188 protein-coding genes, 2 tRNA genes, 8 pseudogenes and 3 riboswitches (2 of these 201 only partly in view) are annotated in these 230,686 nt (G+C 58.9%); of the genes and pseudogenes, 75 read left to right on the forward strand and 123 right to left on the reverse strand.

The window, feature by feature from the left end:
• The 5 genes in view from glgX to KUIN1_RS15195 are tightly spaced (at most 13 nt apart) and all read left to right on the forward strand, a layout consistent with a single transcriptional unit that may run on beyond the window.
• Window positions 1-146: the 3' end of a glycogen debranching protein GlgX gene (gene glgX, locus KUIN1_RS15175; protein ID WP_011268142.1), read on the forward strand. 2,038 nt of this gene lie to the left of the window's left edge; the window shows 146 of its 2,184 coding nt (coding positions 2,039-2,184); its start codon lies off the left edge, out of view; its stop codon occupies window positions 144-146.
• Complete coding sequence (locus KUIN1_RS15180) at window positions 143-1,156, forward strand: acyl-CoA dehydrogenase family protein (RefSeq protein ID WP_011268143.1); 1,014 nt, start codon at window positions 143-145, stop codon at window positions 1,154-1,156. The genes glgX and KUIN1_RS15180 overlap by 4 nt, the downstream gene beginning before the upstream one ends.
• A 13-nt stretch (window positions 1,157-1,169) precedes the next feature.
• A complete protein-coding gene (locus tag KUIN1_RS15185) occupies window positions 1,170-1,943 on the forward strand; it encodes a PIG-L deacetylase family protein (protein WP_152092100.1) in 774 nt (257 codons plus the stop codon).
• The gene (locus KUIN1_RS15190) at window positions 1,940-2,566 is read left to right on the forward strand and encodes an SAM-dependent methyltransferase (protein ID WP_060409404.1); all 627 of its coding nucleotides are present in this window, start codon (window positions 1,940-1,942) and stop codon (window positions 2,564-2,566) included. Before KUIN1_RS15185 ends, KUIN1_RS15190 begins: the two co-directional genes overlap by 4 nt.
• Complete coding sequence (locus KUIN1_RS15195; protein ID WP_003400627.1) at window positions 2,535-3,188, forward strand: glycosyltransferase; 654 nt, start codon at window positions 2,535-2,537, stop codon at window positions 3,186-3,188. Before KUIN1_RS15190 ends, KUIN1_RS15195 begins: the two co-directional genes overlap by 32 nt.
• 9 nt (window positions 3,189-3,197) lie before the next feature.
• Here KUIN1_RS15195 and KUIN1_RS15200 read toward each other — a convergent pair whose 3' ends face one another.
• The 4 genes and pseudogenes from KUIN1_RS15200 to pcaD form a co-directional block, all read right to left on the reverse strand.
• Entirely contained in the window at window positions 3,198-4,238 is a 1,041-nt protein-coding gene (locus KUIN1_RS15200; RefSeq protein ID WP_011268147.1) for an alpha/beta hydrolase family protein, read from the reverse strand.
• 373 nt (window positions 4,239-4,611) lie between these two features.
• Entirely contained in the window at window positions 4,612-5,220 is a 609-nt protein-coding gene (locus KUIN1_RS15205) for an FMN-dependent NADH-azoreductase (RefSeq protein WP_152092101.1), read from the reverse strand.
• Window positions 5,221-5,294: 74 nt separating this feature from the next.
• A complete protein-coding gene (locus tag KUIN1_RS15210; RefSeq protein ID WP_058821904.1) occupies window positions 5,295-6,254 on the reverse strand; it encodes a LysR family transcriptional regulator in 960 nt (319 codons plus the stop codon).
• 80 nt (window positions 6,255-6,334) lie between these two features.
• Window positions 6,335-7,125 (reverse strand): annotated as a pseudogene (gene pcaD / locus KUIN1_RS15215) (3-oxoadipate enol-lactonase).
• 126 nt (window positions 7,126-7,251) lie between these two features.
• On the opposite strand from pcaD, the gene KUIN1_RS15220 reads away from it, so the two are divergent.
• A complete protein-coding gene (locus KUIN1_RS15220) occupies window positions 7,252-7,620 on the forward strand; it encodes an MmcQ/YjbR family DNA-binding protein (RefSeq protein ID WP_057456819.1) in 369 nt (122 codons plus the stop codon).
• Here the strand turns inward: KUIN1_RS15220 and KUIN1_RS15225 are convergent.
• Window positions 7,615-8,049 (reverse strand): DUF1294 domain-containing protein, encoded by a 435-nt coding sequence (locus KUIN1_RS15225; RefSeq protein ID WP_152092102.1) that lies wholly within the window; start codon window positions 8,047-8,049, stop codon window positions 7,615-7,617. The genes KUIN1_RS15220 and KUIN1_RS15225 overlap by 6 nt on opposite strands.
• Window positions 8,046-8,876 carry an undecaprenyl-diphosphate phosphatase gene (locus tag KUIN1_RS15230; RefSeq protein WP_003400617.1) on the reverse strand — a complete coding sequence of 277 codons (831 nt, stop codon included), beginning with the start codon at window positions 8,874-8,876 and terminating at the stop codon, window positions 8,046-8,048. The genes KUIN1_RS15225 and KUIN1_RS15230 overlap by 4 nt, the downstream gene beginning before the upstream one ends.
• 251 nt (window positions 8,877-9,127) lie before the next feature.
• Between KUIN1_RS15230 and pnuC the strand changes: the two genes are divergently transcribed.
• Together pnuC and KUIN1_RS15240 are read left to right on the forward strand one after the other, a co-directional pair.
• A complete protein-coding gene (gene pnuC, locus KUIN1_RS15235; RefSeq protein WP_003400615.1) occupies window positions 9,128-9,691 on the forward strand; it encodes a nicotinamide riboside transporter PnuC in 564 nt (187 codons plus the stop codon).
• On the forward strand, window positions 9,688-10,233 hold the full coding sequence (locus tag KUIN1_RS15240) for an AAA family ATPase (protein WP_024641519.1): 546 nt from the start codon (window positions 9,688-9,690) through the stop codon (window positions 10,231-10,233). Before pnuC ends, KUIN1_RS15240 begins: the two co-directional genes overlap by 4 nt.
• On the opposite strand, the gene KUIN1_RS15245 is transcribed toward KUIN1_RS15240, so the two are convergent.
• Entirely contained in the window at window positions 10,210-11,535 is a 1,326-nt protein-coding gene (locus tag KUIN1_RS15245) for a sigma-54 dependent transcriptional regulator (protein WP_152092103.1), read from the reverse strand. The genes KUIN1_RS15240 and KUIN1_RS15245 overlap by 24 nt on opposite strands.
• Window positions 11,536-11,852: 317 nt before the next feature.
• On the opposite strand from KUIN1_RS15245, the gene KUIN1_RS15250 reads away from it, so the two are divergent.
• Window positions 11,853-12,119: a hypothetical protein gene (locus KUIN1_RS15250; protein WP_003315350.1), complete on the forward strand. Its 267-nt coding sequence runs from the start codon at window positions 11,853-11,855 to the stop codon at window positions 12,117-12,119.
• A gap of 157 nt (window positions 12,120-12,276) precedes the next feature.
• Here KUIN1_RS15250 and KUIN1_RS15255 read toward each other — a convergent pair whose 3' ends face one another.
• From KUIN1_RS15255 to cobW, 4 genes are read right to left on the reverse strand one after another with little or no spacing between them, the layout of a single operon-like run.
• A complete protein-coding gene (locus KUIN1_RS15255; protein WP_024641520.1) occupies window positions 12,277-12,888 on the reverse strand; it encodes a vWA domain-containing protein in 612 nt (203 codons plus the stop codon).
• A gap of 53 nt (window positions 12,889-12,941) precedes the next feature.
• The gene (locus KUIN1_RS15260) at window positions 12,942-13,976 is read right to left on the reverse strand and encodes an ATP-binding protein (RefSeq protein WP_011268155.1); all 1,035 of its coding nucleotides are present in this window, start codon (window positions 13,974-13,976) and stop codon (window positions 12,942-12,944) included.
• Entirely contained in the window at window positions 13,976-17,740 is a 3,765-nt protein-coding gene (gene cobN / locus KUIN1_RS15265; RefSeq protein WP_152092104.1) for a cobaltochelatase subunit CobN, read from the reverse strand. The genes KUIN1_RS15260 and cobN overlap by 1 nt, the downstream gene beginning before the upstream one ends.
• Before the next feature lie 3 nt (window positions 17,741-17,743).
• Window positions 17,744-18,808, reverse strand: a complete 1,065-nt coding sequence (gene cobW / locus KUIN1_RS15270; protein WP_024641521.1) for a cobalamin biosynthesis protein CobW — start codon at window positions 18,806-18,808, stop codon at window positions 17,744-17,746.
• 119 nt (window positions 18,809-18,927) lie between these two features.
• A riboswitch (cobalamin riboswitch) is annotated at window positions 18,928-19,151 on the reverse strand.
• A gap of 58 nt (window positions 19,152-19,209) precedes the next feature.
• Window positions 19,210-19,424, forward strand: a riboswitch (cobalamin riboswitch).
• A 99-nt stretch (window positions 19,425-19,523) separates the two neighbouring features.
• On the opposite strand from cobW, the gene KUIN1_RS15275 reads away from it, so the two are divergent.
• Genes KUIN1_RS15275 through cobM form a run of 4 tightly spaced genes read left to right on the forward strand, consistent with a single transcriptional unit; the run spans window position 19,524 to window position 21,648 of the window.
• Entirely contained in the window at window positions 19,524-19,706 is a 183-nt protein-coding gene (locus KUIN1_RS15275; RefSeq protein ID WP_024641522.1) for a CbtB domain-containing protein, read from the forward strand.
• Window positions 19,707-19,716: 10 nt separating this feature from the next.
• A complete protein-coding gene (locus KUIN1_RS15280) occupies window positions 19,717-20,439 on the forward strand; it encodes a CbtA family protein (RefSeq protein WP_003400609.1) in 723 nt (240 codons plus the stop codon).
• On the forward strand, window positions 20,417-20,866 hold the full coding sequence (locus tag KUIN1_RS15285; protein ID WP_003400608.1) for a cobalamin biosynthesis protein: 450 nt from the start codon (window positions 20,417-20,419) through the stop codon (window positions 20,864-20,866). Before KUIN1_RS15280 ends, KUIN1_RS15285 begins: the two co-directional genes overlap by 23 nt.
• A 32-nt stretch (window positions 20,867-20,898) precedes the next feature.
• On the forward strand, window positions 20,899-21,648 hold the full coding sequence (gene cobM / locus KUIN1_RS15290) for a precorrin-4 C(11)-methyltransferase (RefSeq protein ID WP_103713953.1): 750 nt from the start codon (window positions 20,899-20,901) through the stop codon (window positions 21,646-21,648).
• Window positions 21,649-21,735: 87 nt separating this feature from the next.
• On the opposite strand, the gene KUIN1_RS15295 is transcribed toward cobM, so the two are convergent.
• Window positions 21,736-25,218 (reverse strand): indolepyruvate ferredoxin oxidoreductase family protein, encoded by a 3,483-nt coding sequence (locus KUIN1_RS15295; protein WP_024651153.1) that lies wholly within the window; start codon window positions 25,216-25,218, stop codon window positions 21,736-21,738.
• Between the two features lie 173 nt (window positions 25,219-25,391).
• Between KUIN1_RS15295 and KUIN1_RS15300 the strand changes: the two genes are divergently transcribed.
• From KUIN1_RS15300 to KUIN1_RS15310, 3 genes are all read left to right on the forward strand, one after another.
• Window positions 25,392-25,859 (forward strand): Lrp/AsnC family transcriptional regulator, encoded by a 468-nt coding sequence (locus KUIN1_RS15300; protein ID WP_002553253.1) that lies wholly within the window; start codon window positions 25,392-25,394, stop codon window positions 25,857-25,859.
• A 493-nt stretch (window positions 25,860-26,352) separates the two neighbouring features.
• On the forward strand, window positions 26,353-26,904 hold the full coding sequence (locus tag KUIN1_RS15305) for a DUF4880 domain-containing protein (RefSeq protein ID WP_011268161.1): 552 nt from the start codon (window positions 26,353-26,355) through the stop codon (window positions 26,902-26,904).
• 100 nt (window positions 26,905-27,004) lie between these two features.
• A complete protein-coding gene (locus KUIN1_RS15310) occupies window positions 27,005-28,141 on the forward strand; it encodes a M14 family metallopeptidase (protein WP_011268162.1) in 1,137 nt (378 codons plus the stop codon).
• A 36-nt stretch (window positions 28,142-28,177) separates the two neighbouring features.
• Here the strand turns inward: KUIN1_RS15310 and KUIN1_RS15315 are convergent, their stop codons facing one another.
• Window positions 28,178-29,407 carry an MFS transporter gene (locus KUIN1_RS15315; RefSeq protein ID WP_011268163.1) on the reverse strand — a complete coding sequence of 410 codons (1,230 nt, stop codon included), beginning with the start codon at window positions 29,405-29,407 and terminating at the stop codon, window positions 28,178-28,180.
• Between the two features lie 106 nt (window positions 29,408-29,513).
• On the opposite strand from KUIN1_RS15315, the gene KUIN1_RS15320 reads away from it, so the two are divergent.
• Together KUIN1_RS15320 and KUIN1_RS15325 are read left to right on the forward strand one after the other, a co-directional pair.
• On the forward strand, window positions 29,514-30,059 hold the full coding sequence (locus KUIN1_RS15320) for a TetR/AcrR family transcriptional regulator (RefSeq protein WP_011268164.1): 546 nt from the start codon (window positions 29,514-29,516) through the stop codon (window positions 30,057-30,059).
• A gap of 78 nt (window positions 30,060-30,137) precedes the next feature.
• On the forward strand, window positions 30,138-31,442 hold the full coding sequence (locus KUIN1_RS15325; RefSeq protein WP_024651155.1) for a leucine-rich repeat-containing protein kinase family protein: 1,305 nt from the start codon (window positions 30,138-30,140) through the stop codon (window positions 31,440-31,442).
• Window positions 31,443-31,462: 20 nt separating this feature from the next.
• On the opposite strand, the gene KUIN1_RS15330 is transcribed toward KUIN1_RS15325, so the two are convergent.
• Complete coding sequence (locus KUIN1_RS15330; protein WP_003364547.1) at window positions 31,463-32,167, reverse strand: YebC/PmpR family DNA-binding transcriptional regulator; 705 nt, start codon at window positions 32,165-32,167, stop codon at window positions 31,463-31,465.
• 326 nt (window positions 32,168-32,493) lie between these two features.
• Here KUIN1_RS15330 and tssI point away from each other — a divergent pair, with 326 nt between their 5' ends.
• A complete protein-coding gene (gene tssI, locus KUIN1_RS15335; protein WP_152092105.1) occupies window positions 32,494-34,116 on the forward strand; it encodes a type VI secretion system tip protein TssI/VgrG in 1,623 nt (540 codons plus the stop codon).
• On the opposite strand, the gene KUIN1_RS15340 is transcribed toward tssI, so the two are convergent.
• The gene (locus tag KUIN1_RS15340; protein ID WP_024651156.1) at window positions 34,056-34,829 is read right to left on the reverse strand and encodes an enoyl-CoA hydratase; all 774 of its coding nucleotides are present in this window, start codon (window positions 34,827-34,829) and stop codon (window positions 34,056-34,058) included. The two genes, tssI and KUIN1_RS15340, sit on opposite strands and share 61 nt — an antisense overlap.
• Before the next feature lie 90 nt (window positions 34,830-34,919).
• Window positions 34,920-36,128, reverse strand: coding sequence for an acetyl-CoA C-acyltransferase (locus tag KUIN1_RS15345; protein WP_116886616.1), 1,209 nt, complete (start codon window positions 36,126-36,128; stop codon window positions 34,920-34,922).
• Window positions 36,129-36,318: 190 nt separating this feature from the next.
• Between KUIN1_RS15345 and KUIN1_RS15350 the strand changes: the two genes are divergently transcribed.
• Entirely contained in the window at window positions 36,319-36,798 is a 480-nt protein-coding gene (locus KUIN1_RS15350) for an LEA type 2 family protein (protein WP_003400587.1), read from the forward strand.
• A gap of 129 nt (window positions 36,799-36,927) precedes the next feature.
• The gene (locus KUIN1_RS15355; protein WP_104723375.1) at window positions 36,928-37,806 is read left to right on the forward strand and encodes a glycoside hydrolase family protein; all 879 of its coding nucleotides are present in this window, start codon (window positions 36,928-36,930) and stop codon (window positions 37,804-37,806) included.
• Window positions 37,807-37,843: 37 nt separating this feature from the next.
• Here KUIN1_RS15355 and KUIN1_RS28370 read toward each other — a convergent pair.
• A pseudogene (locus KUIN1_RS28370) lies at window positions 37,844-38,140 on the reverse strand (hypothetical protein); the annotation flags it as partial.
• A 614-nt stretch (window positions 38,141-38,754) separates the two neighbouring features.
• Here KUIN1_RS28370 and KUIN1_RS15365 point away from each other — a divergent pair.
• Together KUIN1_RS15365 and KUIN1_RS15370 are read left to right on the forward strand one after the other, a co-directional pair.
• On the forward strand, window positions 38,755-38,997 hold the full coding sequence (locus tag KUIN1_RS15365; RefSeq protein WP_172980059.1) for a hypothetical protein: 243 nt from the start codon (window positions 38,755-38,757) through the stop codon (window positions 38,995-38,997).
• Window positions 38,994-41,735 (forward strand): glycoside hydrolase family 3 protein, encoded by a 2,742-nt coding sequence (locus KUIN1_RS15370; protein ID WP_024660007.1) that lies wholly within the window; start codon window positions 38,994-38,996, stop codon window positions 41,733-41,735. The genes KUIN1_RS15365 and KUIN1_RS15370 overlap by 4 nt, the downstream gene beginning before the upstream one ends.
• A 16-nt stretch (window positions 41,736-41,751) precedes the next feature.
• Here the strand turns inward: KUIN1_RS15370 and KUIN1_RS15375 are convergent, their stop codons facing one another.
• From KUIN1_RS15375 to KUIN1_RS15385, 3 genes are all read right to left on the reverse strand, one after another.
• Window positions 41,752-42,402, reverse strand: coding sequence for a TetR/AcrR family transcriptional regulator (locus KUIN1_RS15375; protein ID WP_011268171.1), 651 nt, complete (start codon window positions 42,400-42,402; stop codon window positions 41,752-41,754).
• 22 nt (window positions 42,403-42,424) lie between these two features.
• Window positions 42,425-43,786 carry an MATE family efflux transporter gene (locus KUIN1_RS15380; RefSeq protein ID WP_011268172.1) on the reverse strand — a complete coding sequence of 454 codons (1,362 nt, stop codon included), beginning with the start codon at window positions 43,784-43,786 and terminating at the stop codon, window positions 42,425-42,427.
• A gap of 113 nt (window positions 43,787-43,899) precedes the next feature.
• Window positions 43,900-44,154 (reverse strand): hypothetical protein, encoded by a 255-nt coding sequence (locus KUIN1_RS15385; protein WP_003315380.1) that lies wholly within the window; start codon window positions 44,152-44,154, stop codon window positions 43,900-43,902.
• Between the two features lie 153 nt (window positions 44,155-44,307).
• Between KUIN1_RS15385 and KUIN1_RS15390 the strand changes: the two genes are divergently transcribed.
• Window positions 44,308-44,625, forward strand: a complete 318-nt coding sequence (locus tag KUIN1_RS15390) for a DUF883 family protein (protein ID WP_003400563.1) — start codon at window positions 44,308-44,310, stop codon at window positions 44,623-44,625.
• Window positions 44,626-44,734: 109 nt separating this feature from the next.
• On the opposite strand, the gene KUIN1_RS15395 is transcribed toward KUIN1_RS15390, so the two are convergent.
• Window positions 44,735-45,076, reverse strand: a complete 342-nt coding sequence (locus KUIN1_RS15395) for a hypothetical protein (RefSeq protein ID WP_003319121.1) — start codon at window positions 45,074-45,076, stop codon at window positions 44,735-44,737.
• Between the two features lie 267 nt (window positions 45,077-45,343).
• On the opposite strand from KUIN1_RS15395, the gene KUIN1_RS15400 reads away from it, so the two are divergent.
• From KUIN1_RS15400 to KUIN1_RS15430, 7 genes are all read left to right on the forward strand, one after another.
• Window positions 45,344-46,414, forward strand: coding sequence for a M4 family metallopeptidase (locus KUIN1_RS15400; protein ID WP_003400558.1), 1,071 nt, complete (start codon window positions 45,344-45,346; stop codon window positions 46,412-46,414).
• Between the two features lie 30 nt (window positions 46,415-46,444).
• Window positions 46,445-46,744, forward strand: a complete 300-nt coding sequence (locus KUIN1_RS15405) for a protealysin inhibitor emfourin (RefSeq protein ID WP_003400556.1) — start codon at window positions 46,445-46,447, stop codon at window positions 46,742-46,744.
• 265 nt (window positions 46,745-47,009) lie between these two features.
• The gene (locus tag KUIN1_RS15410) at window positions 47,010-47,639 is read left to right on the forward strand and encodes a paraquat-inducible protein A (RefSeq protein WP_003400553.1); all 630 of its coding nucleotides are present in this window, start codon (window positions 47,010-47,012) and stop codon (window positions 47,637-47,639) included.
• A complete protein-coding gene (locus KUIN1_RS15415; RefSeq protein WP_003315385.1) occupies window positions 47,636-48,250 on the forward strand; it encodes a paraquat-inducible protein A in 615 nt (204 codons plus the stop codon). Before KUIN1_RS15410 ends, KUIN1_RS15415 begins: the two co-directional genes overlap by 4 nt.
• A complete protein-coding gene (locus KUIN1_RS15420; protein WP_003400549.1) occupies window positions 48,243-49,922 on the forward strand; it encodes a PqiB family protein in 1,680 nt (559 codons plus the stop codon). The genes KUIN1_RS15415 and KUIN1_RS15420 overlap by 8 nt, the downstream gene beginning before the upstream one ends.
• Window positions 49,919-50,542 (forward strand): PqiC family protein, encoded by a 624-nt coding sequence (locus KUIN1_RS15425; RefSeq protein ID WP_011268174.1) that lies wholly within the window; start codon window positions 49,919-49,921, stop codon window positions 50,540-50,542. Before KUIN1_RS15420 ends, KUIN1_RS15425 begins: the two co-directional genes overlap by 4 nt.
• 284 nt (window positions 50,543-50,826) lie before the next feature.
• On the forward strand, window positions 50,827-51,276 hold the full coding sequence (locus KUIN1_RS15430; RefSeq protein WP_152092107.1) for a helix-turn-helix domain-containing protein: 450 nt from the start codon (window positions 50,827-50,829) through the stop codon (window positions 51,274-51,276).
• 30 nt (window positions 51,277-51,306) lie between these two features.
• On the opposite strand, the gene KUIN1_RS15435 is transcribed toward KUIN1_RS15430, so the two are convergent.
• Entirely contained in the window at window positions 51,307-52,218 is a 912-nt protein-coding gene (locus tag KUIN1_RS15435; protein ID WP_152092108.1) for a LysR family transcriptional regulator, read from the reverse strand.
• A 112-nt stretch (window positions 52,219-52,330) separates the two neighbouring features.
• Here KUIN1_RS15435 and KUIN1_RS15440 point away from each other — a divergent pair, with 112 nt between their 5' ends.
• Window positions 52,331-53,167 (forward strand): pirin family protein, encoded by an 837-nt coding sequence (locus KUIN1_RS15440; RefSeq protein ID WP_103377710.1) that lies wholly within the window; start codon window positions 52,331-52,333, stop codon window positions 53,165-53,167.
• 67 nt (window positions 53,168-53,234) lie between these two features.
• On the opposite strand, the gene KUIN1_RS15445 is transcribed toward KUIN1_RS15440, so the two are convergent.
• Window positions 53,235-54,098, reverse strand: a complete 864-nt coding sequence (locus tag KUIN1_RS15445) for an aldo/keto reductase family oxidoreductase (RefSeq protein WP_003400541.1) — start codon at window positions 54,096-54,098, stop codon at window positions 53,235-53,237.
• A gap of 125 nt (window positions 54,099-54,223) precedes the next feature.
• Between KUIN1_RS15445 and KUIN1_RS15450 the strand changes: the two genes are divergently transcribed.
• Window positions 54,224-55,120: a LysR family transcriptional regulator gene (locus KUIN1_RS15450; RefSeq protein WP_011268178.1), complete on the forward strand. Its 897-nt coding sequence runs from the start codon at window positions 54,224-54,226 to the stop codon at window positions 55,118-55,120.
• Between the two features lie 13 nt (window positions 55,121-55,133).
• Here KUIN1_RS15450 and KUIN1_RS15455 read toward each other — a convergent pair whose 3' ends face one another.
• The 8 genes from KUIN1_RS15455 to KUIN1_RS15490 form a co-directional block, all read right to left on the reverse strand.
• A complete protein-coding gene (locus KUIN1_RS15455) occupies window positions 55,134-56,663 on the reverse strand; it encodes a sodium:solute symporter family protein (RefSeq protein ID WP_011268179.1) in 1,530 nt (509 codons plus the stop codon).
• Window positions 56,660-56,920 carry a hypothetical protein gene (locus tag KUIN1_RS15460; protein ID WP_003364607.1) on the reverse strand — a complete coding sequence of 87 codons (261 nt, stop codon included), beginning with the start codon at window positions 56,918-56,920 and terminating at the stop codon, window positions 56,660-56,662. The genes KUIN1_RS15455 and KUIN1_RS15460 overlap by 4 nt, the downstream gene beginning before the upstream one ends.
• A 146-nt stretch (window positions 56,921-57,066) precedes the next feature.
• A complete protein-coding gene (locus KUIN1_RS15465; RefSeq protein ID WP_003400536.1) occupies window positions 57,067-58,002 on the reverse strand; it encodes a choline kinase family protein in 936 nt (311 codons plus the stop codon).
• Window positions 57,999-58,952 (reverse strand): phosphotransferase family protein, encoded by a 954-nt coding sequence (locus KUIN1_RS15470; RefSeq protein WP_152092109.1) that lies wholly within the window; start codon window positions 58,950-58,952, stop codon window positions 57,999-58,001. The genes KUIN1_RS15465 and KUIN1_RS15470 overlap by 4 nt, the downstream gene beginning before the upstream one ends.
• A 10-nt stretch (window positions 58,953-58,962) precedes the next feature.
• On the reverse strand, window positions 58,963-60,243 hold the full coding sequence (locus tag KUIN1_RS15475; RefSeq protein WP_103713961.1) for a Zn-dependent hydrolase: 1,281 nt from the start codon (window positions 60,241-60,243) through the stop codon (window positions 58,963-58,965).
• A complete protein-coding gene (locus tag KUIN1_RS15480) occupies window positions 60,221-60,979 on the reverse strand; it encodes a DeoR/GlpR family DNA-binding transcription regulator (protein WP_003315397.1) in 759 nt (252 codons plus the stop codon). The genes KUIN1_RS15475 and KUIN1_RS15480 overlap by 23 nt, the downstream gene beginning before the upstream one ends.
• 80 nt (window positions 60,980-61,059) lie before the next feature.
• The gene (locus tag KUIN1_RS15485; protein WP_024642685.1) at window positions 61,060-62,463 is read right to left on the reverse strand and encodes an amidase; all 1,404 of its coding nucleotides are present in this window, start codon (window positions 62,461-62,463) and stop codon (window positions 61,060-61,062) included.
• Between the two features lie 310 nt (window positions 62,464-62,773).
• Entirely contained in the window at window positions 62,774-64,381 is a 1,608-nt protein-coding gene (locus KUIN1_RS15490; protein WP_111522315.1) for a M10 family metallopeptidase, read from the reverse strand.
• 450 nt (window positions 64,382-64,831) lie between these two features.
• Here KUIN1_RS15490 and KUIN1_RS15495 point away from each other — a divergent pair, with 450 nt between their 5' ends.
• On the forward strand, window positions 64,832-66,160 hold the full coding sequence (locus KUIN1_RS15495) for a sensor histidine kinase (RefSeq protein WP_003400519.1): 1,329 nt from the start codon (window positions 64,832-64,834) through the stop codon (window positions 66,158-66,160).
• Window positions 66,161-66,278: 118 nt separating this feature from the next.
• Here the strand turns inward: KUIN1_RS15495 and KUIN1_RS15500 are convergent, their stop codons facing one another.
• Together KUIN1_RS15500 and KUIN1_RS15505 are read right to left on the reverse strand one after the other, a co-directional pair.
• Window positions 66,279-66,905: a glutathione S-transferase gene (locus KUIN1_RS15500; protein ID WP_152092110.1), complete on the reverse strand. Its 627-nt coding sequence runs from the start codon at window positions 66,903-66,905 to the stop codon at window positions 66,279-66,281.
• A gap of 42 nt (window positions 66,906-66,947) precedes the next feature.
• A complete protein-coding gene (locus KUIN1_RS15505; RefSeq protein WP_096113640.1) occupies window positions 66,948-67,844 on the reverse strand; it encodes a LysR substrate-binding domain-containing protein in 897 nt (298 codons plus the stop codon).
• A 158-nt stretch (window positions 67,845-68,002) separates the two neighbouring features.
• On the opposite strand from KUIN1_RS15505, the gene KUIN1_RS15510 reads away from it, so the two are divergent.
• From KUIN1_RS15510 to KUIN1_RS15520, 3 genes are all read left to right on the forward strand, one after another.
• On the forward strand, window positions 68,003-69,568 hold the full coding sequence (locus tag KUIN1_RS15510; RefSeq protein ID WP_152092111.1) for an MFS transporter: 1,566 nt from the start codon (window positions 68,003-68,005) through the stop codon (window positions 69,566-69,568).
• Window positions 69,565-70,542: an LLM class oxidoreductase gene (locus KUIN1_RS15515; protein ID WP_011268189.1), complete on the forward strand. Its 978-nt coding sequence runs from the start codon at window positions 69,565-69,567 to the stop codon at window positions 70,540-70,542. The genes KUIN1_RS15510 and KUIN1_RS15515 overlap by 4 nt, the downstream gene beginning before the upstream one ends.
• Window positions 70,543-70,624: 82 nt before the next feature.
• Complete coding sequence (locus KUIN1_RS15520) at window positions 70,625-71,803, forward strand: LLM class flavin-dependent oxidoreductase (protein WP_003400502.1); 1,179 nt, start codon at window positions 70,625-70,627, stop codon at window positions 71,801-71,803.
• Between the two features lie 51 nt (window positions 71,804-71,854).
• Here the strand turns inward: KUIN1_RS15520 and KUIN1_RS15525 are convergent, their stop codons facing one another.
• From KUIN1_RS15525 to KUIN1_RS15760, 46 genes and pseudogenes are all read right to left on the reverse strand, one after another.
• A complete protein-coding gene (locus KUIN1_RS15525; protein ID WP_024639604.1) occupies window positions 71,855-72,712 on the reverse strand; it encodes a DUF6282 family protein in 858 nt (285 codons plus the stop codon).
• A complete protein-coding gene (locus KUIN1_RS15530; protein ID WP_024651173.1) occupies window positions 72,709-73,488 on the reverse strand; it encodes a hypothetical protein in 780 nt (259 codons plus the stop codon). Before KUIN1_RS15530 ends, KUIN1_RS15525 begins: the two co-directional genes overlap by 4 nt.
• Window positions 73,489-73,574: 86 nt before the next feature.
• On the reverse strand, window positions 73,575-74,546 hold the full coding sequence (locus KUIN1_RS15535; protein ID WP_024659997.1) for an NAD(P)H-dependent flavin oxidoreductase: 972 nt from the start codon (window positions 74,544-74,546) through the stop codon (window positions 73,575-73,577).
• A gap of 76 nt (window positions 74,547-74,622) precedes the next feature.
• Window positions 74,623-74,985 (reverse strand): antibiotic biosynthesis monooxygenase, encoded by a 363-nt coding sequence (locus KUIN1_RS15540; protein WP_024659996.1) that lies wholly within the window; start codon window positions 74,983-74,985, stop codon window positions 74,623-74,625.
• 34 nt (window positions 74,986-75,019) lie between these two features.
• The gene (locus KUIN1_RS15545) at window positions 75,020-75,739 is read right to left on the reverse strand and encodes an RraA family protein (protein WP_024659995.1); all 720 of its coding nucleotides are present in this window, start codon (window positions 75,737-75,739) and stop codon (window positions 75,020-75,022) included.
• Window positions 75,723-76,913, reverse strand: coding sequence for an isocitrate/isopropylmalate dehydrogenase family protein (locus KUIN1_RS15550; RefSeq protein WP_152092112.1), 1,191 nt, complete (start codon window positions 76,911-76,913; stop codon window positions 75,723-75,725). The genes KUIN1_RS15545 and KUIN1_RS15550 overlap by 17 nt, the downstream gene beginning before the upstream one ends.
• Window positions 76,910-77,932 (reverse strand): aldolase catalytic domain-containing protein, encoded by a 1,023-nt coding sequence (locus tag KUIN1_RS15555; protein WP_032657573.1) that lies wholly within the window; start codon window positions 77,930-77,932, stop codon window positions 76,910-76,912. Before KUIN1_RS15555 ends, KUIN1_RS15550 begins: the two co-directional genes overlap by 4 nt.
• 278 nt (window positions 77,933-78,210) lie before the next feature.
• The gene (locus KUIN1_RS15560) at window positions 78,211-79,122 is read right to left on the reverse strand and encodes a LysR family transcriptional regulator (protein WP_103713971.1); all 912 of its coding nucleotides are present in this window, start codon (window positions 79,120-79,122) and stop codon (window positions 78,211-78,213) included.
• Between the two features lie 561 nt (window positions 79,123-79,683).
• The gene (locus KUIN1_RS15565; RefSeq protein WP_103713972.1) at window positions 79,684-80,316 is read right to left on the reverse strand and encodes a hypothetical protein; all 633 of its coding nucleotides are present in this window, start codon (window positions 80,314-80,316) and stop codon (window positions 79,684-79,686) included.
• A gap of 79 nt (window positions 80,317-80,395) precedes the next feature.
• A complete protein-coding gene (locus KUIN1_RS28060) occupies window positions 80,396-80,800 on the reverse strand; it encodes a hypothetical protein (protein ID WP_232059971.1) in 405 nt (134 codons plus the stop codon).
• Window positions 80,801-80,920: 120 nt separating this feature from the next.
• Window positions 80,921-81,136, reverse strand: coding sequence for a hypothetical protein (locus KUIN1_RS15580; RefSeq protein WP_232059972.1), 216 nt, complete (start codon window positions 81,134-81,136; stop codon window positions 80,921-80,923).
• Window positions 81,137-81,605: 469 nt separating this feature from the next.
• A complete protein-coding gene (locus KUIN1_RS15590) occupies window positions 81,606-81,881 on the reverse strand; it encodes a YrhB domain-containing protein (protein ID WP_024651180.1) in 276 nt (91 codons plus the stop codon).
• The gene (locus KUIN1_RS15595) at window positions 81,881-82,345 is read right to left on the reverse strand and encodes a toxin glutamine deamidase domain-containing protein (RefSeq protein ID WP_103713973.1); all 465 of its coding nucleotides are present in this window, start codon (window positions 82,343-82,345) and stop codon (window positions 81,881-81,883) included. The genes KUIN1_RS15590 and KUIN1_RS15595 overlap by 1 nt, the downstream gene beginning before the upstream one ends.
• Window positions 82,317-82,901, reverse strand: coding sequence for a hypothetical protein (locus KUIN1_RS15600; protein WP_024650774.1), 585 nt, complete (start codon window positions 82,899-82,901; stop codon window positions 82,317-82,319). Before KUIN1_RS15600 ends, KUIN1_RS15595 begins: the two co-directional genes overlap by 29 nt.
• Window positions 82,898-83,497, reverse strand: coding sequence for a hypothetical protein (locus KUIN1_RS27675; protein ID WP_172980060.1), 600 nt, complete (start codon window positions 83,495-83,497; stop codon window positions 82,898-82,900). The genes KUIN1_RS15600 and KUIN1_RS27675 overlap by 4 nt, the downstream gene beginning before the upstream one ends.
• 185 nt (window positions 83,498-83,682) lie before the next feature.
• Window positions 83,683-84,663 (reverse strand): IS5-like element ISPsy2 family transposase, encoded by a 981-nt coding sequence (locus KUIN1_RS15610; RefSeq protein WP_032657254.1) that lies wholly within the window; start codon window positions 84,661-84,663, stop codon window positions 83,683-83,685.
• 173 nt (window positions 84,664-84,836) lie between these two features.
• Window positions 84,837-85,256: an Imm49 family immunity protein gene (locus KUIN1_RS27500; RefSeq protein ID WP_162886825.1), complete on the reverse strand. Its 420-nt coding sequence runs from the start codon at window positions 85,254-85,256 to the stop codon at window positions 84,837-84,839.
• A gap of 239 nt (window positions 85,257-85,495) precedes the next feature.
• On the reverse strand, window positions 85,496-85,885 hold the full coding sequence (locus KUIN1_RS15620; RefSeq protein WP_146050712.1) for a hypothetical protein: 390 nt from the start codon (window positions 85,883-85,885) through the stop codon (window positions 85,496-85,498).
• A complete protein-coding gene (locus KUIN1_RS15625) occupies window positions 85,885-86,235 on the reverse strand; it encodes a hypothetical protein (protein ID WP_152092113.1) in 351 nt (116 codons plus the stop codon). Before KUIN1_RS15625 ends, KUIN1_RS15620 begins: the two co-directional genes overlap by 1 nt.
• Before the next feature lie 44 nt (window positions 86,236-86,279).
• Window positions 86,280-86,666, reverse strand: coding sequence for a DUF5376 family protein (locus KUIN1_RS15630; RefSeq protein ID WP_160328483.1), 387 nt, complete (start codon window positions 86,664-86,666; stop codon window positions 86,280-86,282).
• Window positions 86,667-86,675: 9 nt separating this feature from the next.
• Window positions 86,676-87,212: an EndoU domain-containing protein gene (locus KUIN1_RS28755; protein WP_146050714.1), complete on the reverse strand. Its 537-nt coding sequence runs from the start codon at window positions 87,210-87,212 to the stop codon at window positions 86,676-86,678.
• A 459-nt stretch (window positions 87,213-87,671) separates the two neighbouring features.
• Window positions 87,672-89,357, reverse strand: a pseudogene (locus KUIN1_RS15640) (DUF637 domain-containing protein); the annotation flags it as partial.
• Window positions 89,358-89,729: 372 nt separating this feature from the next.
• Complete coding sequence (locus tag KUIN1_RS15645) at window positions 89,730-89,951, reverse strand: TreTu family toxin (RefSeq protein WP_129449354.1); 222 nt, start codon at window positions 89,949-89,951, stop codon at window positions 89,730-89,732.
• 98 nt (window positions 89,952-90,049) lie between these two features.
• Window positions 90,050-90,304: pseudogene (locus tag KUIN1_RS28760) on the reverse strand (DUF7660 family protein).
• Window positions 90,305-90,645: 341 nt separating this feature from the next.
• The gene (locus tag KUIN1_RS15650) at window positions 90,646-91,176 is read right to left on the reverse strand and encodes a contact-dependent growth inhibition system immunity protein (protein ID WP_058398227.1); all 531 of its coding nucleotides are present in this window, start codon (window positions 91,174-91,176) and stop codon (window positions 90,646-90,648) included.
• 1 nt (window position 91,177) lies between these two features.
• Window positions 91,178-95,032: a DUF637 domain-containing protein gene (locus KUIN1_RS28065; protein WP_442963263.1), complete on the reverse strand. Its 3,855-nt coding sequence runs from the start codon at window positions 95,030-95,032 to the stop codon at window positions 91,178-91,180.
• Between the two features lie 601 nt (window positions 95,033-95,633).
• On the reverse strand, window positions 95,634-96,047 hold the full coding sequence (locus KUIN1_RS15660; RefSeq protein ID WP_227443074.1) for a hypothetical protein: 414 nt from the start codon (window positions 96,045-96,047) through the stop codon (window positions 95,634-95,636).
• Between the two features lie 17 nt (window positions 96,048-96,064).
• Window positions 96,065-96,319: a hypothetical protein gene (locus KUIN1_RS15665; protein WP_032631321.1), complete on the reverse strand. Its 255-nt coding sequence runs from the start codon at window positions 96,317-96,319 to the stop codon at window positions 96,065-96,067.
• Window positions 96,320-97,047: 728 nt separating this feature from the next.
• A pseudogene (locus KUIN1_RS28765) lies at window positions 97,048-97,479 on the reverse strand (toxin C-terminal domain-containing protein); the annotation flags it as partial.
• 101 nt (window positions 97,480-97,580) lie between these two features.
• On the reverse strand, window positions 97,581-97,913 hold the full coding sequence (locus tag KUIN1_RS15675) for a hypothetical protein (protein ID WP_024647847.1): 333 nt from the start codon (window positions 97,911-97,913) through the stop codon (window positions 97,581-97,583).
• Window positions 97,910-99,862: pseudogene (locus KUIN1_RS28075) on the reverse strand (hemagglutinin repeat-containing protein); the annotation flags it as partial. The pseudogene KUIN1_RS28075 and the gene KUIN1_RS15675, both read right to left, overlap by 4 nt.
• Window positions 99,863-99,913: 51 nt before the next feature.
• Window positions 99,914-100,387: a hypothetical protein gene (locus KUIN1_RS15685; protein WP_032634471.1), complete on the reverse strand. Its 474-nt coding sequence runs from the start codon at window positions 100,385-100,387 to the stop codon at window positions 99,914-99,916.
• Window positions 100,384-100,638 (reverse strand): polymorphic toxin type 24 domain-containing protein, encoded by a 255-nt coding sequence (locus tag KUIN1_RS28770; protein ID WP_080231866.1) that lies wholly within the window; start codon window positions 100,636-100,638, stop codon window positions 100,384-100,386. The genes KUIN1_RS15685 and KUIN1_RS28770 overlap by 4 nt, the downstream gene beginning before the upstream one ends.
• Window positions 100,639-100,738: 100 nt before the next feature.
• Window positions 100,739-101,728, reverse strand: a pseudogene (locus KUIN1_RS15695) (hemagglutinin repeat-containing protein); the annotation flags it as partial.
• Between the two features lie 99 nt (window positions 101,729-101,827).
• Window positions 101,828-102,253 (reverse strand): hypothetical protein, encoded by a 426-nt coding sequence (locus tag KUIN1_RS15700; RefSeq protein ID WP_060408911.1) that lies wholly within the window; start codon window positions 102,251-102,253, stop codon window positions 101,828-101,830.
• Window positions 102,243-102,710 (reverse strand): hypothetical protein, encoded by a 468-nt coding sequence (locus tag KUIN1_RS15705; protein WP_152092114.1) that lies wholly within the window; start codon window positions 102,708-102,710, stop codon window positions 102,243-102,245. Before KUIN1_RS15705 ends, KUIN1_RS15700 begins: the two co-directional genes overlap by 11 nt.
• Before the next feature lie 180 nt (window positions 102,711-102,890).
• The gene (locus KUIN1_RS15710) at window positions 102,891-103,364 is read right to left on the reverse strand and encodes a hypothetical protein (RefSeq protein ID WP_232059974.1); all 474 of its coding nucleotides are present in this window, start codon (window positions 103,362-103,364) and stop codon (window positions 102,891-102,893) included.
• A gap of 310 nt (window positions 103,365-103,674) precedes the next feature.
• Window positions 103,675-103,998 (reverse strand): hypothetical protein, encoded by a 324-nt coding sequence (locus KUIN1_RS15715; RefSeq protein ID WP_232059975.1) that lies wholly within the window; start codon window positions 103,996-103,998, stop codon window positions 103,675-103,677.
• A 246-nt stretch (window positions 103,999-104,244) separates the two neighbouring features.
• Window positions 104,245-104,703 carry a hypothetical protein gene (locus KUIN1_RS15725; protein WP_116866636.1) on the reverse strand — a complete coding sequence of 153 codons (459 nt, stop codon included), beginning with the start codon at window positions 104,701-104,703 and terminating at the stop codon, window positions 104,245-104,247.
• A complete protein-coding gene (locus KUIN1_RS15730) occupies window positions 104,703-123,044 on the reverse strand; it encodes a hemagglutinin repeat-containing protein (RefSeq protein WP_152092115.1) in 18,342 nt (6,113 codons plus the stop codon). Before KUIN1_RS15730 ends, KUIN1_RS15725 begins: the two co-directional genes overlap by 1 nt.
• A gap of 39 nt (window positions 123,045-123,083) precedes the next feature.
• Window positions 123,084-124,793 carry a ShlB/FhaC/HecB family hemolysin secretion/activation protein gene (locus KUIN1_RS15735; protein ID WP_003407394.1) on the reverse strand — a complete coding sequence of 570 codons (1,710 nt, stop codon included), beginning with the start codon at window positions 124,791-124,793 and terminating at the stop codon, window positions 123,084-123,086.
• Between the two features lie 595 nt (window positions 124,794-125,388).
• Window positions 125,389-126,630: a M20/M25/M40 family metallo-hydrolase gene (locus KUIN1_RS15740; protein ID WP_003411431.1), complete on the reverse strand. Its 1,242-nt coding sequence runs from the start codon at window positions 126,628-126,630 to the stop codon at window positions 125,389-125,391.
• A 73-nt stretch (window positions 126,631-126,703) separates the two neighbouring features.
• The gene (locus KUIN1_RS15745) at window positions 126,704-129,757 is read right to left on the reverse strand and encodes an efflux RND transporter permease subunit (protein ID WP_116892792.1); all 3,054 of its coding nucleotides are present in this window, start codon (window positions 129,755-129,757) and stop codon (window positions 126,704-126,706) included.
• On the reverse strand, window positions 129,754-130,887 hold the full coding sequence (locus KUIN1_RS15750) for an efflux RND transporter periplasmic adaptor subunit (protein WP_152092116.1): 1,134 nt from the start codon (window positions 130,885-130,887) through the stop codon (window positions 129,754-129,756). The genes KUIN1_RS15745 and KUIN1_RS15750 overlap by 4 nt, the downstream gene beginning before the upstream one ends.
• A gap of 16 nt (window positions 130,888-130,903) precedes the next feature.
• Window positions 130,904-131,752, reverse strand: a complete 849-nt coding sequence (locus tag KUIN1_RS15755) for a MipA/OmpV family protein (protein WP_103714897.1) — start codon at window positions 131,750-131,752, stop codon at window positions 130,904-130,906.
• A gap of 19 nt (window positions 131,753-131,771) precedes the next feature.
• A complete protein-coding gene (locus tag KUIN1_RS15760) occupies window positions 131,772-133,244 on the reverse strand; it encodes an efflux transporter outer membrane subunit (RefSeq protein ID WP_103714899.1) in 1,473 nt (490 codons plus the stop codon).
• Window positions 133,245-133,342: 98 nt separating this feature from the next.
• Here KUIN1_RS15760 and KUIN1_RS15765 point away from each other — a divergent pair, with 98 nt between their 5' ends.
• A complete protein-coding gene (locus tag KUIN1_RS15765) occupies window positions 133,343-134,032 on the forward strand; it encodes a response regulator (RefSeq protein WP_003435879.1) in 690 nt (229 codons plus the stop codon).
• Between the two features lie 5 nt (window positions 134,033-134,037).
• Window positions 134,038-135,213, forward strand: a complete 1,176-nt coding sequence (locus tag KUIN1_RS15770) for a sensor histidine kinase (RefSeq protein WP_024659985.1) — start codon at window positions 134,038-134,040, stop codon at window positions 135,211-135,213.
• A 23-nt stretch (window positions 135,214-135,236) separates the two neighbouring features.
• Here the strand turns inward: KUIN1_RS15770 and KUIN1_RS15775 are convergent, their stop codons facing one another.
• Window positions 135,237-136,724, reverse strand: coding sequence for a SulP family inorganic anion transporter (locus KUIN1_RS15775; protein ID WP_058398217.1), 1,488 nt, complete (start codon window positions 136,722-136,724; stop codon window positions 135,237-135,239).
• 427 nt (window positions 136,725-137,151) lie between these two features.
• Between KUIN1_RS15775 and mapR the strand changes: the two genes are divergently transcribed.
• The gene (gene mapR / locus KUIN1_RS15780; protein ID WP_060400270.1) at window positions 137,152-138,561 is read left to right on the forward strand and encodes a GntR family transcriptional regulator MpaR; all 1,410 of its coding nucleotides are present in this window, start codon (window positions 137,152-137,154) and stop codon (window positions 138,559-138,561) included.
• Window positions 138,562-138,932: 371 nt separating this feature from the next.
• Here the strand turns inward: mapR and KUIN1_RS15790 are convergent.
• The 4 genes from KUIN1_RS15790 to KUIN1_RS15805 form a co-directional block, all read right to left on the reverse strand.
• Window positions 138,933-139,008: transfer RNA gene (locus KUIN1_RS15790), tRNA-Asn, on the reverse strand.
• Window positions 139,009-139,213: 205 nt separating this feature from the next.
• On the reverse strand, window positions 139,214-139,888 hold the full coding sequence (locus KUIN1_RS15795) for a response regulator transcription factor (RefSeq protein ID WP_152092117.1): 675 nt from the start codon (window positions 139,886-139,888) through the stop codon (window positions 139,214-139,216).
• A gap of 20 nt (window positions 139,889-139,908) precedes the next feature.
• A complete protein-coding gene (locus KUIN1_RS15800; RefSeq protein WP_060400268.1) occupies window positions 139,909-140,811 on the reverse strand; it encodes a phosphatase PAP2 family protein in 903 nt (300 codons plus the stop codon).
• On the reverse strand, window positions 140,778-141,473 hold the full coding sequence (locus KUIN1_RS15805) for a histidine phosphatase family protein (protein ID WP_116886609.1): 696 nt from the start codon (window positions 141,471-141,473) through the stop codon (window positions 140,778-140,780). The genes KUIN1_RS15800 and KUIN1_RS15805 overlap by 34 nt, the downstream gene beginning before the upstream one ends.
• A 314-nt stretch (window positions 141,474-141,787) precedes the next feature.
• Window positions 141,788-141,986, forward strand: a riboswitch (cobalamin riboswitch).
• 130 nt (window positions 141,987-142,116) lie between these two features.
• On the opposite strand from KUIN1_RS15805, the gene KUIN1_RS15810 reads away from it, so the two are divergent.
• The 4 genes from KUIN1_RS15810 to KUIN1_RS15825 all read left to right on the forward strand — a co-directional run bounded on the left by KUIN1_RS15810 (window position 142,117) and on the right by KUIN1_RS15825 (window position 147,050).
• A complete protein-coding gene (locus tag KUIN1_RS15810) occupies window positions 142,117-143,130 on the forward strand; it encodes an ABC transporter substrate-binding protein (protein ID WP_116886608.1) in 1,014 nt (337 codons plus the stop codon).
• Window positions 143,127-144,149, forward strand: a complete 1,023-nt coding sequence (locus tag KUIN1_RS15815; protein ID WP_024641701.1) for a FecCD family ABC transporter permease — start codon at window positions 143,127-143,129, stop codon at window positions 144,147-144,149. The genes KUIN1_RS15810 and KUIN1_RS15815 overlap by 4 nt, the downstream gene beginning before the upstream one ends.
• Window positions 144,146-144,937: an ABC transporter ATP-binding protein gene (locus tag KUIN1_RS15820; RefSeq protein ID WP_116886607.1), complete on the forward strand. Its 792-nt coding sequence runs from the start codon at window positions 144,146-144,148 to the stop codon at window positions 144,935-144,937. The genes KUIN1_RS15815 and KUIN1_RS15820 overlap by 4 nt, the downstream gene beginning before the upstream one ends.
• Window positions 144,938-145,043: 106 nt before the next feature.
• Window positions 145,044-147,050 (forward strand): peptidase U32 family protein, encoded by a 2,007-nt coding sequence (locus KUIN1_RS15825; RefSeq protein ID WP_116886606.1) that lies wholly within the window; start codon window positions 145,044-145,046, stop codon window positions 147,048-147,050.
• A gap of 56 nt (window positions 147,051-147,106) precedes the next feature.
• On the opposite strand, the gene KUIN1_RS15830 is transcribed toward KUIN1_RS15825, so the two are convergent.
• On the reverse strand, window positions 147,107-147,601 hold the full coding sequence (locus KUIN1_RS15830; protein ID WP_116886605.1) for a GNAT family N-acetyltransferase: 495 nt from the start codon (window positions 147,599-147,601) through the stop codon (window positions 147,107-147,109).
• 599 nt (window positions 147,602-148,200) lie between these two features.
• Between KUIN1_RS15830 and nirB the strand changes: the two genes are divergently transcribed.
• Window positions 148,201-150,762 (forward strand): nitrite reductase large subunit NirB, encoded by a 2,562-nt coding sequence (nirB, locus tag KUIN1_RS15840; protein ID WP_116886604.1) that lies wholly within the window; start codon window positions 148,201-148,203, stop codon window positions 150,760-150,762.
• A complete protein-coding gene (gene nirD, locus KUIN1_RS15845) occupies window positions 150,762-151,148 on the forward strand; it encodes a nitrite reductase small subunit NirD (RefSeq protein ID WP_032657188.1) in 387 nt (128 codons plus the stop codon). The genes nirB and nirD overlap by 1 nt, the downstream gene beginning before the upstream one ends.
• Before the next feature lie 68 nt (window positions 151,149-151,216).
• On the opposite strand, the gene KUIN1_RS15850 is transcribed toward nirD, so the two are convergent.
• Entirely contained in the window at window positions 151,217-152,215 is a 999-nt protein-coding gene (locus KUIN1_RS15850) for an alpha/beta fold hydrolase (protein WP_024642827.1), read from the reverse strand.
• Between the two features lie 247 nt (window positions 152,216-152,462).
• Here KUIN1_RS15850 and KUIN1_RS15855 point away from each other — a divergent pair, with 247 nt between their 5' ends.
• Window positions 152,463-153,392, forward strand: a complete 930-nt coding sequence (locus tag KUIN1_RS15855; RefSeq protein WP_011268222.1) for a LysR family transcriptional regulator — start codon at window positions 152,463-152,465, stop codon at window positions 153,390-153,392.
• On the opposite strand, the gene pstB is transcribed toward KUIN1_RS15855, so the two are convergent.
• The 4 genes from pstB to pstS all read right to left on the reverse strand — a co-directional run bounded on the left by pstB (window position 153,393) and on the right by pstS (window position 157,149).
• Window positions 153,393-154,172 (reverse strand): phosphate ABC transporter ATP-binding protein PstB, encoded by a 780-nt coding sequence (gene pstB, locus KUIN1_RS15860; protein ID WP_002553918.1) that lies wholly within the window; start codon window positions 154,170-154,172, stop codon window positions 153,393-153,395.
• Complete coding sequence (pstA, locus tag KUIN1_RS15865; protein ID WP_003407464.1) at window positions 154,172-155,056, reverse strand: phosphate ABC transporter permease PstA; 885 nt, start codon at window positions 155,054-155,056, stop codon at window positions 154,172-154,174. Before pstA ends, pstB begins: the two co-directional genes overlap by 1 nt.
• Window positions 155,053-156,048 carry a phosphate ABC transporter permease subunit PstC gene (gene pstC, locus KUIN1_RS15870; protein ID WP_003371940.1) on the reverse strand — a complete coding sequence of 332 codons (996 nt, stop codon included), beginning with the start codon at window positions 156,046-156,048 and terminating at the stop codon, window positions 155,053-155,055. The genes pstA and pstC overlap by 4 nt, the downstream gene beginning before the upstream one ends.
• Before the next feature lie 81 nt (window positions 156,049-156,129).
• The gene (gene pstS, locus KUIN1_RS15875) at window positions 156,130-157,149 is read right to left on the reverse strand and encodes a phosphate ABC transporter substrate-binding protein PstS (RefSeq protein ID WP_003407468.1); all 1,020 of its coding nucleotides are present in this window, start codon (window positions 157,147-157,149) and stop codon (window positions 156,130-156,132) included.
• Between the two features lie 518 nt (window positions 157,150-157,667).
• Between pstS and KUIN1_RS15880 the strand changes: the two genes are divergently transcribed.
• Together KUIN1_RS15880 and KUIN1_RS15885 are read left to right on the forward strand one after the other, a co-directional pair.
• Window positions 157,668-157,952, forward strand: a complete 285-nt coding sequence (locus tag KUIN1_RS15880; RefSeq protein WP_003407470.1) for a hypothetical protein — start codon at window positions 157,668-157,670, stop codon at window positions 157,950-157,952.
• A 93-nt stretch (window positions 157,953-158,045) separates the two neighbouring features.
• Entirely contained in the window at window positions 158,046-158,348 is a 303-nt protein-coding gene (locus KUIN1_RS15885) for a hypothetical protein (protein WP_011268223.1), read from the forward strand.
• On the opposite strand, the gene KUIN1_RS15890 is transcribed toward KUIN1_RS15885, so the two are convergent.
• Window positions 158,324-160,027, reverse strand: coding sequence for a VRR-NUC domain-containing protein (locus KUIN1_RS15890; protein WP_011268224.1), 1,704 nt, complete (start codon window positions 160,025-160,027; stop codon window positions 158,324-158,326). The genes KUIN1_RS15885 and KUIN1_RS15890 overlap by 25 nt on opposite strands.
• 168 nt (window positions 160,028-160,195) lie before the next feature.
• Here KUIN1_RS15890 and KUIN1_RS15895 point away from each other — a divergent pair, with 168 nt between their 5' ends.
• Window positions 160,196-160,714, forward strand: a complete 519-nt coding sequence (locus tag KUIN1_RS15895) for a nucleoside 2-deoxyribosyltransferase (protein WP_024642829.1) — start codon at window positions 160,196-160,198, stop codon at window positions 160,712-160,714.
• A 10-nt stretch (window positions 160,715-160,724) separates the two neighbouring features.
• Here KUIN1_RS15895 and KUIN1_RS15900 read toward each other — a convergent pair whose 3' ends face one another.
• Window positions 160,725-161,627, reverse strand: a complete 903-nt coding sequence (locus KUIN1_RS15900) for a LysR family transcriptional regulator (RefSeq protein WP_024639632.1) — start codon at window positions 161,625-161,627, stop codon at window positions 160,725-160,727.
• Window positions 161,628-161,733: 106 nt separating this feature from the next.
• Here KUIN1_RS15900 and KUIN1_RS15905 point away from each other — a divergent pair, with 106 nt between their 5' ends.
• Window positions 161,734-162,822: an AbrB family transcriptional regulator gene (locus KUIN1_RS15905; RefSeq protein WP_024642831.1), complete on the forward strand. Its 1,089-nt coding sequence runs from the start codon at window positions 161,734-161,736 to the stop codon at window positions 162,820-162,822.
• Window positions 162,823-162,869: 47 nt separating this feature from the next.
• Here KUIN1_RS15905 and KUIN1_RS15910 read toward each other — a convergent pair whose 3' ends face one another.
• From KUIN1_RS15910 to KUIN1_RS15925, 5 genes and pseudogenes are all read right to left on the reverse strand, one after another.
• Window positions 162,870-164,114, reverse strand: coding sequence for a D-mannose isomerase (locus KUIN1_RS15910; protein WP_003407482.1), 1,245 nt, complete (start codon window positions 164,112-164,114; stop codon window positions 162,870-162,872).
• Between the two features lie 125 nt (window positions 164,115-164,239).
• Window positions 164,240-165,106: a methyl-accepting chemotaxis protein gene (locus KUIN1_RS28775; RefSeq protein ID WP_371135416.1), complete on the reverse strand. Its 867-nt coding sequence runs from the start codon at window positions 165,104-165,106 to the stop codon at window positions 164,240-164,242.
• Window positions 165,095-165,865 (reverse strand): annotated as a pseudogene (locus KUIN1_RS28780) (MCP four helix bundle domain-containing protein); the annotation flags it as partial. The gene KUIN1_RS28775 and the pseudogene KUIN1_RS28780, both read right to left, overlap by 12 nt.
• Window positions 165,866-166,037: 172 nt before the next feature.
• Window positions 166,038-167,177, reverse strand: coding sequence for a glycerate kinase (locus KUIN1_RS15920; RefSeq protein WP_152092118.1), 1,140 nt, complete (start codon window positions 167,175-167,177; stop codon window positions 166,038-166,040).
• 111 nt (window positions 167,178-167,288) lie between these two features.
• Entirely contained in the window at window positions 167,289-168,380 is a 1,092-nt protein-coding gene (locus KUIN1_RS15925; protein WP_152092119.1) for a sugar diacid recognition domain-containing protein, read from the reverse strand.
• A gap of 230 nt (window positions 168,381-168,610) precedes the next feature.
• Between KUIN1_RS15925 and KUIN1_RS15930 the strand changes: the two genes are divergently transcribed.
• On the forward strand, window positions 168,611-169,702 hold the full coding sequence (locus KUIN1_RS15930; protein ID WP_024651521.1) for an alpha/beta hydrolase: 1,092 nt from the start codon (window positions 168,611-168,613) through the stop codon (window positions 169,700-169,702).
• Window positions 169,703-170,939: 1,237 nt separating this feature from the next.
• On the opposite strand, the gene KUIN1_RS15945 is transcribed toward KUIN1_RS15930, so the two are convergent.
• Window positions 170,940-171,653, reverse strand: coding sequence for a FadR/GntR family transcriptional regulator (locus KUIN1_RS15945; protein ID WP_011268232.1), 714 nt, complete (start codon window positions 171,651-171,653; stop codon window positions 170,940-170,942).
• A gap of 459 nt (window positions 171,654-172,112) precedes the next feature.
• Between KUIN1_RS15945 and KUIN1_RS15950 the strand changes: the two genes are divergently transcribed.
• The 5 genes from KUIN1_RS15950 to KUIN1_RS15970 all read left to right on the forward strand — a co-directional run bounded on the left by KUIN1_RS15950 (window position 172,113) and on the right by KUIN1_RS15970 (window position 178,224).
• Entirely contained in the window at window positions 172,113-173,438 is a 1,326-nt protein-coding gene (locus tag KUIN1_RS15950) for an MFS transporter (RefSeq protein ID WP_003404969.1), read from the forward strand.
• A gap of 64 nt (window positions 173,439-173,502) precedes the next feature.
• Complete coding sequence (gudD, locus tag KUIN1_RS15955; RefSeq protein WP_103360046.1) at window positions 173,503-174,855, forward strand: glucarate dehydratase; 1,353 nt, start codon at window positions 173,503-173,505, stop codon at window positions 174,853-174,855.
• A 152-nt stretch (window positions 174,856-175,007) separates the two neighbouring features.
• Complete coding sequence (locus KUIN1_RS15960; protein ID WP_003404973.1) at window positions 175,008-175,661, forward strand: DUF1345 domain-containing protein; 654 nt, start codon at window positions 175,008-175,010, stop codon at window positions 175,659-175,661.
• Between the two features lie 42 nt (window positions 175,662-175,703).
• Complete coding sequence (locus tag KUIN1_RS15965; protein ID WP_152092120.1) at window positions 175,704-176,660, forward strand: D-2-hydroxyacid dehydrogenase family protein; 957 nt, start codon at window positions 175,704-175,706, stop codon at window positions 176,658-176,660.
• Window positions 176,661-177,081: 421 nt separating this feature from the next.
• Complete coding sequence (locus KUIN1_RS15970; RefSeq protein WP_011268236.1) at window positions 177,082-178,224, forward strand: cellulase family glycosylhydrolase; 1,143 nt, start codon at window positions 177,082-177,084, stop codon at window positions 178,222-178,224.
• A 110-nt stretch (window positions 178,225-178,334) separates the two neighbouring features.
• On the opposite strand, the gene KUIN1_RS15975 is transcribed toward KUIN1_RS15970, so the two are convergent.
• The gene (locus KUIN1_RS15975) at window positions 178,335-180,461 is read right to left on the reverse strand and encodes a TonB-dependent siderophore receptor (protein ID WP_172980061.1); all 2,127 of its coding nucleotides are present in this window, start codon (window positions 180,459-180,461) and stop codon (window positions 178,335-178,337) included.
• 192 nt (window positions 180,462-180,653) lie between these two features.
• On the opposite strand from KUIN1_RS15975, the gene pncA reads away from it, so the two are divergent.
• From pncA to KUIN1_RS16015, 8 genes are all read left to right on the forward strand, one after another.
• Window positions 180,654-181,298, forward strand: coding sequence for a bifunctional nicotinamidase/pyrazinamidase (gene pncA, locus KUIN1_RS15980; protein ID WP_011268238.1), 645 nt, complete (start codon window positions 180,654-180,656; stop codon window positions 181,296-181,298).
• 141 nt (window positions 181,299-181,439) lie between these two features.
• Window positions 181,440-182,375 carry a formate/nitrite transporter family protein gene (locus KUIN1_RS15985; RefSeq protein ID WP_003404982.1) on the forward strand — a complete coding sequence of 312 codons (936 nt, stop codon included), beginning with the start codon at window positions 181,440-181,442 and terminating at the stop codon, window positions 182,373-182,375.
• 86 nt (window positions 182,376-182,461) lie between these two features.
• Window positions 182,462-183,145: a response regulator transcription factor gene (locus KUIN1_RS15990; RefSeq protein ID WP_003371891.1), complete on the forward strand. Its 684-nt coding sequence runs from the start codon at window positions 182,462-182,464 to the stop codon at window positions 183,143-183,145.
• Complete coding sequence (locus tag KUIN1_RS15995) at window positions 183,123-184,520, forward strand: sensor histidine kinase (protein ID WP_003404984.1); 1,398 nt, start codon at window positions 183,123-183,125, stop codon at window positions 184,518-184,520. The genes KUIN1_RS15990 and KUIN1_RS15995 overlap by 23 nt, the downstream gene beginning before the upstream one ends.
• Window positions 184,521-184,955: 435 nt before the next feature.
• Window positions 184,956-185,882 (forward strand): alpha/beta fold hydrolase, encoded by a 927-nt coding sequence (locus KUIN1_RS16000; protein WP_024639643.1) that lies wholly within the window; start codon window positions 184,956-184,958, stop codon window positions 185,880-185,882.
• 97 nt (window positions 185,883-185,979) lie between these two features.
• On the forward strand, window positions 185,980-187,167 hold the full coding sequence (locus KUIN1_RS16005) for an efflux RND transporter periplasmic adaptor subunit (protein ID WP_152092122.1): 1,188 nt from the start codon (window positions 185,980-185,982) through the stop codon (window positions 187,165-187,167).
• Window positions 187,164-188,255, forward strand: coding sequence for an efflux RND transporter periplasmic adaptor subunit (locus KUIN1_RS16010; protein ID WP_152092123.1), 1,092 nt, complete (start codon window positions 187,164-187,166; stop codon window positions 188,253-188,255). Before KUIN1_RS16005 ends, KUIN1_RS16010 begins: the two co-directional genes overlap by 4 nt.
• Window positions 188,252-191,290, forward strand: a complete 3,039-nt coding sequence (locus tag KUIN1_RS16015) for an efflux RND transporter permease subunit (protein WP_024639646.1) — start codon at window positions 188,252-188,254, stop codon at window positions 191,288-191,290. Before KUIN1_RS16010 ends, KUIN1_RS16015 begins: the two co-directional genes overlap by 4 nt.
• 4 nt (window positions 191,291-191,294) lie before the next feature.
• Here the strand turns inward: KUIN1_RS16015 and KUIN1_RS16020 are convergent, their stop codons facing one another.
• From KUIN1_RS16020 to KUIN1_RS16030, 3 genes are read right to left on the reverse strand one after another with little or no spacing between them, the layout of a single operon-like run.
• The gene (locus KUIN1_RS16020; RefSeq protein ID WP_024639647.1) at window positions 191,295-192,140 is read right to left on the reverse strand and encodes an amidohydrolase family protein; all 846 of its coding nucleotides are present in this window, start codon (window positions 192,138-192,140) and stop codon (window positions 191,295-191,297) included.
• Between the two features lie 55 nt (window positions 192,141-192,195).
• Window positions 192,196-193,482: an MFS transporter gene (locus KUIN1_RS16025; protein ID WP_003404995.1), complete on the reverse strand. Its 1,287-nt coding sequence runs from the start codon at window positions 193,480-193,482 to the stop codon at window positions 192,196-192,198.
• A gap of 49 nt (window positions 193,483-193,531) precedes the next feature.
• Entirely contained in the window at window positions 193,532-194,263 is a 732-nt protein-coding gene (locus KUIN1_RS16030; RefSeq protein ID WP_172980062.1) for a GntR family transcriptional regulator, read from the reverse strand.
• 261 nt (window positions 194,264-194,524) lie between these two features.
• On the opposite strand from KUIN1_RS16030, the gene KUIN1_RS16035 reads away from it, so the two are divergent.
• A complete protein-coding gene (locus tag KUIN1_RS16035) occupies window positions 194,525-195,721 on the forward strand; it encodes an MFS transporter (RefSeq protein ID WP_011268247.1) in 1,197 nt (398 codons plus the stop codon).
• Window positions 195,722-195,948: 227 nt separating this feature from the next.
• Window positions 195,949-196,695 carry a hypothetical protein gene (locus KUIN1_RS16040; RefSeq protein WP_116886240.1) on the forward strand — a complete coding sequence of 249 codons (747 nt, stop codon included), beginning with the start codon at window positions 195,949-195,951 and terminating at the stop codon, window positions 196,693-196,695.
• 43 nt (window positions 196,696-196,738) lie between these two features.
• Here the strand turns inward: KUIN1_RS16040 and KUIN1_RS16045 are convergent, their stop codons facing one another.
• From KUIN1_RS16045 to KUIN1_RS16105, 13 genes are all read right to left on the reverse strand, one after another.
• Window positions 196,739-197,461 carry an alpha/beta hydrolase gene (locus KUIN1_RS16045; protein WP_024639649.1) on the reverse strand — a complete coding sequence of 241 codons (723 nt, stop codon included), beginning with the start codon at window positions 197,459-197,461 and terminating at the stop codon, window positions 196,739-196,741.
• Window positions 197,462-197,535: 74 nt separating this feature from the next.
• Window positions 197,536-199,863: a type II secretion system secretin GspD gene (gene gspD, locus KUIN1_RS16050; protein WP_116830453.1), complete on the reverse strand. Its 2,328-nt coding sequence runs from the start codon at window positions 199,861-199,863 to the stop codon at window positions 197,536-197,538.
• Complete coding sequence (locus KUIN1_RS16055; protein WP_003405008.1) at window positions 199,863-200,393, reverse strand: general secretion pathway protein GspN; 531 nt, start codon at window positions 200,391-200,393, stop codon at window positions 199,863-199,865. The genes gspD and KUIN1_RS16055 overlap by 1 nt, the downstream gene beginning before the upstream one ends.
• Window positions 200,390-201,001, reverse strand: coding sequence for a type II secretion system protein GspM (gspM, locus tag KUIN1_RS16060; protein ID WP_116886241.1), 612 nt, complete (start codon window positions 200,999-201,001; stop codon window positions 200,390-200,392). The genes KUIN1_RS16055 and gspM overlap by 4 nt, the downstream gene beginning before the upstream one ends.
• Entirely contained in the window at window positions 200,976-202,070 is a 1,095-nt protein-coding gene (locus tag KUIN1_RS16065) for a type II secretion system protein GspL (protein WP_011268250.1), read from the reverse strand. The genes gspM and KUIN1_RS16065 overlap by 26 nt, the downstream gene beginning before the upstream one ends.
• The gene (locus KUIN1_RS16070; RefSeq protein WP_003405013.1) at window positions 202,067-202,801 is read right to left on the reverse strand and encodes a general secretion pathway protein GspK; all 735 of its coding nucleotides are present in this window, start codon (window positions 202,799-202,801) and stop codon (window positions 202,067-202,069) included. The genes KUIN1_RS16065 and KUIN1_RS16070 overlap by 4 nt, the downstream gene beginning before the upstream one ends.
• On the reverse strand, window positions 202,798-203,430 hold the full coding sequence (locus tag KUIN1_RS16075) for a prepilin-type N-terminal cleavage/methylation domain-containing protein (RefSeq protein WP_003405015.1): 633 nt from the start codon (window positions 203,428-203,430) through the stop codon (window positions 202,798-202,800). The genes KUIN1_RS16070 and KUIN1_RS16075 overlap by 4 nt, the downstream gene beginning before the upstream one ends.
• Window positions 203,427-203,798 carry a type II secretion system protein gene (locus KUIN1_RS16080; RefSeq protein ID WP_011268251.1) on the reverse strand — a complete coding sequence of 124 codons (372 nt, stop codon included), beginning with the start codon at window positions 203,796-203,798 and terminating at the stop codon, window positions 203,427-203,429. Before KUIN1_RS16080 ends, KUIN1_RS16075 begins: the two co-directional genes overlap by 4 nt.
• On the reverse strand, window positions 203,798-204,232 hold the full coding sequence (locus KUIN1_RS16085; protein ID WP_003411575.1) for a prepilin-type N-terminal cleavage/methylation domain-containing protein: 435 nt from the start codon (window positions 204,230-204,232) through the stop codon (window positions 203,798-203,800). The genes KUIN1_RS16080 and KUIN1_RS16085 overlap by 1 nt, the downstream gene beginning before the upstream one ends.
• An 8-nt stretch (window positions 204,233-204,240) precedes the next feature.
• The gene (gene gspG / locus KUIN1_RS16090; RefSeq protein WP_003317918.1) at window positions 204,241-204,672 is read right to left on the reverse strand and encodes a type II secretion system major pseudopilin GspG; all 432 of its coding nucleotides are present in this window, start codon (window positions 204,670-204,672) and stop codon (window positions 204,241-204,243) included.
• A gap of 25 nt (window positions 204,673-204,697) precedes the next feature.
• Window positions 204,698-205,900 (reverse strand): type II secretion system inner membrane protein GspF, encoded by a 1,203-nt coding sequence (gene gspF, locus KUIN1_RS16095; protein ID WP_003417566.1) that lies wholly within the window; start codon window positions 205,898-205,900, stop codon window positions 204,698-204,700.
• The gene (gspE, locus tag KUIN1_RS16100) at window positions 205,897-207,621 is read right to left on the reverse strand and encodes a type II secretion system ATPase GspE (RefSeq protein WP_024639652.1); all 1,725 of its coding nucleotides are present in this window, start codon (window positions 207,619-207,621) and stop codon (window positions 205,897-205,899) included. The genes gspF and gspE overlap by 4 nt, the downstream gene beginning before the upstream one ends.
• Before the next feature lie 83 nt (window positions 207,622-207,704).
• Window positions 207,705-207,932 carry a hypothetical protein gene (locus KUIN1_RS16105; protein WP_003405027.1) on the reverse strand — a complete coding sequence of 76 codons (228 nt, stop codon included), beginning with the start codon at window positions 207,930-207,932 and terminating at the stop codon, window positions 207,705-207,707.
• 493 nt (window positions 207,933-208,425) lie between these two features.
• Here KUIN1_RS16105 and KUIN1_RS16110 point away from each other — a divergent pair, with 493 nt between their 5' ends.
• Window positions 208,426-211,167 carry a beta-glucosidase gene (locus tag KUIN1_RS16110; RefSeq protein ID WP_011268254.1) on the forward strand — a complete coding sequence of 914 codons (2,742 nt, stop codon included), beginning with the start codon at window positions 208,426-208,428 and terminating at the stop codon, window positions 211,165-211,167.
• A 38-nt stretch (window positions 211,168-211,205) separates the two neighbouring features.
• On the opposite strand, the gene KUIN1_RS16115 is transcribed toward KUIN1_RS16110, so the two are convergent.
• Window positions 211,206-211,850: a TetR/AcrR family transcriptional regulator gene (locus KUIN1_RS16115; protein WP_003405030.1), complete on the reverse strand. Its 645-nt coding sequence runs from the start codon at window positions 211,848-211,850 to the stop codon at window positions 211,206-211,208.
• Between the two features lie 113 nt (window positions 211,851-211,963).
• A complete protein-coding gene (locus KUIN1_RS16120; RefSeq protein ID WP_024639654.1) occupies window positions 211,964-212,503 on the reverse strand; it encodes a GNAT family N-acetyltransferase in 540 nt (179 codons plus the stop codon).
• Between the two features lie 104 nt (window positions 212,504-212,607).
• On the opposite strand from KUIN1_RS16120, the gene KUIN1_RS16125 reads away from it, so the two are divergent.
• The 3 genes from KUIN1_RS16125 to solA all read left to right on the forward strand — a co-directional run bounded on the left by KUIN1_RS16125 (window position 212,608) and on the right by solA (window position 216,949).
• Window positions 212,608-213,498, forward strand: a complete 891-nt coding sequence (locus tag KUIN1_RS16125; protein ID WP_162886031.1) for a LysR family transcriptional regulator — start codon at window positions 212,608-212,610, stop codon at window positions 213,496-213,498.
• 263 nt (window positions 213,499-213,761) lie between these two features.
• Entirely contained in the window at window positions 213,762-215,345 is a 1,584-nt protein-coding gene (locus KUIN1_RS16130; protein ID WP_024639656.1) for an aldehyde dehydrogenase (NADP(+)), read from the forward strand.
• Between the two features lie 428 nt (window positions 215,346-215,773).
• Window positions 215,774-216,949 carry an N-methyl-L-tryptophan oxidase gene (gene solA / locus KUIN1_RS16135; RefSeq protein WP_152092125.1) on the forward strand — a complete coding sequence of 392 codons (1,176 nt, stop codon included), beginning with the start codon at window positions 215,774-215,776 and terminating at the stop codon, window positions 216,947-216,949.
• Here solA and KUIN1_RS16140 read toward each other — a convergent pair whose 3' ends face one another.
• The 6 genes from KUIN1_RS16140 to KUIN1_RS16165 form a co-directional block, all read right to left on the reverse strand.
• A complete protein-coding gene (locus tag KUIN1_RS16140) occupies window positions 216,950-218,299 on the reverse strand; it encodes a TolC family outer membrane protein (RefSeq protein WP_003405041.1) in 1,350 nt (449 codons plus the stop codon).
• 1 nt (window position 218,300) lies between these two features.
• Window positions 218,301-219,638, reverse strand: a complete 1,338-nt coding sequence (locus KUIN1_RS16145; protein WP_003371807.1) for an HlyD family type I secretion periplasmic adaptor subunit — start codon at window positions 219,636-219,638, stop codon at window positions 218,301-218,303.
• Complete coding sequence (locus tag KUIN1_RS16150) at window positions 219,635-221,431, reverse strand: type I secretion system permease/ATPase (protein WP_116886244.1); 1,797 nt, start codon at window positions 221,429-221,431, stop codon at window positions 219,635-219,637. The genes KUIN1_RS16145 and KUIN1_RS16150 overlap by 4 nt, the downstream gene beginning before the upstream one ends.
• A gap of 81 nt (window positions 221,432-221,512) precedes the next feature.
• Complete coding sequence (locus KUIN1_RS16155) at window positions 221,513-221,896, reverse strand: protease inhibitor Inh/omp19 family protein (protein ID WP_116886245.1); 384 nt, start codon at window positions 221,894-221,896, stop codon at window positions 221,513-221,515.
• A 56-nt stretch (window positions 221,897-221,952) separates the two neighbouring features.
• A complete protein-coding gene (locus KUIN1_RS16160; RefSeq protein WP_003405046.1) occupies window positions 221,953-223,383 on the reverse strand; it encodes a serralysin family metalloprotease in 1,431 nt (476 codons plus the stop codon).
• A gap of 483 nt (window positions 223,384-223,866) precedes the next feature.
• Window positions 223,867-224,538: a Bax inhibitor-1/YccA family protein gene (locus KUIN1_RS16165; RefSeq protein WP_002553978.1), complete on the reverse strand. Its 672-nt coding sequence runs from the start codon at window positions 224,536-224,538 to the stop codon at window positions 223,867-223,869.
• Window positions 224,539-224,659: 121 nt separating this feature from the next.
• Between KUIN1_RS16165 and KUIN1_RS16170 the strand changes: the two genes are divergently transcribed.
• The 4 genes from KUIN1_RS16170 to KUIN1_RS16185 form a co-directional block, all read left to right on the forward strand.
• Window positions 224,660-224,747: transfer RNA gene (locus tag KUIN1_RS16170), tRNA-Ser, on the forward strand.
• Window positions 224,748-224,898: 151 nt separating this feature from the next.
• The gene (locus KUIN1_RS16175) at window positions 224,899-227,442 is read left to right on the forward strand and encodes a tellurite resistance TerB family protein (protein ID WP_116892731.1); all 2,544 of its coding nucleotides are present in this window, start codon (window positions 224,899-224,901) and stop codon (window positions 227,440-227,442) included.
• Window positions 227,439-228,734 carry an ATP-binding protein gene (locus KUIN1_RS16180; RefSeq protein ID WP_024639662.1) on the forward strand — a complete coding sequence of 432 codons (1,296 nt, stop codon included), beginning with the start codon at window positions 227,439-227,441 and terminating at the stop codon, window positions 228,732-228,734. Before KUIN1_RS16175 ends, KUIN1_RS16180 begins: the two co-directional genes overlap by 4 nt.
• 43 nt (window positions 228,735-228,777) lie before the next feature.
• Window positions 228,778-230,686: the 5' portion of a DEAD/DEAH box helicase gene (locus KUIN1_RS16185; RefSeq protein ID WP_024652454.1), read on the forward strand. 275 nt of this gene lie beyond the right edge of the window; the window shows 1,909 of its 2,184 coding nt (coding positions 1-1,909); it begins with the start codon at window positions 228,778-228,780; its stop codon lies off the right edge, out of view.

Here is a 230,686-nt window from a genome sequence, read left to right on the forward strand (position 1 = left end):
TGCCTGAAGGTACCCATTACGAGTGCCTGATCGACACCAATCAGGATGATGCACGCAGCAAGGAGCACTTTGCGTTCGGTTCGCAATACACCGTAACGCCGCGTTCCCTGCTGCTGTTCGAACTGAAGCGTGAAGACCAGCAATGATTGATGCCTTGAGTGAGTTCCTCGACTGGCGCAAGCACGGTTATGCCGATACGCGTGCGCTGGGCGAGTGCTTACAGGCATTGGTCAATGAAGGTCTGGATCAGCTTCCCCTGCCTGCCCGCGGTCAGACACTTGAGCGCTGGCGGGCGCTGGCCTGTGTTGCAGGCCACGACCTGGGGTTGTGCAAGTTGTACGAGGGGCACACAGACGCCTTGGCGATCATGGCCGAACTGGGTGCCCCGCCCCCCGAACAATTCAGCACCTGGGGCATGTGGGCGGCAGAGCCGCCGCAGGCACGGGTGAATATCAGCGGCGCAGGTGATGCCTTGCGCCTGCACGGCCGCAAGGCATGGTGCTCAGGCGCTTCGGCATTGAGCCATGCGTTGATCACGGCATGGGACGCCGATCATCGCCAGCAGCTGGTTGCAGTACGCCTTGACCAGCCCGGCGTACACATGACCAGCGACGGTTGGCGCGCAGTGGGCATGGGTGCGACCGGCAGCATTGATGTGGTCTTCGACAACGCCATCGGTCAAGCGATCGGTGCGCCTGGTGGCTATCTCGACAGACCTGGCTTCTGGCAGGGCGGCATCGGCATCGCGGCCTGTTGGTACGGTGCATCACGCGCCATTGCGCAGCGCCTGCTGGCCCATGTCGGCAAGCGCGAAGAGCCGCACGCCCTCGCGCACCTCGGCGCTGCGGACGTAGCGCTGCACGCCGCAATCGATGTGTTGCGCGCCGCTGCCACGCACCTGGATCAGGCCCCGACCGACAATGCCGAAGTGCTTGCCAGACGCTGCCGTGCTTATGTAGAGCAAGCCGCCGACCTGGTGATCCAGCATGTGGGCCGGGCCGTCGGCGCCGGGCCTTATTGCAAAGACCCGCACTTTGCCCGGCTGATCACCGATCTGCCGGTTTTCCTGCGTCAGAGCCACGCCGAACAGGACCTGGCGGCATTGGGCCAGTTGGCCGGCAAGGCGTTGCCCGCTGCACGGACGTGGTCACTATGAGAGCGTATCGAACATGAGTGAAGGGTTCGTAGTGAGTGATGACGAGTCCGGCCAGGGTACTTCCCTCGCCGCCTGGAATGCTTCGACCAGGCTGCACGGCCTGCCTGTGATCACCGCTGACCTGCTGGTGCCGACCAATTGCCGAGCCGTGATCATCGCCCCGCACCCGGATGATGAAGTATTGGCCTGTGGCGGTCTGATGAGCCAGTTGGCACAACTGGAACGCAATCTGTTACTGATCTCGGTCACCGATGGTACAGCCAGCCATCCAGGCTCCACGCTCTGGCCCGTCGATCGTCTGTCCAAAGCCCGACCTGAGGAAAGTGCCGAAGCCTTGAATCGCCTCGGCATACCTGCCGAGCGCCTTGAGTGGTTGCGTGGTGGCCTTCAGGACGGCGCCGTGGCCGCAGCGGAAGATCAGCTGGTGACTTTTCTTGAACAGCATCTGGGCCCTGCCGACGTGGTGTTCGCCACCTGGGCAGAAGATGGCCACAGCGACCATGAAGCGGTCGGCAGAGCCAGTGCCAAGGCCTGCGCGTCAACCGGAGCACAGTTCCACGAAGTGCCGGTCTGGGCCTGGCACTGGGCTGACCCTGAAGACCAGCGTCTGCCGTGGGACAGAGCGCGCAAGCTGCTGCTCGATCCGGTGACGCTGGCCCATAAACGCAATGCCGCCCAGGCGTTCACCAGTCAGTTGCAGGGTGATCCGGCCATCGGTCTTTCCCCGGTTTTGCCGGACACAGTGCTGGAAAGGCTGCTGCAGCCCTTTGAAGTGGTGTTCACATGAGCGTCGAGGACAGTTATTTCAATGAGCTGTTTCTCAACAACGATGACCCGTGGGCATTCAAGCAACGCTGGTATGAACGGCGCAAGCGCGCCCTGACCCTGGCGGCCCTGCCCCGCGAACGCTACCGCTCGATATTCGAGCCCGGCTGTGCCAACGGCGAACTCAGTGCCGACCTTGCCGGGCGCTGCGATGCACTGGTGTGCTGCGACACCTCGAATCTGGCGGTGGATCTGGCACGCAAGCGTCTGGCCGACCAGCCCCATGTCCGAGTGTTGCAGGCGCGTTTGCCGCAGCAATGGCCGCAGGGCGAATTCGACCTGATCGTCTTCAGCGAGATAGGTTATTACCTGGACGCCGACGACCTGCACGGCCTGATCGACCGCGCACTGGCGGCCCTGACACCGGACGGCCAGTTGCTCGCCTGTCACTGGCGGCCCGATATCGAAGGCTGCCCGCTGAACGCCGAGGCGGTTCACGACATCCTTGCTGCACGCTTGTCCATGCACCGACTTTTCAGTCATCACGAACAGGATTTCCTGCTGGACCTGTGGAGTCGTGATGGAACATCCGTAGCAGAACAGGAATTCTCCGATGATCGGCATTCTGATCCCGGTGCACAATGAAGAGCAGTTACTCGACTTGTGTCTCGAAACGATAAAGCAGGCGGCTGCACACCCCGACCTCAAGGGCGAATGCGTGGAAGTGCTGGTGGTTCTCGACAGCTGCACCGATCGCTCGGCGGAGATCGCACGGGCGCATGGCGTGATGATTCTCGAAGTGTCGGCGCGCAACGTGGGCCAGGCTCGGGCACAGGGCGCGGAGTTTCTTCTCGACCGGGGCGCACGCTGGCTGGCGTGTACCGATGGCGACAGTACCGTGGCCAACGACTGGCTTGCCGAACAGCTGGCGCTGGATGCCGACGCGGTGTGCGGAACGGTGACGCCCGGCGACTGGAGCAAGGACATCTCGGCGGCCGCACAGGCCGCTTACCTGCAGCATTATCAGCACCGTGACGGCCACCGACACATTCATGGTGCCAACCTGGGCGTCAGCTCGATTGCGTATATCAGCGCCGGTGGATTTCCGGCACTGCCCTGCCACGAGGACGTGCACCTGGTTCGGCAACTGGAATTGATCGGTGCGCGGATTGCCTGGAGCTGCCGCCCGAAGGTCACAACCAGCACCCGCCTCGACTCGAAAGCCAGGGGCGGGTTCGGCGATTTTCTGAGTTCGCTGAATGCCTGAACGGCGTGTTTACTGATGATGCGCCGTCTGCATGCCTGAACGGTCATCGTCTGCGGAATTGAGCGCCGCACTGAAGAAGCGCACCGCTTCGGCACTCAGGTTACGGTGAATATCCTCGCGGTCCACGCCGTCAGGGTCATTGCACAGCAACGGCGCACTCGCGCGCTGCTCATCACTGCACGGTGCCATGAAGACAAAGTGCCCTGCGCCGGCGAGTAACTTGTAGTCGGGTGGCTGCGGCAGCTTGCGCGCCAGCGCCTCTGCGTTTCGGTCGATCGCCAGCAACTGATCGTCATCCCCCGCGTACATCAGTACCGGCACGTGCACATCACCCAGCGTATGACGGCCGAACATCAGACTCAACGGGGCCATCAACATCAATGCGCCGACCCGCGGATCCGCCTGAGCGTGAAGGTCATCACGGTCCGCGACCAGTTCGCCCTGCGTCTTGCACGCATCACGGTCTGTCGGGCGCTCGGCGCAGTACTGACGCAGACGCTGCAGATCAGGTTGTGCGCCGGCGAGAATCAGCGCGGTTTCGCCACCGGCCGAATAACCGATCACGCCCACTTGCCGGGCATTGAGATAGGGGGCCAGCAAGGGGTCGAGCAAGGCCGTGCTGATCGCTTCGGAAATCTGCAGCGGTCGCCCGTACAGGTTACTCAGGCTGCCGAGACGGCTGTGATCGCGATCATTGTCGCCAGGATGGACCACGGCAACCACCACAAACCCCTGGCGGGCCAGCGAAGTGGCCAGGTCATGCAGTGCCAGCGGGGTACCGGTGTTGCCGTGCGACAGCAACAACAAGGGGAAACGGCCCATTGCGATGGGCGCTTCTTCACCGGCCTCGACACGGTAACCATGAAGCATGCTCACTTGCTCGGCGGCGGTCGACGGGTAAAAGGCGATGGCCTCGACCGGCTGGGAATCCAGCGGATCAGGGAAACTCAACTGGTGATAACCCGCGCTCCAGGATTCATCCGCCTGAGCGTGCACCGAAACAAGGCTATCGAGCAGGAAAACCAGCATCACTGCACAAAGACGTACCATGGCAAGGCCCAACCTTTGCAAATCCGGAACTTCGTCCAGACAATCCATCAAGCGCTTGTGTCGAGCATCATGCTCCAGCGCGCCGTTCCCACCCAGATATGAGTGTTGAAAACAGAAATAGTGCACAAGCCGGGCCATAAACTGCCCGTTGTTTTTTCGCGAGGGCGAATATTTCCGCCAGCCTGACAAGCAGTGCGCGAAAACCCTAGTTTAGTCCCCTAAGAACCCCGCTACCTGTAAGAAAGCTGTCAAGGTTGTATCCCGTCAACGCGCCGCTCACTGCAGCCCATCGCCACGAATCAGAAACAAAAAAACTCCACAACCCGGCAGCAATCCCGCGCAGGTTGTGGAGTTTTGTGCAGAGCGCGCTCGATCAGGCCGCGAACAACTCGTTCTGGATGTACTGCTGAGCAGAGCTCATGGCGTTGGCACGCGGCTCTTCGCCATACGCCAGGCCGTGGGCACGGACGAATTGCAGGTCGGTGATACCGATGAAGGCAAATAGCGTCTTGAGCAGCTCTTCGTGACCTACGCCAGTGGGTTGCCCGGCGTGCAGACCGCCCGAGGTAGAGACGATAATGACTTTCTTGCCGCCACACAGGCCTTCAGGACCTGCTTCGGAGTAACGGAACGTGCGACCCGCGATCAGAATCCGGTCAAACCAGGCTTTCAGCTGAGTCGGAATGGTGAAGTTGTACATGGGTGCGCCGATGACCAGCACGTCCGAATCGAGAAACTGCTGCAACGTGGCTTCGTTGCCTGCCACTTCCTGCTGCTGGGCGGCGTCACGGACTTCTACCGGCGTGCCCGCTGCGGCGAGGCTGGCGGCAGAGAAATGCCCAAGCGCATCGCTGGCCAGATCGCGGTAGGTGACCTGGCTGTCGGCGTGCGCAGTCAGGTAGGCCTGGACAACCTCATGGGTCAGCTGACGCGAAGCAGAGTGATCGCCGAGGATGCTGGAGTCGAGGTGCAATAGATTCATAACGTAGCTCCCATAAGAAAATCGCCACTGAGCGATGAAGTGGCGAGCATCCTATCCTTGATCGCAATAGATGATTAGTGGTCTTGAATGCGACTGTTCGTTCTATTAAGAGAACAATAGAGTGAGTCGGGGCTCAGGCTCAGCTCTTTGAATGAGGTCTCGAACACATCCAGCAGGCCTCTGACGGCAGGAAGCAGGCCACGGCGCGAGGCGAACACGGCATGCACGATGCCGCACTTGGGTCGGTGCTCGCTGAACAGCTCTACCAGGCGTCCGTCCTGCAAGGCTTCCCTGACAATCAGCTCTGGAAGCTGGGCCACACCGACACCCTGCAAGGCAGCCTGCAGCATCATGTCCAGGTCCGAACTGATGAGCCGGGGCGTGTGGCGTATTTCGGCATAGTGGCCGGGCTGCGTCTCCAGCAACCAGCGGTGCTCATGATTCGAAGAAGGCATGTCGAGGCTGGGCAGCGTCGACAGCGCGTCGAGAGAAGGCGTTGCCGACAGCCTGGCCGCCAGGTCGGCGCGTGCCACCAGACGCTGGGCACTGTGCCCAAGCTTCTTGACCACCAGCCCGTCGTCCTCCAGCGGTGGAAAGCGCACACGCAGCGCAATGTCGATGTTCTCGGTCAGCGGGTCGACGCGTCGGTTGGTACTTTCGACCTGGATCTGAACCTTGGGGTGCTCGGCCGCGAAACGGGCGATGGTCTCGTTGAAGCCCATCGCCGCCAAAGCAGGGGGACAACTGATTACCACCCTGCCCTGCGGTTCGGATTTGGAACGCAGGATGGCCTCTTCGGCCGCCTCGGCCTCGACCAGCATGGCCACGCAGTGCGCGTAATAGTCACGCCCGCTTTCGGTCACCGCGAAGGTGCGCGTCGAGCGGTGAATCAGGCGCACACCCAGACGCTCCTCAAGCCCGGCAATGCGCCGGCTGAGCTTGGACTTGGGGATCCCCAGCTTGCGGCTTGCAGGCGCAAAGCCAAGGCACTCGACCACCTGGACGAAATAAAACAGATCGTTGAGATCAAACACCCGGCCACCTCGTTTTCAGAGCCGGGAGTATGCAGCGCCGTGCCCCGTGCCTCAAGACCGGGACTGAGGATCGCACCGGGTCATTCGGCAGTCAGAAATGCCAGCACCGGTACAGTGAATGCCTCACCCGCTTCGACACTGGACAGGTGCGCCGCGTGCAGTTCGATGATCTGCGCCCCCTTAATCCGTTCGACCATGAAACGCCCGTCCGCCGGGGTCGTTACAGCATCCTGCGTGCCACAGACCACCAGCACCGGCAGCTCGATGGACGCGATCTGCTCCCGGAAATCCGCATCGCGCACAGCCGCGCAATTGGCCGCGTAACCCTGTGGCGAGGTGCATGCCAGCATGCCGACGACCGTGTCGACGGCAGCAGGCTCGGCGTCCGCGAAGGAAGGTGTGAACCAGCGTGCGATCGAGGCATCGCGCAACGCGACCATGGCTGCCTGGCCGTCACGCAGCACGGTTTCGATGCGAGGATTCCAGACATCGGGGTTGCCGATTTTGGCGGCCGTATTGCACAGCACGACCTTGTGCAGGCGCTGCGGCGCATTGATTGCCAGCCATTGGCCGATCAGCCCCCCATGGACAGGCCGCAGAAGAAAGCCTTGTCGATGCCCAGCGCGTCGAGTAGCGCCAACACGTCGCGAGCGTTTTGCTCGATGCTGTAACTGCCCTCGCTGACCAGCGATTTGCCATGGCCGCGCGTGTCGTAACGCAACACCTGAAAGTGCCGGCTGAAGGCAGGCACCTGGTTGTCCCACATGTGCAGATCAGTGCCCAGGGAATTGGACAAGACCAGCACCGGCGCGCCCGCCGGGCCTTCGAGCAGGTAGTTCAGTTGACCATCAGCGAGTTGCACGGCAGACATTCGAGACTCCGGAGAAAGACAAAGCTGCACACTAATGAGTGTCGCAGCAGCATACAATCGGCTGATCGAATATCCGTGCGGCTATCGAACAGCTTACCGTGCGCCGTCAAAACCCAGGGAGCATCCATGCCAAAGAGCCCGCAAAAGAGCCTGCACAAGGAGGACATCGCCAGATTCTGTCTCGATCTGCCGGGTGCGCGTGAAGACTACAAGTGGGGCGGCGTGCGGGTTTTTTCCGTCGCCGAAAAGAAAATGTTCGCGGTCATGGATCTGACCGGCGAGGACCTTGCGTTCAAGGTCCACCCGGAATTGTTTCTGGGTTACGTGGATCGACCCGGCATACGACCTGCGCCCTACCTGGCGCGTGCGCACTGGATCAGCGTGGCAAACGTACAGACGCTGAGCACCGATGAGTTGCGCGATCTGCTGACCCGCTCGCACCAGTTGGTGGTCGGCAGGCTGCCGAAACGGCAACAGATCGGCCTTAAGCTATAACGGCAACAGCTGCAAAAGCCGCTTGCCCATAAACAGCCAGTCAATCCACAGCGCCTGATGCACCAGCACGATCAGCCAGAACACGATCTGAAACGACACCTTGCGGGTCTTGTGCCGGAACACCTGTTGCGCCAGCAGCGCGCCGGGCCAGCCGCCGAGCAGCTCGACGCCATGCAGGACGTTCTCCGGCGTGCGCTGGCCGGCGTTGCCGGCCTGTCGCTTGTCATGCCGGTAAAGCACGAACGCCAGCAGGCTCATGACGATCAGGACCAGCGCCGGAATCGGCGTGACCTGCCTCAGCCACAGCGATGCCGTTCCGTAGACCGGTAACGCACACAGCAGCAACAACGCCAGGACCTTCAAGCGCAGTTGCCGGACCGGCGACCTGCCACGGCTGGCTGGCCGTGACGACTCGCGGCTCGCTGTCATGCCTTGGCCGATGCCCAGTCGATCCAGCCGAACTGCCAGGTCGCCAGAATCAGCAGGCCAAAAGCTATGCGATACCAGGCGAACACCGCATAGCTGTGAGTGGCAATGAACTTGAGCAAACCGCGCACTGCGATCATCGCAAAAATGAACGAAGTAACGAAGCCGATAGCAAACACCGCAAAGTCGTCCGGGCGAAACATGTCACGGTACTTGTAGCCCGAATACACCGCGGCACCGACCATGGTCGGCATGGCCAGGAAGAACGAGAATTCGGTCGCCGCCTTGCGGGACAGGCCGAACAGCAGGCCGCCAATGATCGTCGAACCCGAACGCGAGGTGCCGGGGATCATCGCCAGGCACTGTACCAAGCCTATTTTGAGCGCATCGCTCCAGCTCATATCATCGACGGTTTCGGTGCGCACGGTGTGCTCGCGGCGCTCGGCCCAAAGCATGATCACCCCACCGATGACCAGCGCCGTGGCCACGGTAATGGCATTGAACAGGTAGTGGTGAATGGTATCGGCGAAGATCACGCCCAGCACCACGGCCGGCATGAAGGCGATCAGCAGGTTGAGGGTGAAACGCTGCGCTTGTTGCTGTTTGGGCAAACCCACGACGACGTCGAGGATCTTGCGCCGAAACTCCCAGACTACTGCCAGAATCGCCCCCAACTGAATGATGATGTTGAAGGCCATGGCGCGCTCGCCGCCAAAATCGATCAGGTCGGCGACGATGATCTGATGCCCGGTACTGGAGATCGGCAGGAACTCCGTCAGCCCTTCTACAACACCCAATATCAACGCCTGAGCAGCGGTCCAAAGATCCATCATTCCCCCATGAAGCGATGCCGCAGGCTCGCTGTTTAATGTTGTCGTGTAAAAAATGCTTGCCACTATGCCGCTACATGCCTGAACGAAGCTTGAAGAAACTCGCGCAAATGCACGGCGCGGAATGCTAGCAGACCTGCACGCACAACGCCTGCTGACGTAAGCTCTGGCGCAACACAAGCTGCACGCCGCGCGCAGAAGCGCATACAATCGCCGGCCCCACCCCTCACTACCCTCACCAAGGAGCCGCCATGTCCGGGCTTGAACTCTTCGCTGCCGCCATCGGCGTTATCGCAGTCTGGCTGACAGTGAAGCAGAATCCCTGGTGCTGGCCAATCGGCCTGGTCATGGTGGTGATTTACATCTGGATATTCTTCGACGTGAAGCTGTATTCGGACATGCTTCTGCAGGTCATCTACGCAGGCCTGCAGGTCTATGGCTGGCTGCAATGGACCCGGCACGGTGACGGCCTGCCGGTCAAAGCCGTAACCACGTTGCAGAACAGTTCGGTGCTCAAGGGGCTGGCGGTCGGCGCACTCATCAGCGTTGCACTGGGTGCCGGCATGGCGCATTTCACCGATGCTGCACAACCCTGGCTGGACGCCGCGTTGACCGGGTTCAGTCTGGTGGCGCAGGTCTGGATGGCGCAAAAACGCGTTCAGTGCTGGCCGCTGTGGATCCTGCTCGATGTGATTTTCGTCGGCCTGTTCATCTACAAGGAGCTGTACCTGACGGCTGCGCTGTATGGCTTGTTCACCCTGCTGGCGGTACAGGGCTGGCGCGAGTGGCGTAACGATCTGGCGCTGGCGCGATGAAAGTTCTGGTCCTCACCGGCCCCGAGTCCAGCGGCAAGAGCTGGCTGTCGGCGCAAATACAGCATAGGTTTGGCGGCCTGCTGGTCGGCGAATACGTCCGGCAGTTCATCGATCAGCAGGGCCGCGATACCGATTACGCCGACATACCGGCCATCGCCCGGGGCCAGCTGGCCTGGGAGGACGCCGCGCGCAGCGCCGAGCCAAACTTGCTGATACTCGACACGCACCTGTTGAGCAACATGCTCTGGAGCCGCACCCTGTTCGGCGATTGCCCTGCGTGGATCGAACAGCAACTGCTGAGCCGATCCTATGACCTGCACCTGCTGCTGTCGCCCGAAGGCGTTGACTGGATCAGCGACGGCCAGCGCTGCCAGCCGCAGTTGGGTGAACGCCAGGCCTTTTTCGACGCCAGCCGGGAATGGCTGGAACACCACCTGCAGGCTTACCGGGTAGTGGGCGGTAACTGGGAGCAGCGCCGCGAACAGGCGCTGACCGCTGTCTCACAGTTGCTGGGCGACTCAGCGGATCTGGTGCTTGTGTAACAGCCGATAGAACGTTGGCCGCGAAATACCCAGCACTCTGGCCGCCACACTCAAATTGTCACTGTGGCGCGTCAACACGTCGCACAACGCCTGACGCTCGGCACGCGACTTGTAATCCTCCAGCGTCCCCATGCTGCCAATGCTGTCCTCTTCGCCAAGCAGGCCCAGGTTTGCCGCCTCTATCTGCCTGCCTTCGGCCAGCACCAGCCCGCGCCGAACGCGACCGGCCAGTTCGCGCACATTGCCCGGCCAATCGTGCTTGCCCAGCGCCACCAGCGCATCCTGACTGAAACTGCGCGCCCGCCTGCCGGTTTCCTGACTGTACAAATGGGCGAAATGGTTAGCCAGCAACGCCAGATCGCCATGGCGCTCGCGCAGCGGCGCTACACCGACCTGCAGTACATTGAGCTGGTAATACAGGTCATCGCGAAAGCGCTTTTTGCGTACGGCCGTTTCAAGATCCTCGCGAGTGGCGGCCAGCACCCGCACATCCACTGCAATCGGTTCGCCGCCGTCCGCGCGTTCGATCTGCCGGTCTTCGAGAAAGCGCAGCAGGCTCGCCTGGGTATCCAGCGGGAGCTCACCGACCTCATCGAGCAACAGCGTGCCGCCGTCTGCCGCCTCAAGCAGCCCGACCCTGCGCTCTTGAGCATCGTCAAATTCGCCGTCCTCATGACCGAACAGCACGGCGTGGATCGACTGCCCGTCAGGCGCTGCGCAATCAACGACGATAAAGGGTTTGTCACGTCGCAAGGACTGAGTATGCAGGCTGCGCGCGATCAGTTCCTTGCCCGTGCCCCGCTCGCCCCTGATCAGTACCGGCGAATCGGTGGGCGCCAGTTTGCTCAGCAGCCTGCGCAATTCACGGACAGGCCGACTGTCGCCGAGCAGCTCGGGCTCCGCGCTGAATTGCGATGGCGCGCCCTGCACGTTCGGGTGCCCGGCAGTCAATGCTCTGTCCAGCGAGGCATGCAGCCGACCGGCATCGAAAGGCAGCGTATGGAAGTCGAAAAACCAGCGGCAGACGAAATCGCCGATTTTCTCACGTCGCAAATCACTGGCTGACAGCACTGCAATCCAGCGCACCGGGCTGTTAACGAACAGCGCCTCGAGCCTGGACACGTGTTCAAAATGATCGGACGTCAGGTGCATGAGGCCTACATCACAATCAGAAATGATTGCCGAACCCGATGGGCTTTCCTGCACCGTCCAGCCGGCTGCGATCAGAACTGCGATCAATGGATGACAGTCGTCACCGCCGTCGAGCATTAACAGACGTCGTGTTGGGGCCGATCCATGCATGAAGTTTCCTTGGCGCCCGGCGTATGGAGGGATTTTTAAAAGCTTTTTATAAACAGTCTGTTGGCGAGCCCAATCATCACCCTAGCAAATATTTGACGCGGCGTTGTACCGTTTGGGTCTAACGCTCATAACCTGCGGTCATTAATGCGTTACCTGCCCGACCCTTCTTCACGCGCGTGCCCGCCGAAAATAATTCGCAACTATTTTCAGTGAACAGTGTGACTCAAGCCCCCTTGTCGTTCATCAACACAAGTAACCAGCCGGACGGTTAGCCCGCCGACGTGACTGAATTGATATGGGCACTTGAGGAAACGACCATGAACGCCCCACTGCGCTTCAACGATGCACTTCTGATCGCTGGACACGCTTTTGAACCCTTCCAGTGTGTTGCCTGGGCACCACAGGACGGTAACGGCGAACTGAGCCTGACGGTGATCGACCGCACCAGCAACCGTATCGGTCGCAAGCAGATCCCGAGCAGCACCTATTCCGACAAGCGCCAGCTGGCCAGCGCTCTGGAACAGGCCCGTGCAGAAATCAGCAACGAAGGCTACGACCTTGAGCCGTGGACCATGCCGGCTTGATGCCTGACCGAGCGGGCTCCCCGCTTGGCGTAATGGAAAACCTGTGGGATCGCCGCACTAGCCGCGCCCACAGGAATGTGTTCTCAGTGCCATGCTCTGCGCGCGCCAACCCCGCAGAGCATCGGCAAGAGAGCAGGGCCTGACGGATTCCCCATCCTCAGACCCGCTTCAACTCATCGATGTGCCGATACTCGGCCCCCAGACTCGATGCCAGTTCCCGCGCCCTTCCCAGGCGGATCGGGCCTTTCTCGATATCGATCAGCAAACTGGCGCAGTCGAACGCAGGCAGTGCCGGTAACGACTTGATCCGACCATCGGTCAGCACCAGAACCCGCTGCTGTTCAGCCGGATAGCGTTTTTGCCGTTGCGCCAACCATTCAGCCGCCTGTTGCAGCGCTTCCGGCAACGGCGTACCACCACCAGCGCCCAGTGCATCCAGCCAGGGTGTCAACGCCGACGAGGCCTTCAGCCCTTGATGCTGCCAGCGTGGCGCAGTGCCGCTGGCGGTCAGCAAGGCCAGCCGAGCCCGGCGTCGATAGGCATCGTCGAACATCTGCGACAGCAGGCCCTTGGCCTGACTCAACGCCTGATGGCGGCGGGTAGACGCCGAAGCATCGACAATCACCAGCAATAACTCGCTGGGCCGGCTGCTACGCGGCTGGCGAACCAGGTCCTTGTAGCTCTTCGGCTGACCGCGCAAAAAGGTCGGCAACCATTGCACCGGGCCGTCAGCTCCGACACGCACAGCGCCCTGCCTGCCGCTGGCCAGTCGACCGGGACGGGGAATGGCATCCGCCCCCTGTATGGCGCGGGGGCGGATGCCTAGGGCTTTTTTGGCCAGCTCGGCACTTCGCGGCGTGATCCGGTCGTGACGGCCTGAGCGGGCAACTCACCCCAGTTGCCCTGCCCGCTTTCAGGCTCGGCCTGTTTGCTGGACGAGCCCGGTGGCGGTGGCGGCGCCTCGGAGTTTTGCGGCGGCGGTAAGGGCTCGCGACGCCGATGACGCAAGGCAAATTCGGCAACCGCCTCGATGTCCTGCTCTTCAATGTGCCCGGCCCCCCGCCACGCCGCATGCGCGCGCGCAGCCCGCAGCCAGACCAGATCGGCGCGCATGCCGTCGACACCTGCGGCAAAGCAGCGCTCGGTGATCATTGCCAGGGACTGGTCATCCAGTTCAATGCCCGACAGCAACTGACGTGCCTGTTCACAGCGCTGCTTCAAGGCATCCTGCTGCGTTTGCCAGTGCTGGCAGAAGCCCTGCGGATCGCTGTCGAAATCCAGACGGCGACGGATGATCTGACTGCGCTCGGCAGGCAGCGTATGGCCGCTCAGGGCCACATTGAGGCCAAAGCGATCCAGCAACTGCGGGCGCAATTCGCCCTCTTCGGGGTTCATGGTACCGATCAGCACGAAACGCGCAGCATGACGATGGGAGATACCGTCGCGCTCGACCAGGTTGACGCCGCTGGCTGCGACGTCCAGCAGCAGGTCGACCAGATGGTCGGCAAGCAGGTTGACCTCATCGACATACAGCACGCCACCGTCGGCCTTGGCCAGCACGCCCGGAGAGAAGCGCGCGCGGCCTTCGCTCAGCGCGGCGTCAAGGTCCAGCGTGCCGACCAGACGCTCTTCGGTAGCGCCCAGCGGCAAGGTGACGAACTGACCGCTGGCCAGCACATCGGCCAAACCGCGGGCCAGCGTCGACTTGGCCATGCCTCTTGGCCCTTCGATCAACACGCCGCCGATGCGCGGGTCAATGGCAGTCAGGCATAACGCCAGTTTCAGGTCATCAGCACCGACCACAGCGGCCAGTGGAAAATGCGGAGTTTCGCTCATCGTTGAATCAGACACGGTCATCAGTTCTCTTCTATGTCCAGGAGCAGGTCTTCCAGCGCCTGCTGATACTCGCCAGGCTCCTGCCAGAGGCCGCGCTGCTGGGCTTCGAGCATGCGCTCGGTCATGTCGCGCAAGGCATCGGGGTTGTGCTCGGCGATGAAATCGCGAGTCGCCGGGTCCAGCAGATAGGCGTCGGCGAGCAGCGCGTACTGGTGATCATCGATCAGCTCGGTGGTCGCATCGAACGCGAACAGGAAATCCACGGTCGCGGCCATCTCGAATGCGCCTTTGTAACCATGGCGCTTGGCCCCTTCGATCCATTTCGGATTCGCTGCGCGCGAGCGTATCACCCGGTTCAGCTCTTCCTTGAGGGTGCGGATCTTCGGCAGGTCGGGCTGGCTGTGATCGCCATGATAACTGGCGGTCTTTTGCCCGCTGAGGCTTTCAGAAGCGGCGAGCATGCCGCCCTGAAACTGGTAGTAGTCATTTGAGTCGAGCAGATCGTGCTCGCGATTGTCCTGATTCTGCAGCACCGCCTGCACCTGAGAAAGCCGCTGGGCAAAGCGCTGACGCGCAGGCGTACCTTCATCGGCAGCGCCATAGGCGTAACCGCCCCAGTTCAGGTAAACCTCGGCAAGGTCGTCGCGGCTCTGCCACAGGCGGCCATCGATAGCACCCTGTACGCCAGCGCCATAGGCACCGGGCTTGGCACCGAATATCCGCCAGCCGGCCTGACGCGCCGCCTCGTCTTCGTCCAGACCTTCTGCGAGGAAGCCTTGCCGTTCTTCACGGACCCTGGCCGCCAGCGGGTTCAGGTCGTCGGGCTCGTCAAGCGCCGCGACGGCCTGCACCGCTGCGTCGAACAGCTTGATGAGGTTGGCGAACGCGTCGCGGAAGAAACCGGAGACCCGCAGCGTCACGTCCACTCGTGGGCGGTCAAGCAGGCTGATCGGCAGAATCTCGAAGTCATCAACCCGCTGGCTGCCCGTCGCCCACACCGGACGCACGCCCATCAGCGCCATGGCCTGGGCGATGTCGTCACCGCCGGTACGCATGGTCGCCGTGCCCCATACCGACAGGCCCAGCTGGCGCAGGTGATCGCCATGGTCCTGCAGGTGACGTTCCAGCAACAGGTTGGCGGACTGGAAGCCGATTCGCCAGGCCGTGGTGGTCGGCAGGTTGCGCACGTCCACGGTAAAAAAGTTGCGGCCGGTGGGCAGCACATCCAGACGGCCCCGGCTCGGCGCGCCGCTGGGGCCTGCCGGAACGAAGCGACCACTCAGGGCATCGAGCATGCCCTGCATTTCGCCGGGGCCGCAGGCATCCAGACGCGGCGCGACAACGTCACGCAAGCTGTCGAGAATCAGCGCCAGATCATCGTGCGCCGGCAAGTCGGTCAACGCTTCGCCCTGCGTGACGCGTTCGATAAGGATGGCGGCGTAAAGCTCCAGCCGCTCGCGCGCGTCGCCCGCACTGCGCCAGGGGTCGCTGCTCAGGGCCTGCAATGCAGCGGGACGCGGGCCGGTCCAGGGTTCGGCCAGCTCGCAGTTCAGCGGGTCGAAGTCCAGCTCGAACGCCTTGCTCAACGCGCGCAACAGACTGGACTGCGCGCCACGGCCGTCACCACGCGGAATACGCAGCAGGGCCAGCAAGGTATCGATGCGCAGGCGACCTTGCGGCGATTGACCGAAGATATGCAGGCCATCGCGAATCTGCGATTCCTTCAGGTCACACAGGTAAGTGTCCAGACGTGGCAGCCAGAGCGCCGCGTCGGCATCGCTGTCGAGGTTCTCGCCCAACGCCAGTTCGCGGTCGATATGGGTTTCACGAACCAGTTCGAGAATGTCCCGCTGCAGCTCGCGCGCGCGGCGCGGATCAAGCATTTGCGCTTCGTAGAATTCGTCGGCGAGCAGTTCCAGATTGCGCAACGGGCCGTAGGTCTCCGCGCGGGTCAGCGGCGGCATCAAGTGATCGATGATGACCGCCTGAGTGCGCCGTTTGGCCTGTGCGCCCTCGCCCGGGTCGTTGACGATGAACGGATAGATGTTCGGCATGGCGCCCAGCACCGCGTCCGGCCAGCAGGTTCGCGACAGCCCCACGCCCTTGCCCGGCAGCCATTCGAGGTTGCCGTGCTTGCCGACATGCACCACCGCATGCGCGCCGTAGGCCTTGCGCAGCCAGAAGTAGAACGCCAGATAGCCATGGGGTGGAACCAGATCCGGGTCGTGATACACCGCGCTCGGGTCGACCTGATAACCCCGCGCCGGTTGAATGCCGATGAACGTGAGGCCAAAGCGCAGTCCGGCGATCATCATCCGGCCGCTGCGAAACATCGGATCGGTGTCCGGCGTGCCCCAGCGGGCATTCACTGCGTCGCGGTTTTCCTGCGGCAGTTCGTTGAACGCCGCCAGGTATTCCTCCAGCGCCATGCTCTGCTGACACGGGCGCTGGTCGATACTGTCCAGATCATTGGTCACCCCGCCCAGCAGTTGCTGGATCAGTTCGGTGCCGGTGTCCGGCAACGGTGCCAGCGGATAGCCCTCGGCCTGCATGGCGCGCAGGATATTCAGCGCCGCAGCAGGCGTATCGAGCCCCACACCATTGCCGATCCTACCGTCGCGAGTCGGGTAGTTGGCGAGGATCAGCGCCACGCGCTTTTCGCCATTGGGCAGGCGCGCAAGCTCGATCCAGCGCCGCGCCAGTTCCGCGACGAAATCCATCCGGTCCGGCTGGGCACGGTAGCAGACCACGTCCGACTGGCTGCGCTCACTGCGCCAGGCCAGGTCCTTGAAGCTGATCGGCCGGCTGATGATCCGTCCGTCCAGCTCCGGCAAGGCGATGTGCATCGCCAGATCGCGAGCGCCGAGGCCCTGTTCGCTGGCCTGCCAGGCAGGCTCGTTGTCCTGCGCGCAGATGGCCTGAATGACCGGCACGTTGCGCCGAAACGGCCGCAGATGCGGCGCTTCCGGACTCGACTGGGCAAAACCGGTGGTATTGAGGATCAGCTCGGTTTCGGCTTCATCCAGCCAGTCCTCCACCTGAGTAAAACAGCCGGGTTCCTTGAGGCTGGCCACGGCAATGGGCAGCGGGTTGATGCCTTGCGCCTGCAAGCGGACACAGAACTCGTCGATGAAACCGGTATTGGCGGCCTGCAGGTGCGAGCGATAGAACAGCAGCGCCACCACTGGCTGCTCGGCAAGCCAGTCTGCCTGCCAATCGGCAAGCTGCGCGCTTGCCAGGCGAGGATGGTAGATGGCTGTGCGCGGCAACGGCGCGGGCTCGGCCCATGAGTAATCGCGGTCCAGCCAGCGACTGGCCATGCAGTTGTACAGTTGCAGCGCGTTCTGCAGGCCGCCCTGACGCAGGAACTGCCAGAGTCGATCGCGCTCTGCGGCAGGCACGGTGCTCAGATCGCTCAGTTCCGGATCGGGGCGGTCATCACCGGGCACCAGAATGACCTGAACACCACGTGCCGCGAGTTCCATCAGCCGCTCGACGCCATAGCGCCAGTAGCCGATACCGCCGTGCAGCGAAATCAGAATGACCTTTGCGTGACGCAGCACTTCGTCGACGTACAGGTCGACAGAGGCGTGATTCTGGACCTGCATCGGGTTGGCCAGACGCAGGCTGGGGTAGTCTTCGGGGAGCTGCCGGGCAGCTTCGGCCAGCAGCGCCAGGCTGGAGTCGCCGCTGCAGAGAATCACCAGCTCGGCCGGCGTCTGGCCCAGATCGGCAATATTGTCGTCAGGTACGAAACCGCCGGGCTGGGTTCTCAGTAAATGCATGGGTCAGCCGGCAATCGCAGCGTTGAGTTGCACTTGCAGGGCTGCGGCATCCAGCTCCTGACCGATCAGCACCAGGTGCGTGGCACGCTCTTCATCGGCACGCCAGGCGCGGTCGAAATGCTTGTCGAAACGCGTGCCGACACCTTGAATCAGCAGGCGCATCGGCTTGCCGGGAATGGCCGCGAAGCCCTTCACACGCAGAATGCCGTGTTGCACCACCAGCTGATTCAGTGCATCGAGCAGGACTTTCTCATCGGCTTGCGGCAGCTTCAGGGAAATCGAATCGAACGCGTCGTGATCGTGGTCATCATGATCGTCATCGTCGTGGTGATCATGGTGGGTCTTGCGAGCGTCGATATGCAGCTCGGACTCGGCACCAACACCCAGCAGCACGCTGATCGGCAGGCGACCGCTGCTGGCTTCGATCACCTTGACCGCAGGCGGCAGCTCCTCGGCAACTTCGGCACGCACCGTCGCCAGACCTTCGGCGTCGATCATGTCGGCCTTGTTGAGGATCACCAGATCGGCGCTGGCCAGTTGATCGGCAAACAGTTCGTGCAGGGGCGACTCGTGGTCCAGGTTGGGATCGAGTTTGCGCTGCGCATCGACCTGATCCGGGAAGGCAGCGAAGGTACCGGCCAGTACCGCCGGGCTGTCGACCACCGTGATCACCGCATCGACCGTGCAGGCGTTGCGGATTTCCGGCCACTGAAAAGCCTGGACCAGCGGCTTGGGCAGCGCCAGCCCCGAGGTCTCGATCAGGATATGGTCCAGGTCACCACGGCGCGCGACCAGTTCGCGCATCACCGGGAAGAACTCTTCCTGCACGGTGCAGCACAGGCAGCCATTGGCCAGTTCGTACACCCGGCCGTTGGCTTCTTCTTCGGTGCAGCCGATCGTGCACTGCTTGAGGATTTCTCCGTCGATGCCCAGCTCGCCGAACTCATTGACGATGACCGCAATGCGCCGCCCTTCGGCGTTGTCGAGCATGTGCCGCAACAGGGTGGTCTTGCCCGAGCCGAGGAAGCCGGTGACGATGGTGACGGGAAGCTTGGCCAGTGTTTTCATCAGGTGCCCTTTGGCAATGCGGCGGGCAAACAGGACGAGAACCGCATGCATGACACGCAGATCGGATCGCCACCGGATCACCCCGCCCGGTTGTAGTGAGAATTCTCCAGGGCCGCAGCATGTGTGGCCCGTTCGAGGCAGGTCTCCTGGCTCACGGCGGCGTGCGGCAGGCAATGAATAATGTGCCGACACGCATTCATCGCGCCTTCCCGCCGCAGCAGTGGCTGTGCAATGAACATGACCGTTTACAGTTGCGGGGGCAGCTGCGGCATGTACCGCATTCCCGTCTTAGCTCCACTGGGTGATGTTTTACCCGGGGAGAACCTCGAACCGGCAAGGCTACGCAGTGACTGCAGACAGGTCAATCGTTCAGATTGACGCTGCCCCGCCGCCCATGCTCTCCTGTACGCCTTGTTTCGGGTGCCCCTCACGGGGTGAAACGGGAAACCGGTGCGCTCGCGTTGTCGAGCAAGTCCGGTGCTGCCCCCGCAACGGTAAGCGAGCGTAGGTCTGATCCACTGTGCCACTGGCATGGGAAGGTGACCTTGCAGGCTTTGACGCATTGACGTCCTGGCCCCTCGCGAGCCCGGAGACCGGCCCGATATGCTTGCAATGACAAACCCGCGGTGGGCGGGCGCAGTTGAAACCTCCGGCGTCTGCCGGCAGGTTCTTTTGCGCGTGGCCCACTTGCCGATTACCAACAAGAGGGAACGCCATGTCGACCATCAGCAGCCACGCCGCCGCACCCAGCTCCACACGCATTCAACGCCTGACCGCCGCCATCAGCGCTGCGCTTCTCGGCGCCTGCCTGGTGTACTTCGCCGGTTTCTCGCACATCGCGGCCGTACACAACGCGGCACACGATACCCGTCACAGCGCTGCCTTTCCTTGCCATTGAGGGCCACACATTGTTCAAGCGAATCGCCTATACCGCAGGTTTCACCGGCCTGCTCGCCGCCCTGCTGCTGACCCTGCTGCAAAGCCTGTGGGTGGTGCCGCTGATCCAGCAGGCCGAGACCTACGAAAACGCGCCTGCCGAGCAACTGCATCAGCACGCGGACGGCGCGATGGCCGAACACAGCCATGCCCATGAAGAAGCGGCCTGGGAGCCCGAAAACGGCTGGCAGCGTGTGCTATCCACCACTGGCGGTAACCTGGTGGTCGCGGTGGGCTTTGCGCTGATGCTTGCCGGGCTTTACACCCTGCGCGCGCCGGGTCGCACCGTGCAAGGCGCATGGTGGGGGCTGGCGGGTTTTGCCGTGTTCGTGCTGGCCCCCACCTTTGGCCTGCCACCCGAACTGCCAGGCACAGCCGCGGCCGAGCTGAGCCAGCGGCAGTTGTGGTGGCTCGGCGCTGCCGCGTCGACTGCCGCCGGGCTGGCCTTGCTGGTGTTCGGTCAGAACTGGCTGCTCAAAGCACTGGGTGTGGCGATTTTGCTGGTCCCGCATGTGCTTGGCGCGCCACAGCCGCTGGTCCATGAAAGCCTTGCTCCCGAGGCGCTGGAATCGCAGTTCATGATGGCCTCGCTGCTGACCAACGCGCTGTTCTGGGTCGCGCTGGGATTGATCAGTGCCTGGCTGTTCCGCAGAAACGATGTGCATAACGACAATGTCGACCTGCATCAAGCCTGATCCAGCGACGCTTCAACCCGGCGCAGCACTGGTGGCAGGGCTGGGCTGTCGGCGCGGCTGCTCGGCTGCGCTGTTGCGCGATCTGCTCGAGCAAAGCCTGCAGGCACTTGAGCTGGACATCGGCCGGGTGACCGCGCTGGCGTCCATCGACCTGAAACAAACCGAGCCCGGCCTGCTTGAGCTGGCCGGGCAACTTGCAGTGCCGCTGGTGTGCTTCAACGCTGCGCAACTGGTGGCCTGGGAACTGCACCTCACGCACCGTTCTGCGCAGGTGTTCCAGAGCACTGGCTGTCATGGCGTCGCCGAAGGCTCGGCTCTGGCGCTGGCGGCGCAACTGGGAGACGGTACCGCCACGCTGCTGATCGAACGGCAGAAAAGCGCGCAGGCCACATTTGCCTTGGCAATCAGCCCTGCGCACAGCGGATAATCTCCCCGCGCTCATTCACCCCGGAGAATTCATTGACTGTCTATTTCATCGGCGCAGGCCCTGGCGATCCCGAGCTGATCACCGTCAAGGGCCAACGCCTGATTCGCAGCTGCCCGGTCATTATCTACGCAGGCTCGCTGGTGCCCCTCGCCGTTCTGGAGGGCCATCAGGCCGTGCAGGTGACCAACAGCGCCGAGCTGCACCTGGAGCAGATCATCGATCTGATCAAGCGCGCGCACGCACAAGGCCAGGATGTGGCACGCGTGCACTCCGGGGACCCAAGCCTGTATGGCGCTATCGGCGAGCAGATCCGCCATCTGCGCGAACTGAACATTCCGTTCGAAATCATTCCGGGGGTCACCGCGACCGCTGCCTGCGCTGCGCTGCTGGGCGTCGAGCTGACCCTGCCGGACGTTTCGCAGAGCGTGATTCTGACCCGCTATGCCGACAAGACCTCAATGCCCAGCGGCGAGGAACTGGCCAGCCTGGCCAGCCATCGGGCAACCATGGCGATTCATCTGGGAGTGAACAACCTGCAGCGGATCGTCGAGGAGCTCATGCCACATTACGGCGCCGATTGCCCGATTGCAGTGGTGCACCGCGCCAGCTGGCCGGACCAGGACTGGGCCGTTGGCACGCTGGCGGATATTGAGGAAAAGGTACAGGCCAAGGGCTTTCGCCGGACCGCACTGATTCTGGTCGGACGTGTGCTTGCCGATGACACCTTCAGCGAGTCCTCGCTGTACCGCGCTGGGCATGCCCACTTGTTCAGGCCGTTGTAGTCAGTACCTCTACGCGGCACGACGATCGCATCGCGTAATGAAAAGCGTGCCAACGCTGAGCTGGCACGCTGATTGGTATTGCGCTCCTCAGGCAGCCGCCTCATACAGCTTCGGCGCAGCCACTTCGCCGCTTTCCAGGCTCTTGCGCAGAATATCGGCCTGCACGGCAGCCGCCTTCATGGCGCTTTCCTTGATGTAGCCATAGCCGCGAATGCGTTCCGGCAGGCGTGCCAGACTCAAGGCGGTGTGGCGATTCTGCGCCTGAAGGTGCTGCAGGATCAGTTCGACATCGCTGACATAGCGGTCAATCAGCGCCCTCTCCTGCTGACGCTCAAGACTGCGACCGAACGGATCGAGCGCCGTGCCACGGAGGAATTTGAATCTCGCCAGCACATCGAAAGCGCGCAGCATCCACGGGCCAAAGCTGCGTTTGCGCGGTAACCCGTTGTGCGGATCGCGCTTGGCCAGCCACGACGGTGCCAGATGAAACTCCAGTCGATAGTCGCCTTCGAACTGCGCTTGCAACTGGCGGGTAAACTCGCCGTTGCTGTAAAGCCGCGCCACTTCGTATTCGTCCTTGTAGGCCAGCAATTTGAAGTAGTTGAACGCCACCGCCTCGGTCAGCGTCGGCTGCTGACCGGGAAATGCCCGCGATTCGCTGTCGCGCACGCGTTGCACCAACGCCAGATAGCGCTTCGCGTAGGCAGCGTTCTGATACTGCTTCAAGGCATCGACGTTACTCTGGATACGCTGATCAAGGTCCACCGATTGCGGCTCGCTGACCTTGTCTTGTGGATTGACGAAGGCCTCCACAGCGGCGGGATCATGCGCGGTACGACGCCCCCAGAGAAACGCCTGCTGATTCAGGTTGACCGCTACGCCGTTGAGTTCGATGGCCTTCTCGATGGCCGCCGAGGTCAATGGAATCAGGCCCAACTGGAACGCATAGCCGAGCATGAACAGGTTGCTGGCGATGCTGTCGCCCATCAGTCGGGTGGCCAGTGACGTGGCTTCGACAAAGTGGGTCTTCGCCGCGCCGACCGCCTCAATGATGGTCTGCTTCATGGCTTCGGCCGGAAACACGGCATCCGGATTACGCGTGAACTCGGCGGTCGGTGTTTGCTGGCTGTTGACCACCGCATGGGAAATCTTGCTGTCGAGCTTGGCGATCGCGTCCGGGCCGGCAGCCACCAGCAAGTCACAGCCGAGCAGCAGGTGCGCTTCACCGGCGGCGATACGCACGGCAAACAGGTCCTCCTGGCGCGCGGCAATGCGGATATGGCTGACCACCGGACCGAATTTCTGTGCCAGACCAGCCTGATCGAGCACGCTGCAGCCCTTGCCTTCCAGATTCGCGGCATAGCCCAGCATCGCGCCGACGGTGGTCACCCCTGTGCCGCCGACACCCGGCAGGAGAATATTGAACGGCCTGTCGAGCGACGGCAGCACCGGTTCCGGCAGACGCGCGAATGCTTCGACCTGCTTGGGCAACGCAGGCTTGCGCAGTTTGCCGCCATGCACGGTGACGAAGCTCGGGCAGAAACCCTCGACGCAACTGAAATCCTTGTTGCAGGCGCTCTGATCGATTTCGCGCTTGCGCCCCTGCGCGGTTTCCTTGGGCAGCACAGACAGGCACCCGGATTTGACCCCGCAATCGCCGCAGCCCTCGCACACTGCCGGGTTTATCAACGCGCGCTTTTCCAGATTGGGCATGGTGCCGCGTTTGCGACGGCGGCGCTTTTCAGTGGCGCAGGTCTGGTCGTAGATGATGACCGACACGCCTTTGAACTCGCGCAACTCGCGCTGCACGCTGTCCAGATCGCGCCGATGATGAAAGGTGGTAATCGGCGCGAAGTCCTCACGACTCGGGTACTTGTCCGGTTCGTCGGAAACCAGCGCGATGCGCAGCACGCCTTCGTTGAACACCTGACGGCTCAGTTGATCGACGCGCAGCACGCCGTCGATCGGCTGGCCACCGGTCATGGCCACCGCATCGTTATAGAGAATCTTGTAAGTAATGTTGACCTTGGAGGCCACCGCCGCACGCAGCGCCAGGTGACCCGAGTGAAAATAGGTACCGTCGCCCAGGTTCTGGAAAACGTGTGGGGTTTCGGTGAACGGCGCCTGACCGATCCAGGTCACGCCCTCGCCGCCCATCTGGGTAAACGTGTCGGTTTCGCGGTCCATCCAGATGGTCATGTAATGGCAGCCGATCCCGGCCAGGGCGCGGCTGCCCTCCGGCACCTTTGTCGAGGTGTTGTGCGGGCAGCCGGAGCAGAAATGCGGGGTGCGCTGGGTGTTGAACAGCGGCGCCTGCAGCGCTTGCTCCTTGTCACTGAGAAACTGCAGGCGCGCTTCGATCTGCGGGCTGCTGTAGAACGGCGCGAGGCGTTTGGCGATCACCCTGGCAATCATCGCCGGAGTCAGCTCGCTGAGGTTCGGCAGCAGTGAGCGGCCCTGCTCGTCGAACTCGCCGACCACCACCGGCCGGCGTTCCACGGGCCAGTTGTAGAGCTGACCGGTCAACTGGTCTTCAATGACACTGCGTTTTTCCTCGACCACCAGAATTTCGTCCAGCCCTTCGGCAAAATCGTGCACCGATACCGGTTCCAGCGGCCAGCTCATGCCGACCTTGAGCACGCGAATCCCGACCTTCTCGCACAGTTCCTGATCGATACCCAGCTCTTCGAGGGCCTGGCGCACGTCCAGATAGGACTTGCCGGTGGTGATGATGCCCAGCCGGGGTTGCGCAGAATCGATCACCACCTTGTTGAGCTGGTTGGCGCGAGCGAAGGCCCTGGCTGCGTAGATCTTGTAGGTATTGAGTCGCGCTTCCTGAGCCAGCGGCGGATCCGGCCAGCGGATGTGCAAGCCGCCTTCGGGCAGATCGAAATCGTCGGGGATACGGGTTTTGATCCGCAATGGATCGACCTCGACCACCGCGGAAGAGTCGACGTTCTCGGCAATGGTCTTCATCGCCACCCAGCAACCGCTGTAGCGCGACAGCTCCCAGCCAATGATGCCGTAGTCGAGAATCTCCTGGACATTACTGGGGTTGAGCACGGGGATCATCGAGGCGATGAACGCATGCTCGCTCTGATGGGCGATGGTCGATGATTTGCAGCCGTGGTCGTCGCCCGCCAGGATCAGCACACCGCCATTGGCGGCAACACCGGCTGAGTTACCGTGCTTGAACACATCACCGCAGCGATCTACACCCGGCCCCTTGCCGTACCAGAGAGCGAACACGCCATCGTACTTGCCATGCGGGAACAGGTTGACCTGTTGACTGCCCCAGACCGCCGTGGCGGCCAGTTCTTCGTTGATGCCCGGCTGAAAATGGATAGCGTTTTGCTGCAGGTAGTCCTTGGCGTCCCAAAGGCTCTTGTCCAGATTGCCCAGCGGCGAACCGCGGTAGCCAGAGATAAACCCGGCAGTGTTCAGACCCCGCGCCTCATCACGCTGCTTTTGCAGCATCGGCAGGCGGGTCAGGGCCTGTGTGCCGGTCAGGTACAGATTGCCGGTGGCAAGCCGGTATTTATCATCCAGACGAATATCAGCCAGGGACATGCGAATACCTCTCTTGTTCTTATAGGGTCAGGTCTTGTACGCCGGGACGGTCCTGCCCGGCAGCCTTGCAACTAGACTGCCAGCAGCAAAGAGGCTTTTTCTTTCTAAATGCGCGCAAATCTGCTGATATTGAGCATGCTTTTTTCGACCAGAACAAAAAACAAGGTCAATTCATGCAGCCAAAATTGAGCCCCATCGATCGCAAGATTCTTCGTCTGCTGCAACATGACGCCAGCCTGTCGGCCGCGGAAATCGCCGAACGGGTCGAGCTGTCGCAATCGCCCTGCTGGAGGCGTATTCACCGGCTTCAGGAAGACGGGGTGATCGAACGCACGGTCGCCCTGCTCAGTACCCAGAAGCTGGGACTGAGCATGACCGTATTCGTCGAGGTCAAGCTGTCAGGCCATGGCCGCCGCTATCTGGCCGAGTTCGAGGAGGCAATCATCGGCCACCCCGAGGTGCTGGAGTGCTACACGATGGCCGGGGGGATGGATTTCATGCTCAAGGTTGTGGCTCAGGACATCGCCAGCTACGAACGCTTTCTACGTGATCATTTGCTGCAATTGCCCCACGTCCACGAGGCCCACTCGAACATCGCCATGAGCACGGTAAAGCGCACCACGGAGCTGCCGCTGGACTAGACGATATCGGGGGAAAATCGAGCAAAGAAAATCCGCCGAGCGAGCGCTGGCGGATTATCGGTATCAATGAGGGCAATAAAAACATTTGACTTGCAAATGATAATGATTATTATTGCATCAGCGGGTCGCGAGACTCGCTGGATAACCCGGAAGTCTTAGGTCGGCTTCCAGATTATCTCCTCATCAGGCTAATCACGGTTTTTGACCCGGCTTTTTGCCGGGTCTTTTTTTGGTTCTTTCTTTATGGTTTCGCTGCTTCAGGCTAATGAAGTCTGGGTATTGCGCGGTGTGTTGCAATGACGCGGATCATAGCAAAAGCGCCTCGATCAAGGCCATGCTTTTAGGGCAAAAACGCCTGGATGCGGCAGATAAAACGTAAATGCTGGGACTTTTCACTTGAGAATGATTCTCGTATTCATTAGTCTACGCTTGTCACGGACGCTACCCAACATCGCAAGGAAGATTCCCATGGACGACCAGCGAGCGATACATCATGAGTAATCAGCTCTCGTCTCTACTGCACCTCCCCGCCCGCCTGCCCGAGCCGCAACCCACGCTGCAGGCCATCGAACTCGGCCACCGACTGGGCAAGCTCTCGCGCCGGACCCGGCAGATATTCCTGCTCAGCCGACTCGACGGCCAAGCCTATGCCGACATTGCAGCCTTCATGAACGTCGATATCGCGCGGGTAGAGCGTGCGATGCTTCGCGCGCTGGGCAAGGCCCACGTGCCTGGCGCGGCTGACACCACAAGCGCTGCCACTCAGGCCGCCATTCAGGATCAGGCCAGCCGCTGGTATGTGCACTTGCAGAGCCCTGCGGCAACCGCCAGTGAACGCATCGAGTTTCGTCACTGGCTGGACGCCGATGCCGCGCACCTTTCGGCCTTCCAGAACAGCGAGCGACTGTGGCGTCAGTTGCAGGCACCCGCCTCTTTACTCGGCGCATCCGGCTGGCATCGGCGCAAGCGCCGCGTGTATCTGGCCTGGTGCCTGCTGACCGCCTTCATCTGCAGCCTGATGGTCACCGCCGAGGCCATCTCCTGACGCGCAGATGACCGTTGCAGTGAAGTTTACGTCGCAGGACGCGATGTCGATCGGTGTACAGTAGCGGCCTGAAAAGGCATCTACGCAGCAGGCACCTATCTTGACTCTCACTATCGGTTCAGATTTCGACAGCGGCAACATTCAGGTTCTCGACGCAAGCGACCCGGCGCATATCAGACTGGCGATTCGGCCCGACACGCAAAGCGCGCATTTCCAGTGGTTTCATTTCAAGGCAGACGGCCTGAACGTCGGCCAGACCTACGGCTTCAGCCTCACCAATGCCAGCCAATCCACTTTCAACAGTGCCTGGAGCGGCTACAACGCCGTGGCGTCCTACGACCATCAGAACTGGTTTCGTGTCGCGTCGGATTTCGACGGCAAGGCGCTGAATTTCAGCCTGGCCGCGGAGCAACCGCAGGTCTGGTTTGCGTACTTCGAACCCTACAGCCGTGAACGCCATGACTGGCTGATCGAACAGGCGCAGGAAAAAGCCGGTACACAGTTGCTGGCTGTCGGCAAAAGCGTCGAGGGCCGGGATATTCAGCTGCTGCGCAAAGGTGACGGTGCCGAAGGCAAACGCAAGATCTGGATGATTGCCCAGCAGCACCCTGGCGAACACATGGCCGAATGGTTCATGGAGGGCGTGATCGAACGCCTCCAGCAAAAGGATGACGCCGCGCTGCAGCAATTGCTGGCCGAGGCAGACCTGTACCTGGTGCCGAACGTCAACCCGGACGGGGCCTTTCATGGCCACTTGCGCACCAACGCCAGCGGCAAGGACCTTAACCGTGCCTGGCAGGACAGTACCGAAGCGCTGAGCCCGGAAGTGTCCTTCGTCAGGCAGCAGATGGAAAAATACGGCGTGGACATGTTCCTCGACGTGCACGGTGACGAAGAAATCCCCTACGTATTCACCGCGGCCTGCGAAGGCAATCCGGGGTATACCGCACAGCAACGCCAGCTTGAAGAGCGCTTTCGCAGCCGCCTGTGCGAGGTCAGCGACAACTTCCAGACGGCTCATGGCTACCCACGCGGCGCACCCGGTCAGGCCAACATGAACCTGGCCGCCAATGCTGTGGGCGAACGCTACAAGTGCCTGTCACTGACCCTGGAAATGCCCTTCAAGGATCACGACAACGCGCCAGACCCGGTCACCGGCTGGTCAGGCAAGCGTTCCGCGCAACTGGCCGGGGACATACTGACCGTGCTGTCCGAGATGGTAAAAGAGCTTCGCTAAGGGCTCTGCTGTCTTCAGGCAAACCGAAATGCCCACCTACGCGTGGGCATTTTTGTTTGCGCTGGCCGCACGGCGTACGATCAGACTGGCCAGCGCGATCAGCGCCAGCGTGATCACCACTGCCCCGTAGACATTGCTGGTCATCACCAGCCCTGCCGAGCGGGCAAAGAATCCGGCGACCAGTGCCGGTATGCAGAAGGCCAGGTAACTGAGCACCAGAAAAGCCGACATCAGCCCGCCCCGCTCGTGGGCATGCGCCAGTGGCATGAGCATGCGCAGCGCGCCCAGAAAGCTCGATCCGAAACCCACACCTGCAACCACTGCACCGACGAAAAACAACCACAGCAAACCGAGGTTGATCGAAAGCAGGACCACCGCAACACCCAACGGCAGAAAGCTCGCGCCAACCCATAAGCCGAGCACCGGCTCACGCTGACGCAGCGTCAGAATCGCCGCAGCGCCGCTTAGAGTCAGCGCCGCAACCGCCAGGCCGCCATTGAGCGGTGAGGTGGAGCCGGTCGCCGCCACCAGCAAGGACGGGCTCAACGACAGAAAGAAGCCGCCCAGCGCCCACGCGGCGATGTCCACCGGCAGGACCAGCCATAGCATGCGCCGTGCCTGCTGCGGAACATGCAACGAGGGCTTGAGGGATTGCCAGACACCGGGCTGGCGACTGACGGTTTCCTCGACGCGTCCCAGGTACAGGGCCTGACTCAGGAATGCGGCCAGCAGCAAGCAGTAACCGAGCATCAGCGGCAACGGCGCGAACTGCGCCAGCAGTGCCGTGCCCAGAGCGCCAACGGCCATGCCGAGCATCGGCGAAATACTGTTGATCAACGGTCCTTTGACCGAATCACTGTCCAGCAAGGCTGCGCCCAGTGCGCTGGCCGCCAGCCCCGTTGCAAAACCCTGCAGCAGGCGCGCGGCCACCAGCCAGCTGACATCACTGGCCAGAATGAACAGCAGCATCGAGACGCTTTGCAGCAGCAAGGCACCGAAAATCACCGGGCGCCGTCCCAGATAGTCAGACAGCGATCCGCCCATCAGCAAGGCAGCCAGCAGGCTGAATGCATATACTGCAAAAATCAGGGTAAGCACGCCCGCAGAGAATCCCCATGCCTCCTGATACAGGTGATAAAGCGGCGTGGGCGTGCTGGACGCAGCGAAAAAGCATAACGTGGTAAACGCCAGAAACCCGAGATGGTTTCGTGCCCGACCGTCAGACTTCACGTCTGGCGACGTCGAATCGTTTGAAGAAAGGGACATGGATACGCTCTCCGCCAATGCAATCTGTTAAAGCCATAAATTAGCTTTTGCGGAGTGTGCGACGTGATAGCGCTTAAAGCAAATACTTTGTGTTAAGGTCCGCCGTATGGCTATCAAAGAAGCAGTTCGCACCGGAGGCCGCAGTGCCCGGGTGCAGGAATCCATTCACCGCGCGGTCCGCGATTTGTTGCAGGAACACGATCGGTCAGCACTCAGCGTGCCGATGATCGCGACCCGCGCAGGCGTCACGCCGTCGACTATTTATCGCCGCTGGGGTGATCTGACCACGTTGCTGGCGGACGCTGCCCTGGAGCGTCTGCGCCCTGACGTGCCGATCGATCAGGGCAGCCTGCATCAGGACCTGCTGACCTGGAGTGAAATGTATCTGGACGAAATGTCCTCGGCACCTGGCCGGGCATTGATGCGCGATGTCGCCGCCAGCACCTCCGGCTGTGTCGGCAAGTGCGCGGCAATGGTTCGCGAGCAGCTGCAGGTCATGATCGATCGTGCCATCGCTCGCGGCGAGGTTTCTCCCAGTGCCGACGACATGATCGATGCCGTCGTTGCGCCGATGATTTACCGGATTCTGTATGCCGAATCGGCACCTGCGCCCGAACGCGTGCGTCAATGGGTCGACCGCTGCCTGAGCTGAGCCGCTTTGCAGGGAGTCAGCGGCGGCAACTCCCGTTATCATGCGCGCCTCGTCCGACATCAATGACCGAACCTATTCATGCATACCCTCGCAGACCTACGCGCCGGCAAGCTGGCAGGCATCAAACGGCTTGACCTCTCCTGTGGCCTGAGCGAATTCCCGGTCGAAATCTTCGACCTGGCCGACACGCTGGAAGTCTTGAACCTCAGCAGCAACAGGCTGACCTCGCTGCCTGACGACCTGGGTCGCCTGACCCGCCTGCGCGTGCTGTTCGCATCAGACAACGCCTTTACACACCTGCCGGAAAGCATTGGCCAATGCCCGCAGTTGCAGATTGTCGGCCTCAAGGCCAACCGCATAGAGCAGGTCAGCGCCGCGGCACTGCCGCCGCGCCTGCGCTGGCTGATCCTCACCGATAACCGCATCGAGTTGCTGCCCGACGAATTGGGCCGCCGCCCAAACCTGCAAAAGCTGATGCTCGCCGGCAACCGCTTGCGCACCCTGCCCGCGACCCTCGCGCAGTGTCACAGGCTGGAACTGATCCGCATTGCCGCCAATCGCCTGACCGAGTTGCCGGACTGGCTGCTGAGCCTGCCTGCGCTGGCATGGCTCGCCTTCGCCGACAACCCGCTGTGCGCCGAACGTCCCAACGCGCCGATCCGGGAAATCCCCTGGCAACACCTGAGCCTTCACCAGCGCCTGGGCGAAGGTGCGTCGGGGATCATTCAGCAGGCGGTCTGGCACGACGCCGGCGCTGAGCGCATGGCAGCGGTCAAGCTGTACAAGGGCGCGGTCACCAGCGATGGCTCGCCACTCAATGAAATGGCCGCGTGCATCGCAGCAGGCCGCCACGCACAGCTGATCGAGGTGCTTGGACAGATCAGCGGACATCCCGAGCAGCAGCGCGGCCTGGTCATGGCGCTGATAGCCCCTGATTTCGGCAATCTGGCCGGGCCGCCGAGCCTGGAATCCTGTAGCCGCGATGTTTACGCCAGCGATACGCGCTTTTCCCTGCCGGTGCTGCTGCGCCTCGCTGAAGGCATCGCATCGGTCACCGCGCACCTGCACGCCCGCGGGATCACGCATGGCGACCTTTATGGTCACAACATTCTTGTGCAGGAGGATGGCCATTGCCTGCTCAGCGACTTCGGCGCGGCGTCCTTTCACCCGTCAGCCGGGCTGGGTGAGGCGCTGGAGCGCATCGAAACGCGGGCATTCGGTATCTTGCTGGGGGAATTGCTGGAGCGTTGCGAGGCAGATCCGCAGGATCAGAACGTCATGGCGGGTCTACAGGCGCTGCAGGCGAGTTGCGTGCAGCCTGATTGCCAGCAACGACCGTCGCTGGCAGAGGTTCTTCTACAGATAAAAACATGGAGCGCGTAAAGCGCTCCATTGCGCAGTGATCAACCTGCCAGGCCCACGTACACGTTCTGCACGTCATCGTGGTTGTCGATGGCTTCGAGAAACGCTTCGACTTCGGCCATCTGCTCATCGGTCAGGCCGTCCACGGTGCTTTTCGGGCGATAGCCCAGTTGCGCGGACTGGACGGTGAAACCGAACTCCGGGAGCGCCTTGCAGACCGCGTCCATGTCGGTGGATTCGGTGAGGAACAGCGTCGCGCCCTCTTCACCTGGCTCGAAATCCTGAGCGCCGGCCTCGATTGCCGCCAGCTCCGGGTCGGCATCCGCTGCTGCAGGAACAGCTTCGATCATGCCCTGATACAAAAAGTCCCACGAAACCGAACCCGCAGCGCCCAACTGGCCCTTGCGGAACAGCACGCGAATTTCCGAGACCGTCCGGTTGATGTTGTCGGTCAGGCACTCGACGATCACCGGCACGCGGTGTGGCGCAAAACCTTCGTAGGTCAGACGCTCGAAGTTGACGCTCTCACCCAGCAGGCCTGCGCCCTTCTTGATGGCACGCTCCAGGGTCTCGCGCGGCATCGAGGCCTTCTTGGCCTGCTCGACCACCAGCCGCAGACGCGAGTTCATGTCCGGGTCTGCGCCAGCGCGGGCTGCGATCATGATCTCCTTGGACAGCTTGCCAAACGTACGTCCCTTGGCATTGGCTGCCGCTTCTTTATGCTTGACCTTCCACTGTGCGCCCATGTCTGCTCTCTTGATTCGCTAGGCACCTCGCCGCCTGCGCCTGCATGACTCACAGAACGCGGCGCTGGCAAGGCGCTGAAAAAGGGTCACCGGCAAATACCCTGTCCGGCGCGGCGCATTTTATACGCGATCACGGCAGATGAAACCCCCGACAGACAGATTGGCCTTATGAACTCGCCAGGATGGCTGCCAATCCGGCCAACGGCGATCATCTTCTTTCCGTCACCGCTTGTAGGCTCTTTCCGAAAAACCTTGCAGCAATGCTTTTGCGCCTCCGTATTCCGTAACCTGCGCGGCCCCGTTTTTGAAGCTAGAGAGCCCCGCAGATGCGCAAGGACCTGCAAGTGCCCTTCATGCTGGCGATCACCGACTGCCAGCCGGATCTGCATATCATCAACTTCGCCGGCCATGAAGCCCTCAACGAAACGTATCGCTTCGACCTCTGGATGATCGGCAGCCACCCGCAGCTGGATGTGCGCAGCCTGCTGCATCGCGAAGCGTTTTTAAGCTTCGGCGAATCTGGCGGCGGCAGGCATGGCCGTATCGAGCATGCGGCCCGGCTGCACAGGGGGAATCGCGTGAGCCTTTACCATCTGATTCTGGTGCCTGATCTGCAGCGGCTGGCGCAACATCGACAACGCCGCGCCTATCAGGACCGTGCGATTCCTCAACTGATCGTGCGCTTGCTTGAAGCACACGGTATCGGAACGAACGCTTACCGCTTCGAGCACGTGAACGGTCTTTATCCTGCCAGGCCGCTACATATCCAGTACGACGAAAGCGATCTGCACCTGTTGCAGCGCCTGTGCGAGGAAGAAGGCATGCATTTCCGCTTCGAGCATCGCCGGAGCGGCCACCGGCTGGTGTTCTCGGACGACCCTGCCAGCTTTCCGGCGCAGCCATTGCCGGTGCGTTTCAAGCGCCCGCAAGCGTCAGACGTACCCAGAGAGACGCTGTTACACCTCGCCGAGCGACTGGGGTTTCCGCAGTTTTCAAGACAACCCGCCGACCACCCGCAACCTGCGCACGCACCTTCTTCGCCGCACGATGCACACCCTCTGACGATAGCGGCCAATCATGCCTTTCAACCGCCAGGCTTACGTGGAGCGATCAGTCCCCGGGAGGCACTGAGTCGGCAGCGTGGCAGTCGCGGACTGGAGCGCCTGCGTTGCGAACGGAGTGATGTCAGAGGACAAAGCATCGACACCGCCTTGCAGTGTGGTGAAGTCATTCAGGTGCTCGATCACCCGGAGCCATTGCTTAATGATCAGTGGTTGCTGACCGAAGTTGTTCACGCAGGCAGGCAGTTACAGGTGCTGAAGGGCGCCGCCGCTCATGATGCGCTGGCAATCCTGCGCATCCTCGTCGAAGCGCAACGTTCGTCACCCGAGGCTGAACAACTGCAAGGCAACGGTTACTGCAACAGCTTCAGGGTAATACCCTGGGCAACGCCGTTTCGCCCGTCGATCAGCCACCCTCGACCCATTGTCACCGGTGAGCATTTCGCCACCTTGCAGCGCAACGACAACCAACCGGACCCACCCGGATATCGTTCAATCCGCTTCGACTGGCACGCTCAAGGCCCGGAAGACCAACCCGCACAACGTTGGCCGATGGCAAAAGTCGCCTGCCCGGAGATTCATCGGCTACCGGCGGGTACACGTGTGCGGGTCCGCTACCTCGACAATCATCCCGAACGCCCCGTGATCTGCGCGGCACTGTTAGCGAATCCGGGGCAGGACGCAGTGACTGCTTACCCCACCGACTGCGTTCGACTGGCGAACGGTCAGCGCCTGCACATCAACGCGCATGACGGATTCACAGTGCGCGGGCGGACCGCCGAGTTGCAGGTCGACGCGCAACGCATTCTGATCGTTGCCCATGCAGATCAGCAGTCCTTGAAATCGGGCTGGCGCTTGTCGATGAAGGCGCGCATGCCCTCCTTCTGATCCTGGCTGGCGAAGGCGGCGTGAAAAACCCGGCGCTCGAAGCGGATGCCTTCGGCCAGGCTCACCTCGAACGCGCGGTTGACGCTCTCTTTGACCATCATCGCCACTGGCAGGGATTTACTGGCGATGACCGCTGCCACTGCAAGCGCTTCCGGCAGCAACTGATCGAGCGGCAGCACGCGGGCCACCAGACCGGCGCGCTCGGCCTCGTGAGCATCGATCAATCGGCCGGTCAGGCACATCTCCATGGCCTTGGCCTTGCCGACTGCGCGGGTCAGACGCTGCGTTCCGCCCATCCCCGGCAACACGCCGAGATTGATCTCGGGCTGTCCAAACCTGGCGTTCTCGGCAGCCAGAATGAAATCGCACATCAATGCCAGTTCACAGCCGCCACCCAAGGCAAAACCGGCCACCGCAGCCACCAGGGGTTTGCGTCGGGCCGCGACCCGGTCGCTGTCACGAAACAGGTCATCGAGGTAGATCTGCGGGTAGGACAGGTCGACCATTTCCTTGATGTCCGCACCAGCGGCGAAGGCTTTTTCCGAGCCGGTCAGCACGATGCAGCCGATCGCACTGTCCGCCTCGAACTGATCGAGCGCATGGTTCAATTCGTTGATCAGACGCGCATTCAAGGCGTTCAACGCATCGGGCCGGTTAAGTCTGACCAGGCCCACACCACCTATAATCTCAATGAGAATAGTCTCGTAAAGCATTGATAAATATCCTTTTTATTTAATTACACAATCAGCAGCTTTTTATAGATTCAACATTCAATTATTAGATCAAGCCATTGATTAACAAGGCTAATTCAACAACTCGATAGCTATCGCAGTAGCTTCACCGCCGCCGATGCAGATCGCCGCCAGGCCACGCTTGAGTTGTCGATGCCGCAAGGCCGCCAGCAGCGTCACGATGATCCGCGCACCCGAGGCGCCGATCGGATGACCAAGCGCGCAGGCACCGCCATTGACATTGACTTTATCGTTCGGGATGCCCAGCTCGCGCATTGCCACCAGTGGCACCACCGCAAACGCCTCATTGATCTCGAACAGATCCACATCATCCAGGCTCCAGCCTGTCTTGCCCAAAAGGCGCTGAATGGCGCCTATCGGCGCTGTTGGAAACAGGCCCGGCTCGTCGGCAAATGCCGCATGCGCATGAAACACCGCCAGAGGCCGCAGGCCACGCCTTTGAGCCTCGGACTGACGCATCAACAGCAGCGCTGCTGCGCCGTCGGAGATAGAACTGGAGTTGGCCGCGGTGACCGTGCCGCCCTCGCGAAAAGCGGGTTTGAGCGTGGGTATCTTGTCGGGACGCGCCTTGGGGGGCTGCTCATCGTGGGTGATTTGCCTCGACTCCTTGCCCACGGTGACTTGCACCGGCACGATCTCGGCGTCGAAATGGCCTTCGGCAATGGCCTTTTGCGCGCGAGCCAGTGAGGCCAGGGCAAACGCATCCTGCGCCTCGCGAGTGAAACCGTTGAGCCCGGCGCAGTCCTCGGCGAAGGTGCCCATCAGCCGTCCTGGCTCATAGGCATCCTCGAGGCCGTCGAGAAACATGTGATCGAGCACCTTGCCGTGCCCCATGCGATAACCGCTGCGCGCGCGGTCCAGCAGGTAAGGCGCATTGGACATGCTCTCCATGCCGCCAGCCACCACCACCGCAGTACTGTCTGCCAGCAACAGGTCATGGGCCATGATTGCGCTCTGCATGCCGGAACCGCACATCTTGTTGACCGTGCTGCACAGCGTCGCATGGCTGAGCCCGGCACCCAGCGCCGCCTGCCGAGCGGGTGCCTGGCCCAGACCTGCCGGCAGCACACAACCAAACAGCACATGCTCCACGTCTGCAGGCTCGATGCCTGCCCGCTCGACAGCGGCACGGATGGCGATCGATCCCAGCGCGGTGGCACTGAGGCTCTGCAGATCGCCCTGAAAACCACCCATGGGCGTGCGCACGGCACTGACAATGACCACGGGGTCTTGATGAGGGGGTGTCCTTTCGATGGACATGGCTATCTCCAGTCTTGTTTTTATAGGTACGGTTTTCTAAAGGTACGGGGGAATCATCAACCTGCTGCCTTGCAGACGCAATGGTTGAGGCAGGCAGATTAGCCGCTATCCCGGCATCGTGCCCGACGCGGCGAATCTCTCACCACTGGCGAGGTCTGAAGATCACTGAACCTGACGCTGGAGCACACGAATGCCGCTACGCCTGATCCGCGCCCTGCTCTCGGGGCTGCTCATCCTCGGCTTGAGCGCCTGTGCGCTGATTCCCCATCGAGACCCGCTGGCGATCAGTGTCGTGGGTATCGAACCCATCCCCGGCCAGGGCCTGGAACTGCGCATGGCAGTCACGTTGCGGGTGCAGAATCCAAACGAGACCGAGATCAACTACAGCGGCGTCGCGCTGGACCTGGACGTGAACGACAGGCTGCTGGCCTCCGGGGTCAGCAACCAGAAAGGCACTGTAGGACGCTTCTCCGAGGCAGTGCTGGTGGTGCCGGTCAGCGTGTCGGCATTCGCTGCCTTGCGCCAGGCACTGGGGCTTAGTCAGAGCCAGCGTCTGGACAATCTGCCCTATACGCTTCGCGGCAAGCTGGCCGGCGGCCTGTTCGGCACAATGCGCTTCAGTGACAGCGGCACGCTGGATTTGCGCCAGGCCGAGGGAGATCCCTGGTAACAAGTCATTACCGGTGGTAATGCCTGTCGGGGTTTGGCAGGGTATACGGGACGATACAGGTGGCATGCTTTCTGCTGGCTGACGGCAGCGCATGCTCTGCACCTCTCCACCCTCAAGGAAGATTTGCCAATGACCCCGCAGAACCCGTCAGCACGTTTTTTCCCGACCTTTCTGGCCCTTGTGGCGCTGATGCTCAGCCTGTGCGTAGCACCGGCATGGGCTGCAGAAAAAAGCGCCAAGCGCGGCATCGCCTACGACATCGCCCTGCCCGCCGACCTGAGTGCGTTATCTGCAGGCGTGAGCTGGTGGTACAACTGGAGCCCCAGGCCCCACGACCGCCTGGCGTCGTACGACTACGCCTCGATGTACGGCGTGGATTTCATTCCGATGGTATGGAACGGCAACGTTGACGACGGGCAGTTGAAGCAATACCTGCTGGCTCACTCAGCCATCCGCTATCTGCTGGTGATCAATGAGCCGAATCTGCTCGATCAGGCCAACATGACGCCCGAAGCGGCGGCCGGCTTCTGGCCGAGACTGGAACAGATCGCCGCCCAGACCGGCGTAAAACTGGTGGGGCCAGCGATGAACTGGGGAACCATGCCGGGCTACGGTGACCCGGTCGTGTGGCTCGATGCCTTCTACACAGCCTATCGGTCGATGAATCAGAATCGCGACCCGCGCATCGATTACCTGGCTTTTCACTGGTACGACTATGGCTTGCCAGGGATGCTCGACCGGCTGTCGAAGTACGGAAAACCCTTCTGGGTCACCGAGTTCGCCAATTGGCACGCTCCGGATGACGGAGCGCAGATTGATTCGGTCGACAAGCAGAAGCGGCAGATGGCGGAAATGGTCGCCACCCTTGAGCAGCGCCAGGACGTGTTCAGATACGCCTGGTTCACCGGCCGGATGAACCCTGACCCGCACTTTTCAAGTTTGCTGGACGCTGAGGGCAAGCTGACTGAGCTGGGCCAGTATTACCTGTCGCTGCCACACAGCGAGTAAGCCCTTGCGGCTCGGTCAACGCATTTTCGCAGCCTCTCAGCGAGGCTGCGCCGACCTCGGTCAGACCGCTGATGATGTGCTGGGTGTAGGGAAATGAATGATCGGGTTCCAGGACTCTTGTCGAGATCAACAGCCCTTCCCTGACCAGCGTGTCGACTGTCGCCACGCAGACGTGGATTGCCGGGGCGCTTGAATACGCGCGCACCAGTTCCCTGTAGATCTGACCGAAGGTCAGTTTTTGCGGTTTGCTGAAGCACAGGCGACCGACGATGCTCAACACCGCGAGGTCGACCCGCTGTTTTCCCTCACTCACCACGATTGCCTTTAACGTAATAAAAACTGACGCGCCGTCGGCTGATTATCCCTATTGCCCTTGCGCCACCTGCACACGGCCATGGTCGGTCGGTCGGTCGGTCGGTCGGTCGGTCGGTCGGTCGGTAATGCACACTTTCACGTCCAAATTTAATGGAATAGAAATTAAAGACGTCGTTAATTAACGTGCACTTCAAGGCCTGAAAATTCCTTTAAGCGCGCATTAATTCACGTGTACATCCCGATACTTTCTCTTAGGGAGCCGGCTTTTTAAAACGCGCACGAACCACGAGGATGCAAAGCTTACCAGCTCGCTAAACCTAACGACAATTAGGTTTATTAAAAAACAATAAAACTCTAACATTTGATGATTTAATGGATTTTTATGGCTGTAAAATTGCTAAATTACCGATTTTATTCTTAAAAATCGGTCTAAAACCTCCGGCCTATTCTGAAAAAACCACATGATGGCCAGGTAGCATCATTTATTAAAATCTCCATTACTCATACTTTAGCGACCTGTGAACTGTTTACTGTCGCGCTGGACTGATTGTTCAGCCGAGCCCTGTGCGATTGCCACAGCCGTCCGTTTTATCCTGCAAACCATTAATCGAGATTCAATCGATGACTAGATCAATGCTGTCTGTTTTCAGTGCAGTACTTCTGTGCGCGCAAAGTGCCTTAACTTTCGCCGCGGACTCAACTTCCAGCACACCTGCCACTGGCTCCGATCAACAGATCCGGACGCAGGTGGAAGCCAAGCGCGACCAGTTGTCAGGCGCCGACAAGATCAACCCGGCCCAACAGCAGAGTTCGTCGTCCCTGCTCGACGCGCCGGCGAACACCGACGACGCCCCTGCCCAGGCACAACGACCATGAACAACCTCAATCAACCGATCACATCGACCGCAAGGACACTTGCCTTGTCAGCCTTCAAACAGACGCTGGGCCTGAGTCTGCTGACGTTCAGCGTCATGCAGGCCAACCTTGCACTCGCCGCCGTGACCCCGGCGACCGGCAACGAAGTCGAAGCGCGCGTCAGCTCGATTCTCGATAACATGAACCAGTCGGAAAAGATCAACTTCACCCGCGTCAACGACGGTCACATGATCCCGTCGCTGCTCAAGTGGGGCATCAAGGGCACCGTGGCGTATGACTCGTCCATGGGCGTGCACGTCAACAACGCCACCTTCGGCGCCCAGTACCCGTCGCAGTCTGCGCTGGCAGCGACCTGGAGCATCAACCGGGCCAAGGAATTCGGCCTGGCCATCGCTTATGAAACGCGAATTTCCGGCGGCCAGCAGATGCTTTCGCCAGGCGTGAACCTGTACCGGACGCCCTACAACGGCCGCTCGGCAGAATACGTCAGCGGTGAAGACCCGTTCCTCGGCGCCGTTCTGGCACCCGCTATCGTCAACGGCATTCAGGCTCAGGGCATCCAGGCCAGCGGCAAGCACTACCTGGCCAACGAGCAGGAAGCCAATCGTCAGGCGATCGACGTCAAGGTCGATGAGCGCACCCTGCGCGAACTGTACCTTCCAGGCTTCGAGTCGATGGTGAAGAACGCCAATGTCGCCTCGATCATGTGCGGCTTCAACAAGGTCAACGGCGACTATGCCTGTGAAAACCATCACCTGATCACTGAAGTGCTCAAGGGCGAATGGGGCTATCAGGGCATGGTCATCAGTGATTTCAACGCCATCCACGATGCCTTCAAGGGCGCGTGGGCCGGTACGGACATCGACATGCCCTCCGGCCTGCAGTTTACCGAAGCCAATCTCCTGCCCTACCTGTGGAGCGGGCAACTGACCCAGAACGTGATCGACGACAAGGTCAAACGCAACCTGCGTGGCATCGTCAGCTACGACCTGCAGAACAACCTCAACACCGCCAAGACATTGGAACATCCGGAATACGGCATGCGTGCCGCGCTGAATACCGCGCGCGAATCCATCGTGTTGCTGCGCAACGAGAACACCGCTGCCGGCAAACCGCTGCTGCCGCTGGAGCGTTCAGCGAAAATCGCCGTGATCGGCAACTGGGCGCACGACGTACCGGCATCGCCTTTCGGCACCGCCAATTCACCGCCCAATAGCTACGTGACCGAGTTGAGCGGCTTGCAGCAACTGGCCTCCAGCAGCAGCGATGTCACGTATCTGTCGGAGATGAGCCTGAATCCGGCGAGCTCGGTGTGGTATCAGCCGGCAACCGGTGACAACGGGATCAGCAACGCCGGGGTAAAAGCCGAATACTTCTCTAACACCAGCTTTTCCGGTGACCCGGTACTGACGCGCGTCGAGCCCGGCGTGAACCTGAACTGGACCACCGGCAGCAACGTGACCAACGCAGGCAGCACGGCAGTGTCTGGCTTCAGCCCGACAGCCGGCGCTTTCTCGGCACGTTTCACCACTACCATCAAGCCCACCATTTCGGGCGCCCAGGCGTTCAAGGTGCGTGCGGATGGCCCGTACAAACTCTGGGTCAATGATGAGCTCATCGTGCAGAGCGACGGCGTGCCTTACTCGGGCGATGTGGTGAATGCACTGACAACGTCGGGGAAGACTGCCGCATTGTCAGCCGGCAAGACCTATACCGTGAAACTGGAATACCAGCGCGTACAGGGTAATTTCATTCCCGCACTGGGCGGCCTGACCGGCGTGCAGATGAGCTGGGCTTCGTTGCGTCCGCCGAAGGATCTGTCGAAATACGATGCGGTGGTGGTTGCGACCGGGACCACGTCTGAAAACGAAGGCGAAGGTTCCGACCACGGCTTCGATCTGCCGGACCAACAGGCTGAGCTGATCAGCTTCGTTGCCAAGGCCAACCCCAACACCATCGTGGTCATGCACGGCGGTGGCGTGGCCAATATGCAGCCATGGGCGAACAAGGTCGGCGCCACGCTGCAAGCCTGGTTCCCGGGCCAGCAAGGCGGTCAGGCACTGGCCGAGATCCTCTACGGCAAGGTCAACCCGTCGGGCAAGTTGCCGGTCACGATCGACAAGAACATCGAGGATAACCCGAGCTATGCCTCTTATCCGGATCCGGCGGCCTATCGCGGCAGCAACCCGCTGACCGAGATGACCTACAGCGAAGGCCTGTACATGGGTTATCGCGGGTATGACAAGAAACACGCCAAGCCGCTTTATCCATTCGGCTATGGCCTGTCCTACACCACGTTCAGCTACAGCGACCTGAAACTGTCGACCAACGTGCTGACCCCAGGCTCGACGATCGACGTGAAATTCACGGTGACCAACACCGGCGACAAGGCCGGCTTCGAGGTGGCGCAGCTGTATGTGCAGCCGGTCAAACCTGCCGTGGACCGTCCGGAGAAAGAGCTCAAGGGCTTCACCAAGGTGTACCTGCAGCCGGGCGAGAGCAAGACCGTCAGCGTACCGATAGACTCGCGCTCCCTGGCTTACTACGTCGACAAGACGGCAAGCTGGGACGTCGATGCCGGGAAGTTCAAGATCCTCGTCGGCGCGGATTCGGAGAACCTCACGCTCAACAGGACGCTGATCACCCTGTACCCGGAAAAACTGACCACGCGTGACAGCAACCCGCTGCCATTGCCACTGCGCAAGGCAGTCCAGGTCAGCGCGGCACAGACCTACTGATGCACCCCGTCAAGGCTCATGGATGAGCCTTGATATCCCTTCCCAATCGCTGCACGTAGATATCGAAAACCGCCATGACATCCACGTCGCGGGGGCTTCGCAGCCACTGAATCTGCAAGCCGTCCATGACCGAGAAGATCTCCTGGGCCAGGGCTTTGACATTGATATCGCCGCGCACTTCCCCCGCTTCTATCAACGCCTGCAAATGGCTGCGTGCGTGTTCGTGGGTCAGCTGGAATCGCTCAAGGTGCCAGGCCCATGCCGGGTGCGCCTTCGACAGGCTCTCGGTATTCATCAGCAGCGCTGCCTGACACTCCTCGGCATTCTCGATACTGAAACTCATGCTCAGCTTGAGAAACTTCAGAAACCCTTCAAGCGTCGGCTCGGTGACCAGATCCTGAAAGCGCGAGGTGACCCGCTGGTCCCTGCGCTCCAGCAAGGCGGCGAGCAAGGCTTCCTTGTTGGGAAAATGGTGCAGCAACCCTACCGTAGTGATACCGGCAAGCAGTGCAACCTCGCGCATCGACGCACTCGAATAGCCGTCTCTGGCAAAAACGACGGTAGCGGCATCCAGCAAGGCCTTTCTGCGCATGTCTCCCTTGGGCGCGCGGCGACGCTTGGGTGGGGCCGTTTCTGCGGATTCATTCCCTGATTCTTCGATGACCATAAAAACCTGATAACGCCTTGATTCAATGTGCCCCGATGCTCATGACCGGGGCCCTGCTGGTAAAAAACCGTTTCGCCGTCAGCGACGCCGTGGTGATGGAGATCAGCGCGATGAGCGCATTGCCGGTAAACATGCCGGGCAAGGCGCCGCTGCTGCCGAACCAGTGGGTCCCGGCGAAGACGAACGGCACTGTACCCGCCGTTGCCCTGAGCCAGGCAAATACCGCGACCCACCACGACCTGTTCATGGTCAGGAATACCGCGATGGCGACGAAATCCAGGCCTATCAGAACCCAGAGGCCACCGCCCCACAAGCAAAAGGCCATGAACACGGCACGGGCTTCGTCACCCAACTGGTAGAGGTCGGCAATCATGCCACCACAGAGCAGCAGCACCAGCCACACGGCCAGCCCGTAACAGACCACCAGCCGCCGGGTAAAAACGACCGCAGATCGCACACGATCATCGCGGCTCGCACCAATGTTCTGACCCAGCACCGGAGCCAGCGCGCCAGGCAGGGCAAAAAAGGCGCAGTAGGAAAACTGTATGACCCGATCCAGCACTGTCATGGCGGCCAGAGCCGAGGTGCCAAATGCCGAAAGCGAGGCGACAAGATAAGCCAAACCGACCGGCGTCGCCAGATTTGCCGCCATCGCCGGAAGCGCCAGCCTGAAGGTATGCCGCGCATGCAGGCGCAACAGTTTCAGATTGCGCGTGAACACTATGCCTATTCGGCTGCGCACCCAGTACAGCCCGATGGAAGCGGAAACTGCTGCAGACACAGCGAAGGCGATCCCTGCACCGTCGAGCCCCAGGCCGAGTGCAAAGATGAAAAACGGGTCCGCCACCGCCAGCGTGGCGGCAGCGGACAGCACGACGCCCATCGCCCGGCGGTTGTCACCAATGGTTCTGAGCATCTGCGCCGACATCTGCATCACCGCCTGCAACGCGGTAAAAGGCAGGGTCAACCAGATAAAACTGCGCGCTGCCTCGTAAGTGGCCGCCTCGGCACCCAGCCATCTTGTGATCGGCACGATGAACGTCAACTGCGCGGCGGCGGCCAGACCGCTGACCGTAATCACCATGAGCATCAGACTGCCGGTGAGCCTGGGTATCGACCTGGCCGCCCGATGGCCGATGCGCGCGGAAAGCACCGAGGCCCCGGCGATGATCAGGCCGGTCGCCAGCGCGCCGTTGAAAAACATCAGGACCTTGGCAATGCCGACCGCCGCCAGAAGCACGGGGTCATGCAGCATCGACACATAGACCAGCGTGAGAATGTCGACCAGAAAGACGGCGAACAGGCTCAAGGCGCTGGCACTGGCGGTGACGACGATATGGCGCGCTACGCTGCCCTGGGTGAATCTTGCACTGGCTTGGGCCATCAACGTTCTCAAAAGGCCTTACGGATCAGGAAGGCAAGACACCCTCACCAGGACGCCCTCACGCTACACGTGAAGAACGATCAGCGCCGGATTGTCGGGGCGCTGTCGGGCTGCTACCTGCTCGCCGCCATCAGACGATTCACTTCACTGCGGACCATGTTGGCGTATTCCGGGGGACTCATGGTGTCCAGCTCGGAACGAACCCACTCAGACCACTTGCCCTTGCGTTTGGCGCGTTCGCCCATCAGGCGTGCTGCCTCGCCCTTGGCCTTGCCCAGATTGCTCTGCCACAGTTCGAACAGCCGGGATTTTTCGTCTTCCAGAGCGGTACGTTCAGGGAGCGGCCGATTGGCCAGATTGAAACTCATCACAGTCACCTACGGCTAAAAACGGCTGCATCTTACACCCGTAAGGGGCATTGCTTGCAGAGTCTTGCGTCGGGTCATTCAAGCAATTGCAACTTTTCAGGATGCGCGAGACTCCATTGAACACTGTTGCCACCACTTGAAAGGAATACACCCATGGCTCGTAAGACCCCTGCTCAACAAGCTGCCGATCAAATCAAGGATCAGGCATTCAGTGACCTGCAGGCACTGATCGAAGAATCCGACAAACTGCTCAAGGAAAGCGCTGCACTGGTTGGCGAAGAAGCAGAGACATTGCGCGCGCAGTTGAGCGTCAAACTCAAGCAGGCACTGGACTCGATGGCCAGTGTTCGCGACCGTACCAAGCCGGTTGTCGAAGCGACCGAAACCTACATCGGTGGTCATCCATGGCAGACCGTGGCTATTTCTGCCGGCTTTGGCCTGGTAGTTGGCCTGCTGCTGGGTCGTCGTTGATCGACTGATTGACGGCATCGCGGGTCAGGTTACCGGCCCGCGATGCCGTTGCAGTAAGATGCCGTTGCAGTAAAGTGTGATGAAGCAGATGTAAACCTGGCGAACGCCCTTAGCGGGTGTGCTGCACCACCGAAGGCTCGGCAAAACGGTGCGACTTGGTCACCTTCGCCTGTAACGCCACGCGCTCTTCCTCGGCCTTGGCCTGGCTTTCATAAGGCCCTATCAATACCTGCTGCTTACCGTCCACGTCCACGATGATCGGGGCATAACTGCGCTCGAGCAACCAGGCGCTGGAATCGCTGACCGCCTCCCGCGAGTTCATCTGAATGAACCACTGCGGCGTAGAGACCGGAGCAGTCGCTGCCGTCCCCTGGACTTTATCCCTGGCGGGCCCGCCTCCATCGCATCCGGCCAGAGCCAGTACCGCTATCATCATTACCGTCTTGCGCACGTAGGTCTGCTCCTCGTCTGAAGTGGCGCGAGTCTAACATTGCCGCGCGGCCCGTTGATCACCTGTGTCGAGGTGTCGCACTGCCTCTGCAATGACGTGAAGTACCGACAATACGGGGCTATCGCCACATCAGGCAGGTTTGGCGGCAACCGTCGATCATGTAATCAGATATTTCGTTGCATATAAACGCGACATGAAGTGTCACACGACTGCGACCATGTTGATCGGTGGCTTGCCGCCATCGATGCATTAGTACAGGAGTTCATCATGTGCGACGACCGAAATCCCCTGCATTGCTTCATTCCGCCTTACATGCTCGAGCGTATGGCGCAATCCCCCAAGAATCTGGTCAGCGCCCGGGCCATCGCCAACCTGACGAGTAGCTCGGCGTTTCTCGCCTCCCGCCTCTCTGCGCGAACCATGCCATCCATGCACGCGATCAAATCGCCAGACGGACGAAAACATCGCGTGATTCATGATGCCAAGGGCACTGACGATCTGCCCGGCGCCGTGGTGCGCAAGGAAGGCCAGGCAGCGACGGGCGACAAGGCAACCGATGAAGCCTACGATGGCTCAGGCGACGTCTACGATTTCTATGCGCAACTGTTCGAACGCAACTCGCTGGACGACAGCGGCATGTCACTGGTCTCGACCGTGCACGTCGCCGAAGTGGATTTCAACGGCGATCACGTACCGTTGAGCAACGCCTATTGGAATGGCAGCCAGATGGCTTACGGCGACGGTGATGACCTGGTCTTCAAGCGCTTTACCGGCAGCCTTGAAGTGATCGGTCATGAACTGACCCACGGCGTGCAGAGTTTCACCTCGAATCTGGACTACCGCGGGCAATCCGGGGCCTTGAACGAGCATTTTGCCGACGTGTTCGGCATGCTGGTGCGCCAGTGGAAACAAGGCACCAGCGCCGCCGAGTCGGACTGGGTGGTGGGCAAGGAGTTGCTGGTGCCGGCGCCGACGCGACGAGGCATTCGCGATATGGAAAAACCCGGCACTGCCTATTCCAACGATCCGGATCTGGGCGATGATCCGCAACCTGCAACGATGGCCGACCTGTATACCGGTGCCAAGGATCGCGGCGGTGTACACATCAACTCGGGCATTCCCAACCGGGCATTCGTGCTGGTGGCCAAGGCGCTGGGCGGAAATGCCTGGGAAGTGGCGGGCAGAATCTGGTATGAAACGATGCTGGAGCTGGCCTCGGACAGTCAATTCATCGATTGTGCCAAGGCCAGCATAAAAGTAGCCTCGGACCCACGCTTCGGCCCCAAAGCCAAGAAAGCCGTGCAGGCGGCCTGGAAAGAGGTCGGTCTCAAGGTATAGGCAAAGCATAACCACCAAAAGGTGCTTGAAATGAAGGTCTGTCTAGTGCAATCCGGCGGTTTTGCAGGTGCAGTCAAACGCTGTGAGGTCGATACAGCCACCCTTGAGCAGCCCGAAGCAGAGCAATTGCAGAGGTTGGTGAGCGATAGCGGTCTGAAGCAGTCCAGCAGTGCTTTCAATGACGAAGCGCGGGACCTGAATCAGTACGAAATCACCATTGAGGATGACGCCAGGGCAATCTGCCTGACGTTCGACGAACACAACGTGCCTGCATCCGCCCGCCAGTTGCTCGGCTTTCTCAAGCAACGCGTCAAACCCGGCAAGCTATAAGACAGGCTTTTGCCATAGGACTCTGGCAGCAGCGATGTCCTTTCGTCGTCAGATGGGGGCGTCGCTGCTACCGGATTCGCCAGCACTCTTCGCGCGTGGAATAATGGCGCAGTGACATGTGAACCACCCACCACCTGGGCGGTCAATGATTTGTACCGATCTGCTAGCGCTGAACGTACAAAAAAAAACGCTTCACACTGCCATTAACGAGGTATCTTTTCGTGCTGCGCGTTCTTACCTCCTTACCTCTGCATCAATGGCGTCGATGAGCACTGTGCATCCTATCGAACACTCTTCCGGCCTGATCATCTGCGAGCACTGTGACTCGCTCTACGAAGCCCATCCGCTGCAGCCCGGCGAGGCGGCATTCTGCCTTCGCTGCGAGGCATTGCTCGGTCGTGGCCATCGAGTGACCATAGAGCAGCTGCTCGCGCTGACCATCGCTGCAGCCATGCTTTTCGTCTTCGCCAATCTGTTTCCGGTCATCAGCATCAATATGAAAGGCCTGTCCAACGAGGTCACACTCTGGCAATCGGTTGAAGCGCTCGCTCAAGGGCGGATCACGATCATTGCCCTGGTGGCCGGCCTGTCGATCATTTTTGCCCCTCTGTTGCAGATCGTTCTGCTGTTCTGGGTGCTGGTACATGCGCACAAGGGCATTATCGCGCCCGGCTTCAGAACCTGCATGCGTGCGCTGGAGCACTTGCGTCCATGGAGCATGCTCGAGGTGTGCATGCTCGGCATTCTGGTGGCGATCATCAAACTGTCCGGGATGCTCGATGTACACCCCGGTGTCGGTCTTTGGGCCATGGCCATGCTGATGGTGCTGATCCTGCTGATCGCCAACAAGGATATCCGCCGATTGTGGGATGAACTGGGAGTACAGCCGCAATGAACGGCATCCCCTTCGCCCATGAACACAAGCTCTGCCTGTGCCACACCTGCGGTTATGCCTGCCAGGAGGACGCTACGCGCTGCCCGCGCTGTGACTCGCCTGTGCACAAACGCAAACCCAACAGCATCAGCCGCACCTGGGCCTATCTGATTGCCGCCCTGATTTTCTATATCCCGGCCAATGTGCTGCCGGTGATGTACACCAACCTATTGGGTAACCGCAGCGAAAGCACGATCATGAGCGGCGTCATCGAGTTTTTCGAAAGCGGCTCCTGGGACATCGCCATCCTGATTTTCGTCGCCAGTGTTCTGGTGCCGTGCATCAAGTTTCTGGTGCTGGGCATGCTGCTGATCACCTGCCAGCGTCGCAGCACCTGGGCGATGCGCGAGCGTGCGCGCCTGTATCGCTTCATCGAACTGATCGGCTACTGGTCGATGCTCGATGTGCTGGTTGTGGCCCTTGTGGCGTCTCTTGTCCAGTTTCGTGAGCTCAGCACCATCGAGCCGCGAATCGGTATTCTGTTTTTTGGCTTGGTAGTGGTGATGACGATGTTCGCCGCCATGAGTTTCGATCCCCGGCTTATCTGGGACGCAGAGGTTGAAGATGTCTGACAGTACCCTCCCCCCGCCTGCTTCAGTGCCACGCCCTGAAGTCAAACGTCGTCGCCTGCGTGTCTCGCTGATCTGGCTGGTGCCGATCGTTGCCGCGATCATTGGCATATCCATGGCCTTGCATGACTGGATGAACATCGGTCCCAGAATCACGGTCAGCTTCCTGACAGCCGAAGGTCTGGAAGCCAACAAGACTCAGGTCAAATACAAGAACGTGGTCATCGGCATGGTCACGGATATCAGCCTCAGTGAGGACCGCACCCATGTGCTGGCCAACATCGAGCTGAACACCAGCGCCGCACCGTTTACACGGGTCGACAGCCAGTTCTGGGTGGTGCGCCCACGCATCGGCGCACACGGGGTTTCGGGTGTAGACACGCTGCTTTCGGGCGCCTTCATCGGCGCCGACGCAGGCAGCGCCGAGGAAACCAAGAGCAGCTTCACCGGCCTGGAAACGCCGCCGCCGGTGACCTTCGGTGAAAAAGGCAAGCGCTTCACCCTGCACACCGACGATCTGGGCTCGCTGGACATCGGCTCACCGATCTACTTCCGACGCATTCAGGTCGGTCAGGTAGTGGCCTACGACCTGTCCAAGGACGGCCGCGGCGTCGACATCCAGATTTTCATCAACGCACCGAACGATCAGTACATCACCACTGACACACGCTTCTGGAACGCCAGCGGTGTCGACATCACCGTCGGCGCCTCAGGCGTCAAGGTCAATACGCAGTCGCTGACCTCGATCATTTCCGGCGGGATCGCCTTTCGCGAGCCGAACTGGAGCCCGGACTCGAAGCCGGCGGACGAGAACGCAGAATTCAAGATATTCGATGACCAGACCGCGGCGATGGCACCACCCGATGGTGAGCCACGCTACATCCGCATGCGTTTCAATCAATCGCTTCGCGGGCTGACGGTCAATGCGGCAGTTGACTTCCTCGGGGTCAATATCGGCAAGGTGGTATCGGTGGACCTGGATTACGATCCGGCCACCAAGACCTTCCCCGGTATCGTTGGCGCAGTGATCTATCCCAAGCGCCTGGGGGCGGCCGAGTCCAAGCTCAAGGAACTCGGCGGCTCGGGTGATGAAGAAGAACAGTCTGCCCGCGTACTGGGTGCTTTCGTGGCCAATGGTCTGCGTGCCCAGGTGCGTAACGGCAACCTGCTGACTGGCCAGCTGTACATCGCCATGGAGTTCGATCCAAAGGCGCCGAAGGTGGCGTTCAACGCCAAGGCCCGACCGCTGGAGATTCCGACCGTACCGGGCAGCTTCGACAAGCTGCAGGAGCAACTGCAGGCATTCGTCGAGAAACTCAGCAACTTGCCGATCGACCAGCTGGCGGGCAACCTCAACGGCACCCTCAGCGAGTTGCAGAAAACCCTCAAACAGGTCAACAGCAGCGTGTTGCCGCAAATGCGCGGCACCTTGCAGCAGGCCGAGAAAACCCTGGGGACTGCCAACGACTCGTTCGCCGAAGATTCGCCAGCGCGTCAGCAACTGGGCCAGGCCATGGATGAAGTGCAACGTACCGCGCGTTCGGTGCGGGTCCTCACCGACTTCCTCAGCCGCCATCCGGAATCGCTGATTCGCGGCCGTACGGGCGACGCAGCGCCTCGTTCGTTCAACGCCCCGTCCTCGTCCCGAGCCATTGATCCGGAGCCAAAACAATGACCTTGCGCCTGAAACTGATGGTACTTGCCGCAGCAGTGGGCCTGGGTGCCTGCACATCGACGCAGACCCACTACTACACGCTGATCGCGCCGATGAGCGCGACGAGCACGGCCGCCAGCAAACCCATGCCTTTCCAGTTCGAGATGCTGCCGGTCATCATGCCGGTGCAGGTCGACCAGCCGCCGCTGGTGGTTCGTCAGGGTAACGGCAGCCTGGCCATTCTGGACACCGAACGCTGGGGATCACCGCTGGGCGACGAGTTTCACGATGCGCTGACCCCGCAACTGGAGCGTCGCTTCGGCAGCCGCGACATGGCCGGCTTGCCGAAAAACAGCGATCAGCCAACGCTGTCGCTGCGTACCGACGTGCGGCGCTTCGAGTCGATGCCTGGCAATTACGCACTCATTGACGTGGTGTGGACACTCGGGCTTCGCGAAGCTGGTGCCACGGCGGGCAGCAAACGGCAGAGCCTGACCTGCAGCAGCGTGATCCGCGAGCAGGCCGGTGAAGGCATGGAAAATCTCATCATGGCCCACCAGAAAGCGGTTGCCCAGCTGGCAGACAAGATCGCCGCTACGGCCGCGAGCTGGACCGCACAGCGCGCCTCGCGCTGCCTCTGAAATCTATCGGGAGGTCTGCGTAAAAGACCTCCCGATTTCGCCTCATTCAGCCTGAAACCGTTGTGCCAGCCACCTGCACGTCGCTGCTCGAAACGTTCAATTCGGTACAAAAATGTATCACCCTTCCGGATTCCTACGTACACTCTGCCATCTGTCTGGTACGTTAGTACCTGATTGGACCGAACACGCAATTCCTCGCCCTAGCAGGGATGTCTGATCAGTCGACGCCAGAAACGCTTGTTAACCCTGACTGTAGCGGTGCACAGTTTATCGAGGACAAACGGATGACAGGGATCGGACCACGACTTAAAAAGGAACGTTTGCGCCTCAAGCTTTCGCAGAGTGCACTGGGGGCAATAGGTGGCGTGGAAACCAACGCCCAGGGCAACTACGAAAATGGCGTCCGCTCCCCCCGTGCGGATTATCTGTCCAGCATTTCGAATGCCGGAGTGGATGTTGCCTATGTGGTCACCGGCCTCAGCGCTACACGTAACGTCCCCGCTGTCATAACGTCAGACAGTCAGAGCAGCGCCCCGCTCAACCGCGTCGTCGAACGCCTGCACGGCAACCTGCACGACGTGACCCAGAATCTGTACCACTTCACCCGCCTGATCGAATCGAACTCAGGCATTGGCAATGTGGACAGCAATCAGCTGGAAAACATCAAGAACGACGCCGAAGCGATCACCGTCGGCACTGTTCGGCTGATCTACATGACGTCACGAATCAAGTAACGCGCAAGTATCGCGTGCCGCCAAGGCTGTTCAGCGCGCCGGAAACGCCTTGTCCCTGAGTTTGTCCATCACCAACGCAATGAATGCCGACACCGCTGGCGGCAGATGCTGTCGGCTGGGATAAAGCACATGCAGACCATGGCTGGTGCGCTGGTACTGCGTCAGTACCGGCACCAGTCGACCATCCCGCAGATCCGAGCGGATCAGCGTCGCGGGCAACAACGCGATACCGAGCCCGGCAAGGGTCGCCTTGCGCAACGCCTGTGCGGTGTTGGCATTGAACCGGCTGGCAATGTGCACCTCATGCATCTTCGCCTCCGGGCCGAGCAACCGCCAGGCAGTGACGCCACCGCGATGCGCTGCACTGACACAGTAATGACCGTGCAGGCTGTGCAGGGAATCAGGCAGGCCATGAGCGGCAATATAAGCCGGACTGGCGACCATCGTGTCATGGCCTTCATCGATCAGTTGCCGCCCTACGTACCCCGAGTCCTGCAAGGGGCCGCCGCGAAAGGCGATGTCCAGCCGGTCAGCGATCAGGTCGGCGTGATCATCACTGAGCACGAACTCCAGTTGAACGCGCGGATAACGGGCAAGAAAACCGGCCACCCAGTCCATCGAGAAAAAGTCGAAGAAATCAGCCATCGCTGCAATACGCACCAGGCCGCGCGGCTCGTCGCGACCTGACACAAGCTGCTCTGCGGCTTCCATCACCCCGTCCACCGCGCTCACGCAGCGGCCATAGAAATCCTCTCCAGCCTGAGTGAGCACCAGCTTGCGGGTCGAGCGCTGCAACAGGCGAGTGTCCAGCCGCATCTCCAGTTGCTGAACCCTGCGACTGACCGTATTGGACGGCATGCCCAAGTGCCTTGCTGCCTGGGCAAAACTGCCGCTGCGCACCACCTGCACGAACAGCGCAACATCGTTGAGATCGAACGCCACGCGCGGATTCCTCGTATTTATGGATCAGTCCAAGCCAACTATACCGGCTAATCAAGCAATGCATTGACGCTTATTCTTTGCGCTCAGGCATCAAGGCCCAGAGGAAAACGCCATGAACAGCATCGTCAGCATTCGGCCACGCGCCATCGTCCATCGCACCACCGGCAGAACCCGTGGGCCGATCACCCGACTGGTGAGCCCGGGCGATCTGGGTCAAGTGTTGAAGCCTTTCGTGTTTCTGGATCGAATCGGCTTCACCTCCGAGCCGGGGAAAACGGGATTCGGCATGCACCCGCACTCGGGTATCGCAACGCTGACCTACATGATCGAAGGCGAACTCACCTATGAGGACACCACCGGCAAATCCGGGATACTGCCCAGCGGCGGTGTGGAATGGATGAGCGCCGGCAATGGCGTCTGGCATGACGCCCAGCCGATAAGCGGTTCGGCTGTCAGGGGCTTTCAGCTATGGGTCGCGCTGCCCGCCGCGCAGGAAAATGGTCCGGCACAGAGCGTATACCTGTCGACAGCGCAGGTTGCGCAACAAGGCCCGGCAAGCGTGCTGCTGGGACGCTATGGCAGCGCAAAGAGCAGCCTGCCAGCACCGGAAGGCATGAATTATCTGGCAGTACAGCTAAAGGATGGCGAGCACTGGCGCTACACACCGCCTGCGGGCCATAGCGTAGGCTGGCTGGCAGTCAACACCGGACAGCTCGACGCGGGCGGCCAGGTCGGCGCGGGTGAACTGGTGATTTTCGAGGAATCGGATCGCCCCATCGACATCGTCGCCAAGGGTGATACCCACTTCGTGCTGGGATCGGCAGTCAAGCATCCGCACGAACTGGTCACAGGTTACTACTCGGTGCACACCAGCAAAGCCGCGCTGATTCAGGGCGAGCTGGAAATAGAACGTATCGGCGCACTGTTGCGCGAGGAAGGCAGGCTCTGATTGAGCAGCAGCCTTTAAAACAGACCCACCCGAAAGCATTCAGGTGGGTTGCTCAACAGCTATCCCTCTAAGCAACACTATCGAGTTCGGCGAGCAATTGCGGCGCAATCACCAGCTCGCTGGCGGCAAGGTTTTCGCGCAAATGAGCGATGGATGAGGTGCCCGGAATCAGCAGAATATTGGGCGCACGTTGCAGCAACCAGGCCAGAGCGACACACGACGGCGAGGCATTCAGCCCAGCGGCTACTCGGCTCAGGGTTTCCGATTGCAGGGGTGAAAATCCGCCCATCGGGAAGAACGGGACATACGCAATGCCCTGCTCGCCCAGTTCTGCAATCAGCGGCTCGTCATGGCGATGCGAAAGGTTGTAGTGATTCTGCACGCAGACAATCTCGGCAATCCCCTGCGCCTGCCTGACTTGCCGGGCAGTTACGTTACTGACCCCGAGATGACGGATCAGACCCTGGCGCTGCAACTCGGCCAGCACCGTCAACGGTTCCTCGATCGAGCCTTCTGCGGGTGAATGCTGCTCGCCCCATGCCCGGAAGTTGACCACATCGAGCACCTCCAGCCCGAGGTTCTTCAGGTTGTCGTGGACCGCCGCGGTCAATTGCGCCGGGCTGGATGCAGGATTCCATGAAGCATCCGCGCCACGCACTGCGCCGACCTTGGTGACGATCAGCAAGTCATCCGCGTAAGGGTGCAGCGCTTCGCGAATCAGCGTATTGGTGACGTGCGGGCCGTAAAAGTCTGCGGTATCGATATGGTTTACCCCCAGGGCGAGGGCTTCGCGCAATACCGCGATGGCGCCCTGCGGATCTTTTGCAGGACCGAACACGCCAGGCCCGGCCAGTTGCATCGCGCCATAGCCCATGCGGTTGACGCGATGGCTGCCCAACAGGAACGTACCTGCCTTGTTTGCATGATTCATTTAGTGCCCCTTGATTCGATGTGTGTTCCTCACTATAGGCACTGAGCACTGTATTGATAATCATGCGTAATCGGCACAACCTGTACGCCTGAGCGAACACTGAACAGAGCAACCGGGCCACGACAATGACTACCGATATTCAGGACCTGCTGGCCTTCGTCGCCGTGGTCAATGCCAGAGGCTTTCGCGAGGCAGCGCGGCTCAGCGGCAAATCCGCCTCCAGCCTCAGCGACGCCATTCGCCGCATGGAGGCGCGGCTTGGGGTGCGGCTGCTGAATCGCACCACTCGCAGCGTGGCTCCGACAGAGGCTGGCGCCAGGCTTATGGAGCGTATTGTGCCCGCACTGGGCGAAGTGGAGTCGGCCCTGGATGTGGTCAATGACTTTCGCGATCGCCCGTCAGGCACTCTGAGGCTGAACGTTCCGGTCAGCGCCGCCAGGCTGGTGCTGCCCTCGATCATCACACCGTTCCTGCAGACCTACCCCGACATCCGCCTGGAGGTGGTCACCGAAGAAAGCTTCGTCGACATGCTTGCAGCCGGATGCGATGCCGGCATTCGCTACGACGAACGCCTGGAGCAGGACATGATCGCGGTGCCCATAGGCCCGAGGTTCCAGCGTTTTGCGACGGCTGCGTCACCGGCCTATCTGCAGGCCAGAGGACGCCCCGAGCACCCGCGAGATCTGCTCGCGCATGCCTGTCTGCGAGGAAAATTCCCCAGCGGGGTCATACCGCTGTGGGAATACGAGCGGGACGGCGATACCGTCAAGGTTGACCCCACAGGCCCTCTCACCGTCAGGATAGGCGGAGCGTTCGATCTGACTGTGCAGGCCGCCATCGACGGGCTGGGCGTTGTTCATCTGTTCGAGGACTGGCTACGCCCTCACCTGGACAGCGGCGCACTGGAACCGATACTCGAACCCTGGTGGCAGCGCTTCACCGGGCCGTATCTGTACTACCCGGGGCGCCGCTACCTGCCCTCGCCGCTGAGGGCTTTCATCGACTTTATCAATACGCGCTGAGCCGCAGGCGGCATCAGCTCATCGCCACAACCGGACCCACGCCACGCCGCGCTGGCGCGGCCATGGCGAACAACTCGTCGACGCGTCTGACTTCATCCGCACTCGGTTTGATGGCAACGGCACAGGCAACGAAGATGCCCGCATTGAAAATCAGACCGACGATGCCGCTGGTCAACGAACCCAGTGCCGGAATGTCATCCGGGTAGATCGTGGTCAGTACGATGGCGATCACGATCCCCACCAGCATGCCGGCAATCGCGCCTTGCTTGTTGCCATGACGACTGAACACGCCGAAGAACAGCGGCACGGCCAACTGGATGATGCCCTGATAGGAAATCTGCGCCAGCAATTGCAGGCGGGCATAGTCGAAGGTCAGGTAGGCCAGTAATGAAGCCGCGGCAATGAACACCACCATGCCGACCTTGGCGAGAATGGTCTTCTCGCGATCACTGCGTGGCTTGCTCCAGGTCGCCAGGTCATTGGCAAACTGCGTGCCGCACACCTGAACGCAGCCGTCGACATGACCGATGCTGGCCGCCAGCACGATCATGATTGCCACGCCAAGCAGCCATGGCCCGCCGATGTCGAACAGTGACAGGAACCAGCCGTGTTGCGGATGAGCCGCGACATTCGGGTCCTGGCTGATTGCTGCGGCGAAGAGCATCAGAATGCCGTAGAAGCCGCCGACCAGCAGGATGGTCAGCAGCGTGCCCTTCTTCACCGAACGCACGCCGCTGGCGGTGTAGATGCGCTGAAAGCTCATCGGCCAGCACATCGAGCCGATCACGCCGGTAAAGATCAGGCTGAACATGTACATCGGCCCGTAGGTACTGCCTGCTCCGCCAGGAATCACCAGCATGCTGGCGGGCAACTGCGACAGGTTGCTGAACGACGCCTGCGCGCCGAACAGCAGGAAGATGCACAGCGCGGCGCACAGCACATAGGCAATCAACCCCTGATACATGTCGGTCATGATCAGGCCGCGCATGCCCATGCTCACTGTCCAGTACTGACGAATCAGGATCACCACCACCCCGACCAGCAGGCAGGTGGTCACGCCCCAGCGGCCGAAGCTGGCGAACTGGAAAAGCGTCGCGAGGGCCTGAATCCCCATCACCACCCAGGGGAATACCGAGATGATGCCGATGATCGAAGCAATGCGTTTGACCACGGGACTGTTGAAGCGCATGCCCAGCAAATCCGGTTGGGTGGTCAGGTTGAAGCGCTTGCCCCAGGTCCAGGCACGATTGGCCATCAGGTACATCGCGGTTACGCCCAGCGTGGCGTAGACCATGCCGTAAAAGCCCAGCGCGCCACCGACCGACAAGGCGAAAAACGCCGTGAACGTTGCGCCCGGCCACCAGGAGTTGGTGTAGCACATGGCGATGAACCACGGCCCGTAAGAGCGACCACCCACCGCGTAATCGGAAAAGCTCTCGCTCTTGCGGTTCGTCGCGTACAGCACCGCAATCATGCCCGCCAGAAACACGCCGATCAGGCCGAAGGTGATGTAAAGATCCGAAACCGTAGTCGTACTGATCATTGCCCGTCCCCCTCTTGTGGAATTTCACCCAGCAGCGACTCGACCACGTAGAGCATCCACAGGCCCAGCCCCATGAGCACCGCGATCAGAATCCAGTAGAAGATCGGCAGCGGAATGCCGAGCACCAGCACGCTGCTGCCGCTGACCTTGAGGTAAAACGGCGGAAACAGCGCCATCATCAGCAGCGCGAAGAAGTACAGGCCAAACACCAGATTCTTCAGGCGGCCGGGGGTAGAAAGGGACGGAACGTTACTCATGGAGTGCTCCTTGAATTTCAGGATCTGGCTATGGATAAGTGATCGGATAAAACTCAAGCAGTGAAAGAAACACGCGGTTACCCGCTACTTTTTTATTATTGAAATACTTGCCTTGAATGTTCAAAGGCGCGCCGGACGAGATCGACTCAGGCCTGCCGCAGCCAGGTTTCCCATTGCGAATCATTGATGATGCTGCGCGCCCGCATGTGTTTCCAGGCGCCGTACTTGTAAAAGTCGAAGTCCAGTTGCGACACCGCGTGCTGCACCATCGCCCAGGTCGACCATTTGATGTCGGCCAGGGCCTTGTTGAGCTTGATCCGCGCTACGGTTTGCGCGCTGACCTGGCCGAAGTAGTCCTCGATCAGCGCCAGCTCCATGTCGTCGCTGAAAAACATCTCGCCGAACCACAGCGCCAATTCGTAATGGCGGTCGTTGTTGGAGGCGTACTCGAAATCCACCAGACGAATCTGGCGATCCGCGTTGAGCATGAAATTGCCTGCCAGCGTGTCGTTCATGCACGGCGCCAGATCGATCCCGGAAGCTTGCAGCGCAGCTTTTGCGCGCTGGTATTGCAGGCACAGCCAGTCGTCATCCTGAGGCTTGATGCCCTTGAGTTCGGCCACCTGGCTCTGGTGCTCGGTGATCATGTCGAACACGGTCTTGGTCTGTTGCAGCAGCGGCTGATCGTTGAACGCCTTGAGCCCGCGCAGGGCACTGTGGCGTATGTCGCGTTGCAGGAAGTCATGGTTGGACGACGCCCGCCAGCCCTCCATGAACTCGAACACCTCGACACCGAAGGCTTCGAGAAAGGCGAAAACCGGCGCGCCATAACCGGTTTGCGCAGCTTTCACACTGGCCTCGTGAGCAGTGTGACGATCAATGAACATCTCTGTACCGACGCCTGGCACCTTGAAGAAGTACGCTGTGTCGGCACCCTCGACCTCGACCCGCCAGTTGGTGTTGGAAATGCCACCACTGACAGGCTCGTAGTCAACGCGGCGGCCCTGCCAGCTGTCGATGCTGCGCACGGCGGCTTCCAGTTGTCGCTCCTGGGTACTGACCGACTGCCCTAACGTTTTCATGCTCTACCCTCCTGAACCTGACGCATCCAGCCTTCCAGCCGCGGGTCCTGAACGCACTGCCGACACCGCAGCAGCGTCCATTGCCCGACCTTGGAAAACTCCAGTGGCCGCGAGGACGTGGTACCGGCCCAAAGCCCCCACAATGTCCAGTACCAGTCGTTGATCAGCGCATACAGACGGCACACGGCGTAGTCGATTTCCAGGCATTGCCCGGCCCACGCGCCGATTCCTTCGCGCCACTGGCGCTCGAACGAATAAAGCTCGTTGAGGGTAATCGCCACGTCGTACCACGGGTCCATGCAGCCACCGTAGTCAAAATCCACCAGACGCAACTGACCTTCGCTGGACACCATGACGTTGCTCGACACACCGTCGCCGTGCAGCGGAACCGCTTGCACGGATCGGCTCTGCAGCGACTGCCAGGCCATGTCGACGCAACGGTCGATCCATTGATGCTCGGCAGGCAGCGCAACGTTGTCGCGTTCGCACACTGCGCGCAGGCGCTCGATGTCCGCCATTGGCGAGCGCACCACATCAGGCACCGGCCCGGCATGCACCTGCCGCTTGAGTGCCCACAGTGCCTGAAGCCGGCCGGGTGCGAGCAGATCGTCGAGCCGCGCAGCTCGCCAGTCCAGGCCCAGATCCTCGAAGATCAGCACGCCAGTGGCCTGGTCTGCCCCAAGTAAACGCGGTGCAGCAGCGCTAAGCCCGGCACAGTCGCTGGCCTGGGCTACCGTGTCGAAATCGATCAGTGGCGCCATGTCGGCATGCAGAACCTTGGCGTAGCAACCGCCCTGCGCACTGCTGACCCGAAAGCCGGCCCACTCGGTCGACAGTCTCGAGGGTGACGCAACGCCCTGGGTAACGTTCTCGATCCCGGCGTCTGCCGCGAACCCGCAATGTGCCAATGCGCTGCGCAGGCGTGTGGTCAAGTCGTCGGCATATGACATGGTCAGCCCCTCAACCAAATGAAGCGGACGAGGTGCAAGCCCGATGCAACAGACCGGTCAGCATGCGCAAACCGTTGTGCATGTCCTGATCGCTGGTGTATTCGGCCTCGTTATGAGAAACGCCATTACTGCTGGGGATGAACAGCAGGCATACGGGATAGCGCCTGTTCAGACTGATCGCGTCGTGACCGGCCACGGTCATGCTGTCGGTGGTCGACAAACCCAGCTCGGCGCCTACGTCATGCGCCAGTGCAGCGAACCCTTCATGCAGCCTGGCAGGTGAGCGCAGCACGCTGCTTTCCACTTCAAACGCGGTCATGGTCTTGTCAGCGATCGCACGCAGCGTTGCATCCAGGCGTTCCGAGGCAGCACTTAGCAGATCGACGTCGCGGGAGCGGTACTCAATCAGCAGCGATACCCGCGACGGCACAACGTTGGGCGAATTGGGGTAGACCTCGATACGCCCTACCGAACTGTGCATCTGCACGCCGTGCTGCAAGGCCTCGTCATGCACCGCAGTGATGGTGTGTGCGGCGGCCAGCAACGCATCCCGGCGCGCGGCCATGGGCGTGGGGCCGGTGTGATTCTGTTCGCCGTCGAAACGTACCCGCCGTTTCAGGGCGGCCCAGGTCTCGCGCACCACGCCGATGGCGGTCTGGCTGCTTTCCAGGCCAGCGCCCTGCTCGACATGAATTTCGACATACCCGGCAATGTTCAAGTCAACCTGATCATTGCCCAGATAACCGATGGCCTGCAGGGCGTCCTTGAGACGGATACCGTCGCCATCGCGGCTTTCCCAGGCGCTGTCCAGCGTCAAGGCACCGGTGAACACACCACTGCCGATCAGGCTCGGCTGAAAGCGCGCGCCCTCCTCGTTGGTCCAGTTGACGACCGCCAGATTGCAGCGCGGGACTTCACCACGCTCAAGCAATTGCCGCGTCAGACTGGACACCGCCACGGCGCCGGCAAGCACGCCGTATACGCCATCGAAACGCCCGGCATTCGGCTGACTGTCCAGGTGCGAACCACAGAGCAAATAAGGCGCGTCAGGATAAAAGGTCATTAGGCCGAACAGGTTGCCCACCGCATCGATACGGACTTCGAAGCCGTGCGCTTCGAGCCAGTCCCGAAACAGGTCACGTACCTGACCGTCTTCAACCGAGGCCGCCAGCCGGTGCAGGCCACCGGCCGGTGTCGCACCGATGGCCGAGCTTTGCCGAAACAAGGCTTCGAACGCTGCCAGATCAGTTGCGCTCGGCTCGATCAGCTCAGGAATAGAGGGTGTCGACATGATCTTTCTCCAGGCGTGTCGCAAACTCGTCGGATAGCGCGCGATTGGTGACCAGGGTGGTGATCGCGGCAAATGGCAGGGTGTTGATGAAGGTGCGATGACCGAACTTGCCATCGTCGGCCAGCACCACACTGCGCGTGCAATGCCTGACCAGCGTTCTGCGCAACATGGCTTCTGGCTCCTGGTAATCCATCAGGCCGAAGTCCAGGTCAATGCCGCCGATGCCCATGAAGGCAATGTCGTAGTGAAACTGCCGGGCGAATTCCAGCGTGTGGGGGCCGATCAAGGCGTTGTCGGTGCGCCGCACATCGCCGGGCGCAACCAGCACCTGATTGTCGCTCTGGTGCGATATCAGCTGGGCGATGTCCAGCGAATTGGTGATGATCTTCAACTGGCTGAACCGGGTCAGCTGCTGGGCCAGCGCCAGCGTCGAGGTACCGGTGTCGAGGAAGATCGCCATGCCTTCGCTGACCAGTTGCGCGGCGCGCACAGCGATGCCCGCCTTGGCGCGAGGCTTGAGCCTGCTGCGCTCCTGCAGCGGTAATTCTTCGCTGGACCTGGGCAGAATGGCGCCGCCGTGAATTCGCCTTAACCTGCCCTCTTCCTCCAGGTGCTTGAAGTCGCGGCGGATGGTCTCTTCGGAGACGAACAGCAATTGTGCAAGGTCCGACGCCTTGACCCGCTGTTGTTGAACGAGCAGGCGCATGATTTCGTCCAGACGCGGCTGATTGAGCATAGGGGTGACATTCCGTTGCAAAGTGATGGCTCCAGTGTCCGGGCCCTTGGGCCGCTGATCTGCGTGCGAGAGCGACATGCCTATTGCCCCGAAACCGGTGGCAGGTGCTGATCCCAGGGCGCAATGGCCTCTACCGCAGCACAGAACTGCAGCACCTGGGCATCGGCAAAGCGTGGGCCGACGACCTGCAGACCGATCGGCAGTCCTGCGCTACTGCGCCCACAAGGCAGATTGGCGGCCGGGTTGCCGGTGATGTTGAAAGGGTAAGTGAACGGCGTCCAGCGCGCCCACGGCACAGCGCCGTCCTGCCCGGCATAGCCGACGGGCGCTACGTCGTCTGCGGCAAACGGCAGGATCGGCAGCGTGGGCATGAGCAGCAGATCGTAATCGTCAAACAGCGCGTGCACCTGATTGGCGAACGCCGCACGTTGTTGAAGTGCCTGTAGATAATCACTCAGGCTGTACTGGGCAGAGCGCTTGATCAGATCGGCAAAGCCCGGATCGAGCTGGTCCAGCTTCTGCGCAAGCGCCTTGCCATAGGCAATACCGCGCCCGGCGACCCACAGAGTTTCGAAGGTCGCCAGCGGGTCCTGCCAATCCGGCTTGAGCGTGCTGACTGTAACGGGCAGCGATCTGGCGATATTACCCACGGCAGCGTCAACCGCTGCAGCGACTTGCGCATCGACCGGCGTGTCGAACAGGGTCGGGCAGAAACCGATGCGCAAGGGTTTCAGCGGCTGGTCGCAACGGGCCAGAAAGGACTCGTCGGGGGCTGGCAGCGCCTGATGATCGAGTGGATCGGGGCCCGAGAGAATGTCGAACAGCAACGCGCTGTCGCGCACGGTTCGGGTGATCGGCCCGGCATGACTGAGCATTTCGGTGGCCGACCAGGGCCAGGTGGGAATACGCCCCAATGTACCCTTGAGGGCAAATGCGCCACAGAACGAGCCAGGTATGCGCACCGAGCCGCCGCCATCCGAGCCCAGGGCCGCAGGCACCATGCGCGCCGCCACGGCGATGGCCGAACCGGAGCTGGAGCCGCCGCTGGTGAGGCTCGGGTCCCACGGGTTGCGTCCGTTGCCGAACACCCGCGACGTACTGGCGCCCGTCCAGCCGAACTCGGTGGTCGCGGTCTTGCCGAGAATAATTGCGCCAGCGTTTTTGAGGCGACGGATGATCGGTGCGTCCTGAACCGGCACCGACTCCAGCGCAGTCAACGAACCCCGCGTGGTGCGCAGCCCGGCAGTGGAAAAGAGATCCTTGATGCCGAAGGGTATGCCGTGCAGCGGCCCGCGTAGCTCACCGCGCTGCAGTTCGGCCGTCATGCCTGCGGCCTGTTCGAGCGCGGCATCGGTGTATACGTCACCGAATGCATTCAGTGTGGAATTGTGGGTTTCGATCGCTGCCAGGCACAACTCGGTCAAACGTATCGGCGTCAGGCCCCCTTCGCGAACACGCGTGGCAGCTTCAATCACGGTAGGCATGGAAGATGGCTTGGACTCAATCAAAGCAGATACCTCTCAGACACTTATGCGTAATGCACGGCACCAACGACTGTCGGGGCATTACATTCAGCAGCCCCTGATGAGTCAAGTGGGTTTTGTTGGATATATTGAATTTGTGGTTTTAAATTTTGTAACAGCACCGTCACGGTGCCGAAAAACGCGCAAAACGACGCGTCGCACAATTGCGGTGCGCGATTAAAACCATAAAAGAAGGGGAGATTCGGCCAGAAAAGACTGCGCCTGTCAGCGGCGCAGTCCTGTCATTGAGATCGGTCTTTCAGGTCAGCGATCAGACCGCCAGATCGTGGGCATGGAACTCGCTGACGCCGACCAGCTGGATTTCAAAGTCCGCATGCAGGTCGCCGTTGACGTTGCCGGACAGCACATGGTCGGCGAAGCGCAGTTGGCCAGCGCCGGTGAACTCGCCGCTGCCGATGAAGCTGAAAGCATCGAGGGCCTTGGTGTCCACGTTGGCATCCATCTTCAGGAAGCTGAGTTTGTCGCCTTGCTGGCTATTGAAGTCGGTGATCACGTCGCTGTTGTGGCCTTTGCCCATTTCCGACAAATCGTTGAACACGAAACGGTCGGCGCCGCTACCGCCAGTCATGATATCGGCGCCCTGACCACCCACCAGTTTGTCATTGCCGGCACCGCCGAAAAGAACATTGTCCGCATCGTTGCCGGTCAGAGTGTTGTTGCGATCATTGCCCAGCACGGTAAAGGCGCCCTCGCCTTTGAGGTGGACATTCTCGAAGTTCGCCAACGTCCCGGTATTGAGGTTGATCACCTGTGCGATGGGCGAGGTATTGTCGTAGGTGATCTTCAGCGTATCGATGCCCTGGTCGGCCTTTTCCTGAACCAGGTCCAGTTCGCCTGCCTGATCAATGACGTAGGTATCGTTGCCCAGCCCGCCGATCATGGTGTCCAGACCGCCGCGGCCATTGAGCACGTTATCCAGATCGTTGCCGATCAGCGTGTCATTGAAGGCAGAACCTATGGCGTTTTCAATGTGCGCACCGTAGGCGATCGCCAGACCGGAATTCATCGACGTCGGCGCGTCAGGGTTCGCGTTGTAATCGAGAAACGCCTTGCCGATGGTGCTGAACTCACCCTCGTTGAGGTTGATTTTCACCGATGCTTCCTGATTGCTGGCATCAATGGTGTCTTTGCCGCCAGCGTCCCAGATGGTCTCGAATACCGACTGCCCGGGTGCCCATTTATAGACGTCGTCGCCGGTGTGATAGTGGGTGTTGGCGCCGTATATGAACTGCATGGCCGCAACATCGAGCAGCATCGGCGTGGTGGGCTTGAAGCTGTAATTGTTGGTGTAGCTCATGATGGTGTAACGCGCATCTTCGAATTTGGCATCGAGCAGCACATCGTTGTACTGCGAGGCTTCGAACGAGTGCTTCAACCCCAGTGCATGACCGGTTTCATGCATGAACGTGAGGTAATCATCCGTGCCCTTGGCAGGATCGGCCGCGTTGACGTTCGGCCCGATCCAGACATCGCCGGAGCGGCCCAGCGTACCCGGCGCATAAGCCTGGCCAAACTCTGTACCTTGCAGGCCCTTGAAGCCGCCGAAACGGATGTCTCCGACATTATCGGGGGTGTCCTGAACCTCGGTGAACTTGATATCTGCCACCGCACTCCAGGCATCCAGTGCGCTTTTTGCGGCTGCCGCCTGGGCGTCGGTCAGCGAATAGGCATCGCCGGGCTCTTGAGAGCGACTGTAATCAGTGGCGTAGACAGAGTCGGCCTTATGAAAACTGTAAGTCAGATGGGTGCCGGACGAATCCCCAAGCCAGAATGGCCCCCATAACAGGCTGGTGACTCGGTCGTCGGGAGCTCCCTCGGGCAGAAGTTCGGCAGGACTTGATTCATTTGGGCCGGGCATCGGCGTTGCTCCAGAAGAATACGGACGTTATTAATGGGCTCACGACTTCTGCCAAGGCAAAAACCGAAAGCAGTTTATTACACGGCACGCAAAATATGGACATAATAAGTTACAAAAACAGTACTCTGAAAGGCCGACTCATTACTCTCGACACCTGGCAACTTCTTATGACGAGTGAACTTTAATTTTTATGACAAGCGTCATTTAATGGCGCGCCGTTATATAAACTGGAAGCACCGGCGATGACAGTAAGAAGTGACTGTTCCGAGAGAGTTCGAACACAACCTTGACGCCCTTCGATTGCGCAGGACTGCTTCACTGCGTGTCGAACGAGCAACCTGAATAAAGGGGACACCGGCACGCCGAGCTGATTTATGCAGCGTATGCCTTGCTGCGCTCTATGGATCATAGGCATCATAAGACCTATTTCATCCGATCGCGGTGCGCCCCATGACCCACCACCCTGCGCCACTTCCCGCCAGCGAGGAAGAACGTGTCCTGTCCCTTGAGCATCTCAAGATACTGGACAGTGCTCCCGAGCAAGACTTCGACGACATTGTGCTGCTCGCGACAACACTGTGCGACGCGCCCATTGCGCTGGTCTCGCTGGTTGACCGAGAACGCCAGTGGTTCAAGGCCTGCATCGGCCTGGACGTGCAGGAGACGCATCGCGACCTGGCATTCTGCGCCCACGCCATCCTGCAGCCCTCCGATGTGCTGGTGGTGGAAGATGCAACCACCGATCCTCGCTTCAGAGAGAGCCCGCTGGTGCTGGGGCCTCCTTACATCCGCTTTTATGCGGGTGCGCCGATTCGTACCGAGGCCGGTCATGCACTGGGCACCGTCTGCGTGATCGATATCTGGCCGCGCGTACTGAGCGAACAGCAACGTCGTGCCCTGCTGGCACTGGCGCGGCAAACCGCAGCCCTGATGCAATACCGCCTGGTCTCGGAGCAACGTGACCAGCACGCCGCCGAGCTGGCACTGGGACTCGAAAGCGCACAGAGCCAAAGCCTGGCGCTGGAGCGCAACCTGCGCCAGTCGCAACGGGTGTCATCGCTGGGCATGCTAACGGCGAGCATCGCTCATGACTTCAACAACCTGCTCCAGGCACTGAGCGCCAGCCTGCAGCTGATCCGCATGCGCTCACGCCGCCCGACGGACGTCGAAACGCTCAGTGATACCGGACTGCGGGCAGTGGATCACGGTCGCCAGTTGGTAACTCGCCTGCTCAACAGCGTTCGCCAGGACGGTTCCGAACTGATCTGCATCGATGTCAGCGAACGGATCGATGCAGCCCGTGATCTTCTGTTGCGTTCGGCGGGCGACACGCTGGATCTGTCATTCGACTTATCCGCCCAGGGCTGGGGCGTGTTGTGCGCCGAAGCGCAATTGCATACCACCTTATTGAATCTCCTTAGCAATGCGCGTGATGCAATTTCAGGCCCCGGCAAGGTGCATATCTCGACCCGGCTGGAATCCGTCAAGGATGACCCGCAATTCCCGGAAGGCGATTATCTGGTACTCAGCGTGAAAGATAACGGTCCCGGCATGACAGCCGAGCTCAAGGAGCAAATCTTCGAACCTTTCTTCACGACCAGAAGTTCGGACCCGGGTGCCGGGCTTGGCCTTGTTCAGGTGCAGGAGTTTGCGGTAAATGCCGGCGGAGGCGCACGCGTTGAAACAGCACCGGGAAGCGGCACTACCGTGCATCTCTACTTGAGAATACTGGGGCCGATCAGTGCAACTAACGCACCAGCCCATATAACCGAACAATAACAACGGCTCATTGCCAGCGAGGCGTGGTTACTTCAGATACCCGTTAAATAAAAATAGCCGGACATTCACTGTTCGGCTTTTTTATTTTCTAACCTGCTTCATCCTGTCGTCAGGTGCCTCAAGGCCAATGGCGTCGTATGACCTCGTTGACCAGCGGCTCGGCGTCAACCTGTAACAACAGCGCATGAAAATCCGGCCGGGTGTTACGCAGGTGCTCCCGCGTGCCACTCCATCGCGTCACGACAGAGGTCAGAATCTCCACTGCGCCGGGCGCATCGCAGCGCCAGATCCCGGCTTCACCAAACAGGTCGGCAAACGTCTCCCAGTGTTCATGCAACCGCGTCCGGGCGCCCGCTTCGAGCAGCCTCTCCTGCGCATCGTCGGAACTTGCCAGCCAGCGCTGCGGGTAATCAATGATGCCGATGGCGGCGTAGCAATTGGCTGCAATGTAAACCAGCGCGCGAAGCGCTTGAGCACGCTGGGCGGATTGGCCAGGCAGAAGTCCGGAGTCGGGGTGCTCCAGGCCCAGATGAATCAGGATCGCCGCACTTTCAGTGAGGACCGCGCCATCGGCGAGCACCAGCGTGGGGACTTGCATCAACGGGTTGACCCGCCTCAACGCCTCCTTGCCAGCCCCCTCCTCCCAACCACAGGCTTCGCACAGGGTAAAAGGCACCGAGCAGCGCCGAAGCGCTATCTCGATCGCAGCCGAACCCGAACCTTGCGTGCCGAAAAGCGTATACATACCAGTGCTCCTTGCCAGGTGCTGCCAGCTCACTCCGCGCGGTTACACCGTCGGGGGAGCGAACAAATGGGCGTGCATGAAATCAATGAAGACTCGCAGGCGCAGCGAAAGATGCTTGCTGGACGGCCAGAGCAATCTGAACGTTCCGGTATGCACCGTGTAGTCATCCAGGACAGGTATCAGCTCGCCGTTGCGAATGGCCGATGAAATCATGAAGTCCGGCAGACAGGCAATTCCCAACCCGGCCCGCGCAACGTCCACCAGAATCTCGGTGGTATTACACACCATGGCCTGGGGTAACTCGAGATCGTCGACGCCTGCTTCACGACGCAGCGGCCAGTGTTCAAACCTTCCCGTGGAGGGAAACTTGTGCAACAGACAGGCGTGCTGACTCAGGTCCCCAGGATGCCGGGGTATACCGTGCCGGGCAAAATAGTCCGGAGCGCCGACAATGCGCAATTGGAAACTGCCCATCCGCTTCGACATCAGCCCAGAGTCACCGGGATCGCCGGTGCGTAACACGATATCGAAGCCCTCCTCAATGATATCGACCATGCGGTCCGAGAAATCGATGTCCAGTTCGATATCGGGATAGGTACGCATGAAGTCGATGATCACCGGCATCACCAGTCCGCTGACCAATGGCAAACTGATCCGCAACCTGCCCTTGGGCAAGTCTCTGGCATTGCTCAACTCCATTTCCGCCGCTTCCAGCTCCGACAGAATCCGCCGGCAACGCTCAAGGAATATCGAGCCTTCCAGCGTCAGGGCGATACTGCGCGTACTGCGATGAAAAAGGCGGACGCCGAGGCTCTCCTCCAGACGGCCAATACTCTTGCCGATCCCCGACGAAGAGATGCCCAGGCGTTTTCCGGCCTGGGTAAAACTCCGCGTTTCAGCAACCAGAACGAACACGGCGATGCTTCCGAGCGATTCCAATACCCACTCCTATTCAGGACAACCCTGTCCTATACGTTCGGAACATAAGCCTGTTTTTGTTTGCGGGCGCAACCCCTAATCTCGCGGCAGGGCGATCGCTCTTGGATAAACGCGTGCACCACGGCAAAACCCAGGCACGCTTCACAGGGACATTGCACATGACCACAGCACACAGGGTTCAAACACAGCCCACTGCAGGACGATGGGGGCAACTGCTCGCCGCTTGCCTGACCGGCATTCTGATCCCGTTATGCTTCACGGGCCCTGCCGTGGTTCTACCGTCGATAAACCAGGCACTGGGCGGATCAGCCGTCGAGCTGACCTGGGTCATCAACGCCTACATCCTGACCTACGGCAGCGCGATGATGGCCGCCGGGAGCCTGACGGATATCTACGGCAGAAAACGCGTCTGGTTGATCGGGCTGGCGATCTTCGTGCTCTCCACCTTCGCCATTCCGGCAGCCTCCTCCGTCGTCCAGATCGACCTGCTCAGACTGGTGCAAGGCCTGGGTGGCGCGGCAGCGTTCGCCGGGGCGATGTCGTCGCTTGCCCAGACCTTTCATGGCGCCGAGCGCACCCGAGTCTTCAGCCTGCTGGGCACCACCTTCGGTATAGGTCTGGCCTTCGGCCCTCTCGCAGCCGGCTCGCTGGTGGATTCGGCAGGCTGGAAATGGTCATTCCATGCGACTGCACTCATCGGCGTCGCGGGGTTCCTGCTGGTGCTGTTCAGCGCCACCGAGTCAAAGGATCCCGACGCAACAGGTATGGACTGGCCGGGCGCAATCAGTTTTACCGCAGCATTGACCCTGTTCACTTATGCCATTCTGCTCGCCCCTGAAGAGGGTTGGACCGATCCATTGGTGATGGGTGGCATCATTGGCTCACTGCTGCTGTTCTGGGTATTCATTGCGGTGGAGCGGCGCATCGCCCGTCCCATGCTGGATCTCTCGTTGTTCAAGAGCGCGCGCTTTGTCGGCGTGCAGATTCTTGCAGCCACTCCCGCATTTTTCTTCGTCGTGCTGATCATCATGCTGCCAGCGCGCTTCATTGGCATCGACGGCCTCAGCGCCCTGGAAACCGGGCAGATGATGACTGCCCTGGCCGCGCCCCTGCTGATCGTGCCCCTGCTTGCCGCGCAGCTGGCACGTCGTTTCACGTCAGGACTGCTGTCCGGCGTCGGGCTGCTGCTGGTGGCGGCCGGCCTGCTATGGCTGGCGCTGGCACTGGACAGTGGTGCGATCAGGACAGCGTTGCTGCCGATGGCCTTGATCGGTATCGGTATCGGCCTGCCCTGGGGGCTGATGGATGGCATGGCGATCAGTGTCGTCGAAAAGGAACGCGCCGGTATGGCCACTGGCATCTTCAATGCGGTACGCGTTTCGGCAGACGGGATCGCTATCGCAATCGCCGGCGCCCTGCTTGCAACGTTCATTCAATGGGGACTTTTCGACGCACTCAAGGGTGTCTCACCTGAGGTGGTCACCGAAGCGGCCAACCGCGCTGCCCTGGGCGATCTGCACAATGCGACAAGCCTGCTGTCCGGTCAGTCAGCGTTGCTGCACCAAGAGTACGTCAATGCATTCCGCAATCTGCTGTTCATTCTCAGCGCCGCCACCGTGCTGACGGCGGCGGCGGTCTTTGCCCTGCTTGGTCGCGTACGCGCTCATGAAGAACCGCCCATAGAGCCCTCCAACACGCTTGAACTGGCGGGCGAAACCAAGTGAGTCCCTATGAAATACCAGGCGCAAAGCGCCATCCCGCCTTTGCAAAGGTGTTCGCGCCGGGTCATCTCACGTTCGGGCTGATTGCGCCACTGGAGGGCTACCCCGACTCCGCAGCGCCGACCATGAAAGACCATCTGGCCCTCGCCATTCAGGCCGACAAGGCCGGTTTCGCCGCGCTGTGGCTGCGCGACGTACCGCTTCTCGATCCGGGGTTCGGCGACGCCGGTCAGGTGTTCGATCCTTTTGTCTACGCCGCGCTACTGTCTGCGGTCACCCGGCAAATCTGCATCGGCACGGCAGGCATCATATTGACGTTGCGCAATCCGCTGATGGTTGCCAAACAGGCGTGCAGCGTCGACGTGTTGCTCGAAGGACGCTTCCTGCTGGGTGTGTCTACAGGGGACAGGCCCGGCGAATATCCCGCGTTCGGCGAGCGTTTCGAGACCCGCGCAGAACGCTTCAGAGACGGCGTCGAACTGCTGCACGCGGTGACCGAGCAGTCTTTTCCAGTGTTCAAATCGCGTCATTACGGGCAACTCAATGGCACGCTGGATCTACTGCCGAAACCGGTTTTCGGGCGGCTGCCGATGCTTGCCATCGGCCGCTGTCAGCAGGACATCACATGGCTGGCCAATAACATGGACGGCTGGATATGGCATCAGAGCGGCTTCGACACCTTGCCTGAAGTGATCAATCACTGGCGCAGCGCCAATGAGCAGATGCAGTTCAAGCCCTACGGCTATGCGACGTTCTTCGACCTGGACGAGAACAAGGACGCGCCGATGAAAGTCGGCCGTGGAATCAGTACCGGGCGCAACGCCCTCATCGCCCTGTGGCAGCGTCAGCGGGAACAGGGTGTTTCGCATGTGGCGCTGAACCTCAAGCCACTGAGGCGTCCGGCCACAGAAGTGTTACAAGAGCTGGAAGAGTATGTGCTGCCGTACTTCCCGACCCGCCGGGGTGATCATGCCTGACCGAATACTTCGTCGGCACGGCCACCGCAGGTTCAGGATGTAGCAAGGACGAACGATCCAACTATCGACCTGGGAGGTCACGATGCGCGCTGAAAAATCCTATCCGATAAAAACCAACCCGATGCGCAGCAGCGCGAACAAGATACAGCTGGGTGTTTTCTCCACCAATACCGAGGGCGGCTGCACCGTCACCAACGCGCCTGAACGCCTGCGCGGAGACGATTGGGCAGGCAACCTGGAAATCGCCCGGATTGCCGACGATGCAGGGTTTGAAGCCTTCATACCGGTCGGCCGCTGGAAAGGTTTCGGCGGCACCAACAATACCGGCGGTGTCTGTTTCGAAACCTACACCTGGGCTGCCGGGATTGCAGCCCTGACCAGTCAGATCGCCGTGTTCACCACCTCGCACCTGCCCACCGTGCACCCGCTGTTCGCGGCCAAACAGGCGGTGACCATCGACCACATCAGCGGCGGGCGCTTCGGGCTGAATATCCTTTGCGGTTGGTATGGCGCGGAAATGCGCATGTTCAACGGCCATATGATGGAGCACGACAAACGCTACGACTACGCAGAAGAGTGGCTGCACATTGCAAAAAATGCCTGGGAGCAGCAGACCCCGTTCGACTTCAAAGGCGAGTATTTCAACATCTGCGGCGCAATCTCGCAGCCACAACCTCTGAATAAACCCTACCTGATCAACGCAGGGGGGTCGCCACGCGGCAAACTCTTCTGTGCAGAACATTGCGACGCCGCGTTCCTGATCGTCAAACATCTGGACGGCGAACAGGCCGTGCGTGAGCAGATTGCATCCTACAAGGACCTGGCGAAACAGAAGTTCGGCCGCGACATAAAGATATGGTGTTATGGCTATGTGGTGCAGAAGGACACGCAAGAGGAAGCAGACGCTTACCTGGACTATTACGCCAACCAGGTCGGTGACGATGAGGGCTGCGACATCATCACCGGCGAGCTGGGTATCCAGACCGGCATTTTCACCCCCGAAGACGCCGTGCGTTTCCGTTTCCATTTCAAGGCCGGATTCGCCGGGGTGCCACTGGTAGGCACACCCGAGAAGATCGTGGAGCTGTTCAGGAAATATTCTGACTGGGGGATCGACGGCATTGCCCTGACGTGGCTCGATTACCATGAGGGTATAAAGGACTTCGTGAGGGAAACACTGCCACTGATGGAGGACGCGGGCCTGCGTGAATCCAGGGTTGTGGAGGCGATGACTTCGAAGGTGTCCGCAGAAGTAGCCTGATGGCCGGGCCTCCCTGGCGGTGCTGGCCAGGGAGGCGCTTATCCGGACAGCTTAAAGGGCCAACATGCGTTGCGGATTCAGCAGCGTCACCTCGGTGCGGCGCTCGTCGCTCAAGCCGAACGCGTCGAACCACTGCCCGCTCAGCGACAGCCACTGGTGGACATCGATCTGACTGGTCTGCCCCAGGTCCGAGCTGTAGACCACATTGCCGACATGGCTCAACACATCGCTGAAATCCTGCCGGTCCTGATAACCCAGCAAGTACGTCAGTGCGGTCTGCTCGATGTAGACCGATGGCTCTGTGCCGATCAGCGCCAGCTCGGCCGCGTCAAGACCGGTCAACGGATTGGCAGGCTGATTGAGCATCAACCTCGGCACACCGATGCGCAGCGCTTCGTCGATCAGCGTCCTGACTTCATTGGCATCGGCATGCCCGGTCGAGATCACCAGCGGATAGTCACGCGCCATTCTCAGAATATCCAGCGTCTGTGGCGTCAGCCGGCCGTTGTCCGATGTCACTCTGGCAGGCTTGATGGGCTTGTCCCGCAACAGCGGATGGCTCAGGTTGCGGGTCAGCGTACTGGCATGCGTCCTGCCGGTCACGGTTGGCAAGTGAACCAGGAAACGCCCGGGCTCATCGCCACGCAAACACAGGCTGCGCTCGACCACACGGTAGTCGATGCCGCCGGCAATCTCGTTCAGCACCACCGAGCCGCTGACCGGAAACCCCTGATCGCGCGCTTCCCACGCCTGGGCTGCCGTACACCCCAGATGATTCTTCAGCACCACCCTGCCCTGCACCCGCGCGTAGCACCTGCCCGCCTCGATCGCACCATGACGACGAATGAACGCGTCAGGATTGGCGTGGTAATGCACATCAATGAAGTTCAGCGCATCGACCTGACTCATTGCACGCACTCCTGGCGGGTCATCAGGAACGTGTCGATGCTGTCCAGCACCTGCTGCAAGTCATCCGCCAGCGGACGCATCCCGCCGCCGTCTATGCACAATGAGCGCTGCTGCAGGCCACGGGTACGCAGTACATGGCGTGCACTCACCAATTGCGACTTTTCACCGAACACGCTCAACACGCGGCCCTGGTAATCGAGCAGACATTCACTGACATCGACACCAGCCAGCAACCTGAAACCCACTGTCAAGCGCTGCCCCTGCATCGAAAGCGTCGCGTCACTCTCGTCGCCGGCGAGGCCTACTCGCTCATGCGACTGCCCGTCAGGCAGTACCAGATTGTCCAGCAGATGCCTGGCTTGCTCGACATGCCCCTGTTCGGCCAGGTCCGCCATATGTCCCAGCCTGGAATCGAGTAACCCGTCGGCCTTGGCCGGGGAAGACAGCAGCAGCAAGGCAGGTGTCGACTGCAGAAATGAAGTGCCTGCCAGTGCCTGCGCCAATGCACCGCCCAAGGCAACGCCGACCAGTACATCCGGCACACCCCATGGCTCGAGCGCGCAGGCCCAGCGCTCGGTAAAGGCACCAAAGTCCTCACCCTGCATAACGGGCAGCGACAGGGAATCAAACACCGTGACCTGAAAACCGGCGGCGGTAAAGTGCTCGATCAGCGGCTGGGCAAATCCACCCTCGTCCCAGACCGGCATCACCGGTGACAGAATAAAGACGCGCGAATGCCCGACACCAAAGGTCCGGAAGGTCATGCAATGACTCATGGCTTTTGCTCCTGCAAAAAGAACCAGACCCGCCTTGTCAAGCGGGTCCGGTCGTTGCTCCATCGTGAGGGCTCAATCGTGAAGGCTCAGCGGGGCGTGCGAAGGCGTTCGACACTGGCGGCATACCCGCGCAGGGTCGACTCGATAATCCGTTGCGCGGGCAGCACTTCCTTGATCAGGTCCGCGACTTCGCCCGCCCAGATGGCCCGGATACTGACATCATCGGCCGCTAATGCAGCTTCATAGTCCAGGCGCAGTTGACCGGCTGAGGCAGCGAAAGCCTGCTCCTCACCCACCCAGCTATCGGAAAAGTCATTGCCGATCACACGTCCGCTGTAGCCCTCGGGCCAATCGATGCCGCGTACCTGATCGAAGATCCGGGTTCGCACCGTATCGCTCGCGACCGCCTGCAGCAGTCTCTGTTTTACCCGTTCGGAAGGCAGTGCCTCCTGTGAAGCCAGAAAGCGCGTACCCATCATCACGCCGTCCATGCCCAGCGCCAGCGCAGCAGCCATGCCACGCCCGTCGGCGATCCCGCCGGCACCGATCAGCACGACATGCTCACCCACAGCGTCGCGGACCGCCGGAAACAGCGGCAATGAAGCGCGGCGCAAACTGTGACCACCCGCCTCGGCACCTTGCACGATCAGCGCATCGGCACCGGCGTCCAGCGCTTCAAGCGCCTGGTCGACGTCATGCACCTGAACGATGACTTTGGCATTGGCCTGATGGATGGGCCTGACGAAAGGACGTACATCACCAAACGAAAGGGCAACCACCGCCGGACGATACTCCAGCGCCAGAAGAAGCAATTCGAACTGTTTGGCCACGGTAAACATGACCAGGCCGACGCCCCAAGGCTGCTGCACCTCGCGCATCATCTCCAGTTCACGCGCCATCCATTGCGGGTCGCCGTAACTGGCACCCACCAGGCCAAGGCCACCGGCACGGGAAACCGCAGCCGCCAGACGCCCACCGGAAGCGCCGCCCATGGGCGCCAGAATCAGCGGGTGGTCAATGCCCAGAAGTGAGGTCAGTGCTGTATTGATCGTGGTCATCGCATAATCCCTGTGCAATTCGAGTGAATATCAGACGAAGGCGGCCTGTGCGCCGCCCTCTTCTACCGGTCGTGGCTCAGCCAGCCTTTTGTAAGGCAATTTCAGGGGTGATGTACTCGGCCACGTTGTACAGGTGATATTCCCAAGTGCCGGTTTCTTTCAACCGGGAGTAGCGCGACAGAAACTCTGCGTCGGTAAACAGCGACTCGAACTGGCTGCGATCGCTCCATTGCGCCTGATTGATAACGGTCTTGCCGTCGATGCTTCTCATCAATCGGCTCCATTTGAAGGCACTGTAAGTGCGTGCCACGTAACTGACCGTCTCTTCAAGAATCTGAATGGCCAGATCCTGAGCCCCCTCATTTACCTGTACGACATTGATCAGATAAACCGCGTTGTCATCGCTGACGGATTGGGCGTCGAACAATTCCATTTTCATCATCATTTCCATTCAAGTGGGAAGGCAGATCAGTTCACGCCTGCGAAGGCATCGCGACGCTGATTTTTTCAGCGTCAGTCAGCCAGGGCTGGTCGTAGCGATAGGTGCTACGGGCTTTTTCCAGCGTCCAGCCAGCCGATATGGCTTCGATGATGCGGCGTTCTGTCTGCTCGACTGCCTGGGCACGGCGTACAACCTCGACAGCCAGTTGCTGGGGAATCACAACACAGCCGCTGCCATCACACACCAGAAGGTCGCCGGGCCGGACTGTTACGCCATTGATGAGCAGAGGCACTTGTACAGCCTGGAGTTGAGCGCGGTTCTTTGCCGACTGCATGAAACGCCCGCGACTGAACAATGGGTAACGGCACTCGATGACCGTATCGATATCGCGCGCCACGCCATCGATCACGGTGCCCTTGATGCCATTGGCCAACGCGAAGTGGGTCATGATGTCGCCCCATACCGTGCAGTCCTGGCGTCCGTTGTTTGAGGAAACAATCACCGCACCGGCCGGTACATGATCGATATAGTTGGCAGCCCCCTTGAATAGCGCAGAGGCATCGACCGGCTCGTACTGCACGGTAAATGCGATGCCTACGCAACGAGTGCCAGGTACTTGCGAGGCAATACCCGAAAGCCCACCTTGGATCCCCAGGCTGTCCAGCGCGTCAGACAAGGACGCAGTGTCGAGATGTTCACATGCCTCCAGCACGGCTTGCGCAATGGGTACAGCTTCAAAGTGCGCTGACATGACGTTCTCCCTGTGCTGCAACCTGTTCGTTGCCATACCCGAACGTGCGGGACTGCAACTCGATGCACTGTTGAACGATCGCGTCGCCCACCTGGGCCGTGGAATGGGAACCGCCAAGGTCATACGTGCGTGTGGATGTACGAGAAACCAGGCTGACGGCCTGGCTGATACACGCCGACTCGGCCGGGAACCCCAAATGCTCCAGCATCAGTGCGATGGCCATGAACATCGCGCCGGGGTTGGCCTTGTTCAACCCCGCATGGGCAGGAGCGCTGCCGTGTACCGGTTCGAAATAAGCCCCTGAATTGCCGAAGTTGCCACTGGGCGCAAACCCCAGGCCTCCCATGACTCCGGCGCCGAGATCGGAAAGAATATCGCCGAACATGTTCTCGGCAACGATCACCCCGAAGCGCTCGGGGCGCTGCACCATCCACAGGGCAACCGCATCGACATTCTCGATGACCCCGGTCACGTCCGGATACCGCTGAGCTGTTGCTTCGAAGATGCCCCGTGCAAAGGCGCTGCTGTGCCGCAGGACCATGGGTTTGTCGACAAACGTGACCCGCGTGAAGTGGTTCTTGCGGGCGTACTCGAAGGCGTATTCGAAAATACGCGTCAGGCCACTTCGCGTCTGCAGGCGCAACGTCACCGTCGCATCATCCTGCCCTTCTCGCTGCCACGCCGCGCCGAGGGCTTCCCGCTCTTCGAGCAGCGGCACCAGTGCATCCGGGATACAACCGAAGTCCAGCCCCGCATAAAGCCCTTCGGTGTTTTCCCTGATCACGACAAAGCGAAATCTGTTTTCGCCAGTCATGTCTGTGACCGGGCGTACATTGGCGTACAGGTCGAGATTCTGCCTGAGCTGAATGACCGGACTGACATAGCGGCGGTTCTGGCCCTGAAGCGCCAGTGGCAACTCTGCTTCGGCCTCTGCCAGAGGCTTGCTGGTTATTGCGCCAAGCAATGTCGCATCGCAGCTGGCCATAATCTCCCAGGTCAGGGCCGGAACGGTTTCCCCCTCGGCCCTCCAGCATTCCCAACCGATGTCCGCCGGTACCAGATCGAACGGCAGGTTCAGCGCCGCAATCACCGGAAGCGCCGCCTCCATGACTTCAATACCGATCCCGTCACCGGGCAAGACACATATGCGCTTTCGGAGCACTTGAGTGGTCATAGCGCGACTCCCTTTGCGCTGTTCGACAGGCCGCTGGTCGACAACACCGCTCGCGGCGCAAGACGCGCCACCTTGTCCTGCTGATGCATGACCTCGATCGCTCGATACTCGGAAGTCAGCTGAAAGCGCTCGAGGGTGTCCCGTACGCGTTGACTGCTGTCATAGGGGAAGTTGTAAGTGCCCAGAATGATATCCATCAGCGGGCTGGGCATATTGTTGTGCGGTACCGCACGGGCCGTGGCTTCCGACAGTTCCATCACCTTCACCAGGTCATAGCCATGACTCACGCCGGTACGCTCCAGGTAGGCAACCAGCATACTCAGGTGAAGATTGCCGGCTCCCTTGCCCATGCCACATATGGACGTGTCGATGTATTCAGCGCCGGCTTCTATAGCCGCCACTGCATTCGCCAGCGCCAACGACATATTGTTATGGGCGTGAAAGCCCAGCGGCACCAATAGTCGGCTTGAGAGACGACTGAACAGTCGATCTACATCGGCTGGCAACATATGGCCATTGGAATCCGCACAGCAAACGATATCCGCGCCAGCCCCCTCCGCGCGTACCGCCGTATCAAGCACACTGCCTGGCGTCTGCGAAGTCACATGCGTCACATTGGCGCTGACACTGAAGCCGTGATCGCGAGCCAGCGACAAGGTCACAAGCCCCTCATCCAATTGATCGCGCCGCAAACAGACGCGGATCATCGAAACGCCCTGCTCCCTGAGCATGGCGAAGTCATCCGTGGTGATGTTTCTGGGGTGAACCATGACGGCCAGTTCGATACGGCCGTTGGCCGCCTGCGCAATCTTTTCAATGAAGCCTGCGCCTACATCACTGGTCAGACCGTGCTCGCCTTTCGGGGCGAAGGATCCTTTGCAATAACCAATTTCGCAGAGGTCGACACCCGCACTGGCCAAGCCAGCGACCACTATCTGCGCCTGATCTTCTGTGAAGTTGAAGTTGTTCCGATAACCACCGTCACGCAAGGTAACGTCGAGAATTTTTACGTCGGCCATGAGAATCTCCGGCTGTCCTTAGGGTGTCATCAGGGTGCTTGAGATGATCTTGACACTGCTTGAGTTTTTATAATTATCCAACAGCGCGCCATCTAACAAACCTTGCCGAGCCGACACCTTAACGTCTCGGAGTTTCGAGTCATGAACTGCTCCACTCGGTATTGATCCTCGTCAAAACAGCCGAACTTGTAAACTGTCGATATTTGATGAGGGGATGGGAATTTTTTCACAACAAGATCGTTTTGCCGCCAACACAATCAGCGTGGACTCAGCCCTGGCTAGCGATAACAGCTTTCCACATAATTCATGGCAGCCTGGATGGAAGCCACCGTGCGCAAGTCTTCATGCACACCGAGCCAGACATCGACTTCCAGCGGAGCCGACAATTCCACCTGGCAAAGACGATCATTACCCTCTACGGCAAAACTGGGCAGTAACGCGATACCCACACCGGTTTCGGCAGCACGAATTTGCAACTCCACAGTTTTGGCCTCCAGCACAAAGGGTCGATCACCGACGATATCCCTCAGCCAACCATTCTGATTGTCACTCATCAGTTCATTGTCATAAGCAATAAACTCATAATGCTCCGGAGGACGTTGCTCCAGATAAAAACGTGCGCAATAAAATGAAAAGGAAGCCGTGCCAATCCGCCGCGCGACAATGCCGCTTTCAACAGGTTTGGAAAACCGTATGCACAGGTCAGACTGGCAACTGGACAACGACGAATACTGGTGATCGCCCAACAAGCGCAACACAATTCCGGGATGCATTGCCCGAAACGCCCCCAACCGCGGTACCAGCTTCTCGACCGCTACCGACGGCGGCGCACTGATGGTCACCTCCACACCCTGCACCACCTGAGCCGCAACCGCGAGACGGCCAACGGCTTGGGTCTGCGCCTCGATCTGTCGCCCGATCGCCGCCACACGCCGTCCCTCATCAGTCAGTTCATACAAACGCTTGCGACGGTCGACAAGCTTTACATTCAGAGACCTTTCCAGCGAAGCGATACGGCGCGACACCGTGGCGTGCTCAACACCCAACATCCTTGCAGCGCCACTCAGGGAACTGACCGTGGAAAACATTACGAAGTAACGCAGGTCCTCCCAGTCAAAACAGATCCTGGGTTTTCTGAACAGGTTGTTAACGTCAAGGGAAACTGATCCATCCACTGGAGTCATTGTCATCCAAGCCTTATCCTTATGCGGTTCGTGCGAATAGGTAGTTTTGTTATGTTTTAAACCGAGTATTGGCAGGTGCGTAGAACGATAAGGATAAGGCTGAAGACTTCCTCAGGCCCGGACAGCGAGCGGGTGCCGCTGGGTAGTTTAGTTTATTGGCGGGTGGGTATTGCGGAGAGGGGGTCGGATGTTTTGGGACGTGGGTGTCCAGAGTGGGGGGGGGTTGCTAGGGTGACATCTCTTAAACAGAGGTAAGGCTCCACGGGACGAGCTGCAGCACCACCATCAACTGCTTTAAAACTCCTGATAACAACTGCACCACTGGCATTATCCCAGCAAGCACTTCGCCCACTACTTAGTGCACGAAAAGAGCTTGGATTATTAACGAAGCTTTCAATATGCAAGGCAAATCTCTCGCGAGCAGCTATACTCAAAGCCTTATATTAGCCGTGCTGAACTACATACTTTTCAAATGCATGGCCACCAGATATCTCTTGTCATGCAAGTTGCTCACCGCACTTCGCAGTATTCGCCTTACCTGAACCTTTTACACCGAGGCTATCGTCTTTACGTCACAGGCCTAAAGTCATCAACGGACTTGTTTTTCTCTTTCAATAAAGACGCAATGAAATCGGGATTACAAACCATCAAAAAGTCAATAGCATCATAGATTTTCCAGCGATGCACTTCAGAATGATCAATTATGGCGGCAAGATGTTCTTCAATAAGAGGCACGTACTCTGGGTATTTCTTCCTACTAACGAAATCAAAAATTTTTGCTATTTCGAACGGCTTACTACTCGCTAAATCAATAATTTTCGATAGCGGAGAGTAGATTTGGACTCTAGCCGCCTCGACGTCCCCGCGATCAGCCATATTGGCAAAATACCGAGTAACGGCCAAGAGTATTTGACGATACGTGTCGTCGTACCCATATAGTCGATGAGAATAGGTTCCTTCGATGCCTTCAGGTTCCTCCATACTCCCTTCTAAAGCGATCAAGCCCTCATGAACGCCCCAACTAGTCAGTAGTTTCGCAGCCAAGAATTGCTCCTCATTGGTGGTCGCATGACGGAGCAAATCCAGCACATCATCAATTCTTTCCTGTGGAATATCCTCCGGATCCAAATCTCCTGCCGTCACGGCATAATCTGCATGTTCTGGTATGCCATTCAACAGCTCGTATATTTTCGGCTCCATAAATACCTACTCTTTTACTCTTTTAATATAGTCGACTGGCACACAACCCATAATCAAACATTCACCATCGTGCTTAGCATCACCCAAATCTCTCTCCCGCGTTAATCAGCGAGTCGCTATTATTCTCAGTTGGGTTTCTTGCATACCTTTCACGGGCTGCATCCACTTTCGATTGTAATTCTGCTGTCACCCGTTGATTCGTCAAGAATTTGGTATCTGGGAGTGCGCCGGAATCAATGTCTTCCTGCAAACGCTTAACGTCGATCTCAATTTTATCAGTACCATAGTTTTTCGGGTTCGATGTTGCATTTGGATCAGTAACAGATATATAGGGCGAATTTTCAGAATTGCCACCACGCACGTGAGTTTGGACGCTGCCAGTTCCGTTGACATTGGGTGGAGCCAAATCACCGCTTTCATTGATATACGCTTTGGGCTTGCCGTTTCCGTTGACTGTTGCGCTAAAATCGTTATCGCCGCGCACAACGACCTGATCAGGCCCTTCTGCACCATCAGCCTTTTATGCGCTCTAAGAACTCGACCATTGCTAGTGGATCACGCTCCACAAGTTCTTCAATCAAATCTTCCGCTGCCCAATGCAGAATCATGTCCCCTCCCCCCCATCCTTGCAGAGGATGAGATCACTTGACAAAGAAGAGTCAACAACATTGACTTCTCTATCGCTGAGTGCCATCAGGCCACCGTAGCCATCATAAGGAATGACCCAGTAAAAACGCTCGTTCTCTATCCAGTAAATCCCAAACACCTGCACAGGCTCTTCTCGCCCAATTTCTCGAATAATCATATCCACATCACTCAATAGTTCTACCGGGCTGCAGCACAGGGGGCAGCTGTTGCGGCGTAGTAATTTTCATATCGTATGCTTTATCGGTTACGGAGTTGTACTGGTAGTGGATGGTTATACTTTCTCCGCTAGGTAGACGGTGACTTACTTCCATTTTTCTCCATCCCTCACTCCGCGGGAAGTCTTTATCGCCCGCTAGTTTTGTATCACGACCCGCAGAGGGATTTTCTGTCACTCTGTTCCACAAAGTCTGCTCGTTCACATCTCTTGGCGCCGTTGACTGATAGCTCTTTGCTGTTGAATGCGTTGCATAGTCTGGAAGACCAGCAGAAAACTCATCGGCAACATTTTTCCGACCATAATAATCTCTATTTACGCTAGACCTTTCAGTAACAGCGTTCGGGCTGTATGGGTCATCAACGATAGTTGGTTTACCGCCACTGAAACCACTAGAACCGCCACCTTTTGCACCGAAAAACCAATCTTATTTTTTTGACTTACTGATTACATAGTGATCAAGATATTCTTTCAGCGGCTTGGCGGTCCCTAAAACATGAAGCTCTCCAGTTTCCTTATCAATCAGGAATGGTCCGTTTCCAGCCAGTTGAGCCGACAGGCTCCCTGTCTCCAAATACTCTTTAGATTGATAGCAAAAAAACCATCCCTCAGAGAACTCGCCCTCATGTGTTAGCTGCAAAGCAATCTCAGAGTCTTTCAAATATTCCTTAGCTCTTTCCAAAGCGTATTCGTAGGTAATCATTAGTTAGTTCTCAGTAGCTGCAATGTCTTAAAATTACTCATATTTGCCGGCTTTCCAGTCTGCCCATCGAGATAACGAATAGCCCCATTCTGATTAACCACGTTGAATACATGACCTGGCTGACCTGGACCATAGGAGCCAAACACAATCCCACGTGCGCCGTCCCCACCACCAATCATGTGCTGGGTGATGGTTTCGAGTGAAGACACACCGCTAAACTTAGCTCCATATTGCTTCTCCAGCACGGTCAACGGAACACCCTTGGTGGAGTTTATCGGTAATGCAGATGCTGGATTACCTGCCAGTGTTGCATCAGTAGCAATTGAACAATTAACGCAGTTATGAGTTCGCCCAGCGTCTGGATACCTGGATTGACGTTCCTTATTGAACCCGCAGTTTCGTCCGCAACCCCTGTCGCTTTCGCACTTTCCCGCCTTATATAAACCGAAGTTTCCAATAATCATTGCCCGCCACTATCCAGTAGCGCTCGCGAGCAGGGATTAAAAAGCTAAAATCAAAGCATTCAGCAGTCCAGTCCGGATAAGCTAGACTTTCATGAACACGCACATCATCCACATGCATAAAAATTTTTCTGTCGAAATTTATGTAGAACTTGGGAAACCTAGAGTGAATGATATTAGCCTTTTTAAATAGTACTGGGGACAAGCCCTCACCGGTTAAAAAATAATGTTCAGCCTTTTCAAAAACCTCATAATCCGCTTCTATAAAGTTTTTCAAATCGCTTGAAGTAAGAATCTTTTCACTTGAATCATCTAGATACTGGAGAAAATTTTCCGAAGTCAGTTTCAGAATACCGCCCCTGAAACTTTTGCAAGACTGCTCGTATTGCTCCTGGGTTATATCTCCATCTTCAAGATAGGCACGATAGTCTTTTTCCGCGTCAAGAGAGAAATTATACTTCTCATCTATTACCCAATAACATTTTCCAGAATGTACAAAAAAGCATATACTTCTCTCTCCATTCCAAAGATCATCAAAAACTGCCTGGTTTACCTTCATTGCTTGAACTCCTTGAAAAATTCATCCTGTGTATAAACACGTGCGTTACTCGAGTTCTTTTCGAGTAGCGACTCCCAAACCTTGGGTAGCTCGAGGGAGTAGCCGGGCTGGTCTTTGTCTACCCTCTTAGGTGCATCAGGATCCTTTGTCATACCAGCAACAGGCCGCTGAGGAACTACTCTGTCCATAATTTCCTTATGAAGGCCAGCATCAACGTCAAAAACCACTACAGAGCCATCAGGTCGCTTATTCGTCAAGTAGTACGTAGCGTGCTCAGCATTACCAACACTTACGCAAATTTGCCCTGCGCAACCTGGGTTGATGGTGATGGTTCCATCCTCATTGGCAGTAATACGGTTCTGACTGGTCTTAGTGCCAGATCCGCCGCCCTCAACCCTGAAGTAGGTGACAGGTTCTGGAGAACCTCCTTTTGCACTCCCGACGATTACGTTCCTATCAACTAAAATCCCCGCTTCATTATCAGCCTGTCCCGCTAGTGAAACAGGGTCTTTGGCGACTGTCTCTTTGCTTGTTACAGATGTGCCTTTGGGAAGGTACGTCCCTGCAAGCACTGCTGTCAATGCTTGAGCCGTCATGGCGAAATTGTATCGGTTTTCGACTTCTTGGCGACTTAAGGAAGGTCTGAAGTAGCCGGATGTTTTCCGGCTACCGAGTCCTCAGCACTTTTCAAAAAACGATGCATGTCGAAATTTGCTCAATTTTCTTCGTTTTTCAGCTCTTTCGGCCGCTGCAAAGCCCTTTGCAGTAACCATTTCCTGCATTACACGCGCACCTCTCCTGCGCTCGCCAACAAATGTCGGCGGGCCATCCACAGGTTTGACAGGGCGAACAACGTCACCATCTGCGCGGTGTTCTTGGCCAAGCCCCGAAAGCGCACTTTTTCATAGCCAAACTGGCGTTTGATTACCCGAAACGGATGCTCGACCTTGGCGCGAACCTGGGCCTTGGCCTTCTCGATTTTGCGGATCGCCTTGTACAAAACATTGCGTTTCCCGTGTTTTTTGTAAGTGCTACGGCGGGCGGCAATCTGCCAAATGACCTTGCGCCCAGTATGTTCTTCGCGCTTCTCTACCCCGGTGTAACCTGCGTCGGCGCAGACTACGTTTTCCTCGCCGTGCAGCAGTTTGGCAACCTGCGTGACGTCTGCCACATTGGCCGCTGTTACTACCACGCTGTGCACCAGGCCTGACTCGTCGTCGGCGCCGATGTGAGCCTTGGCGCCGAAATAGTACTGGTTACCTTTCTTGGTTTGATGCATCTCAGGGTCGCGTTTGCCATCTTTGTTCTTGGTCGAACTGGGCGCGTGAATCAGCGTGGCATCGACGATGGTGCCTTGACGCAACGACAAGCCACGGTCGCCCAGATAACCATTAATTACGCCGAGAATTCCAGTCGCCAACTCGTGCTTTTCCAGCAGACGACGGAAGTTGAGAATGGTGGTTTCGTCTGGAATGCGCTCCAGGCTCAGGCCTGAAAACTGACGCAGGATGGTCGTCTCATACAGTGCTTCTTCCATCGCCGGATCGCTGTAGCCGAACCAGTTCTGCATCAGATGAACACGCAGCATCGCCATCAGTGGGTAGGCGGGACGGCCACCTTCTCCTTTTGGATAATAGGGCTCAATCAGGGCAATCAAACCTTTCCAGGGCACCACCTGATCCATCTCGATCAGGAACAATTCCTTACGGGTCCGCTTGCGCTTGCCGGCGTATTCGGCGTCGGCGAAGGTCATCTGTTTCATCATCGAAAAGCTCGGCGACTGGTGTCCGGAGATTTTGCCAAATTAGGAAGTCTTTTTCAGAGTTTCCTTAGCTTTTTAGATCACTATACAGCCGCTTAAAACCTCATAAAAATTTTATGTATTTAAAAATCATAACATGAGCTATAACTCTCCAAAGGAATAACTGGCAGCCATTATTTGGAAATATAAGGAAACTTGATATTTACTTGAAAACCATGCATCCAAGCGATTTTAGAATAAATGACTGCAAACGTTGAAATCAGCCCATCTGTGTAACCGTTCTCGCTACCAGCTCGTGAGGAGAGAAACTTAGGAGAAACTATTACCTCAATTGCCTTTGACATTTTATCTGTCTTCCCTGATGCAAGGGCAGAGTAAAATTCCAAATCAGGCACATACTTTCTTAATGAAACGGACGGAGAGCTCAAAAAAATCCCACATCTTTCTTTTAATTTATCCCACTCGCCTCTGATCGCTAAAATCACTTGACAGGCAACAAATTCTATATGCTTCGGACTTTCAGCCCTACCAAGATTAAAAGCGCTATCATTCTCCTCAGAAAACCACTTTACCAAGCTGTAGTCATCGGACAACAGACCGGTTCCAGTTTGCGCATACCACTTAGTGCTCGGAGATGTCGTGATATCAGCGATCGCGTCAACAATCTTATCTCCTGACGAATCTTTAGGAAAAACTGTCCCCCTTCCTGCCCTGGCCCCATATGTCCACCAGTGCCTGGCTTATCACCGTACAGAATATGTTGCTTTGCTTCAGGGGAAGTAATGTCAACGTAGTCCTTTCCAAGTCCTTTTGAACCAAGCTGACTGACCCTTTATTTTTTATAACTTCGCCACATTTCATTTAAAACAATTAACACCCTAGAATAAATCAGCAACTGAACTTCAAAAACCACAACACTCTCCGAAAGATGAATCTCCAAAGGAATTGAAATATTGACATTCTGGTTCGCCGAAGCCTGCGAAAACACCGCCGCAGATAGATGACTAGTAATCTTTAATATATCAGAGTAAAGAGCACCAACATTTTTTTCCTTAAACTTTATAGCTACGCCTTTTTCAAAAATCTTTAAGGTACAGCCATCTAAATAAATTTCATATACCCCCTGACCCATTTCGAGGCCACTACTGAGAGGTATATAGCCTCCATAACCAGACACATTGAGGCTTTTCAGATGCTTGCTCACTGAATTTGGATGGCTCACTACTTTAGCCCCTTCAAAAAATTTCTAAGTCCTTCTTTGGTAGCCGGAAAACTAAAAGAGAATTTCTCGCCCACTTTCCCGGCCCCTAATGCTGCGCCTTCCTCTGACGCGTAATAAACTTTAAGGGTGAATGTCTTGGCTCCTTGAGACTGAGTATATTCTAGGAGTTTTTTAAGCGGCCCCACTAATTCTGAAGCCCCGTCCGGACCATAGCCCATAAAACCTTTCCATGTACCTACAGCAAAGTCGTCAAATATAACCTCACCGGCCTTCATCGTCACTTTCGGGGAGTATATGGTTCCGACTCCGTTAGCAGCATTAAATGAAACCTTCCCAAGATCGGTCGCCACAGGCAAGGTCGCTTTTGCACCAACTCCAACTGCCAAATAGCAGTTTAGATTTCAACCTCCTGAATTACTCCCACCGTTGGTTTCAGCTTAATAAAATCCAACCACGCTAATAGTGCCATTTCAAATGAATCGATAGCAATTAGCTCGAAGTAACTTTCATCATGGAGTGAATAGATTTTTACATGTTCTTTAGTCAATTCAGCCCCCCAGGCATCGCGACTCCAGTCTACAAAATCAACCTTATCATCCTTAACTAATCTTGTTCTATCCAGCCCCTCATCCAACCACGGCACAGTGTCTAAAAATAATTGCCCGCCATCATCAGTTAAGAGGCACGCTAGCGGGCTAACGCCATCTCTGTTGACCATGTTTGAACTACAACCCGGCGAAAGAGCTCCTGCTGACTCTTCCCATGAAAAATGCAATTTCATTTTATGCACCTAAAGCTTTGGATAGACGGTAGTTTTCGGACTCATATATCCCTCGACTTGGACACCGCTAGGGGTTGTTCCGGTCCACTTATTTCCGACAACTGTTCTATTTTGGAAGGCTCCATCCACTTCAACTTTTATTCGATCTGCGGTCCAAGAATCGGGAAACAGTGTAGAGATGCCTCCATTATTCGTCTTGGGCAAGAATTGCCCTGGATTGGCTGGATCTGCCACCTGAATCCTAGCGCTATAAACACCTTGCGCATTTGGTATCGAAGCTGTCCCAGGGATCACTTGAACATCCCCCGTCACTGTTGAGTGCCCACCAACAACATTACCATTTGGTTTTACTTCAGCGCTCAGTATATGACCATCAAAATCAATCGGGGCATTAACTTTGCCTACAGATAGTGAGGCCTGTGCGTTGAGATCAACTGTGCCATTTGGAATTGCTTTTGCACCTGCCCCAAAAGCATCCAACAGAAGCTTACCAGCTCCCCGTAAAATAATCGCCTCTGCGACCGAAGCAGCAGCGTTGATGGCCATCGCCGCCAGCGCACTTTCATCTGGCGTTTTGCTCGCCGGGTTGAACGAGCTGAGTACCCGTTGTCCCTCGGTTGAAACATAAGGCTGAGTGATAGCGCCAGCAGACTCTGCAGCGTTGTTAAACGACAAGGTTGCAAGTCCACCGAGGGCCGCAGGAGCCAGGCAGCCTATGATAGAAGCACATCCTGGCAGGGTTATGACGGCTCCAACCGCCGAAGTCCCTCCAATGTAGGTGTTCACGCTGGTATCAATGACAGCACCGGCCCGCGTAACCGCTTCATCATGCCGACTGATAAAGTCGTCAGCACTGTCAATGTAGCCGTAGTCAAACTGACCTGTTGCCTTGAGATCAGCCAATTCACGGGTATAGCCAGCTCCCTTGGCTTCAAGAGCTTTCAGTCCTTCGTAGTTTTTATCCGAGGTAGGTACAGAGGTGCTGCAATGGACCAAGGCGCAGGCGGCGGCATCTAACCTTTCAGCACGATCCGGATTTTCATTACGCGCTTTTTCAAGCTCCATCGCAGCCGGTTCATGTAACCCCTTGTTGTATTGCGTAGCGTTCCTAGCTACCCAACTACCCTTCTCAATCGAGCTGGCATCAGCGTCTTTCTGAGTGGCCGCAGCCAGAGCGCCGACTATCTGAGAACTCATGGTCAGAAGGTTTTTATTACCGTTGACCAGACTATTCAGGTGTCCAACCAAAGCTTCGTTAGCTCCTGCAGCCAACGCTCCCGTTCTAAAATCTCCGCCTGTAGCCTTTGACAGCAGACCTCCCACCATCGCGTGAATGATGACCTTGGGAGGCGTACCTTCCGCAAAATTGCCATAGGTATAGTCACCCACTGCATTGAAACTCGCCGCCGCCAAGGTATTGAACAACGCAGTCTTGAGTGCATCACTGCCACTGCCGCCCTTGCCAAGAGCATTACTCAGTAACGTAGACGTCCCGTTCTGCAGAACCTGATTACCAGCAAACTGACCCACGCCTTCCCAAGTCGAGAGTTTGGCTCCAACGATCTTGCCGGTGTTCGGATCACTATGAGTACCCGTCAAACCATCAAAATACGCAGCCGTCAGACCCGCCGTCACGCCTGAGATGGCATACCCTTTTATGGCATCGGATGACGTTACATCTTTAAATACCGCCCCAAGGTTTCCGCGGTTATTAATAACACTGACCGTTGCGTTGGTAGCGGCTCCAGCCGCAATAGCGCCTGCGCCCGCAGAGAGAAACGTTGCCGTACCTGCACTCATCGTTCCGGCCGTGACTGCTGCCCCTGTCGATGCACCTACCGCGCTCATTGCCATAGGCCCCACAACAGCAGCCATGATAATCGCGATGACAATTTGCGAGGCTGGACCAAGACCGGAGTTGCTGTACTTGAAGGAGTCGTGAATTTCCTTCACCTGCCGCCAGTCCACGTCACCGCGTTTTTCAGCATCCTTGAGCCAGGCCAGTTGCGGATCGGCCTTGACCATTGCATCGATGCTCTGGGTGACCGTTTGTTGATCAACCTGCTTGATATCGATCTGCAGTCCATTGACGGCTTTAATGGTTACTTCACCGGCGGCAACCAGTTCGCTCTGGCGTAAGGTCTCGTCGGTATTACCTTTACCTTTGGAGGAAACCCAAAAGGCGTTGTTGTCACTTTTCTCATGACTCTCCTGATGCAGATCCTTCACGCCCTCAAACGTAACCGCACCACCACTTTGAATCGTCAGGTCCTTACCGCTCTCCAGCTTCGCGGCTTGGTACTTCTGATCACCGCCACTCGACAGCAACAGGTCGCCACCGGTAGTAATTTCGCTACCGACGTTTTTCACATCGGTCACTTCGTCACGCTGAGTTTTCTTCGCGCCGAAGCTGCCTTTTTTCTTCATGTCGTACAGCGAATAATCACTGTCCTGCGCAGCAAGAATGTCCAGATTCTCACCGGCTACTAGATACGCCTCTTTACCGGCCGTAATACGGCTGGAGATCACGGAGAGGTTCTGTCCGGCCTGCAAGGCAACGCTACCCCCGGCATCAAGATCGGAGGAAACCTGGCTGACGTGGTCTTACTGACGGGTCAGTTTCTTGCTTTTCGACAGGGAGTGTTCTTCGTCCGCCGCAGAGCTGATGGTGAGGTTTTCGGTCGCGGCCATCCTTCAACTATCCGTGGTCAATATCTTTACAAACTTTTCAAACGCCTGAGAAACAGATTCTTTTTCTTCTGGAGAAAGCAATACATTCATAACCTGACCACCAAGAGTACAGTCATATATATCAATACCCACCCATCCTTCAGACTAAAACTCTACAACTCCTAGTTTGTTAAAACCGTCTAACTCTATCCTTTTTAAAGTCACGAAAATCTTCATCAGCAAATGATGAGTACTCTAGAGAAAAACCCTTCAAAAGTGGTTTTACGCTTTCATTAAACCAAGCGCAACTCATAAGCCCCCTCACTTCCTATCTAGAATTTCAATATTCTTGATCGCCGGAAGACACTCGCCACCCTACTTATTAAGCAAGAACTATTGTGACTTACCTGCATCAGGGCCAATCATTTTAGACCAGCCATCTTTCCCGCCTTGAAACAGTCTATTAGCTGGAACAGCAAATTCAACATAGACAGAGCCTTTGGGTGCAGCCGCTTTAAAGTCGGCGATGCCATTAGTCGAGATAAAGGTTTGTCCTCCACAGCCTTGCACCACTTTATTTGTATTTTGCATCTGCGCCAGCTCATCAGGAGACATCCACCTTTACACGAGTCATGCTGACATCGCTGATCACGTTGGTTTCGCCAAGCTTTAACGGAGAGCTGACTTTTGCTTTTTCACCTAAAACGCTAATACTATTCGTAAATCTTAGATGCAAACAATATTTTTGCAAATGTCTGCCAACTAGGGATGAGGGCTTCCTCATCTCCAGAGTTAAGTGCATAGAAATTCATTGCTCGAACTCAAGCTTCCATTGCATCCAAAAACCTTTCCAGCGTAGGGTTTTCCCATTCACCTGAATTCAACTCCAAATCCTCCCTAAGCCCACAAATAAAATCTGCAAACTCATCTCTTGTTTTAACGCTCTCAATCACCTTATCTAAATCCATAAGTCACCTATTTACAAACCCCGCGAATACAAATTATAGAACCGTTGTTTGGTGTAGTCATCTTCCTTCCAATTTCCTTGGCTATTTCGGCCTCGATGGCGGGAACGATTTTGATGGGCACGCTGTCTGCAGATTCAGCTAGAATTCGGCGATTATCTAAACAATTGGAGGCCATTGACCAACTACCCAAGAGTCAACAGAAATTCGTTGCGCAGATGCTTGATGCCCTGATCGCTTAGGCCACGACTAAAGTGAGCAGCGACGGACGGGAGGTTTTGCAGTAAGCAGATAAAACAACACCGGCACGAGGCCGGTGTCAGATCAACTCGAACCCCTACACATTAGGTGCACCGACTAAAAGCCAAGCGCAGGGCCGCACCTATATCAGAAGGGCTACTACCGCTGGGGATAGTGACATAGTTACTCTCACTTATACCCTTACCACTCCAGGCTTCTAGCTTTTCGTGATGGCTGGGGCGAATAGTGATCTGATCACTCTTACTTTCGATACTGCATTTTTTCATATCTTTAAATAATGCACGCTTGGTCTTGTAGCCATAGCGCTCCAAAGTGTTGCCAACCCATTGATCATATCGTTGATTGGTCAGATTGTAGTCGTAGAGTTCCATATCAAAAGTAGCTTCAGGATGAATCCAAACATCCTTTCGCGGCTCGGGAAGCACAAATCGGCTATGAGCCAAGGCGTCAAGCACAGCAAGGCCTAGCTCTTTATCGGCAGCGTCAGGGCTGAAAAAATACTCCACACCTTGCGGATCTGCTTGGCTACTTCGATAGCCAGAAAAAGTTTTTACGGAAATGAAATCTTTATTCATTTTCGCATCTGCCCAAGCTGTTTTTACGACATCACTCATCTTAATCTACCTTGGTAATTTTCACCGTAACGCCTTTGTTCTGACCATACTCAATAGCTCTATTAATTTGATCCCACTGAGCACTCGTCGTAGCCTTTGGAACTGCCACTTGCAATTCACGACTAGTAATTTGACTAGAGGATACTGTTACGTCTTTCAAACCGTACTCAGTAAATCCTGCGGCGGTATCAATATTTCCTTTGAGTGATGAATATACCTGGCTCGGATTGGCCATTTTAGCCGCAGTGGTCGTATCAAGTGTTTTTGCACTAGTCGCAACACCGGTCGTTCTATCAAAAAAGTCAAATGTCTTAAAGTTTGGGGGTAGTCGAGAGCCAGCTGGCAGTTGCGTCCCAAGGTAATCCTCCCAAGGCATGCCCTGTCCTTGGATACCCTTACCCCACTCAATCCCAGTAGTAGCACGGTCTATCGCTCCGCCAGTTGCTTTTGCACCTTGTCCTAATGGCTCGCTCCTTTGCCCACCTACCGCAGCTTTTGCACTCAGCCCCCCCATCACTTCGAGGGAACCGACCACCATGTTGCCTACCGCATTCCACGTATCGCCATCGACCGCCTGCCCTACGCCATATTTAAATTGCGCGGCGCCGTTGATCGCAGCAATGCCCCGGATTCCAATTCCCAGCGGCCCTGACAACCCATATATAGCAGGACCGCCAATATTCGCCAACCCTTGCTGCTCATTGTTGACCAGCAGAGTGCCTTTTGCGTTAGCGTAGATCTGCTCCTCGGCAGTCTTGGTCCGGGACCAGCTCAACTGGGCGAATACGCCATCAAGCTCAGCTCGTACAGCGTCGCTGTAGGCGTTTTTGGCTTCGGTCGTGCCTGCGTAGGAGAAGCCCTGAGTCGCAGGCGTGGTGCTTTGCAGGAGATTGGTGAGCCTTGCCTGCGCCTGCTCTTGACCGACATCTTTTGTCAGCTCATAGGCGTATACCTGAAGATAGGCTTGCAACTCTGACAAATCAGCCTTGGTCAAAGACTCGGGATTGGCTTTGTAGGCGTCCAACAAATTGTTACTGCGCTGATCCGACTTCTCGAGTGATACCAGCTTTCTCGCAGCCTCAATCCCCTGATCTTTTTCGTAAGCTTCTCGTGCGCTGTTTCTTTCCTTGGTGTCATGGTCATTCAAGAAATTGTATTGCGTCGCGTTTTTGGCTATCCAACTACCTTTTTCAATCGAGTTGGCATCAGCGTCTTTCTGAGTGGCAGCGGCCAAGGCGCCTACTATCTGAGAACTCATGGTCAGTAAGTTTTCATTACCATTGACCAGACTATTCAGGTGCACAACCAAGGCTTCGTTAGCACCTGCAGCCAACGCACCAGTCCTGAAATCTCCTCCGGTGGCCTTTGACAGCAGCCCTCCCACCATCGCGTGAATGATGACCTTGGGAGGTGTTCCGTCCGCGAATGTACCGTGGGTATAGTCGCCCACTGCATTGAAACTTGCTGCCGCCAAGGTATTGAATAGCGCGGTTTTGAGCGCATCACTGCCACTCCCCGCCGTCCCCAGCGCTTTACCCAAAATGGCTGAGGTCCCATTTTGGAGAACCTGATTAGCGGCGAATTGTCCAACGCCAGTCAAGGTGAAGAGCTCTGGGCCAATGATTTTCCTGGAAGCGATATCAGTATGAGTACCCGTCAAACCATCAAAATACGCAGCCGTCAGACCCGCCGTCACGCCTGAGATGGCATACCCTTTTATGGCATCGGATGAAGTTACATCTTTAAATACCGCCCCAAGGTTTCCGCGGTTATTAATAACGCTGACCGTTGCGTTGGTAGCGGCTCCAGCCGCAATAGCGCCTGCGCCCGCAGAGAGAAACGTCGCCGTACCTGCACTCATCGTTCCGGCTGTGACTGCAGCCCCTGTCGATGCACCTACCGCGCTCATTGCCATAGGCCCCACAACAGCAGCCATGATAATCGCGATGATAATTTGCGAGGCAGGGCCGAGACCCGAGTTGCTGTATTTGAAGGAGTCGTGAATCTCCTTCACTTGCCGCCAATCCACGTCACCGCGTTTTTCAGCATCCTTGAGCCAGGCCAGTTGTGGATCGGCCTTGACCATTGCATCGATGCTCTGGGTGACCGTTTGCTGATCAACCTGCCTGATATCGATCTGCAGTCCATTGACGGCTTTAATGGTTACTTCACCGGCGGCAACCAGTTCGCTCTGGCGTAAGGTCTCGTCGGTAATACCTTTACCTTTGGAGGAAACCCAAAAGGCGTTGTTGTCACTTTTCTCATGACTCTCCTGATGCAGATCCTTCACGCCCTCAAACGTAACCGCACCACCACTTTGAATCGTCAGGTCCTTACCGCTCTCCAGCTTCGCGGCTTGGTACTTCTGATCACCGCCACTCGACAGCAACAGGTCGCCACCGGTAGTAATTTCGCTACCGACGTTTTTCACATCGGTCACTTCGTCACGCTGAGTTTTCTTCGCGCCGAAGCTGCCTTTTTTCTTCATGTCGTACAGCGAATAATCACTGTCCTGCGCAGCAAGAATGTCCAGATTCTCACCCGCAACCAGATACGCTTCTTTCCCAGCGGTAATACGGCTGGAGATCACGGCCAGATTCTGCCCAGCCTGCAAAGCCACACTGCCGCCCGCCTTCAGGTCCGCAGACACCTGACTGACATGATCTTCCTGCTCGGTCACCTTCTTGCTTTTGCCGTAGGAATGCTGTTCATCAGCCGCCGAGGACAGGGTCAGGTTTTCCGTCGCGGCCATCGCGATATCGCGCTTGGCGTCGATGCTGCTGGCGATCACGTTGATGTCGCGGCCAGCCTGGGCCGTCAGGTCGCGACCGGCGCTGACCGTGGAGCTCAGTTGCGTGATGCTAGAGTTGCTGGAGTTCGCACCGCGTGTCTGGCCTTTCTCGGCCTGGGCCGAGTCGATAGCGACATCGCGGCCCGCAAAGATGCTCAAGTCACGACCGGCCTGCAACACGCTGCCGGTGTTTTTCACGTCACGACCCGCTTGCAGGGACATGTCGTTAGCCGCTTCGATACGTGCCGCGCTGTCAGCGAAGTCCTTACGCCAAGTCGCATCATCCGCAGCACTCTGATGGCTGGTCACCGTGCGCTCGTTAATGACATCGCCGCGCAGGGCGGTCAATGTCACATCACGTCCGGCGATAATGCCCCCGGACTTGTTGATCAGGTCATTACCTGCCAGCAGGTCCAGACGGTTGCCAGCTTCTATCAGGCCGCTGTTGACCAGATCATTTCCAGCAGCAGCCGACAGGTTATTGGCCGCTCGCAAAGTGCCGACGTTGTCGAGGTTTTGCCCCGCGATCAGCGAGACGTCGTTACCCGCAATCAATGCCCCGGTCGGACCAAGGCGATTGTCGGCCTGAGCCATATACAGCACCGGCACCAGCACTTTTTCGCCATTCACTTCATGCTCTTCGAGCCAGACGATGTCATGGGTCAGCGCTGCGACTTGTTGTGAGTTCAGCGATACGCCGACCGCCAGGTTCAGCTGCTGCTTGCTGGCGATTGCGTTGTTCATCAGGTACTTGAATTGAGCCTCGTTGGAGGTTTGCCCATCGATGAAGGCCTGACCGGTGCGAGCCACGACTGCTTGCTGGACGAGGCGTTGTTCATACAGACCATCGCCCAGACGCTTGGCGCTGACTTCCGGGTCGTAGCCCAGACCTGCGAGCAGGTAATCCGAACTCATGAATTGCTTGAGTTCGGTAAGGACCGGGTTGGTTTCGATCAGGTATTTTTGCGGTTTGGAGACGAAATTGCTGCTTGGCAGGCCTTCCACTCGGGCAACGGTTTGTGCTGCTGCGGCAGCGACCGGCGTGATTGCAATGACTTGATCCACTGAGTGCTGGAGCCGATAACAGGGCTATTCTGCGTAACCATCGAGTTGCAGTTACAGAAATAGGATTACAAACAGCTGGCGTTACCGAGACACTCTGAGTAACCAAAGAATTGCTGACTGAAGAAATGACTAGCCCGCCCTGAGTAGCGACAGGATCGCGAACAGCGGCAATGACCGGAACGTCTTGAGCATTTACGACGGCTTGGGTAACGGCGGCAGTCACGCCTTACTGGGTAACTATTGGAGCCTGATTGACTGCACTGAGCAGGTTACCCTAAGTCCCATTTACCACCTGACCGATCTTGTTGACCTGAGGGCCCGTACCACTCGGGCGTTCTGGGCGGCTGAGCTACCTGAAGTCGAAGAACCAGCAGTGATATTAGGAATACCCTATGCCGGGACTGCATTCTAGACGGGTAGCAGAGCACCGCCGATAAGGAGGCTCATAGCAGAGGTGCAATCAGGTCGAAAAGTCAGCTCTGATCAGCGGGCAGTTTTAAAAATTCTGAACAAGGCTCTTTCATACACGCATTAGCCTCTGCCACTAGCTATAAGCCCCAGAAAAAACTTTCAAAAAGTTTCGACTGAGATCAGCCATAAATCATTTAGCCTCATCATCCATGAGTGACTTATACTTTTTAAAAACCCCAACCTCTATTTCTCCACCATCAATTAACCGCTCATAGAAACGGCGATCCACCGCCCATTCCTCAAACACTAGGGACGCCACCTGCGAACCATTATAGTTAGTACAGAAGCCAAGTTGCCAGTGAGTAGACAGCTTATTATTGCTTACAAAAAACAAGTCAGCCGCGTACGGCTTTGGATACTCATCATCAACGTCAACACACAAATAGTACCAAGGGCTATTCTCCCAAAACTCAATACCATAAACAACATACTCACTACCTAAGCTAATATCGATCTTACCATCTGGTCTGAATATTTTATCTTTCAAAACGCCCAAAACAACTTCATCAGATATATCTTTCAAATCATTTATCTTACATATCACTTTCAAACCATTCACCTTCAGTCAATGCTATGCTTTTTAAATTTAAAATCCATCAAAGTCCCAGTTTTTGGATCTCTAACATAATGAACAACTGAGTCCTTACCATCGGCAGACTTAACTTTGTATTCAATTTTGTCCATACCCTTGAACGCTTCGTCGCCTAAGTTACGTATAATCACATCCCCAGCGCCAGCTTTAGCTGCTTCTAGCGCCATTTCATCTTGGAGGCTTTTAGGTTCTCGGCTCCACTTATCTACTATTTCCTGATTCATCACCCCGGCGCAGGAAGCTCAACCACAGGCCTCGAATAATCAACAGGCGTCTGATCAGCAATCTGACTGCCACCCGTCGAACCCACACCAGCAGGCGTCGCTCCAGCAGCATACCCGCCACTGGACGGATTCGCACCCTGGGCCTGAACGATAGGATTCACCAGCCTGGTGTTTTCGCCGTCCAGCAGATGTACCGGGAATGTCGTACTGAACAGAAATTTCCATATCTCTATGGAGGTGCTGACCTGCTGTTCGGCTGACTGGCCTGATTGAGCTACAGAGAGTGCGACGGCATTGGCTGCCGCTCTCAATCTATCCTGACCTTCCGGCGTCGCTGCTGTGGTAGACAACGCAGCACTCAGGGCCACAATTGCGCCAGCACCCAGCGCCACTACTGGAACAAAACTCGATGCACCATCATTTGGTTTATTCAGCGTGGTCAACAAAACCATCGCCTGCATCGCTTGATCCGGGTGCTCCTCACCCAGTTCGGCAATACGTGCGACGAGCGCTTCCGCATTGGAGCCCAGATTTTTGTCAGCAACCCGGTTTAGAACTGTCCTGATGCCCGCCGACCTTTTGTCTTCATCCAGGCTGTTGAGTTGTTGCATCAGTTCGATACGAGCGACTTGGCGTTGTGCTAGTTCTGTCGCGTTACCTGTAACAGCCCCTAACGGCAGTAACGCGGTGACCACAAGCATGTCGACCAGTTTGTCTATTGTGTTTCGACTGTTTTCTCCATAAAGCGCGGCGTTTTTTTGCCATTGATCAAGTGTCTCTTTCGGGCTGGCAACCGCATCCAACGAACTCTTCGTCACATACAAATCAGTCCGGTGCTCGTCATCACGCGTGATCTCGTAAGCCTTGTCGACATCACGATTCAAGCCCGCTGTTGAGTCCTTGCCCGCCGTGTCACTGCGCACCACCACATCGCCCGCACCGACCGTGCCCCGGACGATCTGCTCACGATCCTTGTTGTAGTTCCAGCCCTCGACACTCCAACCGCTTTTGTTAACATCGCTCTTGCCTACCTGACTTGAGTCCTATGTGGCACTGCTGTCAGTGCCGTAGGAACCGCCAACATTCAGGTAGTAACCGTGCTCTTTGTTCTTGCCCGCGATGTCGCTGTAGCACAGCGTGTTGGTGTCCGGCTTGAGACTCGGCTCGCGCAAAAAAACTTGAGCTACTGGCTTTTTCGCCAAAATCATATCAGCCTACATAAAAAACAGCTTACAAACCGGCTTACAGCTGAAACGGGCTATCAATACTTATAGTCGTCTGGTATTTTTGGCCATTCAATATCGTTCATTGATAACAGCTTTTCAAAGTCCTCATGGATGTCGAAGAAAAAATCTGAAAGCTTCAGAAATCTTATCCTAGCCATCGTTATTGCGGCGACGCTCAAAACATCATCGCCGCCTTTGATCCCTGCATTCAACTTTTCAATGTCGCCGAGCATATCAAGCATTAGCGTCGAAAACTCACTACTCCAATCAATCTTATAATCAGCGCTCCACTCCCCCTCATGAAAAGCCAAGTTTTTCTTAGCACATAGCATGAGTATTATTTTTTTTGCATCATCTACATTATTCACTTTATAGTCCTACCAGCGGCTTCTTTTGTTTTTTCAAGGTTAAGGCTCCCATCTAAATTGAGCACATAAGTCGCTTTATCTCTTTTATTAAAAACCTCTAGATGATCTTTATGAAGCCCGTCTAGATAGATCTGGTCCCCCTTTTTTATAAAATCGCCATAACGCTCTACCGCTTGGTATATAGCTTGCCCGTCATACACTTTTGACGTCTTTTTCGTGACATCGCTGATAGCTTTACCGAAGTCAGTATTTGCAAAGAAATCCTTCATATTGTTGACGCTGCCTTGATTCATCACCCCCGGCGCAGGAAGCTCAGCCAAAGGCCTCGAATAATCAACAGGCGTCTGATCAGCAATCTGACTACCACCCGTCGAACCTATCCCGGCAGGCGTTGCTCCAGCAGCATACCCGTCACTGGACGGATTCGCACCCTGAGCCTGAACGATAGGGTTCACCAGCCTGGAGTTTTCGCCGTCCAGCAGATGCACAGGGAACGTCGTACTGAACAGGAATTTCCATATTTCTATGGAGGTGCTGACCTGCTGCTCGGCTGATTGACCCGATTGGGCAACAGAACGTGCGACGGCATTGGCCGCCTCTCTCAGTCTATCCTGACCTTCCGCCGTCGCAGCTGTCGTGGACAGTGCTGCGCTTAGCGCAATGACTGCGCCAGCGCCCATCGCCACTACCGGAACAAAACTCGACGCATCAGTCGGCTTATTCAGCGTGGTCAATAAAACCATCGCTTGTAGCGCCTGGTCTGGATGATCTGCCCCCAGCTCAGTGATGCGTGTAACAAGCGCTTCCGCATCTGAGCCCAAGTCTTTTTTGGCGACTCCACTTAAAACCGCCCTGACGCCTGCCGATCTTTTGCTTTCATCCTGGCTGTTGAGCTGCTGCAACAACTCGGTACGCGCGACTTGAAATCGCGCGAGCTCTGTCCCCGCGCCGATAGCAGCCCCTAACGGCAACAGCGCCGTTACCACAAGCATGTCGGCCAGTTTATCCAGTGTGTTACGGCTGTTTTCACCGTAAAGCGCAGCGCTCTTTTGCCACTGATCGAGTGTTTCTTTCGGACTGGCAACTGCCTCCAAAGAACTCTTCGTCACATACACATCAGTCCGGTGCTCGTCATCACGCGTGATCTCGTATGCCTTGTCGACATCACGATTCAACCCAGCGGCAGAGTCCTTGCCCGCCGTGTCACTGCGCACCACCACATCGCCCGCACCGACCGTGCCCCGGACGATCTGCTCACGATCCTTGTTGTAGTTCCAGCCCTCGACGCTCCAGCCGTTTTTCTGGTTGTCGCCCTTGCCTACCTGACTTGAGTCCTGCGTAGTGCTGCTGCCAGTGCCGTACGAACCCCCGACGTTCAGGTAGTAACCGTGCTCCTTGTCCTTGCCCGCGATGTCGCTGTAGCCCAGCGTGTTGGTGTCCAGCTTGAGGTTGCCGCTATCGGAAGCGATCAATGCGCCGTCGAGCTGGGTGTGGTTCTCGGTGCGGATGTCGACCTTGTCTTTGGCCGTGATGCGGGTCTGTTCCTCGATCCAGTTCTTGGAGCCGTTGGTCTGACCGTACCCGACCGAGCCGCTGACGCTGCCGCCAAAGCCCACTACAACGGTCGCGCTGAGATCGAATTCCTTACCTTGTGCCTTGCCGGTATCTGGCAGGGAAGTGACATTGAGGTCGCGGCCTACGCGTCCGACCACGTCGTTGCCGCGCAGTGTTGCACCGGCAATGTTGGTGTCCTGGCCGCTGGTGAAACCGAGGTGATTACCGGCGTAAAGGTACGCTTCCTGCTGCTGTTTGCCCTCGCGCTCCAGGTCGCCTTTGCCGATGTTGACGCTGGCGTAAACGCCGATGCCTCCCGGACCGATGGCGATACCGGCTTCCCCTCCGCCATTTTTACGGGTGTTCTCGGTGGAGCTGTCGTTCTGGGCTGCCTTGCAAACCTTAACAGGCTCTCGCCAACTACACCTGATGCGTAATCATCAAACTTAAGACAATTGATAAAAAGTAACTATCGGCCCATAATCTTGGTCTGTAATTGAAATATCTACAGAAAATCTTCTTTCTGGAAACTTATCTTTCAGGACAAGCCTCCAAGACAGTGCAAGCACGCTTGCCAATTGTTCAAATATACGGTCATCAATATCACCTGAACATGAATCGAACACATCGTATAAATGAGTGTGATTTAACATTTTCTCTGTTGCTTGAAGATCACCATTAAAGTGCGTCAACCAAGAAACAAAAATATCAGCATCATATTTCCCCTCTAAGAAAACCCCCTCTTGAACAACAACAAAATCAGGAAATAGAAGTTTGCATGACAATAATAAATCCTCAGGATTGCATACATTGCTTATGTATGAGAATTCGTCAACCTTATCTTTATCAACCCACCCATCCTTCCAAGCCTCATATCGCGCCAACCCAACGAAAGGAGAAAGTGTATTAACTTTTATCATGATATCTCATCCAAATTGGCGGGACGTGGTGCGAATTTAGTCGAAGGCAATTGAACTCTAACATTTCCATCGGGCAATGTATTTCTTCCGTACTCTATTACATGTGGAGTAGGCACATTTGCATGGGCTGCGCCAGTTAAATCTACTCGTTTAACGATCAGCCCCTCTGAATCATATACGGCGTAGCTTGTGATATTACCTTGATTATCTGCCTGCAGATACATAGGAAAACTTTGGCATATACGCTGCATCCCTAGGATGCGATTACAATGAACAACGGAGCCATCAGGCTTCTGAAAAAATATAGTTTTTATGCTCTGAGCACTAGGCTTACCCCACGTTCTAGTAGCTGCTGCTGGCGATCACGTTGATGTCGCGACCGGCCTGGGCCGTCAGCTCGCGTCCGGCGCTGACTGTGGAGCCCAGTTGCATGATGCTGGAGTTACTGGAGTTCACGCCGCGTGTCTGGCCGTTCTCGGTCTGGGCCGAGTCGATAGCGACGTCACGGCCCGCAGAGATGCTCAAATCACGACCGGCCTGCAACACGCTGCCGGTGTTTTTCACGTCACGACCCGCTTGCAGGGACATGTCGTTGGCCGCTTCGATACGCGCCGCGCTGTCAGCGAAGTCCTTACGCCAGGTCGCGTCGCCTGACGCGCTCTGATGGCTGGTCACCGTGCGTTCGTTGATGACATCGCCGCGCAGGGCGGTCAATGTCACATCACGTCCGGCGATAATGCCCCCGGATTTGTTGATCAGGTTATTACCTGCCAGCAAGTCCAGACGATTGCCAGCTTCTATCAGGCCGCTGTTGACTAGGTCATTTCCAGCGGCAGCCGACAGGTTATTGGCCGCACGCAAGGTGCCGACGTTATCGAGGTTTTGCCCCGCGATCAGCGAGACGTCGTTACCCGCAATCAATGCCCCGGTCGGACCAAGGCGATTGTCGGCTTGTGCCAGGTAAAGCACCGGCACCAGCACTTTCTCGCCATTCACTTCGTGCTCTTCGAGCCAGACAATGTCGTGGGTCAGCGCTGCGACTTGCTGTGAACTCAGCGATACGCCCACAGCCAGGTTCAACTGTTGCTTGCTGGCGATGGCGTTGTTCATCAGGTACTTGAATTGAGCCTCGTTGGAGGTTTGCCCATCGATGAAGGCCTGACCGGTGCGAGCCACGACTGCTTGCTGGACGAGGCGTTGCTCATACAAGCCATCGCCCAGGCGCTTGGCACTGACTTCGGGGTCGTAGCCCAGGCCTGCGAGCAGGTAATCCGAACTCATGAACTGCTTGAATTCGGTGAGGACGCTCCACTCGTTTGTGTCGTTATCGACTTTGCTCACTGACATTAATGTCAGTGAAAAACCTATAGCTTTGCTGGGAACAGTGAGGCCTTCTATTACTTCGAACAGTAACCGAGAAATCAAACCATCTATCCCGAACTACCCACCAACCCTCACATGGAAAAATCTTATAATATCCGTATCAGGATCATAATAAAAACTAACAAAACCCACATCAGCAATAAACTGATACCCTGGAGATGTAGGTGCTATTCCAGGTATTCGTATAGACGGTATATTCCTTAAAGGCTCACCCAACTCACGAAGAGCATCCGCACCTGAGTTAATATTAAAGTACTTACCTTTTAACTCAGGATCAGCCGGAAAATAGCCATCAAACCGCACGCAGTAAACACGATAAGCTTCTATAAAACCATCATCAGACGATTGAAAGTATATTCCACTTTCAGGGATTTTCAAAAATTGATCATCTTCGACTTTTGAATACTCCACAATCGGGAAAATACTCTTAAGCTCAAGAAAAACCTCTTCGATTTTCCGATTCAATTGCATATCAGGGCTCATACTTTATTCCCATATCATCAAATAACTTTTTATTAACATCATGAACACTACTACGATTCTCGTCGATTTTCGCTTGAGACCACCCTTCTCTTTTCCAAACAGGCATCCATGTATCTAAATCCGCTTCAGCTACTTTATAAAGATCAGAGCCATCGGTAGCAATTTTTTCTTTGCTATTCCTACTACTAAATGTGCGAGACTCAGCAATGTGACTGCAGGTCTTAACAAATACACAATTAGTGTTATTTCGAAGCGCTTTTAACTCTGAATCGCTTAGCTCTACAGCCTGCCTACGCGATGCATCTTTAACCGCAGCAAAGGGCGGAATGTGGTCTGGAGTCAAACCGTCTCCAACACTTCTTGGGGCGGTTTCCCCATAAGTACCTACCTCACCCTCCTCAACCTTCGACGGCTTTTCATTGCGCCCGGAACTACTTTCACTTTGCTTTACCGACACAGAGGTACGATCAGCTGACCTGCTGTTCGGCTGACAGGCCTGATTGAGCTACAGAGAGTGCGACCGCATTGGCCGCCTCTCTCAGTCTGTCCTGACCTTCCGGCGTCGCATCTGTGGTAAACAACGCAGCACTCAGGGCCACAATTGCGCCAGCACCCAGCGCCACTACTGGAACAAAGTTCAACGTGTCGTGGGCTTATTCAGCTTGGTCAGTAAGACCATTGCCCGCAGCGCCTGGTCTGGATGATCTGCCCCCAGCTCAGTGATGCGTGTAACGAGCGCTTCCGCATCCAAGCCCAGGTCTTTTTTGGCGACTCCACTTAAAACCGCTCTGACAGCTGCCGATCTTTTGCTTTCATCCTGGCTGTTGAGCTGCTGCAAAAACTCGGTACGCGCGACTTGAAGTCGCGCGGACTCTGTCCCCGCGCCGAGAGCAGCCCCTAACGGCAACAGCACCGTTACCACAAGCATGTCGGCCAGTTTATCCAGTGTGTTACGGCTGTTTTCACCGTAAAGCGCCGCGCTGTTTTGCCACTGATCGAGTGTTTCTTTCGGACTGGCAACCGCCTTCAACGAACTCTTCGTCACATACACATCAGTCCGGTGTTCATCATCACGCGTGATCTCGTAAGCCTTGTCGACGTCACGATTCAAACATTGAGGTCGCGGCCTACGCGTCCGACCACGTCGTTGCCGCGCAATGTAACACCGGCAATACACTTAAATTAAGCAAGGACGCTTCGATCCCGCGCACAGAACCCAGATACTCATTAGTCAGACGCCCAATCAGATCAAGCTTAATCAGCTCACGCTTCACAGCAAGATTAAGCTTTAGCAATATCGATATACACACACTCGACTCTAGCTTTTTTTTGGAACTCATCAAAATCCGGAACGTAAAACCTTATTGCATTATTTTCAGCATTAAGCCCTGTTCCATCGTCATCAAAAATCAACGACTGACCTATGCTAGAAAAAAAAGCTCTAACTCCTCAACATTGCTGCCGAGCAATTGTTTTCCGAAATAATAAAACTCAGCCTCAGGATGGTAAAGCTGAACACCTTTTACCTCGTCATTAGCGTCATACCACACTTTAACAACTGCCCCACCAAACACATCTGTAGAGTTTTCTGAAAACCGGGTCTTAGGAAAAGCCTTATAATCTCCTCCTAGCTTTTTTCTTATAGCGTTTCTAAAACGAGCATTTTTGAAAACACTTAAGCCATCAGACTCACTATATTTAAACCTCATGCCACTCATCTTGATAAAAAACCATTTAGAACTCAAAAAATACTCTTCCTTTTTACTCAGTAGATAGCGGCACATTGTACTCCGTCCCCTCCAGTAATCTGAATGGCCCTTGCGGTACGGGGACGCCCGCTGGATAGCCTGTCCAATCTGAAATCGAAAAACTTCCGTCCGGGGGATCGATAGAAACTCGAGGCGTAGCACCTTCGGCAGCACTGGTAGCAGTAGCTTTTGCACCATCTAAAAATCACACAAACATCTAATCCATTGCTACGCTTAAAGCGATCAATTTGATATTAGCGTCGCTTTCCACAAGCGTCCATCTTCCGAAAATTCCATGCGTAGAGCGTACGTCTTAAACTCATACTTCAGCCACTGCTGTACATAGCCGATTAACATATCGGCTCTACCTGGCGCCTCTTTGCTAGGCGAGCCTAGCTCTGCAATAACATCTTCAACACGCCATGCTTGAGCTATACGACCAAGCACATCTTCCTTATATGCCGAATAACCTTCGTGAGGCTGCACCAAAAAATGAATGTGATTTAATTTTCCCGAACGAAACCCAATCTCTATGCCAGATTTAATAAACTTATAGAATCTTGTCTTACCTTCCGGGTCATTATAGTTATCCGGGGTTTCCGAAACGGCTGGCAACTCTCCGGCTCTTCGACATAAGTCGGTGACTATTCCCCCGCTTTCATCTTGACCAAGAGCCCGAACAAAATCCGACCAAGTGTTCATTATTTAATAACCCCCGTATTGCGATTTCTTTCCACTATTTTTTGAACAGTTTCATCTACTAACTTGGAATCATAACCTCTACTGTTCAGATTTGCCCGCAAAGCTTCTGTGTCACGACAAACTGCACCGCACAGATCCGCAGCATCTTGCTGAATCTGAGCAGAAGTATTTTTCCCGCCATACGTCGGACCTGCAATATGTACATCTCGTGGAACCTCTACAGCAGTAGAGTTTTGGTAGAGAGTCTTGGTCTCCAACTCAGTAAGGGGGCGGCCCAACTCTGCTTCCTTTGCTGTGCGCAACGCAGCAAATGAAGGGATATGGTCGTGTTCTAGACCATCTCCAACAACCTCTCTTGCCTTAAGGTTTTTATAGGCGTCGACCTCAAGTTCTTGAACCGCCGTTTTCGAAGGCGCGGATTCTTTTGCACCCCCGACGATTACGTTCCTATCAACTAAAATCCCCGCTTCATTATCAGCTTGTCCCGCTAGTGAAACAGGGTCTTTAGCGACTGTCTCTTTGCTTGTTACAGACGTGCCTCTGGGAAGGTACGCCCCTGCAAGCACCGCTGTCAATGCTTGAGCCGTCATGGCGAAATTGTATCGGTTTTCGACTTCTTGGCGACTTAAACCTGACGCCTGCGTAATCGCCGTGATTGCCGTATCCCTAGTGATACTATCAGAATCAAGTCCCTGCAAAATAGCATCTAAATTCTGCGAGTCTTGCGGATAGAGATCCTTGTAAATCAGCGTATAGCTGACGCTTTTTCCGTATTGCTCAGCCGCGTTTTTTGCAACAGTTACCAACTGACCGCATGCTGATCCGCCCAGATTACCAGCCGTGCAGACTGCTTTAATTTCCGCATTTCGTTCTTTATCGACTTTATTCAGGGAAACTAACTCGCTGACCTCCTGGGCGGTGATGGTGCCGCTCGTGAGCTTACGCTCCAGCACCTTTTTCCGTTCTGCTTCAGGTACGTGTAGATAGTTGTTCTCAACTGCGTTTTTAGCTACGGATGCTCCGGCAATAGCATTAGAGGCATCACCGCCCACCAGTCCGCCTGCCAAACCACCTGCCAGCGCCGACAGCGCCGAGATTGTCTGACGCTGCTCTTCGCTCAACTCCGACGTTTTCTTGCCCGGATATAGCTGATTGGCAATATATTCCCCAACACTCGCACCCGCAGCACCCGCTAACGCGGAGTTACCCTGCGCCTGAGCAACCACCGCGCCCAAGACAGCATGTGCCATCAGGTTGGCGTCCTTGTTGCCTAAGGTCATTTGCTTGATTTGCTCTGCGAGATACGGCGCGGCAGCTCCGGTCAACGCTTGCGCAATATTCCCACCCGCCAGCCCCTGCAACGCCGCAGTTACGGCTTGGGCAGCACGCTGGTAATCGCTACCCGTGCCGTATTTCTGCATCACGGTGACGCTAATTTGCTCCGCGATTTGTTTGGCAGATGGATCCGTGTTCCCTTCAGCGACCAGCTTTTCACGCGCCGCGGCAATCGCTACCGGATCTTTTTGTGCATTTGCTGCATCAATCGCACCTTGCGTTCGGACGATGTCCATCGCTTGGCTGCCAATGTCTCCGATCAACTGAACCTGACGTAGTCGGTTTTGCTCTTTTTCCTTATCGAAAATTGGACTGAGCGCGTTGCTGGCATGATCTACGTCGCGGCTAAGTGTAGAAATGTCTTGCTGCTGTCCTGAGACATTACGAATGGTCAGACGCCCATCAGAGACTGCTGAGTTTGTTGTGCTGCTATCGCTGCCACTGTGGTTGGCGCCGACAAGCGTGAGGCTACCCATATTCCCCATGAACTTGGAGCCGTCTTTACCGCTTGTACTCCCACTTGCGCTTTGATGCTGGGCAGTAAATTCCGCCTGATTTTTCAGGCCTGTCCAACCTAAAGTCCCAGTGCTGAGCATATTTCTGTCAGCGGCTGCGGTGCTGGCAATCACAGCGCCGTTCAGTTGGGTGTGGTCGCCCACTGTTACCTGATAGCCGCCCTTACCAGCAAAGAGACCTGTTTGCTCTTGCACGCTTTCAAAGTTGGATTTGATCTTGTCCTGACTGACACCGAGCGATGCACTACCCGTCATGGTGCCTAAGCTGAAACTCGCACCGCCGCTGACATCGAGCTGATGAGAGTCGTATTTGTCGGTGTCCTGCAGACTGATCAAAGACAAATCCCGACCGACATTGGCTACGACTTGCTGAGCACTGGCTTGGGCCCCAACAAGAGTCGTATCACGACCGCTGACCAATGAGAGCTTATTACCAGCGTCGAGGTTGGTTTCAGTCCAGGTGGTACCGTTGCCTTTTTCGTTGCCTGTCCCGCTATTGGCATTAGCGAAGACGGTCAAACCACCACCGCCGCTGCCGACGCCGAGGCTAATACCAATCGCGCCGCCTCCGCTCTTGTTAGATCCGTCGACTTTTTGTGTATTAGCTGCAGCTAGCAGATTGATGTCACGATTAGCCGAAAGCAGCATGTCTTGGCCAGCTTGAAGCTTGCTGCCGGCGACGTTGATATCACCGTCCAAACCAGCACCTGCGCCACTGCCTGTAGCGACAATATTCAGATTATTTCCGGCAGTGATTGAGCTGCCTTGGCTTACATTCTGTTCCTGCACTTGCTTGGAGCTGGAACTTTGGGTGCCTAACGAAAGCGCAATGCCAAAAAAACTACCACTTGCAGCACCGGAGTCGATCGCTTGGGCAGCTTGGTAGGCCTGATAGCCACTCAGCCCAGCCTTAACACCTTGCAACGCCGCAAGACGGGAATCGTCCTCACCTTTAGCTGCTTGCGCGTTTTGCACCGTGGTATTTATTGCTTCTCCTACAGCACCCGAGAGAGCAAGCGTAAGGCCGCTTTTCTTGCTTTCCTGGTTCTGTGTGCTTGTGCTCCTGTTTTGCGCCTGAAGAATGCTGACATTTTGGCCAATCAGATTGACGTCATTCCCAGCAACAACATCAGAAGCCTTGACCGTCAGATCTTTACCGGCGGTGATATTCACGTCGCCCAGAACACTGCCTACAGTGCTGCCTTTCTGAGTCTGATTTTCTGAGTCTTGGGTAAACGCGTTTTTCGCTGTTCCTAAGGTGACACCGATGCCACCAGTGCTCATCAGGCCGGATTTTTTAGTCGACTGGCTGTGCTGGGCATTGAAGCTTTCAGTGCCACTGTCGATGACAACATTGTTGCCGGCTTGTAACATCGTTTGCTCAGTGGAAATGACATTACTGGCCGAAACCACCAGATCATTTCCAGCCCGAACGAGTGTCGTGTTGCCGCTCAGCGTCGATGCAGATAATGAAGTCTGGGTCGAAGCGTCACTCTTCATTTTGCTAGTGGTGGATAAACCGAACCCGCCAGACTTAGAAGTGGCGGCGGCGCTGTATTGGCTGTTCTGCGCCGCAGTCAGATTAACGTCATGCCCAGCCTGAACTGCGAGCACACCATTGTCACTGTTGGCTTTTGACCCTTCAAAATTGACATCATTGACCGCAACAATCGTGGCTTTTTGACCTGACTGAATGAGAGACCCGATAGCAACATCACTGTCGCTCTCAGTCATATTCGTACTCTTCTTGCCCCAAGACCCTTTCTTGGTTTTCGAGTAATACGAGTAATCGGTATCCTGTGCGGCAAGCACGTTGACGTCATTACCCGCGTACAGATATGCCTCGTCTTTGGCATTAATTCTGCTGGCGATCATGCTCAAGTCAGCGCCAGCACTCAGCGCCACGCTACCACCCGCCGTCACATTGCTCGACACTTGGCTGACATGATCTTCCTGCTCGGTCACCTTCTTGCTTTTGCCGTAGGAATGCTGTTCATCAGCAGCCGAGGACAGGGTCAGGTTTTCCGTCGCGGCCATCGCGATATCGCGCTTGGCGTCGATGCTGCTGGCGATCACGTTGATGTCGCGGCCGGCCTGGGCCGTCAGGTCGCGTCCGGCGCTGACTGTGGAGCCCAATTGCGTGATGCTGGAGTTACTGGAGTTCGCGCCGCGTGTCTGGCCGTTCTCGGTCTGGGCCGAGTCGATAGCGACATCGCGGCCCGCAGCGATGCTCAAATCACGACCAGCCTGCAACACGCTGCCGGTGTTTTTCACGTCACGACCCGCTTGCAGGGACATGTCGTTGGCCGCTTCGATACGTGCCGCGCTGTCAGCGAAGTCCTTACGCCAGGTCGCATCATCCGCAGCGCTCTGATGGCTGGTCACCGTGCGTTCGTTGATGACATCGCCGCGCAGGGCGGTCAATGTCACATCACGTCCGGCGATAATGCCCCCGGACTTGTTGATCAGGTCGTTACCTGCCAGCAGGTCCAGACGGTTGCCAGCTTCTATCAGGCCGCTGTTGACCAGATCATTTCCAGCAGCAGCCGACAGGTTATTGGCCGCTCGCAAGGTGCCGACGTTGTCGAGGTTTTGCCCCGCGATCAGCGAGACGTCGTTACCCGCGATCAATGCCCCGGTCGGACCAAGGCGATTGTCGGCCTGAGCCATATACAGCACCGGCACCAGCACTTTTTCGCCATTCACTTCATGCTCTTCGAGCCAGACGATGTCATGGGTCAGCGCTGCGACTTGTTGTGAGTTCAGCGATACGCCGACCGCCAGGTTCAGCTGCTGCTTGCTGGCGATTGCGTTGTTCATCAGGTACTTGAACTGGGCCTCGTTGGAGGTTTGTCCATCGATGAACGCCTGACCGGTTCTGGCCACGACGGCCTGCTGAACGAGGCGTTGTTCATACAGACCATCGCCCAGACGCTTGGCGCTGACTTCGGGGTCGTAGCCCAGGCCTGCGAGCAGGTAATCCGAACTCATGAACTGCTTGAGTTCAGTGAGGACCGGGTTGGTTTCGATCAGGTATTTTTGCGGTTTGGAGACGAAATTGCTGCTTGGCAGACCTTCTACTCGGATCACCGTTTGCGCTGCCGCCGAAACGAGCGGCGTAATAGCGCTGGCCTGCGCCACTGTGGCGGGCTGAGTGATAGCGGTTGAAGCAGGCGTGGTCGTGACAGGGTTTAGAACAGCAGCAGTGACAGGGCTGACCGGAGCAGCCACGGCGCTGCGAACCGGTGCAATGACCGTTCCGCCTTGAGCACTTACAACCACCTGGGTGACTGCAGCATTCGCGCCTGACTGGGCACCGGTCGTAGCCTGATTGACAACGCTGACCAAGCTACCTTGCGTACCATTTACAATCTGACCGGCCTTGTTGACCTGGGTGCCCTGCACCATTCCAGCGTTTTCCGCGGCCGAGTTACCGGAAGAAATGGCGGTGATAGCCGCAACACCTGCCGTCGATCCTGCATTCTGGACAGGCAACAATACGCCGCTGCCCTGATTGCCCGTCGCAATGCCGGTCACGCTGCCGACGCTGGTGACACCTGCGGAATCAGAGGTATGGCTTGGCAGCACTAGCCCACCAATAGGTGCGGCACCTGGAGCGCTGGTATCAAAAGCAGTTGCATTGGCGCTTACGCCTGCGCTTTGCCGTGTGACGGAAGCAAGCTGGCGGGTGGCGTTGGATATCTGGCCCACCGAGCCAATCTGGATGGTGCTTGCCTGTGCGTCTGAAACGGTGTGCTCTCGTTGCGCGACGGACACCGCTGCGCTGCCCATTGTCCAGCTTTGCGGCAGGCCTACAGGTTGAGCGACAGTGGCTGCGGTGCCGGTCTGGCCACTCAGGCGGAACAGGCCGTTCTGCCCGGTAGGCAGGCTGAAGCCTGGCAGGCTCAAAGGATTGACTTGTTGTTGGGCCAGGTCTGGCGGCAGTTGCTGATTGACAGTAATGCGTGTGGAGAATTGACTGCCCGGAGCATTGGTGTCAGTGCGAGAACCGCCGCTCACGTAGCTGTAACCAGCGCGTACGACGTTGTTGCCGATGTTCTTGCTCGCGTTGACGTTTACCGCGCCGCCGGCCTGGATAATGGCGGCATAGCTCTGGTCGCCGGTTGACAGCTGAGTGACCTTGCGGAACTCAGGCATCTCTGTCTCGGTGATGGCGATGAAGTCCGCCATTGCCGGTTCCAGGCCGCTGAGGTTGTTGGCGTTATAACCGCTGCTGGTAAACCAGTACTTTTCAGTGAAGTCGCTTGCGGCGTTGGTCCAGGCCCCGGCGTTGCTAGTACGGGCGCTGCGGTACACGCGCACTGTTTCGGTGTCGCTGGCCTCTATGCCGGTGTTGTTCAGGTTGTTCAGCGTAGCGTTGAGGTTACCGCTGGTGACGATGGTGCTGCTTTGGTTGAACAGATCACCGCCGTTGATGTTCAGATTACCGCCAGCGGTAATGCCGGACGCAGCACTGGCTGCGGTCACTTCAAGCTTTTCACGCTGGGTTATTTCCCAGGTATGAGTTGCTTTGCCACCGCCGCAGTCGTTGTTATAAAACTCGCGATTGCACGCCCCCTCATCAATCCTGGCGGTATAGATACCGCCATTGCTGGTCGTCAACAGGGCGCGGACGTTTTGTATTGTGCTCGCCGCGAGGCTCATGCTGCCGTCGCTTTGTATCGACGCAGAACTGTTGACGATGCTGTCGGCAAGCGCGCCTTGCCCGTTACGGTCAACCGTGAGATTGCCCAGGCTGTAGATGTTGGCGTAGCTGTTGTTCAGCGAACTGACACGCAGGCTCATGTTGTTGCCACTGAAGATCAGCCCACGGTCATTGACCAGCGAGCCAGTGTTCACGGTCAGCGCCTGACCGCTGCCCAGCGTGCCTTGGTTGTTGATGCTCCCCGCGTTGATGGTCAAGTTAGTCGCCGAGGTCAGGCGACCGGCATTGTTCAGTTGCCCCCCCATGGTCACCGAGGTTTCACCGCCGCCGGATATGGTCGAAGCGGCGCTCAGGTTCACTTGTGCCGCACTCAGTCCGAGCGTTCCTAGGCTGCTGAGACGGCCATTGCCGCCGTATGTACCGCCGAGGTTGAGGCTTAGCGAGCCGTCACTGGCGATCAATCCATCGTTATTCCAATTGCCACCGTTACCGACGAGGCTGGTCGATGCCAGCAACTGGCCGCTGGCGGTCTGGCTGAAGTTATTGACGTTGACGGTGAAGCGCCCGGCCTGGATGACGTTACTGTTGGTCCAGCTATCAGCACTCAGTGTCAAACCACCGCGGGTAACAATGCTGCCGCCAGCATTGGTCAGGTTGGCCGTAGAAATATCAAACGTGCCATTACCCGTATGCAACAACGACCCGCCCCCATTCAGAAAGCTGCCCGCATTGAGGATCAGGTCGCTGTTGGCGCTTTCCAGGGTGCCGTTGCGGTTGTCGAACAGGTTGCCGATCTGGAAGTTTGTGGCGCCGCCACCGCCCAGCGCGCGCAGTTGCCCGGTCTGGTTGTCCAGACTGGCAGCGGTCACAGCCAGGGTGCTGTCGCTTTCGATGATGCCGAAGCGGTTGTTCAGCGCGCCGCTCAGGTTCAGTTCGACCTGGCCGCCAGCGATCTGGCCGTCGTTGTCGCCACTGTTGTCGAAGTTGCCACCGTTGACCCGCACCAGGCCTTTGGCGTACAGGCCGCCGTTGCGGTTGTCGAAGCCAGGGGTAGTGATCAGCGCTTCGCCGCCGCGCGCGGAGACTCGGCCGCCGTAGTTGTCGAAGCCGCCCAGCGCGGTCAGGTTGAGGCGCTGCGCCTGGATGACGCCGCCCTGGCGGTTGGCGTCATAGCCGTTTTTCAGCACGCCGCTCACGTTAGCGGTAAACAGACCTTGCAGGCTGGACAGCACTCCGCCTTGACTGTAGAGGTTGGCGCCGCTCAGGTTCAGGTCACCGTTCTGCGCGATGATCCGACCATTCTGGTTGTCGACGGTACCCGCGACATCGACGCTCAGTGCGCCGACGCTCTGTACCGCGCCGCGAACGTTGGACAGGCTCGCTGCATTCAAATGTGCATCGGCGCTCTGGCTATAGATCAAGCCATCGGCATCGTTGAGGACACTGCCACCCGCGACTACAGTCAGTGTGTTGTTGGCTGCGATTGTGCCGCGGTTACGGTTGTCCAGTTGCCCGGACGTGTTGAGGGTCATCAGGCTCTGGCTGATCAGTTGCCCGGCCTGGTTGTTGATCGCAGTGCTGCGCCGCAACAGCAGGTTACCGCCGCTGGCCAGCTTGCCGCTGGTGTTGGTCAGGCTACCCAGCAGGTCGAGCGTCATCTCGCCCTTGCTGCTCAGGTTACCGGCGCTGTTGTCGAGGCTGCTGCCTTCGAAGTTGAAACCCTGCTGGGCCGTCAGGTTACCGGCCGCGTTGTTCAGGGCATTGGCTTTGATGGTCAGCCCGGCACCACTGTCGATCAGGCCGTTCTGGCTGTTGTTCAGCAGGCCGGCTACGGTCAGCGTCTGACCGGCGCCGCTGGAGAGGATACCGCCGCTGTTGTCGAGGCTGTCAGCGGTTACGCTCAGTGTGTTCTGGCTGACCAACGCTCCGTTGCTGCCGTTGAGCAATTCACCGGTCAGGGTTGTAACAAGGTTGCCGTTGCGGCTGGACAAGGTGCCGTTGTTGCGGTTATCGAGGCGGTTGCCAAAGACGTTCAGGCCCTGCCAGCCAGATATCAGGCCGTTCTGGTTGAGCAGGTTGGTCGCGTTGACTGTCAGCACGTTGCTGCTGATCAGCTTACCGCTACTGTTATTGAGGGTGCGGCCATCGAACCTGAAACTCTGCGCGCTGGAGACCTCGCCAGACTGGTTATTCAGGTCGCGAATGCGGTTAAGGGTCAGCGAACCGTCTGCCGTGATCAAACCGCCGAGGTTATTGAGGTCGCTGCCTTGCATGTCAATGGACAGCGCGGCATCGCCCATCACGCGTCCGCCGTTGAGCGACAGTGCGTTGAGGACCAGGGTCATGTCACGTGTGGCCGACACTTCGCCGCCGTTGCCGGAATCGAGACTGCCGGCAGTCAGGTTCAGGGTGCCGGTGCTGTTGATCAGGCCCTTCGCGGTGTTGTTGATCGATGTAGCGTTGAGGATCAGGCTGGTGCCGCCCAACACCTGACCGCTCTGGTTATCGAGGCTGGCCGCGCCCACCTTGAGCGCCTGAGTAGCATTGATCAGGCCTTTGTCGCGGTTGGTTAGCGCACCGGTGACGGTGAGGTCCAGGTTGTTACGACTGGTCAGCGTACCGCCCGTGTTATCGAGCGTATTGGCAGTGGCATCGACACCGGCAGCGGCGATCATGCCTTTGACGTTGGTCAGCTCACGGGCGATGCGCAGGGTCAGCAGTTGATTGCTGAGCAGTTTGCCGCCGCTGTTATCCAGTTGCTGGGCGTTGAGGGTAAATGCCTGAGCGCTGGAGATTTCACCGTTCTGGTTCAGTACCTCGTTGACGTTTTTCAGCAGCAGTGCGCCCGGCGCGTTGATCAAACCGCCCTGGTTATCCAGTTGGCCGTTGTTCAGGTCCAGGCTCAAGGAAGTGTTGCTGAACAGACTGCCGCCCTGCTGACTCAGGCGGCTGACACTGGCGGTCAGTGCCTGGCTGCTGCCGATGCTGCCGCCATCGCTGTTAGTCAGTCGTGCGCTCGTCAGGTCCAGACGATCACTGCTGCTGACGCGACCGTTCTGGCTGTTGTCGAAATCCCCGGTCCTCAGCGTCAGCAGCCCTTTACCGCTGATATTGCCTTTCTGGCTGTTATCAAGACTGGCACTTTTCAGGTCCAGTGCGCCGTCGGTCAACAGCTTGCCGCCCTGGTTGCTGATTGCCCCGGCGCTGTTGAGGGTCAGTTTTCCAGCGCTGGAAATGCTGCCCGCGGTATTGGTCAGACTGCTGGTCTTCACCGTCAGGACATCTTCGTTGCTGATCAGGCCCTCTGTGTTGTCGAGTGTCGCAGACAGGTCGATACCCAAGGCTTTGAGGGCACTGAGCGCACCACCGGTGTTGTCCAGCGTGCTACCGACCAGCGTCAAGCCGGCTTGGCTGGAGAGCAGACCGTTCGTTCGGTTGGTGATCTGCGCAACGTTCAGATTCAAGGCTTTCTGTGCCAGCACCTGACCGCTGTCGCTGTTGTTGAGTTGCTGGCCGGTCAGGGTCATCGCGTCCTGACTGGACAGTTCCCCGCCACGGTTATCGATGCTGGTGACACTGATATCGAGGGCTTGGGTTGCGCCGATGAAACCGTTCTGACGGTTGTCCAGCGCGTCGCCACGCAAGGTCAATGTGCCTTGGGCAAGCATCTGGCCGTTCTGCTGTTGAAGGCTGCCGATCCGTGCGTTGAGGTTCTGTTTGCTGGCGATCTGGCCGAGGCGGTTGTCCACGGTCGCGGCGTTCAGCGTCATGTCAGCGTCGCCGACCAGCGTGCCCTTGACGTTGGTCAGGGCGGTATTGACCATCAAGTCCAGAGCTGCGCGGCTGCTGATCAAGCCTTCGGTGTTGTCCAGGCTGTCGCTGCGAGTGTTCAGCGCGGCAGCGGAAATCGTACCTTTGACGTTGCTCAGCGCCTTGTTGACGATCAGCGTCAGAGCCTGACTGCTGAGCAGTTTGCCGCCACTGTTATCGAGGCTGTCGACGTTCAGGGTTAAGGCCTGTGTACTGGAAATTTCGCCGTTCTGGTTGGCCACGCCGTTGAGATTCTTCAGCAGCAACACGCCCGGGGCGTTGATCAGACCGCCCTGATTGTTCAACTGGCCGTTGTTCAGATCGAGGCTCAGCGAGGTGTTGCTGAACAGCTCACCACCCTGCTGGTCGAGGCTGGTCACGCTGGCCGTCAACGCCAGCGCACTGGCAATACGTCCGGCGCTCTGGTTGATGACCTTGCCTGCCGTCAATCGCAGGGTATCGCTGCTGGTCAGGCGACCGCCCTGGCTGTTGTCGAACGTGCCGGTGGTGACCTGCGTGGCGCCCTTGCCAGCCAGTTTGCCCGCCTGACTGTTGTTCAGGCTGGCGCTGGTCAGTGTCAGCGTGGCGTCGGTAGTAACGGAGCCCGCCTGGTTCTCCAGAGCGCCGGTGGTGGTGACGCTCAAGGCATCGGCACTGGACAGGCTGCCCGAAGCGTTTTGCAGGGAAGCAGCGCTGACCGTCATGGCCGACTCACTGCTGAGCAGGCCGCCAGTGTTGTACAGCGCGCCAGACAGGCTGATGTTCAGATCCTTCTGGCTCGCCAGCGTACCGCCTGCGTTATCCAGGCGTGTACCGTCGAGACGCAGGGTGTTACCGAACAACAGGCCTTTATTCAGGTTGATCACGCGCGCCACGGTCAGCCCCAGCGCCGTACCGGCCAGGACCTTGCCGCCATTGCTGTTGTCGAGCGTCTGACCAATGATGTCCACACCGATCTGGCTGGACAGTTCACCGGCCTTGTTGTCGATATCGGCAACATCGATTTTCAGCGCTTTTGTAGAGCCCACCAGGCCGCCCGACCGGTTGTCGAGGGTTTTGCCGATCAGGGTCAGATTGCCCTGCGCAACCAGCTCGCCGCCCTGCTGGGTCAGACTGCCGATATTGGCGACCATGTCTGCCTGGCTGGCGATACGACCGCTGCCGTTGGCAACGCTGTCGACCTGCAACTGCATCAGGCCAGCGGCGTTGAGCAGACCGTTCTGGCTGTCCAGACGCGTGCCGACCAGTTCAAGACCGGCATTGCTGTTGATCAGGCCTTTTTGCGTGGCACTCAGGCCGGTCTGGCTATTGTCGAGGGCATCGACGAACAGCTGCAGGCCTTTTTCGGCACGAATCGAACCGCCACGGTTATCGGCGCTGTCGCTATGTACGATCAACAGGTTCTGCGCGGCAATACGGCCGCCACGGTTATCCAGCGTCTTGCTCGAAAGGTCCATCAAGCCTTTGGCTTGCAGGCTGCCACCCGCGCGGTTGTCCAGCGCTCCGGTCAGCTTCAGAGTCAGTTGGCCATCTGTGACCAGTGCACCGGACTGGCGGTTGTCCAGACTCGCGGCACCTATGTTGATACCCTGCCCTGCGCCCAGCGTTCCGGCCTGATTGTCGATGGTTTCAGTGATCACCAGTTTCAAGAACCGGTCAGCCATGACCTGGCCAGCGGCGTTATCGAGACTCAGCGCATTCAGGGTCGTGTTACCAGCACTGGTCAGCTCGCCGCTGCGGCTCGACAGCTGGCCAGTAACGTTTACCAGCAGATCGGCATCGCTGCTCAGGCTGCCGCTGTTGTTATTCAGCTCATTGGCCGTCAGATCGATACCGTTGCCAGACACCAGACCGCGCAGGTTGGTCAGTAACTGGTCGACACGCACAATGAGCGCTTTGTCGCTGAGCACCGAGCCAGCGGTGTTGTCCAGCGACGTCGCAGCCAGGGTGAAGCCGTTGGCGCTGGAAATTTCACCGCTGCGGTTGCTGACTGCATTGAGATTTTTCAGCAGCAACTGGCCCGGCGCGGTAATCAGACCGCCGTCGTTGTTCAGCACGCCTTTGCTTAAATCGAGGCTGACATCGCTGTTGCTGTACAGACGGCCATCGTTGGTCTGATTCAGGCCGGTGACTACGGCAGTCAGCGCCATGGCGCTGGCGATACGACCGGCATCACTATTGTTCACCAGCGCTGCATCGAGCTTAAGGGTTCCGGTACTGGTCAGGCGACCGCCTTGCTGGTTGTCAAAGGCGCCTGTGACGAGTTCTACCCCTTTGCCGGCAATACGACCGTTCTGGCTGTTGTCGAGACTGCCACTGGTGAGCACCAGTGTTGAATCGCCGAGAATCTGCCCGCCATGGTTCACGACCGGGCCATCGACCGTCAGGGACGAGGCGCCGGCGCTGGTGATGCTGCCGGCAGTATTGCCCAGAGAAGCGGCGCTCAACGCCAGCGTGCCATCGCTGCGCAATGCCCCCTGATCGTTGTTGAGGACGCCCGTGACTTTCAGGCCCAGACTGTTTTTGGCGTAGACGCTGCCACTGCCAGTGTTGGTCAACTGGCCGACGTTCAACTGCACACTCTGCTGTCCGGAGACGGCACCTGCGCCCTGGTTGTTCAGGCTGTCGGCGTTGAGCAGCAACGTACCATTGGCCAGTATACGGCCCTTGCCACTGTTATCGAACTGGCCGACGGTTGCGGTCAGCTCTCCAAGGCTGGAGAGTTCAGCGTTGCGGTTGTCCAGCGTCGCAGCACTCAGTTGAACACCGGTCGCGGAGATCAGACCGCGAAGGTTGGTCAGCAGTTGGTCGATGCGCACGATCAAGGCTTTGTCGCTGATGACCGAACCATCGGTGTTATCCAGCGAAGTGGCCACCAGCGAGAAACCGTTGGCACTGGAAATTTCGCCGTTCTGGTTGTTGACCGCCGTGAGGTTTTTCAGCAGCAACTGCCCCGGCGCATTGATCAAACCGCCTTGGTTGGTCAGCACGCCGTTGCTCAGGTCCAGGCTGACATCGCTGTTGCTGTACAGACGGCCATCGTTGGTCTGGTTCAGGCCAGTGACCACTGCAGTCAGGGCCATGGCGCTGGCGATACGACCGGCGTCGCTGTTGTTGACCCGCCCGGCATTCAGTTGAAGCGCGCCGGTACTGGTCAGGCGGCCGTCCTGATGGTTGTCGAAAGCGCCAGTGGTGAGCACCACACCATTGCCGGCAATGCGACCGCTCTGGCTATTGTCCAGGCTGGCGCTGGAAAGCGTCAGCCCCGCATCGCTGATGATCTGCCCGCCCTGGTTGACGACGGCAGCATCGACTTGCAACGTGGCAACACCGGCACTGGTGACCCGACCGCCAGTGTTGGCCAGAGAAGCTGCTTTCAGGTCCAGCGTGCCGTCACTGCGCAGTACGCCCTGATTGTTATTCACTGCACCGGTCAGCGTCAGACCCAGCGTGTTTTTTGCATAAACGCTGCCGCCGGAGTTGGTCAGTTGTCCCAGAGTCAACTGGACGCCCTGCTGTCCGGAGACCACGCCGTTCTGGTTATTCAGGTTATCGGCGGTCAGCAGCATTATGCCGTTGGCCAGAAGACGCCCTTTCGCACTGTTATCGAACTGGTCGATGGTGGCAGTCAGGGTGCTCAGGCTGGAAATTTCCGCGCTGCGGTTGTCCAGCGTTGCAGCACTCAGATTGACGCCATTGGCGGAAATCTTGCCGCGCAGGTTGGTCAGCAACTGATTGATGCGCACAACAAGCGCTTTATCGCTGAGCAGCGAGCCGTCCGTGTTATCCAGCGAGTTGGCAGCCAGTGTAAAACCGTTGGCACTGGAGATTTCACCGCTCTGGTTGTTGACGACATTCAGGTTTTTCAGCAGCAACTGGCCAGGCGCATTGATCAGGCCGCTCTGGTTGCTCAACAGACCATTGCTCAGGTCCAGGCTGACGTCGCTGTTGCCGTACAGCCGGCCGTCGTTGGTCTGATTCAGGCCGGTGACCACGGCAGTCAGGGCCATGGCGCTGGCGATGCGCCCGGCGTCGCTGTTGTTGACCAGCCCGGCATTCAGCTGAAGTGCACCGGTACTGGTCAGGCGACCGTCCTGATGGTTGTCGAAGGCTCCGGTGCTGAGCACCAGACCTTTACTGGCAATACGCCCGCTCTGGCTGTTATCGAGGCTGGCGCTGGTGAGTGTCAGTTGCGCGTCGCTGAGTATCTGCCCGCCCCGGTTGACGACGCCGTCATTGATAATGATCGACGCGACACCGGCGCTGCTGATACTGCCCGCGCTGTTGGCCAGCGAGGCTGCACTCCCGGTCAGTGAACCGTCGCTGCGCAGCACACCCTGACCATTGTTCAGTGCCCCGCTGACGGTCAGACCAAGACTGCTTTTGGCAAAAACGCTGCCCCCACCGGTATTGTTCAGTTGGCCCAGGTTCAGTTGCACGCCCTGCTGCCCGGAAACGATCCCGTTCAGGTTATTCAAGCCGTCCGCGGTCAACAGCAGCGCGCCATTAGCCAGGAGGCGACCTTTTTCGCGATTATCGAACTGGCCTATGGTGGCCGTCAGGCTGCCCAGGCTGGACAGTTCGGCGTTGCGGTTATCCAACGCTGCGGCGCTCAGGGTGACGCCGTTGGCGGAGATCTGCCCGCGCAGGTTGGTCAGCAGCTGAGCGATACGCACGATCAGCGCTTTGTCGCTGACCAGCGAGCCGTCAGTGTTGTCCAACGAAGTCGCTGCCAGCGTGAAATCGTTGGCGCTGGAGATCTTGCCGCTCTGGTTATTGACGACGTTCAGATTTCTCAGCAGCAGCTGACCGGGAGCGGTTATTTGCCCACTCTGGTTGTTCAGCAGGCCATTGCTCATATCCAGGCTGACATCGCTGTTGCTGTACAAGCGCCCGTCATTGGTCTGATTGAGGCCCGTAACCACGGCAGTCAGAGCCATGGCGCTGGCAATACGACCGGCGTCACTGTTGTCGACCAGCCCGGCATTCAGCTGGAGTGCGCCGGTACTGGTCAGGCGGCCGTCCTGATGGTTGTCGAAGACTCCAGTACCGAGCACCAGACCTTTACCGGAAATACGACCGCTCCGGCTGTTATCGAGGCTGCCACTGGTGAGTGTCAGTTGTGCATCGCTGACTATCTGTCCACCCTGGTTGACCACCGCACCGTTGAAATTGAGCGCACCTGTGCCGGCACTGCTCACACTGCCGTTGGTGTTGGCCAGACCGGCTGCTTTGAGGTCCATTGCGCCATCACTGCGCAATACGCCCTGATCGTTTTGCAACACACCGCCCAGCGTCAGGTTCAGCGCATCCTTAGCGTAAACGCTGCCCCCAGCGGTATTGTTCAATTGCCCCAGGTTCAGTTGCACGCCCTGCTGACCGGAAACGATCCCGTTCAGGTTGTTCAAGCCGTCAGCAGTCAACAGCAGCGCGCCACTGGCCAGCAGGCGGCCTTTTTCACGGTTATCGAACTGACCAACGTTGGCCGTCAGACTGCCAAGGCTGGATATTTCGCCATTGCGGTTGTTCAGTGAGCCCGCTGTCAGATCAAGACCGGTCGCAGAAACCAGACCGCGAAGGTTGGTCAGCAACTGATTGATGCGCACAACGAGCGCTTTATCGCTGAGTATCGAACCGTCGGTGTTGTCCAGCGAAGTGGCTGCCAGCGTGAAGCTGTTGGCGCTGGAAATCTTGCCGCTCTGATTATTGACCGCCGTGAGGTTTTTCAGCAGCAACTGCCCCGGCGCAGTGATCTGGCCGCCCTGGTTGGTCAACAGGCCATTGCTCAGGTCCAGGCTGACATCGCTGTTGCCGTACAGCCGGCCGTCGTTGGTCTGATTCAGGCCGGTGACCACGGCAGTCAGCGCCATGGCGCTGGCAATACGGCCGGCGTCGCTGTTGTTGACCAGCCCGGCGTTCAGTTGAAGCGCGCCGGTACTGGTCAGGCGGCCGTCCTGATGGTTGTCGAAAGCGCCAGTGGCAAGCACCACGCCATTGCCGGCAATGCGACCACTCTGGCTGTTATCCAAACTGCCGCTGGAAAGCGTCAGGCCCGCATCGCTCAGAATCTGTCCGCCAAGGTTGGCGACTGCGCCCGTTGTGCTGACCGTTGCCGTGCCGGCACTGGTCGCGCTGCCACTGTTATTGCTCAGAGAGGCTGCACGCACATTCAGAGTGCCATCACTGCGCAGTGTGCCTTGGTCATTGTTCAACGCGCCGCTGACGGCCAGGCTCAGACTGTTTTTGCCGTAGAGACTGCCGTTGCCAGCATTGGTCAGTTGCCCCAGATTCAGCTGTACACCTTGCTGTCCGGCAACCGAGCCGTTCTGGTTGTTCAGGTGGTCAGAGGTCAGTTGCAGCGCGCCGCTGGCCAGCAGACGGCCTTTTTCGCGGTTATCGAACTGGCTGACGGTCGAGGTCAGGCTGCCGAGACTGGAGATTTCCGCGCTGCGGTTGTCCACGCTTGCCGCGTTGAGCAGCAGATCGCCATTGGCGCTGATAAGCCCCAGCTGGTTGAGCAACGGCCCGGAAATACGGGCAGACAATGCGCTGCTGCTGAACAGCTTGCCTTGCTGGCTATTGTTCAGAGAGCCCGCAGTGATGGTCATAGTGCCATTGCTGCTGATCAGCCCGCTCTGGCTGTTGAGCACCTGAGACGCGTTGATATCGACAGTGCCACCCTGGCTCAGAATCCGGCCTGACTGGCGATTGTCGACGGCAGTGGCCACGATGCGTGCGCTCGACTGTCCGTTCAGTGTGGCTCCCTGATTGTTCAGGGTCTGGCTGATAGTGGCCTGCAGAGCGCGACTGGCAGTGATGCTGCCGCTGTTGTTGAGCCCGTTGGCAGACAGCGTCACATCGCCCGATGCATTGCGGCTGTTGTCGGCATTGACGCCAGCCTCGATCACCGCGGTGTTATTGATCTGGCCGCCTGCGGAAAGTGTCAGAGCATCGCGCGCGGCGACGTTCTGCCGGGTGATGAGATCACCTGCCGTGGTCATGCCCAGTGACGACCCTGCGTAGACCGGCCCGTTGACCTCGGCACTGCTGGCCTTGACCGCCACAGCACCGCTGGCAGCAGTCTGCATCATGCTCAAGTGGCCGTTGGCATCAATCTGGATATCACCGCCACTGGCCGCCAGATCGCCGGCCAGCCTGACGCCGACACCCGCCTCGGTGCCCACCAGACGGATCGCGCCGGCATACATGCCGCCCAGCGCCGAGCTGTCGACGGCCAACTCCGGTTTGGCGCTGCCATCGTCAGGCAAGGCCGTGGGATTCAGCGTCTGCGCGTCGACATCGTTGCGACCGGCAATGATGTTGAGGCGCCTGGCGTGTAGCTCGGCATTGATCTTCGCGCTACGGGTAATGATGTCGAACTGGTCGACGTTGTCTGCGTTCAGCCCCACGCCGTCGATGGATATGCTGCCGCCCTGCACATTGAAACGCTGCAATTGCCCGTTGGCATCCAGCACGGGTTTGCCGGTGGTCAGCGTGACCTGCGGGGTATTGATGAAACCACAGCCGTTGCAACTGATGCCGTAGGGGTTGGCGACGATGACACGTGCCGCCTGCCCGGCCACTTCCGTATAGCCTTTAAGCTGACTGGCGTTGGCCCCGACCACTTCGTTGAGAATGGTGCTGGCCGCCGTGCCGCGCAGGTTGGCGTTGCCGACGATGATGCCGCCCAGTTGAGTGCTCTGGGTCTGGTTGGTGGAGTTGTTGAGGATGACGCCCTGGCTGTCGACGTTGAACTGCTGATACTGGTTGTGTGACAAACCGCTGGCATTGGGCGCGGCAATGTTGACGATCGGCACGCCATTGCCGGCCTGGTTCAGGCTGGTATTCGTGCCGCTGACCACGATGCCTTCGGCTTGAACCAGCAGCGGCTGCCAGAACATCGCATTGGCGAGAATCAGCGCGAGGCCGCGCTTGGGCATTCCCCAGAAAGCCCGGCGCTCGACCAGCACAGCAGAGGGCTGACGAGCGAGCAGAGCCAGTTGGTGAACGTCCATGTAAGTGACCTCGAAACAGGTGGGTTGAATACGGTGTGATTAGAGGAAAAAGTCCATACGGAAATAGATCGGCGCTTCGCGTTCGATCACATCGGGACGTTCCAGGGAATGAGCGAAGGTCACTGAGGCAGCAACGTGCTGGCCTCGGGTAAACAGCTCGAACGAGTTGCTGGACAAGCGCCCATGCTGCTCGCCGTTGTAACGGTCGTTGCGGATAACACCCTGGTCGTAACCGGCGGCCGCGCCATACTCGGCGAACACCGGGCGCATCCAGTCCAGGGTGACCGGGCGAGTCAGGCGCAACTCGTTACGCCAGTAACCACCGCTGTCGCCCGACAGAAACTCATCCTTGTAACCGCGCACCGATGCCGATCCGCCCAGGCTGGTGCGTTGCGAACTGAACAGCACATCCTCACTGCGCTGCCCGGTGGCCAGGCTGGTAAAGCTGAGGTTTTCGCCCCACAGTTGAAAGGGGTGCAGGTAGCTGAGGGTGCCGGTGTATTTGCGATAACGTGCATCGGCTTCACCCGGGCGAGGATCGTGGTTGCCCTGCGCGTCCAGTGCACCGATACCTTGCTGCATGCCCAGATCGATGTTGACGAACGCCGAGCCAACCCGCCGCCCGTGGTTGATACCGAACTGCGCCTCGGTGATGCGATTGCTGCTGACCGCCAGTTTGCTGTCTTCGACGTAGTTGTTGGTGCGCAGGTAGGACAGACCGGCATTGAGCGAGGTCTTGCTCAGCGCGTCGCGATACACGACCCGCTCGGCCTTGAACTGGTGGTTCTGGCTATCGCCGTCCTGCTTGAAGTTGACGTTCGAGGCCTGCGCCACCGAACGGTATTCGCTGGTGTTGTACAGGTAGCTGAACGTCCACCAGCCCCACGGCAGGCTGTAGGCAAGCGAGGCATTGCGGGAGGCTTTCTGCCGATCGCTGATCGCATCGTGGCCGCCGCGCAGGCTGAACTGGTCGGCCAGCCCTGACGGATTATCCCACTCGAGGCCGGCGTTCCATTGCTGCTCACCGGTGCTGCGCTGGCCTTCGTTGGTACGCGACAGGTTGGCTCGCCATGGTTTTTGCGGGGTGTTCTTGACCACTACGTCACTGCCGCCGACGACTTGGCCGGGGGTCAGTTCCATCTGCGCCTGATTGGATGGCAGGCGATTGAGCTGATCGACCATCTGCTCGATTTCGCGCAGGTTGACCATCTGGCCTTCGCTGCCGGGAAACGTCATGGCCAGCTCACGCGCTGACAGACCGCTGGCGGTATCGCCACGCAGATGCTCCAGCTTGCCTTCGATGACCAGCACTTGCAGGTCGCCTGTCGACAGGTCCTGCTGCGGCAGGTAGGCGCGAGTCGTCACCAGGCCTTTTTCGAGGTAGTGATCGGTGATGACTTTCAGCAGTTCATTGAGCTGCGCGACACCAAGGCACTTGCCAATATAGGGTTTGGTCAGCGCATCGCGCTCGGCAGAAGACAGCGAGTCGGCGCCCTTGAGCTCGATACGATCGATGGTGAAACAACGTGTATCGGCCGGGGAAGTCGGGGCAGCGGGCGTGGCTTGTTTGCCCGGCAGATCCTTGAGTTCTTCAAGACGGCGGCGCTGCTCTTCGAGCAGGCGGTCCTGACGGTCACGAATAAGATCCTGGTCACCTGGCAAACTGGCGGGGGCAGTGGCTGCAAGCGAGGTAGCTGACGCGATGGCGAGCAGGAGCAGCAAAGCCAGTTTCGAAGCATGAGGATACACGGCGCGTCCTTGCGGTAGCATATTGATATCAAAAAGGAGGGCAATGTTAGAACGCCATCATAGCGGCGTCAATTATTTGTATCGACCTTGTATCCGATTTGTTGAACTTTTTTTGAAGTTAATTTTGACAGTGCGGACCTTTAGCCTGCGCCCAAGGATCATGTGCTTAGTATTGATAGGGAGGAGCGTATCTTTTCGACGTAGTATTAAGGTCGTAATTAAATATATGCAGAAACGCTAATCGGCTAGCACGCGAAAACCGGCTCGGCTCATGGCCGCAGACACACTAATAAAAGGACTATGGGTTAAGGAAACAGGCGAAAGCAAGCTGACCTTCCAGGGCTCTGGAGCCGCGAAGACGGTCCTTTCTGTATGGTTAGCGTGCCAACAGAGACAGCGGGGTTCGGTAAAGCCATGTGATGTGGCGCATGAGAAAAACGGGGATGAGTAATAACCACTAGTTGTCGGCCACCACTCGACGATGAACCGCTACGCCAGAATCAGCGCCACCTCCCTTTGTATGCAGTATCGGGGGGAGCCCTGTATCTGTTTAAACTCTACAGCCTCCCGCGCCACGCACGGGAGGCCTGTAGAATCACTGTTGCCCGGACAACTTCATGATCATTCGCGACAGCAAGTAGATCCGCGGCGCCACGCTGCCCACTTCGGCATACTCTTCGGGCGTATGGATGTTGCCGCCTACAATCCCGAAGCCGTCCAGCGTCGGTGTACCCACGCTGGCAGACAGGCTTGAATCCGCCGCCCCGCCGCTGCCCTCGATGGTCAGGGTGCGGCCCAGCTCACCGTAGATGCCTTGCGCCATCGCGACCAATGCATCGGACTGCGCGGTTTGCGGCATCGGTGGCAGGCCACGGACCAGGCTGGTCTTGACCTCGGTATCAGGCACCAGCTTGTTGGCCGACACCCTGGCCAGATCCTGCTCGACGCGGTCAAACTCCTCCGGTACGGCAGCACGCACATCGGCCTTGGCGCTGGCCTGATCAGGAATCACGTTGGTGCGGTCTCCCGCCTTGAGCACGGTGAAGTTGATGGTGGTTTTCTTCTCCTCGTCACCCAGCTTGCCGAGTTGCAGGATCTGATGGGCAACTTCGGTAGCAGCGTTACGTCCCAGTTCAGGCGCAACGCCTGCATGCGAAGCCTTGCCCTTGACTTCGACCAGCGCGGTTGCCGAGCCTTTGCGCCACACCACCAGACCGTCGGCCGGACGTCCCGGCTCCAGGTTGAGCGTGACGTCATGCTCCTTCGCGGTTTTCTTGATCAGCTCGGTAGCGACGCCTGAGCCAGTCTCCTCACTGGCGTCGAGCAGCACCGTGATCTGCGCGTAGTCGGTGAACTTCAGGTTGTGCAGCACCTTCAGCGCATAAATAGCCGCAACGATGCCGCCCTTGTCATCCATCACGCCTGGGCCGTAGGCACGCCCGTCCTTGATATGAAATGGACGCTCGGCCGCGGAGCCTTCCTTGAACACGGTGTCCATGTGCGCCATCAGCAGAATCTTCGCCTTGCCGGTGCCTTTCAGGGTGGCGATGACGTGGTTGCTGGCTTCTGGCGTATTTGGAACGAGCTCGATAGTGGCACCGAGCTTTTTCAGTTCTTCGATCGCGATGTCGCTGACCTTGGTCAGGCCCGGTACATACCCGGAACCCGAGTCGATGTTCACCAGACGCTCCAGCAGTTTCAAGGCTTCGTCCTTGTATTGCTCGGCATCGGCCTGGATGGCCTTGTGCGGTTCGGCCATGGCCGCCGGTGCCAGAGCTGTCAACGCAAGCGCCAAGGCGAGATGAGCAGCCAGTGGCGAGCGGGAAAATGAGCGCATGTGTTTCATCCTTGTGTTCGGTTCGTCGAGGTTTTTCAGGACCATACCTTACACAGGCACCGGCCGTCATGGCTCAGCTCGCCTTGCGCCAGCGCTCGAAGCGGTTGAAAAGCAGCGCGTAGAGGATCGGAATCAGGCCCAGTGTCACCAGCGTGCCCAATGCAAGGCCACCCATGATGGTGATCGCCATGCCCTCCCAGAGCGGACCGGCAAACAGCATCAGCGGCACCAGCCCGATGATGCAGGTCAGTTTGGTCATCACGATCGGCCGCAAGCGCTTGATCGCGGCATGGACCACTGCGTCACGCACCGCCAGGCCTTGCTCGCGCTCAGCCTCGATACGTTCGAGCAGCAGCACGGCATTGTTGACGATGATGCCGGCCAGCGACAGCAGCCCGAAGGTGGCCATGAAGCCGAACGGATAGCCGGTGAGCACCAATGCCAGCGCCACACCGATCAGCACGAAGGGTACGCTGGAGATGACGATCAGCAGCTTGCGGAACGAATTGAACTGCCAGACGAACAACAACAGCATCGCGACCAGCGCGTGTGGCATGTACTGCAACAGCGCCTGATTGGCCTCGGCCGAGTCTTCTATTTCGCCACCCGGTTCGATGTGGTAACCCGCCGGCAGGCTGATTGCAGCTATCTGCGGGGCCAACTGCTCGACGATCGAGGTCGCTGTCATTGACGGATTGTGTCCGACCACTGTGATCGCGCGTTGCAGATTACGCCGCTGGATGGTCGATGCCTCGGCCCTGGGCTCGACAGTGGCAATGGCCGACAACATCAACGGCGCGCCCCCGGAAGCAGGGTAAATCAATGTGCTGTCCAGATCATTGCCCGGTTTGCTCAGTGTGCTCTGCTCGCGCGCCACAATGGCGACAGCAGTATCGCCCTCCTGCAGCGACGACACGGACAGCCCGCTGTTTCTCAGCTGCAGGGCCTGGGCGATGTCCTGAGTGGCAACACCGGCCTGCAAGGCTTTGTACGGATCGACGACAACGTCGTAACGCAGCAATCGGGTCCGCCAGTCATCGTGCACGTCCAGGGTTCCGGGCAACGCCGATAACGCCTGCTCGATCTGCCGGCTAATACCGCGCAGCACGTTCTCGTCAGGACCGATGACCCGGTAGACCGCAATCCCCGCCTCGGTGGTGCCCATCGAGAATCGCTTGGGCTGCGCTTCGATTTCGGGGTGCTGCGCGAGGATGAAATGCCGTGTGCGCTCGATCACCGCATCGAGATTCGCGCCTTCGCGCACGCTGACAGTGAAGTACGCGATATTCGGCGCGGGCAACGGGGGATTGAGGCCAAGCACGATACGCGGCCCGCCACTGGCGACATAGCCAATGCTGTGCTCCACATCCTGATCGCTGCTCAGCCACTGGCTGATATCACGCACCGCCTGTGACGTGTCACGCGAGCTGCTGCCGGGCTCCAGCACCAGCGGGATCTGGAACTGCATGCGGTCCGACTTCGGCAGAAAATCGTACGGCACCCGGGTCAGCACCACGACCGCCAACGCCAGCAACCCCATCATGCAGGCAATGAAGAGCAGCGAGTGATTCAGCAACCCCTCGATGACCTTGCGATAGCCACGGTAGAACACCGAGGCATACTCATCAGCCTCATCAGCCGACGCCGTGACGGCCGGCACCCTGGCGAAATAGAAGCACAACAGAGGCGTCACCGTGACGCTGAGCAGCCAGGAGCTGATCAGCGTCGTGGCGAGCACAACCGCCAACGACCGCAGGTATTCGTTGGTGCTGGTCTGCCCCAGAAAGAAGGGCGAAAACGCCAGCACGATGACCAGTGAAGAGGTCAGCAGAGGGACCATCAAGGTGCGCCCTGCCTCCTCACAGGCGCGCCGTCGATCCTCTCCCGCATGCAGGCGTCGCTCGATGTCTTCGGCGATGACAATGCCGTTATCCACCAGCAACCCCAGGGCCAGGATGATCGCGGCAATCGACACCGTCTGCAGCTCGATCCCCAGGGCGCGCATGACCAGCAGCGTACTGAGGATGGTCAAGGGCACAATCACCCCGACCACCAGCCCGGTGCGCCAGCCCAGAAACAGCATGACCACGCACATCACGATCACAACCGTCTCGGCCATGACGTGATACATCTTGCTCATCTCGTGCTCGACCACGCTGGACTGGAAGGTCACCACGTGTAAGGTAAAGCCCGTCGGAAGTTGCTGCTCCAGCTCACCGAGTCGCTTGCGCAAGGCATCACCGAACGTTTGCACATTGAGGCCTGGCTGCATCGAAACGGCCAATACCACGGCGTCCTGTCCCTGATAGATCGCTTCGGTTTCAGGCGGGTCGACAGGGCTCACCGATACCCTGCTCAGGTTCTGCAACTCGACCTTCTGACCACTGGGCAACTGCACCGGGAACTGCCGAAGTTGCTCCGGCGAAAGCACCTCGCCACTGATCGAAAGCGTGGTGCTCTGCTGCCCGATGACCGGGTTGCCTCCCGTTGCGATCAGGTTGCGGGCCTGCAGTTGCTGAAGCAGCTGTTGCGGGGAAAGTCCGGCGGCGGCCAGCGTCTGGTGATTGAAGTCGAGGTAAATGCGCTCATCCTGCAGTCCATACAACTGGACCTGATCGACGCCCTTGAGCGCATACAGCTGATCGCGCAAGCGTTTGATCGGGCCGCGCATCTCGCTCATGGTGAAACCCGGCGCGGTCAGCGCGACCGAAGCCACGGCGACGCGACCGAAATCATCATCGACGAAAGGCCCTTGGGTGCCAGGCGGAAAAGCACCGCTCGTTTCGCTCACCTTCGCCCGGAGCCGTTGCCACAGCAGCCCGAGATCCTTGACGTTGTCATACGCCGTGACCTGCACGATCACTCGGCCAGGCTGGACCGTGGTGAGCACGTTCTTGATCTCGGCCAGTTCACGGATACGCTCTTCGAGCGGCCTGGCGAGCAGTTCCTCGGTGCGCTCTGCGGGCAGCCCTTCCAGAGACACGCTGACCAGTGCGTCGCGAACGGTCACCGACGGCTCTTCCTGAGAAGGAAAGCTCAAAAAGCTAACGACACCAGCCAGCAAAATCAGCAAGGCGGCAAACAGCGTCAAACGGCTAGCGCCCATGGCGCGGGAGGTAAGGTTCATTGCGTGGCACCGCTCAGGCGAGTGTCTGAGTGAAACAGCGTGACGGGCTGACCGTCCTGCAGAAAGGCGGCGCCGGCGGTGACCACCTGCTCACCTGCGACCAGCCCGCTGACGATCAGTGCACGGCCTTCTCTGACTGTACCCAGCGTGACAGAGCGGACGGCGACTGTTCCTCCTGACTGGTAGACGAAGACTTCGGCAAGGTGGCTGCTGGTCCCCATCCATAATGCTTGCACCGGAACCGACAGTGCCTGTGCGTCGGCAGCGGGATGCATTTGCACAAGCAGCGTGACGCCACTGGGCAGCCTGCCGGCAGGCCGCAGCACTCGGAACACGGCCGTTCTGACCAGCCCGTCATCGGCTCGGGGCGAAATGCCTTCCAGGGCGAGATCAAACCCTGCCGTAACGTCTGCACTATTCGAGGCCATGGCGAGGTCGCCAGGCTGAAGCGAATCGGCAAGTGCCAACGGAACAGCTGCCACCACTTGTTGCTCTGCAGCGGATTCGACATCCAGCAGCACCTGCCCGGCGGGCAACAAGTTCTGCGGTTGTGCATGGCGGGCCACCACGCGCCCGGCAAAGGGGGCGATCAAGCGGGTGCGATCCAGTTCGCGACGGGCCAGGTCCAGCTCGGCTTGCGTGCGGATCAGCTCGGCGCTGGCTTGTTCACTGGACGACTGGGCCGACTCGACCACGCTCTGGGCGACACTGCCCGCTGCGAGCAGGTTTTGCTGACGCTGGAAGTTACGCTGGCGCTCCAGCGCCTGGGCCCGAGCCAGCCGCAAAGCGGCCTGCGCCTCCTGCAGACGCAATTGCGCAGGCTGCGGATCAAGGCGGGCGAGCACCTGGCCCGGCTTGACGCTATCGCCAATGTCGACCCGCAGCTCTGTCAGGGTGCCTGCCGATTCAAACGCCAGACTGGCGCGCTCCTGCTCTCGAACAGTGCCGATGAAGCGCAGCGCAGCGCCCTCTCCTGCCCGCACCGTCTCAACCTTGACCGCCCGGACAGGCGGAGCACTGGCCGTCTGTTTATCACCGCAACCACTGATCATCAGAGTGATCAGCACCACGCCGCAAGCGCGTGACACACACCGCCGTAGAGCCAGAAACGCATCAGGATTCAATCGCATGGCAGGCTTCAACCCTTCAGAAAGCGTAATTCAAGACAATCAGGCCACTGCCTTCGGCATCGGTCTCGACCAACGGGCTGCCCCGGGTCTGGTCGGTGTAGTGCGTCACCCCGACGCTTGCGACGGTTGACCAGTGGGCGTCGAAGGTATGCTGCCAGGCGAGCGCCGCCGAGTACGCGTAAATGCCGCTGTCTGCGTTGAAACGGGAGAAGCCGGTGCGCTGACTCTGAATCGGACTCACGCCGAAATAGGTCTGGTTGTAACGACCGTCACCGGCGTGCGCATCGATGTCGAGGGTCACCGTGTCGGTCTGGCTGTGATAAGCGATGCCCTCGAAGCCCAACCGATAGCGATTGCCACGCTTTTCGCCAGCCACCCGCAGTTCGGCCTCGGCACTGACGGACAGCCACGGCATGAGTTGCTGAGAAACCATGAAGTCGCCAACGGTCGCGCCCTTGACGGTACCCATCCCTATCAGCTCGTTGGAACCAGGCCGATTCGTACTGTTTTTCTCGGTACGACCGAAATCGTAATTGAGTGCAGCGCTGGCACCGAACCCGGAATCCGACTGCCATTGCAGCCCCAGACCGCGCGTGGTGTCGGCGAAGAAGATGCCACGCTGGACCGTCAGCATGGGCACCACCTGACTGCGGTATTCATCAGCCCCCATGTAGCGCGGCAGCACGGCCATGCCGAGTCCGAAATTGACGTTGAACCTGTCACCCAGCATCGATTGGTCTTGAGCAGTGCTGTCCTGCGCGCAGGCCTGACCGGCCAGGGTCATGGCCGCAGAGGTGATCAACACGGTCAGCACAGGTTTAAGCAGCGCAGAGCGCAGGTGAGTACGAGAGATTGCAGGGCTCATGGGGATACTCCGGTTTCATTCAGGATTGGGGTGGGGTTGTCGGTTCTGCTCCGCGCAGCACTCGAAACACATCGATGCGGTTTTGCTGCAGCGCATCGAGGGACTTGCGAGCAGCTGCGTCGGCTTCGGCAATACGGAGAGTGGAAACCAGCAATGCCGTGCGCTCGACGGCGCCCGCATTGAGTTCAAAGGACAGGCGCCGCACTTTTTCCTGGACCAGCGCCACCCGCTCGACCTCGTTGCGGACCTGGTTCAGGGCCTGCTGACGGCGGGTCAGCACGGCGGACATTTCACGGAAGGCGTTCTGCACGGCCTTTTCATACTCAGCCACCGCGATCTGCTGACGCACCTTGGCAAGATCCAGGTTGGCCTGATTACGCCCGTCGTCGAACAGCGGCAGATTCAATTGCGGGGTGAACAGCCAGGCACCGCTGCCGTTGCTGAACAAGGTGCGCAGGCTGTCGCTCTGCAAGCCCACGCCGGTACTGAGTTTTATGGACGGAAAGAACGCCGCACGGGCAGCACCAATGTTGGCATTGCTGGCCTTGAGCGCTTCTTCGCGGTGGCGGATGTCAAAACGCTCCAGCAGACGCTGAGACGGCAGATTCGACAGCCAGGCCGGCGTCTCGACCAACGCGGCGGTCAGCTCAGGGGTATCTGGCTTAGTCGCGGGCAACGCTGTCGAATAGCCGGTAAGCAACAACAAGGCCTGCGACGCGTTGGCGTGATCGCTTGCCGCATCCTGTACCTGCTGTTGCGCGGTCAGAGTGTCGAGGCGCTGAACCATCAGATCGTCCAGCGAAAGTGCACCTTGACGCTGCTGCTCTTCGGCCGCCTTGACCAGCATCAGCCGCGCCTCGTGAACCGCCTGCGCATCCTGCTGCACGGCGGCGGCCAGACGCTCGGCCAGCCAGGCGCGGGCGACTTCCGCAACCAGCGCACTGCGTGCCGCCTGCTGGCCGTAGGTGCTGGCCAGATAATCGTGCCGCGCCGCCTCCGACAGGCTGCGCACGCGCCCGAAAAAATCCAGTTCGAAGTCAGAGACGCCCACCGACGCGATGGAAATGTCCTGACCATAACGCTCGTCGGCGGCCGCATTATCGAAGTGCTGACGATCGCGCTCGACACCTGCAGCAAGGGTCGGAACGCGATCGGCGCGGGTAATGCCGCGCATTGCCCTGGCCTCCTCCACACGCAGCACCGCCACACGAAAATCGCGATTGAACGCCAGCGCCGATTGCAGCAGCCCGCGCAGCTCGACCTTTGGCGACAACTCGGCAGCGAGCGCTTCTTCGTCGGCAGTGAGCGTCAGGTCGGCGGAAGTACTCGAGGCCGGGACAACAGCAGACACCTGATCGACAGGGACCGGCAACGCTGGACGCTGATAGGCCGGTATCAACGAGCAGCCCGAAAGAACCAGGCTCGCCAGCATGGCCAGGCAATACCGGCGGCGGTTGCGGATACGCTTGGACAGCGGTGTACTCATCGGCATAGGATCTGTCCGCGACAGTGGGCTCTGGGCAGCATCCTGAACGTCGACTTTCAACAAACCGTTCGTGAATTATCAAGATTTGATCAAGAGGCGCGCTCGTGTCAGGAAAACGCATTCTTATCGTTGAAGACGATGCCGACAGTGCCAGCATTCTTGAGGCTTACCTGCGTCGTGACGGCTTCAACGTCGGGCTGGCCGAAAACGGTCAGCGCGGTATCGATATGCACCGTCAGTGGAAACCCGACCTGATTCTGCTGGACGTCATGCTGCCGCTTGTCAGTGGCACGGACGTGCTTTCGGCAGTCCGGCGCTGCAGCGACACGCCGGTGATCATGGTCACCGCCATGGGCGACGAACCGGAAAAGCTCGGTGCCTTGCGCTATGGGGCCGACGATTATGTGGTCAAGCCCTACAACCCTCGGGAAGTGGTGGCCCGCGTGCACGCGGTTCTGCGGCGCTCCCAGCAGAACGGCAATAACGAGCGTCATTTGCGCTACCAGAACCTGCTGGTGGAGCTGGATGCGGTCACCGCGATCATTGAAGGTCAGGATGGCGCAGAGACCGTACTCGACCTGACACCTACCGAGTTCAAGATCCTTTCAACGCTGCTGAAAACGCCGTCCAAGGCCTTCACTCGCGAAGAACTGCTGGAAATCTGCCTGCCCGACAGCGAGGCGCTGGCCAGGGTTGTCGATGCGCATGTGCATAACCTGCGGCGCAAGCTGGAGATCCATGGCGTGGAAAACGTGCTGGTCACCGTCCGTTCGGTCGGCTATCGATTCAGGTAATCCTCATGCGACATTTTTTCAGGCACAGACAAAAACCGTTGTGGCACTGGGTCGGCATGCGCATGAGCATGCTCGCCGTCGGTGCGGTCATCGTCATCGCGTTTTGCATGTGGCTGCACGTCACGGTCTCTGACTGGCTCACCCTGCAGGCAATGCCGGCCGACGTGCGCATGGAATTCCTTCGACTGCAGGCCGAGCCCACCCTGGACATGGCCAAGCTGCGCGAACTGTTCGTCGAGTATTACCCGATCGAAAACCTGCTGCCGGGCATTGCCAACAAGGAATGGTGGGTACTGGCAGCGCTGGTGTCGATCGCGATCCCGATCATCATATTCTTCGGCTTTCTGTTTTCCCGTCCGCTTTCAAGCCAGTTCTCCTCGATTGCCAGAGGCGCACGTCAGGTCGCCCAGGGTGATTTCAAGACACGCCTGCCGATGAGCACCAACGGCCCGGACGAACTACAGGCACTGGTCAGCGACTTCAACACCATGACCACCCAGCTCGGCCGTTACGAACTGGAAGTCAGCGAATCCAGCGCCATGATTGCCCACGAGCTGCGTACGCCTCTGAATGCCGCCATGGGGCGCATACAAGGCATGATCGACGAGGTGTTCCCGCGTGACCTGGCACAACTGGAAATGGTCCACCGCCAGCTCGGCCAGTTGAACAAACTGGTGAGTGATCTGCACCTGCTCTCGCTCGCCAGCGCGGGTCAGCTGACCCTGGACAAGACGGAGTTTTCCCTTGAGAAACTGGTGGTCGAACGGCTGGGCTGGTTTGCCGCACCGCTCGATGAGGCCGGTGTCGTCGTGACGATCGATATTCCGCGGAAATTGACCGTCAACGCCGACCGTGACCGGATCGGTCAGGTGGTGAATATTCTCGTCGATAATGCGCTGCGCTATTCGGCGATGGGCGGAGAGCTGCTGATTGTCGGCAGAGCCAGCGCAGGGCGCATGGAACTGAGCGTCTCGGACCGTGGCCCCGGTTTCGGCCCGGAGAACCTCGAACAGGTATTCGACCGTTTCTGGCGTGCCGAACGTTCGCGGGCGCGCTATTCGGGAGGCAGCGGCCTTGGCCTGTCCATCGCCAGGGCCATTTGCCTCGAGCATGACGGCACTATCGAGGTCCGCAACAGACCAGGCGGAGGATCCGTCATCCGCTTGGAGATTCCGGGCTGAGCCTGTCTGCCCGGCCCCGCAGATCAGTGCCCCATCAACGAGTCGATACCGTCCGGCTTGTCATGCACACCAAACCGGTCCACCAGCGTGGCGGTGGCGCGGTTCATGCCGATAACGTCCACACTGATACCTGCTTTTCTCAGTTTCAAAACCACCTTGTCGAGTGCGGCAATAGCGGTGATGTCCCAGAAATGCGCCTCGCGCAGATCGATGACCAGTGTATCGAGGCTTTCGCGCAGGTCGAACGAGGCCATGAAACGGTCAGCGGAGGCGAAGAATACCTGGCCGGTCACGTAGTAGGTGCGATGGCTGTGCAACGGATCACGATGCGACGTGACTTCCAGGAAATGAGCGATCTTGCTGGCAAAGAACATCGAGGCAAGCAGAGACCCGACCAGCACCCCATAGGCAAGGTTGTGGGTCGCCACGACCACCACCACGGTGACCACCATCACGATGTTGGTCGAGAGCGGGTATTCCTTGAGGTTGCGGATCGACCCCCAACTGAAGGTACTGATCGACACCATGATCATCACCGCCACCAGCGCCGCCATCGGAATACGCGCCAGCCATTCACCCAGAAACAGCATCATGATCAACAGCAGCAAACCTGCGCTGAGGGTTGAAAGACGTGTTCTGCCGCCAGACTTCACGTTGATCATCGACTGGCCGATCATGGCGCAGCCAGCCATGCCACCGATCAGCCCCGTGGCGATATTGGCAATGCCCTGCCCTTTGCACTCACGGTTTCGGTCACTGGTGGTATCGGTCAGGTCATCGACGATGGTCGCGGTCATCATCGACTCCAGCAGGCCCACCACGGCCAGCGCGGCGGAATACGGCAGAATGATCAACAGCGTGTCGAGGTTGAGCGCGACGTCCGGCCACATGAAGGTCGGCAGGCTGTCGGGCATTGCGCCCATGTCACCCACGGTTCGTACATCAAGCCCCATGTAAATGGAAATCGCGGTGAGCACCAGAATGCACACCAGCGGCGAAGGCAGCAGCTTTCCCAGCACCGGCACACGCGGGAACAGGTAGATGATTGCCAGGCCCGCTGCGGTCATGGCGTACACCGGCCAGGTCACATGGGTCAATTCCGGCAACTGGGCCATGAAGATCAGAATTGCCAGTGCATTCACGAACCCGGTAACCACCGAGCGTGAAACGAAGCGCATCAATTCACCCAGGCGCAGATAGCCGGCGATGATCTGCAGTACGCCGCAGAGCAAGGTGGCGGCCAGTAAATACTGAAGCCCGTGCTCTTTGACCAGATTCACCATCAGCAAGGCCATCGCACCGGTGGCCGCAGAAATCATCGCCGGGCGCCCGCCCACGAAAGCGATGACCACGCAGATACAGAACGACGCGTAAAGCCCGACTTTCGGGTCTACCCCGGTAATGATGGAGAACGCGATGGCCTCTGGAATCAGGGCCAATGCAACAACAAGCCCGGCCAATACATCGGCACGAACGTTGGAAAACCACGTAGCTTTGATTTTTTCTAACATGGGAATACCTGTGACAGACGCAGCAAGACGCACGGCAGCGATTGCCGGACGAGCAGGAGCATCGGTTTTCGATTGAGTAGTCAGATTGGGAGTGGCGGCGACCAAAAAACGGGCGCAGCAACGGGCGACTGCAGCAAGAAGGCAGTCAGGTGTTGCGAGGGGGGCGTAGCGCTAAGGCGGCGTAGGCAGCCAGTTGTAACGGGGCACGTCTATTTCCTTCGATGGGTCGTAAGGCGCTGGCATCATAGACCTATCCGTTTGAGGGGTTCAAGCGTAAGTCATCTCTCCGAACGACCTGAGTGACGGATGGCGCAACCCCCTGAAACACGTGAACAAGCCATCTGATACTGTTTTTTACAGCTGTTGTGTCTCTGTTCGTTATGGCCGGTTTCGCTCATGATGCAGCCTTGTCGATTCGATGCCGCTTATGAAACGCTACGAAAAATTCGCCGCCGACATCTCGGAAATGATTCGCAGCGGCGTCCTGCCCGCCGGGGAAAAAGTCCCGTCCGTACGGGTCGCGAGTCGCACCTGGTCCGTCAGCCCGGCAACGGTCTTCAAGGCCTATTACCTGCTGGAAGACAAGGGACTGATTCAGGCCCGCGCACGCTCCGGGTATTACGTGCGCGAGCATGCCGCCAATGCACTGACCGAGCCTGAACTGATCAGACACACCAGCGAAGGCACCGAACTGGGCGTCAGCGACCTGATCTTTTCAGTGCTCGGCTCGCTCAAGGACCCGGACACCGTACCGTTCGGCTCGGCGTTTCCCAGCCCGCACCTGTATCCGCTGGCGAGCCTGGCGAAGTCGATGGCGTCAGCTGTGCGTGCGCTGACGCCTGCAGGCATCGTCAGCGACATGACCACCGGGAATCCCGAGCTGCGCCGACAGATCGCCCTGCGCTACATGATCAGTGGCGTGCGCTTGCCGGCGGACGAACTGGTCATTACCAATGGCGCGATGGAAGCCCTGAACCTGTGCCTGCAGTGCGTCACCGAGCCCGGCGACCTGGTCGCCATCGAAGCCCCGGCGTTCTATGCCTGCCTTCAAGTGCTGGAGCGTCTGAAGCTGAAAGCCGTCGAAATCCCCGTGCATCCGCGTGACGGCGTGGACCTCGACTCGCTGCAGGACAGCCTGACACGCCTGCCGATCAAGGCTTGCTGGTTCATGAGCAGCTTTCAGAACCCATTGGGCGCGAGCATGACTCAGGCGAACAGGATCAGGCTCTACGACCTGCTGGAACAGCAGCAGATCCCGCTGATCGAGGACGATGTGTACGCCGAACTGTATTACGGCGCCAACGCGCCTCACCCGGTGAAAAGCCTGGATCGCAGCGGACTGGTGATGCACTGCAGCTCGTTTTCCAAGACCCTCGCGCCCGGCTATCGGGTCGGCTGGGTGGCAGGCGGTCGTTACACCGAACAGATTGACCGCCTCAAGCTCATGACCACCCTCTCCCCTTCGGTCCCCGCCCAGGCCGCGCTCGCCGACTACCTCAAGCACGGTGGCTATGACCGCCATCTGCGCAAACTGCGTGACACCCTCGAACTGCAACAAGGCGCGATGCTCGCTGCTGCCGCCCGCTATTTCCCGGCGGCGACACGCGTCACCCGCCCCGTCGGCGGCTACTTTCTGTGGTTCGAATTCCCCGAGCAGGTTGATTCGCTGCAGCTCTTTCAACTCGCACTCGCGCAGGGCATCAGCCTGGCACCCGGCCCGATCTTTTCCGCGTCCAGGCGCTTCAAGAACTGCGCGCGTCTCAACTACGGCACACCCTGGGATGAACGCAGCGAGCAGGCCATGGCGATGCTGGGGCGTATCCTCGCGTCGTTCTGAGCATTTTCATGCCTTCACAAAGGCAACTGATCCGTATTTTTAAGCCGTTTCTGAATCTGTACCAGAATCAGTCCGAGCACGATAATGGCAGCGCTTTCAAACGCGCAGGATGACCGCCAAGAGCGACGCCTGCGGCTCGTTACAGACGGATCGATCAGCAGGAGACGCTCATGGGCAAGCTCGGACTTTCTTTGATAGGTTTTTTATTGTTGGCAATCGCGGTGGGTTTGTTGGGGACTATTTCGCCATATTGAGGCGCCGCGAGCCAGGAATACTGAAGCCGCGTTGCATTACCGCCAAAACGAAAAAACCCGCCATTAGGCGGGTTTTTCTTGTTCAAAGGCCTTATACATTGCCTTTGAAGTATTGTCTGGCTCCACGACCTGGACTCGAACCAGGGACCCAGTGATTAACAGTCACTTGCTCTACCAACTGAGCTATCGCGGAATGAGCGCTATGTTACTGATTCGGAAAAGGAAGTCAAGCAGAGCAGAAAAAAATCCTGCTCGTTCATCCGGATGTCATTTCCGGCCAGACAGGGGCACAGTTCATAACACACGCTCACCTGCTTGATCCGGTAGTGAAAGGTATTCTTCACCCCGGACCCTGATCGAATGAGTCAGTTGCCTGTTCAACGCCGACTGAACGCGCCTCAGCGCTGCACGCACAGCTTGTAACCCATACCATGGGCGGTGTGCAGCAACGGCGTGTCGTGCCCGCCATCCAGTACCCGCCTGAGCACATGAATGTTGCTGCGCAGGCTGCTGCTGTTCGGGGCATCACGACCCCAAAGCGCCTCTTCCAGGTCGGAGCGCTTGACGATATGCGGGCTCTTGCGCATCAACAGTTCCAGCAGTTTCATGTTGGTCGGGTTGAGCTTCAAAGGCACGCCTTTGCGGGTGATTTCAAGGGTATCCAGATCGAACTGCAGGTCGGCGACCACCATCATCCGGTTGTCCTGGCGCTGCCGTCGGCTGACGATCGCTTCTACCCTGGCGAGTACTTCGGACATTGCGAACGGCTTGGTGATGTAATCGTCGGCCCCCACCTTGAAACCGGTGAGCCGATCATCCAGTTCATCGCGCGCGCTGAGCATCACAATCGCGACTTCCGACTTCGAATACTGGCGCAGGCTGTGGCAGATCTGATTGCCGTCGATGCCGGGCAGCATGATGTCGAGAATGATCGCATCGAAGCGTTTCGAGGCGGCCAGGTGCAGCCCGCTCAGGCCGTCCAGCGCCCCTTCTACCGCATGCCCCCTGAGTTCGAAGAATTCCAGCAGGTTATCGTGAATATCACGGTGGTCTTCAATAACCAGAATGTTCATTGCCGCGCCTTCTTGTCTTTCTACCCGGCCGACCGGGAACCTGTTACCAATGAGTCTGCAGGCTGCGTGACGAATGCATCAGGTCTGTTGACGGCCACCGCCTGGTGAATCGGCTGTTGCAACCTTGATCGACCATAGAAGCACAAGGCGACCAGCAGTGTACTCAGCCACACCACGATACCCGCCCAGAAGGTGTGTGACATGAAGTGCCAGCCTTGCAGTACCCGCGTGGTGCCGTAAATCATCCCGAGCAGGAGAATGCCCGCCAGCAGAATGTTCGAATGCCGCCAGCAGTAGCGACGAGCCACGAAGTACAGGGCCAGCAGACTGAATGCGCTTGACGCATGACCGCCCGGCCAGCATCGCCCGGCGCCGGCCTCGTGCAGCAGGTTGAAATTCCTGAACCACTCGATGTGCGCCTGGCTGCCACCGTACAAGGTGGTTTCGACAGGACAATAAACGCTGGTATGGCTCTTCAGGTAATGGATCATGGCGGTGCTCAGCGCAAAGGCAACGATGACGAAAAAGAAGTCCAGCCGGTGCCTGCGTGCAAAGCGCAGGAAGGTGCCCAACCGAGAACCCGTCAGCCGCCTCGCGAGGCGCGAATCATCATATTTTTCCAGCAACGGCCAGACAAAGGACAGCATCGCACCGATGATCGCCAGCTCTCCGGTCCAGTTCGGAAGAATCCGCGCCCATCTGTGCGTGATGTTCTCGAACAGATGGCTCTGGCCGATGGGAAACACCCCGGCCGTAGAATCAAAAAACAGATCAGTCAGTTGCCGGTCGATCGTGGTCAGGTCGAAGGTGACGAAGACCAGTAAAGCGAAAAACACCGGTACACCCAGGTTGATGCCGTAAAACCGCAGCCTGGCGCTGGAAGAGGTCGTCAATTGAATTGCTCGCTGTTGAGGTTTGCCCATTGCCCGGCATTCAGAGAGCCGAGAATTTTCGGCGGGTGTGTGCCGTCTATTTGTACGAAAAACGCCTGGGCGTACTCACTGGAGCGCTCGCCGCCAGGTACGCCGGCCTTGCGTTCGAACTGGTCGATGCAGCCACTGTGAGTGACCAGTACCATGTTCTCGCCGCTGACCTTGTGAGCCTGCACCGCTTTCATGAAGCCGCTGTCACAGTCGTTGATCCAGTCTTGGCCAGCCACCGCGTGCCCGGCCAACAGTTGCGCAGTCTGTTGCGTGCGGGTCTTGGGGCTGGCGATCATGCGCGCGTGGTCCATGCCCATTTTCTGCAACCCGGCGCCCACCGCCAGAGCGGCGTCGCGGCCGTTGGAGGTAATGCCGTCGGCGTCGCTCATGCACGGATTGTTCGAGCGGTCACAGCGTTCGGCATGGCGAATCATCACCACCACATCGCCTTGTCGCCAGTGCTCGCGAAGGCCGGAAACGCTCAGGTTGCTGCCCACCCCCAGGTCCACCACGTGCACGCCCGAGAAGGCCGAGTAGAACCACGCGCAGATAGCCGTCAGCACGACGGCAACAGACATCGATACGATGTGCCGATGCAATTTGTAGCGCTGACTGATGCCCGAACGGGGCAGCACATTCTTGTTGATTATCGTGTCGGTCAAGGGACCACTCCTGCCATGAACCTATGTCTGGCGTTGACCCAGGGAGTGCCCGAGGTCTGCGCCGCTCCCATGCAGGCAAGATAGGTTCAGCATCGTCCCGATGCAGTGAAGAAGATGTGAAAAACGTGTTGTGGCCCAGCGCCATATTTTTCACGCGAGCCCTCTGGAATGGGGCTTTGCGGTTTTACGGGCGTGAACATGAAGATAATTTAAGCGTTTTTCCGGAAAGTTCCGTGCCCATCGGGACGATTTTGACCTGGCCGGCGGTCTGCTGCAGCGGCGCTGCAAAGGATTAGCCACTAAAACGCTTATCGTTTACCATGCCGCGCGTCGGTTTCCGAGAGGAACTAACAGGGAATTCGCACGCCTTTCTCACCAGGCGAAAAACGAAACTGCCCCCGCAACTGTAGGCACCGAGCCTGCTCCATGACTGCCACTGGATCGTGATCCGGGAAGGCCGGAGCCTGGCGATGACGTGTCAGTCAGGAGACCTGCCGACCCGCTTCAACCCACTAACCGGCGGGGTGTCCGGGAAGGACATCCGCACGCGTCGGCATTTCCCGCCGTGCCCGGTCATCATCCGGGGATGTGTTTCCTGATGTGCATTGCGCCCTGGCACCTGCTCCAACGGAGACCGCATTCCATGTCGCTGCCCCGCCTCGCCGCACTCGCTGCCAGCCTGACGCTGTCCACCCTGGCCCTCGCCGCCCCCACTCAGTACCCGCTGACTCTTGAAAACTGTGGCGCGACCCTGACCTTCACGCATGCGCCAGCCAAGGCTGTGACCATTGGCCAGGCCGGCACCGAAATGCTTTATGAACTGGGCCTGGGCGACAGACTGGTCGGCACTTCGCTGTGGTTCAACAACGTATTGCCACGCTTCAAGGCGCAGAACGACAAGGTCGAACGACTGGCCGACAACGAGCCCAGCTTCGAAGCGGTGATCGGCAAGCGCCCGGAACTGGTGGCCGTGCAACTGGAATGGATGGTCGGCAAACAGGGCGTGGTCGGCACCCGCGAGCAGTTCCATGACCTGAAGATACCCACTTATATCCTGCCGTCCGACTGCGAAGGCAAGGACAATCTGGTCGGTGCCGATGGCACACGTCTGGAGCCATTCCGCATCGAGACCATCTACAAGAGCATCGGGCAACTGGCGAAGATCTTCGATGTGCAGGATCGCGGCGACGCGCTGGTTACTGACCTCAAGGCCCGCCTGAGCGCGGCGATTGCCAACGTCAGGCAGAACAAGGCCAACGACGTCTCGGCGCTGTTCTGGTTCTCCAGCTCCGACCTTGCCAGCGACCCTTTCGTGGCAGGCCGCAAAGGTATTCCGGACTTCATGCTCAACAGCCTGGGCATGCGCAATATCGTTCAGTCCGACGAAGAGTGGCCAACCGTGGGCTGGGAAACCATCGCCAAGGCCAACCCGAGCATTCTGGTCATCGCGCGCATGGATCGCCGCCGTTTCCCGGCCGACGATTACCTGAAAAAAATCGAATTCCTCAAGACCGACCCGGTGACCCGCAACATGGACGCGGTCAAGCATGACCGGATCGTGATCATCGACGCCGAGGGCATGCAGGCTGGCCTGCGTCTGTTCACCGGGTTCGAGGAACTGGCTGACGCCGCCAACCGTTTCAACGCTGCCAAATGAGATTGCCGATAGCATTGAGTCATGTGCTCTGGGTTTCGGCCGTGCTGGTGCTGGCGATCATGATCGGGGCCGCGATCGGCGAAACCTCGATCAGCCTGAACGTGGTCTTTCAGGTGCTGGCCAACAAACTCTGGGCCGCCGGCTATGTGCTCGACCCTATAGACGAAGGCATCGTCTGGAACTACCGGCTGACCCGCGCCATTGTCGCAGCCGCCTGCGGGGCCGGGCTGGCGATCTGTGGCGTGGTGTTGCAGTCGTTATTGCGCAACCCGCTGGCAGACCCGTATCTGCTGGGGATTTCCGCAGGGGCCTCGACCGGCGCGGTACTGGTCGCCATTCTGGGCTTCGGTGCAGGCGCAATCTCGATGTCGGCGGGCGCCTTTGTCGGGGCCGTGGCGGCATTTTCGCTGGTCGCCCTGCTGGCGCACTCTTCACGCGGCACCACGGCAGCCGGGCAGATCATTCTGGCCGGGATCGCCGGCTCGCAACTGTTCAATGCCCTGACCTCGTTTCTGATCACCAAATCGGCAAGCTCCGAGCAGGCACGCGGCATCATGTTCTGGCTGCTGGGTAACCTCAGCGGCGTGCGCTGGCACTCGGTCTGGCTGGCAGTGCCGACAGTGCTGGTCGGTCTGCTGGTGTGCCTCTGGCACCGGCGAGCGCTGGACGCGTTCACCTTCGGCAGCGACTCGGCGGCGTCACTGGGGATCGCGGTACGCCGCGTGCAGATCATATTGATCACTACCGCCGCGCTGGTCACCGCAGTGATGGTCTCGATTGTCGGCTCCATCGGTTTTGTCGGGCTGGTGATCCCGCACGCGGTACGCATGCTGGTCGGTGTCCGGCATGCCCGGCTGGTGCCGCTGAGTGCCTTGAGCGGCGCACTGTTCCTGATAGCTGCCGATATCCTCTCGCGCACGCTGATCAAGGGTCAGGCGCTGCCGATCGGGGTGATTACCGCACTGATCGGCGCACCGGTCTTCGCTTTGATTCTTATCCGGGGCAACAGCACGCGATGAACGCCTTACCCCATTCGCTCAATGCACCGGTGCTCGGTTGTGCCGGTCTGGGTTATTCGGTACGTGGGGCAGCGCTGCTGCGCGATGTCGAACTGAGCATTGCCGCCGGTGAAACCCTGGCCGTGGTCGGTCCCAACGGCTCGGGCAAATCCACCCTGCTCAAGCTGTTGGCCGGTATTCAGAAGCCGGTCAGCGGCTCGGTCAGCCTGGGCGGGCAAGCACTTGAAGCGTTGAGCCGCAGGGACGTGGCGCGCCTGCTGGCGGTGGTCGAGCAGCAGGCTGAAACCAGCGACGCCGTGACCGTGCTGGATGCCGTCGAACTGGGCCGCACGCCCTGGCTGTCGGCGCTGGAGCCGTGGAGTGCAAAGGACGACGCGATCGTTCGCCAGGCGTTGCAGGATGTGGACATGCTGCACCTGCAAAAACGCGCCTGGCACACCTTGTCCGGTGGCGAGCGGCAACGCGTTCACATCGCCCGGGCGCTGGCGCAACGGCCGCAGATCCTTCTGCTGGACGAACCGACCAATCATCTGGACATCCAGCACCAACTGACCATCCTCGGCCTGGTCAGGGCCTTGCCGGTGACCACCGTGATTGCCCTGCACGACCTGAATCAGGCGCTGGACTGCGACCGTGTGGCCGTCATGGAAAAGGGTCGGCTGGTCGCGCTGGGTGCGCCGCTCGAGGTGCTGACTCCGGAACGCCTGCTGAGCACCTTCGGCGTAGTGGCGCACTGGCTGACCGACCCCGGTGACGGGGCGAAGATTCTGCGCCTGCGCTCGCGCTGAAAGCGCGCCGATGGTCAGTCCGGCACCTGCTGCAATCTGCAACAGGTGCACCGCGCGGTCTCTGCCACTACAATGCGCGCTTTGCCCGCAGCCGGATCCCGTTGCCATGTCGTTACCCAAGCACCACCTGGAATTGCTCAGCCCTGCACGGGATGTGACCATCGCCCGTGAAGCCATCCTGCATGGTGCCGATGCGGTCTATATCGGCGGGCCGAGCTTTGGTGCGCGGCACAACGCCTGCAACGAGGTCAGTGACATTGCCGAGCTGGTCAAATTCGCGCACCGCTATCACGCACGGATCTTCACCACCATCAACACCATCCTCCATGACGACGAACTGGAGCCTGCGCGCAAGCTGATTCACCAGCTCTACGACGCCGGCGTGGACGCATTGATCGTGCAGGACCTCGGGGTGATGGAGATGGACATTCCGCCCATCGAACTGCACGCCAGTACGCAAACCGATATTCGCACCCTGAGCCGGGCGAAGTTTCTCGATCAGGCCGGTTTCTCGCAACTGGTGCTGGCCCGGGAACTGAATCTGCAGGAAATCCGCGCAATCGCCGACGAAACCGATGCCGCCATCGAATTCTTCATCCACGGCGCGCTGTGTGTGGCGTTCTCCGGGCAGTGCAATATTTCCCACGCGCAAAACGGCCGCAGCGCCAACCGTGGCGACTGCTCGCAAGCCTGCCGCCTGCCGTACACGCTCAAGGATGATCAGGGTCGCGTTGTGGCCTTCGAAAAGCATCTGTTGTCGATGAAAGACAACAACCAGAGCGCCAACCTGCGTGCGCTGGTGGACGCCGGCGTGCGCTCGTTCAAGATCGAAGGCCGTTACAAGGATGCGGGCTACGTGAAAAACATCACGGCCTATTATCGCCAGCGTCTGGACGAGATTCTCGAAGACCGCACGGACCTCGCACCTGCTTCCAGCGGCCGTACCGCGCACTTTTTCGTGCCGGACCCGGAAAAGACCTTTCATCGCGGCAGCACCGATTATTTCGTCAGCGACCGCAAGATCGACATCGGCGCGTTCGATACGCCGACCTTCACCGGTCTGGCGGTGGGCACCGTTGAAAAGCTCGGCAAGCGCGATCTGATCGCAGTGACCCATGAGCCGCTGTCCAACGGCGATGGTCTCAATGTGCAGATCAAGCGTGAAGTGGTGGGCTTCCGTGCCAACATCGCCGAGCTCAAGGGCGAGTTCGAAGAGGACGGCCAGAAGCGCTGGCGCTATCGCGTAGAGCCCAACGAGATGCCCGTGGGCTTTTCCGGCCTGCGCCCCAATCATCCGCTGAACCGCAACCTGGACCACAACTGGCAACAGGCGCTGCTCAAGACCTCGGCCGAGCGTCGTATCGGCGTTCAGTGGCAGGTCACGCTGCGCGAAGATCATTTGAGCCTGAAAGCCACCAGCGAAGAAGGCGTGAGCGTCACCGTCGGCCTCGATGGGCCATTCGGCACGGCCAACAAACCCGAGCAGGCGCTGGATCAGCTGCGTGACCTGCTCACTCAACTGGGCACCACGATCTATCATGCCCAGGATGTCAGGCTTGACGCGCCACAGGCGTTCTTCGTACCCAACTCGCAGCTCAAGACTCTGCGCCGCGACGCCATCGAGGCGCTGACCGAAGCCCGTATCAAGGCTCACCCACGCGGTGGCCGCAAGGCCGAGACCACCCCGCCACCGGTGTACCCGGAGTCGCATCTGTCTTTTCTGGCCAACGTCTACAACCAGAAGGCCCGCGACTTCTATCATCGCCACGGCGTGCAGTTGATCGACGCGGCCTACGAGGCCCACGAAGAGACCGGCGAAGTACCGGTGATGATCACCAAGCATTGCCTGCGCTTCTCGTTCAACCTGTGCCCGAAACAGGCCAAAGGTGTGACGGGCGTGCGCACCAAGGTCGCGCCGATGCAACTGGTGCACGGTGATGAAGTGCTGACCCTCAAGTTCGATTGCAAACCTTGCGAAATGCACGTAATCGGCAAGATGAAAGGTCACATTCTCGACCTGCCGCTCCCCGGCAGCGCCGCGGCCAAATCGGTGGTCGGCCACATCACCCCGGAAGACCTGCTCAAGACTGCGCGCCAGCGTTCTCCGCATTGATCGGTACAAGGGGTTGGCGCCCTGCCAGCCCCTTTCTGTCCTCTGATAAAGCCCTCTTAAAGAACGCGCTCCATATGAGTGGTGTTCCACACCGGATCGCTCTCCACATCGGTTACGGCAAAGCCCTGTTTCTCCCAGAAACGAATCGCGCCGGGCAGAAACGGATGGGTATGCAGGTACAGAACCTCTATGCCACCCGCCTCGGCATATTCCCAGAGCGCCTGACACAAGCGGCTGGCCAGCCCGTCGCCGCGAAACTCCGGCGTGACGAACAGACGTACGATCTCGACGGTTCTGCGCCCGCGGTAATCGAACTGCGGGAAACGATGGTCGTATGGCAGGTAGCCCACAGCCGCGATGATCTGCCCATCACTGCGGGCGATCAGAAACTTGCCGTCCTCACCGTTCAGATACACCTGCTCGAAGCCGGCCAGATCGGGCGGAACGGTGACGGTGTCGAGCAAGGGAAAGATCCCGGCGCGGGCACGCATGACGAAATCGACGGTGTGCGGGATCTCGGCGGGGTGTACTTCAGTGATAGTGATGTTCATGAGCACTGACTTATAGAGGAGTTGCAGGGTGATACAAATGTTACGCCAGACCTGGGCTTCTGGACGCACGGCTTAACTATAGAGCAGGCGGTGCGGCGCAGAATTGTGACGCGGAGCGTCACGACAGGCATTCCCACGCGGAGCGTGAGGAACGATATGTGCCTGGAGCGACTGGGGCGCCCACAGGCAAAAACGCCGATTATCGTGAGCGGTCAATACGGCGCACAGCTTTACAGCGTAATCCCCTTGATGCGCACCAATGCAAGGCAGAAAAAATCATGCGCCTGACGCCATCGTAAACGCTGCGCAGCCTTGCGGGCATTGCCAATTCGGGCTTGAAGCGCTGCCGGCGCAAGCTGGCACAGGCCCTGCATATTACTCAACAACCCCACCATGAATGTGGTCGGGCCGCCCCGGTTGATCGACGTGGATCGCCAGTCTCGCAGAGACCAGAGGGCTATCAGGGCGCCTCCGGCAACGTGGCTCGATGGCCCCCCAGAACACCCATAAGAGAACAGGCAAAGGCGCCTGGAACCGAAAGGTTCCGGGCGCTTTTTTTTTGCTTTGAAAAACCTGATTGGCCTCGGCCGGGACTCGCTATGAACACCACAGTCTTCCCCCTCAACGATGTAAAAACCCTGATCGTCGTCGGTAATGGCATGGTCGGGCATCATTGCGTCGAGCAGTTGATCGCAGGCGGCGCACTCGAGCGTTATCGCATCCACGTCTTTGGCGAGGAAACACAGCGCGCCTACGACCGCGTGCACCTGTCCGAATACTTCACCGGCCGCGACGCCGAATCGCTGGCCATGAGCGAGATGTCTGTCTACGAACAACCCGGCCTGACGCTGCACCTCGGCGTACCGGTGCTGGAGATTGATCGTGATCGTCACGAAATCATTACCGCCGAGGGCTGCTTCAGTTACGACAAGCTGATCCTGGCCACCGGCTCCTACCCGTTCGTACCGCCTATCGAGGGCGCGCGGGGCAACTCCCGGCTGGTCTATCGCACACTCGAGGACCTGGACAGCATTCGCTATGCCGCGACGAAAGCCCGCCGTGGCGTAGTGGTCGGCGGCGGTCTGCTGGGGCTGGAAGCGGCCAATGCGCTTAAATCGCTGGGGCTGGAAGCCCATGTCGTCGAGTTCGCGCCGCGTCTCATGCCGGTGCAACTGGATGACCTCGGTGGCGCTGCGTTGAAGGCGCGTATCGAAGCGCTGGGCGTCGGCGTGCATCTGTCGCGCGCCACGCAGTCGATCAGCGACGGCAAGCAGTACCGCTACCGCATGAACTTCGCCAATGACGAGTTTCTCGAGACCGACCTGATCGTGTTCTCCGCAGGCATTCGCCCGCAAGACGCCCTGGCCCGCCAATGCGAGCTGGCGCTCGGCCCACGCGGAGGCATCGCAATCGACGAGCACTGCCGCACCAGCGACGCCGACATCTATGCAATCGGCGAATGCGCAGCCTGGAACGGCAGTGTGTTCGGCCTGGTGGCGCCCGGTTATCAAATGGCCCGTGGCGTAGCAGCGCAATTGTGCGAACAGAATACTGACGCATTCTTCGGCGCCGACATGTCCACCAAGCTCAAACTGCTGGGCGTGGATGTCGGCTCCATCGGTGATGCGCACGGTGCGCTGGCCGGGGCCGTCAGTTATCGCTTCATTGACGAAGCCACCGCCAGCTACCGTCGCCTGGTGGTGTCGGCCGATGGCAAGCAGGTGCTCGGCGCTGTGCTGGTTGGCGATAACAGCTATTACGACACGCTGCTGCAATACGCGCAGAACGGCATCCCGCTGCCCGCCGATCCATCGAGCCTGATTCTGCCGCGTGGCGAAGGCGCGCCGACGCTGGGCGCCGACGCCCTGCCCGCCACAGCGACTATCTGCTCCTGCCATAACGTCAGCAAAGGCGCGGTGTGCTCGGCCATCGACAATGGCTGCACCGATCTGGCCGCAATCAAGTCCTGCACCAAGGCGGCCACCGGTTGCGGCGGTTGCACGGCATTGCTCAAACAGGTTTTCGAGCATGAACTGATCGCTCGCGGTGTGGCGGTCGATAAAAGCCTCTGTGAACACTTCGCTTATACCCGCCAGGAGTTGTACTCGATGGTGCGCGTCGAAGGCATCGAGACCTTTGACGAACTGCTGACTCGGCATGGCAAAGGCACGCATGGCTGCGACATCTGCAAGCCCGCAGTCGGCTCGATCCTGGCGTCGTGCTGGAACCGCCCCATCACCGAGCCTTCACTGGTGCCGCTGCAGGACACCAACGATACCTTCATGGCCAACATGCAGAAAAACGGCACCTACTCGGTGGTGCCGCGTATTCCGGGTGGCGAAATCACCCCGGACGGCCTGATTGCGATTGGCGCGGTGGCAAAAAAATACGACTTGTACACCAAGATCACCGGCGGCCAGCGCATCGACCTGTTCGGCGCACAACTGCACGAGTTGCCGGATATCTGGAGCGAGCTGATCGAGGCAGGCTTCGAAACCGGCCATGCCTACGGCAAGTCGACCCGCACGGTCAAATCCTGCGTCGGCAGCACCTGGTGCCGCTACGGCGTGCAGGACAGCGTCGCCATGGCGCTGCGTATCGAAGACCGTTACAAGGGCCTGCGCTCGCCGCACAAGCTCAAGTTCGCCGTGTCCGGCTGCACCCGCGAATGCGCCGAAGCGCAGAGCAAGGACGTCGGTGTGATTGCCACCGAGAACGGCTGGAACCTTTACCTGTGCGGCAACGGCGGCATGCGTCCGCGTCACGCCGAGTTGTTCGCCACCGACCTGGATGACCAAACCCTGATTCGTTACATCGACCGCTTTCTGATGCTCTACATCCGCACCGCCGACAAGCTGCAGCGTACTTCGGTCTGGCGTGAAACGCTGGAAGGCGGCCTCGATTATCTCAAGGCGGTCATCGTCGACGACAGCCTGGGCCTGGCCGCCGAGCTGGAGTCGCAGATGCAACTGGTGGTCGACCGCTACGAATGCGAATGGGCCAACGCCCTCAAGGACCCGGAAAAACTCAAGCGCTTCCGCACCTTCGTCAACGACGGGCGTGCTGACCCCGACGTGCAGTTCGTCAAGGAGCGCGCCCAGCGGCGTCCGGCAAGACCCGAAGAGCTGGCTCTTATTCCGCTGTTCAAGGAGGTGGTGTGATGAACGCGTCTCAGACAATACGCACCGGCGACAATGCGCCAGCGGCAGCGCAGCAGCACTGGCAGACCCTGTGCGGACGTGCGGATCTGGTCGCCAATTCAGGCGTCGTGGCGTGGCTGGACGGCGCGCAGGTCGCACTGTTCTACCTGCCCGAAACTGCACAGGGCGAGCAGCTCTTTGCCATTGATAACCGCGATCCCAAATCGGGGGCCAACGTGATCGGGCGTGGTCTGATCGGGCAGATCGCGGGCGAACTGGTCATCGCCTCGCCGTTGTACAAGCAGCACTTTCGCCTGCACGACGGCAGCTGTATCGAATACCCGGATCAGCGGCTCGACGTCTGGCCGGTAAGGCTCAAAGGTGATCAGGTAGAGATTGCCGTTTAATCGGCAGTGCCGGTCGCAGACAACCTGGTCGCTATCGGACCAGGTTGCCGCGTGGCGTGACGTGCAGCTTATTGAAGTTCGGAGACCAGTGCCTTGTTGAAGCCTTGCGGGTCTTCCATCTGCGGGGCATGGCCCTTGCCCTTGAATTCCACCAGCCTGGCGCCCGGGATCATCTGCGCCACCTGCTTGCCCAGTACCTTGTAATTGCCGATCTTCGCCTTGACCTCAGGCGGGGCGATGTCACTGCCGATGGCAGTGGTATCGGCATCACCAATCATCAGCACCGTCGGCACCTGCAACCTGGGGAACTCGTAGAACACCGGCTGGGTGAAAATCATGTCGTAGATCAACGCCGAGTTCCAGGCCACGACCTTGTGACCCGGCCCTTTGTTCAGACCGGCCAGCATGTCGACCCACTTGTCATACTCAGGCTTCCAGCGGCCGTCGTAGTAAGTCTTCTGCTCGTAGGCGCGAATGCCTTCGGCGGTGGTCTTCAGCTCTCGCTCATACCACTGGTCGACGCTGCGGTAAGGCACGCCGAGTGCTTTCCAGTCTTCCAGACCGATCGGGTTGACCATCACCAGCTTCTCGGTCTGCTTCGGGTACATCAACGCATAACGCGTGGCCAGCATGCCGCCCGTGGAGTGACCGACCACCGACACCTTGTCGAGGCCCAGTTTTTCCAGCAGCGCGTGGGTGTTCATCGACAACTGCTGGAAGCTGTACTGGTAGTGCTCCGGCTTGGTCGAGGTGCAGAAGCCGATCTGATCCGCTGCGACGACGCGATAGCCCGCGGCACTCAGTCCCTTGATGGTGTCTTCCCAGGTCGCAGCGCAAAAATTCTTGCCATGCATCAGCACCGCCGTGCGGCCGTTGGCTTTGCCACTGGGCGCGACGTCCATATAACCCATTTCCAGCGTCTGGCCCTGGGACTGGAAACTGAATTTGTGCAGCGCATGGGGGTACGTGAAACCTTCCAGTTGCTGGCCATAACCGGGCGTCTCAGCCAGTGCTGCGCCTGACAGCGTCAACGACATCAACATGCCGGCAATCTTTGCAGCCCGCATAAGGGGCACCTCCTGTAAATAGAGTCGAATTCTCGAACCGCTGAACTGCACGCGGCGGACCTGCAAGTAGACCCTGTTTCCCACAACAGATTCGCCCTTTTCCTGCCAACAGAACCGTAAGCAGACGTTTCTTCACGCTGATTTCCGACGATGGCAAAATGCTGGACGCCTCCTGCCGTGCCTGCCTAGACTGGGCCGTCCGTTACAGGCCGTCGTGGCCATCCGGGTCTGACGCCAAGGAACAGCAATGAATCGAAATGAACTGCGCAAGGCCGACATCAACCTGATGGTGGTATTCGAAACATTGATGCAGGAGCGTAACGTCACCCGCGCAGCCGAAAAACTTTTTCTCGGCCAACCCACGATAAGCGCCGCCCTGAATCGCCTGCGCAGTCTGCTCAACGACCCGCTGTTCATCCGCGTCGGCCATCGTATGGAACCCACCGCACGCGCTCACGAGATTCTCAAGCACCTGACGCCCGCGCTGGACGCCATGTCCACGGCGCTCAGCCTGACCACCGACTTCGATCCGTCAGTCAGCAAAATGACCTTTCGCATCGGCCTGACCGATGACGTCGAGTTCGGCCTGCTGCCGGCGATGCTCAAGGCCATCCGCGAAGAGGCGCCCGGCGTGGTGATCGTGGTCAAGCATGTCGACTACCTGAATATCTCCGAGGTGCTGATGTCCGGCGACATCACCGTCGGCGTCTGCCTGACCCGTGAACTGCCGGCCAACGCCAAGCGCAAGACCCTGCGTAACGTACAGCCAAGGCTGGTGCGCGCCGACAAGCCTGCCGGTCCCATGAGCCTGGACGAATACTGCTCGCGCCCACACGTTGTGGTCTCGCACGTCGCGAGTGTCAGCAGTTTCGCCGATGAGTGGCTGACCGCGCTGGGACGCAAGCGTCAGGTGGTGTTGTCGGTGCCGCAGTTCGCCACCCTGCCCGCTTTGATGGCCGGCACCGACATGATTTCGGGGCTGTCCGACTACGCGGCAAAGGCCATGAGCGCACTGGGTCTGCTGTATGACGAGCCACTGCCCTTCCCAACGCCGGGGCTGGACCTGTCGATGACGTGGCTGAGTGTGATGGACAGCGACCCTGCCGAGCGTTGGCTGCGCAGCAGGATCGAGGCGTTCATGGGCGAGCGCCAGGAAGCGCCCGCCCTGGCCGAATGATCAGCCGAAACGACCGGTGATGTAATCTTCGGTCTGGGTCTTGGAGGGCTTGGTGAAGATGGTGTCGGTGTCGCCGTGCTCGATCAGTTCACCCATGAACATGAAGGCAGTGTAGTCGGAGCAACGCGCCGCCTGCTGCATGTTGTGAGTCACGATGATCACGGTGAACTGCTCTTTTAGTTCGGTGATCAGCTGTTCGATACGTCCTGTGGAAATCGGGTCAAGTGCCGACGTCGGCTCGTCGAGCAGCAGGACCTGAGGACGCAGCGCGATGGTACGGGCGATGCACAGACGCTGCTGCTGACCACCGGACAGACCGGTCGCACTCTGCTTGAGCTTGTCCTTGACCTCGTCCCACAAGGCCGCGCCACGCAGGGCCTGCTCGACGCGATCTTCCATTTCCCGACGCGACAGTTTTTCGTGGTGCTTGATGGCGTAGGAAATGTTGTCGTAGATCGACATCGGGAACGGCACCGGCTTCTGAAACACCATGCCCACATGACTGCGCAGGCGGTTCATCGAATAGCCTGGCGCCAGGATGTTTTCGCCATTGAGCAGCACTTCACCGCGCGCTTCCTGCTTCGGGTACATCGCGTAGATGCGGTTGAAGACGCGCAGCAGGGTCGATTTACCGCAACCCGACGGGCCGATGATCGCAGTGATGCGCTTCTCGGGGATGGTCATGTCGATGGACTTCAACGACTTCTGGTTGTTGTAGAAAAACTCCAGACCGCGTACTTGGATCTTGGTTTTTTCGTTGGCCAGGGAAAGGTTGTTCATCAGGACGCCCTATTGCGCAGAAGAATTAAGCGAGACAGCAGACTCAGTATCAGTACGAACAACGTCATGACCAGCGCACCGGCCCATGCCAGGGAGTGCCAGTCATCGAACGGGCTCATGGCGTACTGGAAAACCACCACCGGAACACTGGCGATGGGTTTGAGCAGATCGCTGCTCCAGAACTGATTGCCGAAAGCGGTGAACAGCAGCGGCGCGGTTTCGCCGGTGATGCGTGCCAATGCGAGCAATACGCCGGTTACCACACCGGCCTTGGCTGCGCGCAGGACGATTTGCAGGGTCAGCTTCCATTGCGGCACACCCAGCGCCAGCGCAGCTTCACGCATGGTCGAGGGTTGCAATTGCATCATTTCGTCAGTGGTACGCACCACCACCGGGATCACCAGCAATGCCAGCGCCAGCGCGCCGGCAATCGCCGAAAAGCCCACCTGATGGCCTGTCACCGCGTTGAGTGGCAGTACCACGACGGTGTAGACGAACAGGCCGAGCACGATGGAAGGTGCCGAGAGCAGGATGTCGTTGATGAAGCGCACCGTGTTGCCCAGTTTGGTGTAGCGGGCGAACTCGGCCAGCCAGATGCCGGCCATCAGGCCGATCGGCGTACCGATCAGCAGGCCGATGCCGGACATCAGCACGCTGCCGTAGAACGCGTTGGCCAGACCACCCTCGGTGCCCGGCGGCGGAGTCATGCCGGTGAACAGTTGCAGGTTGAGCGCGTCGATACCCTTGATGATGGTGGTCAGCAGAATCCACACCAGCCACAGCAGGCCGAAGGCGGTGGCGCCACAGCTGAGTACCATCGCAATCTTGTTCTTGATACTGCGAACCCGATACAGGTGCTCGCTGCCGGTCACATCCTTACTCATAACCCCTCCTTACGCGAAAGGCGCGACAGCATCAGGCGTGCAAGGGCCAGCACGATGAAGGTGACGACAAACAACAGGAAGCCAAGGGCAATCAGTGCCGAACGGTGCAAGTCGGTATAGGCCTCGTTGAACTCGTTGGCAATCACCGAAGCGATCGAACTGCTCGGCATCATCAGCGAAGCCGAGAACTGATGCGCGTTGCCCAGTACGAAGGTTACCGCCATGGTTTCGCCGAGCGCGCGTCCCAACCCCAGGAACACACCACCGACCACGGCCGAACGGGTGTAAGGCAGCACGATGTCCCAGACCACTTCCCAGGTCGTACCGCCCAGTGCATAGGCCGACTCCTTGAGGGCCACGGGCACGGTACGGAAGACTTCCTGCATCACCGAGGTAATGAACGGGGTGATCATGATCGCCAGCACGATGCCGGCGGTCAGCATGCCGATACCCAGCGGCGGCCCTTGGAACATCGGACCGATCAGCGGCAGTGCGCCAAGGTTTTCGGTGATCCACGGCGACAGGTGTTCAGCCATGAACGGGCCGAAGACAAACAGCCCCCACATGCCGTAGATGATCGAAGGGATACCGGCCAACAGCTCGATGGCCGAGGCGATCGGCATGCGCAACCACGGTGGTGCCACTTCGGTGAGAAAGATTGCAATGCCGAAACTCACCGGTACGGCGATCAGCAAAGCCAGAAAAGAGGTGACCAGGGTGCCGTAAATCGGAACCAGCGCGCCGAACTTGCCGGCGTTCACGTCCCACTCGGTGCTGGTCAGAAAGCCAAACCCGAAAGTCTGGAATGCCAGACTGCCGCCCCACAGGGTCGACAAGGCAATACAACCCAGCAAAGCAAGCACCAGCATCGCTGCAGCCTGCAATGAACGCTTGAACCACAGGTCATGACGATGATCCCGTTTGGCGCGCTTCTCGCCCTCGGACTCACCAGCGGAGACGTTAGCGGACAGGTATTGGGTGTTTTCAGTCATGTTGAGGCCACTCGCAAGGAAAAGCCCCTGTCACCGAGCCGCTATCGCGGCTGATGACAGGGGTGGTACGGGTTGAATCACTTACTTGGTGAATTCCGTTTTCCAGTAGCTTTCCACGCGATCAACCAGCGATTTAGGCAATGCTACGTATTCCAGTTTCTCGGCCTGCTTCTGGCCGTTTTCCAGGGACCACTTGAAGAAGTCGAAAGCCGCGGTGCTTTTCTCTTCGTTCTTGGCTTTCTTGTACATGATGATCCAGGTGGTCGCGGTGATCGGCCATGCAGCCTCACCCGGCGCGTTGGTCATGATCAGGTTGAAGTCTTTGGCGCTCGCCCAGTCGGCGGTGTCAGCAGCTGCTGCGAAAGCCTTGGCGTCTGGTTTGATAAATTTGCCAGCCGCGTTTTTCAGCTGAGTGTAGGACAGCTTGTTGGTGGTCGCGTAGGAGTATTCGACATAGCCGATCGAACCCTTGATCTGCTTCACGTAGGCCGAAACACCTTCGTTACCCTTGCCGCCCACGCCTGCTGGCCACTGTACGGTCGAACCGAACTTCAGCTTCTCGTTCCACTCGGGGCTGACTTTGCTCAGGTAGTTGGTGAAGTTGTACGTGGTGCCCGAACCGTCCGAACGGTGAACGACGGTGATGGCGGTATCAGGCAGTTTGACGCCCGAGTTCAGCGCAGTGATTGCCGGGTCGTTCCACTTCTTGATCTCGCCCATGAAGATCTTGGCGATGGTTGGACCGTCCAGCTTCAGCTCGCCGCTTTCGACGCCTTCGACGTTGACGATCGGCACGATACCGCCGATCACGCTCGGAAACTGACCCAGACCGCCGGCCTGCAGGTCTTCTGCGGACATCGGAGCATCGGATGCACCGAAGTCAACGGTCGCAGCCTTGATCTGGGCAATACCACCACCCGAACCGATGGACTGATAGTTGATACGGTTATCCTTGCTCTTGCTGTAGTCCTGGGACCACGCCGAAATAACCGGGTAGACGAAACTCGAACCAGCGCCTGTTACATCAGTCGCGTGAGCCACACCGCTAAGGCACAGCGATGCGATCAGAAGCGACAAGCGTTTTTTAGTCAGCAGAATCACGGTAATACCTCAGTCCAGGAGATTGTGTGGTGGTCCACTTAAGGAGGCCCGAGGCGGATTTAAAACCTCAAATGTTGCTGTTTAATGACAATCCAACGAATCGTGTCCGGAGGGGAACTTTTTTGTAAGTGATTTCCTACGTCACTGGCGATGAAAACCCCTTTAAAAGCCAATGTTTACGGGCTATTCACGCTACATCAAGCCAAATAGCGTTCTGCCACCACTCATCAGATAGCGAAATGCCAGCTGCGTTATAAAAATGTAAGAAAGTGTGATTTTAAGAATCGTTGTAAATGACCGAGCGGTCACGTTATAGCTAAATCAACTTAAAACTCCGCTGTTGACGGTGTTCATGGGTGCATGAATGACCGAAAAAAGCGCGCGATCACTCTCAAGGTGGATAGCAACGGCGTAAGGCTTGATGCATGGAAGATATCTACCGTTCGTCGGGTTCGACGGCACCTATGGCCACTGGCCAATGACCAACGTGAGTACTTTAAAACAACGGAGTTAGCATCATGATCAAGACCAAACTGACTGCCCTGACCCTTGCTGGCCTGATGGCTGTAGCTTCAGGCGCCGCCTTCGCCGAGTCGACCACTACCCCTGAAACCCCGATCAACAAGAATGCGACCAAACTGCCGGGCACCAATACCCAGCCGATGGACCGCACCTCGTCCGAGACCCCAGGTGTGCAGACTGAAAGCAAGGAAGCGGCAGCCGAGCGTTCGATGAAGCACGACAAGACGACACACGGCACGCACGACAAGAGCACCCCCACTGAAAAGACCAAGACTCAGTAATCAGGCGTCTTACGCGGGCAGGACCATGCCCTGCCCGCGGGTCCACCCTTCTAGCGGCACCGTTTCAGTCCCTGTACTTACGGAGGTTGCATCATGATCAGGAATAGATTGGGGGCCATAAGCCTCGCAGCATTTTTGGCCCTCTCGGGCACCAGCGCATTTGCAGGGTCGACCGGCCCGACCAACCCGGCAGGCGACAGCCCTAAGGTCCCAGGCACCGGTACGGAAAAGAACGTCGATGGAACCAGCCCCGGCGCACCAGGCACAAGCCCCGGCACCAAAGGCATGGATCCCTTGCCCGGAAAGAACGGCAGTGCAGATGACAAGCCTCATGACTCGAAACACCCGCATGATGCAGATCACCAGGACAGTCAGGACGGGCACAAGGCCCCTTGATGGTCTGACAGGTCGCTACTGACACAAGCACTGTCGTCAGTTGCCCATTGCACGTAACACACCTCCACCGGCATGCCATGCTCGGCACAGAAGTCCAGCCAGCGCAGTTGGTTGTCCTGGAGGCGATCACCCGGCCCCTTGACCTCGATCATTCGATAACGACGCTGTTGCGGAAAGAACTGGATCAGGTCGGGCATCCCTGTCCGGTTGGCTTTTATGTCCTGCAACAGGCGACGAAACCAGCGAAGCAAGTGCGCTGCCGGCAGGCAATAGAGCGCCTGCTCCAGAAGCTCCGGCGTCAGCGCTCCCCAGAATACGAAGGGTGATTGCAGGCCGTATTTGCTTTCAAAATGCTCACGAATGGTCGCCAGGTATTCATCCGACTCCAGTTGCACCAGACAGGCATCGAATAACGCAGCCCTGCGCTGATAGAAGTCAGGGCTGTACAGGTCACTCGGCGCACTGTGAAACGGATGAAAGAATGCACCCGGCAACGGCGCAAAAATGGCTCGCCAGCACAGCAGCCCGAACAGTGAATTGATCAGCGCATTCTCGACGTAATGCACTTCCCCGCCCTGCTCGGCTTCGAGGTGCAGGCGTATCAGACGCTCGACACTCATCCCCGACACCGGCGTGACCTGCACGTCCAGCCGTGCAATGGCCCGCACCGTGCGCTTGCGCGCCGCCGCCAGGCCGAGCTTGCGTTGCAGGCGTGGCAAGACGCGTGACAGGTGCTGGACCTCCGCATCACTTTCCGGTGCAAGACGGGCCTGCTCCGCCAGCGTCAGCGCCGCTGCATACTCGGCATTGCGCTCCAGCACGCGGATTTGCCTTGAACGCGCGCCGGGGTAGCTCGACTGACGATACACCGCCATCGCCAGAGGCCAGTCCTGGATGCGCTCGGCCTGTTGCCCGATACGGAACAGCAGTTTGCCACGACGCATCAGCAACCACGGATTGCCGCACTCGATGGCAATGACACGCTCGGCCAGCGCATGCAGCTCCAGGCAGGTTTCCAGTGCTTCCCGGCAGGCATGCAATTGCAGGCACACATCAATGTCGGCACGCTGGTTGATGCCGCGCGACTCCAGCGAGAACTCGACCTTTTCGTAGCGGTAGATACCCAGGTCAGCCAGCACGAATTCAGACCATTCCTGGTACAGATTGCCGAAGTACAGCAAGCGCAGGCGATCACACAGCGGCATGATCTTCAGGCCGAACACAGCGTCGGACAACGTCGGGTACCATTGTTCAAGGGACTGCGGCGACGGGTACATCGGCTGCAGGCGCTCGAACCATTCCTGCTTGCGCTCAGGGCCCTTGACCGCGTGGTCTTTGAAGCAGTGGCTCAACTCATCCCGACGCAGCAGCTGGAACAGCTCGCTCAAGCCCAGTGGCGGAGCGCTGTCGACCCACTCCCGCGCCAGTAGCGGCAGCACGGCGTCATGAGGATCGCCAATCTCGACATAACCGAGTTTGCTGGCCCGAAACAACACACCCTTGCGCATCACCATGCGCACCAGCAAACCCTGGGCGGGCACCGGCAATTCGGCAAACTCGCTGATGAAGCGGCGCTCGGTTGCATCGAGCAGGTCATCGTAGCGCCGGGCAATCCAGCCAAGGACCTGACGGAAGTTTTCCAGGTAATAAAACGGATTGTCGAGGGGCGAAGTATTCAAGGCCAGCGTTCACATACAAATGAGCAGACTGAACAAGGATACTGGTTATCCGTACAGATTCCAGCGCAAACGCCTGCTGAACGTGTTTCGGCCGATCAATGGCATGTATCGCGGGCTGACGGCCGGCTTTAGAATCGGCGGGATAATATCTGCAGCCGAGAGACGAATATGCACGCGCCACTGGTTTATCTCGCAGGCTTCGACGTGTTCAGGACCGACGCCGTGGAACATGGACGCTATCTCAAGGCATTGTGCGCGGCACACGGGCTTGAGGGGTTGTATCCGTTTGACAATGAGGTCACGCAGGGACGGACCGCGCACGAAACCGCGCAGCAGATTTACTCGATGAATGTCGCAATGATCCACCGCTGCTCAGCGATGCTGGTCAACCTGAACGTGTTCCGCGGCCTGGAACCGGATTCGGGCACGGCCTTCGAAGTCGGTATGGCGGTCGCACTGAACAAGCCGGTGTGGGCTTACTTTGAACCGGTAGCGTCGCTGCGCGAACTGGTTCCCCACGACGACAGAGGTCTAGACGCCAATGGTTTTATGGTTGAGGACTTCGACTTGCCGCGCAACTTGATGCTGGCCTGCAGTTGGGCGGGTACCAGCTCGACCGTGGAACTGGGCGCAGAGGCGCTGGCAAGGTACCTGAGTGGCTTTCAGGCTCTGCCGGGGAGCGGCTGAACTCAGGCTGTCACCCCCAACCCAGAAAGTCCCCGCCGTTGTCGCGCAGCATCTGCAACATGCCTTCTGCCGCAGGAGACAGATAACCGCCCTTGCGCAACGTCACACCGATGGTGCGTTTGAGGGTGGTCTGCTCGAGCGGCACCTCACGCAGGTGCTGCATGGTCTTGCCGAACTCCAGCGACTCGCGGGCAATGAAGCTCAACAGGTTGCTGCGGGCAATCAGCCCCGGCAGCAGCGAGATCGAATTCGCTTCGATCTGCACCGTCGGCAGCGGCAGGCCGTGAGCGGCGAAGGTCGCGTCGAGCCATTTGCGCGATGAAACACTCACCGGCGGCAGTACCCAGCGATACGCGCACAGGTCACTCATCTTCAACGACGGCTTGAAAATCGGATGATTCTTGCTGGCGACCACCACAGCTTCGTCCTGCAGTATGGCGAAGCTGGTGACGTCTTCGCTGTCGGGCGCCAGCGCGCAAATGATCATGTCCAGCTGACCGGAGCGCAACGATTCGCGCAGCAGGTCATCCTGACCTATCACCAGCTTCAAGGTGACGTCCGGGGTACGCTGCAACAAGGCCGAAGTCAGTTTCGGCATCAGATACTCCGCCATGGTCGCGGCGCAGCCGACACGAATGTTACCCACCATGCCACTGGCGAAATCCCGGATCTCGCGCTGGGTCTGGGCGATGCTTTGCTGCAACTCCTTGCCACGGGCCTGCAGCAGCTCGCCCACAGGCGTCAGCTTGATGCGTCGACCGTCACGCTGAAACAGTCGCGTGCCGAATGATTCCTCAAGGCGCTGAATGCTTTTGGTCAGCGCTGGCTGGCTGCGATTGAGCTTCTCCGCAGCGCGTCCGAGATGCCCCAGTTCGGCAATAGTTTCGAAATAGGTGAGATCACGCAGGTCCATATCTATCAACCAAAGTTATCAATTCATGATTATTAGAAAATAGACTTGATGAGTTGCGAAGTCGATACTGTGCGTATGTGATTTACCCCAATCAAGGAGAACGTCCTTGTCAAACGCTTCACGCTTTTCGCTTTCCTCCCTTTCCCCGCTGACTCAATGGGCGGGTCTGATCCTGATAGCCGGCATTGCCGGGCAACTGCTCAAACTGTTCGATATGCCTGCTGCGATGTTCCTCGGGCCCATGCTGGTCGCCATCGGCTTTGGTGTTTCAGGCGCCAGCATCCGTATGCCCAAGCGGGCCTTTCAACTCGGTCAGGGCACGGTCGGCGTGCTGATCGCGCATGCCATGTCGGTCAGCGTGCTGCTCACCGCCCTTCATTCATGGCACGTCATGCTTCTGGCGACGATCCTCACGGTGGTGCTGAGCGCGGCGGTTGGACTGGTGCTGGTGCGCTTTGCCGGTATCCCGAGCAATACCGCAGCCTGGGGCACGTCACCGGGCGCGGCTTCGGCAATGGTCGCGATGTCCGAGGATTACGGTGCCGACTCGCGCATCGTCGCCACCATGCAATATGTGCGCGTCGTCTGCGTGGTCACCATCGGCGCGCTGGTCAGCCATTTCATCGGCGCGCCGGATTCCGCTGCGGCCCTGCACAGCAGTGCAGCGGTACTGCCCAGCCTGAACCTTGTCGACCTTGCGCTGAGCCTGGCAGTGATTGCCGCAGGCGTGACCCTCGGCTCGCGCCTCCCGGCAGGTGCCCTGCTGGTGCCACTGATGCTGGGCGGCGCGCTGCAACTGAGTGGCGTGATGCAAATCACCGTTCCGGCCTGGTTGCTGCCCATCGCTTACGGTGCCATAGGCTGCTACGTCGGGCTGCGCTTCGACCGGCCGACGGTGCAGTACGTCTGGAGACGGCTGCCGATGATGATTCTGGCCTCATTGCTGTTGATCGTGCTCTGCGCCGTGTCGGCCTGGCTGATTGCCGTGATGATGGGCAAGGATTATCTCTCGGTGTACCTGGCGACCAGCCCGGGCGGCCTGGACACCATGGCCATTATTGCCATCGATACGCATGCCGACGTCGGTTTCGTACTGGCGATGCAGACCCTGCGCCTGTTCGGCGTGATCCTGACCGGCAGCTTCCTGGCCCGGCAGATCATCCGCCTGACCGACAAACGCATCCCTGCGCTTTGACTTCAGATTTCAGGCTTGAGCCGACAACCCAGGCTTGACCCAGTGGTTTATTCCAGTCCCGCCAGAGCGCTGGCCAGGCTTGGCGCCAAGGGCAACACCGGCAATAACGTGGCCTGATAGGCGTGGTAAAGGTCCGGCTTGCCGGGCCATATGTCTGCGCTGGGCTCGTTGCGTTCGTTCAGTTCATGGCGCCAGCTGCCATGCTCGTGATCGATGAACAGGGTCTCGTTGAACTCCCAGAAACAGCGATACCAGTCTTCATACTGCTGCTCGCCGGTACGTTGTAGCAATGCGGCGGCAGCGGCGGCCGCTTCGCAATGAGTCCAGTGCAGACGGTGACGGACCACCGGTTCGTTCTGCCAGTCGAGGGTGTAGACGATACCCGCGGCACCGTCGACATCCCAACCGTACCGGCAGGCATTGGCAAACAGTTGGCGGGCATCGTCCAGCAACCATTCGGGGTTGGCGCGTCCAGCCTGACGGCGCGCGGCCTCCAGATGCAACACCAGCCGCGACCATTCGAAGGCATGCCCCGGCGTGGTGCCGAAGGGCCGGAAACCGTCGGCCGGGTTTTCCCGGTTGTAATCGGCCAGCGGCTGCCAATCCTGGGTGAAATGCTCGATGACCTGAAAGTTGTTGGCGCCGGCATGCTCATGGATAACCCGCTCGACAATGCTCAGCGCCCGGTCGAGCCATTGCGCGTCACCCGTCACATCGGCGAGCGCAAGGAAGGCTTCGGTGCTGTGCATGTTGCTGTTGGCACCGCGATACGACTCTTCACTGCTCCAGTCCCGCGCGAATGACTCACGCATGGCGCCTTCCTGCTCGCTCCAGAAATGCGTCTGGATCACCTGGATGGCGTCGGACAGCAATGCCTGCGCACCAGGCCGCCCCGCCACCACGGCAGAGCTGGCCGCCAGTGCGACGAACGCATGCAGATAAGCCTGTTTGTCAGTCTTGCCGCCGTCTTCGAGCGCGGCACTGAACCAGCCGCCGTGCTCGGCATCGTGCAACGGTCCGCGCAGTGCGGCGATACCGTGATCGACCAGCGCAGCGCAGCCGGGAATACCCTGCGCATGCGCCATGGCAAAACAGTGGGTCATGCGTGCCGTGTTCATGGTTCCTGCGGTGGCACCGACCATCAGCCGACCGTAGTCATCAAGACTGCCAAAGCCGTTGTCCAGCCTCGAAGCCTTGGCGAAGGTCAACAGACGATTGCCTTCCAGTGCCAGCCACTGGTGATGGGCTGGCGAGCGCAGCCAACTGCTGAAGGTTTGATTATTGTTATTCATGAAGCGATGCCGCCCCCTTCGATAAGGTTGTGCCCAGACTGTACCGGAGGTCATTTCGACCGAGGGCATAATGCGCGTCCGGTCGATCGTCGGCAAGCGGACACAACCTGTATCAATGTAGGGTTTTACACCTTGAAGCGTGAGACCACCTGATTCAGATCGGCCGCCAGACGCGACAATTCATGGCTCGACGCACTGATCTGGTTGGCACCCTGAGTCGACTGCATGGACAGATCGCGAATGTTGACGATGTTGCGGTCGACTTCACGCGAGACCTGCGCCTGCTCTTCCGCCGCGCTGGCAATCACCAGATTGCGCTCGGAGATCTGATTGATCGACGAGGTGATTTCGCTCAAGGACTCGCCCGCGCCCTTGGCCAGTGCCAATGTCGAGTCGGCCCGAGCGCGGCTGGTGTTCATCGAGTCGAGCGCCTGCGCTGAACCGCTGCGCATGGCGCTGACCATCGAATCGATTTCCAGCGTCGACTGCTGGGTGCGATGCGCCAATGCGCGGACTTCGTCCGCCACCACCGCGAAACCACGGCCCGACTCGCCTGCACGTGCCGCTTCGATGGCGGCGTTGAGTGCCAACAGGTTGGTCTGCTCGGCAATCGAGCGGATCACGTCCAGCACTTTGCCGATGTCCTGCGACTGATTGGCAAGGTTTTGCACCAGCGTCGAGGTGGCCTGCACGTTGTCGGTCAGCGTCTGGATCGACTGCACCGTCTCGATCACCCGCGTCTGGCCCGCCAATGCCGAGGTACTGGACTGGTTGGAGGCGTCCGACGTGGATACGGCGTTACGCGCAACTTCCTCGACTGCCGAGGTCATTTCGTTGATCGCTGTGGCGGCCTGGTCGATCTCCGCATTCTGCTGGTTCAGCCCGCGGTAGCTGTCTTCGGTGACCGAGTTGAGTTCGGTGGCGGCCGATGCCAGTTGAGTGGCCGAACTGCCGATGTGGCGCATGGCTTCACGCAGATTGACCTGCATCATCGCCAGGGCACGCAACAGTCGGGTGACTTCGTCTTCGCCATCGACTTCGATGGTATGGGTCAGGTCGCCGTTGGCAACCTGCTCGGCGGCGGTTACTGCACGTTGCAGCGGGCCGACGATGCTGCGGGTCAGCCAGAGTGCCAGGCCGATGGTGCACAGCGCGGCAATGACCACAAAGATAATGACGATGTCGCGCGACTTGTCGTACTGGGCCCCGGCCGACTTGCCTTCCGCATCGACCTGAGTGAGATAGAAGTCGGCCAGGTCACCGAGTTGCTTGCCGGAACCGTCGACGATCTGCTTCATGTCGACCAGCAGCAGCTTGTTCAGCCCGACGCTGTCGCCCTGGCTGGCCAGTGCAAAGGAACGGTCCAGCGCACTGCGGTATTGGCCCACGGTCACCATGAACTGGTCGGTCAGCGACTTCTCTTCCGGGGTGTCGACAAAGGTCTTGAGGACAGACAGCTTCTTGTCCAGATCGCCCAGACGCACATCCATCTGACCACGGTAGGTCGGAATACTCGCAGGATCGGTGTCCAGTGCCATGCGCAAGGAAATGGTCCGAATGCGCAGCATGATTTCGCGGATATCGTTGACCACTCGCATGCTGGGCAGCCAGTTGGTCTCCACCGCCACTTCACTCTGCCGGATGGTCGACATCTGCGCCAGCGCAAACCACCCCAGCAATGCCACCAGCAGGGAAATAAGGGTAAAACCCAGACCGGCACGACGAGCGATAGTGAGTTTGCGTAGATTCATGACCAGGGCTCTTTATATTTTTTGAGGGCAGTGCCCGACACGAAGTTGTCAGACAACCGACAGCGTATCGCCCTGATCAAATAATTCTTTAGGACGCCCAGTGATCATTTGCAGGGTTACTTAAAATAACGGCCAATCGCTCGTCCGGTGCCCGCTGATCACAGCGCAGTCATCAACCGCCCGAAGCCATTTGCCAGAGCCGCGCCACGTCGCGCGCACGCTCGTGCAGCAGGCGGCGGGTCTCGCGGCAGGCCTGCTCGAGGCTCATTGGGCCGCTGACCAGAGCAAAGGCTGCGCCGATGCCGTGCGCATACATCTGCTCATAGCCGTCGCCAAGGGTTCCCGCCAGCACAATCACCGGCACTTGCCGACGCTGGGCGACTCGCGCAACACCAAGCGGTGTCTTGCCACGCAGGGTTTGCGCGTCGAAACGGCCTTCGCCGGTGATGACCAGATCGGCACCGATCAGCGCCTGTTCCAGCCCGGTCAGCTCGGCCACCACTTCCACGCCGGCACGAAACGAGGCCTTCAGGTAGGCCTTGGCGGCAAAGCCCATGCCCCCTGCCGCACCGCTGCCGGGGCTGTCGCGCAAGTCCTGACCGAGGACCTGAGCCGTATGGTCGGCAAAACGGCCGAGTGCGGCGTCCAGCGCCATGACCTGCTCGGGCGATGCGCCTTTTTGCGGGCCGAAGACAGAGGAGGCGCCATTCGGTCCGCAGAGTGGATTATCGACGTCGGCGGCGATTTCGACGCACACGTCAGACAAGCGTGGATCAAAACCGCTCAGGTCGATACGCGCCAGGTTCGCAAGCGCAAGCCCGCCCGGCGCCAGCGGTTGATCGTCGGCATCCAGAAAGCGTGCACCCAAGGCTGAAAGCATGCCGCTGCCGCCGTCATTGGTTGCGCTGCCGCCGATGGCCAGGATCACCCGACGGGCTCCTGCATTCAGTGCCGCCGAGATCAACTGGCCGGTGCCTTCCGTGCTGGTCACGCAGGCGTCGCGTTGTGCCAGGGTCAGCAGTTGCAGACCGCTGGCCATGGCCATTTCGATGATTGCGGTCCTGCTGTCCGCCAGCCAGCCCCACTGGGCATTGACCGGGGCGCCCAGCGGGCCGCTGACGCTGGCGCTCATCAGCTCGCCATTGCAGGCAGCCAGCAGCGCCTCGATGGTGCCCTCCCCGCCGTCTGCCATCGGGCATTTGATCAGCTCGGCGTGCGGCCAGACTTCGGCCAGACCACTGGCGATCGCGTCGGCAACTGCCTGGGCGCTGAGGCTGTCCTTGAACGAGTCGGGGGCGATGACTATTTTCATTGTTGTTCTCCAGATCCGGTGCTCGAATGCTCTCATTCAAGACCGTGCTTGCCGCCTGCCGCTCGCACAATGATCCGTCGCCATTATCGGGCGTTTGAACAAAACCCGGCTTCAGGTCTGACGAGTGATCATCTGCGCGCCCAAGTAGAGTTGCAGCAGGTCGTCGGTCTTGTAAGGGTCGCAGCCCGTCAACTCACCAATCTTCTCCAGCCGGTAGCGCAGGCTGTTGCGATGGATACCCAGCGCTTCGGCGCAGGCCTGACTTTCGCCGCTGTACTCGAACCATTTGCACAAGGTGTCGAGCAGTTGCGCATGCGCGTGCAGACGCTCCATTGGCTCGGCGACGTGTTCAGCCAGCCAGTCATGCCGGTAGCGCCAGAACAGCACTGGCAGCCGATAGGCTTCAAGACGCAGCAGGCGCTGCGCCGGCCTTGCCTGACGGGCGTAGTCGAGCAGATCCCGCGCTGCCGCGCAGGCCTGGCGCAGGGTGGGCAGGTCCGCCGATTGCGCCACGGTGGCCATACGCAGCACTGGCCAGTGGTGCTCATCGAACTGCTTGAGCAGCAGCGCATCGTCACGCTCCTTGCCCGTCGCGCGGCACCAGTACAGCAAGGTCGGCTCACGCAGCACGCACCAGCTGTCGGCATAGCGCGTGCCAAGCCATTTGGCAACCTGGCTGGCAGCCAGCCCCTCCTCGGCAAACTGCAGCATTACCACCTGGCGCGCAATGTGCGGCTGCAAACCCAACTGTCGTGCTTCATCCACCAGACTATCGGGACAATCCGGCAACAGCAGGCGAGCCAGCAGGTCTTCGCTGCGTTGCGCCCGCCACTGAAGGTCAGCCTGCTGACGACGCTGTTCCATGAGCATCTCGGCAGTCATCTTGACCAATTCGCCATACACCCGCACCTCGTCCGGCTCGCCGGTGATGCCGAGCACGCCAACCAGTTGATGGTCGAGCATCAGCGGCAGGTTGACGCCCGGCTTGACACCCCCGAGCTGCGACGCTGCCAGAGAATCGATTTCCACCACCTGCCGGTTGGCCAGCACTCGCTGCGCACCCTCATGACGGGTACACAAGCGCTCGGCATCACCGCTGCCGATGATGATGCCCAGGTAGTCCATGACATTGACGTTGTAAGGCAGGATGGTCATGGCCCGGTCGACGATGTCCTGGGCCAGCGCTCGGTCAAGGGCGAACATGAACGACTCCTGACGCGTGGCGAGGCTTGCAATGGTTGGGCATATGGATACATTTTGTTGAAGTTATAGAACGCCCGAGTGTGCCTGAAAGTAGTCACGGGCGCGACGTACATGGCAGAGTGCCCGCGTCGACCTTTTGAACCCTCGAATATGTGTGCACAGGCGCCCCTTTGATCAAATTCCGACTCGCCAGCCTGCTGTCGCTGCTGACCCTGCAAGCCTGCACGTCAATGGCAGAAAGCGAAGAGCCGAAACAGCGCTTTGAAGACTACCGTCAGCAGACCCTCGAGCTGATCCGCAACCAGCGCAACTTCCAGACCGCCGACCACCAGGCCGAGCTGGACTGGAACGCGCCGCGCCAGTGGACCCCGAGCGGGACACCCAAGGGCGGCGTGCTGCTGGTGCATGGCCTGGGGGATTCGGCGTGGTCGTTTCATGACGTGGCACAGACGCTCGCTGCTCAGGGCTATCTGGTCCGAACCGTGCTGTTGCCGGGGCACGGCACCAAGCCCGAAGACATGCTCGACGTGCGCCTCGAACAGTGGCAGCAAGTGGTACGCGAACAGGCGCAACTGCTCGCTCGTGAAGTGCCGAAGGTCTATCTCGGCGGCTTTTCCACCGGGGCCAATCTGGTCCTCGATTACGCCTATGGGCACGACGAAATCTCCGGGCTGCTCTTGTTCTCGCCGGCATTTCGCTCCAACAGCGGCTATGCCTGGCTGACTCCGTGGATCGGCTGGGCACGACCCTGGCTTGCCGCGCCGAATCAAGGCCTGCGCCCAATGCAGACGCCGGTTCGCTACATGAACATGCCCACCAATGGTTTTGCCCAGTTCTATCGCAGCAGCGCGCTGGCCCAGGACCGCCTGCATCAGCGGCGCTATGCAAAGCCGGTGTTCATCGCCATCGCCGAGCACGACTCGGTACTCGACACTGATTACGTGCTGGATAATTTCAGCCAGCGCTTCAGCAGCCCCGCCAGTCGCCTGATCTGGTACGGCGACCTTCCCGCCCGGGCTGCCGATACGCCGCGCGTCGAGGTGCGCAAGGACTACCTGCCGGAATACCGCATCAGCCGCTTCTCACACATGGGCCTGCTTTTTTCAGCGGACAATCCGCTTTACGGCGTATCCGGCAGCCAGCGTATCTGCTGGAACGGCCAGAGCACGGCGGACACCGCCAGGTGCATGGCCGGCGAGCCGGTGTGGTATTCGGACTGGGGCTATACCGAGCCAGGCAAGATCCATGCGCGACTGACTTTCAACCCGTATTTCGAGTGGCAGAGCCACGTGATGCTCGGCGTGCTGAACGCAACACCGTAGTACGCAACCGCCTCCCTTGTATCGTCGATACCGTGGGGCCAGGCTTTTGCAGGAGCGAACTTGTTCGCGAAGGCGGTGTTTTGAACGCCAAATCTTCTGCGGCTGTGCGGCCCCTTTCGCGAACAAGTTCGCTCCTACATTTCTGCCGTACGCTCAAGCATGGGGGCTTTTGTAGGAGCGAACTTGTTCGCGAAGGCGGTGTTTGAACACCAAATCTTCTGCGGCTATACGGCCCCTTTCGCGAACAAGTTCGCTCCTACATTTCTGCCGTACGCTCAAGCATGGGGGCTTTTGTAGGAGCGAACTTGTTCGCGAAGGCGGTGTTTTGAACGCCAAATCTTCTGCGGCTGTGCGGGCCCTTTCGCGAACAAGCGAAGCGTCGCCCGGTTCGCTCCTACATTTTTGCCGTACGCTCAAGCATGGGGGCTTTTGTAGGAGCGAACTTGTTCGCGAAGGCGGTGTTTTGAACGCCAAATCTTCTGCGGCTGTGCGGGCCCTTTCGCGAACAAGCGAAGCGTCGCCCGGTTCGCTCCTATATTTTTGCCGTACGCTCAAGCATGGGGGCTTTTGTAGGAGCGAACTTGTTCGCGAAGGCGGTGTTTTGAACACCAAATCTTTTGCGGCTGTACGGCCCCTTTCGCGAACAAGTTCGCTCCTACATTTCTGCCGTACGCTCAAGCATGGGGGCTTTTGTAGGAGCGAACTTGTTCGCGAAGGCGGTGTTTTGAACGCCAAATCTTCTGCGGCTGTGCGGCCCCTTTCGCGAACAAGTTCGCTCCTACATTTCTGCCGTACGCTCAAGCATGGGATGCTTTTGTAGGAGCGAACTTGTTCGCGAAGGCGGTGTTTGAACACCAAATCTTCTGCGGCTATACGGCCCCTTTCGCGAACAAGCGAAGCGTCGCCCGGTTCGCTCCTACATTTTTGCCGTACGCTCAAGCATGGGGGCTTTTGTAGGAGCGAACTTGTTCGCGAAGGCGGTGTTTTGAACGCCAAATCTTCTGCGGCTGTGCGGGCCCTTTCGCGAACAAGTTCGCTCCTACATTTTTGCCGTACGCTCAAGCATGGGGGCTTTTGTAGGAGCGAACTTGTTCGCGAAGGCGTCGTTTTGAACGCCGAATCTTCTGCGGCTATACGGCCCCTTTCGCGAACAAGCGAAGCGTCGCCCGGTTCGCTCCTACATTTTTGCCGTACGCTCGAGCATGGAGGGCTCTTGTGGGAGCAAACACGTTCGCGCCTACTCCAGTGGAACCAGCCGCTCTCGGCTGTTGCTCAGATGCGTCCACATCGCTGCACGCGCGGCATCCGGGTCCTTGCGGCGAATGGCGCTGAGCAGCGCTTCGTGTTCCAGGTTGGCCAGGTAGCCCTGATGCGCAAGGTTGTTACCTGCCCGCTCGCTCGATGCAATGCGGCTGCGCGGAATGACCGCACTGCCCAGGTGTTGCATGATCTCCAGAAAATACGGGTTGCCGGTGGCTTCGGCGATCAGCATGTGAAAGCGCTTGTCAGCCTCGACGCAGCTGTCGTCGTTGGCCAGCAGGTCCTGATAATCATCCAGCGCCTGACGCATGGCCGCCAGTTGCTCATCGGTACGGCGCACAGCCGCCAGCGCCACGGCCTGGGTTTCCAGGCCGATGCGCAGTTCGATGATATCGCGCACTCTGGAAACGGTCTCGACCTTGAGGCGCAGCCCCGTCTGATCACTGCGCTCGAGCACGAAGGTGCCGATGCCGTGATGGGTCACCACCAGCCCGGACGCCTGCAATTTGGAAATCGCTTCACGTACCACGGTACGGCTAACGCCGTGCTCGCGGACGATCTGGTTCTCGGACGGCAGCTTCTGACCGGGTGCGATCTTGCCGAGCAGGATGCGCTGGCTCAGTTCGGTGACCAGATCGGTGGCCAGGTTGTGCTGACGGCGTTTGGGCGCTGTGCTGGCAGGCTCTTGCATGGTGAATGAATCCTGACTTGTCTGTTTATGCTGCCGTATCACGGCCATGGCAGCGCGAATACCGGACTGAGAGCGGCCGGAAGCCGGGTTTGACAGCCCGGCGCAGTTGTCTTACTTGTATTACAAGCCTTTCCCGGATGTCAAAGCTCCTGTTTCCACCCACCCTGCCTCCCATCGGCCATTGCGTTCAAGTCACCGGTCAGGTCCAGCTGATGTAAACAAGCAAAAACCTCAGCATTTACTGGTCAAAACTTTAAATTAACGCCGTCACACAGGCTCGACACACCCGCACAACGGCAAATGCCTCGAGGTTGATAATCTTGCAGATCATCACCGCCAAGGGATTGCACAACGGCTTTTTACTTGTATGATGACCGACAATGCGAGAGACAGACTTCGCACATACCCGCATAAAAACAACGAGTGGGAGATTCAACTGTGAGCACATCCAATTCCAGGATGGCCGACGGCACAGGTTCGGTTCTGAATTCAGCCGTATCGAAGGTCAAACGTCACGTCCTGCCGCTTTTCGTCATCATGTTCATCGTCAACTACATCGACCGGGTCAACATCGGCTTCGTGCGTTCGCACATGGAGCATGACCTGGGTATCGGCGCTGCTGCCTATGGCCTGGGTGCCGGACTGTTTTTCATCGGCTATGCCCTCTTCGAAGTCCCTTCCAACATCCTGTTGCAGAAAGTCGGCGCACGTATCTGGCTGACGCGGATCATGCTGACCTGGGGCATCGTCGCGGCCTGCATGGCCTTTATCCAGACCGAAACCCACTTCTACATTTTGCGTTTTCTGCTCGGCGTGGCCGAGGCCGGTTTCTTTCCAGGCGTGATCTACTACTTCACCCGCTGGCTGCCCGGCGTCGAGCGTGGCAAGGCGATTGCCATCTTCCTCAGCGGTTCGGCCATCGCCTCGTTGATCTCGGGCCCGTTGTCCGGCCTGCTGCTGCAAATCACCGGTTTCGGCCTGAAGGGCTGGCAGTGGATGTACTTCATCGAAGGCATGTTCTCGGTCGGCCTGTGCCTCTTCGTCTGGTTCTGGCTGGACTCAAAGCCGCACGATGCCAAGTGGCTGACCCGCGAAGAACAGGATGCACTGGTCAACGCCATCGATGCCGAGCAGGCTGCCCGTGAAGCGGCGACGCCGGTCAAGGCCTCCATCGGCAAGCTGCTCAAGGACGGTCAGATCATTCTGTTCTGCCTGATCTACTTCTTCATCCAGCTGACGATTTACGCAGCGACGTTCTGGCTGCCGAGCATCATCCGCAAGATGGGCAGCCTGACTGACTTCGAAGTCGGCATGTTCAACTCGATTCCGTGGCTGCTGTCGATCATCGGCATGTACGTGTTCGCCTCGCTGTCCGCCAAGTGGAAACGCCAGCAAGCCTGGGTAGCCATTGCCCTGCTGATTGCCGCTGCCGGAATGTTCATGTCGACCACCGGCAGCCCGATCTTCGCTTTCGTTGCCATCTGCTTTGCCGCACTGGGTTTCAAGTCGGCTTCTTCGCTGTTCTGGCCGATCCCGCAGGCCTATCTGGACGCGCGGATCGCCGCTGCGGTCATCGCGCTGATCAATTCGGTGGGCAACCTCGGCGGCTTCGTGGCACCGACCACCTTCGGCCTGCTGGAAGAACACACCGGCTCGATCCAGGGCGGACTGTACGGCCTGACAGCCACTTCGATCATCGCCGCGATCATCGTTTTCGCCGCGCGCAATACCCCCAAGCCTGGTGCGACGCCGGTCGCCGCCATTCAGACCCCGGCGACCCACTGATGCACGTGCGCAGCCGCTTTTTCATCGGTCATATTTTCAAGGCCTTACATTTAAAGGACCCGTCATGAACATTCAGCAATCCAACATTACCAGCAAGGCCCCCGTCATTATCGACATGCAAGTAGTGCCCGTAGCGGGCCATGACGACATGCTGCTCAACCTGAGTGGTGCACACGGCCCCTACTTCACCCGCAACGTGGTCATTCTCAAGGACAATGCCGGGCATGTCGGTGTGGGCGAAGTGCCTGGCGGCGAGCTGATTCGCCAGACGCTGGAAGACGCGCGATCGCTGGTCGTCGGCAGCAGCATTGGCACCTACCAGAAAATCCTCAACCAGGCACGCAAGGCGTTTGCCGATCGGGACTCCGGTGGCCGTGGCTTGCAGACGTTCGACCTGCGCATTGCCATTCATGCGGTCACCGCGCTGGAAGCGGCGCTCCTCGACCTGCTCGGCCAGCATCTGGAAGTACCGGTTGCGGCATTGCTGGGCGAAGGTCAGCAACGCGATCAGGTTGAAATGCTCGGTTACCTGTTTTATGTCGGCGACCAGCGCAAGACCGATCTGGCCTACCGCAGCGAACCCGAGGCCGATAATGACTGGTTCCGTATCCGCCATGAAGAAGCACTGACGCCGCAGGCCGTGGTGCGCCTGGCCGAAGCTGCACATCAGCGTTACGGCTTTCAGGACTTCAAGCTCAAGGGCGGCGTGTTGAGCGGCGACCAGGAAATCGAAGCGGTGACGGCGCTCGCCGAACGCTTCCCCGACGCGCGCATTACGCTGGACCCGAACGGCGCCTGGTCGCTCAAGGAAGCGATCCGCCTGTGCCGCGATCAGCATCATGTGCTGGCCTACGCCGAAGACCCGTGCGGCGCGGAAAACGGTTATTCCGGTCGTGAAGTGATGGCCGAGTTCCGCCGCGCTACCGGCCTCAAGACGGCCACCAACATGATCGCCACCGACTGGCGGGAAATGGGTCACGCCATTCAGTTGCAGTCGGTGGACATTCCACTGGCCGACCCGCATTTCTGGACCATGCAGGGCTCGGTACGGGTGGCGCAGATGTGCAACGAGTGGGGCCTGACCTGGGGCTCGCACTCCAACAACCATTTTGATATTTCCCTGGCGATGTTCACCCACGTGGCCGCTGCAGCGCCGGGCACTATCACGGCGATCGATACCCACTGGATCTGGCAGGACGGACAGCGTCTGACCAAGGCGCCGCTGCAAATCGTCGGTGGCAAGGTCGAGGTCCCGAACAAACCGGGGCTCGGTGTCGAGCTGGACATGGACCAGCTGGCCAAGGCTCATGAACTGTACAAAGGCATGGGCCTGGGCGCTCGCAATGACGCAGTGGCCATGCAGTTTCTGATCCCGGACTGGACATTCAACAACAAGCAGCCTTGCCTGGTGCGTTGAATCGGTCCGACATTCGCCGTTGACTCGCCGCCTGTTCAACCTCTGGCTGGCACACGGCGCGCAACCCCCTTGCGCGCCGTTTTTTTTAATCGAATTAGGCTTCCAGAAGCGGCATGCTAATGTCCCGTACTGTCCAGTGACGATTAGACCGCATGCGCCACCTCGCCCGCACCCGCCCTCGCCTTACCCTTGCCGCTCTGGTCGGCCTGACCGCAGGCATCGCCTGGTCCTGGCTCATCCCTCACTCGACACTGACCCAGAGCCTGCTGACTGGCTGGGACACGGGAGTATGGCTTTATCTGATCATGATTTTCATCCGCACGTTGCGCAGCGACGCTGAGGATGTGCGGCGAGTCGCCATGAGGGAAGACGAAAACGCAGGCGTCATTCTGGTCACGGTCTGCGTTGCGGCACTGGCCAGTCTGGCCGCCATCATTTTTGAAATCGCCGGCAGCAAAGGCCTTTCCAACGACGCCAGAATGCTTCACCACGCCTTCACCGGCCTGACAGTCATCGGTTCCTGGCTGATGATCGGCGTGATCTTCAGCCTGCATTACGCACGCATGTTCTACACCTGGAAAGGCAAGGAGCCCGCACTGGCGTTTGTGGGCGGTGAAAAGAACCCCGATTACTGGGACTTTCTGTACTTTTCGTTCACCATCAGCGTCGCGGTGCAAACCTCCGACGTCGGCGTAGCGACGCGCGAAATGCGCAAGGTCGTGCTCGGCCAGTCGTTGATCTGCTTTGTGTTCAACACCGCGATTCTGGGGTTTTCGATCAATATCGCCGCCAGCCTGTTCAATTAGCGTTTGCCTTGAAAAACAATCCCATCAAGAGGCCTTCAGACAATGACCCCATTGAAAATCGCGGTACTCGATGACTGGCAAAACGTCGCCAGCACTGTAGTGGACTGGTCCGTGCTCGGCTCAATGGGCGAGATCAGTTTTCTGCATGACTACCCTGCCGATACATCGACCATGGCGCGGCGCCTGCGAGACTTCGACATCATTTGCGTGATGCGCGAGCGAACCCTGTTCGATGCGACATTGCTCAGCCAGCTGCCGGCGCTGAAACTGCTGGTCACCGGCGGCATGCGCAATGCGGCGATTGATACCGCTGCGGCCAAGCGTCAGGGCATTGTCGTGTGTGGAACAGAAAGCTATAAGCATGCGGCACCGGAGCTGACCTGGGCGCTGATCATGGGCATCACCCGCAACCTGGTGGCCGAGGCCAACGCGTTGCGTGCCGGCAATTGGCAGGTCGGGCTGGGCAGCGATCTGCATGGCAAAACCCTGGGCATTCTCGGCCTGGGCAGTATCGGTAAGTGGATCGCCCGCTACGGGCAGGCATTCGGCATGAAGGTCATTGCCTGGAGCCAGAACCTGACGCCAGAGGCTGCTGCCGAGTCCGGCGTCACCTATGTCAGCAAACAGCAACTGTTCGAACAGGCCGATGTGCTGTCGGTACACCTGGTGCTCAGCGATCGCAGCCGTGGCCTGGTGGACGCAGAAGCACTGAACTGGATGAAGCCCGGCGCTTATCTGATCAATTCGTCACGCGGCCCGACCATCGATCAGGCCGCGCTGATCGAAACACTGCAGCAGCGCAGAATCTCCGGCGCAGCGCTGGACGTCTTCGACATCGAACCGCTGCCGGCCGACCACCCGTTCCGTACCCTGGACAACGTGCTGGCGACCCCGCACATCGGGTACGTCACCGAGAACAACTACCGGACTTTCTACGGGCAGATGATCGAAGACATCCAGGCGTGGCATGCGGGGTCGCCCATTCGGGTGTTTGACTGACGGGCCCTGCAACATCAGCCTGTAACCTATGGATGCCACGCTGCTCCTGGGCGTTGCGTATCAGCCGCTTTAAAGCCTGATCAAGGGCCGCGCTGTCGGCCCTCGCTTCCAGGCCAGTAAACGACCAGTGCTTCGGACAGAAAAAGGCCATAACCGAATTAACCGGCCAGACTTTTGCTGCACGGGAAATGAGTTCTATACGAACCTGCTCGTCCAGTGGACAATGTCCGGGATATAGTTGCACGCTGAGCCCGAGCATCAATAAACAACAGAAACATGGAAACAGTCGCACAATCGCTCAATTAAGTTTCCGACATGTTTATATGAACACTGTCATTCCATAAGTTATCGCCTGCCTCGAGATTCATTCTCCTGCTTCATCAGGCGCAGCCATTTTTCGCACAGACTACTGAGACACCCGATGAATATCCGCTCAGCCAGGCCACATGACAGCCTCATGGCAGCTAACGAGAAACCTGTCACGGCAGACAGGACCCCACAGCCGGCGAGCGCTGGCACGACGGCTGCAACTTCGGATACGCAGACGAAACTCGATACCTACACCCCTTCCGACAGGCGCTCCGCTGAAGCGGCGGAAACGTCGCCGATCTATACCAAGGCCATGCTCAATGACGTGGCCCCTGTCAAAGACAACACGACCTCTGCCGAGCCAGATACAAAAGTCCAAGACAAAGACAAGGTTTCCGCTTCAGACCCCGTCAAACCCCCCGAGCCCGTCTTGCGCGGGGGAGCCAACGTCAATCCTGATGATATCGCCACACCTGCCGCTGCCACGAAGATGATTCAGGACCTGAAAGCGATTGGAGGCGGAACCTTGCGCTTTCAGATGACGCACGATCAGATCAAGGACAGCAGGCAGTTGGATAAGCTCAGAGCATTGCTCAGTGAAGGGGGCAAACAGGGTGTAAAAGTTCAGTTCACGTTCCGCGACGATGCGAACCAGGGCAGCGGAAACGTGCTGACGGGGGACAAATTGAAGGAGGCCGCGGCCGACATCAGTACCATTGTCAAACGGTTTGGCAGCCGCACCGGGTTTGTGCTGGATACTTTCCATCAGGGCGGTAAAAGCGCAAGTCAGGAATGGGCTGACATGCAGACCACGTTAATTAAATCCGCACGCGATGCCGGTTATAAAGGAAGTATTATTGTCGAGGACAGCAATTGGGGAGGTGGCCTGACCGCAGGTCCGCAAAGCGGCCTGGTCAAGTTTGCTGTTCAATTAAAAGCTGCCAATGGCGACGACAACCCTGCCCTGATTGGCAGTTTTCATGTGTACGCCAGAGAAAGCGAAGCCTCTTCGCGACTCGCCAGCCAGATCAAGGCATTGAAAGAGGCTGGCTATAAATTCCAGATTGGCGAAGTGGGTAATGCCAACCTGACAGCAAACAATACCTTCCAGCAAAAGGACGCCGCCACCAACGCCTTGCGGGATAATATGAGCGCTCTCAAAGCCGCCGGAGCGGATATTTTGCCCGGCAAGGAACAGTTCCAAGGGGGCAAACTTCGCCATCGTGCCGGTTTTTCAACGGCCGATCAGTACTGATGATGCACGGCCGCGTGTGCGCAAGGGCCGGTGCCCATGACACACGCTGCTGAACCTGCCCTTGAAAGGGTCAAGCTTTCTCCATCAGAACCCGATACCGGCACACGGCATCACAACGTATAGGCAATCCCCACCTGCACTGTCCGTGGAGCCCCCGGATAGGCATAGACATTGCCGAAAGAGCCTTCCTCATAGTCTGTGTCGAACACATTCTTCAGGTCCAGATTGAGCTTCACGTGCGGGTTGACCTTGTAATAGGCCAACAGGTCAAACACTGTATAGCTGTCCATCGAGAAAGAGGTGTTGGCTGTCCGCCCGGCGCGCTGGTCGACATAGCGACCGCCGCCGCCCAGGCCCAGACCACGCAGGGCGCCGTCCTGAAACTCGTAGACGTTGAGCAGGCTGAACGTTTGCTCGGGAATGTTCATCAACCGTGTACCGGAGCGTAGCGTGTTGTCCTTGGTGACCTCGGCGTCCACGTAGGCGTAGCTGCCCATTACCCGCCATTGCGGAGTCAGGTTGCCGACCACGTTCAGGTCCAGGCCGCGACTGCGCACCTCGCCAGCCGCCACACTGAACGTTGAATCGAGCGGATCGGTGGTCAGCACGTTACGCTTTTCGATCTGATAGATCGCCGTGTCGACACTCAGCTGCCCGTCCAGCGCTTCCCACTTGGTTCCGACTTCATAGGACTTGCCCTCCTCCGGCTTGAACCCGCCACCCAGTCGGCTGGCACCGCTGTTGGGCTTGAACGAGCGAGCGGTGGTGGCGTAGACGGCAAGGTCGTCGGTCAGGTCGTAGCTCAGGCCGAGGCGCGGTGTGACCGCGTTATCGCTGGCAGTCCAGCTGCTGGTGCCGGGCAGGAAAGAATCGTAATCATGTTCGAAACGCTCCAGACGCACACCGCCCAGCAGCTTCAGGCGCTCGGTCAGGGCCACCTGGTCCTGTACGAAGGCAGCCCAGGTCTTGAGGTTTTCCTTGTCATGGGTGGTCGTTCGGGTCAGTGCCGGACGAGCCTGGCCGTAGACCGGATTGAAGAGGTCGATCGGGTAGGCAGCTACTGCACCGCTGGAACGTTGAATGATCGACTTGTAGTCATAATCTTCGTACTCGACACCGGTCAGCAGCGTGTGCTCGAAACCGCCCGCTGAAAAATGCCCGGTCAGATTCAGCTGCACATCGCGATCGGTCCATTCCAGCTTGCGATAGTTGAAGTTGCGCCCGAGCGTGCGACCGTCCGCCGCCAGCCCGTTGGCCTCGATGGCATCGCCCTGCAGGGAGCCGTCAAGGATCTGTAAGCCACCGCCCAGCGTCCAGTCTGCGTTGAGGTCATGCTCGAAGCGCAGTTGTGCCATGTTGTTGTCGTTATGCAGCTTGCCCGCACTCTTCTCGCCGAAGAACGTGTCGCGGGAAGCGGTGCCCGTCTGGTTGGCATACCGCGTCAGGCCGCGATCCAGCGGCGCGTTGTTGCGCATGAAGTCGCCTTCGAAGGTGATGCGCGTGGCGTCGTTGACCTGCCAGCTCAATACCGGCGCCACGCCATAGCGCTCGGTTTCGACGTGGTCACGGAACGTATCGCCGCCCTCACCCACCACATTCAGGCGATACGCAAACCGGCCCTCGTCATCCAGTGGCCCGGAGGCATCCAGCGTTCCGCGCTTCATGCCCTGATCATTGAGCTGACTGCCCAGCGTCACGGAAGGCTCGGCCAGCGGCTGTTTGGAAAGCACATTGAAGGTGCCGCCCGGATCGCCGCGACCATAGAGCGTGGTGGCCGGACCACGCAGCACCTCAAGACGCTCGATGGTGTTGGCGTCCGGCATGTTCGGATAACCACGATTGATCGGGAAGCCGTTGCGATAGAACTCGCCGGTGGTAAAGCCGCGCACCGTAAAGGTGGTCAGCCCCTGGCCGCCGAAGTTGTTGGCTCGCCCGACGCCACCCGCGTAGTCGAGAGCATCCTGCAAACGTGTGGAACCGATGTCCTCGACCGCTTCGCGGGTCACGACGCTGACCGATTGCGGGGTTTCGTGCAACGAGGTATCGGTACGCGTTGCGCTGGCGGAGCGTGTGGCCCGATAACCATCGACCGGCCCTTGTGCCGTTTCGGCATTGGCGGCGCCCTGGATATCGATATTCTGCAGCTCCATGGCAGGCTGGACGCCAGGCACCTGATCGGCCCAGGCAGTTTGAGAGATAGCCTGGATAACGCAAAGTGAAACGAGAGTACGACGCATCGACATACAGCCCTTGGCAAGAAACCAGGCCTCTTGGGACCTGGCAGGATTTTTTTGCGAATAGTACAGATTCGTATTAACGCCTGATACAAATTCCCAAAAAATACTCTTGCCAAGGCCAGGTATGCCGCTTAGCCAACGTGGCGATAAACAGGCAAACTGAGCTCATTACTCCTTACCAGAGAACCCACGATGCCCCTTTCCCACAAGCCTGCCGATCCTCGTTGCGCCTTGCTGGTGATCGACATGCAGTACGACTTCATGCCCGGCGGGCAACTGGCGGTGGCTGACGGCGATGCGCTGCTGCCGTTGATCAATCGCCTGGGTGCGCGCTTTTCCCAAGTGGTCATCACGCAGGACTGGCACCCTGCCGGGCACATTTCCTTTGCTTCCAGCCATGCGCAGCGCCTGCCGTTCGAGAGCATCACCCTGCCCTACGGTCCGCAGACGCTGTGGCCGGATCATTGCGTACAAGGCAGTCACGGTGCGCAGTTGCATGCCGACCTCGACCTGCCTCACGCGCAACTGGTCCTGCGCAAGGGCTGCAATGCGCATATCGACAGTTATTCGGCATTTCTGGAGGCAGACCGTACAACCCGCACAGGGCTGGCCGGGTACCTGACCGAGCGCGGCATCGATACGCTGTTCGTGGTCGGGCTGGCGCTGGACTTCTGTGTCGCCTGGTCGGCGCAGGATGCACGCAGTGCCGGTTTCAACACTTTTGTGGTGGAAGACGCCTGTCGCGCCATCGACATGAACGGCTCGCTCGAGCACGCCTGGAAGACCATGCTGGGCATGGGTATCGAACGCGTTCAGAGCGCCGATCTGCTGGGCTAGACCGACACATTCTGCCAACTGGCTCAAACAATTCTCGATACGCCCCGCCGCTGGCGAACGACAGCGCGCGGCGCCTGTCTGAACCATCGGCCCGACATTGCCCCGGTCGGTCCATTTCATCACTGGCGCTGAGGACGTTGTATGGACCACGAAGTAGATGGCAAGACCCCCGGCCTGTCAGCCGAGGAAGAGCGCGAGATCGATGAGAACCAGCCGCCCCGCGCGGCGGTGTTGCACGAAACCATTCGCATGCAGGGCGACCACGAACTGGAGCGCAGCGTAGCCGCGCTGTGGTGGTCGGCATTGGCTGCAGGACTGACCATGGGCCTGTCGCTGATGGCGATGGGTTTGCTGAACTCGCGCCTCGAAGGCATCCCCGGCAGTCATGTGATCAGCAGCCTCGGCTATTCGGCAGGGTTTCTGGCGGTGATCCTGGCGCGTCAGCAATTGTTCACGGAAAACACCATCACAGCTGTGCTGCCGGTCATGAGCAAGCTGAACCTGGCCAACATCGGGCGGCTGCTGCGCTTGTGGGGTGTGGTTCTGACCGGCAACCTGGTCGGCACACTGCTGGTTGCCTATGTCATGCTCAACCTGCCGATTTTCGATACCAGCACCGACAAGGCGTTTCTGGAAATTGGCCACAAGGTCATGGAAAACGACATGGCCCAGATGTTTTCCAAGGGCATCGTCTCGGGCTGGATGATTGCGACCATGGTCTGGATGATCGCGTCGATGGAAAACGCCAAGATAGCGATCATTGTGCTGATCACCTACCTGATGGCGCTCGGCGACTTCACGCACATCGTGGTGGGTTCGGCCGAAGTATCCTATCTTGTATTCGCAGGTGAGCTGGGCTGGAAGGATTTCTGGTTCGCTTTTGCAGGCCCCACCCTGGCAGGCAACATTATCGGTGGCAGTTTTATTTTCGCCTTGATCAGCCATGCGCAGATCCGCAGTGAAAAAGACACCACAGAGAAAATGGAGCGCGACCGCAAAAACAAGGAAGAAAAACGTCGCCTGGAGAAAGCGCAAAAGCTCAAGGAAGCGGATTCCACGGCAAAGCGAGAAATATGATCCCTATCATTAAACTTTCTTTCAGGAAACGCGGCGGGTTTTAAAGGCAGAATGATTCTTTGAACGCATCTATTCAGGCAGGGACCATGACCCGAATTCTGGCAATCGAAGATGATGCCATCACTGCAAAGGAAATCGTGACCGAACTCAGCAGCCACGGACTGGAAGTGGACTGGGTCGACAATGGCCGTGACGGCCTGGCGCGTGCAGTGAGTGGCGATTATGACCTTATTACCCTGGACCGCATGTTGCCGGAGATGGATGGTCTGACCATCGTCACCCACTTGCGTGCCCAGGGCATTTCCACGCCGATCCTGATGATCAGCGCCCTTTCCGACGTGGACGAGCGCGTTCGCGGCCTGCGTGCCGGAGGGGACGACTATCTGCCCAAGCCCTTCGCGTCGGATGAGATGGCTGCGCGCGTCGAGGTGTTATTGCGACGCAGTAACCCGGTCAGTGCCGCCAAGACGGTATTGCAGGTTGCCGACCTGGAACTGAACCTGATCACCCGGGAAGCGTGTCGCGGCGGCGAGCCGCTGACCCTGCTGCCCACCGAATTCAAGCTGCTTGAGTTTCTGATGCGCAACAGCGGACAGATCATCACCCGAATGATGATTTTTCAGGAAGTCTGGGGCTACCACTTCGATCCGGGCACCAACCTGATCGACGTTCACATCGGCCGTCTGCGCAAGAAGATCGACCAACCCGGTACCGCACAGCTCATTCAGACCGTGCGAGGATCCGGCTATGTCATTGCCGAACCCGTCTGACGGCTGGCGATCATCCACGAGTCGATTACTGGCGCTGTACAGCTCGCTGTTCGTAGCCTGGAGCGTGATTCTGCTTGGCGTCCTGTATTGGGAGGTGACGTCTTATCTGGACACCCTCGCCCGCCAGTCGCTCACCCATCGCCAGCAACTGTTTTCGCGCTTCGAGGGCCAGGGTCTGGTGGACGCTCTGGCCACCAGCATGACCTTCGATACCCGTTCGGTGGATGCCTACGGTCTGTTCGACGAGAACTTCCGCCCGGTTGCCGGGCCTATCACCAGCGTCCCGAAAAACCTGCCTATCGACGGCCAGATTCATGTACTGAACGATTGCATCGAATCGGATGATCCAGGCATGCCGCAAGGCAGTTGCGATGCGATCGTCAATCGCACGTCGGACGGCCGCTGGCTGGTGCTGGTTCGCGAGAACGGCTCGCTGTTTGCGGTGAGCACGCTGATCCTGCATGCCTTGCTGTGGGGCATCTCGCTGACCATTATTCCCGGTGTTGCCGGCTGGCATTTACTGCGCCGCAGGCCGTTGCGGCGTATCCGCGCGATTCAGGCCAGCGCCGAATCGATCATCGCCGGCGACATGGCCGGCCGTCTGCCGGTCTCCAACAGGCGCGATGAACTGGACATGCTGGCGGTGATCGTCAACGCCATGCTCGACCGTATCGAAAAGCTCATGAACGAGGTCAAGGGCGTTTGCGACAATATCGCCCATGACCTGCGCACACCGCTGACCCGCTTGCGTGCGCAGCTTTACCGTATTCAGCAGCAGTCAGCACACGATTCGACCCATGCCACGCAGATTGCCCAGGTCATCAGCGAAGCTGACACGCTGATGGCACGCTTCCGCGGACTGTTGCGCATTTCCGAGCTGGAAGACCGCCAGCGGCGCTCGGCATTCGTTGAACTGGAACTGCGTCCATTGCTGCAGGAGCTACATGATTTCCACCTGCCGCTGGCTGAAGAAGACCAGATCACCCTGATACTCGACCTGCATGAACCGCTACCCACTCTGGTAGGCGACCGCGCTCTGCTGTTCGAAGCACTGACCAACCTGCTGGGCAACGCAATCAAGTTCACCCCGGGCGGCGGAATCGTCAAAGTCAGCGCCTACCCTGCCCCCGGCGGCACCACGCCGTGCATCGAGGTGCAGGATTCCGGGCCTGGCATCCCCGTCGCCGAGCGCGCGGCTGTCTTTCAGCGCTTCTATCGCAGTGAGGCCGGCACCGAGCAAAGCGGCTTCGGCCTCGGCCTCTCCGTAGTGGCCGCAATCGTCAATCTGCACGGTTTTACACTGCAGATAGGCACCAGCGAATACGGCGGCGCAAGTTTGCTGCTGGAATGCCGCACGGTGAATACGCTGGCCTGAGACTCAGGCACTTTCCAAGCCCTTGATTGCACGATCGTGCCTGCTTTTTGACGAGATTAACGCGTCTGGCTCAAGGGTTTCGGCGATTTCGATATTAATCTGGCGCATTCTGCCAAGCGCAAATTCGTAACTAGATGTTTCAGATTCGCACCTGGCTTGGCCGTTTCAGCACGCACAAGTTCCCCTCAATAAATGCGCTTTTCAGGCTCCATACGGCGCTTTTCCCCGATTAAAACCTTCTATTGCCAAAACGATGATGGCCAAACGCCAACGGACAATGTGAACAGCCAGACACTTTTATGACGTCAGTGACTTGTCGCCATGCTGGCACTGCGTTATCTATGTCCGGGCAAGCACAGTTCCTGCGGTAACGTTTCCGCTGCACCCAGAATAATAACTCACCGGATTTCGCCACTTACCAGGCGAGGCTTTGGCATGGCTGCCGAAGCAGAGAACGCTGCACTAATTGCTGGATCAAATTTTAGCTGGGAGGCTGTTATGGGCGCACAATCGAAGATTCTAACAATCGGTAAGTACAAGGTTTACGCCGAGACTTACTGGAAAGGCAGCGACGCCAAGACCATTCTGCTGGTCAACGGTGCACTGTCGACCACGGGCTCTTTCGGGCAGACGGTCAAGTACTTGCAACCGCACTACAACCTGGTGCTGTTCGACCTGCCGTTTTCGGGGCAATCCCGAGCGCACAACCCGGACGACATGATTGTCAGCAAGGAAGACGAAGTAAACATTCTCCTGCAACTGATTGATCTCTATCAGGTAAACCACCTGTTGTCGGTCTCCTGGGGCGGTGTATCGGCCCTGCTGGCGCTCTCCGAATGTCCTCCGTCCGTGGAGAAGGCCATCATCAGCTCGTTCTCGCCGGTCCTCAACGAGGCCATGCTCGACTATATCGACAACGCCCAGGTCTACCTCGCCGCACGTGAAAAACGCAAGATCGGCTCACTGCTCAACGACACCGTGGGAAAGTACCTGCCACGCCTGTTCAAACTCTATAACTACAAGCACCTGATCAGTCTTGCCGAGCACGAATATCGCCAGATCGACTTTCATATCAGCCAGATTCGCCAACTAAGCGCCAGTAACTACGTCGAGCGTTTCTCCTCGATCAACATTCCGGTGCTGTTCATCAACGGTGAAAAAGATGAATACACCACCGTTGAAGATGCGCGCATGTTTTCCAACTACATCGCCAAAAGCAGTTTCAACGTCGTTCCGGACACCGGGCATTTTCTGGACCTGGAAAGCAAGGCGGCGTGGCACCACTCGCAAAGAAACGTACTGACATTTCTGGGCACTGAAGCTACCCAGGAGGTTTGGCCCAGCGTCACCGCGATGGCCTGAAGCACTCGCCTGCGCCCGGGAAGCCCTTGCGCTTTTCCGGCGTGACGCTGTGATTCATGGGTGTTGGCTTTCTTTGATCGGGCAGTGCTATTCGTTGATGACTTTTTCCTTTGCAACGCTCCTGCGTTCGTGCTGCCGTGTTTCCGGAAATACCCGGCCGTTGCACTCCCTGTACGCCCAGCCCCATGTGGTACTGGGTTTCATCTCGCTACTCTCACTCAGCGCCTGTTCTGCAGGAAAACCCGCAGAAAAGGCGCTGGTGCGAGTCACCGCGCAGCCGGTTGCCTTACTGAACGTTGCCGGCAGTGTGACGCTGACGGGCGATATCCAGGCTCGCAAGGTGACCGAGCAATCGTTTCGTGTCTCCGGCAAGCTGATCAAGCGATACGTGGATGTCGGGGATCGAGTGCGGGTCGGACAGGTGCTGGCCAGACTCGACGCCCGCGAGCAAAACACCGAGCTGGCGTCAGCCCGTGCCGAAGTCGCCGTACGACAGTCGCGGCTGCACCTCGCCGAACAGAACTACCAGCGGCAGCACGTGCTGCTGCCCAAGGGTTATACCAACCTCAGTGAATACCAGAAGGCCCGCTCCGGCCTCGACAGTGCGCGGGCGGATCTCGCCGCGCTGCAGGCGCAGCAGGCCAATGCGCGTGACCAGGTCGGTTATACCGGGCTGTTCGCAGCAGCCGATGGCATCGTGACGGCGCGGTATGCCGAAGAAGGTCAGGTGGTTCAGGCCGCCACTGCGATTTTCAGCGTCGCCCACGATGGCGAGCGCGAAGCGGTATTTTCCGCGTATGAATCACTGCTGCGAGCCGATCAGAAAGGTGCCGCAGTGACTGTCAGCCCCTTGGGCCAGCCAGAGACTCAGCTGAACGGCATCATCAGGGAAATCACCCCTATCGTCTCCGCCGCAAATGGCACGTTGCGAGTGCGCGTTGCTCTGCAGGGCGCCGCTGCGTCGCTCGCCCTGGGCTCCGTGGTCAGCGCTCGCTTGCAGACGCAGTCGCAATCGGCGTTCGCCCTGCCCTGGTCCGCCTTGAGCCGTACACAAGGAAAACCGGCAGTCTGGCGGGTGGACGCCCAGGCCAGGGTCAGGCTGACGCCTGTCAAAGTGCTGCGTTACGAACAGGGTCAGGTCATCGTTTCAGAAGGGCTGTCCGAAGGTGATCGGGTGGTGTCCCGGGGGCTGCAGTTTCTCTACCCGGGGCAACGGGTAGAGGTCGCAGGGCAAGCGCAAGCCGAACAAAGCGTCTCGCTGGCGTCATCGGGAGCTGCGCAATGAGCACCTCGTACGCAGAAACACGAACCAGATCCCGCTGCTGGCTGATCTGCATTCTGATCGTGGCTCTGCCGGGCTGCCGCGACAAACCGCTTCGCGAGGTTGTCGAACGCCCGGTACTGTTCACCGAAATAGTCGATCAGCGCAGCGCCTCTCATGGCCGCTTCGCCGGCGTCATTCAGCCGCAGTATGAAGTGGCATTGGGGTTTCGCGTCGCAGGGCGACTGGCAAGCCGGCATGCGGAGATCGGTGATCGGGTGCGCAAGGGCGATCTGCTCGCCACCCTGGAACCCGGCGACCAGCAACACCGTTTGCGTGCCCGCCAGGCGGAACTCGGCAAAGCGCAGTCCGCCTGGCAACAGGCACGCGATGAATTGACGCGCTACCAGCAACTCTATGAGCGCGGTATCGGCTCGCGAGCGCGAATGGATCAGCTGGACAACGACCTGCGCACTCAGGACGCGCTGCGCAATCAGGCCCGCGTCGCGCTGCAGCAAGCCGGTGATCATGTGTCCTACACCCGCTTGTCAGCCGAGTTCGATGGCCTGATCACAGGATGGCAAGCCGAAGTCGGCCAGGTCATGGCGACCGGTCAGGCAGTGGTCAGTCTTGCGCGCCCGGACAGCCGTGAAGCGGTCGTCGACTTGCCACTCGGTTCGCTGGATGAACGTCACCGCATCAGAGTGATTTCGCAACTCAACGAACAGCTTTCAGTGGCCGCGAACGTCCGCCAGCTTGCGCCGCAAATCAATGCCGAGACCCGCACTCAGCGCGTCCGCCTGGCCTTGCAGAACCCTGCGGACAGCTTTCGCCTGGGCTCGACCGTCACGGTAGAGATCAGCGGCGACGCGCCGGCGTTTCACGAGCTGCCCGGCAGCGCAGTGCTGCAGCGTGACGGCACCTCTCAGGTATGGGTGATCGACCCAACGACATCGACACTGGTCCCGCGCGCGGTGCAGGTACTGGCGCGATCGGGCTCGACGGTAAGGGTCAGCGGCGCGCTGCACGAGGGCGAAAAAGTAGTGACTGCCGGCGTCAACGGCATGCAGTCCGGACAGAAGATCCGCCTGCAGCGAGAGGTCAGTTTGTGAAGGAGCGCTTCAATCTGTCGGCCTGGGGGCTCAGGCATCGCACGCTGGTCTGGTACATGATGTTCGTTTCACTGCTGATGGGCAGCTGGTCATTCCTGAATCTGGGGCGTGAGGAAGACCCTTCATTCGCCATCAAGACCATGGTCATTCAGGCGCGCTGGCCGGGTGCGACGCTGCCCGACACCCTGCAGCAGGTGACTGACCGGCTGGAAAAGAAGCTCGAAGAAATCGACGCGCTGGATTACGTGAAAAGCTACACGCTGGCTGGCGAATCGACGCTTTTTGTCTTCCTCAAAAGCGAAACCCGCAGCGCCGACATCCCTGCGGCCTGGTATCAGGTGCGCAAGAAGATCAGCGATGTGCGCGCCGAACTGCCCAGCGGCATTCAGGGCCCGGCGTTCAATGACGAGTTTGGCGATGTGTTCGGCAGCATCTATGCGTTCACCGCCGATGGCCTGTCTTTCCGCCAGTTGCGCGATTATGTCGAGCAAGTGCGCGCGGATATTCGCAGCGTGCCCAACCTGGGCAAGATCGAATTGCTAGGCGCCCAGCGCGAAGTCATTTATCTGAATTTCTCGATCCGCAAGCTCGCGGCGCTGGGCATCGATCAGCGCCAGGTGCTGCAAAGCCTGCAAGCGCAAAACTCGGTCACGCCGGCCGGCGTGATGGAGGCAGGTCCCGAACGCATTGCCGTGCGGGCCAGCGGACAGTTCAGTAATGAACAGGACCTTGAGGCGGTCAATCTGCGCTTCGGCGACCGGTTCTTTCGCCTCAGCGATCTGGCGACCATCGAGCGCCGTTATGCCGATCCGCCCTCCTCACTGTTCCGCTTCAACGGCCAGCCAGCCATCGGCCTTGCGGTGGCCATGAAGCAAGGTGGCAACATCCAGGCATTCGGCACCCAGTTGCAGCAGCGCATCGACGATCTGACCACCGAGCTGCCGCTGGGCATCGACGTGCACCTGGTCTCAAGCCAGGCCAATGTGGTCGAAAAAGCCATCGGCGGCTTCACCCACGCACTCTTTGAAGCGATCCTGATTGTGCTGGTCGTCAGCTTCATCAGCCTAGGCATTCGTGCCGGTCTGGTGGTGGCCTGTTCGATTCCGCTGGTGCTGGCGCTGGTCTTCGTGTTCATGGAGTACAGCGGCATCACCATGCAACGTATCTCGCTGGGCGCACTGATCATCGCTCTGGGGCTGTTGGTGGATGACGCGATGATCACCGTCGAGATGATGGTCACCCGCCTGGAAAGCGGCGATTCGTTACCGCAGGCCGCTACCTTCGCGTACACCTCGACCGCCTTCCCGATGCTGACCGGCACATTGGTGACCGTCGCCGGTTTCGTGCCCATCGGCCTGAACTCCAGTTCCGCAGGCGAATACGTGTTCACCATGTTCGCCGTCATTGCCGTGGCGTTGCTGCTGTCCTGGCTGGTGGCGGTACTGTTCGCGCCCCTGATTGGCGTGCACATCCTCAAGGCCTCGGCGCAACATGCCGCGCCGGGGCGCTGGATGCGTGGTTTCAGCCGCCTGCTGGTCAAGGCACTCGAGCACCGCGGGTGGGTGATCGGCATCACGTTGCTGATGTTCATCGGGTCGCTGTTTGCAGGCAGGTTGCTGCAGAACCAGTTCTTCCCGGACTCCGACCGCCCGGAAATCCTCGTGGATATTTACATGCCGCAAAATGGCTCCATCGAAGGTACGCGCCAGACCATGGACCGCTTTGAGGCAACGCTCAAAGAAGATGCCGATGTAGTGCGCTGGAGCTCTTACGTGGGCAAGGGCGCAGTGCGTTTCTATCTGCCGCTGGATCAGCAATTGAGCAACCCGTTCTACGGGCAACTGGTGATCGTCAGCCAGGGAGGCGAAGCGCGTGACCGGCTGATCGAGCGCTTGCGTCAGCGCTTTCGTGACGATTACGTCGGTGTGGGTGGCTATGTTCAGCCGCTGAACATGGGGCCGCCGGTGGGCTGGCCGGTGCAATACCGGGTCAGCGGACCGGACATCGAGCAGGTGCGCAGCCAGGCCATGGCGCTGGCGGCGATTCTCGATGCCAACGCCAATATCGGCCAGGTCATCTATGACTGGAACGAACCGGGCAAGGTGCTGAAGATCGACATCGCGCAGGACAAGGTGCGCCAGTTCGGTCTGTCCTCCGAGGACGTGGCGCAAATCCTCAACAGCCTGGTCAGCGGCACCACCATCACTCAGGTGCGTGACAGCACCTATCTGATCGACCTGGTCGGACGCGCAGACAGCGACGAACGCAGCTCGGTGCAGACCCTCGCCAATCTGCAGATCCCCACACCCGGCGGTGCGAGCGTGCCGCTGCTGGCGTTCGCCACGCTCAGTTACGAGCAGGAACAGCCACTGGTCTGGCGCCGCGACAGGCTGCCGACCATCACCCTGAAAGCCAACGTGCTCGGCACCTTGCAGCCGGCAGCGCTGGTCAGGCAATTGAAGCCCGACGTCGATGCCTTCAGCGCCCGCCTGCCGTTGCGCTACTCGGTCGCCACCGGCGGCGCCGTCGAGGCCAGCGCGCGCTCACAGGGTCCGATCCTGAAGGTTGTGCCGTTGATGCTGCTGTTGGTGATCAGCTTTTTGATGATCCAGTTGCACAGCGTGAAAAAACTGCTGCTGGTGGTCAGCGTGGTGCCGCTGGGCCTGATCGGCGTGGTCGCAGCCTTGTTGATTTCCGGCTATCCGCTGGGGTTCGTGGCGATTCTGGGCGTGCTGGCGCTGATCGGTATCATCATCCGCAACTCGGTGATTCTGGTCACGCAGATCGATGAATTCATTGCCGCCGGGGAAAGCGCCTGGACATCGGTGGTCAAGGCCACCGAACATCGCTGCCGACCGATTATGCTCACCGCAGCGGCCGCGAGCCTGGGCATGATCCCGATTGCCCGCGAGGTGTTCTGGGGGCCGATGGCCATTGCGATGATCGGCGGCATCGCCATCGCCACCCTACTGACCCTGTTTTTCCTCCCGGCGCTGTATATGGTCAGCTATCGGATCAAGCCACCTGCTGTTTAGCCGCTCAGATTTCCACCGGCAGGAAATCGAACAGTGCCTGCGGAGCCTCGACCAACATAATGCGCTTGAGCGGGTCCGGGCAGTCGAGCGCGCGGAACTGCTCGACCACATCGGTGTAGCTGACCACGTGCTCATGCTGGGTGTGTGGCCAGTCGCTGCCCCATACCAGCCGGCGCGGACCAAAGCTTTGCAGCAGCAACGGCAATGCCGCGCGAGCGAACGCCGCGTTCTGCTCGACACTGCCGCCCAGACGGTAGATTGCCGAAACCTTCATCCACAACTGCCCGCTCAGGCCCAACTCCAGCAAGGCCTGGAAGGCCGGATCAGCAACACCAGGACGCGCATCGGGCCGCCCGAAATGGTCAATCACCAGCTTGCAACCGAACGGCAGCAACTGCCGGATCAGCCCTGGCAGGTCAGCGACCTCGCGGTGCAGTTCGACATGCCAGCCGAGCGTCCAGATGTGTTTGAACAGCGTTTTCCATTCCGACGCGGAGAAGTCCGGCAGCGGCTTGCCGATCAGGTTCAAGCGGATGCCGACGATGCCCAGCCCGGCCATACGCTGCAACACGCCGCGACTGATGTCCGTGTCGACCACGGCCACGCCGCGCAAGCGGTCCGGAGCCTGCGCCAGGGCGTCGAGCAGAAACCGGTTGTCAGTGCCCAGAAAACTGGGCTGGACCAACACGCCGTGGCTCAAGCCATGTTCGCTCAGATTGGCCAGATAGGCGTGCACCGTCGCGTCGTAGTCCGGACTGTAACGTCGTCCTGACGCCAGACTCAAATCCTTGCTGAAGACATGTGCGTGGGCATCGATGCCCAGCATTGGTGTGGTACAGGAATCAATCATGGGTCCGTCTACAAGAAGTCAACGCGGCGCCGCAACGCCGCGGATGAGAGGATTTTCAAGCCTGCTGCGCTGCGCCCTTGTCCAGTGGTTCGGCAACCGGCGGCGTGGCCTCGAGGTTGCGCCCACGGGTTTCCGGCAGACAGAACGCAGCAATCATCGCCACGCCATAGGCAATGCCGGCGTCGATTCCGATGGCGCTGCCGAGCGACATTGACTGGCTCATATGCCCCACCAGAAACGGGAACACTGCCGACAGCACACGCCCGAAGTTGTAGCAGAAGCCCACCCCGGCACCCCGCACCTCTGCCGGGTACAGCTCGTTGAAAAACGAGCCGAGGCTGGCCGGAATGCCTGCGGCAAAGAAGCCCAGCGGAAAGCCGAGAAACAGCATCTGTGTGTTGCTCAACGGCAGCATCAAGTAGCACTGCACGGTGACCACGCAGCACAAGGCGAACAGCATGATGTTCTTGCGTCGACCAATACGGTCGATCAACAGGCCGCTGCACACGCAACCGCACCAGAAGGCAACGATAATGACCGCCAGATAGCCGCCGGAACTGAGCACGGACAGGTTGCGCTCGGTTTTGAGGAAGGTCGGCAACCAGGTCATGACCGCGTGATAACCGCCGTGCGCACCGAGGCCCAGCAAGCCACCGAGCAAGGTAACGCGCAGCAGCTCGGGGCGAAAAATCCCGGCCATCGATCTGAAGAAACTGCCCTTCGGCGCAGCGCTTTTCTGCATGCGCTGAAAACTGTCCGGCTCTTCGACGTTGCGTCGCACCCAGATGATCATCAGGGCAGGCAACAGGCCGACAAAGAACATCACCCGCCAGGCGATATCCTCCGGCACAAATGAATAAATCAGGGTAAACAGCACCACCGCCAGCCCCCAACCCACGGCCCAGGCACTTTGCACAGTGGCCATGACTTTGCCGCGGTAGCGGGACTGGATCGTCTCGGCCATCAACACCGCGCCTGCCGCCCACTCGCCACCGATACCAAAGCCCTGCAGTGCCTTGACGATCAGCAATTGGTTGAAACCGGTCACGAACGCAGACAAAAAGGTAAACAAGGAAAACCACAGGATCATCCACTGCAGCGTGCGCACCCGGCCGTAGCGGTCGGACAGCGTCCCGCCCACCCAACCACCCAACGCGGAGGTCACCAGCGTTACCGCACTGATCAGGCCGGCATCGCCCTTGGTCAGGGCAAAGGCAGCAATCAGGGCCGGAATGGCCAGACCGAACATCTGCACTTCCAGCGCGTCCAGCGACCAGCCGCCAAAACAGGCCCAGAAGGTCTTGCGCTCTTTGGAAGTGACATCGCGATACCAGCTGAACATGGCTTTTATCCTTATGGGCGTTGAACAGCTTGGGCAGGCTGCAGCGCTGTCAGCGAATTTCCACGCTGTAGCGGAAATGACTGGCGTGCCCTCGCGAACGACGCCATTCCAGAGGTTCACCCGCGTAATTGAGCGCCAGGCGTTCGATGACCACCACCGCACTGCCGACCGGAATCTGCAGCAGCCGGCCGTACACGTCGTTGACCGTCTCGGCCGTCAGGCTTTCTTGCGCACAGGCGACCACCTGACCGCAGGCTTCTTCGTAGATCGGATAAAGCAATGGCCCCTGCGTATCGAGGTCAAGCTCCAGCAATGCCTGAAACCGCGCACGTGGCAGCCAGATCTCTTCGGCCAGCACCGGCTGGCCATCCATCAACCGCAAGCGGACCATACGAATCACCGGGGCACCGGCGGCCATCCCCAGCGCCTGAGCGACCGACGAAGGCGCGTCCACAGGCTCGACGGACAAAATCCGGCTTTCCGGCACCCGGCGTTCACCCGCTTCGGTTTGAAAACGGAAAAAACGAAACAGCGAAGACTGAAACTGCGCACGACGAATGAACGTGCCACGCCCCTGCTGACGCTCCAGAATGTTGTCACTGACCAGCAGATCAATGGCCTTGCGCACCGTGCCGGTGGACAGGCAATACTCGGCAGACAAAGCCGCTTCGGTAGGAATCGCCTCACCCGGACGCCAGCGATTGTTGGCGATCTGTTGCGCCAGGCTGTCGCGCAGGCGCTGATAAAGCGGTAGACGTTCGTCGCTGGAAAGCTTGTTCATTATTTTATTCATCCAGTCATCTATATGAATTTCTGAAAAGAGTATTCATCCGTGGCAAGCGAAGGTCAATAGTTCGCGAGCGTGCGTGACTATACCGACACATCGCTGCGCTTCGCTGATCATCATTCCCGGAAATATCCTGTATCAACTCGCCGCACCTACTTAATGGCCGACAAAACCGTTAGCCTGCGCTGCATCGATCAAAAACCGTCTGACAGACACGCTTTCACGTCTGGCAGTCCCTGCTCAAGCGAGACTTTCATGCCCCACTCGTCCCAATCCCCGCACAACGCTATGACCATGACCCCGGCCATGGTCATGCTGTTCGCCTTCTGCTGCGGCGCGATTGTCGCCAACATCTACTACGCACAGCCGATCATCGAGCTGATTGCGCCGGACATCGGGCTGTCGAGCACGGCGGCCAGTCTGATTGTCTCGTTGACGCAGATAGGTTACGCCCTGGGTTTGTTCTTTCTGGTGCCGCTGGGTGACTTGCTGGAGAACCGCAGGCTGATGCTGGTGACGACTGTCGTCGCGATTCTCAGCCTGCTGGGTGCCGCCTTCGCCGAGCAGCCGAATGTGTTTTTACTGGTCTCGCTGCTGGTGGGCTTCAGTTCAGTATCGGTGCAGATGCTCATTCCGTTGGCGGCGCATCTGGCTCCGGAGGAGTCGCGTGGGCGGGTCGTAGGCGGGATCATGGGCGGACTGCTGCTGGGGATTCTGCTGGCGCGGCCGATTGCCAGTCTGGTGGCCGACCATTTCGGCTGGCGGGCGGTGTTTGGATCGGCGGCCGTGGTGATGATCGGCATCAGCGTGGTACTGGCGACCACCATGCCAAAACGCCTCCCGGATCATCGCGCGTCCTACGGCCAGTTGCTGTTCTCGCTGTGGACTCTCCTTCGTACCCAGCCGGTGCTGCGTCAGCGTGCCTTTTATCAGGCGTGCATGTTCGCAACCTTCAGCCTGTTCTGGACCGCCGTCCCGCTGGAGCTGTCACGCAATCATGGGCTGTCGCAAACCCAGATCGCGATCTTCGCCCTGATCGGCGCGATCGGAGCCATTGCCGCGCCCATCAGCGGCCGACTGGCAGACGCTGGCTACACCCGCATCGCCTCATTGGGCGCGCTGCTGTTCGGCGCGCTGAGCTTTCTTCCCGGCCTGGTTCATCCAGCGTACAGCGTGATTGGCCTGGCCATAACGGGCGTAGTGCTGGATTTCTGCGTGCAGACCAGCATGGTCCTGGGCCAGCGCACGGTCTACGCGCTGGATGCCGCCAGCCGCAGCCGCCTCAACGCGCTGTACATGACCAGTATTTTCATCGGCGGCGCGATTGGCTCGGCAGTCGCCAGCCCACTGTTTGATCACGGTGGCTGGACCTGGGTACTGATCGCCGGCACGGCACTGCCGCTGATTGCACTGCTCGCGCTGCTCAGGGATCGATCCAGGCAGAATGCGTAAACGCTGCACTTTGTAACTGATTTACAGGATAATGCCGCGGCGATGGTATAGCCCATCGCCCTTCTGGCTCTCTCTCGCAACTCAAGGCTCGCGTATCCGGCACCTCTGGATCTGCGCGATTGAACACGGATTGTACACACGCCTCATCCCAAGGCTCCGAATCCGTCGATACTGCTTTTCAAGCGCATCGGCACGCACTTGCGCAACCCGAACAAGGCATAACAGCAATGGACGCAGCACCACGAACAAGCAAGATTTCCGCGATTTTCGCCAAGATATCGCTCGGCATCAGCGGTATGATCGGGGCTATCTGGAGCATCTTCACCTACCTTTTCCCGGACCCGGCCGTTCTTGGCCTCAGTATTGACTTCATAAACTGGAAGACACTGGTCGTTATCGTCGGCACCGGCATGGTGATAAGCGGGCTGTACATCGCAATCATGGCCAGAAAGCTTCCATCGCCGCTCAAGCTCGGCGTCTGGCTGGCACTGTCACTATTTCTCTGCGCGGTGTTTTTCAAACTGGGCGGCGAATACGCTAAACCTTCGGTCGATTTCGCCCGCGCTCAGACACTGTTCACCGAGAACGAAAGCGCCAACCTGTTCGGCAAGCGCTCCGAGACCGTCGACAACGTAAGTATGGAGTTGCTGGGTTGTGACCAGAACGGCCAGTCGCCTACCTGCATGCTGGAGCTGATCAATAAAAGTGCCGATCGCGACTTCAGGTTTCTCAACCCGATCAGCCTGTTCGAAGAAACCGGCGGTGCGCTGGGGCTTTCGCAACTGCGTGTCGGCGATGCAAAGTTCGATCGCTGGGACAGCTTCCAGTTGATCCGCAACGTGCCTACCCGCGTGACACTGATCTTTGAAGCGACCAAGGGCCGTGTGAAGCAGTCACCTGCCTTGAAGCTGACCTTCCGCGATCGCGAGAACAAGGACAACGTGCTCAAGTTCAACGAGGTCAAGGTCAACTAGTTGACCGAAGATTGAGCGTCGCCCCCTCGGACGACGCACGTATTCACTGGCGGTTTGACTGCTTCAACCAAGCCGCCAGATCCATCACTTCAGCCTCGTTGATGCTGTGCCCCATGCCTTCATAGGCATGTAACTGTGGCGTCAGACCGAGCGTTTTCAACGTCGCCTCGGCTTGCGGTGCACTGGCATAGGCTACCTGGCGATCCTGGGTGCCGTGACCGATGAATACGCTCAGGGCCTTGAGGTCGTCGGAGGTTTTGACCTCGGACTTCACGACCGGCAGCAGCCGTCCGCTCAATGCCGCAAAACCGCCGACCAGTTTTGGCTGTCGCAGGGCAACTTCGTAACTCATCATGGCGCCCTGGCTGAAACCGATCAGGAAGACCTTGCCAGGCTGCGTGTGAAACTTTTCAGTGGCCTTGCCAATGAACGCAGCCAGCTGGGTACCGCTGCTTTTCAGGTCTTCGGTCACACCGTCATAATCCGCGACGCCGGGCTTCTGGGTGAACCACTTGTAGCTGTCAGCACGCAACTCCATCGGCGCCTGTACCGACACATAGTTGTAGTCGGCCGGAAGCTCTTCCTTGAGCCCGAACAGGTCGGCGGCATTGCTGCCGTAGCCGTGGATGAAAATCACCAGCGGCTGGTCAGGCTTGTCGACATTGGTCTGCGCGAGATAATCGAGCGGCAGGTCCGTGTGCAAGGTGTCCTGCGCCTGCGCCATTGCGGTAAAGGCAAACAGTAAGGCAGCGAAAAATCTCAGCATCTGTTCATGACCTCTGTTTGACGCCGCCCAAAGGCAGCGTCGTGAGTGGGCGTGGTGGCAGCAATCAACCTGCGTCAGTTCTGCATGCTGGTCCGCGAAACTTCCGGCTTGATCAGTTGCATCTGCTGACGGTAATCATCCGTCACCTGACGCGCCTGGCTGCTGCTGGTAATGACTCGCGGCGTGATCAGCACGATCAGTTCGGTACGGTTCTTGGACTTGCTGGTATTGCCGAACAGCCATCTCAAGCCCGGGATGCGTCCCAGATAAGGTACGGCACTGACCGACTCGGCGTTATCCTGCTTGATCAAACCGCCCAGCAGTACGGTCTGACCACTCTGCGCAGCCACCTGCGTGGCGACCGAGCGGGTGGAGATACGCGGATTGCCGTTGGCGTCGTTGCCAGTGGTATCGGTGTCGGCACTGCTGACCTGCTGCTGAATGTCCATATACACCAGCCCGCCCGGGTTGATGCGCGGCACGACGTCGAGAATCACGCCGGTCTGCACATATTCGACGCTGCTTAATGTAGTGTCGGTGGAAGAGTTGGTGTTGATCGAGGTCTGGCTGATCGGGATATTGTCGCCGACCTGAATCTGCGCCTGCTGGTTGTTCATCACCACCAGCGACGGTGCCGACAGGACCTGGGTACGCCCATTGGTTTCCAGCGCTCGCAAGGCGACTTGCAGGTTGTTGCTGACGAAGGAGTAGAAGAACGCGTCAGTAGAGGCCAGCGCCGCCCCGCCAGTACCAATCGCGCCCTGACTGCCTGAGGTGTTGGTGACGTTGCCGGTGGTACCCGAGTTGCCCGCCAGACGCCCGAGGTACCACTGCACCCCCATATCCAGCTCGCCCGTGAGCTGAACTTCCAGAATGCGCGTCTCGATCTGCACTTGCAGCGGTGGATTATCGAGGCGCTTGATGGCCGACTCGATCTCCTTCCACTGCGCCGGGCGGGTGCGCACCAGTAACTGGTTGCTGCTCTTCTGCGCAGTGATGCGCGTGCTGGCGTCCAGAGACTTGTTGTTGCCGCCAGACCCGCTGCCGTCCTGGCTGGCCGAATCCAAATCGCCGCTGCTCTGATCGTCGCCTTCCGATTCGCTGTCGCCATTGGTCTGGCTGTTGTTCATGCCTTGACTGTTGCCAAAACCTCCGCCATTGCTCAGGCCGCTGCCGGTACCGCCCAGCCCGTTGGAGCTGCTCATGCCGCCCACACCGCTGCCGCCACTGGAGTTGAGCGACGACAAGGTGGTGGTGCGCAGGCCCGGTGCAACCTTGGCCGCAGCGTCTTCCTTGATGGCGCCGGTGCCGTAAATCTGCCGCAGGTATTTGGCCAGATCGGTGGCCTTCATGTTGCGCACGTCATACACGTACATCTGCGGCTCGTTGCCACCGCCCTCATCGATGGTGTGAATCCACTCGCCGACTTCGTGCAGGTATTCAGGCTGCGAGGAAATCGCCACCACCGAGTTGGTCCGCTCGATCGGCAGGAAACGCACCATGCCCGCCAGCGGCATGCCGCTTTCCGGGCCGAACATTTTCTGCAGCTCGGGCATCAGTTCGCCAACCGAGGCACGTTGCAGGCCGAAAACACCGACAGACATGCCTTTGAGCCAGTCCACATCGAAGGTGTCGATGGTGTCCTGATAGTTGGCCAGCTCTTCCGGAGTACCGGCCAGGCTGAGCACGTTGCGCGCCGGGTCGACCAGCAGAAAGGCGTTTTCCCGGGCGAACGGCTTGAGCAGCTTCTGCATCTCGGTCGCCGAGATGTAGCGCAGCGGGAACAGCCGCGCCGACATGCCGGCCGAAGGTTGCGCCACGCGCATTTCCGGGACCAGTTTGCCCGCTACCGCCTGATTCGACGGCAGGATCACGTAGCGGTTGCCCTGCTTGATCATCGCGTTGTCGGTCCAGGACAGCAGCGTCTCGAGAATCGACAGCGCCTGCTGCTTGTTGACCGGCTTGGACGTCGAGAAGCTCACATCGCCCTTCACACCCTGGGCAATGCTGTAATTCTCGTGCAGCAGATCGCCCATGATGCTGTTGATCACCGCCTGAATCGGCTGATTGGTGAAGTTGAAGACGATGTCACCGGTCTCGGCCTGACGCGCTGCGGGAGCTGCGGCTGGCTGACGGATGAAACGCTGGTTGCCTTTGATGATCTGCCGCTGCGGCGAGCTCGTCGTCTGCTGGGAAGGTGGCTCGACGGGCGGTCTTTCGCTGCGCGGGTCTACCGGCGGACGTTGTGAACCGGTTCCCTGGAGCGCTTCCTGCAGCATGCCATTGTCGGGATCGAGTGTGTCTGACTGTGACGCGCAGCCGCCAAGGGCAACGGCGGTGGCCAGGCAAAGCAAGGGTGTGCGCAAGGTAGCGATGGCAGGAACTCCAGAAAAGGTACCCATCACAGGGTGGAATCGTTGGTTAAGGTAATCGGCGGTGTATTCGACGGCGGCGGCAGACGCAGCGCGGGCAGGCGCAGGACTTGCGTGCGGTCATCGAGTTTGAACGTAGCCTGGGTCGGCTCCAGACGGTCCAGCGTCCAGCCATTGGGCAAGCGATCGCCCTGACGGACTTTCAATGCCGGACCGCTGGCCTGCTTGAGCAATGCCACACGCAAGGAGCCGTCCATGATCACTCCGGTCAGGGTCAGGCCAGCCAGATTGCTGGCTTGTGCATCGGCTTTGCGAACGGCCACGTCAGGGCTGCGATCCGGACTGAACAGCGGGGTTTTCCAGGTATTGGCGAGGCTGTCGAGTGTCGCCGACGGCGCACTGTGGACCTGCGCCCTCTGATCGACCGGGTTGCGCGGTGCCTGCTCGGGCAGCCAGTCCGGTGAGTGCGCAGCGCCGCTGAAGACCAGTGCGATCAAGGCTGCCAGCACTGCAGCGAAAGCCAGCAATGCCCACTCCAGCGGACGTAATGAACCGATCATTGCTCGCCCTCCCCGGCACTGGCCGGTTGCAGGTAGCCGCGCACCAGCAGATGCACCACCAGTTTGCCGGCAGCACCGCTGGCCGGAGCGTTGGCGTCGCGACGCATACTCATCTCGTCAATGAACAGAAACGGACGCTGATACTCCAGCGCATGCAGGATCGCAGTCAATGGTTCGATGGCGCAGTTCAGGGTCAGGCTGACCTTGACCTGCCGGTATGGCTCGGCACTGTCCTGCTCCGGGGTGATCGGCATGCGCTGGGTCAACTCGCAGCCGCCGCCGGTGCTGGCCTGGCTACTGATCAGGTCGGCAATGCGCTGCATCAGATCGGCTGCCACGGCACTGGGATCCTCGCCCGGCAGCAGGCTGGTGCTGCTGGCCGGATCACGGCGGGCCTGCTCCAGTTGCTCGCGCAACGAATCACCCTGCTGCAGAAGGCCCGCGTAACGCTGCTGCTGTTCGCGCAACTGGTCGGTCTGCTCGTTGATGTCGCGCAGCGGCCCGGCGAACCAGCTGTCAATCAACAACCAGTAAGCCAGGCACAGCACAAGGGCCAGAATCATCAGGGCAGCGCCCCACCGCTCACGGCTTGTCAGTGGACGGCGCATCGGCGTTCTCCTGCTGCTGGTTCTGGTGCAAATGCGCGCGCAGGGAATACTGATCCTTGCCGGTTTTGGTGTCGGGCTGGATCACCCCCTGAAACTGCGCATTATCCAGACTTCGGCAGTCCTTGACGCGGCCGATCAGCGCACTGGCCTTGGCGCTCTGGCCGGAAAAGGCCACCTCGGCACTGTCGCTGATTTCCATATGCTCGATCCAGGTGTCAGAAGGCAGGCAGGCGGTCAGCTCGCTGAGCAGCGCCGAGAGCGGCGGCTGCGCCGCCTTGCGGCGCAACAGGTAGTTGGCGGCGCCCAGGGTGTTGGTCAGTTGCTGGCGCAGTTGTTGGACCTCGCCAACCTGAGCCTTCTGCTCCTTGACGCTGGCCTGCATGTCCTCGAGCAGGCTCTGTCGGTCGTTCAGCCACAGCAACATGGCGCTCAGCAGCAGGCCGGCACACAGCCAGATCAGCCCGCGCTGCAAGCGATGGCCGGAGCGCGACTGTTGCGGGCGCAGTGGCATCGGCAGCAGATCAATCCCCATGCGCTGCCCTGCAGTCAGGTGCTCAGCACCCACATCCGTGCCGACGTCGACGGCATCGGGACGCAAGCCCCGCTCGGCGCACTCACTGAGTATCGCGTCCAGCCGCTCGCGCAGGATTGCCACCAGCGTGACCTGCACAAAGCTGGCGCTGCGACTGTCCTGACGGGCGACGAAGTACAACTGGCCAGCGTCAAATGGTGTGAAACGATCCAGCTCGTAGCCGACCACGGTCGACAGATTGCGTGCCGCAGCCGCAGGAAGCTGCAGGGTCTGCAACAGCACAGCCGACGGCGGCAACAGCAATACCCGCCGCACCTGGGGCGATGCGTCCGGCAGCGGCTCGACCAATGGCCAGACAAGCGCCTGCTCCACGGTCTCGCGGCCCAGCCATCGACGCACACGCGGCGGCAGGCAGGCGCGAAGCTCCGCCACCCACCATTGCCAGGCGTGTTGCGCCGGACTGCCACGCCACTGCCGGGCGACCTGTTCGCGTAACGCGTAAACAGGCGCCAGACGTGCAGAAACTGATGAATTCATTCTTGCCAACGCAACACCCTGTAGGGTTGTGCGCCTCCCTCCGATGGGCTCAATAAAACAGTGGTCTGTAACAGGGCGGTCACGCCGCCCGGTCGTTCTGCGCGCGTGTCGATGGCCAGTACCTCACCGGGGTCGGCTCCAACCGCGCTCTGGTTCGGCAGGTTCAAGGCCCGACGCAGCAACGCCGAAGCGAACGCCGGGTCGGGCCGATCCAGGCCGCTCCATAATGTTATTTCCGGCAACAGCCGAACATACAGCGCCTGGTTCATGCCCGGCAGCTGGCGAACTTCCTCTACCACCCGCAGCGGTGACTGACCGCCATTGCGCTGCGACTCCAGCACCTGGGCGATACCGCTGGCCTGATTCTTGGCCGCGCCACAGGCCTGCAGCAGACGCGATATATCCGCGACCGGCGCGCTGTTGAGGTCCAGCTTGCCCCTCTCGCTTCTGATGCTCACCAGCAGTTGCGTATCATCCATACGCAACGAGACCACACGCCCGTCAGCAATCCAGCGTTTGCGCTGCGCAGCATCGAGCAAGCCCTGTACAGCCATATTCATGCCAGCTTCGGCCGCCATCAGCGCCTGGGTATTTTGCCGCAACCAGAGCGACTGTCGACTCTCCAGTTGCACCCACCCGGCCAGCCCGCCGAGCAACAGGCTCAGCAGCGCCAGCACCCAGAGCACTACCAGCAGCGCAACACCACGCTGCGATTGGCCCGTCATGCTCATTCGCCGCCCGCCCCGCCGGACAGGTCCAGACGCAGGGCCACAACCTCAGAGACCCATTTCACTGCGCCATGGGTCTGCATGTCGATACGCACCGCACCCGGCAAGCGATTCGGCCAGGGCCATTCGGCCATCCAGCCGGTCGGCTTGCCCTTGGGCGTCAGCCCGCGATAACTGAACGTCAACGACTCGACGTTTTGCAGCAATACCTGAGGCTCACCCCAGGGTTTGAGGGCAATGCCATTTGCACTGGACAGAACCTGAGCGAACGACACCTGCAAAGACCGATGGTCTTGCGGCCCCTTGAGCTCCAGGCTGTGAACCTGGATACCGCCGCCCAATTCGCCCGGCAGCGTTGCGACAAACCGCAACTGCTGCGCCGAGCCTTCAAAAAAACCGCTGTTGACGTCATCTTCGCCAGACGTGTCCAGCGGCAGCGCCTGAGCGATCGAGCTGCGCAGAAACGCTTGCGCGGCGCGGATCTCGTCCAGGTTCACGGTGTAGCGCTCAGCCTTGAGCACGGCACGATTGGCCCCCAGCAACGCCCCGGCCACCAGTACCAGCAACACGCCGAGCAGGCTGATCACCAGCAGCACTTCCAGCAGCGTGAAGCCACGCTGGGCGCGCCTCATGACCCCGCCCCGCTGACAGCGCCGCGTAATTTAAACGTGCTGAACTGCGCCTTGCGCTGATGCTCACTGAGCATCAGGTCGAGACGGAACATCCTCGCCTGACCATTGGCACCCGGCAGCTGACGGATATCCAGTGTCCAGTCGATGCCTGCGAGTTTCCCCTGCCGCGTACCGTTTTCCAGCGGACCGGCGCTTTCCTGATCCATTATCGTGCGTGCCGCATGGCTGAGCCGGTCACTGCGCGCCACCTGCTGCAAAGAGCGCGCACTTTGCCCGAACGCCACCAGCAGAACACCGCTGCACACCGCCATGACGGTCAGTGCAGCAAGCATTTCCAGCAGGGTGAACCCCGACTGCGATGTTTTCATTAAAGCGTCCGGACCTGGACGCTGCCGGTCAGCCAGCCAATATCAATACGCCAGCGTCGGTCGCCGTCAGCGACCACCACGTTGCCGCCACTGGAGCCGCCGTCCGGGTAGAACTCCACAGCGGAGCCAAGATCGGACGCAGTCTGCATGGTCACGCGCAGACTTTCCGGCCAGTGCATCTCGCGCTTGCCGGGCGCCTTGAAGGTCGCCTTGCGCAGATTGAATTCGGTGCGCGCCGGCTGACCGGTGACAATCGCGCGCACTCTGGTGGCCCGTAGCGCTTCGACCATGTCACCGACCGCGCGCCGTTCACTGGCGGTGCTCAAACCCTGTTGCAGACCGAACCCCACCAGACCGACGGCAATGCTCATCAACACCAGCACCACCAGCATTTCCATGAGGGTAAAACCCCGGCTTGCGACAGGCGTTCTCATGCCGAGCGTTACTCCCAGTTGCCCAGGTCGGCGCTGTAGCCTTCGCCGCCCGGCTGGCCGTCCTGGCCGTAGAAGATCAGGTCGAAGCTGCCGTGCTGGCCAGGGAAGCGGTAGCCGAATGCGTGGCCGAACGGATCCTTGAGGTCCGAGGGCTTGGCATAAGGGCCGTTCCAGTTCGACGCATTGCCCGGCTTCTCGGTCAATTGCTGCAAGGTCTTGGGTGGCGAACCGACGTCCAGCGCATAGCTTTCTATCTTCATGCCCAGGCTGGCCAACTGAGCCTTGCCTGCGCCGTATTTGCCCTTGTCGACGTTGCCGCCCACCTGACGCACGACGATGGTCGCGACGATGCCCAGCAATACGATAACGGCAAGCATTTCCAGCAAAGTGAAACCGCCTTGTCGACGTGCGGGTTTGAAGCGTGTACGGCTAAAAGTCATCGGAATGGTTTCCTCGTTCATGAATTCAGATATTGCTGGTCAGGCTCATCAGCGGCAGCATGATGGCCAGCATGATCACCGCGACCATGCCCGCCATCACCACCGTCAGCGCCGGCACGAGTGCGGCCAGCATGCGGTCGATACCGCGCTTGGCCTCGACGTCGAACACATCGGCGACCTTCATCAGCATGGTGTCCAGTTCGCCAGCCTGTTCGCCGACCTCGATCATTTGCAGAGCCAGATCCGGCAACAACGGCTGCGCACCAAACGCGCTGGCCAGCGTGCCGCCACCCTTGACCGACTCGGCCGCCTGCTCGACCTGCGCCTGCAGGGCACGATTGGTGCAGACCTGGCGAGCGATCACCAGCGCCTGCAACAACGCCACTCCATTGGTCAAAAGCGTACCGAGGGTGCGCGTCAGCCGTGCTGCCTCAATGCGTTGCAATAAAGGACCGATCACCCGAATGCCCAGCAGACGGCGATCACGGCGCTCGCGACGCTGCGGGTCGCGCATGCGAATGGCCATGCCCCAGATCAATGCGATCAGGCCCGCCAGCACCGCCAGCCCGTAGTCGCTCAAAAACTCTCCGAGGTTGAGAATGACCTCGGTGATCAATGGAATCGGCACACCGAGATCCTTGAAGATCGGTACGAATTGCGGCACGACGTAGGCCAGCAACAGCGCCAGGGAACCCAACACACCCACTACCAGAAAGGCCGGATAGATCAGCGCGTTGATCACCTCGCCACGCAGCAACTGGCTGCGCTCCAGGTAATCGCTCAGTTGGCGCAGCGTACTTTCCAGTGCGCCACCGGCTTCACCGGCGCGGACCATGCTTATATAGAGGGGCGAGAACTGGCTGCCCTCTTCTTCGAGCGCCACGGACAGCGGCTTGCCAGCCTTGACCTGTTCGCGGATGCGCTCGATCAACGCCTTGGTCTGCGGTTGTCCAGGCTGTTTGAGCAGAATTCCAAGCGATCGTTCCAACGGTTGCCCGGCGCCGAGCAACGTCGCGAGCTGCTGGGTGAAGCTGACCAGCGCCGCACCATTGAGCAAGCCGCTGCCCAGCGCACGGCGCAAACCGCCCAGACCGGCGGCATCGACCTGCAGGACCATCAGGCCACGCTTCTGCAACGCGGCAATGGCGGCATCCTGATCGCGGGCTTCCAGCGTGCCATTCTGCGGCGCGCCCTGAGCATCCAGCGCGCGGTACTTGAACAGGCTCATGTGCCTTCACCACGGGTGACGCGCAGCACTTCTTCCAGCGAAGTCACCCCGGCCACGGCCTGACGCAGGCCTTCTTCATGCAGCGTGCGCAAACCGCCACGTCGGGCAGCCTCTTCCAGCGTCGAGGCGTCGGCGTGGCGCATCAAAAGACTGCGCAGTTCTTCGTTCATCACCAGCAGTTCGGTGATTGCACTGCGCCCGCGATAACCGCCGCCAGGCGCATCGGCACGCGGGCGATACAAACGAATGGGCCGCTCGTCGGTGAAACGCTCCAGCCCGTGTTCGGCGATCAGCTCCGGTGGCGCATCGAAGGCCTCGCGGGTTGCCGGATCGAGGCGACGGACCAGACGCTGAGCCAGAATTCCGTTGACCGTCGAAGCGATCAGATAGCTTTCGACGCCCATGTCCAGCAAGCGGGTAATACTCGCCGCTGCGCTGTTGGTGTGCAGCGTCGAGAGCACCAGGTGGCCGGTCAACGAGGACTGGATGGCAATACGGCAGGTTTCCAGGTCGCGCATCTCACCGATCATGATGACATCCGGGTCCTGACGCACGATGGAGCGCAGCGCCCCGGCGAAATCCAGGCCGATGGAAGGCTTGACCTGAATCTGGTTGATGCCTTCGAGCTGATACTCGACCGGGTCTTCAACGGTGATGATCTTGCGCTCGGCCGTGTTGAGCCGTGACAACGCGGTATACAGCGTGGTGGTCTTGCCGGAACCGGTCGGCCCGGTGACCAGCAGAATGCCGTGCGGACGCTCCAGCACGTCGAGAAATTCGTCCAGCCGCTCGCCATCGAAACCCAGGCTCGGGAAATCGAAATTGATGGTCTGCCGGTCCAGCAGACGCATGACCACTGATTCGCCAAAGCTGGTGGGCACTGTCGATACCCGCAGGTCCAGTTCCTTGCCCTGGATGCGCAGCATGATCCGGCCATCCTGCGGCAGACGACGCTCGGCGATGTCCAGACGGGCCATGATCTTCACCCGGGAAATCACCGCTGCCGAAGAACTGGATGGCGGCGCTTCCGCTTCGTGCAGCACGCCGTCGATGCGATAACGCACCTTCAACTGGCTCTCGAACGGTTCGATGTGGATGTCCGATGCACGCTGCTCTACTGCACGCTGCAGGATCAGGTTGACCAGACGAATGACCGGCGCTTCGGAGGCCAGGTCCTTGAGGTGCTCGATGTCTTCCAGCGAGCCGCCCTCCTCATCCAGATTCTCGATCAGGGTGCCCATCGCCGAGCGGCCCTGCCCGTAATAGCGCTCGATAAGGGTCTCGACCTCATTGCGCGGGCCGATGGACAGTCGCACCGGCACCTCGCACGCATAGGCGATGGCCTGAAACGGGTACAGCGTGCCGGGGTTGGCGCTGAGCACTTGCAGGCCCTGATCGCTCCAGCCTACCGGTACGACTTGATAGTGGCGCATGAAGCGTTCGGTCAGCGGCGGCAAAGGGTCCAGCAGCGGTGGTACAGCATCGGCGAGCAACAACGGTGCCTGCAGCAATGCCGCCCATGCGCGGGCCAGCTCGAATTCGGAGACCAGGCCCAGACGCGTCAGCAGGCCTAGCAACTCAGTACCTTCCGACTCCTGCTGCAGACGCTGGGCGCGCTCCAGATCGGCCGTTTTCAGACCGGCATTTTCGATCAGCCAGGCACAAACCTGCTGGGCATCCGGAATGAGCAGACGGGAAACATCGACGGGAGCTGACGGCATGAATGAGGGCATTTTGCTACTTCGGAGGGACATATTACAGCACTCACCGACTGGTGAGTGCTGCGCTCAAAGACTTCAAACGATCAGTTTGACTGCTTTTGAGGGGTTGCGTTCTGCGGGCGACCGCCTTTTGTCGTTTCGGTCTTCTGGTTTTGCGCTTTCTGCGCCGCCTTGGCGTCCTGGGTCTGGGTCATCACCGTCTCGTCGCTGGCACCGGATGTTGCGTCTGCATCTGTCGCGTCGTCAGCAAAGACCGCACCACTCAGGGCAAGACCCAAAACCACACCGGCACTCATCATGGAAAACTTCATCGTATTAACTCCTCGAAAAACAAAAAGAGCTCCGCAACAAGCGAAGCAGATATAGAAATCGGGCAAGAACTAACGCACAGCACACGTCGCAACTTGCGAGCTGTCTTTCTTCATCCTGAAAAATCTTAAACCCATCGACCAGTAGGTTTAAGAAGAGTTCCTCATTTGTAAAGAAAAAATACGAAATCGAAGAAAAATACGCTTTTATTTGACATTTATGCCTTGTTTTAGACTTAATTGTATCGTTTTGTAGATTCAAAACGCCACCATGTGATGTCACTTTGATGGCGCTCAGCAAATAAAAAAAGACACGCCAAACAAAACTAATTCGGTAACTAAGGAGTCCTACCTCGCGCCCTTACAACAGGGAATAAACGCGACGACGGGAAACTGTTGACCCAAGAAAAGTTGGCCGAAAGCGATAAATAAGAACGCATTTATCCTGCGCACGTGCGCAGGCAGACAGTTATTTGAAACGCAGTTGGAGAGCAATATGAACAAGCGAAAGATGATGGGCGCGCACTCGGCGCTGGCCTTGCTGGCATTGGCAGTATCCCAGGTGCACGCCGCTGACCCTACCGTACAACAAGGGCGTGAAGATCGCGCCGAAAAAGCCGCACAGAAAACCCTGGCCAAGATGACCATGGAAGAAAAGCTGGCCTACATTGGCGGCACCGGCGGCTGGGACGTCAAGCCACTGACCAATTACGGCGTCCCGCAGATCCACGGCGCTGACGGCGGTGTGGGCGTGCGCTACACCAGCGAAGGCAACGATCAGGGTGTTGTCTACCCGTCCGGCCCTAACCTGGCCGCCACCTTCAACCCGCGTCGTGCCATCGACCTCGGCCGTGCGCTGGGTTATGACACTGCCGTCGGCGGCTACCAGTTCATCACTGGCCCCGGCGTCAACCTGTACCGCATGCCGTACGGCGGCCGTGCGTTCGAATACCTTTCCGGTGAAGACCCGTTCCTTGGCGCCAGCCTGGCACCGGGCGTCATCAACGGTATCCAGTCTCGTGGTGTATGGGCCAACGCCAAGCACTACGCGGCCAACGACCAGGAAAGCAACCGCTTCAATCTGAATCAGACAATGCCAGAGCGCGTACTGCGTGAAATGTCGTTGCCTGCGTTCGAATCGTCGTCGAAAAACGGCAATGTGGCGATGATGATGTGTGCCTTCCAGAAGGTGAACGGTGATTTCGCCTGCGAAAGCGACCACCTGATCGCCCAGATCCTGAAGAAGGAATGGGGCTTCAAAGGCTTCGTACAGAGCGACTACAACGCTGTCGTTCACGGTTTCAACGCTGCCCGCGCCGGTACCGATCTGGACATGATGGGCTACCAGATGAACAGCTCCGTGCTGAAGCCGCATCTGGACGCCGGCGACCTGAGCGCTGCGACCATCGACGACAAGGTCCGCCGCATCCTCAAGCAGATCTACCTGTACAAGTTCGACAGCAAGACGCCGCTGACCACGCACAACATGAACAGCTCGACCAGCAACAAAGTTGCTCTGAACGCTGCGCGTGAAGGTATCGTACTGCTGAAAAACCAGGACAATCTGCTGCCGCTGGACAAGCAGAAAGTCAAGAAAATCGCCGTTGTCGGCACCCTGGCCAAGTACTCGCCACCGACCGGTTTCGGCAGCGCCAACGTCATGGCCAGCCATTACGTCAGCGAGCTGAGCGGCCTGCAACAGATCGCGCCTAACGCCAAGGTCGACTTCATCGAAGGCCTGTCGCTGGACCCAAGCACCAGTGCCTGGACCACCACCGACGCAACTGGCAACGAAGTCCAGGGCATGAAGGTCGAGTACTTCAGCAACACCAACTGGTCTGGTGATGCAGCTGTCACGCGTACCGAGAAGCACGTTGACCTGGACTGGGCCAACGACAAGAACCTGCCGTTCGAAAGCAACACTTCGACGTCCGATCCGTACGCCAGCAAAGGTTCGACCGCTGGCCAGCTGAATGGCGATACATCGTCGACTTCGATTCGCTACACCGGCAAGGTGACTCCGACCCAGAGCGGCGAGCAGGTGTTCAAGGTGCGTGCCGACGGCGCGGTGCGTCTGTGGGTCAACGGCAAGAAAATCATCGACAACGGTGACGGCAAGCCGCTTCCGGGCAACAGCATTCCGCCAACCATTCCAGAGTTCGCCAAGATCAATCTGGAAGCGGGCCAGTCTTACGACGTGAAGCTCGAGTACTCGCGTCGTGCCGGCTACCTGTCGACCATGGGCGGCCTGGTAGGTGTGCAGTTGAGCTCCGCCTCGCTGAACGCTCCTCAGGACCTGTCCGGTTATGACGCCGTCGTGGTTGCCGTAGGTAACAGCAACGAATACGAAGGTGAAGGTTTCGACCACAGCTTCGATCTGCCTGAGTTCCAGAACGAGCTGATCCAGAACATCGCCAAGGTCAACCCCAATACCGTGGTGACCATGTATGGCGGTACGGGTCTGAAGATGAGCGACTGGATCGAACAGGTTCCAGCAGCGCTGCACGCCTTCTATCCGGGTCAGAACGGTGGTCAGGCCCTGGCCGAGATCCTCTTCGGCAAGGTCAACCCGTCGGGCAAGCTGCCGATCAGTATCGAACGCAACATCGAAGACAACCCGGCCTACGCTTCCTTCCCGAAATTCGACAACCAGAACACTCTGACCGACATGGATTACAAGGATGACCTGCTGCTGGGTTATCGCGGTTACGAGAAGAAAGGCATCAAGCCGCTCTATCCGTTCGGCTACGGTCTGTCGTACACCACGTTCGGCTACAGCAACATCAAGGTCACGCCGGGCGTCGCGGTCGGCAATACACCGATCAAGGTGTCCTTCGACCTGAGCAACACCGGCAAGGTCGGTGGTTCGGAAGTCGCTCAGCTGTATGTGGGCCAGCAGAACCCGAAAGTCGAGCGTCCGATCAAGGAACTCAAAGGCTACAAGAAGGTGTTCCTCAAGCCGGGTGAAAGCAAGCGTGTGACCATCGAGCTGAATGATCGCTCGCTGGCCTACTTCGATGAGAAGAGCAAGCAGTGGGTGGTCGATGCCGACACCTTCAACATCTCGCTCGGTTCGTCGTCGCAGGACATCCGCCTGAACGCCAAGCTGGTCAACTCGTTCCGTCAGGAACTGTCGACCACCAGCAGCAACCCGCTGCCACGCTCCGCTCTGAACTCGGTCCTGGTCGAGAAACCACCGGTCAAGACCGGCGGTGTATTCAAGCAGACCGTTGAGTAAGCGTTAGCTGACTGAAGGGTAAACGGACAAATAAAGGCTCAGGGACGAGCCCTTACCGCTGCATCGACCTGCGCAATGTAGGTATCGAAACACTCGACCAGATCCACCTGATCGGGAAAGCGTAACCACTGAATCTGCAAACCATCCATCATCGCCAGAATCTGCCGGATGATCTTGTCCAGATCCACATCCGCACGTACCTCCCCGCGCTCCACCAAAGCCGAAAACTGTCCCAGCAAGTGCGCGTGAATACGCTCGTAGCGCGTCTGGAACCATTCAAAGGCAGGCTGGTTTTCCAGCAGACTTTCCGCATTGAGGATCGAAAATGCACGTACCACGCCGGGCGCCGTAGCGTTGGAGCGGTTGATCGCGCGCAAGCCGCCGAGCAGACCGGTCAGGGTGTTATCGGTACGGACTTCGGCAGCAATTCGGCCGTTGACCTCGTCGCGTCGCTCAAGCACGCCCATCAGCAGCGAGATCTTGCTCGGAAAATGGTGCAGCAATCCGGCGACGGAAATACCGACGATGGCTGCCACCTTGGCCACCGAAGCGCCGGTATAGCCTTCAAGGGAAAACACTTGCAGGGCCGCATCGAGCAGTTCTTCGCGGCGCTTTTCGCCCTTTGGCGCGCGTCGCTGTCGGGTGACTGCCGTGCCCGTTTCCGTGGGGTCATGCCGAGTCATATCAGGCTCCTTCTTGAACAGCCGCGTACCCTAACCATTCAGGCAAGCGCTGGCAACGCTATTGAGCCGGATTGTTCGACAATTTCATCTTGTACAGCAGTGCCGTGACAGGTTCAGGTGCGCTCCACCGGGACACTGCCCCAGCCTTCGCCCAGCATGCGCTGCATCAGCACCGTGTCTACCCAGCGGCCATGCTTGAAGCCGACCGATTCGAACACTCCAACCCGGCGAAAGCCGAGACGCTCATGCAGGCGCAGCGACGCGATATTCTGGCTGTTGCCGATAACCGCAATCATCTGCCGCCAGCCGCCCGCTTCGCAGTGCTGCACCAGGGCACTCAACAGCGCCTGACCGATCCCCTGCCCGCCGAGCCCATCGCGCACATACACCGAATCCTCCACGGTAAAGCGGTAGCCTGGACGTGGCCGATACGGCGTGACATAGGCATAGCCGACAATGTCGCCATCGCGCTCGGCGACCATATAAGGCAAGCCTTTGGCGAGGACCATGCGACGACGCTGGAGCAATTCTGCCAGGTCAGGCGGCTCCAGCTCGAAGCTGGAAATCCCGTGTAGCACGTGGTCAGCGTAAATCGCCTGTACAGCGGGCATGTCATCGTCGCGGGCGTCACGCAGGTCAAAGGTTGAAGTCATGTCCGAACTCTGTACGAATGTCTGTGAATGGCCGCAATGATGCCGCTCGCCACGACATTAAAAAAGCTATGATTTATCATCCACAGCATAAGAAATACTTTGTCATGCGTCGGCTGAACCTCAATCACCTGCACACGTTTTCGCTGGTCATCGCCCATGGCAGTTTTTCTGCGGCGGCAGAGCGTCTGCACCTGACCCAGCCGGCGGTCAGCCTGCACGTGCGACAACTGGAAGATCAGTTGAAGCTGCAGCTGATCGAACGGGTCGGCAAACGCCTCAAACCTACCTCCGCAGGCACTGTACTGTTGGAGCATATCGCGCGCATCGATGCGGTGGTCGAAGACGCTCTGCAGGCGCTGTCCAGCCATGCCAGCGGCGTTGCCGGGAAAATCGCCATCGGCACCGGCGCGACAGCCTGCATCCATCTGCTGCCGCCCATGTTGCAGGCGCTGCGTCGGCGCTTCCCGGAACTGGATGTGCGCGTCAGTACCGGCAACACCGAAGGTATCCTCAAGGCGGTCGAAGAAAACCTTCTGGACCTGGCACTGGTCACCCTGCCCGCCGCCAGCCGCAGTCTGCACATCACGCCGCTGCTTGAGGATGCGTTCGTGGCGATCTTCGCCGGCAGCCAGCGACCGATGCTGGCGCACATGACCCCGGAGCGCCTCAGCGCACAACCGCTGGTCGTATTCGAAGCAGGCAGCAGTACGCGTCTGCTGATCGATGAATGGTTCCTGCGCGCCGGGATCCGGGTAAAACCGGTCATGGAACTGGGCAGTATCGAAGCGATCAAGGAAATGGTCGCCGCAGGCCTGGGCTACAGCATCGTGCCGCGGATGGCCGTTGCTGCGCTCCACCATCGCCGCGGCTTGCAAATGCTGCCACTGGCAACAGCGCTGAGTCGCACGTTGGGAATCGCCTTGCGCCAGGACAAACCGGTCAGCAAGGCCCTGCGTCAGGTACTGGATGCACTGCAAGACCTCAAAAGGTCATGAAGGCGCGCCACGATAGAGGCTTGAGCGCGCCCATGCACTATAAAGAGCAACGGCACTCGGCCTGACAAATAAGGTCGACAGTTGCACAGGCAGCGAATCAGGTTGTACGATGACTGCCCACTGGTAACTGAAAAAATGATGTCTGGCCTGCTTTTAAACGCCCCATCACTGACAATCTGTAAAGCAACTCGGCAACCCATAAGGAGCGCCGGTCCGGATACCTTCCCTGCCGACCTCCAACCTCAAAACAACAGGAGATACCGATGCCTAACATTCTCGGCCAGAACTTCATCGCTGGCGGCCGCAGCGCTTTGGGCCAGAGCCTGCAAAAAAGCCTGGATGCCACCACCGGTGAAGAGCTGCCTTACAGTTTTCATCAGGCCACCGACGGCGAAATCGACGCCGCGGCACTGGCTGCCAAGGCTGCGTTTGCGGAATTTCGTCAGCTGAGCCCGGCCCGCCGCGCCGACTTCCTCGACGCCATTGCCGATGAACTTGACCAGCTGGGTGATGACTTCGTCGCCATCGTCTGCCAGGAAACCGCCCTGCCCCAGGCGCGAATTCAAGGTGAGCGCGGTCGCACCAGTGGCCAGATGCGCCTGTTTTCCAAAGTTCTGCGTCGCGGTGATTTTGTTGGTGCACGTATCGACCTGGCACTGCCGGATCGCAAGCCGCTGCCACGCGTCGACCTGCGCCAATACCGTATCGGTGTCGGCCCGGTTGCCGTATTCGGAGCGAGCAACTTCCCGCTGGCGTTTTCCACTGCCGGTGGTGATACCGCGGCGGCCTTGGCCGCCGGTTGCCCGGTGGTGTTCAAGGCGCACAGCGGTCACATGGCGACCGCCGATCTGGTGGCGAGCGCCATCATTCGCGCTGCCGAACGTACGCAGATGCCCAAAGGCGTGTTCAACATGATCTTCGGCAACGGCGTTGGCGAAGGTCTGGTCAAGCACCCGGCCATCCAGGCCGTCGGCTTTACCGGTTCGCTGAACGGCGGCAACGCACTGTGCAAAATGGCTGCCGAACGTCCGCAACCGATTCCGGTATTTGCCGAGATGTCGAGCATCAACCCGGTCGTGCTGCTGCCAGAAGCCTTGCAGGCTCGCGGTGAAACCGTGGCCAAGGAGCTTGCGGGGTCGGTGGTGATGGGTGCCGGTCAGTTCTGCACCAACCCGGGCGTGGTCATCGGCCTGCGCTCACCGGCGTTCTCAAAATTCGTTGAGCATCTGACCGAACAGATGGGCAGTCAGGCTCCGCAGACCATGCTTAACGCGGGCGGCCTGCGCAGTTACAGCAAAGGTGTGGAACACCTGCTGGCGCACCCTGGCGTGACGCATCTGGCCGGCAAGCCACAGGAAGGCAAGCAGGCTCAGGCGCAGCTGTTCAAGGCTGACGTCAGCCTGCTGCTGAACGGTGATCAGTTGCTGCAAGAGGAAGTCTTCGGCCCGACCACGCTGCTGATCGAAGTCGCTGACGATGCGCAGTTGAAGGACGCGCTGCAAGCCTTGCGTGGTCAGCTGACTGCGACCGTGATCGGTGAGCCCGCGGACTTGAGCACCTACAGCTGGCTGCAACCGGTTCTCGAAGAGAAAGTCGGGCGCATTCTGTTCAACGGCTACCCGACCGGTGTCGAGGTCTGCGAGGCCATGGTTCACGGCGGCCCATACCCGGCCACCTCGGACGCACGCGGTACCTCGGTGGGCACCCTGGCCATCGACCGCTTCCTGCGCCCGGTCTGCTATCAGAACCTGGCGGACAGCCAGTTGCCACCTGCGTTGCAGAACGCCAACCCGTTGGGCCTGCGTCGTCTGGTCAATGGTGAATGGAGTGATCAGCCTGTCGCGTAACGGCCACCGGCTGGATCCGCAACACAGCAGCGCGACCTGATGAGGGTCGCGCTTTTTTTTGGAAAATATTTCTTTTTTGTGCCCGAATTCGCTTATAGCGGACCTGTTTTGTACCCGAATGACAGCACCATAGAAGTGCAAAACAGGGGCTGTTCATAAATTAACCACACAGCTGTAAGCCACGTGTAACAAGGGTTTCAAAAAGTTACCCACAGACATACCCACGATTTCCGTGGACAACTTTTCATCGATTTCGGACCTTAAAAACCCCGAGCAGTGCAAGCGTAAATTTTTGACGGGGGTCTGCAATGCTGGTGTGATGGCATCTGTGATGGCCAACGAGGCCGCCTGATATAACCTTATGCACGTTTGGCGGTTGATTCGACAGACTGTCCATAGTGAGATAGATGATTTATCGAGGCTCCCCTATGCAACAGCGTTGTAACGTGGCCGTACTCGGCCTGGGTGCCATGGGTGCTGCCACTGCCTATCAGCTGGCAAAGGCCGGAGTCGATGTGATTGGTATCGACCGCTACGACCCCCCGCACACACAGGGCTCCAGTCACGGCGATACACGCATCACGCGACTCTCGGCCGGTGAAGGTCCGCAATACCTGCCACTGGTACGCAGCTCACAGCACATCTGGCGCGAACTTGAAGCATTGAGCGGCGAGTCGCTGTTCGAACAATGCGGTGTGCTGGTGATGACCTCCAGCCCGGCCTACGATCCCGAGGACGTCAACGACTTCACCCATCAGACCATCGCCCTGGCCCGCACTCATGGGGTGAAGCACGAGGTATTGGCGGCTGCAGCGATTCGCGAGCGTTTCCCTCAGTTCTCTCCTGTGCTGGACAGCGCCATCGGCTATTTCGAACCCGAAGGCGGATTCGTTCGGCCCGAGCGCTGCATCGCCGTACAACTCAAGCTGGCAAGGCAACACGGCGCGCGTCTGCTGACCCACGAAACGGTCACGCACTTACAGGCGCATGGCGATCAGGTACGAATCATCACCGACAAAGGCTCGATCATCGCCAACAAGGTCGTAGTCAGCGCGGGCATGTGGTCGTCCGGGTTGCTCGGCGCACCGTTCAGCGACCTGCTGCGGGTGTGCCGGCAAAAGCTGTTCTGGTTCGAGTTGCAGCACGAAGCTGTCTTTGCTGCGCCGTCGCCAAGCTTCATCCTGAGTCACGGGCCGGGCGAAGCCGATGTCAATTACGGCTTCCCGCCGCTGCCCGGTGAAAACAGCATGAAGGTCGCTACCGAGCAGTACCTCGAGACGTCAGCGGCTGACCGGTTGGACCGCACCATTACCGCGTGGGAAGAACAGGAAATGTTCCGCCCCCAGGTGCAGGGCAGGATTGCGGGACTGACACCAAAGGTGGTCAAGTCCTCGGTATGCGCCTACACCGTCACGCCGGACTGCCACTTCATCATCGATGAACACCCGCACTTGAAAAACATGACGGTGGTCTCGGCCTGTTCCGGCCACGGTTTCAAGCATTCGGCCGGGCTTGGACTGGCGCTGGCGCAACGTTGTATTGATGGCGAGAGCGATGTGGATCTCTCGGCCTTTTCATTGCAACGCTTCGCCAGGCAGGCTTGATCAGCGCGCCACCACGAACGCCTCGTCGATGCGCGCCAGATCGGTGTCGCGCAAGGTGCCGGCGTAGTAATGCAGTTTGATCCAGGCCATCAAATAGTCGTAACGGGCTTTTGCCAGATCGCGACGGGTACTGTAGAGCTGCTGCTCGGCGTTGAGGGCATCCAGGCTGATGCGCTCGCCACCCAGAATGCTCTGGCGCGTCGACTCGACCAGCGCCTGCGCCGAGATCAGCGCTTTCTGATAGGCGCGCAACTTGTTCACCCCTGACGCACAGGCGTTGAACTGGCGACGCAGTTCGATCAGTGTTTCCCGGGTCTTGCCCTCCAGCTCATATTCAGCCTGCTCGCGCTTGCTGTTGGCCTGGCGCACCGAGGCACTGGTGCCACCTCCGGCATACAGTGGAAGACTGAGCTCGATGCCTATCGTGTTGGTGTCGTAACGCTGATTGTAGGTGTTGCCGCTGTCCGATTCGTTCTGGCGGATACTTGCGTAGGCGTTCACCGTCGGCAGATGCCCTGCGCGGTTGCGTTCCACCTCGTATCGCGCCACTTCCAGGGACTGACGTTGCGAGGCCAGGATCGGGCTGTTGGCCATGGCCAGCGCATGCCACTCGGTAAAACTGGACGGTGCCAGTACCAACGCTTGAAAGCTGTCCCTCAATGGCTCCAGCTGCGCAACATCGATACTCGGTTCGCCCAACAACGCCGCCAGCTCGCGCAAGGCCGCATCCTGCTCATCGCTGGCTTCGATCTGCTCGGCAATCGCCAGTTCGTTGCGCGATTCGGCTTCGAGAATATCGGTGCGCGTGCCTTCTCCCCGCTCGAACATCTGCCGGTTCTGCGCGAACTGGCGCTCGAACGCCTGCTGCTTGGCACGCGCGATATTGATCTGGTCCTGGGCGAAAAGTGCCTGGGTGTACAGGGTCAACACCCGCACCAGCAATTCCTGGCTCTTGCTGCGAAAGGTCTCGTCGGCAAACAACGCCTGAGCCAGCCCCTTGCGGTAATTGGCGTACGCCTCGTAATCGATCAAGGGCTGCTGAACCGTCAGGCTCGAGCCAAAGCTGTTGTAGTGGCGATGGTCGGTGGTGTCTTGAGCGCTGCCTTTGAGGGTCGCCTTGGAATCGTTGCGCCCCTTGTTGTAGCTGTATGACACGCGAGGCAACAAGCCGGCACGACCAATCACCCGGTTCTCCAGGCCCGCGTCGCGCTCCTTGAGTGCGCCCAGATAAACCGGATCATTGCGAAGCGCCAATTCATAGACCTGAAACGGGCCCATGGCCTGGCTCAAAGGTGCAGTACCCAGCAGGATGGCCGTCAGCAGAGCGGCTTTAAAGGGATGACGAGACATCCTACTCCTCCGTCAACGCGGAGCCGGCACGGTCCAGCAAAGGTTTGAACAGATAATTGAGCAGCGAGCGCTCACCCGTGCGCACGAACATTTCAGCGGGCATGCCGGGTTTGATCACCAGCCCGTTGAGTTTTTCCAGCGCCGCGTCGCCCACCGAGGTACGCAGCACGTAATACGGCTGGCCGGTTTTTTCATCCTGCATCTGGTCGGCGGAAATCAGGCTCACCTCACCGGAAACACGCGGCGTGCGGCTTTGATTGAACGCGGTAAAGAGGATGTCGACCGGCAGATGGCTGGCGACCTTGTCGATCAGTTGCACCGGCAGCCGCCCTTCGACTTCCAGCCGTGTGCCTTGTGGGACGATTTCCAGCAGGGTTTCGCCGGCACGCACCACCGCACCTTCGGTGTGCACGCCCAGATTGACGGCGATGCCATCAGCCGGCGCAAGGATGGCGCTGTGTTGCAGACTGAAACCGGCCGAGGCCAGTTGCTGCTCAAGGGTAAGCGCCTTGACCTGGGCATCGGCCCATTGGCTGCGCACCTCTTTCTGGTACTCCTCGCGCTGCTGCTGAAGGCGTAACCGCGATTCGACGATACCTTGCTCTATACGTCCGGTTTCGCCTGCGTTTTGCGCCAGGCTCTGCTGCACCTGAGAAAGCTGACGCTGGAACTCCAGCAGGCGATTGCCGGGAATGAACCCGTTCTGCGCCAAGGGCTCCAGGTTACTCAGCTGCTTGCGTAACGAGTCAGCCTGAGCCAGCAGGTCCGAACGGGCCCGGCGCATGCCGGCGAGCTGCAGTCCGGCACCCTCGATGCTCGCCTGCAAGCCGGACTGCTCACGCGCCAGCGCCTGGCGCCTGCTGCTGAACAACTGGCGCTGCCCTTCAAGCACCAGCGCCAGCCGAGGGTCGGGGTCTTGCCCCTGCCCGGCGGCAATCAGTTCTGCGGGGAAGCGCACCTCGTCAAGGTTGTCGCGCTCGCTTTGCCAGCGCGCCAGGCTGGCCCAGGCCATTCGATACTGGGCTCGCAGCGATTGCACGTCCGCTTCGACCTGAGTCTGATCAAGGCGAAACAGTGGTTCGCCCTCTTTCACCAATTGGCCTTCACTGACCAGAATTTTGCTGACCACGCCGCCATCCAGCGACTGCACAGCCTTGCGCTTGCCAGAAACAACCACCGTCCCCTGCACGGCAATGCCCTGATCCAGAGGAGCAAGACTGGCCCACAGAAAGAAACTGCCCGCCCCCGCCAGCATGAGAATCCAGCCGGCGCGAACGAAGAACTGCACGCCGCGCTCCTTGCCCGGCACGGCGTAATGAGTGTCGATAGGGCTGTTCATACGTCGGACTGCCTGTTCTGCGTGCCGTACTGACGGCTCATGGAAAGCCCGGCAGGTGCAGGGCGAGATTGCGATTGAGGGTGCGCTTGCGGTGCTTGCGCTGACGATGGCTGCCCGGACAAGGCCTGCAACACCTGAGCCGTGGCACCGAATGCCTGCATGCGACCTTCGCTCAGCACCAGCAGGCGATCGGTCTGGTTCAACGACTGCGTACGATGGGTGACGAGCACAACGGTACAGCCGCGGGTCTTGAGTTCAGCAATCGCCTGAGTCAGCGCCGCTTCACCCGCGGCATCCAGATTGGAATTGGGCTCATCGAGCACCACCAGTCGCGGATCGCCATACAGCGCACGGGCCAGCGCGACGCGCTGTTTCTGACCGCCGGACAAGCCAGCGCCATCATCGCCCAGCCGCGTGTCGTAGCCTTGCGGCAGGCGCAGAATCAATTCGTGCACGCCCGCCAGTTGTGCGGCAGCGACCACGGCGCTAGCGTCGCCCTCGCGAAAGCGCGCGATGTTTTCTGCCACGCTGCCACCGAACAGCTCGATGTCCTGCGGCAGATAACCAATATAGGGACCCAGCGCCTCTCGGTCCCAGCGATGCATGTCGGCCCCGTCCAGACGTACCGTCCCGCCCAGCGCCGGCCAGACACCAACCAGCACGCGTGCCAGGGTCGATTTTCCGGAGCCGGATGCGCCCAGCACGCCGAGCACTTCACCGGCCTGCAACTGGAAGCTGACTTGCTGAATCGTCGGCGACGTTTTGCCGGGAGGCGCAGCGCTGACCTGTTCCGCGCTGATCTGACCGCGCGGTGCCGGCAGCGGCATGCGCGGCGCGGGCTCGGCGTAGGTCTTGAGTAACTGGTCAAGGCGCCCGTAGGCCAGGCGTGCAGAGCTCCATTGTTTCCAGACGGCGATCAACTGGTCGATGGGGCTGAGGACCCGACCCATGAGGATCGAGCCGGCGATCATCATGCCTGCGGTCATGTCTCCATTTATCACCAGCAGTGCGCCCAACCCCAGCACCAGCGACTGCAGGCACAGACGCAGGGCCTTGCTGATCGAACTGATCACCGCTCCCGTATCACTGGCCCGGTTTTGCAGGGCCAGAAAGCGCCCATGCACATGGAACCAGCGACGCCGCAAGACCTCGAGCATGCCCATCGCCTGGATCGCCTCGGCCTGTTGCAGATGCCGGGTCGCCAATTGCGCAGACTGCTGCGAGTAGCCGCTGGCTTCGGCCAGCGGTTTGCGGGTCAGCCATTCGTTGAGGCAGGCCAGTCCGACCAGCAACACCGTCCCCACACTGGCCAGCACGCCTAGCCAGGGGTCGAAAAGGAAGATTACCGCCAGGTAGATGGGGAACCACGGAGCGTCGAAGAACGCGAACAATGCCGGCCCGGTGAGAAACTGGCGGATGAAGGTCAGGTCACCCAGCGCCTGTCCAGCCTGACGCTGTCCGGCGTGCAGGTTGCTCTCGAACGCGGCCTGATAGACGCGCAGATTGAAACGCTTCTCCAACTCGCTGCCGATGCGGATCACCACAAAGCTGCGGATCATCTCCAGCAAGCCGATAAACGCAAAGAACCCGACCACCATCAGCGTCAGCATGGCCAGGGTGGTCTGGTTCTGTGAGGTCAGTACGCGGTCATAGACTTGCAGCATGTAAATCGATGGGGCGAGCATCAGCACGTTGATCAGCGCGGTAAAACAACCGACACCGATCAACGCGCTCTTGTAGTCAGCCAGCGCTTTATAAAGCGGCGGCCGGGCGCTTTGGGGCAACGCACTCATGGTTGTTCCTTGATGGTCTTGCTTGTGACGGAGTGACATCCCTGGGTTTTGACAAACAACTCGCGTAGGTCCGTGAAACGCTTAATCGGCGAGCCGTCCAAGGACCAGCACTTCACCGCCGGGCAGACGCGCCTGATAGATCTGCTCCCCCATGTTATTGAGGTGAATCAGGCGATTGCCTTTCTTGTCGGTGAACGCCAGGCCATCCGGAGTCGGAAACCAGCCAGTGGGTGCTTCATGCAACCACTTCACTGCGCAGGCGAGATCGCCCGTCAGTTGCGGTACTTCGGTATTGAGATGCAGCTCACAGACTTCGTTCGTCTTTCCCTGAAGAGAAAGTCGCCACTTGCCGCTGAGTTCATCAGGATTGGGCAGTTTCAAACTCATGGCCAGGCTTGCTCCAGAAATACCCACCAGCAGCGCAAAGGCTGCTGGCACGATTCGAAAAACGTGAGTGATCTTCATGGCGGGGTACTTTTCAGATCATGGACAACCGCAGGGTCGTCCATGATTGTTACAGATTAAACCACGATATCAGTAGCCAATGCTTGACCTACAGTACCGACCAGAAAATCGCCAATGCCCTGACCGGTGAAGTCGATCGCCAGACTGCCCAGATTGCTGCTCTGGTTATAGTTGAGGATCGCCTCGCCAGCGTGGCCGCTGAACGCGTTGACGAACTGCAACGCGCTCAGCGTGGAAATGGCCGACACGTCGATCTTGTCCTGACCGCTGACGAAATCACGAATCGTATCCTGGCCCGCACGGTTGGAATCAGAGCTGGCGCCAAACACGAAGATGTCGGCACCCGCACCACCGGTCAGGCTGTCGGCACCGCCACCACCGTAGATGATGTCGTTGCCGGCACCACCCTTGAGGTCGTTGGCGGCAGCATTGCCGATCAACAGGTCATTGCCCGAACCGCCCAGCGCGTTTTCAACCACCACACCCTTGGCGATCGAAACGTTACCCACCATACCGCCGACATCCGAGAACGAGGCGGCATTGAGGTTGATCTTCTGGTTCTGGGTGAAACCTGAGAAGTCGAGGGTATCCTTGCCCCCGCCATCCCACACCGAGAACACCACCTTGGAAGAGGCGGAGGTGGCGCTGTAGAAATCGCGCCCGGCAGTGGAGTTGAACCCATAGACCGTATCACCGGCACGGGTGCTCATGTTCGCGCCATAGAGCTGCTGAACGGCAGTGATGTCATCCAGCAACGGCGCCGAAGAGTACGACGGAGCGCCGCCCTTGACGAAGTTCTGGTCAGTGTTGGACTCACTCCAGTAGCTCATGACGCTGTAGCCACGGGTATCTTCTGCGTAAGTGGCGTCCTTGTAGCTCGGATTGCCCTCGCCCGCGTTGTAGTCACCTGGGTGAGACAGGCCAAGGGTGTGGCCGATTTCATGGGTCAGGGTCTGACGACCGTAATTGCCATTGTCCGGGGTGGTGTTGACCTTGTAGCTGTTATCGACAAGGTACCAGGACTGGCCGTCAGTACGGCTGTTGCCGCTGGGCAGGTAGGCAAAAGCTGCCCCGCCTGCACTGCCGTTGCTGTAGTTGCCGAAGGTCATATGCCCGTCGCCGCCGGAAGCTGCCTGGGTGAAGCTGACCTTGGCAACGTCTGCCCAGGATTGCATCGACAATACTGCCTGTGCTTTCTGCTGCGCGTTGAACGCACTGAAAGTCCCCAGCGAATTGTCGAACCCGGCAGGTTTGGCCGTCAGGAACGTGTAAGTGAGGTTGATGGTGCCGTTGCCATCGCGATCAGTCCAGGAGGCGTCGTCGCGAAGAATATAATCAGCGGCCTGATCGACTGAATACGAGGGCTTGCCATTGATCGTGAGGTTGCCGCCACGGTCATACTGGTGCGCGAACGCATTGATCTGGTCGAAAGAGGTGCTGGTAGCAGCGGAAAGTTGGATTGCAGCATTTTCTTTGACTTTCGTCATGACACTTCCTTGTTTGCTGATTGATTGACAGGTCAGGTAAGACAAGACTCTCCCCTGTAGCGAGAGAGTCCGGTCACTCGCCTGGTGAAGCGTGAAATCGTGTTGCGTAACAAAACTGACACATCTTGAAATCTTGTGTCCAGCGCTGTTCGATGATGTCAAGTGGCCTCAAATGGGCAAGCGCCTACAGGCATTGGAGAATCGCCTGATATTATTTTTTGTGATGATGAGATCGTCGATAAGCGCTTGAACAGACTGTAACAAGCTTGATAAATATGACTGATAGGTCAGGAATTTTATGGCTTCGACTGACCACGAATGCCTTGGGTAATGACGCGCCCCACTCAGCCGCTATGAACAGCATTTCGCCAGCCTTGCCATTGGCCAAAGCTGACACTTTTCCCCGACACAGAAACGCAAAAAGCCCCGACGAGTCGGGGCTTTTGTTGAAGCGCAGTGGCCTGAATGTTCAGGCCAGGTAAATCAGTCGTCGCGGCTCATGATGCCGAAGATCTGCAGCAGGCTGATGAACAGGTTATAGATCGATACATACAGGCTGACCGTCGCCATGATGTAGTTACGCTCGCCACCCTGAATGATCGCGCTGGTCTGGAACAGAATGCACACCGACGAGAACAGCACGAAGCCCGCGCTGATAGCCAGTTGCAAACCGCTGATCTGGAAGAACATGCTGGCCACTACCGCACCCAGCAGGACAAAGAAACCTGCGGTAATGAAACCACCCAGGAAGCTCATGTCCTTGCGAGTGATCAGTACATAGGCCGAGAGACCGCCGAATACCAGAGCCGTCATCGCGAAGGCGGAGCTAACCACTTCAGCACCCCCGGCCATGCCCAGGTAACGGTTGAGGATCGGGCCCAGCAGGAACCCCATGAAACCTGTCAGGGCGAAGGTCGACACCAGACCCCAGACCGAATCACGCAGCTTGTTGGTCAGGAAGAACAGACCGTAGAAGCCGATCAGCACCACGAAAATGTTCGGGTAGCCGACGCGCATCTGCTGAGCGACGAAGGCCATGACACCACTGAAAGCCAGTGTCAGGGCGAGAAGACCGTAAGTATTGCGCAGGACACGACTAACCTCGAGCTGGTCGGCCTGCATGCCGGTTTTAAGGCTGTAATCCTGTTCGCGCATGGCGAAACTCCTTGCTGTTGAAATGTTGAGTTGCAAAGATCATAACAGAGGCGCTGCAACTGGCTAGTCACAGAGTTTGACAGCTTGTTTCATTCCGGTATTATGGCGCCCGCAACGAAGTGGAGGTATGGCCGAGTGGTTTAAGGCAGCAGTCTTGAAAACTGCCGACTGTAACAGGTCCTAGAGTTCGAATCTCTATGCCTCCGCCATATTTGGCAGCGCAAAGCCCTGATTATTCAGGGCTTTGTCGTTTCCGGGGTTTGGCTGATGCATCCGCAAGCTCATCCGCCGATGCTTGGCCCGCGCTGACAAAATGTGGATACTGCCAGTTTGCCAGCCGATGAACCATGGAAGACCCCAATGGCCCCCAGCCGAACGCTTGTCCATCCTGTTGGAGGCACGCAACGCCATGCGGACGAGATTCGGCAAGCTGCCGAGGCTGACGGCCACGACTCAGCGCCAGCCACCTTGGGAAGACGCCGTACCGATGAAGAGTTCGAACGCCTCGCGATCGGTCGATATGCCCGCTTCAGTCGGGCGTCAGAGAATCTCGCCGGCGGCACTCAGCCTTGTTCAGGCCGTATCCATACCAAGGCGTCCGATGAGAACTACGCTGACCTGGCCATAGGCCGTTATGCGCGCTTCAGCAGGCCGTCTCCCAACCTGGTTGGCGGTACGCAACCGCAGGCGGACACGCCGCCGGAACAGGCACCCTCACCTTCCTCCTCGCAGATGCGCCATCCAGAGCGTGAATCCGAGTTCTTTACCATCCGGCAGGACTCACCCGGCACCCACTCTTTCAGCATCCCCAAGGCACCTGATCGCCCGGCGAAAGCCAGATGGCTGCGTCCAGGTGAGCCGCTCACCGTGGCCGATATCATCTTGCCCGGCGGCATGATCTACACAGGCACGCAAAACCCCGAATTCAGACTATCCGAACCTTCTTTCATAGACGCAGCCTTGCCGGTGGCCGGTTCCGACACGCCTCCCGTTGCGGGGGCGGCCTACTATTGGTCGACCTACAAAGATCTTGAACCAGCCGCGCGCAGGGGCTATCTGCAGTGGCTGGCAGGGGGACGTTGTGATCCTGAAGCAAGCAGTGGTTACCTGTTCATGTTTTTCCACGGCCTTGAACGGCGTTTACTGATCGACAGCCTTTCTGATCCCGATGCACGAAAAGAGATTCCCGCGATAAAACAGGAAATCGAGCGTTTGCGGACTGTTTATCATCGGGACCTTTCGTTTTACAACCAGGCTTCGCGGCTTCTCGAATACCTGAACATGCCTGTCATTTCAGGGCAGATGTATTTGCGCGAGCCACCAATGGAGTCGGCCGATCGCTATGAAATGCCCATCGTGCTGCGAGTGGCGCTGGGCCAGATGGCCATCGACAGATACCCGTTGAACGCATCCTGGGCCTTGTCCTGGGCGCTGACGGATCCGAATATCTCGCGCGGCAAACCTGTTGGCAGATGCGCAGATCTGTTTCAGCGCCTGTTCAGAGCCGAATATGAAGAGCAGTTTCCCGACGGCCTGAAGCTGCTGAGGAACAAGACCCGACTATGGGTCACCTATCGCCCATCGTCCGCCTACCTCGATGTACCGGAAATACCGGTGGGGGATCTGCCAGACGTCAGCATTACGTCCGCCACCCGCAAGAAAATCCAGGTCCTCGTGCAGGGCTGTGCTTCAGTGCTTGCTCCATTCAGTCGGTACATGGGCCGCAATGCCGATGATCTCGCTAAGCATGAGTCATTGGAGGCGCTGCTGTTGCTGCCGGTATCGCTATGGCCCGAATACGCCAGACATGAACTGCGACAGCTTCAATCGGAGGTCGGCCCTGCCACGAAGTTGATGACGCTTGATCAGCTGGCGATACGTTTCAAGTCTGACGGTGCCCAGGCACGCAACCAGATCATCGCGCTGATAAAAGTACTTGAAGACATGCACATAGGAATGGAACCGGATGTGCTGGCGGGCAATCGTGCGCCCAAACCTGAGGACAGCATCGTTCTGTTCGCGACCGGGCCCGATCCTGGCATGTCGCGGGTGACAGCGGACTACAACGCGGCTGTCGTCACTCTGGATCTCGCCAGCAGCGTGGCAGCGGTTGATGGCGGCACGAGTCAGCATGCAGTTGCACTGCTCGAACGGCATATCGACTCATGGGAGCATCTGCGTGTCGCGCATCGAACACGTCTCAAGGCGTATCTGTCGATGCAACTGCAGCAGCCGCCCAACCTGGCAAGCCTGAAAAAGAAGCTGGGTTCGCTGAATCAGGAAGAAAAGCAGACCATCGTCGGTTGCCTGACTCACCTTGCCCACGCTGACGGAGCGGTTACGCCTGAGAAAGTCAGATTGCTTGAGCGGATCTACAGGGCACTTCAACTCAATCCACACGCTCTTTACAGCAACCTCCATGATGCTGCGGCCGGTTCGCATACAGGACAGGTCTCGACAGCGCTGTCAGCCGCTACAGCAACAGGCCCCGACAAGAAGCAAGGCTCCGGGATCGTGCTGGACATGGACAGGGTTGCCCGGTTGCGACGCGAAACGGCAGAGGCTTCGGCGCTGCTGGCTGATGTTTTTCGTGACGATCAAGAGGACGAGCAGCAGGACGACACGCAGATAGCCGAAGACGATGCTTCACAAGACACCCCAGGCACTGGCACCCATCTCCATGGACTCGATGCGGGGCACTCTGCGTTTCTGCGCCTGCTGGTCTCGCGCAACCAATGGAGTCGACGAGAGCTGGAAGTCGCGACGGCAGGTATGGCGTTGATGCTCGACGGTGCGCTGGAGCAAATCAACGATATGGCATTCGAGTTGTTCGACATGCCGGTTTCCGAGGGCGATGACCCTATCGAAATCAACCCGGATATTTTAAGCGAGCTTGCCCTATGAACAAGATACGAGCCAAGGATCGCGATGCGGTCATTCAATCACTGCGCGCAGGTGTCGTTCCTCGTGTCGGGCAGCACTTGATTCAGGTCGGACGAGCGGGTGAGCTGGCAGCTCTTATCAAGGATGTAGACAGGCTGGCCGAAGGTGGTTCTGCCTTTCGTATCGTGGTCGGCGAGTATGGCGCGGGCAAGACGTTCTTCCTCAATCTGGTCAGAGGCATTGCGATGGAACGCAAGCTGGTGACGATGCACGCTGATCTGAACCCCGATCGACGCCTGCACGCTTCAGGTGGTCAGGCGCGCTCCCTGTACGCCGAGCTTGCCAAGAACATGTCTACACGTACCAAGCCGGACGGTGGCGCGCTTCAGGGTATCGTCGAAAAGTTTATTTCCCAGGCCAGAACCCACGCGAGCAGTAAAGGCGTAGACAGCGAGACCGTCATACGCCAGAACCTCGCCGAGCTTACCGAAATGGTCAACGGCTATGACTTTGCCGAAGTCATAGCGGCTTACTGCCGTGGCTTTAACGAAGGCAACGAACAGCTCAAAGCCGATGCAATACGCTGGCTTCGGGGGGAATTCACCACCAGGACGGACGCACGAGCGGCCCTCGGGGTCAGAAGCATCGTTGACGACGCGTCCGTGTACGATCAGCTCAAACTGCTTTCCCGATTTGTGCGCCTGGCAGGCTTCGGCGGGCTTATGGTGTGCCTGGACGAACTGGTCAACCTCTACAAGCTTGCCAACACGCAGGCTCGCAATGCGAACTACGAACAGATCCTGCGCATCCTCAATGACTCACTGCAAGGGTCGACTGACGGACTGGGCTTCGTTCTGGGCGGCACGCCGGAATTCCTGATGGACACTCGCCGCGGCCTCTACAGCTACCCGGCTTTACAGTCACGCCTGGCAGAAAACACCTTTGCCAAGGCTGGCTACGTCGACCTTTCCGGCCCTGTCATTCGGCTGACCAGCCTGACCCCGGAGGACTTCTATGTCCTCCTGCTGAACCTGCGTAACGTTTATGCCTACGGCGACGCGGAACACTACCTGCTTCCGGAAGAGGCCATCCCGGCCTTCATCGAGCACTGCGGTCAGCGTATGGGCGAAGCTTACTTTCGAACGCCACGCACCACCATCACCGCGTTCATCAACCTGCTGGCGGTTCTTGAGCAAAACCCTGAGGCCGACTGGAGAAACCTTTTGGGCGCCATTGACATTGCCAGGGATGACGGCGGCAAAAGTGATTTCACTGTAGAGGCCGATGATGAACTCACAAGCTTCAAGCTCTGACTCATCCGCATTCGAACGGCTTCACCCCGATGTACAACAATGGGTGTGGTCGCAAGGCTGGACATCGCTCAGGGATGCTCAGGAATGTGCCATACCTGCGCTGATCGACGCTGATCGCGACGTCATCATTGCGGCCTCCACTGCAGCGGGCAAGACCGAGGCGGCGTTTCTGCCCATTCTGACCCATTTGCTCAACAACACCGATGCGCCAGGCGCTGTGCTCTATATCAGCCCGCTCAAGGCCTTGATCAATGATCAGTGGGACAGGCTGACACGTCTTTGCGAGCGCCTGGAAATCCCGGTGGTCGGCTGGCACGGGGACGTTTCGGCAAGCAGGAAGCACCGCTTTCTGAAATCGCCCAGAGGGATCCTGCTCATAACCCCAGAATCGCTGGAAGCCCTGTTCGTGAACCGGGGCTCGGCGCTTGCGGGGCTCTTTCAGCCCCTTCGCTATATCGTCATCGACGAATTACACGCGTTCATCGGCAGCGAGCGCGGTAAACAATTGCAGTCCCTGATGCACCGCGTAGAAACGGTTGTCGGCAAAAAGCTGCCACGCGTAGGCCTGTCTGCGACCCTGGGCGAGATGGCACTCGCCCGTGAGTTCCTGCGTCCGGGGCAAGGCCGACGCATGGACGAAATCATTTCTCGAGCCTCGGGCCAGGACCTTCAGGTTCAGGTACGCGGTTACACCATGCTGCCGATGAACAAACTGGCGGCAAACCTGCAGATGGTCGTGACAAAAGACGACGACAACGCCGATCAGGATGAAGAGCAGGAAGAGGATGTCTCCGGGACCAGACACGCCATAGCCGCGCATATGTACAAGGTGCTGCGTGGCAGTAACAACCTGATCTTTCCCAACAGCCGCGACAAGGTTGAATGGTACGCCGACAGGCTGCGGCACTTGTGCGAAAACGACGGTTTGCCGAATGAGTTCCTGCCTCACCACGGAAGCTTGTCCCGAGACTTGCGTGAAGATACGGAGCGAGCACTGAAAGCGGGTAGCCCGCCCGCCTCGGCCGTCTGCACCACGACCCTCGAGCTTGGGATCGATATCGGCAACATCAAAGCAGTTGCGCAGATCGGACCTCCGCCATCAGTGGCCAGCCTGCGCCAGCGACTGGGTCGCTCCGGACGTCGCGCAGGTGAGCCTGCCACACTTCGTGCCTATTGCCAGGAAGACACCCTGACACCTGATTCGGACCTCTCGGATCAGCTCCGGCAAAACCTGGTGCAGACGATCGCCATGATTCGATTGTTGATAGAGAAGTGGTTCGAACCTCCGAGAGCCAACGGCCTGCACGCCTCGACGCTGGTTCAGCAATGCCTGTCGACGATTGCGCAGCAAGGTGGTGCACATGCTTCGCAGCTGTGGAATGAGCTGATCGCGAGCGGAACATTTGCAGCCATTGATAAAACCGACTTCATGGCCCTTCTCAAGGCTCTGGGTGAAAAGAAACTGATCGTCCAGGACAGCTCTGGCCTGCTATTGCCTGGCGAAATCGGTGAAAAGCTGGTCAACCACTATGAGTTTTACAGTGCATTCAGCAGCGATGAGGAATTCAGACTGCTTCGCGATGGCAAGCCGTTGGGTTCCATTCCTGTCAGTCGCCCGCTGACCCTGGGGCAACGCATCATCTTCGCAGGCAAACGCTGGCAGGTCATGGATGTAGACCTGGAAAAGAAAGTCATTGCGGTCATACGCGCACGTGGCGGCGAACCTCCGGTATTCGACGGGCTGGGCGCCAAGATCCATGACCGGGTGCGTGAAGAAATGCGCGCGGTACTGACGGAGGTCACGCCCTGCCCGTTCCTTGATGCCAATGCACAAGCCCTGCTGGCGGAAGCGCGCCAGACCTTTCACCGGCTGGGGCTGGCTGACCAGCGCCTGACGGGTTCGACCTCAAGCAGCTACCTGCTGACCTGGGCGGGCGACTACACCAATGATG

The organism is Pseudomonas sp. KUIN-1 (genome assembly GCF_009176725.1).
GTDB lineage: Bacteria > Pseudomonadota > Gammaproteobacteria > Pseudomonadales > Pseudomonadaceae > Aquipseudomonas > Aquipseudomonas fragariae.

Bases quoted from the DNA above. Each gene is read 5' to 3' on its own strand.
- KUIN1_RS15180 (WP_011268143.1), top strand. From the start codon at position 143: ATGATTGATGCCTTGAGTGAGTTCCTCGACTGGCGCAAGCACGGTTAT.
- KUIN1_RS15185 (WP_152092100.1), top strand. From the start codon at position 1,170: ATGAGTGAAGGGTTCGTAGTGAGTGATGACGAGTCCGGCCAGGGTACT.
- KUIN1_RS15190 (WP_060409404.1), top strand. From the start codon at position 1,940: ATGAGCGTCGAGGACAGTTATTTCAATGAGCTGTTTCTCAACAACGAT.
- KUIN1_RS15195 (WP_003400627.1), top strand. From the start codon at position 2,535: ATGATCGGCATTCTGATCCCGGTGCACAATGAAGAGCAGTTACTCGAC.
- KUIN1_RS15200 (WP_011268147.1), bottom strand. From the start codon at position 4,238: ATGGTACGTCTTTGTGCAGTGATGCTGGTTTTCCTGCTCGATAGCCTT.
- KUIN1_RS15205 (WP_152092101.1), bottom strand. From the start codon at position 5,220: ATGAATCTATTGCACCTCGACTCCAGCATCCTCGGCGATCACTCTGCT.
- KUIN1_RS15220 (WP_057456819.1), top strand. From the start codon at position 7,252: ATGCCAAAGAGCCCGCAAAAGAGCCTGCACAAGGAGGACATCGCCAGA.
- KUIN1_RS15225 (WP_152092102.1), bottom strand. From the start codon at position 8,049: ATGACAGCGAGCCGCGAGTCGTCACGGCCAGCCAGCCGTGGCAGGTCG.
- KUIN1_RS15230 (WP_003400617.1), bottom strand. From the start codon at position 8,876: ATGGATCTTTGGACCGCTGCTCAGGCGTTGATATTGGGTGTTGTAGAA.
- pnuC (WP_003400615.1), top strand. From the start codon at position 9,128: ATGTCCGGGCTTGAACTCTTCGCTGCCGCCATCGGCGTTATCGCAGTC.
- KUIN1_RS15240 (WP_024641519.1), top strand. From the start codon at position 9,688: ATGAAAGTTCTGGTCCTCACCGGCCCCGAGTCCAGCGGCAAGAGCTGG.
- KUIN1_RS15245 (WP_152092103.1), bottom strand. From the start codon at position 11,535: ATGCATGGATCGGCCCCAACACGACGTCTGTTAATGCTCGACGGCGGT.
- KUIN1_RS15250 (WP_003315350.1), top strand. From the start codon at position 11,853: ATGAACGCCCCACTGCGCTTCAACGATGCACTTCTGATCGCTGGACAC.
- KUIN1_RS15260 (WP_011268155.1), bottom strand. From the start codon at position 13,976: ATGACCGTGTCTGATTCAACGATGAGCGAAACTCCGCATTTTCCACTG.
- cobN (WP_152092104.1), bottom strand. From the start codon at position 17,740: ATGCATTTACTGAGAACCCAGCCCGGCGGTTTCGTACCTGACGACAAT.
- cobW (WP_024641521.1), bottom strand. From the start codon at position 18,808: ATGAAAACACTGGCCAAGCTTCCCGTCACCATCGTCACCGGCTTCCTC.
- KUIN1_RS15275 (WP_024641522.1), top strand. From the start codon at position 19,524: ATGTCGACCATCAGCAGCCACGCCGCCGCACCCAGCTCCACACGCATT.
- KUIN1_RS15285 (WP_003400608.1), top strand. From the start codon at position 20,417: ATGTCGACCTGCATCAAGCCTGATCCAGCGACGCTTCAACCCGGCGCA.
- KUIN1_RS15295 (WP_024651153.1), bottom strand. From the start codon at position 25,218: ATGTCCCTGGCTGATATTCGTCTGGATGATAAATACCGGCTTGCCACC.
- KUIN1_RS15300 (WP_002553253.1), top strand. From the start codon at position 25,392: ATGCAGCCAAAATTGAGCCCCATCGATCGCAAGATTCTTCGTCTGCTG.
- KUIN1_RS15305 (WP_011268161.1), top strand. From the start codon at position 26,353: ATGAGTAATCAGCTCTCGTCTCTACTGCACCTCCCCGCCCGCCTGCCC.
- KUIN1_RS15315 (WP_011268163.1), bottom strand. From the start codon at position 29,407: ATGTCCCTTTCTTCAAACGATTCGACGTCGCCAGACGTGAAGTCTGAC.
- KUIN1_RS15320 (WP_011268164.1), top strand. From the start codon at position 29,514: ATGGCTATCAAAGAAGCAGTTCGCACCGGAGGCCGCAGTGCCCGGGTG.
- KUIN1_RS15325 (WP_024651155.1), top strand. From the start codon at position 30,138: ATGCATACCCTCGCAGACCTACGCGCCGGCAAGCTGGCAGGCATCAAA.
- KUIN1_RS15330 (WP_003364547.1), bottom strand. From the start codon at position 32,167: ATGGGCGCACAGTGGAAGGTCAAGCATAAAGAAGCGGCAGCCAATGCC.
- tssI (WP_152092105.1), top strand. From the start codon at position 32,494: ATGCGCAAGGACCTGCAAGTGCCCTTCATGCTGGCGATCACCGACTGC.
- KUIN1_RS15340 (WP_024651156.1), bottom strand. From the start codon at position 34,829: ATGCTTTACGAGACTATTCTCATTGAGATTATAGGTGGTGTGGGCCTG.
- KUIN1_RS15345 (WP_116886616.1), bottom strand. From the start codon at position 36,128: ATGTCCATCGAAAGGACACCCCCTCATCAAGACCCCGTGGTCATTGTC.
- KUIN1_RS15350 (WP_003400587.1), top strand. From the start codon at position 36,319: ATGCCGCTACGCCTGATCCGCGCCCTGCTCTCGGGGCTGCTCATCCTC.
- KUIN1_RS15355 (WP_104723375.1), top strand. From the start codon at position 36,928: ATGACCCCGCAGAACCCGTCAGCACGTTTTTTCCCGACCTTTCTGGCC.
- KUIN1_RS15365 (WP_172980059.1), top strand. From the start codon at position 38,755: ATGCTGTCTGTTTTCAGTGCAGTACTTCTGTGCGCGCAAAGTGCCTTA.
- KUIN1_RS15370 (WP_024660007.1), top strand. From the start codon at position 38,994: ATGAACAACCTCAATCAACCGATCACATCGACCGCAAGGACACTTGCC.
- KUIN1_RS15375 (WP_011268171.1), bottom strand. From the start codon at position 42,402: ATGGTCATCGAAGAATCAGGGAATGAATCCGCAGAAACGGCCCCACCC.
- KUIN1_RS15380 (WP_011268172.1), bottom strand. From the start codon at position 43,786: ATGGCCCAAGCCAGTGCAAGATTCACCCAGGGCAGCGTAGCGCGCCAT.
- KUIN1_RS15385 (WP_003315380.1), bottom strand. From the start codon at position 44,154: ATGAGTTTCAATCTGGCCAATCGGCCGCTCCCTGAACGTACCGCTCTG.
- KUIN1_RS15390 (WP_003400563.1), top strand. From the start codon at position 44,308: ATGGCTCGTAAGACCCCTGCTCAACAAGCTGCCGATCAAATCAAGGAT.
- KUIN1_RS15400 (WP_003400558.1), top strand. From the start codon at position 45,344: ATGTGCGACGACCGAAATCCCCTGCATTGCTTCATTCCGCCTTACATG.
- KUIN1_RS15405 (WP_003400556.1), top strand. From the start codon at position 46,445: ATGAAGGTCTGTCTAGTGCAATCCGGCGGTTTTGCAGGTGCAGTCAAA.
- KUIN1_RS15410 (WP_003400553.1), top strand. From the start codon at position 47,010: ATGAGCACTGTGCATCCTATCGAACACTCTTCCGGCCTGATCATCTGC.
- KUIN1_RS15415 (WP_003315385.1), top strand. From the start codon at position 47,636: ATGAACGGCATCCCCTTCGCCCATGAACACAAGCTCTGCCTGTGCCAC.
- KUIN1_RS15420 (WP_003400549.1), top strand. From the start codon at position 48,243: ATGTCTGACAGTACCCTCCCCCCGCCTGCTTCAGTGCCACGCCCTGAA.
- KUIN1_RS15425 (WP_011268174.1), top strand. From the start codon at position 49,919: ATGACCTTGCGCCTGAAACTGATGGTACTTGCCGCAGCAGTGGGCCTG.
- KUIN1_RS15430 (WP_152092107.1), top strand. From the start codon at position 50,827: ATGACAGGGATCGGACCACGACTTAAAAAGGAACGTTTGCGCCTCAAG.
- KUIN1_RS15440 (WP_103377710.1), top strand. From the start codon at position 52,331: ATGAACAGCATCGTCAGCATTCGGCCACGCGCCATCGTCCATCGCACC.
- KUIN1_RS15445 (WP_003400541.1), bottom strand. From the start codon at position 54,098: ATGAATCATGCAAACAAGGCAGGTACGTTCCTGTTGGGCAGCCATCGC.
- KUIN1_RS15450 (WP_011268178.1), top strand. From the start codon at position 54,224: ATGACTACCGATATTCAGGACCTGCTGGCCTTCGTCGCCGTGGTCAAT.
- KUIN1_RS15455 (WP_011268179.1), bottom strand. From the start codon at position 56,663: ATGATCAGTACGACTACGGTTTCGGATCTTTACATCACCTTCGGCCTG.
- KUIN1_RS15460 (WP_003364607.1), bottom strand. From the start codon at position 56,920: ATGAGTAACGTTCCGTCCCTTTCTACCCCCGGCCGCCTGAAGAATCTG.
- KUIN1_RS15465 (WP_003400536.1), bottom strand. From the start codon at position 58,002: ATGAAAACGTTAGGGCAGTCGGTCAGTACCCAGGAGCGACAACTGGAA.
- KUIN1_RS15470 (WP_152092109.1), bottom strand. From the start codon at position 58,952: ATGTCATATGCCGACGACTTGACCACACGCCTGCGCAGCGCATTGGCA.
- KUIN1_RS15475 (WP_103713961.1), bottom strand. From the start codon at position 60,243: ATGTCGACACCCTCTATTCCTGAGCTGATCGAGCCGAGCGCAACTGAT.
- KUIN1_RS15480 (WP_003315397.1), bottom strand. From the start codon at position 60,979: ATGCTCAATCAGCCGCGTCTGGACGAAATCATGCGCCTGCTCGTTCAA.
- KUIN1_RS15485 (WP_024642685.1), bottom strand. From the start codon at position 62,463: ATGCCTACCGTGATTGAAGCTGCCACGCGTGTTCGCGAAGGGGGCCTG.
- KUIN1_RS15490 (WP_111522315.1), bottom strand. From the start codon at position 64,381: ATGCCCGGCCCAAATGAATCAAGTCCTGCCGAACTTCTGCCCGAGGGA.
- KUIN1_RS15495 (WP_003400519.1), top strand. From the start codon at position 64,832: ATGACCCACCACCCTGCGCCACTTCCCGCCAGCGAGGAAGAACGTGTC.
- KUIN1_RS15500 (WP_152092110.1), bottom strand. From the start codon at position 66,905: ATGTATACGCTTTTCGGCACGCAAGGTTCGGGTTCGGCTGCGATCGAG.
- KUIN1_RS15510 (WP_152092111.1), top strand. From the start codon at position 68,003: ATGACCACAGCACACAGGGTTCAAACACAGCCCACTGCAGGACGATGG.
- KUIN1_RS15520 (WP_003400502.1), top strand. From the start codon at position 70,625: ATGCGCGCTGAAAAATCCTATCCGATAAAAACCAACCCGATGCGCAGC.
- KUIN1_RS15525 (WP_024639604.1), bottom strand. From the start codon at position 72,712: ATGAGTCAGGTCGATGCGCTGAACTTCATTGATGTGCATTACCACGCC.
- KUIN1_RS15530 (WP_024651173.1), bottom strand. From the start codon at position 73,488: ATGAGTCATTGCATGACCTTCCGGACCTTTGGTGTCGGGCATTCGCGC.
- KUIN1_RS15535 (WP_024659997.1), bottom strand. From the start codon at position 74,546: ATGACCACGATCAATACAGCACTGACCTCACTTCTGGGCATTGACCAC.
- KUIN1_RS15540 (WP_024659996.1), bottom strand. From the start codon at position 74,985: ATGAAAATGGAATTGTTCGACGCCCAATCCGTCAGCGATGACAACGCG.
- KUIN1_RS15545 (WP_024659995.1), bottom strand. From the start codon at position 75,739: ATGTCAGCGCACTTTGAAGCTGTACCCATTGCGCAAGCCGTGCTGGAG.
- KUIN1_RS15550 (WP_152092112.1), bottom strand. From the start codon at position 76,913: ATGACCACTCAAGTGCTCCGAAAGCGCATATGTGTCTTGCCCGGTGAC.
- KUIN1_RS15555 (WP_032657573.1), bottom strand. From the start codon at position 77,932: ATGGCCGACGTAAAAATTCTCGACGTTACCTTGCGTGACGGTGGTTAT.
- KUIN1_RS15560 (WP_103713971.1), bottom strand. From the start codon at position 79,122: ATGACAATGACTCCAGTGGATGGATCAGTTTCCCTTGACGTTAACAAC.
- KUIN1_RS15565 (WP_103713972.1), bottom strand. From the start codon at position 80,316: ATGGAGCCGAAAATATACGAGCTGTTGAATGGCATACCAGAACATGCA.
- KUIN1_RS15590 (WP_024651180.1), bottom strand. From the start codon at position 81,881: ATGATTACCTACGAATACGCTTTGGAAAGAGCTAAGGAATATTTGAAA.
- KUIN1_RS15595 (WP_103713973.1), bottom strand. From the start codon at position 82,345: ATGATTATTGGAAACTTCGGTTTATATAAGGCGGGAAAGTGCGAAAGC.
- KUIN1_RS15600 (WP_024650774.1), bottom strand. From the start codon at position 82,901: ATGAAGGTAAACCAGGCAGTTTTTGATGATCTTTGGAATGGAGAGAGA.
- KUIN1_RS27675 (WP_172980060.1), bottom strand. From the start codon at position 83,497: ATGACGGCTCAAGCATTGACAGCAGTGCTTGCAGGGACGTACCTTCCC.
- KUIN1_RS15610 (WP_032657254.1), bottom strand. From the start codon at position 84,663: ATGAAACAGATGACCTTCGCCGACGCCGAATACGCCGGCAAGCGCAAG.
- KUIN1_RS15630 (WP_160328483.1), bottom strand. From the start codon at position 86,666: ATGAAATTGCATTTTTCATGGGAAGAGTCAGCAGGAGCTCTTTCGCCG.
- KUIN1_RS28755 (WP_146050714.1), bottom strand. From the start codon at position 87,212: ATGGCCATCAACGCTGCTGCTTCGGTCGCAGAGGCGATTATTTTACGG.
- KUIN1_RS15645 (WP_129449354.1), bottom strand. From the start codon at position 89,951: ATGTCTCCTGATGAGCTGGCGCAGATGCAAAATACAAATAAAGTGGTG.
- KUIN1_RS15650 (WP_058398227.1), bottom strand. From the start codon at position 91,176: ATGAGTGATGTCGTAAAAACAGCTTGGGCAGATGCGAAAATGAATAAA.
- KUIN1_RS15665 (WP_032631321.1), bottom strand. From the start codon at position 96,319: ATGAATCAGGAAATAGTAGATAAGTGGAGCCGAGAACCTAAAAGCCTC.
- KUIN1_RS15685 (WP_032634471.1), bottom strand. From the start codon at position 100,387: ATGATAAAAGTTAATACACTTTCTCCTTTCGTTGGGTTGGCGCGATAT.
- KUIN1_RS28770 (WP_080231866.1), bottom strand. From the start codon at position 100,638: ATGCAGCGTATATGCCAAAGTTTTCCTATGTATCTGCAGGCAGATAAT.
- KUIN1_RS15700 (WP_060408911.1), bottom strand. From the start codon at position 102,253: ATGAGCCCTGATATGCAATTGAATCGGAAAATCGAAGAGGTTTTTCTT.
- KUIN1_RS15725 (WP_116866636.1), bottom strand. From the start codon at position 104,703: ATGAACACTTGGTCGGATTTTGTTCGGGCTCTTGGTCAAGATGAAAGC.
- KUIN1_RS15730 (WP_152092115.1), bottom strand. From the start codon at position 123,044: ATGGACGTTCACCAACTGGCTCTGCTCGCTCGTCAGCCCTCTGCTGTG.
- KUIN1_RS15740 (WP_003411431.1), bottom strand. From the start codon at position 126,630: ATGCGCTCATTTTCCCGCTCGCCACTGGCTGCTCATCTCGCCTTGGCG.
- KUIN1_RS15745 (WP_116892792.1), bottom strand. From the start codon at position 129,757: ATGAACCTTACCTCCCGCGCCATGGGCGCTAGCCGTTTGACGCTGTTT.
- KUIN1_RS15750 (WP_152092116.1), bottom strand. From the start codon at position 130,887: ATGCGATTGAATCCTGATGCGTTTCTGGCTCTACGGCGGTGTGTGTCA.
- KUIN1_RS15755 (WP_103714897.1), bottom strand. From the start codon at position 131,752: ATGAGCCCTGCAATCTCTCGTACTCACCTGCGCTCTGCGCTGCTTAAA.
- KUIN1_RS15760 (WP_103714899.1), bottom strand. From the start codon at position 133,244: ATGCCGATGAGTACACCGCTGTCCAAGCGTATCCGCAACCGCCGCCGG.
- KUIN1_RS15770 (WP_024659985.1), top strand. From the start codon at position 134,038: ATGCGACATTTTTTCAGGCACAGACAAAAACCGTTGTGGCACTGGGTC.
- KUIN1_RS15775 (WP_058398217.1), bottom strand. From the start codon at position 136,724: ATGTTAGAAAAAATCAAAGCTACGTGGTTTTCCAACGTTCGTGCCGAT.
- mapR (WP_060400270.1), top strand. From the start codon at position 137,152: ATGAAACGCTACGAAAAATTCGCCGCCGACATCTCGGAAATGATTCGC.
- KUIN1_RS15795 (WP_152092117.1), bottom strand. From the start codon at position 139,888: ATGAACATTCTGGTTATTGAAGACCACCGTGATATTCACGATAACCTG.
- KUIN1_RS15800 (WP_060400268.1), bottom strand. From the start codon at position 140,811: ATGGGCAAACCTCAACAGCGAGCAATTCAATTGACGACCTCTTCCAGC.
- KUIN1_RS15810 (WP_116886608.1), top strand. From the start codon at position 142,117: ATGTCGCTGCCCCGCCTCGCCGCACTCGCTGCCAGCCTGACGCTGTCC.
- KUIN1_RS15815 (WP_024641701.1), top strand. From the start codon at position 143,127: ATGAGATTGCCGATAGCATTGAGTCATGTGCTCTGGGTTTCGGCCGTG.
- KUIN1_RS15820 (WP_116886607.1), top strand. From the start codon at position 144,146: ATGAACGCCTTACCCCATTCGCTCAATGCACCGGTGCTCGGTTGTGCC.
- KUIN1_RS15825 (WP_116886606.1), top strand. From the start codon at position 145,044: ATGTCGTTACCCAAGCACCACCTGGAATTGCTCAGCCCTGCACGGGAT.
- KUIN1_RS15830 (WP_116886605.1), bottom strand. From the start codon at position 147,601: ATGAACATCACTATCACTGAAGTACACCCCGCCGAGATCCCGCACACC.
- nirB (WP_116886604.1), top strand. From the start codon at position 148,201: ATGAACACCACAGTCTTCCCCCTCAACGATGTAAAAACCCTGATCGTC.
- nirD (WP_032657188.1), top strand. From the start codon at position 150,762: ATGAACGCGTCTCAGACAATACGCACCGGCGACAATGCGCCAGCGGCA.
- KUIN1_RS15850 (WP_024642827.1), bottom strand. From the start codon at position 152,215: ATGCGGGCTGCAAAGATTGCCGGCATGTTGATGTCGTTGACGCTGTCA.
- KUIN1_RS15855 (WP_011268222.1), top strand. From the start codon at position 152,463: ATGAATCGAAATGAACTGCGCAAGGCCGACATCAACCTGATGGTGGTA.
- pstB (WP_002553918.1), bottom strand. From the start codon at position 154,172: ATGAACAACCTTTCCCTGGCCAACGAAAAAACCAAGATCCAAGTACGC.
- pstA (WP_003407464.1), bottom strand. From the start codon at position 155,056: ATGAGTAAGGATGTGACCGGCAGCGAGCACCTGTATCGGGTTCGCAGT.
- pstC (WP_003371940.1), bottom strand. From the start codon at position 156,048: ATGACTGAAAACACCCAATACCTGTCCGCTAACGTCTCCGCTGGTGAG.
- KUIN1_RS15880 (WP_003407470.1), top strand. From the start codon at position 157,668: ATGATCAAGACCAAACTGACTGCCCTGACCCTTGCTGGCCTGATGGCT.
- KUIN1_RS15885 (WP_011268223.1), top strand. From the start codon at position 158,046: ATGATCAGGAATAGATTGGGGGCCATAAGCCTCGCAGCATTTTTGGCC.
- KUIN1_RS15895 (WP_024642829.1), top strand. From the start codon at position 160,196: ATGCACGCGCCACTGGTTTATCTCGCAGGCTTCGACGTGTTCAGGACC.
- KUIN1_RS15900 (WP_024639632.1), bottom strand. From the start codon at position 161,627: ATGGACCTGCGTGATCTCACCTATTTCGAAACTATTGCCGAACTGGGG.
- KUIN1_RS15910 (WP_003407482.1), bottom strand. From the start codon at position 164,114: ATGAATAACAATAATCAAACCTTCAGCAGTTGGCTGCGCTCGCCAGCC.
- KUIN1_RS28775 (WP_371135416.1), bottom strand. From the start codon at position 165,106: ATGATGCAGGTCAATCTGCGTGAAGCCATGCGCCACATCGGCAGTTCG.
- KUIN1_RS15920 (WP_152092118.1), bottom strand. From the start codon at position 167,177: ATGAAAATAGTCATCGCCCCCGACTCGTTCAAGGACAGCCTCAGCGCC.
- KUIN1_RS15925 (WP_152092119.1), bottom strand. From the start codon at position 168,380: ATGTTCGCCCTTGACCGAGCGCTGGCCCAGGACATCGTCGACCGGGCC.
- KUIN1_RS15930 (WP_024651521.1), top strand. From the start codon at position 168,611: ATGGCAGAAAGCGAAGAGCCGAAACAGCGCTTTGAAGACTACCGTCAG.
- KUIN1_RS15945 (WP_011268232.1), bottom strand. From the start codon at position 171,653: ATGCAAGAGCCTGCCAGCACAGCGCCCAAACGCCGTCAGCACAACCTG.
- KUIN1_RS15950 (WP_003404969.1), top strand. From the start codon at position 172,113: ATGGCCGACGGCACAGGTTCGGTTCTGAATTCAGCCGTATCGAAGGTC.
- gudD (WP_103360046.1), top strand. From the start codon at position 173,503: ATGAACATTCAGCAATCCAACATTACCAGCAAGGCCCCCGTCATTATC.
- KUIN1_RS15960 (WP_003404973.1), top strand. From the start codon at position 175,008: ATGCGCCACCTCGCCCGCACCCGCCCTCGCCTTACCCTTGCCGCTCTG.
- KUIN1_RS15965 (WP_152092120.1), top strand. From the start codon at position 175,704: ATGACCCCATTGAAAATCGCGGTACTCGATGACTGGCAAAACGTCGCC.
- KUIN1_RS15970 (WP_011268236.1), top strand. From the start codon at position 177,082: ATGAATATCCGCTCAGCCAGGCCACATGACAGCCTCATGGCAGCTAAC.
- KUIN1_RS15975 (WP_172980061.1), bottom strand. From the start codon at position 180,461: ATGCGTCGTACTCTCGTTTCACTTTGCGTTATCCAGGCTATCTCTCAA.
- pncA (WP_011268238.1), top strand. From the start codon at position 180,654: ATGCCCCTTTCCCACAAGCCTGCCGATCCTCGTTGCGCCTTGCTGGTG.
- KUIN1_RS15985 (WP_003404982.1), top strand. From the start codon at position 181,440: ATGGACCACGAAGTAGATGGCAAGACCCCCGGCCTGTCAGCCGAGGAA.
- KUIN1_RS15990 (WP_003371891.1), top strand. From the start codon at position 182,462: ATGACCCGAATTCTGGCAATCGAAGATGATGCCATCACTGCAAAGGAA.
- KUIN1_RS15995 (WP_003404984.1), top strand. From the start codon at position 183,123: ATGTCATTGCCGAACCCGTCTGACGGCTGGCGATCATCCACGAGTCGA.
- KUIN1_RS16000 (WP_024639643.1), top strand. From the start codon at position 184,956: ATGGCTGCCGAAGCAGAGAACGCTGCACTAATTGCTGGATCAAATTTT.
- KUIN1_RS16005 (WP_152092122.1), top strand. From the start codon at position 185,980: ATGACTTTTTCCTTTGCAACGCTCCTGCGTTCGTGCTGCCGTGTTTCC.
- KUIN1_RS16010 (WP_152092123.1), top strand. From the start codon at position 187,164: ATGAGCACCTCGTACGCAGAAACACGAACCAGATCCCGCTGCTGGCTG.
- KUIN1_RS16020 (WP_024639647.1), bottom strand. From the start codon at position 192,140: ATGATTGATTCCTGTACCACACCAATGCTGGGCATCGATGCCCACGCA.
- KUIN1_RS16025 (WP_003404995.1), bottom strand. From the start codon at position 193,482: ATGTTCAGCTGGTATCGCGATGTCACTTCCAAAGAGCGCAAGACCTTC.
- KUIN1_RS16030 (WP_172980062.1), bottom strand. From the start codon at position 194,263: ATGAACAAGCTTTCCAGCGACGAACGTCTACCGCTTTATCAGCGCCTG.
- KUIN1_RS16035 (WP_011268247.1), top strand. From the start codon at position 194,525: ATGCCCCACTCGTCCCAATCCCCGCACAACGCTATGACCATGACCCCG.
- KUIN1_RS16040 (WP_116886240.1), top strand. From the start codon at position 195,949: ATGGACGCAGCACCACGAACAAGCAAGATTTCCGCGATTTTCGCCAAG.
- KUIN1_RS16045 (WP_024639649.1), bottom strand. From the start codon at position 197,461: ATGCTGAGATTTTTCGCTGCCTTACTGTTTGCCTTTACCGCAATGGCG.
- gspD (WP_116830453.1), bottom strand. From the start codon at position 199,863: ATGGGTACCTTTTCTGGAGTTCCTGCCATCGCTACCTTGCGCACACCC.
- KUIN1_RS16055 (WP_003405008.1), bottom strand. From the start codon at position 200,393: ATGATCGGTTCATTACGTCCGCTGGAGTGGGCATTGCTGGCTTTCGCT.
- gspM (WP_116886241.1), bottom strand. From the start codon at position 201,001: ATGCGCCGTCCACTGACAAGCCGTGAGCGGTGGGGCGCTGCCCTGATG.
- KUIN1_RS16065 (WP_011268250.1), bottom strand. From the start codon at position 202,070: ATGAATTCATCAGTTTCTGCACGTCTGGCGCCTGTTTACGCGTTACGC.
- KUIN1_RS16070 (WP_003405013.1), bottom strand. From the start codon at position 202,801: ATGAGCATGACGGGCCAATCGCAGCGTGGTGTTGCGCTGCTGGTAGTG.
- KUIN1_RS16075 (WP_003405015.1), bottom strand. From the start codon at position 203,430: ATGAGGCGCGCCCAGCGTGGCTTCACGCTGCTGGAAGTGCTGCTGGTG.
- KUIN1_RS16080 (WP_011268251.1), bottom strand. From the start codon at position 203,798: ATGAAAACATCGCAGTCGGGGTTCACCCTGCTGGAAATGCTTGCTGCA.
- KUIN1_RS16085 (WP_003411575.1), bottom strand. From the start codon at position 204,232: ATGAGAACGCCTGTCGCAAGCCGGGGTTTTACCCTCATGGAAATGCTG.
- gspG (WP_003317918.1), bottom strand. From the start codon at position 204,672: ATGACTTTTAGCCGTACACGCTTCAAACCCGCACGTCGACAAGGCGGT.
- gspF (WP_003417566.1), bottom strand. From the start codon at position 205,900: ATGAGCCTGTTCAAGTACCGCGCGCTGGATGCTCAGGGCGCGCCGCAG.
- gspE (WP_024639652.1), bottom strand. From the start codon at position 207,621: ATGCCGTCAGCTCCCGTCGATGTTTCCCGTCTGCTCATTCCGGATGCC.
- KUIN1_RS16105 (WP_003405027.1), bottom strand. From the start codon at position 207,932: ATGAAGTTTTCCATGATGAGTGCCGGTGTGGTTTTGGGTCTTGCCCTG.
- KUIN1_RS16110 (WP_011268254.1), top strand. From the start codon at position 208,426: ATGAACAAGCGAAAGATGATGGGCGCGCACTCGGCGCTGGCCTTGCTG.
- KUIN1_RS16115 (WP_003405030.1), bottom strand. From the start codon at position 211,850: ATGACTCGGCATGACCCCACGGAAACGGGCACGGCAGTCACCCGACAG.
- KUIN1_RS16120 (WP_024639654.1), bottom strand. From the start codon at position 212,503: ATGACTTCAACCTTTGACCTGCGTGACGCCCGCGACGATGACATGCCC.
- KUIN1_RS16125 (WP_162886031.1), top strand. From the start codon at position 212,608: ATGCGTCGGCTGAACCTCAATCACCTGCACACGTTTTCGCTGGTCATC.
- KUIN1_RS16130 (WP_024639656.1), top strand. From the start codon at position 213,762: ATGCCTAACATTCTCGGCCAGAACTTCATCGCTGGCGGCCGCAGCGCT.
- solA (WP_152092125.1), top strand. From the start codon at position 215,774: ATGCAACAGCGTTGTAACGTGGCCGTACTCGGCCTGGGTGCCATGGGT.
- KUIN1_RS16140 (WP_003405041.1), bottom strand. From the start codon at position 218,299: ATGTCTCGTCATCCCTTTAAAGCCGCTCTGCTGACGGCCATCCTGCTG.
- KUIN1_RS16145 (WP_003371807.1), bottom strand. From the start codon at position 219,638: ATGAACAGCCCTATCGACACTCATTACGCCGTGCCGGGCAAGGAGCGC.
- KUIN1_RS16150 (WP_116886244.1), bottom strand. From the start codon at position 221,431: ATGAGTGCGTTGCCCCAAAGCGCCCGGCCGCCGCTTTATAAAGCGCTG.
- KUIN1_RS16155 (WP_116886245.1), bottom strand. From the start codon at position 221,896: ATGAAGATCACTCACGTTTTTCGAATCGTGCCAGCAGCCTTTGCGCTG.
- KUIN1_RS16160 (WP_003405046.1), bottom strand. From the start codon at position 223,383: ATGACGAAAGTCAAAGAAAATGCTGCAATCCAACTTTCCGCTGCTACC.
- KUIN1_RS16165 (WP_002553978.1), bottom strand. From the start codon at position 224,538: ATGCGCGAACAGGATTACAGCCTTAAAACCGGCATGCAGGCCGACCAG.
- KUIN1_RS16175 (WP_116892731.1), top strand. From the start codon at position 224,899: ATGGCCCCCAGCCGAACGCTTGTCCATCCTGTTGGAGGCACGCAACGC.
- KUIN1_RS16180 (WP_024639662.1), top strand. From the start codon at position 227,439: ATGAACAAGATACGAGCCAAGGATCGCGATGCGGTCATTCAATCACTG.